Here is a 212,102-nt window from a genome sequence, read left to right on the forward strand (position 1 = left end):
GTTGTTGGGTTGTTGCATTGCTGTGGCCACAGGAAAGATGAATACCATGCTCTTTTAACCACCTCATTGCATTGAGTGTGTTTTTCTCGGGAGCCAGTGTGACTAAGGTGGTGCCATTTTTTAACCACGGCATGGCTTCAAGTTGCTCAACATTAGGGGCGTAGAAACGTGTTTCGTCATGGGCCCCTTTTTTGTCAGGGTTGAGCCAAGGTCCTTCTAAATGAACACCGAGTACGCCGGGAATACCGAGTTCGATTGCTCTCTCGGTATTGTTTAACGCGTGGTTAAGTTGAGTTGGTGTTTCACTGATCAAAGTGGGTAGTAGATAGGCGGTGCCGTGGCGGCGGTGTGCTTTACAGATCGCATCGATCGCTTCAACGCTGGTGTCGCTATTAAACATCACGCCACCACCGCCATTAACTTGAAGATCAATGAAACCCGGAGCGATCAGCGCATCGTCAAAGTGTTGGTGTTCGGCATGAGGCGGAACGTCTAAAATGGGGACGATAGCTTCGATCTGACCTTTGCTCCAAAGTAGAGCAGAGTCGGTATAGTAGTGCTCTCCGTCAAAAATCCTAGGGGCAGAGATTGCTTTCAACATCTTAGTTACTCCTGAAACTGCTGCGCGGCACCATATAAGCAGGCATCATAATCACCTTTAGCTCTGATGATGGGCACCTGAAATACGGCGGGCTTTTGTGAGATATGGTGTTCGACACGTTGTAAGTAGCGTTTAGCAAGCCCGATCCCTCCGCCTAATACCACTACGTCCAGATCCAGCGACGCTTTGAGGTTACAACATAAGGTGGCAATTGCGGCGGCGCTTTGACAAATTAAGTGATCGGCAGCGAGATCTTTTTCTGCCAATTCGAACAGCTCAATATTGGAGATTGTTTCATCGAACACTTCGAGAGCGGCTTTGTGAATAGCCGTGCCCGAAGCCATCGCCTCAACACAGCCACGTTGGCCGCAGCCACATTCAGGACCAGAAAGGCTAAGCACCGTATGGCCAACATGTCCCGCTAAATTACTTGCGCCTTTCAGCAGTTTTCCATCAAGGACAATGCCGCCGCCGACACCAGTTGAGACAGTAATGTAAGCAATATTTTGATAGCGACTCTGTAGCTGGCGATATTCAAACCATGCAGCGGCTTGTGCGTCGTTGAGCATTTCAACCGGCTTTTGGGTAATGGCGTTTAATGCGGTATGCAGAGGGAAGGGAGTAGGAAAGTCTAGTGTATCAGGGTTGATCGCACTGATGCCCTCTGGCGTGACTAATCCAGTGGTCGAGATGCCAATATTGTCGACCACTTCGAGCCAGTCTTGGCAGTGCTCGAGAATTTCTTCTGCAAATATGATGGTGTTGGTTGCAATTGGTGTCGCGAGTTGGCGACGGCTTCTCATTTTTCCGTCTTCAAATAATCCGAGTGCGATCTTGGTGCCGCCGATATCAATAGCGAGAGTATGCATTAGTGAGCTCCTGCGGCTTGAGTGGCTGAGTTAAACCATTGAGTGACGACTTCTAGTCGAGTAAGAGCAGAGCCGACGGTGACGGCAACGGCACCATGTCGAATTGCTTCAGCAGCCAATTCGGGGGTGTTGTAACGGCCTTCCGCCATGGTAAAGAAACCTGCATCAGCAAATTGCTTGACGAGCTGAAGATCTGGCTCCGTTGGCTCTGGGCCACCTACATAGCCAGAAAGGGTTGAGCCAATAATGTCGACGCCACTTAAGTTCGCCCACGCACCATCTTCAAAGCAGCTGCAGTCAGCCATCGCAAAACAGCCTGATTGTTGGATTGCAGTAACAATCACGTCTCTCGGCTCCGGGCGAGGTCGATTGGTTGCGTCAAAAGCAATAATGGTTGCTCCTGCGTTAGCGAGCGCCTGAACATCGGTAATGAAAGGGGAGATCCGTACATCACTGTCTTCCAAATCGTGTTTTACAATACCAATTACCGGAATAGTGACCGCTTGCGTAACCGCGCGAACGTTTAACACTCCTTCGATTCTAAGAGCTTTTGCACCGGCTTGCTGCGCGGCAAGGGCCATGGCCACGATAAACTCCGTTTTCTCCAAAGGACTCCCAGTAACAGGTTGAATAGATACGACGGTTTGACCTGCAAGCGACTTTCTTAAGTCATTAATATTTAAATAATTATTCTTCACATTGAGCCTCTTTTAAATGGGCCTTCCAGTCGGGTAAGGCTTAAAGCTGGCCTAACGTTATAGCAAGCTATTTACTGCTTTTAACGATAAAGGCTGGCGAATATTTGTACGTGATCACATTTCATTACCACATGGTTTGAAAATAATCTTCATGGGCATAATAATCCAAAACGAAGATTTTTTTCAAATTAAATAAAAAATTTTTCGTATAACGTGAAATACAGATAAATAAAGGGAACATTATGAAAGCCATAAACAAAATTACGCTTGCATTGCTGACTGTTGGATTTGCTGTTTCAGCTCAAGCTGCAACCACTTTAAAAATGGGGATGCAGGCATCAGTAGGCTCGGTTGAATATACCTCTGCAAAGATGATGGCAGACACCGTTGAGCAGATGAGTAATGGTGAACTGAAAATTGCAATTTACCCAAGTGCACAATTGGGTGATGACCGCGCCATGCTGCAACAATTGAGCTTAGGTGATCTGGATATTACGTATGCGGAGTTTGGTCGTATGGGGCTTTGGATTCCGCGAGCAGAAGCGGTGACCTTACCTTATGTTGCCCGCGATTTTGACCATTTACGTCGTATGTTCGATTCTGACTTTGGGCAGGGCGTTCGCGATGAAATGCTGAAGAAGTTTAACTGGCGCGCGTTGGACACTTGGTACAATGGTACGCGTGAAACCACGTCGAACCGTCCGTTAAACAGCATCAAAGATTTCAAAGGTTTGAAACTGCGTGTACCAAATGCCAAACCAAACCTAAATTACGCCAAACTTTCAGGGGCATCACCAACACCAATGGCATTCTCTGAAGTTTACCTAGCACTGCAAACCAATGCGGTTGATGGTCAGGAAAACCCATTGCCAACAATTAAGACCATGAAGTTTTACGAAGTTCAGAGCAACCTTGCTATGACGAATCACATCGTGAACGACCAAATGGTGATCATTTCAGAAACGACATGGCAGAAATTGTCTGACAAAGAACGCGATGTCATCAACAAAGCCGTTCATAAAGCCGGTGAGGCACATACTGCTTCAGTGAAAAAACAAGAGCAAGAGTTGGTGTCGTTCTTTAAAGAGCAAGGGGTGAACGTTACTTATCCTGATTTAGCACCGTTCCGCGATGCCATGGCGCCGCTGTATAAAGAATTTGAAGACAAAATTGGTGAGCCAATCGTGAAGAAATTGGCTGCAATGTAATTCAATTCCATTCTCTCGGCTAGCCAATATTGGCCAGCCTTGGAGCTTAAGATGTTACGTAAGATTTATGATAATTTTGAAGAGATCCTAACGGTGCCATTAATGGCGGCTTTGCTGGTTGTCCTTACTTGGCAAATTGGAACCCGTTGGTTATTAAATGATCCTTCCCTCTGGAGCGAAGAGCTTGCTCGCGTTCTATTCATGTATATGTCGTTAATTGGATGTGCGATTGCGGTGAAACGCAGTACGCACGTCAACATCACTTTCTTTTCTGACAAATTGCCAGAAAAACTTCGCCTTGCATTGGTGCTTTCATTGGAAGCGGCGGTACTCGTTTCTATTGTTGCGATTATCTATCTCGGATATCAGCACGTACAGAGAACCGCATTTTTTGAGCTGATCACCTTAGGGATCTCAAGCCAATGGATGAACTACAGCCTGCCGCTGGGTGGGGTATTTATGTTGCTCCGTCAGGCTGAAAAAATGTGGGGTATTGCCAAGCAGTGGCATCACTGCGGTAAAACATCGGATTCATCATCACAGGTTGCCCAGCGCTAAGGAGTTGTCATGGCAGGTTCAATATTTGGCTGGCTAGCGCTGCTATTTGCAGGGATGCCAGTGGGTTTCTCACTCATTTTTGTTGCTCTGGTCTTTTTGTTACTCACGCAAAGTACAGGCATTAACTTTGCCGCTCAGCAAATGCTGGGAGGTATTAATAACTTTACGCTACTAGCGGTCCCATTTTTCGTACTAACTGGGCACTTAATGAACAGTGCCGGTATTACTGAGCGTATTTTCAATTTTGCTAAATCTATGGTCGGTCATATCACAGGCAGCTTAGGTCATGTAAACATCATGGCAAGTCTTCTGTTCTCTGGTATGTCAGGTTCTGCACTGGCAGATGCAGGTGGCTTAGGCCAGTTGGAAATTAAATCAATGCGCGATGCCAAATACCATGATGACTTTGCTGGTGGTTTAACCGCGGCGTCTTGCATCATTGGCCCGTTGGTTCCACCTTCAGTTCCATTGGTTATTTATGGTGTGGTGTCTAATACATCCATCGGGGCGTTGTTCCTTGCTGGCGCGATTCCAGGGCTGCTTTGCTGTGTTGCATTGATGGTAATGAGCTACTTCATTTGTAAAAAACGTGGTTACATGACGCTGCCTAAAGCGACGCGCGGTGAGCAGTTCAAATCGTTTAAAGAAGCGTTTCTTTCATTGCTCACACCTGTGATCATCATTGGTGGTATTTTTTCAGGCAAGTTCACCCCAACAGAAGCGGCGGTCGTCTCTTCACTCTATGCACTGTTTTTAGGTACGGTCGTGTACAAGCAACTGACTTTTTCAGGCTTTGTCGACATCCTAAAAGAAACAGTCAACACCACCGCAGTTGTTGCTTTGATGGTGATGGGTGTAACCGTATTTGGTTGGATTGTCGCACGTGAACAGCTACCGCAAATGCTGGCTGATTACTTCCTCACAATCAGTGAAAACCCATTGGTATTGCTGCTACTCATCAACCTATTGTTGCTTTTCCTTGGAACTTTCATTGAGTCGCTCGCCTTACTACTACTGTTAGTGCCATTTTTAGTCCCGGTTGCGGGTGCGGTTGGCATTGACCCGGTTCACTTCGGTGTGATGGCTATTTTGAACCTGATGATTGGCATTCTTACACCACCAATGGGTATGGCGCTTTATGTGGTTTCTCGTGTTGGAGATATTCCATTCCACACATTGACCCGCGGTGTTATCCCGCTGCTGGTTCCATTATTCATCGTACTCATTTTAGTTGCTGTTTTCCCTCAATTTACGCTACTGCTTCCTGAGCTAATGCTGGGTTACGGACAATAATTTACAGGTGGCCGACAACGTTGGTCACCCCTTATCGCAGGACAAAAAAATGCAAAAACTAACAGGCTTGATCGCTGCACCTCACACGCCTTTTGATCGCAATAATAACGTCAACCTTGCCGTGATTGATCAGATTGCACAATTGCTGATCGAGCAAGGTGTGAAAGGAGCTTATATTTGTGGCACAACCGGTGAAGGGATCCACTGTAGCGTTGAAGAACGCAAAGCAATCGCAGAACGCTGGGTAAAAGCCAGTAACGGTAAATTGGATCTAATTGTACATACCGGAGCGTTGAGCATTGTCGATACGTTAGAACTCACGCGTCATGCTGAAACGCTCGATGTTCTTGCTACATCGGCCATTGGTCCATGTTTCTTTAAACCCGGCAGTGTGGATGATTTGGTTGAGTATTGCGCTCAGATCGCAGCAGCAGCGCCTTCCAAAGGCTTTTATTACTATCACTCAGGAATGTCGGGAGTAAATCTCGATTTGGAGCAGTTTCTGATCAAAGGTGAACAACGTATCCCGAATTTATTGGGTGCCAAATTCAACAACATGGATCTGTATGAATATCAGCGTTGTGTGCGGGTTGCCAATGGTAAGTTTGATGTTCCGTTTGGTGTGGATGAATTTCTACCTGCAGGTTTAGCCGTCGGAGCCGTTGGGGCTGTCGGCAGTACATACAATTATGCCGCTCCTCTGTATTTGAAGGTCATTGATGCTTTCCATGCTGGCGACCACGCATTAGTCGCCTCTTTGATGGATAAAGTTATCGCCATTATTCGTGTGCTTGTAGCGTACGGCGGTGTCGCTGCGGGTAAAGCGGCGATGCAACTGCATGGGATTGATGTTGGTGACCCGAGAACTCCAATTCGTGCATTAACCGCAGAACAAAAAGAAGATGTACTCACCAAATTACGTGACGCAGATTTTCTGTAATCAGGAGGCAAGATGAAAGGGATATATTTACCTTTAATGACACCGTTTGACCACCAAGGGAATATCGAATTTGGTAAGTTAGCTGCGATGTTTGAACACCACCTGAACCAAGGTGTGCATGGCTTTTATATCGGTGGTAGCTCATCAGAATGCTTTATGATGAGCTTGGTTGAGCGTAAAGATGTGCTCAAAGCGATTGCAGAGATTAATGGTGGACGAGTGCCACTTATTGCTCATGTTGGTGCTATTTCGCTATTTGAAACCAAACAACTGGCAGACGTTGCAAGTGATTGGGGCTATCAGGCAATTTCAGCGACGCCGCCTTTTTACTACGGTTTTTCTAAATCAGAAGTCGAGCATTATTATCGTGAACTCAGTGCATACTCCGCACTGCCGTTGTTGCTCTATAACATTCCGGGCACGACAGGGGTGAATTTTTCGCACAGTGAATTACTTGAGCTGTCATCAATGCCTAATGTGATTGGGATTAAACATACCACGACTGATATGTTCTTTATCGAGCGTTTACGCAATGCCGATGCAAACCAAGTCATTTTTCACGGTGAAGACACCATGTTGGTCAATGGGCTACAAATGGGAGCAAGTGGTGGTATCGGTAGCACGTATAACCTGATGTCTGGCCAGTATGTCGCTATATATAATGCGATGGAACAGGGCCGACTTGAAGAAGCTATGCGTCTTCAACATCTGGTGAATCGAGTCACGGAGCAACTACTGGATTGTGGGTTATATCAAAGCATCAAATTTGCCATGACAGAACTGGGTGTTGATTACGGGGTGTGCCGAGAGCCGTTTTTACCGCTGAGCCAAACCCATAAGCAAAAGTTTGAAAAAATATTGGAAAATATTCACTTTTGCTAATGATAAAAGCCGTCTTACCAGTATCAAAGTGTCAATGAGTTTGATACTTTTAGCACACATTCGAGAGTCATAAGGGGCCAGAGTGAGCTCGCGTAAAAATTTATTGGTTCGATTAAGGTCGAACATTGAACCTCTCAGTAAAAAATTGCGTATTGTCGCAGACTATATTCTGGAAAATGCCAATGACGTGCAGTTCCAGACCATCACCGACTTAGCACGCAATACGGAAACCAGTGAGGCAACCGTTGTACGCCTATGTCGTGATTTAGGGTACAAAGGCTATTCCGATTTTCGTATGGCGCTGGCAGTAGACTTAAGCCAAAACGCGGGTCAACAAGCACAAAATATCGAAGGTGATATTTGCGAAGTGTCTGCTCAAAGTGCGGTAGCCAGTTTGCAAGATACGGCTAAATTGATTGATCGTAAGTCGCTGCAACGCATTTGTGAGTTGGTCCATAACGCGAGTTACATCAGTTGTTTGGGGATCGGTGCTTCCAGTATTGTCGGTCGCTACCTAGCGTATCGTCTGCTGCGCATTGGTAAGAAAGTGACCATGTTTGAAGATACCCACATGGCAGCCATGAATGCAGTAAAAAGCAGCGAAGGCGACCTATGGTTTGTGGTTTCCAGCTCTGGTTCGACGAAGGAAGTGCTCCACGCAGCGACACAAGCTTCAAAGCGCAGTACCCCTGTTGTGGCTTTAACTAATATCAGTCATAGCCCACTAACGTCAGTCTCTACAGAGCTTTTAGTGGCTGCTAGGCCAGAAGGCCCACTGACTGGTGGGGCGTTTGCCTCAAAGGTAGGTGCGTTGCTTTTGGTGGATGTCTTAGTCAATAACTTGCTAGAACAATACCCGCAATATTCTGAAGCGGTGGTAGAGACTGCGGAAGTGGTGATGCCACTCATGGGCTAAGTTACTGGTGGAAATTAAAAAGCCTGTCTTTCGACAGGCTTTTTTGTGCGCTAAAACGTATTGAGTACTACCTGATTGCGGCCCAACCCTTTTGCTTGAAAGAGCGCCTTATCTGCCCGGCCGATAGTGGCATGCTGACTCTCTTCAGCTGATGTAATCCCGATGCTGATGGTGAATTTTACTTCTTCATTCTCGTGTTCAATGATCGCTTTCTCTGCCAAGTGGCGCAGCATCTCACACTGTTCATAGGCATCGTTTTCATCATTTGCATGAAATAACACACAGAACTCCTCGCCGCCGTAGCGAGCCAAACTCAGTGCGCCTGGTTTGGTGAAACATTTCTGCATCAGATCAGCAGTATGTAGGATCACGTGATCACCGCACTGATGACCATGGTTGTCATTAATGCGTTTAAAGTGGTCAATATCAATCAGAGCAAAATAGACTTGCTCAGTATGCAAATGTTGTTCAAGCACATCACGTATTGTTAGCTTATTATCGAGATGAGTCATGACGTCTTTGGATCGAAGCTGCTTATGAAGCAAAAGGTTCGATAAGGCCACTTCGGAATAGTTACGAACCATAGTTAAAATGCTTCGGTAGGTCGGGAATATCGCCTTCATGTAGAGCACGGCGATCAATCGGTCATTATCGAATAATGGGATAGAGTAGTGGCGTCCCTTTACTTTTAATGTTTTGGCCAGTGGGTCTGCATCCTGTTTGCCAAGGTAGTTAAAGCTGTGTGGTGTGAAGCGTTTGGCTAAGTCTGGGTTAGTTAGCACAACCTTGGTATTACCGTGGTAGTCAACCGTGCTGAAGTGGCCATAATCGGCATCATAAAGACAAAACTGAATGCCATCATGATGGCAAAAACGGTCAAGAATTGTTTTTAAATGAAGTTTAAAATCCGCAACGTTCTCTTTTTGGTTCAACATAACTAAGGACAAGTTGAGTTGATAAGTAAGGTAGTTAAACACCACCGCAAGGAACAATAGAGACGCAATCACAATGGCAGTCAATGAAAACTGATAAGACGTTGCGAGAATATCAGAGCGATCCGTGCCAGAAATAAATACCCAGTTAAGCTGATTGTCTGCATCAAAAGCTGAAATCTTGAACTGATCTTTGTAATAGTACTCTTGGGTACCAAACTTACGACCTGAATCAACCAGTTCGCTGATCCCACCATGGTAACTGATGGAAGGTGTCCCGATTCGTTCAGGATTTGGGTGGAATACCAAACGTCCCGTGGTTTTATCGACCACAAATACATATCCGTGATTGAGTGTTTTTAACCCTCGCATATTTTGTGTTGCGTGGAATAAGTCAAACTCAATCCATATTTGGTACATGGAATCTGGTGTATAACGAACTGCAACCGCCCAATCTCCAGGTTGCTTTTCGTAAATAGAAGAGAGCTCTAATTTTGGAGAAAGCTTTGACAGAGAATTCCAGACTACAGAATTTAATGTATCGGAATTTAAGGGTTGATTGGCCATCGACTGTATTTTTTGTTTTGTTTTGTCGAAATAGTAAATATCCGAATAAACCGAAGTGTGCTTGAGAAAGCGTTGTGCCGTCGTAACAAAATCGGAATAATTTTCACTTTCATCCAGTAAATAAAGCTTGCTGGCGGCAGCTTCAATTTGGGCAGAAATTAACTGTGAAGATGTTTTTAAGTTGGCGAAAGATTGCTGATACGCATTTTGTTCTGAAGACTTAAATTGTTGGTAAGCGAGATATACCATTCCGACAACAAGCAATATCAAATATGGCTTAAGAATGCGGAGTAGTATTTTAGGTAATGCCATGATTGGAGCCAACTGTATGATTTATAGTAGTTGGTCGCGTATCTTAAACTTGTTCGTCATGCACATCAAATTATATTAGTCCAGAGTTAATAGTACATAAAATTAACAAATTGGACTCTACGTCTATATTGGGGCGGGAAAAAACAAACTATTACCACTATTATTGCGATGAACTACAAATTTATATTCTATGTTTATGTCGTATGGGTTATAAATCAGTCTTTTGTATAGAGAATATTAATTGATATTATTGATAAATGAGCTTAATTGACTATTAAATCGCCATTTTTCGTCTCAATAGTGACAATTTACAGTTCAGCCAGATGTTTAATTTGAGGTTTGTGTCGAATTAACAAAATTAGTGGATGCACACAAGCAGAAGTATTCTATAACTAACATATTGTCTTTCATAAAATTTATAGAATGCCTTATGCAATTTTGTATATTAAATACCCACTGTGATTGTTGTGAAAAGAAACATAAAGTCTACATGGACGGACATTGTTTCATCGTTGATAAGCGTTATCAGTTCTTATGTCACTATACTGGCAAGATAACAACATTTCGTTGTGGAGAAACGGAAGATAGGATGAAAGGAATCATCACTATTACTGAGCCCCGAGAGTGGTGGCCTGTTGGCGTTCCTACGTCAAAAGCGATTTTGTACAAGGATGATAAAGAGGTTCAGTATACTGTCTGAGCATCATTAATTGGAGAGCCAGTATCGTTTGATACTGGCGAAATCCTACGCGTTCCCATTTCCAAAATTAGCCTCCGTAGAATCTTTTAAACCCACCTAAAACTGTAAATTCATTACAGTCTATCCTTTTTGTAAATAATGTTTTTTCGATGAAATTATAGTGACTTGATTATATTTTTTATCAAGCTGATATGTTGATGGAATTAATTAGTTTAGAGCAATTAGTCTGCAAGTTAATTAACTATTATTAATTTGAATTACAGTCACAAAACACAATCGATATATAGTAATTAATAATTAAAAAATAAAAACAATCATTATTTCTAAAATTTCACAAGTCATTGATTTTTATGTAATTTTACTTATCTATCTCTAGTTTGGTATTTTTCTGGGTTATTATTTGCCTCTGTATTATTTTTGTCGTGGATTTTTTTTAATATTTTCGACATGTTAGTTTTTTGTCGGCTAAATGGGAAACAAATAACAGATGAGATAAAAATGAAAAAAATACCTATTTCAGTATCCATGATGGTACTTGCAGCTGGTAGTTCTTTTAGCGCGTCGGCTGAAGTTATGATTGTTTCAGGAGTTAAGGGGGATTTAATTCCACCCAACCTCCTTTCTAGACACTGGAACAATTATAAAATCGTATTAACAAACACTTCTGACACTCCTTTAGAACTTCATGATCAAACTTTTAGTTTCACAACTCCTATCGCTCTGACGGCGGCACCATGGGGTTTAGGAATTGGCTCACTACAGCTTGAACCGACTACGTCAGAAGGTGAAGGTTATCGAAATAATTTTCTGTTTAAAGCGTTTGATGGCGTATCAATGGTGTTGCAGCCGGGCGCTGCTATCACAATGGAGTTTGGTTACGGTCAATCGCTGGATGAGCAGCTTGTTGAATCTTCATTCCGCCTATTTGGTGAAGGAGGAGGTAACATAAGTAACGCTCCTTCAGTGACATTGCTCAAGCCCGAAACGGATCTGACGATTGTTTCTGGTGAGCCATTATTATTACAAGCCAATGCTGATGATGTTGACGGCGATCTCCAAGGTGTGAAGTTTTTTGCCAATGATCACTTGCTTGCGGATGACCAAAATGAACCCTACGAGCTGTCTGTTTCCTCACTAGAAGTCGGTACTCATTCTGTTTATGTCAAAGCCTATGACGCTGATGGCAACACGACTCAAAGTGCGGTGAGAAAAATTACGGTGGAAGCTGGCAAAGGTAGTGCGCCAGAAGTTGCGCTAACAGCTCCGACCGGAAATGTTGAGATTGAGCTGGGCGATTCAGTTCTGATTGCCGCAAGCGCTACCGATGTTGATGGTGATTTAAAAGCTGTCGAGCTTTATGTTGATGGCTATAAAATGCAGACTGTCAACCAAGCACCTTACCAATTTCAATTTACACCAATTAATGAGGGCGTTTTTGCCATTCACGTGGTAGCGGTTGATGCTGCTGGAAACCAAGCGTCTTCAACTTCGTATTCTATCAAGGTGGCTAAACCTAGTGTGGAAACAATCCCACCAGTTGTATCACTACAATCTCCTGCTGGAAACATCGTCACGTTAGTTAATGAGCAAATCCCACTTATCGCTCAGGCTTCAGATGCCGACGGTGATTTAAAATCAGTCCGATTTTTTGCTAATGGAGCGCTAATTGCTGAAATGACTCAGTCGCCTTATGCGACCTCCATGACGGCTAAGGAAGGAGAAACCGCTGTTTATGTTGAAGCGGAAGATAATGCGGGTAACGTGACACGTTCAGGGAGCATTTCTGTCGTGGCCAACACCTTGTCCGAAGGAACCGGTAGCGGTGAAGGTGGAGCATGTGATGTGCCTCAGTATGTTAATGGAACCGCATATGTAGTGGGTGACAAAGTACAAAATAACAGTTCGATTTACGTATGTAAGCAATTTGGTTGGTGTGGCCAAGCACCGTATGAACCGGGTGTTAATTGGCAAGGTGCCGAATTTTGGAAAGATGCATGGACGCTTGAAGGCGCTTGTGACGCAAAAGCGAATAACGCGCCTACTATTGCGCTAACGGCTCCAGAAGTCACAGACAGTGCCCCTTTCCATATTACAGCTGCAACCAATGATGATGATGGCAGTGTTGTTGGCGTAGACTATTACATTTCTGGTGCGCTTTACCGATCAGTGACAACATCGCCTTTTACGCTTGAGCATGAAGGGTTAGTCCAAGGTGAATATGCCATTTTTGCCGTTGCGACCGATGATCTAGGTGCTCAAACACGCTCAGAAACGCTGACTTTGAATGTCGCAGCCGGCTTTGAAGGCAATCGCCTGACACTGACCTTCCCAGCATTTGATCATAAAGATCTATTAGACCCACCAGCAGAGCTGCAAAATCAGATCTTGACGGGTTCGTTATATTGTCCGGAGGACGGCAGTCGAACGCCAGTTCAGGGCTCTTGGGGAGAAACGGTTCACCTTGATGGATTGAGTGAGTGCCAATATCAATTGAACTTGGATGGTTTCAGTGGTTATGTTGCTCGCTTTTCACCGTGGGTGATCGATTTTAGTAAGACAGAAGAACGTCAAATTGAAATTGATGCTTTGTATCGTGCTCCTATTGACACTGACGCCCTGTTTCCGCTTGGAGGAGTTCAGGTTGAAACTTACCTAGAAGGTATTTATCAACCGCGCTCAATGGCAATGGGCGACAACATGCTGTTTGTTGGGTCCTCTTCAATCATGCTTGATAATGAGCCTTTGAGTGGCACGGTTTACGCTGTTGAGTTGGATCCTCAAACCAAGAAACCAGTGGGCACTTATATTGTTGCCGAAGGCGAAGAGCCTCATGGCGTTGCCTATAGGGATGGAACACTTTATTACAGTACGGTTGGCGCTTTATATAAAATTGAAAATATAAAAGAGAGCTTTAAGAATCGTCCTAAGGCTGAAAAGATCTTCACCTATCCTGCTGATGGTGAAAAAACGCCAATTCCTAACGAGCAATGGTGGACGCGGATGCAACACCAGAAGCATCCACTGAAATTTAACACGGCTGATCCAACCGATAAGAAGCTTTATACCGCGGCAGGCCTTCCTTGTAATATTTGTACTACGCCGGAAGAGGAGCTCTACGGAACAATTTTCTCGATTGACCTAGAGACGGGCCAATATGACATCTTGGCCAATGGTATTCGAAATGCCGTTGGTTTTGATTGGCACCCTAAAACGGGTGAAATCTGGTTTAGTGATAACAACCGTCAGCAGTTTGATAACCCAGATGAAATTAACCACATTTCTAATCCGGGTAACCAGAACTTTGGTGCGCCAATTTTCTTTGGTAAAGACACGCGAGGACTCACCGATGAAGAAATGGCGAATTGGGAAGACTTATTGCTCGGTGGTGAAGGCAGTGTGGGTTATCCAATTATCCCGCCAAAAGCCATTTTGCCGCAAATTGATTATGACGTTGTAAAACCGACAGATTTTGCCGGTGCTGCTTTTGATATCTTCACGAACAGTGCACCGCTAGGGGTTAAGTTCTGGAATGCTTTTTCAAAATCTGACAACGTGCAGCATCTGGTGTATGCCACGCATGGTAACAGCAAGCCGGAGCATCCGGGTTTAGAGCTTCGCATGGTGACCATTGAAAATGGCAACAAGATCATTCACGAGCGTCCATTGGTTACAGGCTGGATGCGTGATCGCAATGCAGTGGAATCTTACGCATGTTTGACGGATGCTTGTATTGGCCGCCCCGTTGAATTCTTAGAAATGCCAGACGGTTCAATGTTGGTTTCAGATGATAAAGCCAGCGTGATTTACCGTGTTGCCTATGACGCAACACTAGCCAATATCAAGCAAGTTACATTTACGACGACAGAAGCGCCAGATGTGTCGGTTCAAGATGAAATGGTATCCGGTGCGTTGATCCATCCTAATGGCCATGAAAGCAAGTTCCATGTTGCATGGGGCGCGTCCGACATGATCATTGATGGGCTGAAGAACGGCACTTACAAAGTTCGCCTGAATGATATTGGGGACTATATCCCAGAGCAGCGTAACTTGGATATTGTCATTTCAGATGCCGCGCCTAAGGCGACGGTTGCGCTGAAATACATTGATAAACCCGTTGATCTTCAAGGCACAGTGTCATTTACAGCACCAAGTAAACCAACGGGTGCAACGGAGTCGGGACTGTTGTTGACGATTGTTAATCAGGCTGATCACACATCCATTGAACGTCAAGTAGCATGGGGTGAGACGTTAGAAGCGCAGCTAGGCTATGGTTCTTACGAAATTCTATACCCATACCTTAAAGGCTTTTATCCAAGCCCACTGAAAGAAAACATCAATATTAACGAGTCCAGTTTAGAGCATAACTTGAACGTTTCTTATGTTGGGTATAGCTCTGGTGCCGATTTGATGAAGCAAAACTGTACCGCTTGTCACTCAACCGATTTCTTTGATAACGCCAATAAAGCCAACACTTGGCAAAACGCTGGTTATGAGGCTCTGATCAACAAGATTATGTCGATGCCAGTTGCCGGTCACTGCGATCGTCAATGTGCAGAGGAAATCGCAGATTACCTGTTTGATGAAGTGTGGGATGAGTATTTGAACGTCGGTGATTCATTTGGTTCACGTCAAGTACGACTCCTGAGCTCTTTGGAGTACGCCAACAGTATCGAAGACCTATTTGGCCTTGATATCGACAAGAATAAGCTCCCTAAAGACAAATACAGCCGTGAATTCAAGTTTGCAGGGCAATCAAGCCAAGGGGTCGTTCTCACGGAAGATATGAAGAAATACCACGCAATGGCCGTAGATATTTCCCAGCGTATTGATGAAGACAAACTGGGTTATAGCAATGGCATTAATAAGGCGCAGTACATTAATGAGATGGGGCTTAAGGTCTACCGTCGTCCACTGACGGCCGATGAAGTCACTCGCTTTACTGGCTTTATTGAACAATATGGCGCTCGCGATATGTTGGCGGCGATGTTGTTATCACCTAACTTCCTGTATCGCTCTGAACTTGGTGAGCAAACCGCTGAAGCGAATGTGTATGAGCTGACACCGTATGAATTAGCAACGGCGCTGTCTTATAGCTTCTTAGGCACAACGCCTAGCTCATCTCTATTGGCAAAAGCAGAACGTGGCGAGTTAGCAACCAACGAACAAGTCGCTGCTGAAGTCGCTGCAATGATCCAGAGCCCACGGGGTATTCAGCGATTTACTGACTTTGTTGGTTACTACGTTCACACGCAAGTTCAAGAGTTGCCAGTGAAGCCGGGGCTAAGTAACGAATTGGTGAACGCTATGGCTCAGGAGCAGGCGGAGTTTATTCGTTACTTCTTAACGGAAGGAAAGGGCACAGTTCAAGAGCTGTTCAATGCAAACTTCACCTTTGTGAATGGTGTACTGGCTAACCACTACGGCATTGGCGGAGTCAGTGGCGATGAGTTCCAAAAGGTTACCGTCACAAATGGCCAACGAGGTGGTTTGTTGCACCAAGGCCTGACACAGGTAGTGAACTCAGATTACGCTGCGACGTCACTCGTTAAACGAGGTTTGATGATCAGACAAAACCTGTTATGTCGCACCATTGGTGTGCCAGTTGATGTGGATCCTGATTCAATTGAATTGCCACATACTCCAATTACAACCCGGGAGCGCTGGGACACCATTAACGGTGAGTTTGCGTCAGCAGGTCAATGTTGGGAGTGTCACCAGTTCATGAATGACACGGGTGCTTCACTTGAGAACTACGACCAAACAGGTAAATGGAGAACAGAAGAACCTGCGTTTAATGAGCCTTCAGTCATGCTGCCGATTGATGCCTCCGGTCCTTTAACAGATAACACTGGAATGCATACCATGCTGGAGTTCAATAATGCGCGTGATATCTCTGCTAACTTCCCAACCAATGTAACGGTTCTACAGTGTTTAGCCGATAGCTACTTCCGTTATGCCATGGGATATGAAGTGGACAGTTCAGCCATATCGAGTGTTCAAAACATGACCAAGGAGCTTGAAAACAGTGGCTCTATTAAGGAGATGTTAGAGAAGCTTGCCACATCTCATATGTTCAAGTTTAAAAAGGAGAGTAACTGATGCCTTTTCTAAAAAGTCGTAGACGATTTCTTCAAGCTGCTGCTGGGGCGAGTGTGCTTGCTCCGCTTTCTTTACCTGGGTTGACGAGAGTTGCGCAAGCCGCCACTACCGGACATGCGAAAACTAAAGTGGTGTTTTTTGTGGTACCGGATGGATTTGCGACTGATAGCTTCCATTCTGGCTTTAACCAAGGTCTCTGGTTTCCAAAAATGGAAACGCCGAATGAGGTAGATACGGGGGCATTTACACTTAATGAAGTCAGTCAGGAGCTTGCAGCCTATAAAAACCAGTCATTGTATCTTCAGGGTATGATTTTGGGGGAAGGTAATGCGGGTCACGGTGGTTGGGCAGAAGTACTGCGCGATCGCGCTAAATCTCAAACCTCCATCGATGTTTTACTTGGTCAGGTGATGCCGGGAACAGACCCGTCTCAACGAGCTATTTTTGTAGGGCCACATGCTACAGACAGTGTTAACTGGTACGTTTCTTGGAACGGTACCAATAAACGTGTCCCACAGGGCAATCCGAAATTGCTATTTGAGAATATTTTCGGCACGGCGTATAGCAGGACGCAAACTAGAACCACAGCAAACAATGGCGGAACACACTTGTTTGATCCGATTAATCAGGACATTCAGACCTTACGTTCCAAACTTTCAGGGCGAGAGCGACAGAAACTTGATACTCACCTCGACTCGATGGAACAAGTGATTTCAGACATGGAAAATACTATTCCAGTTACCGCAGAATGTCGTCCTGTGATGCCTGAGAACAATCCAATTATGTCTCCGGATTTTCGTAATCAAGTTCAGGCAAGTCATCACCAAGTAGTAGCGACAGCATTAAGTTGTGGTATCTCGCGAGTGGCGACAGTGCAAGTCGGACGTTCAGCAGACCAAGTGGTGATCAAAGAAGCCAGTACCAATGCAAATCCCCATGACCTTGCTCACCGTTATAAGAGTGAAGCGGAATGGAAAGCCAGTCGTAAATGGTATGCACGCCAAGCTAAGTTATTTCTGGATGAATTGTCCCGACACGCCGACCCAGATGTGCCGTCTGACTCATTGTTGGATCATACATTAGTGGTGATCACCTCTGAAATGTCAGATGGAGCGCCGGAGCATCAATACAACATGCCTATGTTGATGGTCGGTGGGGCATCAGGTTTGCTCAATAATGGTAGTGGTCAGGGCCGGTACTACAACATTGCCCAACATGGTGACAGAAACCACTGGGCAGCAGGAAAACAAGTCGATATGCAGCGGATCTGGGCTACGGTGGCTCAAGCTGTGGGTGGTACGACTGTTCCATATGGAGGAAATATCAGTACAGTTCCTGGAATATTTAATAATATTACATAGTCATTTAACTTTTATAAGTAATAAGGGGGAAGGTTGCTTCCCCCTATATCAGGAATAACAGTGTGAAAATTAACGTATCTGGAATTTTATTATCAGTATTGGCGCTTTTAGGTTTATTTGGTTGCGAGCAACAAAATAATAAACCACAAGTAACAAAAGACCCTATGGTTAAAACAGAGAACAAAGATGTCGTGATCACAGGCTTTATTAAGCCAAAAAATAGAAATATTCCATTTGTTGAAGTGCCGGCAAAGGTCACGCTAGAAGAGATGAATCGTGGCGGCGATCATAAAGTACTGGCATCTACGATAGTGAAAGCCAGTTATGATACTGGTTTTCTAGCACAGTATACGCTGGATTATAATCAAGCTCAGCTAAACAAGAAGTCAAAGTACTTTGTTCGTGTTGAAGCAAAAGAAGGCAGCACATTGCTATGGCACAATAATATATTAGCCTCTGGTGTAAAAAATCCGTTTGAAGATAGTCAGATTAATATAACGATTCAATAAATTGATTTACTCTCTTTTTATATATAAAAGAGAGTAGTCATGAATATATGATTAATTCTATTTTGGGAGGTTTGTAAATACTTAAGATAGATATGTAAAGCAGTGCATCAAAATCTTGATTGATTCAGGAAGAATAAAAATATTTTTAATCAATATCAGTGTCTAGGTTTATTCAAACTTCTGGACTAACTCTGTACGTATAATAAAAGGGAAAGTAATGAAAGTTAACTTTATATCTCAGTCTCTATTATTCGCTCTATCTACAACGTCTTCTTTTATTTCAGTAGCGGCTGAACCAAGTCGGGAAGTGACGGTTGAACAACGTTGGAACTCGGAACGCTATTACCAAGAACAAAGACGTTTAATGAAGACGCATCCTATTCAATCTTCAGGTTTTTGGGCGGATGCCAACGATGAGTTGGTGATTAGCTACGAGTATCAAGGGATAGATATCAAAGATAAGCCTCAGGTTTGGATTGTGCCAATTCAGTACCGAGATCAAATCAAGTCATCACCACAGAAAGTGACATTGAAGCCGGGACAAAACATCATTAAGGTTCGAGAGAAAGGTGTCATTTATTATGCACCGATGAGTCCGCCTTCTGATCGTTCACTGACGTTAAAGATGGAAAATGGTGGTCGAGAAATGCCACGTTTTATTTTGAACAAAGATACGGATGCCGAGTGGCAAAACATGCTGTCTCGTTATAACAGTTCCCCATATGGTGAGCTTGTTGGTGAGCGAATGATATTGACGCTTCCAATGTCTCACATGAACAAAATCTCAAACCCGACAGAGATCATGGCAACGTGGGACCGTATTGTATCTTTGGCTGAAGAACAATATGGCTTAGATGAACAAAACAACCCACCTAACTCAGGCACCAAGCTGCAGTATATGTTTCAGTCGAAACCGGATGATACTCCGGGGTACATGTCGGCCTCGCATTTCTGGTTGGGCACCAATGAGCGTGGTTTCTATGATGTGACGACTGAGCTCTCTAATTCATGGGGACCATGGCATGAACTCGGACATCACTATCAAATGCCATTTATGACTTGGAATGGCTTAACTGAAGTAACGGTGAACCTGACGTCATTGTATGTGCAGCGTGAGTTGCAAGGTGTATCGCGGCTCAACGATGTTTGGCCGCGCGCTCAGACCTTTTTCAATACGACTGAAAAGTATAATGATTCCAATGACCTGTTCATGAAAGTAGGGATGTTTTGGCAGTTAGATCTTGCGTTTGGTAAAGATTTCTATGCACGTTTAGGTCGACATATTCGCTCGCTTGAAAATGCGACGTTCCCATATGCCCATGACCAGCGTCAGCAAGCTTTCATTTTAGAGAGTAGCCGAGTCTCTGGTTTCGACCTCACTCCCTTCTTTGAAAAGTGGAAACTGGAAGTTACGCCCGAAACGAAGCAGCAGATCTTAGCTCTGAATCTCGCCAAGCTCGATAAACCAATTTGGAACAATACGGACGAAAATAAAGCGTACGTTTATCCATTGTCTCAACAAAATATCAACGCAGAAATCGTATTACCCAAATCAGTCAGTGTTGGTGAAACCTTCACGGTCACGGCTAACGTCACTAACCGTACCCAAGCGGATGAGCTTGACTACCAGTTTGAGGTACCGACTGGCTTTGAGTTACTGTCTCAGCAAGGTAACAGTGTGATATTAAAAGCACCAGAAAGTGGGTTGGTACACAATGCCATTTCTATGGTTAGGGTGAATGTGAGTGATGGAGTTCGAACGTTTCCTGCCGCCAACGGAACCCGGGTGTTCTTGCCAAATCGCCATCAATCAAACGACAGCTATCTGATTGATTTAATGAAAAGCAAATATGAGGTTAGTGATATCAAAGAGTGGGATCACGCCGACTCTATTTGGGGCGACAGACAAACAGCCAAAGTTGGTGAAATCTACAAATACGCTCGAGGAAGTGGGTTGTATTTCTATCAGTTGGTGAAGTCCCCTTATTATTACTTCCCATTTGAAGCATCGTCGGATCCGAACAATAGCTGGTGGAAAGAAGTTGGTCGATTTGACCTTCGTACCCATTATGACAAGAGTGAGATATCGGTTAATAACAAGCCTGTAGCCATGGCTGGTGATGATATGACGGTAATAGCCCCAGCGGAAGTCGTGTTATCAGGAGAGAAGTCATATGATCCGGATGGTGACTCATTGACCTTTTTATGGCAACAGGTTTCTGGTGAGAAAATAACGCTATCTAATCCAACTGCACCAAGGATGACCGTGCAGCTACCGGAACTGTCGAGTGGCCAACAATATGTCTTTTCGCTAGCAGTCTCTGATGGCTCCGCAACGAGCCGTGATGAGGTTGTGATTACAGCGAAAAGCGCTGCAGAGGTTAACCAACCTCCGCAAGTTTCACTGAATCCGCTACCGGATGTCAAAGCTGGCGAATCTGTAGAGATTATGGCCACTGCGAGCGATGCAGATGGTGATCAACTTGAGTATCAGTGGCAAACGTCTGGCTTGGCATATACATCATTGGCGAAAGATAAAATCCGTATCATGGCACCAACAGTGGAGGTCGACACGGGTTACACCATTTCAGTAACTGTGACCGATGGGAAGGGGGGGGCGGATTCATCTTCAACCCGCCTAAATGTTTTAACCAGCAATGACAGTTGTAGCGTGAGTGACCCTGCGGCCGGTTCCTATGAGAGCTGGAGTGTAAGTAAAACGTACAACACTGGGGATACAGTGAGTTACAATCAGTTAGTCTGGCAAGCACAATACTGGACCAAAGGCAATCAACCAGACACAAGTGATGCATGGGCATTACTAAGTGATGTTGCACTGCCTTGGGATGTATCGACTGCATATTCTGGAGGTGATGAAGTGACTTATGAGGGCCATCAATATCAAGCGCAATGGTGGACCCGAGGTGAGGTTCCGGGAAGTGCCCCAGTGTGGACCAAAACGGGCAACGCCTGCCAATAAAAGTGCAAAACGGCCACGTTATCGTGGCCGTTCTTCAATGTATGTTACAGCTCAGTGGGTTGGTAATACAAAATGCTCATCGACATCGGAAGCTGAAGCACTTGTTTATGTGCTTGTCCGGTTAACACACTGGTTTGATTGGTGTCGCAGATCACTAGCCAGTCCTGTTCCCTATCGCTCGGAAGGGTAAATCGTGCGGGGGCATTGGTTTGATTGATCAGATAAAGCAGCTCTTGCCCCTTTTCGTTAATGCCTAGATGTAATGACACCGCACTAAGTTGATTCCAGTCGTCATGCTCCATCACTGTGCCATCAATTCTGCGCCAAACAATACGATTAAAATTACGCTGTTTACCACTAAACGCCTTGATAAAAGGCACCATAAATTCCTGCCTAGCAGCGACCATATCAGAAAGCCAAGTGCGGAATGTGTGTTTTAATGGTGCTTCTTGCCAATTGAGCCAACTGATGGCGTTGTCTTGGCAATAGGCGTTGTTATTACCTTTTTGACTGTGAGAGAGCACGTCAGCCATTAAAATATGAGGAATACCAAAGGCAAACAGTAAGCTGGCCATGAAGTTGCGTTTCTGTCGCTCGCGTTTACTTTGAATGGTGATACTGGTCGTGAGGCCTTCGTGGCCATAGTTATCGGAGCGGTTATCTCCATGACCATCACGATTTTGTTCGCCGTTAGCCTCGTTATGTTTGTGCTTATAAGACACCAGATCTTGCAAAGAGAAGCCATCATGGTAGGTGATATAATTCACCGTCATCCGATAGGGCCAATTGGCGGCGCTGTATAGATCGCGAGAGCCCATTAATCGGGTCGCAAACTCTTTTAAATAGCCTTTATCACCACGCCAGAAACTTCGTGTGATATCACGAAGGCGATCATTACACTCGTTCCAACCAAACGGGAAATGGCCGACCTGATAACCATTGGGGCCAATATCCCAAGGCTCTGCAATCAGCTTTACCTCTCGTAAGATAGGATCTTGAGCAACGGCTTTAAAAAAAGCGCTGCCAGAATTGAAATTATCTCCCTCTCGCCCCAGTGTGGCCGCTAAGTCAAAACGAAAGCCATCAATATGGAACTCTTTCACCCAGTAGCGCAGTGTGTCCATAACCAAATTGAGAGAGGCTTGATGCGATAAGTCGACGGTATTGCCACACCCCGTGTAGTTGGCGTAATGGTGTCCGTGTTTGAGGTAATACTTATGATCCAATGCTTTTAAGTTGAAAGTAGGACCACCTTCTCCCCCTTCAGCCGTATGGTTGTAGACAACATCCATGATCACTTCAATGCCATGTCGATGCAGTTCACGAATTGTGGTTTTCAATTCAGTCACCGCATCGTGCTCTGCATAGCGAGGGTCGGGCACCATGAACAAATACGGGTTGTATCCCCAATAGTTGGTTTTGTGCATTTCCAGAAGGTGTGGTTCATGCATACAAGCGGTAATTGGCAGTAGCTGTAAGGTATTGATATTTTGCTGACGATAGAAGCTGAGCATGCTTTCGCTGATTAAGCCAAGGTACTTACCTCGGCAGGCTTCTTCCACCTGTGGATTGAGCATAGTGACGCCTTTCACATGCGTTTCAAAAAGGATCATTTCATTTCTGCAACGCTTAGGAGCCACAACGTTTTGCCAGTCGAAATCGTCTTTGATCACCACGCATTTGGCTAAGGTAAAACTGGTGTCAGCGGTAAAAGGCAGCTTATACGTCAGTGGTTTGTCGAGCGATTTGGCATAGGGGTCGGAAATATAATGGGTTAGGTCTGCAACAGAGCAGAGATAGCCATAACGTTGCCCGGCTTGAATACCCTCGATATGAGTATAACGGACTCCAGCTTGTTCATTGCCCAGCGGGTGGGTTGTGTAACCACCTTGATCGTCAAAGAGCGCCAATTGGAGGTCTTGGCTGTCTGGGGCATAAATCGAAAAGTTGCACCCCGTTTCATCGAGTGTGGCTCCAAGTGGATACGGGCGAGAATTCGTCACTGTCATTGTTCAATATTATTTTTGTATTTCTGAATCTTAAGTAAATGTCTTTGTCTTTCTTTGGTCAAGCACCCTAGGGCAATTAATTTAAGTGTAATTTATTTTCATTTTGATGACGCTCAAAGGTAAAAAAGTGAGCGGCTTGGCGTTTTGTTCTGATTATTTTGATCGGTCAGCAAATATCTCCACCCAAATATTGTGACACGCGGCAATAAAATCGTGTTCTGTAAATTTTCTCCTCCTTACTCATCCCCCTGAAATAAACAAGAGGTGGAGGAAGTGCACTTTCTCCTCCTTAGGTAACCTTTCTCACAGTTGAAACGAATGGGGGCTTGCCCCGTCTTACCTCTCTTCTCGATGTCACCTATTTCTGCCTTTATGGGTTCTGTCGGGAAGAGACTAAAAAAACAAAACCCTAAATGGAGTTAATAATGAAAAAAGTAAGTGTAATTGCTGCTGCAGTGGCTGCGACTCTCGCTGCAAGTTCGGCGTTTGCAGTCGACTTTAACGGCTATTTCCGCGCTGGAACAGGAATCAGTGGTCAGGGCAATGGTGATATCTCTGTAGACAAAAATGGTGTGGGTCGTTTGGGTAACGAAAACGACAACTACTATGAGTTTGGTTTTGCTGAAGAGCTAAAAACAGGTGAGCAAACTTGGCGTTTAGAGTCGATGATCGCTTCAGGTACGCAAGGTGCAAACGGCTGGGAAGACAGTGACTTCAACGTTGCTCAGTTTGCGGTGAAAGCGAAAGGTTTGATTGCCGGTGACGACAGCGCTGAAATCTGGGCAGGTAAGACATACTACCAACGTAAAGACATTCACATCACAGACTTTTACTTTTTGAACACATCAGGTACCGGTGGTGGTATCCAAAACCTTTCTGTTGGTGATCAGAAACTATCTGTTGCGTTGATCCAAGATGGTAGCCACGATGATTCAACGGGTTATATCTTTGACGCACGTTTGGCAAACATTGGTTTGTGGCAAGATGCGAGCCTTGAACTAGCACTGGCTTACAACTTTGCGACTGATAAAGGTGATGCAACAGAAGCAGCAAAAGATGGCGTTTTAGGTTCTGCAATTGTTCACCAAAATATGTCAATGGGCTTTAACCAAACTGTACTGCAATACGGTACGAATGGTTATGGTGTTCAAGCGGCTAACCTATGGGGCGCTGGCTCTTACTACAACCGTGGTAACGCAGATCAAAACGACGCAACAGGTTACCGTTTAATTAACTGGGGTGTGGTTAACCTTGGTGAATCATGGGAAATGGGCCACCAGCTTGCTTACTTAGCTGGTTCTGACATCGGTGCGAGCAAGTTAGATATTGACCAATACTCGATTGTGGCGCGTCCAATGTACAAGTGGAACGACACTATGCGCACAGTATTTGAAGCAGGTTACAACGCAGGTGAGCGTGTGGATGGCACGGGTGCTGCAACAGAAGATTTCGGTCTAAGTAAGTTCACGGTAGCTCAGTCTTGGGCGATGGGTAACGGCTTCTGGGCTCGTCCAGAACTACGTGTCTACGGTTCATACTTGCTTGATACTGAAAACGACAACGCGTTCGGTACTAACGAAGATACCGAGTACGTGGTTGGTATCCAAGTAGAAGCTTGGTGGTAAACCCAGCTTTGTCCTAACTGTCTTAAGTCATTACTAGCCGGCGTTTTCCGTCGGCTATTTTTTTAAGCCCTCTCCCCCGAGGATTTAAAAAAATAACCAGAAGGATGAATCGCTTATGTATTTCCGTGCTTTGATTTTAAGTGGTTGTGTTGCCCTGACCGGCTGTCAAACAACGCAAGTTGTTGAACAAGTGCCCGCTGCAAATGCTCAAATGGTCAGCTCGATTGAAGGCTTAAGTAAGTTGCCTTTGACGCTACCAAGTTCCGTGGTGGTCGACATCACCCAAGGCAGCCAGATCCTAACCATGAATGGTATTGAGAGCCCGGTCGCGGCGTTTGAGATCCCTGCAAATCGTGGTGAGTTAGACATTACCATTACATCTTTGATTGAAGATTCGGTGTTTTATCCATCGGCAGTAATCATGAGCAAAAGCGGCAAAATTCTAGAGTCTTACCAAGGTGCGGATTTTGAATACCGAAAGCCACGTTTGAATCTGGGTGATCGCATTGAAGCTGAAAAGCGTTTTTTTCCTCCTTATGGTGAAGAGAGTGTGTACTTAATCGTCTACACCACAAAGGAAGCATTGAAAGGAACGACAGGGGTGATCCACCCCGCTCGTTTGGATGCGGAGGCTCGTGGTAACTATCTACCAGAGATCAAGGACATCCCTAAACCCCATGCTAACACAGGTCGAATTGAAGTTGCCGTAAAAGGGGCTGGCTTTATTCGGATTGGTACTGAGGCGGAAAAAACTGATACACCACCTGCTAAACGTATCGCTGCACCACAACCAGAGACACAAACGTTTTACCACAATGCCATTCGAGCGGCTGTTGAAGCCAATGACCTCAATAAAGCCCTCAGCTTACTTGAAGAAGCCAAAGCCCTGAATATCGAAGGTGCACAGCAGATCTTTGTTCAGGCCGTGAATAAGAAATAGAGACTTTTAGCAAGAATTAAAACGCTATCGCATGACTGCGATAGCGTTTTTTTAATTGGATAATTCAAGAAAGCGTGCTGACAAAGGAGGCAAATCAAGCTGCATAGTAGCTGATGATGGAGTGACGATCAGCTCAAAGCATTGCTGTGAAAGTTTGTCGAGTACCGCATATGCGCCGGGCTTTAACTGCCAGTGGTGGATGAGCGCCTGAGGCAAAGTGAGAGCGATGGTTTGACCCTCTTGTTTGCTGAAATTAGTGGCTAAGATGAGCTTCTGGCGCTTACAGCTTCTGGCAAAAGCATAGAGTTGGTGTTGCATTGGAGCAAAGTTCTTATGGTTTTCTGCGTAAAGATCATGATATTCCCCAAGCAATGCAGGGCTGTTTAAGCAGAGATTCAATAATTGTTGGTAGAACTGTCGCAGCGCCTTTTCGTGCGGGTTAAGCTGACCGCCATCAAATCTGCCATGATTCATCCAGCGTTGGTGATGGGGAACGCCAATGTAGTCAAAAATCGATGTTCTTGATGGTTGGCCAAATCCTGCGATTTCGTTGGCAGGTTCACCAACTTCTTGGCCAAAGTAGAGCAGTGTCGGCGCTGAGGATAAGCAAGCTGATACCAACATGGCAGGTTTAGCCGCTTCAGCTAAGCCAGCAAACTCGGGAGAAGCAATGCGTTGCTCATCATGGTTTTCGAGAAAATGCAGCATATGCTGCTCAATATCGCGCATTTCCCATTCGATACGGCCAATATCGCTGGTGGAGCCGTCTCCTTGCATGATGGCTTTGAGTTGATCATAGAGATCCACTTTGTCATACAGGTAATCCATTTTCCCAAGCTGGATATAATCTCGATATAACGAAGGTTGATAGACTTCAGCCATCAAGAATGCATCTGGGTAGTGATGTTTGATGGTGGCATTGAGAAAGCTCCAGAATTCAACAGGCACCATTTCGGCCATGTCATAACGAAACCCATCAACCCCTTTACTTAGCCAAAATAAAGCAATATCACGGAACTTATACCAAGAGTCAGGTAGGTCGTGTGCTTGCCAATACTGATAGTGCTGTGCATGATTCTTGTCTCGGAACCCTTGCGGAAGTGTCGGGAAGTCCTTGCTACCATCAGGTTTGATACCGTAATTAATTTTAACGGTTTCGTACCAATCATCGGCTTGTGGTTTGGCAAGCCGTGAGCCATTACCCGTCCATTTTGCTGGATATTCTGCATACGGATTTTCTTGTATTGAGGGCTGTTTGCCTCCTAATGGCTGCATATGAGGGGGAAGATCTGGTGTTTTAAATGCGTGATCAGGGATGTAATAAAAGTTGTTGTCTCGAGCGTAAGCCACTTTGTTATTGTCGTTTTCACCGAAATCTTGAACATCTTTGGGATTATTCAGCCCTTGGTAATGGCGAGCAACATGGTTAGGAACAATATCAATGATCACTTTCATTCCGGCCTCATGGGTCCGTTTGATTAACGCCTCGAACTCTTGGTTTCGTTGTGCTGGGTCATCAGCCAAGTCTGGGTTGACGGAGTAATAATCTTTGACGGCGTAAGGAGAGCCTGCGCGACCTTTGACGATATCTGGGTGATCTACCGCGATCCCAAATTCGGAATAATCGGTGAGAAGCGCATGATGCGGCACGCCGGTATACCAGATGTGTGTGATACCGAGCTGGCGAATGGCGCTTAACGCTTCGGGTGTGAAATCAGAAAACTTACCCACGCCATTTTGCTGCATGGTGCCCCACGCTTGATTGGTGGTATTGGTATTGCCAAAGAGGCGGGTAAAAACCTGATAAATATTGAATTTGCTCATGACTAACGCTGTGAAAGTGATTTCATTCTAGCGTAGAAGAGCACGGAGGATTTTCCCTCATCCTCTGCTTACGTTAAGGGGGCGTAGATAACTTTTTTGTGAGTGTGATAGAAAAAACGCCGCATCGAAATGCGGCGTTGGTATAGTAGGAAATGGTTCTGTTCAACAAGATTACTTACGATCTTGGTCGAAGTCGCCATGGAAGTGGTCGTGATCTGACACACTGTCTGCGGCTTTCAGCTTCTCACCGATACGCAGTTTTTCTGCCGGCGCTTCGTAGCTCAATGAACGAGCCATACGTGGTGCTGCTTCTTCCGCTGGGAACAGCTCTTTGCTAAACGCGTAGTAAGTGGTGACATAAGCAAGAGCTTGAGTGTTGACGTACAGCGCTTGCTGGCTCACGTTTGTGAGATCATCACACGCTTGGTGGTAACACTTGTCGTAAGCGACATCGATTTCACCGCCAAACTGAGCCACTTCTTCCGCTGATTTCACTTTCTCTGCACCGGTAAACAGGCCACCAAATGCCACGCCCCAATCCGCAAAGCCTGCGTAGTCAGAACGCTTAGATAGTGCTTGAGGTACGGTCGCTTCAGATTTCGAAGTAAAGAACTCATTGAAAATGGATTCGATATCTGATGTACCGTGTGGTGGCTCAAAATCACCTGTGTAGGCGTTGTCTGGGCTGTCTTTGGTATCAGACAAGTCACCATCCATTACACCGTAGATGTAGTTTGGAGAGCCAATCATATCGAAGTTTAGGTACAACTTAACTTTGTTTAGCTTGTTGTAACGTGCTTCAACCATATCCACTTGCTCTGGTGTCAATGCATTTGGATCGGTAATTTCTAGCTCCGCCATGATCTCAGTTTGTGCTTGATCGTACAACGGACCAAACAATTCATTGGTGTAGTACTCAGAGCCAACAAGACCTGCTTCTTCTGCTGCCCACCAAGCGAAACGGACTTTGTTTTTCACTGGTGCTTTTGTTTCTGCCAGTGCAACTGCGTATTCAAGTAGACCAGCAGTACCGGTACCGTTATCGTTGATACCCGGGCCTTCCGGTACCGAATCTAGGTGCGCACCTAACATCACAACCTGATTCGGGTTACCGCGTTTGGTTTCTGCAAGAATGTTTTGTGTTACGACCATTTCATCCTGAACGTTCGCAGTAAGCTTCACAGGAACGCTTTGCCCTTGTTCCACCAGAGTTCGCCATTCGGCACCCAGATCGAAACGTGCGCCCATGGCAGGAATGGTCACTTTGGTATCACTGCCTAAGGTACCGTTAACCACAGATTTGCGGCCTTCGTTATTACCTTGGTTAAAGACGATAACCGCTTTCGCGCCTGCGTTTTGAGCGTTCATCACTTTCGCATCAAAAGTACAGCCACCACGCTGGATAGCCGCGATCTTACCTGCGACATCTTTGCCTTCAAAGTCTGATGCCTCACAGCCATCCGTACTGTCGTAATCTGCTGCGTCAAAACGAAAATCTGGTGTCACAAATGCTACTTCACCAGTAATTTCGCCATTTGAACTACCTGAGTAGGACATGACTGCGTAGTCAGGATCCACGCCTTCACCTGCTTCTCGCACACCGACTAAATCGGCGTTATTAACATTCAGCGCACTGCCTGCTAACTCTTCCCATGCGCGGAAGTCAAATTCTTGAGTGGTGACCTCATAGCCATGCTCTTCCATGACGTCAATGATGTATTCCAATGACTCTTGGTAGCCCACTGTACCTGCTGCACGGGTAATAGAGTTCCCGTCGCTGGTTTTTGAAGCGCGTGCTTCGAGCTCTGCTAAGTGCTCGACGACGTCTTCACGATCGATTTTGCCACTGACGTGTTCCGCCGCTGTTCTGGGATCGTTCCAGAAACACCCTGTTAACATGGTTGAGCTAATCAGAGTTGCGAGGATTGTTTTCGTTGTTGTTATGCTTACTTGCATTTGTGACTCCTTGTGTTTATGAATCCCAACCATTCTTACCTTGAATAAGGTTGATTAATACGTAACTAAGTTATTAATTTGTTAAATAATGAATTGACATCAAACAATTGGCATCTTTGCAATGCAACGTGATTAGAGTTGATACACCAATGTCGCATAATCAACAACTTCTGTATTCAATAATACTGTTGTAATTTATAGGCTTAGCGTTTGATATAGGCATGAGAAATTGTGAGGGAGATTGAACGGTTTTCATGCTTTGGTACTGAAGCTTTATACTGGGTTAGTACTAGTTTTATAAAATATTACGCTGTTGGCTCGCAAAATATATATTTACAATATCAATGTATGAGTGGTGTTTTATATTATACCTTGACCATTATTTGGTTAAGGATACTAGTGCAATGCATAAACGGTTTTTTAACGCTTTGATATATGGTTCTGGAGCTGCTCTAGGTGCTGTTTTGTTAATGGGATGTAGCGAGCAACCTGTAACCTCTGAATCACATTTAGGCGTCTATTCTTCAACTTATCCCGGTTTGCCTCATGTGAAATTCTATCGTTCAGAAGGAAAAAATTATCTGATCACGCCTTGGGGGCACCAGCAAATTCAAATTAAACCAAACGGTACCTTTGACGCGATTGAAGGTAGTGAGGATGCTACCGGCACGTTATCTTTGTTGGAAGATGGGATGTACCAAAAGGTGGTGATCAATTATTGGGGTGAGAGCCATCAGTTAACGCGCGTTGAAGATGCTGAAGGGGAGGCGTTAATCGAGCTGCTGTATGGTTCCAACTGGTTTACCCGAATTTCGCCATTTGATGATTGCGATGATGATTGGTTGGTCAAAAAAGAAGAGGTGACCTTTGATCATACCAAGTTGGATGCACTGTTGGAGAAGCTCAACGGCGAACAAGACCCTTATCAAAAAACCAGTAGTTTGCTTGTGATGAAACAGGGCCAATTGATTGTAGAAGAATACATGAATGGTTGGCAGGCTGAGTATCCTCATAGTATTCAATCGATATCAAAAAGTTTGACCTCGTTAATGGTTGGTGTAGCCATTGAAGAGGGGCTTATCGAAGATGAAGAATCGCCGCTATCGACCTATTTGCCGCATTACACGGGATTTTTGCAAGGAGATAAGAGCCAACTGACGTTAAAGCATTTTCTAACGATGAGTTCTGGATTGGATTGGGATGAGTGGAGCTTACCTTATTCGGATCCAAATAACGTCCGCTATCAAGAAATGTTCAACTCAGAGCCCGTGAAGTTTGTCCTCGATAGAGAACTCGTTCAATCTCCAGGGGCTCACTTTACTTATAACGGTGGCTTGGTGACTGTAGTAGGGGAAATTCTGGCAGATAGGGACCGTAAAGCGAACTTAGCTGGTTATATTCCGCAAAGCAAAATGGCAGAGCTTTGTTTTAAAAATGCTTATATGTCAGGCCAAATGGGGAATGTGAGTAACGCTGCAGGAGGTGGCTTTTTACGCGCAAGAGATATGTTGAAACTTGGGATGCTGGTGCTAAATGATGGTCAATGGCAAGGAAAGCAGATCGTCAGTAAAGATTGGATTGAACGCTCAACCCAGTCCTATGTCGCCACCAATTGGGACGGTAGTGGTTATGGCTATTACTGGTGGATAAATGACCATTTTGTTGATGGTAAAACGTATCGTGTTGTATATGGCCTTGGATATGGCGGCCAGGTTATTGCTGTGGTGAAAGAGCTGGATCTTATCGTAGTGAAAACAGCCACCAATTATGCAGGGCAGACGAATGATTTCAGCATCATGAAACACGACATCCTTCCTATCTTTATTGAACATGAGGATTAACAGCCAAACCCAAACAAAAATGATGTGCTTGCAAAGAGCACGTCATTCTTGTTTACCAAGCCATGGATACATGCAAACCGACTGATTCATCATCCACCCATGGAACAAGCTGGACGTTATTATCGAATGCGTCGGTAAATATCCATGCGGAAACAGAGCCAAGCACTGCTCCTGCCAAAACATCTCGCCAGTAGTGTCGATTGGCCTCGACGCGGCCAACTCCCACGAGAGAGGCAACGCCATAAGCGGGCAAGCCAACTTCCCAACCATAGCGAAGGTGTAGAGTCGTGGCAGAAGAAAAAGCCATGGCGGTATGGTTGGAAGGAAAGCTGTCATCGCTGCTGCCATCAGGCCTTTCTTCTTCAATCAAAGCTTTGCCTAGCAACCCAGTTCCGCCTGCTACTGCCATACTAAGACCAGCTTGCTGAAAGCCTTGCCAATCCTTTTTGTAGGCAGGCAAAGCCAGCGCCGCACCAACCAAACTATATGCGCCAATATCACTAAATGTGTCCCAGTGATCCGAGCTTGAGGCTTGGACAGGTAAAGACAGCGTGGCAGTAAGGAGTAGAGGAGCAAGTCGGGTTACAGCTTTCATAATCTCGATGTTTGATGGCGTTCATTTGAGACAAATTGTAATTCTGAACAGGGGGAATGTGACAGAGAGTTGTAAAATCCACGAGACGTTTTTTTCATTTGTCGCAACTCTGGATAGGTGTTCACAAAATATCAAAAAAGCAGAACAGCAAGAAAGTGTTGGATTGTTAGCTTTATTCTTATTAAACAAATTGTTATGTGCAATTTTAATGATAGTGATGTGTATTTTTTTGTTTTGACAGTGGTGAGTTATTTCCTACTCTTAATGTCATGCGCTTAAATCCGAAACGAGATGTATTGAGGACAGCAACCAGCAGCAAGAGTATTACGACAACGTCAGAAAAAGGAGAATCCGATGGCGACATTCAAACAGGACATTCCGAATCGAGTAACGGTTTATCATGATGATCTTGATCAGGAAAACGCATTGAAAAACGCGATGCTTCCAGAAAAGCCGCGCTACTTTAATGGGTCACCAACCTATCAAGCGAATAGCGTCGATGAGTTTAAATCGAAGCTTAATCAAATAGGGATGTCGCTTGACGTATAACTCCTAGCCATTTCCTCCAAATGTTGAGGATAGCCACAACAGGGTAAAGCCGTTGCTTTACCCTGTTTTTTTCATCACTAGCCCTAACCTTCCTTTATCTTTCTTTCCGTCTGGCTGGTTGACCATTTTTTTATCGATCACAGTAAAGCCAATGCTTTCACATAGGGTAATGAGCTCTGCGACAGGGTAAGCATCATAAAAAAACTCGACATCAAACATAACGCCAGTAAAAGGCGCGATGTTGGTGTCGCTACCGCCACTGGATAAGATAAGTAACCCTTCCGGAGGGAGGGCTTGATAAGCCTTGATCAATAAGGGGAGGTGTTGTTCGCGAGGTAGATGAAACAGGCTATCCCAGATCACCACACCATTGTATGTATGATTGGTATTGAATGATTCCAGATCCTGCAAGTGCCATTGATGGAGTGGGAAGCGTTCTTGGGCGACTGCCAGCAATTTCTTTGAGCGATCAATCCCTGTGATCCGGTGGCCGTTTTCAATCAGCAACTGAGCGACGGGAGTACCGGTACCGCAGCCAAGGTCTAAGATAGCGCTCTTTTGAGGTAGCTGGTTCAAAAAACAACGGAATAGGGCTTGGTCAGGTTTGGGCAGCGTAGTGCGCATTGCTTGCCATTGGCTGGCAATTAAGTCGTATTCGGCCTTCATTCGCTTCCTTGTGATGTTAAATGGGGCAGGATCCTATTCTGCCCCGATTTGCCTATTTATCCCAGTTCAGAGCATACTTTTTTTTGTATTCCTGGAGGGGCAGGTTCGTAATGACTTAATGTCATATTGAATATGCCTTGTCCGCCGGTGAGTGAACGAAGGCGTCGTGCATAATCTTGCAGTTCATTGATAGGCGATTTGGCCTGCATTAAGGTAAAGTTATTTGCTTGTGGTTCGGTGCTCTCGATTAAACCTCGGTTGGCAGAGAGATCGCCAGAAACATCACCAACACTGTTGGTCGGAATTGTCAGTTCCATTTGAACAATGGGCTCTAAAACAATAGGGGCGGCTTGTTCAACGGCTTCCAAAAATGCTTTTTTCCCAGCAATAACGAATGCGATCTCTTTCGAATCAACGGAATGGTATTTGCCGTCAAACACCGTGACTTCAACATCTTTGATTGGGTTGCCGGATATCGCGCCTTCTTCAACTGCTTGCAGGATGCCTTTTTCGACCGCAGGAATTAAAGAAGTTGGGATGGCACCACCCACAACCTTATTAATGAACTTGAAGCCGCTGCCTCTTTCCAGTGGTCGTACACTCAGTTTCACTTCGCCAAATTGGCCGGCACCACCACTTTGCTTTTTATGGCGGTAATGGCCTTCGGCTGGCTTGGTGATGGTTTCAAAGTATTCCACGCTTGGCTGGCTGGTTTCTAGCTGGAGCTTGTAGACATCAGCCATTTTTTCCAAGGCTACCTTGAGATGAAATTCGCCTTGTCCACTGAGGACGGTTTCGTTGGTTCGTTTACGATGCTCGACTTTCAGTGAAGGGTCTTCACTGGCAATACGGTTTAGTACTTCTCCTAATTTTTGTTCGTCGCCACGTTTGACGGGTTTAATGCTCAAACTGTACATGGATTCAGGGAAGTTGAGTGTTTTTAAGCTGACATCATCTTCCTCATGGGAGTCGTGCACAATTGCATCAAACTCAAGGTCATCGACCTTAGCTAATACGCAAAAATCTCCCGCCAATGCACGTGAAATTTCACTTCGTTGCTTGCCTTGCAGTTGATATAGATGACCGACTTTGAAGGCTTTATTGCTGTCGCCTATGAATAGTTGGCTACCGGTATTAATCTCACCTTGATAGACACGTAAATAGGCCAGTTTCCCCATGTAAGGATCGACGCTGACTTTGTATACGTGAGCAACGCTGTGCTCCAAGGTTTCACAATTGACTTTGATTTTTTGCCCATTTTTCTCCAGCAGTGGCGGATTGCCCTCGTTTGGCATTGGCATAATTTCAGAAAGTACATCAAGTAGCAGCTCAACCCCAGCGCCTGTTTGTGCTGAAACAAAACAGATAGGGATCACGTGCCCAGTACGCAGGGCTTCCTCAAATGGGTCGTGTAACTGCTCTGGGGTGAGAGCAGAACCTTGCTCAAGGTAAAGTGCCATTAAGTCTTCATCTAACTCTACGACTTGGTCAATGAGGCGTTCATGCGTTGAAGTGACGTCGGAAATACAGGTTGAAGCTTGCTCGTTTGGTTCAAAGTAACAATCCACCACTTCGGTGCAATCAGCAGAGGGTAGGTTGATGGGGAGGCAACTGTCGCCAAAGTGGTGCTCAATGTGCTGTAAAATTTCTTCAAGTTTATTGGCGTGGCTGTCGAGCTTATTGATGATGATCATCTGGCATTTTTGTTGCTCTTTAGCGAAGGCATATAACCGATCGGATACTTGATTGATTGGCATTTGAGGATCGATAACCAAAGCCGATGTTTCAACCGCAGGGTAAATACTGAGTGTTCGACCAAGCAACTCGGCTTGTCCGGGGGTATCGATAATATTGAGGCGATGTTTTTTCCAGCTCAGGGCGACTGGAGTCGCTTCAATACTGTGTTGGTAATGAATAGATTGGTTATCAAAGTCGGTGACGGTATCTCCTTTGTCGACACTGCCAAGGTGCGTGGTGGTATGAGTGGTGTACAAGAGCTTTTCGATGAGGGTTGTCTTGCCACTACCAGATTGACCAACAAAGGCGATATTACGGATCTTGTTGATGGGCATAGTGAGTTCCTTACAAAATGAAAGACGAAAGACCTTGGAGTAGGCGGGATTACCGCCTGCCCGTCTTCCATGTCATTTTGCGGATGACTCGGTACATACACTCCCCAAACAAGGATGAGAGTTTTCAGTATGCAGTAATATCCTTATTGTTTATGTGACTTATTTCACTGGTGATGATTTAAGCAAGTAAAATGTTGGTGAGTTCTTATAAGCCAGAATCCGATGGCAGATTCTGGCTTTAGAGTGGGATTAGTTGGATTATTCGCAGGCGATCACGAGGTTACGTCCACGATTTTTAGCTTTGTAGAGGCAACGATCAGCAGCTGAAAGTGCTTTTGAAACATCAGTACTCTGCCATTCAGTGATGCCGATGCTTACGGTGACGGGCTCGGCATGCTCTAGCCCAAGAGAATAGAGCAATTGGCTTTCGACACGATGACGGATTCGCTCGGCGATGATAACGCCATACTCAAGGCTTGTTTCTGGCAAAATTAGTGCAAACTCTTCACCGCCCATCCGGCCAAATACATCATTGCCCCGGATTTCACTTGATACTAACGTACAAAATGTTTTAAGAACCGCATCGCCAGCAGGATGCCCATAGGTATCATTGATGGTTTTGAAGTGATCGAGGTCGAGCATACACACACAGGCGGGAATATTCATTCGCCTGATATCATCTGCCATGGACAATAAGGCTCGTCGGTTTAATACGCCCGTTAATGGGTCTTGTCTAACGAGTTCTACGAGCTGTGACTCTTTGTGTTTAATGGTTGAGGCCATGCTTGAAAATGCATTGAACAGGTCACCAATTTCATCGTCTCGTAGCATGTACTCGGTTTTCACTTTTCGCCCCATGGAAAGATCGCCCACACGGCGGCGCAATATGGCAATTGGGGCGGCAATATAGCGTGATAGCGACAAGGTAAGAATGATAAACAGGATCAGTGTGATCATTAGGTACAACAGCACTTCTCGTAGTAGTTCATCACACTGTTTTTCCAATTCCTGCATGGGAACAAACACCAACATGCTGACGCCGTATTTGTGTGCGTCAGGAGCGTTCGGTGCGTATCTAAAGTGGACTAAGTGCCGTTTTAAGGAGACAGGAATATTAATGTTGACCAGTACACCACCTAAATCATTGCGTATTTGCGGCTGGCTTGTTTGGTTGATCTTATGACGAGCAAGTTGCTCCTCTTTTAAGTAGCTGGTGGCGGATAGGAGCTGCATGTTTTCATTCAGTACCAGCGCCACATCAACCTCTTTGAAGTCGTTCGCCAATAGGTTTTTCTTGATCTCAAAGAGTTGGTCTTCAACTTGAGTTTTATCCAGCACCACGGTGTAAAAGCCAATCAACTCTTTTTTACAATTGAGCATTGGGCGCGAGTAAAAGTAGGTTTCTGTTTCGAAAATAAGTCCGAGGTCGGCGACTTTGTCACTACTTGCAAGTTCAACGATTGTTTTTGGTAACTGCTTTCGTTCCCGCAGTACCAGTAAGCGGCTGTTTAACTCACGATTGGCGGCCGAGTTTTCTTCGCCCCGGTTCTTTAGCGCATAAATGGCATTTTCCACTTCACGCTCTTGGCGCACGGCTTCAGGGTATTGCTTGGACCACTGCTCATAAGAATCATAAAGTCGATCGACAGTTAAGTCGGATAATACTCGCGTGTTAAGAATGTTCTGCCGCAGCACGTAACGGTTACTGCTATTTGGTGAGAGTGTCGAAAAACTGACTATCCCGTTTAGATCAGACACGATAAGCGCGGAAAAACCATTGCCATAACTCAATGCACTGGAAGCCATTTCCGCGATTGGGCGTTGCCCTTCAAAACAACGGTTAAGCTCCAGACTCAGGCGATCAAACTCGTCAAAACGCCCCTCTATCGAGTGACCAAGCTCGTGTGCTCCCAATGTGGCCGCAAGTTGGCTACTTTGAAACACATGATCAATGATGATTTTTTCTCGTGCTTGATAATAAGCATAACTAAACAAAACTATGGATATTGCCAAAGGCAACAATATCAAAAACACTTTAACACTGAGTTTATTCATCCACTATATTTCTTTGATCTTGTGGGGTAATGATGCCGAGATTCTTAATAACAGTGAGGTCGCCGTTATTAAACTGCCCTAGATACATCGGCAAATTAAAGTGATGATCGACCCGTAGGCTGACTTTAGCATCACCGTCATAGAGCGTTATATTTTGCAACTGATTAACGGTTGTCTCTTTATTGAATTCTCCTGAAGCTTCAATGGCTTTTTTAAGAATGAACATCAAATCATAATGCGATTTACTTGAGTAAGTGACGACACTTTCGTAACCATGGAACTTGCGATAATCCTCGACAAACTTTTGCGCCGTAGAGGTGTCGAGTTCATTAAAGAAATGGAGCGCAGTCAGTACCCCATTTAATGCCGCACTGTCGACATTACTTAAGTAGGTTTCATCGGCTGCAAATGCGACCACTTGGATGTTGCGACCAAAATCAAAATTGGCCATTTGAGAGAGGAACTGGAAGCCGTCTGCGCCAGGCAAAATTAGCATCAGCGTTTGGGCGCCCGAGTCTTTGATGCGTTGGAAGACGGGCTGGTAGTTTTCTACACCAAATGCAGTGAACTCGACGTTGGTTACCTGACCATGATTTCGGTCAACCTCTTCAACAATGTGCTCCGACATTTTATGTGGCCAAATATAGTCGTAACCAAAGATATAAAATTTATCACCGACATTTTCGGTTAGATAAGGAACGACAGGAGTAATGTAATGTTCAGGGATGGTGCTGTAGCAGATCAAGTAGCGACTAAAATGTCGTCCTTCATAGTCGATGCCGTAAAGCATTGGTGTTTTAAACTCATCGGCGATCTCTGACATTGCATAGCGTGATGAACTGCTCACTGGCCCAAGCAATGCGAACACATTCTCAACCTGAACGAGCTCACGGCTAAAGGCGACGGTTTTGGCTGGATCTGTTTGATTATCTTTTACGATGAGGCTTAACGGTCGACCAAGCACACCACCTTGAGCGTTAATTTGATCCACCGCTAACTGAGCGCCTTTTAATGCTTGTTGTCCATATACCGCGAATGTTCCGGTTAACGGCAACACCACTCCGACCTTTATCGGCTCTTTCGCTGGCGAGCAGCTAAATAAAAACACGCAAATAAAGGCCACAAATAATGGCCTATTTGGTACCCACTTTTTCATCACCACACGCTACCTGAATAATGTTATCAACTTATTTATTAATAAAAGTCCACAAACTTGGGTTAGTAAAGATGTTACATTTTCAAGTCTATAGTTTAATTATTATTAATTTTATCAGGCGTTTTTATAAAAACCATAGTGCCGACATATGGTTTGGCGTCAAAAATACGTCAATATTTAGCTTTTTATGATATTAAAAGCATATATTTTATGTGGTTAATTTTACATAGTGTGAATTTACATTGTAAATTCACACTATGTTGCATATAAGGTTCACTTCTTTTGAGCTCTCAATATAAACATTTGGTCTAATTACTTTCGGCAATACCAATAATACGTTTAATCATGTCATCGGCAGTAACACTTTTGTCTCGATAAAAGCGGAAGATTGCGGAGTTCATGGCTTGTTGAGCGACGGGATTAAGCGCCATCGAGTCAGTCATACTAGGGGCCGCACGCCCTTGTTGAACTGCGCGTTTGAAGTCTTGATAGGATTGTTGCTGACAGTCATTGAAATGGCGCATATCAATATCAAGCCGAGGTGGAATGGAACCCTTAAGCTTATTGAAGCGGATCTGAAAATCACGATTCGCCATAATAGTCGCCAGCTTATTCGCTTGTTGATGGGAGGTCATGTTGCCAGACATGAAGATAAAGCTGTCCATATTGTAGAGGAAAATGTCATGGGATTGTGGTGCTGGATAACAAGCGATCTGCTGGGGGACTGACTTACCGCGGGCAAGTAAGTCTCCGAGAATCCAATCTCCTCCCAATTGAAACAGCGCACGGTCTTCTGCAAGTGCTTGGGTGGCGGTATCCCACTTTTGATTAGGTTCGAGCTTTTCAAGTAATAAACTGAGTCGGCGAAACTTCTTAAGCGCACGGCGCATTTGAGGGGAATCAATCTGTTCCGGTTTTAACTGCACCAATGCTGTTTTGTAAAACTCAACACCACCATAGGCAATGATCAAGCTTTCAAAAAGCTGGGCGATTTGCCACGGTTGTTCGCCAATTGCCAGCGGGATAATTCCTTGAGCTTTAGCGGCTTCCATAGCGGACAACATCTCTTCCCACGTTTGTGGCGGAGTGAGCTGAAGTTTGCTGAGCAAGGTGTTGTTAACCCACAACCAGTTTAAGCGATGCAATGTCATGGGGAGCGCAACATAACCATTGATGGTCTTATTGATATCAATGGCAAGTGGGTACAAGGTTTGTTCCCAACGCTGAGCGTTTGCGGTTGGGTTTAAGTTGTAGAGAATGCCAATGGCATCCCACGCTTTAATACTGGGTCCCTCGATTTGTGCAAAGGTGGGAGTATTCCCTGCCAATGCGCGTGCTTGAAGCACAGTAAGTGCGCTGTCCCCTCCGCCTCCGGTTACTGGCGACATCGAAATGGGCATATTGTGTTTTTCTAACTCTTGTTTTAGTTCATTGAGAGCTCGCTGTTCACCTTGTGATGTCCACCAATGGAGGAATTCTACTTGGGCCATTGTTGTGTGGCTAAATAGCAAAGAAGTCATCAGTGCCATTGTTTTTGTCATATTAGCCTCTTGGAAATATCAAACTTGCGTTAAGCCCACCGTTTGAAGTGAGGCTGAGTTGTAAATGCCCACCGTGCGCTTTAGCAATGCTTTGAGAGATGGTTAAGCCAAGTCCATTGCCTTCTTGTGTTGAATCCGCCCGAAAGTACGGAGCGCACAGCTTTTCTAGTACGTCGGCTGTTAAGCCATTCCCTTCATCGGTGATGGTAAGGATTAACGCTTTCTCACCGTCTTCAATGTTGATTTTGGCGCAAGTGCCATATTTGACGGCATTATCGATAAGGTTTTGTAGGCAACGCTTCATGGCAAGAGGTTTACCAATAAAAGGCTGTACTGCTTGGCCGTAGATAACAACTTGTTCTTGTTTATAGGGCAAGTTCTCAGTGATGTGGTGTAGCATTTGGTTAATGTCAATCGGTTCGACATCTTCATGAATGTCCGTTTCCCGTATACACTGCAACGCCCCTTTGACCATGAGATCCAAGTCATTCGCGAGTCGTGAAAATCGTTCTCTGTCACGATCGTCATCCAGCATTTCTGCTCGTAGCTTAAGGCAGGCAATAGGGGTTTTTAAGTCATGAGAGATCGAGCCAAATAACATATCTCTATCTTGAATGTAGCTGTCGATACGACGATTCATCTTGTTGAAAGCTCGAACGGCGGCACGCAGCTCGTTACTGCCTTCCTCTTTTACTTCAGGCACGTTTAAGCGACTCGACATCAAGGTTGCCGCCTTAGCGAGACGGCGCATCGGGCGAATCTCTTTGCGTACAACAAACCACGTACAAATTAAGAGCAATAGTGCAGACAAAGCTAAGGTCAGCCACTCTCGAACATCAAAATAACGGGTATGAAGCTGGATATAAGGAGCTGGAAGTACGGCTGCGAGATAAAACCATTCATTCGGTGCGACTTCGACTTGGATGACAAGAATGGGAGGATTGAGTGCACCATACGAGAGCGAATAATGAGCCCACAACATAGGAAGCTCATCGATAGGTAATTCATTATTGAAGACTCTGAGCTTATCCCGACGGGTAAACTCAACATGGATATTGCCAATTTCAGACAATTCATTTGCAAGGACGTCATGAACCTCGTTTATTACAAGGGACTTACGTTCGCTCTCGGGGAGTGGAGCCATATCGATTTGGTGATTGTTTAGGGAGACAAAGAAGCGGGTGCCTCCCATGTTCCTCAATTGGTTGAGTACTAAATGGCGATACTCCACAGGCAACGTCTGGAAGAAAGAGACGGTAGAGGATGCGCTCATCGCAAGGCTTCGCACTGTTGTCACTAGCCCTTGCTTGTCGCGATTACTGGTGTGTTGATACCAAATTGCCCCGGCAAGCAACTGCGCAAGAATGATCACGGTAAGAAGAAACAAGCTGGTACGGGTGGCAAGGGAGTTGGACCAGAATCTAACGTTCATAATGGACGTCCGTGGTCAGCATGTACCCTTTGTTACGTACTGTGAGGATTAAGGAGCGATCTTTGTCTTCCAAGTGATGACGCAAACGGCTGATTTGGACATCGATTCCACGCTCAAATGGATCCGCATCTCGACCCCATATTTCACGAGCAATATCATCTCTGGATAAAATGGATTCGGCATGTGTGACAAAGAGGCTCAGCAAAGAGATATCTGCCCCACTAAGTTGTTTGATGTGATTGGTGGGCAAATGAATGAGTTGGCGTGTGACGGTATTCAATTGCCAGTCAGCAAAACTGACTTTCTTTGCTAACGTTGAGCTGCTAGTCAGCTGGCTACGACGTAAGATGGTTTTGATGCGCGCAAGTAGCTCTCGGGGGCTGAAAGATTTGGTGATGTAGTCATCGGCTCCCATTTCTAATCCTGCGACACGGTCTGCTTCTTCAGCAACGGCGGTGAGCATAATAATAGGGACGTCTGAGGTACGTCGCAGCTTCTGACACAATGTAAATCCATCGTCGCCGGGCATCATAATATCTAAAATAATCAGATCAGGCTTGTGTTGGCCAAGCAATGCCCACATAGCCTCACCATTCTCAGCCCCTAAAACGAGAAAACCGGCCTTACCTAAATAGTCGGAAAGTGCTTCGCGAAGCTCAGCGTTGTCGTCCACGACTAAAATCAACTTATCGTCCATGTATTACCTCCCAGTCATACCGCCGCTAATGATGCGACAAGTTCGATCTGGTCTCAATTGATGGAAATATAAATTGCTGTATGAGTGGTGCCTTTTTTGTAAGGGTTTACTTACAAACGCATGACTGTGAAGAGACTTGCAATGTTTCATTTAACTTGTTGAATCCCTCGCAAACCACTGACCAAAAAGAGCCCCGCATGGATACGGGGCAATACACCAAAGTAAGGGGGTAGGTGCAGTTATTCGGCAGTGCAGCCAACTTGGATACTTCAGATTTGCTAACAATACTGGTTTTTGGCCTCAGCTGCTGATGAGTTTTGTAACGTCTTTGTAAGTGAACACTTACATCCAAGAATATCCTTTAACTAACATGATTTTCTCATATAGACAATCACTAAAAGTAAACTTAAGTACTAGTTTTTGGCTGATTTCCCCATTCATTTTGTTGATTAGTTTTCTTTAATTGATATTATTTATCAATAATTAATATATTTATAAATAAAGATTAATACTTTTTGCTTGCTGGCGATCGGGATGAGGTTTTGACCAACCTAATGTGACCAACATAGGCGATACATAATGAAATATCTTGGATTTAAGCAGTACGTTTTGATTGCAGTAACCGTGTTAGTGACACTTTCGGTGTCTCTTACCAGTTACTATTTCTATCTTCAACGCAAGGATGCACTCATTGAAGCCATCAATAACTCAGGATCAGAGTATGTATTTAAGCAGGCCAGTGTTATCCAGACACGGTTACTTGAAAAAACAGAGGGATTAACAAAGCTAGGCCAACTTTTTCAGAAAAATGAAATTATAGGTAGCGCTGAAGATCATATCAATTTGACTCACACAATTGCTGCGGCCATGAATCTCAATAGTTCGGTAGTCGGGTTTGATAATGGTGATGCGTATTGGAACCAAACATCCGCTAACTGGCCGAATCACAAGCTTAATCGCGATGTAAGAACTCGTTCGTGGTATCAACAAGGGCAAAATAGCCATACCGCGACGATGACCGACCCTTACTTAGGAACAGACTCAGATATCTATTGGATCAGCCTAGTTCAGAAAACGGCCAATGGGATGATCTCTGTCGACATGCAATTGTCGTTTTTAAATGAACTTGCTAAAGCAGTGAAAGAGCGAGAAGGCGCCTTAGGTGTGATTCTGACTGATGATGCAACAATTTTAGCTTCGTCAGAAACCAATCTAAAAGCGGGCAACAATGCAACTCAATATGAATGGCTAAAGAATATTGCGAATCAATCAATTGGAAAACAAGAGTTTGTGACTCAGGCCGTTGTGGATGAGCGCGAAAAAATGTTTTTCAGCTATCGCATCGATATCGAGAACAAAAGCTGGTACTTCTTAATCGGTTTAGACAAAGAGCTAGAATTTGCCGTTTTGAAAGGAGCTCGAAACAGCGCCATTATGGGTACACTCATTGCGACGATCATTAGTGCTTTGATTGTTTTTGTCGTGATCCAACTGCTTTATCGCCCAGTCGTTGCATTAAAACAGACGGTGCAGAGCTTATCGCAAGGTGAAGGGGATCTAACGCAGCGGTTAGAAGTGCGTAGTCACGACGATCTAGGACAAATCTCTCATGGTTTTAACCTGTTTATTGAACAGATCCAAGGCATCATCACTGAGGTGCAAACGGTAAGTATCCAGTTATCGGAGAAAGTGGAGCAGCTGCATCAACAGAGTAATCATAATGCCGACATTCTAGCCCAGCACGCGACTGAAACAGAGCAGGTGGTAACAGCCGTTGAAGAGATGAGTGCAACAGCCGATTCCGTTGCGAAAGATGCTGTTGCGACCGCTAATCATACAGCTGAAGCGAATATCGCTGGGGCCACCTCCAAAGAAATAGTCATGACAGCGAAAGGCAACATATCAGCGCTTGTTAATGATATGGAAGAAGCCACTGAACATGTGACTAACATGAGCAATGAAACCCAGAATATCAATCAGATTTTAACGGTGATTAGTGACATTGCTGAGCAAACCAATTTGTTAGCGCTCAATGCAGCGATTGAAGCTGCTCGTGCGGGTGAGCAAGGACGCGGATTTGCCGTCGTTGCGGATGAAGTACGTAGCCTTGCCAGTCGTACCAAAAATAGCACTGAAGAAATTGAAGCGGCGCTCAAAGAGCTACTGTCAGGTAATCAATCCGTAGTGAATTCAATCAAAGCGACCAAAACACGTTGTCTAGAAACCTCTACTGATATTGGCAATGTTGAAGCAAGCCTTGAGAAAATTACTGATCGTGTGGTTGAAATTGATGATCTTAGCTCTCAAGTGGCGACTGCATCTGAAGAGCAAAGCAGTGTCACTCAAGAAATTAGCCGCAATCTGACCGCGATTAATACCATCGTGGGAGAAATGAACGACAGTGCATCATCAGTTAAGGATGAAGCTTCGAACATTGCGATGATTAACCGTAACCTTGAACAAATTGTCTCTCGTTTCAAACTGTAAGCCTTTCTTAGCAGGCTCTTTCCCGAGCCTGCTTTCTCTACCTTTTCTTTTTCCTTAATACTTTTGGGTGTTTCTCGATTTGTCTTTCGATTGGGTCTATACCTAAGTAGATAACATGTGATTTCTTGCACAAATACGTTGTTTACAGAAAGGATTTTGTTGGCACCTCTTTCTGGAGTTGCCCGCTATAAGAATAAGTCGAGGAACAACTTCATGATTTTTAAGAACCTACCTTTACGATTTAAAATTGCGTTAGGAACAGGCATTCCATTGGTCTTATTGTCTTTTTTATCGTTTGTGGCGATAACAAGCTCAAGCTCGCAAGTGGAATCCAGTGGAATGGTGGACCATACCCACAAAGTGATTCAACAAGCGATGAAAATTGAAGCCGCTGCGGTAGATATGGAAACGGGGATGCGCGGCTATCTATTAGCTGGGAAAGAAGATTTTCTGACTCCTTATAAAAATGGTCAACAAGAGTTCCAAATTCTGGTGAGCGCACTAAAACAAACGGTGAGTGATAACCCGACACAGGTCAATCGATTAGGGGACATTGAATCAACCATTAGCGCTTGGCTAAGTAATGTAACGGAACCCACCATTCAGCTTCGAAGAGTCATTGGTGATGCGAAAACCATGGATGATGTCTCTGATTTGGTTGCACAAGCTCGGGGTAAAGTGTACTTCGATAAGTTCAGAGAGCAGGTTAGCTTATTCATTGAACGCGAAACCAAGCTATTAAAAGAGCGTCAACAGCAAAATGAAGACAACTTCAAAAGAAGTGTTCAACTGCTTAAGAGAATTGATGATGCAAGCTTTATGTCTGCCCAAGATTACAACGCACTGTCCTCTACACTAAGCCAATTAAAGGATGCAACCGGCTGGGTGAATCACACCCATAAAGTCATTGAAGCGGCGCAGAGTGTATTGGCAGCGGCGGCAGATATGGAAACGGGTATGCGTGGCTACCTATTAGCAGGTCGCGAGGAGTTTCTGGAACCTTACAATCAGGGCAGTATTACGTTTGAATCAAGTATTACGGCATTGAAAAAAACCGTGAGTGATAATCCAGCTCAGGTACAGCTCTTAGGTGAGATGAAAAGAACCATCAATGAGTGGCAAGTGAATATTGTGGAGCCCATGATCGCACTGCGCACCCAGATAGGCGACGCCAAAACCATGAACGATATGGCGGATCTTGTCGGTGAGGCGCGAGGTAAAGTGTACTTTGACAAATTCCGAGCACAAATTGCCGATTTCATTGAAATGGAAGATGCCTTGATGGTTAAGCGTCAAGCCGCAGCGAAAGATGCAGCCAGTACCACAACAAGCACCATTGTTGTCGGTACACTCATTGCAATTGCATTGGGCGTGGTAATTTCTTGGGTGGTGTTAAAAGCGATCACTGAGCCTGTTGCTGAAGTAGCTAAAGGCCTTGAGGAATTAGCGAATGGCAACCTGACTGCAACGATTAAAGTGGAGTCCAAAGATGAATTAGGTGTGATGGCGGATAGTTATAATCAGGCGGTCAGCAAAACCAATCAAGCGATGAAAGAAGTACTCACGACCACAGATGAGGTGGTTGAAGGTTCAGTTGCCATTACCGAAGCTAATAGCTTAATGGCAAAAGATCTTGAGGAGCAGTCTGATAAAGTCGCACAAATATCAGCGTCCATTGAACAGATGGCAGTCAGTATTCAAGAAGTGGCTTCGAAATCTGCGGATGCGACGTCGAATGCGCAAAGTGCAGGGGTGACGGCAAATTCTGGTGGCCAGATAGTACAGAATACCATTCAGGGAATGAATTCGATTAATGAGGCGGTGTCAGCATCATCGAGTAGCGTAACTGAACTGGGTAAACGCGGTGCTGAAATTGGCGAAATCATCAATGTGATCAACGACATTGCAGAGCAAACAAACTTACTCGCGCTTAACGCTGCGATTGAGGCGGCTCGGGCAGGGGAAGCGGGACGAGGTTTTGCGGTTGTTGCGGATGAAGTTCGTGCTCTAGCAGACAGAACAACGACAGCGACTCAAGAAATTGGGCAATCGATTGAAGCCATTCAAAGTGAAACTCAGCTTGCGGTTGAACGAATGGAAAGTGGTACCAACCACGTCCATGAAGGGCTCGACTTAGCGCAGCAAGCGGGCAGCAGTTTGGATGAAATTGTCGGCGGAGCGCAGCAAGTCGCCAGTATGATCGACAGTATTGCCGCCGCTGCGGAAGAGCAATCGCTGGCCAGTAGCGAAGTGGCCAAAAATGTTGAAGTGATCTCCGAAGTATCGCGCAATGCCAATGAGCAGGCGAATATGGCGGCATCGTCAGCCAAGATGCTAGCGTCGAAAGCTGAGGCGCTGAAGTCGATGGTGAATCAGTTCCGAGTTTAATACATTTCAATCACCGCCACAGTTGTGGCGGTTTTTTCTTGCACATTGCTGGCGAATTCTTCTACAATTCGCCACAACCTTTCATTCGGAGTTTACGCCAATATGAATCACTAAATCCTGTTATCCAAATATTACATTTTCTTTCGGATTTACAGGGTTAGTAGGCGTAGCTCGTCATTAATCTCATTACTCATCACTGAATCGATTTACTCAGGTTAGCTGCGTCTAATGCCCCTGTTACACAGGAGGCACTATGCCATTATTACATGCATCAAATATGACTTTTCGTTTTGCAAATGGAGAGGTTTTGTTTGAAAGCCTTTCATTTCGTCTTCAGCATCGCCGTGTTGGTATTGTTGGACGCAACGGTAGCGGAAAATCAGTGTTGTTATCCTTAATAACCGGCGAACGCTCGCCCTTTGCTGGACATCTCTTACGTGAAGGAAGCGTGGCTCAATATCGTCAACTTCCTTCTGATCTTTTAACCAATGACCAAACCATTGCGCAGTTTCTAAAACTCGATGTGGTGATTGATGCTTTGAACCGCGTTGAAAATGGTTGTTGCGATCCAGCGGACTTTGAAGCCATTGGTGATCAATGGCTGATACGTGAAGAACTGGCGCAACAACTGGCACAACTCAAGCTGCCAAATAACCCGGACCATTTATGCAAATATTTGTCAGGTGGGCAACTAGCACGGCTACAGCTTTGGCGACTGTTTCAGCACCCTAAGGACTTGTTGTTACTGGATGAGCCCAGTAATCATCTCGATAGTGCCGGAAAAGCGTGGTTGTTAGCAGAGATGGCGCGTTATTCAGGTGTGATTATTTTGGTCAGTCATGATCGTGCGTTGCTCAAAAACGTCGACCAAATATGGGAGCTCTCTCGTCTTGGGCTGCAACAATATGGCGGTAACTATGATGTTTATCGGCAACAAAAAGCACATGAGACAGCAGCGGTAGAGCGACAGTTATTGTCGATAAAGAACCAACAAAAACAACTTGAACGCCAAGCGCAGCGAGACCATGAAAAGGCTCAACGCAGAGCGGCTCAAGGTGTAAAACTCCGGCGAGAGGGAAGCCAAGCCAAACTGCTACTCAATGGTATGCGCAATTCAGCAGAACGCTCGGTTGGAGCGAGAAGAACCAATGAGCAAGTGCGACGAACCATGTTGGCACAGCAAGCCAATCAGGTTGCAAAACAAGTTGAACAACTAAAGCCGCAGAGTATGTCATTGGGACAGGGTGTGGCGAGCCGCAATACAGCGGTCTCTCTGATTAATGCTCAATTGCCTCATGGGTCAGCTGAACCCGTTCATATCACGTGTTCGATGCGTAAAAAACTGCACCTAAGTGGCGGTAATGGTTGTGGTAAGTCAACGCTGTTGAAGGTGTTGTTGGGTGATGTAGAACTGCTCTCTGGAGAAAAGCGGGTCAATGTTCCGTTGTTCTATCTCGATCAGCATTTTGACCGGTTATTACCAGAGCAGACATTGTTGGATAACTTAAGCCATTACTGTCCTCATCTTTGTGAGAGTGAAGTGAGAACACAACTCGCTGGTATCGGCTTTCGTCGTGATGCGGTCTGGCGTTTAGTCAAAGACGTTAGTGGGGGTGAAAAAATGAAACTAGCGATGTTGATCGTCACTCATCAAGCGACGCATCCATTTCTACTGTTGGATGAGCCGGACAATCATCTCGACCTTGACTCAAAGTTAATGTTAGCCAGTGCGTTAAATCGTTATCAAGGTGGCTTTATCCTTGTCAGCCATGATGAGGCGTTTGTGAAAGAGTGCGGAGTGGATGAGCAGTATTTACTGTAGCGACGGAAGTTAAATCGACAGAAACCTACCATTGAGTAAAGCTAATGCTAAAGTTTATGTAATAAGCGTCGGCAAATGATCGAGCAAGATACAACGAAAGCGTTATTGGCTACTGTCTTCATTGGAGGTGAAGCCGTGCGCGCTGGGTGTGTATGTGTATTGGCAATGTTGTTAACCGCTTGCCACTTTTACTTACATGATAGGGACTCAATTGAACCTACATATAATGGTGAGCAGCCTGTCTTGTCAGATAGTGCACCAACTTCAACAGCGCGTGTAACCAATATTTCGTTCACGGGTGATATGGTTGCGGGGACGATGCTCACCGCAACCATTTCTTGTCAGAATTGCCCTGGTGATATCTTCTATCGTTGGTATTTGGATGATGAGCTACGCAGCACAAGCGATCAGTATCTCTTTCTCTCTGCCGATAGCGACAAAACACTACGCTTAGAAGTCACTGTGACAGACCCAAATGGTGTTGTTTCCACACCCCAGTATGCGTTATTTCGACGTCAACAAACACAAACCATAGTAACCAACCCTTATGCTTTTGCAGCAATCTTAACCGATGGCAGCGTGGTAACGTGGGGTATTGCCTCAAATGGTGGGGACTCTAGCGCAGTGAGTTCAGACTTGGTTAATGTTCTCAGTATTACGCCCGGAGAAGGCGTATTTGCAGCGCTGAAAAGTGATGGCAGTGTCGTGACGTGGGGAGAAACATCGCGCGGAGGAGATTCGTCAGCCGTTGCTGATGAACTTGAAAATATCACCACCATTACTGCAAACGATTTTGCTTTTGCGGCTTTGAAAAACGACGGCACTGTGGTGACTTGGGGAGATGCAACTCGCGGTGGAGACAGCAGTGCTGTGCAAGCGCAGCTCACTAATATCGTTGAGATTACTAGCACCAATTTTGCGTTTGCAGCAAGAAAGGCAGATGGCACAGTGGTGGTTTGGGGAGACAGTTTACGTGGTGGAGACTTGGAGGGGCAAACACCTACGAATACCACACTGATATCTGGTAACGTCGGTGCATTTGTCGCCGTGGACCAATCGGGTTCGACGACATTTTGGGGCTTAGATGCTGCAGGAGGCAGTCCGGTTGGGGTTGTACCGAATTATGCCGCGGCAGACGTAACAAGTGTGACCGTAAATGATTATGCGTTCGCTATGACAAAAGCGAATGGTGATGTCACCGCCTACGGAAATGCAAGCTACGGTGGAGACATGGCAACGTTAGCTGCTCGTATTTCCAATGTTGCGTCTATTGTGGCCTCTGAATTTGGTTTTTCGGCATTGTTGAATGATGGCTCTGTCACCAGTTGGGGAAGTGTTGATGGGGTTGCTTATGGTGTGTCTGGTAACAGCAGTTTCTTAACACCTACGGTAGTGGATATTCAGTCCATCGTGGCGACGCGAGATGCCTTTGCTGCAATAGAGAGCGATCAAACGGTTGTTACTTGGGGCGATGCTGCGGAGGGTGGAGATAGCAGCGCAGTGAGTGCGTCTTTGACTGGTGTGCAGAGTATTACCGCTGCGCGAAGTGCCTTTGCGGCGATAAAAAATGACGGCTCAGTTGTGGCGTGGGGAGACGCGACACGTGGAGGGGATGCGTCACTGAATCTCACTGGAACGCTTGCTGACATAGATCAGCTATACAGTTCACTCTATGCCTTTGCAGCGATTAATGAAAATGGTGAGGTGGTGACATGGGGGCTGCTTTCTCACGCAGATAATAGTGCGGTAGCAGCGCAATTGGTGCCAGAAGTGGAAATGATAGAGGCCTCTTATTAGTGCAATGTTGCAGTGTACCACTCACAGAAAAATAAGAGCGCCACGAAATAACCATGTGACGCTCAAACCATTTAAAGTCTAAAGAAGGAGAGTTGTTTCTTTTGTTCTTCAGCAAGAACAGATAACTCTTGGCTGGCTTGTGTGCTCTGGTTGATACCGAGTACGTTTTGATTGACCAGATCGAGCATGATATTCACGTTTTTGCTAATGTCCTGTGTGACGCAAGATTGCTGTTCAGCGGCTGTCGCCACTTGTGCATTCATGTTGTTTAGCGTTGAAACCAAGCTTGTAATTCCTGTGACGGCTTCATTCGCTTGCTGGTTAAGGTTCAGGTTGCTCTCAAGCGAGGTGAGGCAACTTTCCATATTCTCGTTTGCAAGAGTCGATTGCTGCTGCAACTTTTCAATAATGGTTTGGATCTGCAATGTTGATTCATGAGTTCTACCAGCAAGCATTCGTACTTCGTCGGCAACGACGGCGAAACCACGACCATGTTCTCCGGCTCGAGCTGCTTCAATGGCAGCATTCAATGCCAGCAAATTGGTTTGCTCGGAAATTGCCGTGATGACATCCACGATGTTGTTTATGTGCTCAGACTGCTCTTTCAACTCAAGAACCACATTGGCCGCTTGATTGAGGCTCTCACCCATCTCTTTATTTGCATCTTGGCTTTGCGAAAATATGTTCAAACTGTCTTGAGCCAATGTACCTGTTTGCTCTGCGGTGTCATCTGCGGACGTTGCGTTTTGGCTGACGTTATCTGCAGTGCTAGCCAACTCGGTGATTGCTGCTGCAATTTGTTCGATTTCATGGAGCTCTTGTGTTGCGTTGCCTTCCGATTGATCCATAACGCTAACAAGTTCGGTAGATGCTGCCGCAACGTCTTCGCTTATTCTCACAAGCGAGGTAATGGTCGAACTTAATTGATGAAGCGTGCGATTCAAATCTTTACCAAGTAGGCCAATTTCATTGTTACCATCTTGGTCGAATCGGATACTCAAATCGCCATCTGCCACATTTTTAACAACGTGCTGGAGGTGAAGTATCGGTTTTACTATCACTGTCGATAACCATATCGCGATAGTGATGGAGACAATGAAGATCAGCATGACACCGATAATGGCATCAGACTCAATCTCATCCATCTGTGCTGCGTTGTTTCTTTCCTGTTGTTGGATATAGGCTTGGACCGCCTGACTCAGGTCGTCGACGCGATCGATAATGTTACTGCCATGGCCACTTATTTGGTCGATTTGAGATTCAGAGATAGAAGATGAATGATTGGCAATGGTGATTGCGATTGAATAGTATTTTTCAAACTCTTTATTGACGCTCTCTATTTCTGATTCAAATTGATTTACTGAGCTCAGCTCTGCCATCAATACGGGTAAATCTATCTTTGCTTGCTCAATTTGTTCCAGATATTCATTCCGCTTATCCACATTATAAATTGCGTAGATGGTTTGGATGCGTAATGGAAATATCAGTTCATCGATGGAGTCTAAAGCTTCGTTATAGTCAATCATCTGGCTTGTTTGAGCTGCCACATCTTCTTGTTCACCATCTAACTTACTTTTTGTTATCCATAGCGTGATGAACAATACGATTGCGAATAAAATGACCGGCAGCAAGATCTGCAATCGAATAGAAATGTTATTTAACTTGATCTTCATGGTTTCGTCCTTTTCTTAGAACTTCTTTGGTTTAAACCTTTATCGCCTAAGATGGAATGAACATGAGTTAAGTTTTATTAAAGTTCATTAAATGACGTTATTTATTATGGTATGGCATCTGAAAAAATATTTTGTTCTACATTAACCAATTGAAAATAAAGTACAAGATATATATTTATTATTATGCTTCCATATTTTTTGTCTATAGGTTCTCAAAATATTCTAGAATTTATAGACAAGGTGGGGGAATTGCTTAAACTTACTTGTGCGGGATTGATAATATTTCAGTTTCAAATAGGTGAAAACATGGAAAATCACAACAATTCAAGTATTTGGTTTACTCTCGATTATAAAATTTCATTCTTCTTCCCAGTTAAGTAATCTTTTCTGCACGTCCTGTGCATATAACTTATTGATTTTAATTTGTTGATTTTAAATATCTCTTCATATTAAAGAAAGTTCTATCAATGAGTTTCTATCAATTTGTTTCATATTGATTCTCAATAGTTATCTTTGAAATATATTTCAAAGATTATCTTGTTGATCAAAATTAATTATTTCCTTGGTTTTTAAATTAAATAACCGAGGTGGAAAAGTATTGCTTAAATATTAGGAAATGAATAATGGAAAACTTTAAACACCTGCCTGAACCTTTTCGTATTCGCGTTGTTGAACCAGTAAAACGTACAACGCGCGAATATCGTGAACAAGCGATCTTAAAAGCGGGGATGAACCCGTTTCTACTCGACAGCGAAGATGTGTTTATTGATTTGCTTACCGACAGTGGTACCGGTGCTATCACTCAAGAGATGCAGGCAGCAATGCTCAGAGGTGATGAGGCATACAGTGGTAGCCGCAGTTACTACGCATTGGCAGATGCTGTTAAAGATATTTTTGGTTATCAACATACCATCCCAACGCACCAGGGCCGTGGCGCAGAGCAGATTTACATTCCTGTACTGATCAAAAAACGTGAAAAAGAAAAAGGCCTTGATCGCACTAAGATGGTGGCGCTATCAAATTACTTCTTTGATACCACACAAGGGCATACTCAAATCAACTGCTGCGTTGCCAAAAACGTTTATACCGAAGACGCGTTTGATACCGGCGTCAGCGCAGACTTTAAAGGTAACTTTGACTTAGAGAAGCTAGAACATGCGATCTTAGAAACGGGCGCAGAAAACGTGCCGTATATTGTGAGCACCATCACCTGTAACTCGTCGGGTGGTCAACCGGTTTCTATTGCAAACTTGAAAGCGGTGTACGAAATTGCCCAGCGTTACGATATTCCAGTGATCATGGACTCTGCCCGTTTTGCTGAAAATGCCTACTTTATTCAGCAGCGTGAGCCGGGTTATCAGAATTGGAGTATTGAGCAGATCACGCGTGAAAGCTACAAGTACGCAGATGCGCTTGCCATGTCAGCGAAAAAAGATGCCATGGTGCAAATGGGCGGCCTGCTTTGCTTTAAAGATGACAGCATGCTTGATGTGTATAACGAGTGTCGCACGTTGTGTGTGGTTCAAGAAGGCTTCCCAACTTATGGTGGTTTAGAAGGCGGCGCAATGGAGCGTTTAGCGGTTGGTTTATACGATGGTATGCGCCAAGAGTGGTTGGCTTATCGTATTAGTCAGGTGCAATATCTGGTAGATGGCTTAGAAGCCATTGGTGTGGTTTGCCAGCAAGCGGGTGGACACGCAGCGTTTGTTGATGCGGGTAAACTACTACCACATATCCCAGCTGAACAGTTCCCAGCACATGCACTGGCGTGTGAGTTGTATAAGGTTGCGGGTATTCGCGCAGTTGAAATTGGCTCACTGCTACTTGGGCGTGATCCCGCTACGGGCAAACAGATGCCTTGTCCGGCAGAATTAATGCGTTTAACCATTCCACGTGCGACCTACACGCAAACCCACATGGATTTCATCATTGAAGCTTTCGGGCACGTTAAAGCCAATGCAGAAAATGTGAAAGGGTTGGACTTCACCTACGAACCAGAAGTGCTTCGCCACTTTACCGCGCGTCTAAAAGAAGTCGACAGCGAATAAACCTTTATTGAACGCAGCTCTATTTGAGCTGCGTTTTTTTGGCCTGTTCCAAACTATCGATAAAAAAGCTAATAACGTGAACTTAATTTAGAGATTATAACTATGACAACCAAACCTTCCTTACTCGGGGGGGCCTGTATCATTGCTAGTGTCTGTGTTGGCGCTGGTATGTTGGGCCTACCAAGTGCGGGGGCTGGTGCGTGGACAATGTGGTCCATGTTTGCCATTACCCTGACGATGATAATAATGACCATTTCTGGTTGGATGTTACTTGAAGCTTTTAAACACTACGATCTTCGAGTCTCATTCAATACCGTAACCAAAGATATGTTGGGCGATAAGGTCAACATGTTTAACAACCTGACAGTCTACTTTGTTGGCGGCATCCTGCTGTACGCATACATCACTTCTTCTGGCCTTATTTTGCAAGATCTGCTGGATATCGATAGCAAAGTTGCGTCTGTTCTTTTTGTGGCGGTGTTTTCCATATTCGTTTGGCATTCAACTCATGCTGTGGATCGTATCTCAGTGGTATTAATTGCCTTTATGGTGCTGAGTTTTATTTTTGGTGTTTCCGGGCTTGCCATTAACGTCAATACCTCGGTGCTGTTGGATACCATTAACCCCAATGGCGAATACGCCCCTTATGCGATGGCGATGCTTCCCGTTGCTTTAACGTCTTTTGGCTATCACCATTCGGTGTCTTCAATGCGTGCTTATTATGGTGAAGAGCGTCGCGCCAAGAAGGCGATTCTAGGTGGAACCATCATTGCTCTAGGACTCTATTTCCTATGGATGGTGAGTATTTTTGGCAATTTGCCTCGTGAAAGCTTTGGTCCTGTGATTGAGCAAGGCGGTAATGTAGACGCGTTACTTATGGCGTTGGATTCAGTGATTGAGTCAGAGACGGTTGAGCGTGCGATTAATGCCTTTTCAATGGCAGCGATTCTCTCATCCTTCATTGGTGTGGGCCTTGGGGTGTTTGATTTCTTAGCCGATCTGTTCAAATTTGAAAACTGCAAAAAAGGGCGTTCTAAAACGTGGTTGGTGACGTTTATTCCACCACTGGTGCTTTCAATTTTGTTCCCATTTGGTTTTGTGATTGCCATCGGTTACGCCGGCGCAGCTGCCACTGTTTGGGCATGCATCATTCCTGCGCTATTAGTGCTGAAGTCTCGCTCAAAAGAAAACGGGAGTGAAGGGTTTGTTGTACCCGGCGGCCAATTGATGGTCGGCGTGGTGATTTTATTTGGTGTGCTTACCGCCGCCTTCCATTTCATGGCAATGGTCAACCTATTGCCAGCGTTTACCGGTTAACTTTTAAGGAACTAAGATGACAACGATCAACACAGAAAATGCACCCGCCGCAATTGGACCGTACATACAAGGTGTGAGCCTCGCCAATATGGTGATCACATCAGGTCAGTTGCCGCTTGACCCAGAAACAAAACAGATGCCCGAAGAGGTGGCTGAACAAACAACTCGTTCATTACTTAATGCCTTGGCGATTGTCGAAGAAGCGGGTCTTAGCATTCATCACTTTGCGAAAACCACGGTGTTTGTGAAAGATCTCAATGAGTTTACGGTGATCAACCAAGCTTATCAGGCGTTCTTTGAACAGCGCGGCGCCAAATTCCCTGCACGTTCATGTGTGGAAGTAGCGCGCTTACCGATGGATGCGAGAGTAGAAATTGAAGTGATTGCGTTTAAATAACGTAAGTTTAAGCCGGGTTTTGCCCGGCTTTCCACTTTTAATGAAGACATACCCACAACGCCGCCAGAGCAACCACGCTGGCCACCCATAAGTTTCTCACCATCATTTTGCGATGAAATACTTGTCCTTGAGTCGCAATCTCCGTTTTTCTTTTGACGATCTGATTGAGGAAAAACCACAACGCAATCAGCAATAACCCAAATTGCAGCATTGAGAGCGTACCGACTTTGATCAGCAGCATGGTGCCAGTGGTCATCACAAGGGCGCTACGCGTCCAGGCAAGCTGGGTGCGTTCTCGTTGAAGACCGGGATCGCGCTCCACGCTGTGTGCTTTCATAAGGCTAAATACCCGATGAGAATCGCAAAGCTGATGACTACAAGAGTCATTGCCAGTAGGCTTTTACTGTATTTAAACGGTGCTTCAAGTCGCATCGCTTTTTCATTCTGATACCAACGTAGAAATGCCCAAGTGGCTGTTGCTAAGGCTATACCTGCTAGCCCGGGTGTTAACCATTCTGCGTGGCGTAATATCGGAGAGTCATGAGTGGCACTTAGTAAATCAATACCGATGGATGTGGCGAGAAAAGCAAGCGCAGTGCGTATCCACGCGAGAAACGTACGCTCATTCGCAAGAGAGAATCGGTAGTCTGGGTCTTTACCCATTTTCATGGTTCTAAATTCCTTATTGCTGAATTTTACGGATGGAATCCAGTGCTTTATGCATGCTAGTACAACCAGTCATGGTGTTGAGTTTAAAGAACAGAATGTCAAAGGCGATCATCTGCAATAACTGAGGTGTGACCATGCCAAGTTGAGTGTGGTTTTCTGTGTAGCTGTAGGGAATGACAAAATCAGACACTTGAGCGACCTTGCCTTTGCCATAACGCGTCAGTGAAATCACTTTTGCACCATTTTCACGTGCTTTTTCAATCGCGGTCAGCACTTCTTGGGTATTACCACGTGCAGAAACGACCAATAATACATCATTGGCTTTCAGTAATGAGGCTTGGACGATCTGAGTATGGTAATCCTGATTAAACTGAACATTGAAGCCTGAGCGGATCAGCTTGTGGTTAATATCAGCAGCGACAAGAGCTGATGAACCGATACCTGCAAGTAGAATCTTATTTGCACTCAACATGATATCGGCGCACTGTTCGATGGTCTCAGCATCGATAAGGCTGAGAGACTGATCGATCGTATTGGTAAACAGATGCTTGGATTTCTCGATGATTTGCTTCGCAGAATCATCAGCACCAATTTCCGCATAAATGGTTGATTTGGTGCCGGAATTCATGTGTGGTGACAGCGCAGCAAGCTTGAGTTTGAGATCTGGAAACCCGCTACAACCAAGACTCTTAGCATACCGAATAACGGAAGAATCACTGATCCCAAGCGCGGCCCCGACTTTGGTCGCGCTTTGCGTTGAGAGGTCGAAATCATGCTCAATAATAAACTGGGAAATTTTTTGCTCATTACTGTTCGCTGAGTGAGCAAGTGTCTTAACTTTATTGATGATGCTATTCATTGACGCCTCAGTAAGTGAAAAATCCGTCGTATCTTGATGATACGACGGATGATATTAACGACTTTGCGCAGGCTTTTCGACTGGATCTGTAAATCCTAATAGCATGGAGGCAATAAAACCCACCACCCATGCACAGACGACTGCGAGTAAGAAGGATGGAATTTGGCCTTCTCCGACGAGTGGGATCAAGGACAATCCTGCTGTACCAAATGGAATGATAATGCCGATTTTAAATGCCGCCATCATCGCGCCGCCAGCAAAGCCGCCAATACAGCCTGCAATGAATGTTTTACCCAGTGGTAATGAAACCCCAAACAGCAGCGGTTCACCGACACCAAGGATCCCGACAGGCAAAGCACCCGCAATAGTTTTTTTCAAACGTTCGTTCTTAGATTTAAGGTACACATAAGCCGCTGCGCCAACTTGTCCCATGCCACCCATTGCCAAAATTGGGAATAAGTAGTTCAGGCCAAATGTGTCCAAAATCTGTGCATGGATAGGAATGAGGCCTTGGTGAAGACCGGTGAGCAACAAAAATAGGAAGCCGCCACCCAACACACCTCCAACAGCCACTGAGCCAGCAGACTCATTGAGCAAGGCAACAGAAACCAGATTACCTAACCAAACATTCACCGCATGAGCGATAGGTTGCAAGATAAATAGGGCAACGGCTGAGGATACAAGAATAGTAACAGTTGGAGTAAAGATAAGATCAAGGCTCTCTTTACAATGGCTGCGGAACCAGAGTTCAAACTTTGATGAGAAGACGCACACAAGCAACACGGCAAACATACCGCCACCGCCAGGAACTAATGCGTTACCAAAGAGCTCGATATTAGCCAGTCCGGGTGCGGCCAAGACTGCAGCCATCACGGCGCCAATTGCTGGAGAAGCTTGCAGTTCTTTCGCCGTGTTCATGCCGATCATCACGGATAATACCGCAAATACCGCTTTTCCGACGACGGTAAACAAGGCAAAAATATCAGGATGAGTCGCGACAAGTTCAGGTGCCAATAGTTTGAAAATATTGACCATACCGAGCACCAAACCACAGCCGATGAGTGCCGGGATCGTCGGGACGAAAATCGCTGCTAAGGTGTTGAGTGCACGGCGGATTGAAAATGGTTGCGCTTGGGGTGTCGCCTGTGGTTCTGGTTCGACACCACTGCCTTTCATTCGTTTATTCAGAACGCCAGTGACTTTCGCCGCGGTCCCCATGCCGACAATGATCTGGTACTGCTCGCCGGCATCAACCACGCCCTTGATTCCATCAAGACTGCGCAGCGCTTCCATATCAAACAAGCTGCGATCTTTAAGTACGAGGCGTACTCGGGTCATGCAGTTTGTCAGAGTCGCTACGTTATCAAAACCGCCGATGTGTTTTTCAATGTGATCGGCAATAACTTCGAGATGTTCTATCTTATTTGCCATGTTATTTTCCTTGCAGTAACTGCTGTTTCAGGGGTTGGAAAGGTTGCGCAGCAAGCGCGAGTGCAGCGGAAGGCGACATATCCAATGTGTGCAGCAACACAGCAGCACGAACATTGTAATTGACGGCTTCCAATAGGGCTTCAGCCGTTGCCTCTTCAACTTCACAAATTTGACAAACCATGTGTTGGGCGCGAATGCGTAATTTTTCGTTTGACGCTTTCACATCTACCATCAGATTGCCGTGTATCTTACCGAGCTGGTGCATGACGGCTGTGCTGATCATGCCGAGCAGCATTTTCTGGGCGGAACCACTCTTCATTCGTGTTGAACCTGCAAGCACCTCCGCGCCAACATCGGGGGCGATTGACACGTCTGCATTCTGCGAAATCAAACTCGGCCCGCGAGTGCTCAGTGCAATGGTTTTAGCACCAACTTGTTGCGCGTATTTGAGGGCTGAGAGGACAAACGGAGTTCGACCACTGGCTGCGATACCGACAACAATATCTTTGGAGTTGAGTTCGCGATTGGCAAGCTCAAGAGGGGCTGACTCAATGCAGTCTTCAATGTTTTCGACAGCAGACAACATTGCTTCTAAGCCGCCGGCAATGATGGCTTGAACTAAAGAAGGATCGGTTCCAAATGTAGGGGGACACTCGGCTGAGTCCAGTACACCTAGTCGGCCACTGGTTCCAGCGCCAACATAAAACAGACGGCCCCCGAGTTTGATCTGTTGAGCAATTAAGCTCACGGCATCTGCCACGTTTGGCAATACAGCTCGGATGGAATACGCCACCGAGGCATCGTGTTCATTGAGTAAACTCAGCACATCGTGCAAAGGCAATTCAGATAGATTGGTGGTTTCTGGGTTTTGCTCTTTGTTGATGGTGGAGGACAACTCACTCATAAAATCTCTCCGTTGATATTCGACATTATTAAAATATACAAATGTCGAATATCGACAATAATAATGTCATCAATTCGGGAAATTCGTCACATAAAATGCTGTTTCATTTTTCGGACTTAGCGGTCTGAATCGAATGTTGTGAAGTGCGTCTTAAATATGAAGCGTTTTACATTGTATTGATATTGATGAAACAACTTACTGATTATATGAGAGACACACGATCATATTAGCGAATTACACTAAGTTAGGTGTTTCATGCAGCAAATTAATCTCAATGGGGAGTGGGAGCTCAGTTCTCTCCAAAGTCCCCACATTCAGCATCCTATGATGATTCCTGGAGACCACTACTCGGCGCTGTTACAAGCAGGAGAGATTGTGCCACCATATTACGGATGTAATGAGGCGGATGTTCAATGGGTACGGGAGTGTGACTGGCGTATTTCGCGCAGCTTTACTGTGTCTCCCCAAACTTTACAGGCAAATGCTTGCTTGCTGACACTGTCGAGAGTCGACACCGTTGTTTCAGTATCGATCAATGGGCAGCCCGTTTTTGAGTGTTCAAATCAGTTTCGGCGCTATCAGAAAGACATTAAATCTTGGCTTTGCTTAGGGGAGAATGTCATTGAGATCACGTTTTACCGAGCGGATGAAGAAGCGCGAAAACGAGCGGAAAAGCTGCCGTTTCCGATTCCATCTGCCATGGGGAACAATCAGATCCCGCACATGAATACATTGCGCAAAACGCAGTGCCATTCTGGGTGGGATTGGGGTATTTGCCTGATGGTGTCTGGCATTTACGATCCCATTGCACTGGATTGTGTTGATAAGGTGCACATTGAACAAGTCAGTACAGAGCAACATTGGCATCTGGATGGTTCCGTTGAGGTGGTGGTCGATGTGGAATGTCGCTGTTGGCAAGCATCGGATTTGCGTGTGGAGTTTGCCGATCAAATACAAAGCGCGAGAGTGAGCCAAAGTGGCACGGAGCGTTTTCGTTTTACAGTGGCTGAGCCAAGACGCTGGTGGCCCGCAGGCTACGGTGAGCAGTATCTTTATCCTTTGGCGGTTGCGTGTGATGGTCAGGTGGTGGAAAAACAACTCGGTTTACGCCAACTGGTGCTCAATACTGCTGAAGATGACATTGGTTCGGCTATGGAGTTTGTGGTGAACGGTTTCCCTATTGTGGCCAAAGGTGCCAACTGGATTCCTCTCGATGCCATGCTGTCCCGAGAATCGCGCAAACGCTATCGAGAACTACTTGAAAGTGCTGTTGCTGCCAACATGAATATGATCCGAGTGTGGGGCGGCGGCCAATATGAAAGTGACGAGTTTTATCAATTATGTGATGAACTTGGGCTATTGGTATGGCAAGACATGATGTTCGCCTGCTCTCTTTATCCGTCAACAGACGACTTTGTGGCAGATGTTGAACTGGAGCTGCAAGATCAGCTAAAACGGTTAAAAGACCATGCCTGTATTGCACTTTGGTGTGGTGACAATGAAGTCATTGGTGCCATTGGTTGGTATGACGAATCCAAACACAACAAAGTGAAATATACCGTGAACTACGATCGGTTAAATCGCCGTATTGCGGATGTTGTGGCGCAAGAAGACAGCCGCCGTACTTTTTGGCCAAGTTCACCGTGCAATGGAGATTTGGATTTCGGTGATGCATGGCATGATGACAATCGAGGAGACATGCATTTCTGGGATGTGTGGCACTCTGGGAAGTCGTTTGATGCTTATCGTCAGGTTAACCCAAGATTCTGCTCTGAATTTGGTTATCAATCATGGCCGTCTCTGGCTGAAGTGAAACAGTTCGTCCCTGAACAAGATTGGAATGTCACTTCACCCACCTTCGAATACCACCAGAAAAATCCGCGTGGTAATAGCATCATCACGGAAATGTTTACGCGTTATTTCAAGTTCCCGGCGGGGTTCGAGCAGATGTTGTATCTGAGCCAAGTTCAACAAGCCATTGCGATTAAAACGGCGTGTGATCATTGGCGCGCGATTTCTCCGGTATGCCGTGGGATGTTATTTTGGCAGCTCAACGATAATTGGCCTGTGAGTTCGTGGTCGAGCATTGAATACAGTGGTCGTTGGAAGCAGCTTCACTACCATGCGAAACGCTTCTTCTCACCGGTTTATTTGCCCTTTGAACTGACGGAAACGCAGCTTCAATTGCGACTTGTGAATGATCTCAACCAAGAGCAATCAGTCACTGGCACTTTGGTATGGATGAGCTGGCAAGGGGAGACATTAGCGGCGTGGCCGATTGATTGTGTTGCAGAGCCCGACAGCAACATTATGGTGTGGCATATGGCGCGTGAAGAGGCGATGGCAACATCAGATAAAGGCTTCTTTTATCTGAAAACAGAGCATGGTTCGACTGTACTTGAAAATACCTGGATGGCGGCTTCAAACTGGAAGTCGGTCCCTATCGCCAAAGCGAAAATCAAGATGGAGATTGACGGAGATCGAATTCGACTTTCCACAGATAAACCTGCCTTCTTTGTCCATTTAGAGTGCGATGTGGATGGCCGCTTTAGTGATTCCAGCATGACTTTGTTGCCGGGTGAGCCCATTGATATCACCTTCCATGGTAATCCTCGATTTGCTGAGTCGCTACGACTGTATCAATTGGCCGATATCTGCTAACACGCGATGGTATAACTGTGCGTATTTGGCCTGTTTAGTGACAGGCCAATTTTATTTGGAATACCCTCTATTCCAAATTTACATTGAGCTTGGGTTACCTTAGCTAAGTTGTTCAAAACTTAGGTAAACCACTATGCCTGCAAAATCTTCTTCAGTGCAGCTTTCTGGACATCGGTTTACAGGGATGATGAAACGCATTGGCTCGTTTTCAATTAAATCAATTTGTCTCGTTGGCGTTTTATTTGTCGCGTCTTGGCTATTTTCTCGGCTTGGGAAAGTGCATGGCAAGTCATTGCCCGAAAGCTACTTTTCTGATGGTTATCCAACCATTTTGACCTTGCTGGACTCAGAATTTTTCATGGGCTTCATTGCTTGTGTCACTCTCGCGATTGTCGTGTATGTGTTGTATCTGCTGTGGCAATTGCATGAAGTGGCGGTGCATAAAGCGAAAGAGATGTCTTCTGCCCATACGCAAATTGTTTTTGCTCTATCACTTTGTGGTCTATTCATCGACAAAGCATGGTGGGTGCTTGCCATTATTATCGCTTTCACCCGTTGGGATGTGGTGGCAAATAGTTTGTCGAGCATCATTCGTAATGGTCTGAATAAAATCAACAAGGCGCAGGAGTAAATCACGATGAAAGAGATCATGCTACCGTATATTTTGCTGTGTTGGGTTTTGGTGAAAACCGGTTTTGTTCAGTGGACGCTACGTAATGCGACAGTGATGATCGGGCTAGGCGGTTTTTTGGCTTTCATGCTGTTTACGGCGCATCGCTTTTGGTCTCCGGCTGACTTAACCGACAGTACAACTGTCAAAGCGCCACACGCGGTGCTAAGTCCATTAGTTGGTCAAGAAGTGGAACAAGTGCTTGTGACTCACAACCAACATGTGAAGCAAGGCGATCTGATTTACGTGCTCAAATCGGAGGATACCGATTCTCAAGTGCGTGGGTTACAAGCACAAAAATTAGCGGCTGAAGCTGAGATTGTCGCCCTAAAACATCAAATCGATAACGACAAGCGAACCTTAGCCCGCTTAGAAAAGTTGAATGACTTTGCTCAGGAGCAGCAACGTGATGACGCTCGCACGCGTATTGAGTCCAATAATGCCAAGGTGGCGGCTGTGTTTGCCCAGATCAAATCGATTGAAGCACAGATAGCGACAGCGGAATGGCAAAATGAACGACGTGAAATCCGCGCGCCATTTGATGGGCAGGTTTCCATTGCAAACATCGCGGAAGGAACGCGTGTGGGGAACATGCATCTGTACAACACATCGAAAAAGTTTGTTGAAATGCGCATTGCGGATCAAACCTATGCCAACATTCAGCCGGGACAATTTGCAGAGTTTTATGTGGATGCGTATCCGGGAGAGATCTTTCGTGGCCGGGTTCATAGCTTAACGGCTGGTACGGGGGAAGCACGTGTTTCCGTGGTCAATGGCAGCCAACATGTGCGTCAACATGTTGGGAATAATCAAGGGAGCCATGGGCGAACAGTGATCATCGAATTTGAAGAGCCTGAAGGGTACAACGTGCCGATAGGAGCCACAGGCTCTGGCTGGATTTCTGCCAGCAAACCACATGCAGCACTCGGCTTTATGGATATTATTGGCGCCGCGACGGTTCGATTGAAGGCCTATAAAGCGTATCTATCAGCACTGTAAGCATTGGGGTGGAAAGGCATTATTTAATAATATGCCTTTCCACCATTTCCTGTAGTAAAGCACTCAACCATAGGATCTTGCCGGACTGGCGGCGAGAGGCTTTGATGATAAGCGCGCTGTCCATATTCAGGGTTTGTTTAGCATCGTGGTTTAAATGCGGCTCATAACGCAAGGTAAAACAATCGTCCATCAACTGGTTCATGAGCTGATAGTTATCGACACAGATCGTCGCTTCAATGGAAGGATCGAGCTTTTTAAAGTGATCTTCGTGTTCGTTTAATCCCGCCACAATGTATTTAACGTATTCACCGCTTAAGTTGCCGTTAAAGTGACCGCTACCAGTGTGAAGCCGTTTTTGATAGAGCGTCTGTGGCTTATCACCCAAAATATGAACGCCCACATCCACTTCTTCATCAAGCAGCATCTGTTCACTACCGTGGTGCCATTGTCTGAGCTCAATGATGGCGTTGGACTGTTCTCGTATGGCGCGGATCAGCGGTTTACCCATTTCAATAAGGAAAGGTTCGACAATATGCAGCGTGATTTTTTCAACTTGCATCGGGTCAAACTTTTCTGGCTCAAGAGAAAGGGAGACCTGCTCTAGCGCACCGCGTAGCTTACTTTCAATGGCCATCGCATAGCTGGTGGGGACAAGCTGAGTTTGACTGCGAACAAACAGCGGATCGTTGAGATCATCACGCAGCTGTGCCAACGTTTTGGAAACGTACGACTGTGAACGTCCGAGTTTTTGCGCGGCCCGCTGAGTAGAACGGGTGTCCATCAAGCTAATAAAAACATGTAATGCGTTGAGATCTTTCATCTTATTCCTGAAGCATGATTGGGAAAGCTAAATTCCAAGGGTACGGAAAACTGGATACATACACGCCCCATAAGTATTAAGAGATACGCCGACACGCGTTGCTGAAATCTGAGCAACTGGATAGTCACGTTGGAAGAGCTTCCAACTGGCTTCTATGTTCATTTCCTTGATAATGGCATTGCTTAAATGGGGCGGACATTGGCCGCCGAAAATGACGCAGTCAGGATCCAACCAACCGATGGTCAGAACGATTAATGGTTTAAGATAATAGGCTGTCTCTTTTACCCAATCACTGACGATAGGATGTGAAGAATCTGGAATATCGGCCGGAGACTGGCAATCGATGCCTGATTGGTCAAGCGATTGCATCAGCTTTCTAACGGTTGGCCTCTTTTCATCGCCGATAATTGTGTAATAGGTGCCAATCTCACCGGCATTCAAGCGGCTGCCACGATAAAGCTGACCATTGACGATGGCACCTCCCCCAACCCCATGGCCGATTTCGATCAGTACCATATTTTTCACTTCTGGCCAGCAACCGGAGTAAAACTCACCCACAACGGCCGCATTACAGTCGTTGTCTATCCACACTGGCCAGTCGAAAAACTCACCAAACTTCTCTGTGAGAGGTTCGGCTCGCCAGTGTGCTAGTGGCTGGATGGTATGTATAGTTTTACCATCTCCATTGGCTGGACCGGGCATGGATACGCCAATCCCGAGAACCCGTGCTCGGTGCAGCTTGTGTTTATCAATCAAGCCTTGAATGAGTCCATGAATGCTCGTTAACACTTCCTCGATGGGGGAGGCTTCTTTGTAGGGGATGTTGACTTGCTCTAACACTTCACCACAAAAGTTAGACAACCCAATTTCAATGCGTTGGATTTGAAATGAAACGCCGAATGAGAATGCACCATAAGGGTTCAGCTCTAAAGGAATGATGGGTTGGCCTCGGCCAATCCGTTCTCTTTGTCCTTCCCGAATTAGGTTCATTGCCAATAGCTCTTTTGAAAGGCTGGTGACACTCCCACTTCTTAAACCTGTCAATTCAACTATTTTGGCTCTGGAGACAGAGCCATGCTGACGGCAGGTTGCCAAAAGCTTTTTTTGTCCGGGTGTAAGTTCTAGTTGAACGGGTTTGATTGGCTGTAACATGCACGTTTCCTTAGATGGGCTCCATTCCTGCCTTTTTGATCATGGCAACAAGCATATCAATATCATCATGGCTTAGCATGTCAATTAATCCTTTGCTGATCCAGTCAGTTATTTCACTTTCTACATCATAGCCATAATAGTCATTGAACCACTGCGCGGTATTAACGTCATCCCCCTTGTTAGGAAGAAACAAACGTGTTGTGAGTCCAGCTGATTTGTAACTTCTCAATACTTCCTCTGTTGTGAAGGGGTATTCCACGCAGACGCTGTCCGCATTGGACGTTTGCACAGCGCTCAACTGGTCAAGATAACGCGCTAAGGTCACGACTTGGATTGACTGCTCTGGCAGTAGCACTTTGACTTTATTGATCAGAGAGTGGTCAAACCCGAGCAAAATAGTGTGGTCTATCGCGCCCGGCTTACGCCTCATTATTTGGGTGTATGTCTCAGCAAATTCTTGGTGTCTACGTCGCTGTTTCGCTTCAACCACTAAACCAACACCATGTTGGATTGCCCAGTCGAGCACCTCTTCATAGGTCGGGATCTGAGTACCAGAAAATTCAGCAGAAAACCAACCGCCTAAATCAAGTTGTCGCAGCTGTTTTAGTGTCATTTGTTCAACATAACCTGTGCCGTTTGAAGTCCGGTCGACACTAGGATCATGTATCACCACGATGTGTTGATCGCTGGTCATTGCGATATCAATTTCGATACATCGCGCTCCCTTATTAAACGCGCCTTGAAAGGCAGGCATGGTATTTTCTGGATAAAACAGACAATCGCCTCGGTGAGGGTTGACGAGCACTTGCCCAGATTTTGCTACATTGAAATTAAAAGACATATCTTCTTAACCTACTTTATTTAAACTTTATAAAAAAGGATAACTTAGATTAGTCGTAATTGTGTTTTTGTGTCAACTGATAAAAGTTGAAATAAAAATAGATTTAAAAACAATTGGTTATATTTTCTCTGGTGATCAATGTATGATTTTTTAGTTTAAAATGTCATCAATTATTGATGTTGAAATAAACCGGAGGTATGTTTTTATAAAATAATGCTTTCAAGGAAAGGTTAATCAATGAATGTATTAGAGCTACGGTCAATCACAAAGAAATACGGTGACTTCTATGCATCAGAAGATGTCTCTTTTAGTGTGAAAAAAGGGGAGTTTGTCACCCTGCTTGGACCTAGTGGCTGTGGTAAAACCACACTACTCAAAATGATCGGGGGCTTTTATGAACCTAGTGAAGGTGACATTTTCATTAGTGGGAACAATGTGACTAAAGTCCCGCCAGAGCACAGAGAGACGGCGATGTGTTTTCAGTCTTACGCACTGTTTCCTCATTTGAGTGTGTCTCACAACATTTGCTTTGGCCTTGAGCAACAAAAGATGGATAAAAGAGAACAGCAGCAACGGCTGATAGAAATTCTCCATCAAGTGGGTTTGAAAGAACATAAAGATAAGCTGCCCGCTCAGCTGTCGGGTGGGCAGCAACAACGCGTTGCGTTAGCACGTGCCATGGTGACACGTCCTGAAATCATTCTTTTCGATGAGCCACTCTCTAACTTGGATGCAAAAATGCGTGAAGGCGTTCGCTTTGAAATAAAAGAACTACAGCGACGCCACAATTTGACCTCGATTTACGTAACCCACGATCAAGCAGAAGCATTGGCAATGAGTGACCGGATCATTGTGCTTAATCAGGGCAAAATTGAGCAAGTAGGTACACCTGAAGACATTTATTTTCGTCCAACGAGCCGCTTTGTTGCTGACTTTATTGGGGCGGCTAACCTGCATACCGCATTTGTCGAGCCCGCATCGGAAGCGGATTCTTATGTCGTGACCTGTGATATGGGAGAGTTTTCGATACGTTCGGATACCAAACCAAGAGGGAACAACATTCATATTTGCTGGCGTCCTGAGGATGTCACAGTCTGTGCTAAAGATGCGCCAAACAGTTTTGCGATGAAGGTGTGCTCGGTTGCGTTTCAAGGTGATTCTTTAAATGTCTTCGGCTGGGTAGGGGCGCTGAATGAGCACAAGATTAGAGTGCAATTAGCGGGCAGACTTTCAGTAAAAGAAGGGGACATACTGCATATTCAATTACCTGAATACGGTATTCGTTTCTTGGAAGAGGTCACCGTATGAATTTAAAACCGTACTTACTGATCATCCCCGGGGTGGGGACCATTGTTGTGTTGATGGGCAGTGCATTGTATGTCGTTGTAGCACAGAGTTTTGGCTTGTTTCAGATGTCGGGTGAATCAGAATTTACCCTGCGCCATTGGACGACGACATTGAGTGACCCCATTTTATGGCGCTCAGTCGGCTATTCCCTGCGCACTTCGATTCTTGGGACCTTAGGGGCGGTGACCTTTGCTTATCCCATTGCACTGTGGTTACAAAAAGATATCCCAGCAAAGCCTGCCGTGATCGGGATGTTGCGTGCGCCGATGTTTGTCCCGGGACTGGTTGCTGCGTTTTTGCTGATGAACGTGATTGCTTATCACGGCATTTTTAACGAGTTGCTCATCCTATTAGGCATTATCGACAAACCGATGCGTTTAACCAATGATGAATTTGGTTGGAGCATCATTGTTCTGCAAATATGGAAGAACTTACCTTTTGCTCTGATTCTGATCACAGGTTCCATTGCTAGTATTCGTACTGATCTCATGGATGCTGCGCTTGATTTGGGTGCGACGCGTTGGTCTCGCTTTCGTAGCGTAGTGTTCCCTTTGACGATTCCGGCATTACAAGCCACGTCTATTTTGGTGTTTATTGGAGCACTGGGAGATTTCTCATTCGCGGCCGTTGCCGGCTCTCGCAGCAGCTATTCCTTGTCTATGTTGATGAATATTACAGCCCTTCAGTATTACGAGTGGGAAAGCTCCGCGGTGATCGCTATGGTCATCATGCTGTTGGCTGCGTTTTCTGCGGTTGTGCTTACAGCAATCACCAAACCTTTTGCAACTCGCAAGAAGCCGATCGTTGAGTGGGAGAAAGAGTCATGAAGTATTTGATGTCAAAACCGCGCTCTAATGCCCGTTTGGTCATGATGATCTCCATTGCTTTTTTTGTCATCGTGAACGTTATTTGGCTAGGTATTCCTTTTGCAATGGCTATTCTGTGGTCAGTGGTGGACCCAGACCATCCTTGGAGCTATCCCGATATTTTCCCCCAAGTGCTCTCTCTTGGCCGCTGGGTGGAGGTATGGACAACTACATCATTGCCTGAGGCATTGAAAAATAGCTATACCCTAGCTCCTGCCGTGGCATTGCTGACGGTGACATTAGCACTACCAACCGCTTATGCGTTTGGCCGAATGGAATTTCGCGGCAAGAAGATTGCTGAAATGGTCTCCCTGTTACCTATGGTGATGCCATCCATGATTTTGGCGGTGTTCTTTAGTTCAATGTTACTTGAGCTAGGACTGACCAATCCATATTTCAATATCGTTATTGCTCATACCGTATTGGCACTGCCGTATGCGATTCGAATTTTATCCGCTGGTTTTAATGCAATTCCTCAAGATCTCATTGATGCCTGTGCTGATATGGGGGCTGGTAAATGGGGAACATTTAAGCACGCTTTTTTACCCATGCTTAAACCCAGCCTACTTGCTTCAACCATTTTCTGTCTGGTGATCAGTATTGAAGAGTTCAATATGGCTTTCGTACTGGGAGCACCTGACTTTATTACCGTTCCGACGATTTTGTATTCGTTTTTAGGCTATTCCTTTATTCGGCCAGACGCCGCTGTTGTGTCGCTGATCTTAGTGATTCCTAATGTGTTACTGATGCTGGTGATCGAACGGTTGCTGAAAGGAAACTATCTATCTCAATCAACTGGGAAGGCATAGTTAAAAGGAGATATACAATGAAGAAAGTCACCCTAATGTCGCTGCTTGCTGCATCGATATCGTTACCTGCAGTCGCCTATGATGTCACTCAAATGAGCTGGGAACAGATAGAAGCACAAGCAAAAAAAGAAGGGGCAATCACTTTTTCTGTGTGGTATTTACAGCCCGCTTGGCGCCAGTTTATTAAGGGGTTTGAACAAGATACAGGGATAAAAGTAAGAATCCCAGAAGGGACGCTAGATGCCAATCGAAATAAACTGGTTGCCGAATCACGTCGCGAGCAGGGTTCAATGGATGTCGTGGCTCTTGGCGCACCAACATTACGTACGTTCGATGCCAGCAAAATATTGATGAAACTGGACCCGTTACCAGAGTTTGGTCAGCTCACCATGAAATCAGAAGGTGTGAATAGCCAAGGGTATGGCGTTACATTTTGGGGTAATCAAACGGGGATTGCCTATGATTCTGCACGTATTACTTTTGCCGATTTACCTCAAACATTTGGGGACCTTGAGAACTATATTCGAACAAACCCGGGAAATTTTGGTGTGAATGATCCAAATGGCGGTGGTTCAGGAGGTCGATTTATCGAAGCCATGATTCGCCAAATTAACGGAGATGAAGATATTGGGGATCAGGCCGATCAAACTGTTGTTAAGTCGTGGTCTAAAACTTGGGCTTGGTTTCAAGCGAACAAAAAGAACGTGCTTATTACGGCTTCCAATGCAGATAGCCTAACTCGGATAAATGATGGTGAAATCATCTTAGCTCCAGCTTGGGAAGATCATTTGGCAGGTCTCCAAGAGCGAGGGGCAATCACCAAGCGAATTAAGTTCTACATACCCAAATTTGGTATGTCGGGCGGTGGGAACTTTGTTTCAATTGCAAACAACAGCAAAAACAAAGCGGCATCATTGGTCTTTGTTAACTGGCTAACATCGGCGAAAACTCAAGGAGAGTTAAACGCAACATTTGGTACGGCTCCTCAGCATCCTGACGCTGACGCGTCAAACTCTCTCGTGCCAAAGGAAATGCGTAACAATGCGACAGAACCATTCAGTGCGAGCTATTCCGCAGAGTTGAAGAAACAGTTCACCCGTAATGTGTTAATGCAGTAAGTCGAAGCACTCTCCTTATTCTTTGTGTTCTTACCAAAGGATAAGGAGAGCAAAAAGAAAGAGGCGAACCATGAAATTTCACCCGGCAGAGCACCCGCATCGCCGCTATAACCCGTTAACAGGGCAGTGGGTTTTGGTGTCACCGCATCGCGCTAAACGGCCGTGGAGTGGGGCGGATGAACAGCCAAGTATCAACTCATTGCCTGCTTATGATGAGTCATGTTTTCTCTGCCCAGGGAATACGCGCACTTCTGGTGATCTAAATCCCAGTTACCAAGGAAGCTTCGTTTTTGACAACGATTTTTCGGCATTAAAACAAGAAGCGCCAGAGGTCGTTAACTCGGTGAATCCGTTGTTTCAAACAGAGGTAGTTCGTGGTGTCAGTCGAGTCATCTGTTTCTCTCCCGATCACAGTAGAACTTTACCAGAGCTGCCCATAAAGAGCATTCGCAATGTTATTGATACGTGGGACGAGCAAATTGAATCACTCGGCAAGCAGTATGTTTGGGTTCAAGTGTTTGAGAACAAAGGGGAAGCCATGGGTTGTTCGCAGCCTCATCCTCATGGACAAATCTGGGCCAGCAGCTTTTTACCCAACGAGATTGAGCGGAAAGATCATCATTTAAAAGCGTATTACCACAAATATGGCCGCAACCTATTGCTGGAATATGTTGCAGCGGAACAAAAAGAAAGAGATCGCATTGTTGTCGAGACAGAACATTGGTTGGCTGTGGTTCCCTATTGGGCAGCATGGCCATTTGAAACCATGTTATTACCCAAAGCGCACATTCGCCGCATGAGTGAGTTAAACAATAGCCAGCGGGATGATTTAGCGCTGGCCATTAAACGGCTTACCACCCGCTACGATAATTTGTTTCAGTGTTCATTCCCGTACTCTATGGGCTGGCATTATGCGCCGTTCTTTAATCCAAAAACCGAGATCAACCATTGGCAACTGCATGCGCTGTTTTACCCACCACTATTACGTAGCGCCACGGTGCGTAAGTTTATGGTGGGATATGAGTTGCTGGCAGAAAGCCAGCGAGATTTAACGGCGGAGCAAGCAGCTCAGCGCCTGAGTCGCATGAGTGACGTTCACTACCGCGACTGTTAACAGTCATATATTGAAAGAGAAATAAGGTAATTTTTATGTCTAAAGCCATCACCCTCTCAGCAATCACGCTGGGGCTCACTGCTGCATTTTCTTCATTTGCGAACGAACCGCTTATCGACAAAGCAGTCTCTACCGAGAACATTCGCGTGAGTTCGTACAACATTATGGCATCTAGAATGGGGGACACCGATGTGATTGCTGAAGCGGTTAAGTCACTTAACGCCGACATCATTGGCTTGCAAGAAGTCGACAACAAAACGGGCCGTTCGGGTAAGAATTTTAGTGCAGCAGGTCATTCCCCAATCAACCAAGCTGAGTATATTGCTAAGCAGCTTGGAATGAATTACTACTTCTGTAAGGCGATTGATCATGATGGTGGTGAGTACGGGACTGCCGTTCTATCTAAGCACCCTATAAAGTTCGTTAAGCGAATGGAGTTGCCTAATATCGAAGGCGCTGAGCAGCGCTCTGCGTGTGCGGTAGAAGTTGATGTGCCTAATTATCCAGCGCCAGTGATGGCAGTCACTACGCATCTAGATCATACGACGCAGCCATTACGTGAAGAGCAGGTACGCACCCTGCAAGCTAAGTTCTCTTCTTGGAATTTTAAGCATGCGCTCCCTATTATCATCGGTGATTTAAATCTTCCGCCACAATCAACAGAGTACAAGGAACTTACCGCGTGGTTTAATGAAACGGATAAAGCACTCACGTTGACGGCTCCTGCTTGGAATCCTGACAGAAAGATTGATTACATTTTGACATCAAATGCACAAGAGTGGGATATCAAAAAAGTGGAAATTCCTAAGCCGATGGATAAAGTAGCGTCCGTTCCTTTTGCTGAACTTACCGATCACCTTCCACTAACCGTTGAAATGCAACTTGTGCGTCAATAGGGTTTTAGAACAATAAAAGTCAAAGGGAGATAGGGCCTCTTGCGATGCGAGTTTGCTCCTTCTCCCTTATGCTTATGATTCAACGTTTAACGTGCATGTGTAAAAAATGTTAAACACCATGCTACGTGTCAATAAGTCCCCCTTTCTCGACAATTTTCTCAATAATCGCCATCTTAAGACCGCTTTTTCTGACGGAGAAAGTGAGTTGGAACGATAAAAGGATGAATGAGAAATGGATAACGAACATAGCTTGCGAGAAAACCTGTTGGCGCTGACACTTGGCAGTGCGTTGGTATCACTCGGAGTCATCTTCTTCAATCAAATTGGCTTGCTCACTGGCGGTACTGCTGGGCTGGCAATTTTTCTAACCAAGGTAAGTGATTTCAGCTTCGGTCAGATCTTCTTTTTACTTAATTTGCCTTTTTACTGGCTTTCATTCACTCGTATGGGCTGGCGTTTTACAGTGAATACCTTTATCGCTGTGAGTTTAGTGTCGTTTGCGGTGGACTACCTCCATCATGTTATTCAAATTGCCAGCATTGCTCCGTTATATGCAGCCATTGTGGGTGGTGGCTTGATTGGCATTGGTATGTTGGTTATTTTTAGGCACAAGATGAGTCTTGGCGGCTTTAATATTTTAGCTTTATACCTCCAAGAGCGTTTTGGTATCCGAGCGGGTAAAGCACAAATGGCGTTAGACTGTACTATTGTTGTATTGTCGCTGTTCATTGTTGATATTTCGATCATTTTACTTTCAGTACTCGGTGCTGTAGCGACAAATCTAATTTTAGCGATGAACCATAAGCCGGGTCGTTATCAGCCGAAAGGACAAATTAAAGCGGCTTAAGTGATAGACAAAAGGAGTGTCTAATGAAAACCTTTATTACCAGTTTATGTTTAATGGGGCTGGTATTTACCTCAGCAGTGAAGGCGGAAAAGTTTGTTGCGCCAAGTCAGTTTTATACCGCTTTTGAGGCTGCATATAGCAATAACTATCAAGATACGGCGCATGCCCTTATTCAACAATACCCTTCTATGGCGCAATTCTTTGTCGATAACCAACAAAAGCTCAACCTTGATGACAAGAAAATTGGTTATCTGAAAGCTGCTTTGAAGCAAGACTATCGCCGTCAATCCGATAAGTTGATCGCTCAGCGTTTGGTTGGGCACTGGCAAAGTGCGGATAAAAACATTTTAGTGCGTTATAAAAGCGACCAAACAGGGTTTGTTTTGTACCGAGCTCAAGAGATGCGAATCGAGTTTCAATGGGACGTTTCTGATGGTGTGATTGAATTCAGTTTTGGCTCAGACATCAGCCTCGACAGAGTGATTCATATTGATGAGAACCACTACCTCTATCTTGGTGGAGAGTCAGGAAAAATGAATTACTTGTATCGGATGTAACCTTGCTTCCACAACGACTGCTTTAACAAAAAGGCTCTGTTCAACAGGGCCTTTTTTTATCCGTGAATCTTTCTTTATTCATAGCATCGCTACTCGGTGGGTGAAAGTGCAGCCAGTAACATCATTAGGTATTGATCACTGTAATATGTTGGTTGAGACATGTCATAAATACCTACTTTTGGTTTATTTAACCAGATTGATTCTATAAAACCTATAGGATTCATCTTATCTTATTGATTTTAAATAAAAATTATTTTGGCATTGAGATTGCTTTGCTAATGTGAACGAGATGTGTTCCTATTTAGACATAGATCGTCACAAAAATGATGCGAAGAACAGTGGCAATATCAGCTTGTTTAATCGTGATTTATCAGGTTTTCTGATGAATCAGATTCGCTTGTGGAAATTCAAATCATAGGAAGGAAAATCGTGTATTTCTGGAAAATCAAAGAACTTAAAAGCGATTTAGTGAAAGGCCCGCTCTCTGAGCGTGAAAATATGAAGTATTTGATCGCAACCAGTTTGGTATGGACGCTGGCCGTGACGATTTCTTACGAGTCGAACCATTATGACCTGATCTATGGAGCATGCAGCGCAGCGATGGCAGTGATTGCGATTGTATGTGCGTTTAAAGTGAGTAAAGGACATAACTTTCTTAGCTCATTTCTTGCCGTGAGCTGGGTGATGTCTGTTCGATTCTTTGTTGTGCTCATGTCGTTGATGATCGTACTGGTTTTTGCATTACCTGAGTGGGGAGATGAATCTGAATTATGGGATACCTTGCTATTTCTAGCGTTTGATGCGGTGTTCTTCTGGCGGATTGTTCACCATATAAAAGCGGTCTCCGACCAAACGCTCCAGTCATCAGGTTCTGTTTTAGATAATTAATTTTTCACTTTTTGTGGAGCGACTGCCTGCTCCACTTTTTTTACTTATAAGGACATTCCATGTTCAGAAAATCGTTACGTTGGCTACTTCCTATTGGTATTTTAGCAGCGGGTTATGCAGGTTATGCTGTGATTGCCTCAACAGCTCCAGATGATGACTTACAACCCACTCAAGAAGAGCTGCTTACTGTTTCCGTTTCCCCTGCATTGTCTCAAGATCACCATGTGGTGATCACCAGTCATGGCGAACTTGCTCCATTAGAAGTGACGCAACTGTCGGCACAGGTTTCTGGTGAAGTTGTCAGCTGGCACCCCAATTTTGTTGCTGGTGGCATTGTAAAGCGAGGGGAAGTGCTCTTTACCATTGAAGATGATAACTATCAGGCCGCTGTGTTACAGGCAGAAGCGGGCTTGGCGGCAGCAAAAGCGGCGTTAATTGAAGAACAAGCCAAAGCCGAAGTGGCTAAGCGTCAAGCGAAAAAGCTACCGGCAAAGCAGGTGACGGATCTGTATTTGCGCAAACCTCAGTTGTTAAGTGCGCAGGCGCAGCTTAAATCAGCACAAGCGGAGCTAAAACGCGCAAGTCGGGATCTTGAAAACTGTAAAGTGATTGCGCCCTATGATGCTCTTGTTGTCGAACGTGGGATCGGCGTGGGGCAATATGTCTCAGCAGGTGCGAATGTAGCCACCTTGAATAATGTGGAAGCGGGTGAAATTCATATTCCTATTGCAGGTTTTGATCGCCGTTTTCTACCCAAAGACTACGTGGGTACCTCGGCTGAGGTGCTGCAACACGGTATTGAAAATGTCCAGCTCAATGGTGTGATTGTTCGTGATGCTGGTGTTATTGATAGCGCTACCCGCATGATCAATATGGTGGTGCGGGTTGAAGACCCTTATGCCATCGACAGCGATAAACCGCAGATGAAGTTTGGTGCTTATGTTCAAGTTAAGTTCATCGGCAAGGAGCTAAAGCATGTCTTTCGCTTGCCTCAGGAGTTGGTGAACAATCAACAAGTATGGGTGGTAGACGAACAAGATAATTTGCAACCACGAGCGGTGAATGTGTTGCGTGCTGAAAAAGAATTCATGTTGATCAATCAAGGTTTAAAAGACAGTGATCGTATCGTGACGACGGTACCGGAATTTCCACAAAAAGGAATGGCCGTCAAAGTGGCGAATGCGGGCGATAGTAACGACGTAGCAATGCAATAAGGGCTTATCATGGAAAATAAACCTAATGGCATAATTGCGTATTTTGCCAACAATTCGGTGGCGGCAAACTTGATGATGGCATTTATCCTCATCATGGGAGCGGTGAGCTTTTTCCTGATCCAGCGCCAAATGTTCCCTAACTTAGAAGTGAATTACGTCAACATCAGTGCGGAGTATCCGGGTGCCTCTCCTCAAGAAGTTGAGGAAAGCATTTTGATTCGATTAGAAGAGTCGTTAAAAGACGTTACTGGGATCAAAAAATCCGTATCCACAGCATCTCGTGGCTCTGCTCATATTGAGTTGGAAATTGATGTGGACGCTGACATTAATGATGTCTTGGATAAGGTAAAGCAGAAAGTGGATAGCACTTCTGGCTTTCCTGCTTCAATGGAGCCGATTCAGGTCTATCAGTATGAATACCGTCAGGATGTGATTGAAATGGCGTTGGTTGGCGACCGTTCTTTGTATGAGCTCAAACCCATCGCCAAACAGATAGAAGATGAGCTGTTGCAATTACAACATGTTGCGCTGGTGGATTCCGGTTCTCCTGAGTACGAAATTGCCATCGAAGTCGAGCCACAGATACTGCAAAAATACGACTTAACGCTTTCTGATATCTCCCGTGCCATCCAGCGTTATTCTGCCAATTATTCCGCAGGGGAAGTGCGGACTAGTGCGGGCATGATCTCGGTTAGGATTGAAAATCAGTACTACAGCGGTGAAGAGTTTCGTTCGATTCCTGTCAAGATCGGGCGTAATGGAGGCAAGGTCCTTCTGCAAGATATTGCGACGATAAAAGATGGCTTTACGGAAGATGATCGTTATTTCAAATATAACGGTCAAAACGCCATTTATCTTTCCGTGAAAGCTACTAAAGATCAAAACATGGTGACGGTCGCGGAATCCGTTAAAGCTTATATCGAGCATAAGAACCAAACATTGCCCGCAGATCTCAAGTTGAATACCTTGGTAGACATGACCTATTACCTCAACGCTCGTTTGGACATGATGTTGAAAAATCTGCTCCAAGGTGCGGTGTTGGTCGCCATTATGCTCAGCATCTTCTTGCGCTTTAAACTCGCAATGTGGGTCATGATTGGTTTACCAGTGTGTTTCCTTGGTGCTGTGATGCTGATGCCTGTGATTGGTGTGAGTATTAATATCGTCTCCCTGTTTGCCTTTATTATGGTGCTGGGGATCGTGGTGGATGACGCCATTGTGATTGGCGAAAGTGCTTACTCTGAAATCGAGAAAAATGGTGGCGGAGTAGATAATGTGGTGCGTGGGGTACAAAGGGTTGCAACACCTGCTACATTTGGTGTGTTGACCACCATCGCGGTATTTGCACCGTTTCTGATGTCGAAGGGGATCGAACGAGCGTTTTTCTTTGGTATTGCGTCTATCGTGATCCTCTGTTTGGTGTTCAGCTTGATTGAATCCAAACTCATATTGCCGTCACACTTGGCGCACAGTAAATTCAAACCAATCAAAAAAGGCAGTTGGCGAGACCGATTTAACCAACGATTTTTTGCTATGGTGAATGGGCCATACAAGCGCTTTGTGACTCTGTGTACGCATTGGCGCTGGAGCGTTTTTGCCAGCTTTGTGGCTTTATTTGCCATCAGTATTGCACTCGTGATGGCGAACCATGTTCGTATTGTGCCATCACCTAAAGTGCCGCACGACTTCCCGAGTATCGACATTGAAATGAACAACAATGTCTCCAGTGAACAGACAATTGCGGCCTTAAAAGCGATTGAAGCGGTGATTAAACAAGTTGAGCAAGAAACAGTTGAACACTACGGTACGGGGATGGTGAAAGACACCTTAGCCTTTAACAAAGGTCGTTCTTCTGCCACTTTGCTTGTTCCTTTGGTGGATGAAGAGCTACGACCATTTAACACCTTTGAACTGGCTCGGCGCTGGCGTGAGCACTTGCCTGTGATTGCTGGTGTGAAAACCATGACCATTCAGGATGATGTGAATGGTGGCGGAGGCGGAGATGAATTTGGTTTCCTTCTCTTTGGTTCGGATATCGATACCCTCAATGCCGCTGGAAGAGACTTGATTGACAAGCTTCAGCAAACCGAAGGATTGTTTGATATCTCCTCATCTATTGATTCAGGGAGTCAGGAAGTTCTGCTGTCACTTGCTCCTGTTGCCTATGATCTCGGGCTCGATCTGCAAGACATTGCGTTGCAGGTCGGCGGCAGTTTCTATGGTGGGGAAGCGCAGCGTCTTCTTCGTGATGGTGAAGAAGTTAAAGTAATGGTGCGCTATCCCAAGTTAACGCGTGAAGCCTTTGCTTCTTTGCGTTATGCCATAATTACCACACCAACTGGTGAGAAAGTGATGCTGGGTGATGTAGTCGAGATAGAGCAAAAGCCGGGTGTGAGTAATATACGCCGCGAAGGGGGCTATCAGTCTGTTTATGTTTATGGCTCGATTGATGAGGAGCGTGTTGAACCAAACGCAATCGTTGAGCAAGTTCATGAGACTATTATGCCAGAGGTACTGCAGCAATATCCTGATGTGCGTTCAGAGCTGGGCGGCAGCATTGAAGAGCAGCAAGCACAACAAAATGAGCAAAAAGTCTTCTTTATTGCTGGCATGATCATCGTCTACATGTTGCTGGCTGTGCCGCTTAAAAGTTACACCCAACCGTTGATCATTATGTCGGTCATCCCATTTAGCTTAACTGGGGCAATTTGGGGCCATTATTGGTTTGGATTGGATCTCAGCATGATGTCGACCTTTGGTTTGATTGCAGCGGCTGGGGTGGTGGTCAATGACTCATTAGTCATGACTGACTACGTTAACAAAGTCAGAGCGCAGGGTGTAGACATTAAGCAAGCTGTGATTGAAGCGGGATGCGCGCGCTTTCGGGCCATCACACTGACATCCATCACCACCTTTGTCGGGGTGTTGCCAATTATGTTTGAAACCAGCTTACAGGCAAGTTTTGTGATCCCGATGGCAGTCGCACTTGGGTTTGCGGTGTTGTTTGCCACGTTACTGACGCTGATCCTTGTTCCATGTCTTTATTTGATGCTTCAAGACATTCGTAATGGAGTTTCCAAAGTAAAAGGGTTGTTTAAAAGGCGTAAGCTCCAAACCAACTAACTGAACGTATTGATACTAAAGCGCGGCATAATGCCGCGTTTTTTATTACTTATCGAAAAAACAGATAGAAAAAACCCGAGCATGGGGAGCTCGGGCAAAAAAGGGCAACAATTTGAAATTATTTTTTGGAGAGTGCCAGTTAAATTTCCTTATCCAAACTGTTGTAAAGCATTCGCGGTCTTATGAAGAACTTTACAATAGTGTAACTGACGAGTTTCAAAGTAACACGTTTGTTGCGTGTCGGTAATTTCAAATATGGAAAACATAGATTTCAAAAATGATATCCATAAAGGAAACGTTGTGATTTAAGTCGACGGCTCAATCATGGCTGTTTATAGAACGTGACTTCGCCTTTTCCCTCGTATTTTATTTTCTCTCGCCGCTAAGCATTGAATATTGAACCATACTTAAGTTTATATTTAATGCCGAGAGGGACAGGAATTGCGCTGGTTACTATGGACAATGATTGGCTTACCCATGATTGCATGGGGGACTTTCCATCTTTATCACGAGATTTGGTGGGTAGAGAATATTGTCTCAGCACCTAGCCTCTTTTTGGTTTACTACACCGTAATTGCTTTGATCTGTTTGATGGTGCGGTTTTGGGTGCATTTGATTGTATGTGTCGTGGTGGTGTTGGTCTATCTGGCGATGACGCCAAAGTCGGAGCAGTCAATTTGGGTAAACTGCAATACGCCCATGACGGTGGTGCAATACAACCTTTACTACGGCAATCAAGATGTAAATGCCTTTATTAATTACTTGATCCAAAACCAGATTGATTTAGTGGTGCTGCAAGAAGTTGCGCCGGAAGAAGGGGTTAAGTTCTTCACTTTGGATGATTTGTACCCTTATCGTTATGGTGGTCAAGAAGGTGTGGGATACCCGTCTAGCCAGATGATCTTAAGCCGCAAACCATTGACTCAAATGTCGGTGTTTTACACGCCTGATGGACACAACATCATTAGTGGCGTTTGGCATCCAACTCCGCAAAAACAATTACCTTTTATGACAGCCCACCCACCGTCACCAAGGACGGAGGAGCTTTGGCATCGGCGAAACGCGGTGATTCGAACCATTCAAACCATGGTGGAGTTTAACCCGTCAGATGAAATGCTGATTGTTGGTGATTTTAACCTTTCCGCGACCAGCTTACGGTTTGCGACACTATTTCCAGAATTTGAAACCGCCCCTGTCGCGAGTTGGCCAAACTGGAGTCACCTATTCGACACCCCCGCATTTACCATGCTCAGTATTGATCATTTGTGGTTGAAATCATTGGAGTCGAGTCGACGGATCTGCAACCGAACCTCGAAAACGAGCATGCGGGGTTCCGACCATAAAATGGTCGTCACTCAAATTGGATACTGAAATAAAGAAAAAAGCCGAAGGTAGCATTCCTTCGGCTCTAAATTTGCTACTTCGCTAACCCACCTTGGGTCAACTGCGCTGGATCAAGCAGGCGCTCTAACGTGGCTCGGTCGAGATCCGTTTCTTTTTCCGCCACATCAATGATAGCGCGACCTTCTTTGTATGCTTTTTTGGCAATAGATGCGGCTTTCAGGTAGCCAATCACTGGGTTGAGGGCAGTAACCAAGATAGGGTTGCGAGCAAGTGCTTGCTGCAAGTTATCTTCACGTACCGTGAAAGTAGCTAGCGCTTTATCAGCAAGAGCCAGAGCGCTATTGGTCAATAGCTCGATGCTTTCCAAAATGTTGTGTGCAATCACGGGCAACATGACGTTGAGTTGGAAGTTACCAGACTGACCTGCAATTGTAATGGTGGTGTCGTTGCCAATAACTTGAGCAGAGGCCATGGCCGCCGCTTCAGGGATCACTGGGTTAACCTTACCCGGCATGATCGATGATCCAGGTTGTAAACCTTGCAGCTCGATTTCGCCCAATCCCGCTAGAGGGCCTGAGTTCATCCAGCGCAAATCATTGGCAATTTTCATGATAGCAACGGCGGCCGTTTTCAATTGTCCTGATAAAGATACAATTGCGTCTTGGCTGCTGAGATTAAAGAAGAAATTGTCACTGGCCGTAAAGGTGACTTTGGTTTCTTGGCTCAGGTTGTGAGCAAATGCTTCTGCAAAACGAGGATCTGCATTAATGCCAGTTCCCACCGCTGTGCCACCTTGAGCTAAGGCTTTTACTGATTTCAAACTCTGATCAATGCCTAGGAGTGCATGTTCAACTTGGTGTTTCCAACCGCCTAGCTCTTGTGCAAAGGTCACTGGCATGGCATCCATTAAATGAGTTCGGCCAGTTTTTACCACATTTGACAGCTCTGCTTGCTTGTGTTCAAGGGCGGTAATTAAGTGATGCAGTGCTGGAAGTAAGCGTTTTTCGATGCTGATTGCCGAAGCAACTTGGATGGCTGTTGGTACCACGTCATTGCTGCTTTGGCCCATATTAACGTGATCATTTGGGTTGACGTCACCGCCTAATTTTTCAGATGCCAACGTTGCAATCACTTCATTGGCATTCATATTAGAACTGGTACCAGATCCAGTTTGAAAAACGTCAATTGGGAAGTGAGATAAATACTCTCCCTCGATAATGTGCTGCGCGGCATCCGCGATAGCACTCGCAATGTCACCTTCAAGCAATCCAAGTTGTGCATTCGTAAGAGCTGCTGTTTGTTTAATGTAAGCCAAAGCCTGGATAAAGGGGACTGGCATAACATGTTGGCTGAACTGAAAATTGTCGACTGCACGTTGAGTTTGAGCTTGATACAGGGCATCTGATGGGACTTTTACATCCCCCATGCTGTCGGTTTCAATTCGAAATGTTTGAGTCATGAGGTTTCCTTTTGTTAGTCATGGGGCGCTTGGATACGCTGTAATTGTTGTTGTAATGATAGGTAGTGAATATCGCTATCCTCTAAATGATAGTAATGACGCTTTAAGCCGAGTAGGGGTATATGAATCGAATCTAAGCAGACACGTCGAAACGTCCGGCTTCGTTGGGAATCTTGAATCGCATCTAAAAGGTGGAAGTAAACTTGGCGCAGGTGCAATTCAAACAGCAATGGATTCTCCCCTTCACTGCCGTGTTCATAATACGAAGTGAGCACACAACCCCAATGGATATAGTCATAGATGATATCTGGCTCAAACCCTTCCCCAGAATTCACCTTCAGAAAGCGATCTTGAGCCTTAAAGAATGTGCAGTAGATGGTTTCTTGATTGTACATGCTGACTTATTCTTGCTTGTAATGATAATTATTATCAATTAACTGCAAGTAGAATTCAACAGGTATGAAGATCTATTATATCAAGTATTCATTTGCCACTATACGCAGTTTCTGATGACTAGAGATCCACGAGTAACCGCTTTTTTAATAACTCAATGAATGAACGAACCTTAAGCGGAATGTAGCGGTTTTGTGGGTACACCACGCTAAAAGGGATGTTGTCGGCCTGATACTCGCTTAGTACTTGGATTAAGGTTCCTTGTTTTAAATGCTCTTTGACCATCCATATGGGGAGTGGCGTGATGCCTACTCCCTCCAATGCGGATTGCATATTACATAATCCACTATTACTGCTGACTGAACCTGAGACAGAAACGGTTTGAACCTCTCCATCCTTTTGAAAGCTCCAGACATTATGCTTTTTAAACAGAGAGTATACGATGCAGTTATGGTGAGTAAGTTGCTTTGGCGTCTTCGGTATGCCTTGTCTTTCTAGGTATTGTGGGGAAGCCACCATGAGCATCGGATTATCGAACAGCTTCTGGGCGATAAGTGAAGAATCTTCTAATCGGCTTGCTCGAATGGCAAGATCGATCCCCTCGCTAACCAAATCGATATGCTTATCAACGTAATTCACCTCGACTTTAATGTCTGGGTACTGCTCGGTAAATTCTTTTATTATGGGTGTTAATAAGAAGTAACCTAAGGGGACAGGTGCTGTGATGCGCAGTATGCCTTTCGGAGTAGAAAGCTCCATTCGTGCATTTGCTTCAGCTTCATCGAGTTCAGATAGAATAAACAGGCATTTTTCATAATAACTCTCTCCAATTTGAGTTAATGAACTTTCTCTACTGCTTCGGGTTAAGAGTTTTACCCCCAGTTTGTCTTCAAGTGCTGCTACTTTTTTACTGATGGTTGCTTGGGTCGTTTGTTGCTCTCGTGCCACAGCAGAAAAGCTTTTGGTTTGTACGACTCTAACAAATGCGCGCATTGCTGCTATTTGATCCATTGCCTCTCCTGTAAATACTAAGTGAACTTATCGTTCTATTTCTAATGCCTCGACTTAGCATTTAATGAAAATTCATTATTTATGGGTAATATTTAAGTTTAGGTTTGTCGGTGTTATTATTTTAATTAATGATGAAATAAGAGAACGTTATTTTGTTATTTATAATATTGATTTTATTGCCGATATAATCAAATAGCAATAAAAGGTGCTCGTAATGTAATTTAATGAATTCTAATTTTATTAAATTGAATATTTATTTGGTAATATTCAATGGATTGTGTTGCATATATTCTAATCTGGAATAGTAACTATGCAAAATGATCGTCTTATCATCACTATTATTTATATATAAGGTGTTCAAGCAAATTTTGTTTAAAAATAACGTATTAAACATAGTTGATGATGAACTCTATATGAATTGTTATCGATTGTTTTATAAGGTTTTCTTGAATGAAATTTATTGTGATAACAATAAATATAAGGAGTGGTTTAAGTATGAAAGTAAACAAGTTTATATCAACGAGTGTAATTTCAATTGTGAGCATTATCACTGTTGGTGCATCTTTCGCTCAAGAACCGGTATGGGATGGTAATAAAGTGGTTCTTCAATCAGAGAAATTAGCGGATGGTGTATTCGCTTATTACCCTGAAAATGCGAAAGAGTTTGAAAAGGAAGGTAAAGCTGTTGCGACAAGTGGTGGTTTTATTATCGGTGATAAAGGCGTATTAATGATCGACACCATGTTAAATAAGCGTCTTTATCAACAAGCAGAATCACTCATTAAAAAACAAACCACATTACCCATTTCGTTTGCGGTAAATACCAGTTTCCATGGTGACCATTCATATGGAAATATGTACTTGCCTAGCCAAACTCAAATTATTCAACATATTAATACCAAAAACTATATCGATGAACATTTTGAAAAAGATGCTCAATTTATGATTGCTAACTTCGGTAAAGGCCGCGGCATTGAGGAGGTAAAACCTGTTTCTGCCAATATTTTGCTGCCGGAAGAGGGGAGACTGACCTTAGATCTCGGCAATAAATATGTGGAGATCATCGATTTCGGTTTTGCACAAACGGGCGGTGACTTGTTTGTTTGGGAACCAGAATCAAAAACGATGTGGACGGGAAATCCTATCATCACCATGGCTCCTTCTCTGCCTTGGTTGCTAGACGGACACTTACTTGAAACGCTAGAAACCCTCAAAGAGGTTTATCACTTCTTACCTGAAGATGCGAAAGTCGTTCCGGGGCATGGCTCAGTGATCAAGCGTTCAGATATCAAGTGGCATATTGATTACTTGGAAGCGGTTAAGAGTGAAGTACAAAAAGCATTGAATGCTGGGTTAACGCTAGAGGAAACGGTGCAGCAAGTGAAGCTTCCTGAATTCTCAGGTTATGCGCTGTTTAACTGGGTGCATCCAGACTTGAATGTTCCCGCAGCTTATAAAGACCTAAAACAATAAATCATAAGGCTCGTTGTATGGCTGTAGCGCAGCGAGCCTTTATTTCATGGTATATGAGGTAAGTATGAAAACTGGACTTCCCGGCTTAAAAGGCGGCGACCATATTGGTTTTACGGTGCCTAATCTAGAAGAAGCGACTCGGTTTTTTGTTGAAGTGATTGGATGTGAGGTGTTGTACGAACTAGGGCCGTTTCAAGCGGATGATGGCTGGATGTCTGAAAACCTGAATGTCCATCCAAGAGCCGTTATTCATAAATATCGGATGTTGAAGTGTCACACTGGCCCTTCGTTTGAGATCTTCGAATACAGTTCACCGGATCAGAACCAAGCTCAACCAAAAAACAGTGACTATGCGGGTCATCATTTGGCCTTTTATGTTGAGAATATTGATGTTGCTCGCCAGTATTTAGCGTCTAAAGGTGTTGAGATTCTAGGGGATGTAAAAACGGTAGATAGCGGCCCAACTCAGGGGCTAAGTTGGTTGTATTTTCTTTCTCCGTGGGGGATGCAACTTGAATTGGTGAGTTACAACCAAGGCTTAGGTTTTGAGCAGGGTGGGTTACGGCAATGGTCCCCAAGAGAGCGTAATGCTAACAAAGGGTAAGAAGGTAAAGCTGCAAAAATGCAGCTTTACCTTTTGTTTTATTCTGCAGGCTCCCCGCCTAACAAGATGAGAGATTCAGCTGCGATAGCACCCGTGGAGAAGGTAATACCCGCTAGCAGTAATATCGAAGTGTATTTGGCGGTTAAAATAGCCAGCCCAATCGTATTAATGATCTTTTCCATAATATTTTCCTGATTAATTAAAACTAAGTTTATTGTAGGCCTTCAATCAGAATGGTTTGGGATCAATAACTAGAAAAAATCTACGATTTATAGGTAATTTGCTGAAAAAGTCCTAAATAGACATATTTACAACTGATAACAATTTATTTTTCGATATATATCAAACTATCATGAAACCCGAGCGTAATGGTGTCCGGTTTTGGTACCTAAGAATGCTTGATACAATGAAAATCGGTAAATGCCTCATTAGTCACTTTCCTCGCAGCGCCGCAAAAACATTTTATCGTCTGAACAAAATCCCTAGTTTGATGTTCACTCTTTAGCTCACTACTATTTCCACAACACCAAGGGCCGTTCCATCTTCCACACATTTTATACCTGTATGACCTTTTGGAGAAGAAACTTGGAACGAATAAAGGCTATCAACTCAGTAAAAATGAACAAAGCGCGTGATCATCGTGAACGTGATTTGCGTGTTTTAAACTGCGTCAGTGATAGTGAATATGAATCTCGTATGGCAGTTTGGCATAACCTAATTTCGCCCAAAGCGCCTATCGAAGAAGCAAAGAAGTTTGTTGATTCAGCGTTTAACCGTTTAGAGGCCGATCTTAAAGCATCGGGTCGTGAAGTCGCAATTAGCTACTCTGATTTTGTCACCATGGCGAATGAAGAGCTCCAATACATTCGAGTTTACGTCGCCGACACCAAATCTCAATATTTCTGGTATGGCACCATCGCAATCACAGTGTGTTTGTTATTGTCGCTATATTTATAGCCATGCCCTGATGAATTAACGGCCTAGCAAACATGCTAGGCCGTTGACGTTTGTAAGGCACTTTAAAACAGTTAAGACAAATTTCATAATTAGGTAAGTAAGGTTGCCTCTGTTGGTGCTTAAGGAATATACTTGGCGGGTAACTGAATAACGAATACTGATTGGAGGATAAAAGATGATTGTAATGACTTTAAAAAACGGGCTTAGAAACAGTTAACTTAGAGATACTCACCGATATTTCATTTCTCTAGATTTCTTCTTGCCCGGAATTAACCGGGATCTCACTCGATTCGAATTTGATCCTACAGAACTCATTCTATTGAGCGATCGCTGCTATATGGCCGCTTCGCTTGGGATAATTCGACAATGTCGCAAATAAATTCATTGAATTCATCTGAAACAATCTATTCTAACCATGAACTTGGTTGGAAAGGCTTTTTTCAACAACAACTAACGCTAGACGACTACGACAACACGGTTTTTGCGCGCATCATTGCCCATCACCGAAACGGGTATGTATTATGGAGCGAACAAGGACAAATCAACCTTGATGTTCACTCATCATTGCCCGCGATGACAGTAGGTGACTGGGTGGTGCTTAACGCACAACATCAGTTTGTTCGACTGTTTGAAAGGTTAAGTGTTTTTAGCCGAAAAGCGGCTGGAACCAAAGTTTCACGGCAGTACATCGCAGCTAATATCGACACTCTTTTCATCGTTGTGTCACTGAACGACGACTTTAACCTCAGCCGAATTGAGCGCTATCTTGCACTTGCTCATGAAGCTGACGTTGAGCCTGTAATTGTTTTGACTAAGTTGGATCTTTGCTCTGATTCAGAAGAGAAGAAGCAACAAATCATGGCGTTAAGTCCGCTATTAATGGTGGAAGCTGTCAACGGGCTCGACCCTAATAGCGTCGAGAAGTTAACTTCATGGTGTAAAACTGGTCAAACGGTAGCCTTCATGGGCTCTTCAGGTGTCGGTAAATCAACCTTGGTAAATACTCTGATGGGGGAGCAGGCCCAGCTTACGGCAGGGATACGTGAAGATGACAGCAAGGGACGTCATACCACGACATCTCGCTCAATCCACGTGATGCCATCAGGCGGGATCTTAATTGATACCCCGGGAATGCGAGAGCTTCAACTGACCGATTGTGAGCAAGGAGTCAGTGAAACCTTCGCAGATATTGATTCACTTGCGAAACAGTGTCGATTTTCTGATTGTCAGCACTCGACAGAACCTGGATGCGCGGTGCAGCAGGCTCTAGAGTCTGGTCAACTGGATACGCGCCGCTTGAATAACTACCAGAAACTGCTGCGTGAGCAACGACGTAACAGCGCAACACTGGCTGAGCAGCGTGCAATTGACAAAGAGTTTGGCAAGTTATGTCGCACCACGATGAATGACAAACATAGCCGAAAAAATCGGTATTAACTAAAGCGTAGATCAATGGCTCCTGTGCTTAATAAATAATTAGATTAAGCGCCGGAGCCATTAATTACGAACATCACTGGATCGAGCGCATTTGCTATGATTCAACATAAGCTATTTTGCAACAGTGTTTACTGGCATTGAGTAGGGTACATGGAATGACAGCTCCCGTTTCACATCACGAATTGGTTCGACATGCGATAGAGGTATTGAGTGATATTGAAGTTGCGGTTCGTTTTCATCGACCAGACTTGCAAGATTGCGAAGTGATCCGAGAGCTCGTGTTATGGATGAAAACGGGGTTACCTGCATATCAGTTTGCACCAACGCAAGACGGTAGAAGTGTCTATGAAGTAGCTGAATACGTGCTACAAATGTCGAATTTGGATACCCCAACTTTAGTGGACTATGCGATTGAGCGTATGGGTTTCAGCGAGGAGGGTACGGGCGTCAGCTATTACGACCAAAATGACGACGTGCTGGAAAATAACCTTGTTGTGTTGAGCTATTGGGTTGGCGGCTTTTCACAAGTCCTGATGCCTGAAAGTGTTTACCTTGAGGCACTGAAGGCCTTTCTTTATGACAATGAGAAATTTGAACTCATTGCCCATCTACTCAAACAGCACCCTTTTGATGTGAAGTTAGATTCTCAAGATCAGCAGATTGCGGCGTTAGGCGAATACCTACCTCAACTCAGAACAAGTTTACATTTGCTAGAAGATACGGATATCACTTCCCTTTTAAAGCAGTTAGATAGCTTAGAAGAGAGTTTAAATCAGCTTCAAACGCCTCCAGTTATACCAACACAGTTTGGTCATATAGGCTCATTTGAGCTTTGGTAAAGCCGAATAAAAAGAAAGGTAATCCCCCTCTTTACCTGTTCATACTCAAAACGATAGAATGCCTGTAATTGGAAGAGTTGGACTGAACATGGCAAAACTAACATTACAAGAGCAGATGCTTAAAGCAGGCTTAGTAAACGAAAAGAAGCTGAAAAAGGCAAAAAAAGGCTCTAAAAAGTCTCGCGTGCAGGCTCGCGAAGCGAAAGCGGCGGCAGAAGCGAACAAACAGGCTCAGCAAGAGCGCGACAAAGCATTGAACCAGCAGTTGAAAGAACAACTGCTCAGCAAAGAAATTCGTGCGCAGGTTAAACAGCTGATTGAAATGAACAAGCTTGAGCTGAAAGATGGCGACATCAAATACAATTTTACCGACGGTAAGTTTGTGAAATCCCTGTATGTGGAGTCATTGGTTCGTGATCAGTTAGCCAAAGGTATTCTTGCGATTGCGCGCTACGAAGAAGGTTACGCTGTGATCCCGGGTGTGGTTGCGAAGAAGATCGCCATGCGTGATGCGGAAACCATCATCGAAACGAAAACGACAGAAGAAGAAGTTCCGGTAGAAGATGATCCGTATGCAGATTATGTCGTGCCTGATGATCTAATGTGGTAACGAAATTTCTGATTGAAATGGCCTGAATATTTTCAGGCCATTTTTGTATCAGGTATGTGAGAGATTTAGAAACAATCTTGAATTTCGAGGTAGCTTGCTCGGATATGTTCAATCAACGCTTGAATCCGTTTAGCGGGTTTGCGCGTATAAGGGTAAACCGCGTAAATACCCACCACTTTGCTGGTATGTTCAGCCAGTACTTCAACTAACTTCCCTTGTTTTAAATCATCACAGATCAAGCAAGTGGGTAAGTAAGCCAACCCATTACCGGCAAGCACGCTTTTACGTAAGGCGGCAGCATTATCAGACGAGAAATTCCCCGACACTTTCAGAACATAGTTATCGCTATTGCGCTTAAACTGCCAATCAAAGGTGCCCCCTGATTCGTGGGTGTAACCAAGGCAATTGTGACGCAGTAAAGTATTCGGCGTCTCTGGCTCCCCATATTGCGCGATGTATTCAGGGGATGCGCATATCATCCAGCGAGAATTAAAAATAAATCGCGCAATCAGGCTGGAATCTTCAAGGTAACCAGTGCGTATAACCAAATCATAATTATCTGCAATCAAGTCGACGAAGTGATTATCCATCGACATATCAACGCTTAGCCCTGGATTATTATTGCAAAACTCAGAGATAGACTCCGCCAATAGCAATTCACCTGAGATGGTTGGCACTGACATGCGAATGTGCCCGGCGAGCGACTCGTTATACCCAGTAATCGATTCAAACGCAGCTTTTGCCGTGGTGTGAATGTCTTTGGAGCGATGATAAAGCACTTCACCTGCTTCAGTGAGGGTCAGTTTTCGAGTGGTACGATAGAGCAGTTGCGTACCGAGATCGGCCTCAAGCTTGCTAACCCGTTTGCTGATCATCGATTTGGTGATGTGGTTGTGCTCAGCCGCTTTGCTGAAAGAACCACACTCGACCACTTGGGTAAATAAAATAAGATCATCCACTTGCGGCATAACGGTACTCAGAATCGTGAAGATTGGTGGGTATTATAACGGTTCACTCGTTTGCAAACGAGCTTAATGAATTGCAGGAGAGAAGAAAGGCGCACCCATAACAGATGCGCCTTGATGCTCTGTTCCCAAAGAGCAAAATGAATGCGTTGTTACATGTCGTCGACAATCACGTAAGTGGCGGAAACGGGGCCATGAACACCAACCACTTTGATTAGCTCGATATCCGCAGTAGAACTTGGTCCCGAGATAAAGTTAACGCAGGAAGGAATCCGCTCGCCGCGTTTGGCCTTTTGATGTAATGCGTGGGTAGCCTGCGTTAGTCGTGGAAGCAAGGTACTTTTGCCAACAACAAAGATGGACGTTTCAGGTAGCAGGCTGATCGCTCGTCCTTGCTTTGGGTCGCTGTAAAGCACAACCGTGCCAGATTCTGCTAATGCTTGCTCAGCCATGACAATGCCAATTTGAGCTCGTTCAGCGATGGTGATGTTGGTTTGGTAGCCAGCTTGATGATCCCAAACATGCACAGTGTGATGCGCATTAGACAGAGCTTGAGGGTCAACCAAATTCAACAACGTTTCTGAGGCTGAGATGATGGTTTCCCCTTGCTTTGCTGCACCGTGTTCATCTTGGCAATACTGGTGGCAAACCTCGCGCAATGTCATTTTGAGTTCTGATTTGGTAGTTTCTACCACACTGACGCCCAATGACGTCTGTGCGTATTGCTTTAGTGTGTCAGCCAACTGATCTTGAGTAAAATCCTTCATTACTGCCTGATGGCAATGGTGCTTAAAAGCAGGGCGCTCTACAGCGTCTAAAGGTTGGCTGCGTCCAAGTTTATTCGCGATGTTAAGCAGAAACTCATCCCGGTTATAGATACTGGTTGTGTTATTTGATGCAAAAGTTGACATGTTTTGCTTCCTTATTTCTGTTTTCTGCTAGCGAACCAACGGCGGAAAGATTGGCCGTCTGGTGTTGGTAAATCTCGGGCTTCATTCCAATGGCTGACTGCGCCAAGGCTCAGAGGCATTTTGCCGTCGCGAATGATGCCACTCGCCACGGTTGCACCAACTTTTACCCCCATATCCCAAAGTAAAGGTCGGGCATTAACGAAGTTAAATGCGCCGACAGTTGCACGTTCTGTCAAAGGCGTGATCTTTTCGCTGGCCATTTTTTCGCGATGTTTCATCAGCAAGTCAGACAGTGGAATTTTTACCGGGCAAACGTCGTGACAAGCCTTACACAAGCTACAAGCGTATGGCAGATCTTTAAAATCATCATATCCGCCCAATAAAGGTGACAGTACCGCACCAATCGGGCCAGAATAGATAGAGCCATAAGACTGCCCTCCAATATGGCGATAAGCCGGACAAGTGTTCACACAGGCAGCACAACGAACACAGCGTAAGATAGCGCTAAACTCTGAGCCAAGTATGTCTGAGCGTCCATTGTCCACAATGACCAAGTGAAACTCTTGTGGGCCATCACAATGCTCGGCTTCTCGCGGGCCTGTCAGTGCAGTGACATAGCCAGTTAGAGGGAGCCCAACAGCGCTGCGGCATAATAGGCTGATGACAATGTCCAACTCTTCAAATGTCGGCACAATTCGCTCCATCCCCATTACGGCGATGTGCGTTTTAGGCAAACTGGTAGCCAGTCGCGCATTGCCTTCGTTTGTCACCAGTGTCACGGTTCCCGATTCTGCTACAGCGAAGTTACACCCGGTGATCCCGATATCTGCTTCAAGGAAGTCGTGACGAATGTACTGACGCACAAAACGCGTCATTTCTTCAGGATCTTCTGAGCCCTGATAGTTCAGTTTGTCTTTAAAGATCGCTTTAATTTGTGTGCGATTTTTATGCAGTGCCGGAACGACGATGTGTGACGGTGGATCGCAGTCATCCACTTGCAAAATGTATTCGCCCAGATCGGTTTCAACCACTTCACAGCCATTGCGCTCAATGATCTTATTGAGACCGATTTCTTCGGTGACCATGGACTTGGATTTAACGACTTTCTTAGCGTTTTTTTGTTGGATGATGTTTTCAATGTAAGCCGTTGCTTGCTCGGCGGTTGAGGCAAAGAAAACACTTCCGCCATTTTTTGCAACGCTCTCGCTGAGCTGGTGGAGGTAATAATCTAAATTCTCAAGCACATGGTTACGAATACCCATACCCATTTCTCGCCACTCTTCCCAATGTCCAAGTTTGTCGGCGGCGATTTGGCGGTTATTAAACATGCGCTCTTGGGCGTTCGCTACAGAATGGCGCATGAATTCATCTTGCATTTTGACTTTGATGCGTTGTTTGAAGTTCACATCGCTGGTTTTCATCGACATAATTTTCTCCTCAGCGACTTAGCAGCACATCGACGATATGCATGACTTGAACAGGTTTGCCTTCACGGCTGATTCGGCCACCAATGTTAATTAGGCAACTGATATCCGCACCGATCAAATAGTCGGGATTTGCGTCGCTGATATGGCGAACTTTCTCTTTAACCATCTCTCCGGAGATCTCAGACATCTTGACTGAAAATGTCCCCCCAAAGCCGCAGCAGGTTTGTTGGTTTTTGATTGGCAACATCTCGAGCCCTTCGACATTTGCCAGCAATTTTAGTGGCTCTTCTTTTACACCAAGCTTGCGGATCAAACTGCATGATGGATGGTAGACCGCACGGCCCGGAAGGCGAGCACCTAGGTTTTCTTTGCCCAGTTTATTGATGATAAATTGGGTCAGTTCAAATAAACGGTCTGCGACTTTTTGTGCGCGCTGTGCCCATTCCGGCTCACCGGCTAGATACTCAGGGTATTTCTTGATTGAAGCGGCGCAAGAACCTGCCGGTGTTACGATAGGAAAATCGTTACACTCAAAGGTTTCTATGAGCTTTTTCATTGCTGGCTTACTTTGTTCAATGTAGCCACTGTTCAAAGAAGGCTGGCCGCAGCAACCTTGTTGTTTGGGAAATAGAACGTCACATCCAAGTTGCTCAAGCAACAGGACAGTTTTCTTGGCAACTTCTGATTTCACAGAGTCACACAAACAAGTGACAAAAAAGTTAACCTTCATTTTATGCTCCAGTGAGAGTCAAGGCCGTCAGGCGAAGCATGCTTGCGGCTCATTATATTTTTATAAAAATAAGCCTATTCAAATGACTCTGTTGCCAAAGCCCTTACTACAGTTCGAATAGGCTAAAAGTGTTTACATAACTAAACTGACACCTGCGATGATCACGCCATACAACATCATCGGAATGACGGTTCGTTTGATGATGTAACCTTCTTTGTTCGCAATACCTAGGATGGTTGAAACCGCAATGATGTTGTTAATACAAACCATGTTCCCCATCGAGCCACCAACCGATTGCAGCGCAAGGATGAGGTGCTGAGGTAACCCCACAGTCTGGGCAATGGTTTGTTGAATGCCGCCAAAGGTTAAGTTCGCCACTGTCGCGGAGCCGGAGAAAAATGCCCCAAGTGCGCCAAGGTAAGCGGCGAAGAACTGCCAATTGGTGCCTAATAGATCAGATAGGGCGCGGCCCGTGGTCATGATGGGAGAGTTTGTTCCGCCCATCATCATAAACTTCACCATGATCAACGCGCCGACCAGTGCAATAAATGGGATTTTGATTCGCTGAGCGGTTTCTGTGAACACTTGCGCTATTTGTTGCCGGCTCATCTTGAAGATAAATGCACTAATCAATACCACAAGGAAAAATGGGATCAACGCCGGCACATACAAGGTTTTATAAGCCCAAGACGTGTCCGTGCTTAGAATGTTGCTTAACTTGATGATCAGCGCATGCGATAGACTAAGCTCAGCAAATCCACCGAGTTGGATGGAAAGCAGCGGTGTGGCATCAGTCAGTAGCGGTTTGATCCCCAGTTGCTGGATACGAGTGATGATCAGAATAGCGATAAGTAACAGTGTTGGGCTCATCGCTTTGATGATTTCTGCAGCCGGAAGGGATGTTTGGGCATGGCCTGTTTCAGGTTTGCGTGGCTCCATTCCGATGTTAAAACGGGCTAGAAAAATAGAAATGGTGAGGCCAATTGCCCCGCCAATCAATGCTGGGAACTCATAATTCCATTGTGCAAAAGCGAGGTAGGGCAGCGTGCAAGACATGATACTGAGCTGAATAAAGATAAAGTTGCGCGTAATGGCTTTCCAATTGACCACAAAGCTTAGTGCAATAACAGGTATCACCGTTGCTGCGACCGTATGTAGTAATGCCGAATTTCGGCCAATCGCTAATAAATCGGCTTCGCTTAGCCCTAAACCACTAAAACCAAACCAAGTTGGGGTACCAACCGCACCAAAAGAGACAGGAACCGAGTTCATGACCAATGCCAGCATTGCAACGCGTAGTGCTGGAAACCCAAGCCCCACTAAAATAGGTGCAGCAATGGCGGCTGGTGTACCAAAGCCAGATGCGCCTTCAATCATAAATGCGAAGGCCCAGCCAATGATCATCAGCTGAGCAACTTGGTTTCGGCTAACGCCTTCGAGCCAACGTTTGATCACTGCTTCTGCGCCAGAGAGAGAAATTGTGCGGTTTAAAAGGATGGCTCCGGCGATGATTGAAATGGGAGTGATAGCTGACAGACTGCCTGCGATTATGTTGGCGATTAACGGGGTGACATCAGCATTAAAGTAAAAAAGTTGGATTAAACCGACTAAAGCGGCAGTGGCAGGTAAAGCTATCTGTGAGGGGATTGCATTTTTTTTCGTCATCATCCAAATAAGCAGAATGATGGGAATAATCGAAATGAATAAATTCGTCATTGGGCTTCCGTTATTCGTTATTGGTTGTAGGTGTTTTGTTTTTATTATTTGACTTTGATGTAAAGCCTATCGTTATTGTGGGTATTTTATGGAGTGAATTGGATTTAGCTATTGATATTTAAAATACCAAAATGACGGCGACAAATGATTCTGTGACTTAAACCTTAATGGCACTACCAGGTTTTTAATATTTTATTTAAACTAAACAATGAGTTAACGAGTTTTTGTGATGGCTGTGACGCGATGATTGGTTTGATTTTGGAAACAATAATATTCTTATTCGAACTTAATATGAGTGAATTGATTGATTTTAATAATAACTATTCTCAATTTATTGTTAATAAATGTGTGGCGGGAATGTAAAAATACGAATTATTAAGAGTAAGGGTGACAAAAATAATAACAAATGAGAAAAAATGTGAATCAAATAAATATAGAGACAGAAATCTTGGTGTTTATCTACTTAGAATGAAGTCAGGAAAAAGTCGTTTCTCGTTTTATTTTTGCGATAACTTTTAAAATATGTGCGTTGGGTTGGGCGTCTAGCTTGATGCAAATCAATCAACGATTTGTATACCTCTTTATTGGTATGTGATTGCACTTTTCGCTTGGTTAGATTGGGTTTTTATCCTTATAGACTCTATGGTTAATAGAGGCATCAACGAGGGGCATGGGATGAAAACACCAAGACCAAAAACCTCCGAAAGTCGCCGTCGCTTTCTTCGTGATACGGCCAGAACGGCTGCTGGCGTCGGTGTTGCAGCAACGGTTCTTGGATTACAGAGCCAACAAAGTAGCGCGAGAGAGCGAAATGGCGTGCCAGTGCGACCACCCGGAGCACTTCCTGAAGGTGAATTTGAAGCAGCATGCGTACGTTGCGGTTTATGCGTACAAGCATGCCCTTACGATACCTTAAAGCTGGCGACGCTATTGTCACCGCTCGCATCGGGGACCCCCTATTTTGATGCGCGCAGTATTCCATGTGAGATGTGTGAAGACATCCCCTGTGTGGTGGCTTGCCCAACAGGGGCGCTTGATCCGAATTTAAAAGATATTGATGACGCCCGAATGGGAACGGCGGTGTTGATTGACCATGAGACATGTCTCAACTGGCAAGGACTACGCTGCGATGTATGCTACCGAGTGTGCCCGCTTATCGATAAAGCGATTACCTTAGAGCATGTACGCAATGAGCGAACGGGGTACCACGCGAAGTTGATCCCAACCGTGCATTCCGATGTATGTACGGGCTGCGGCAAGTGTGAACAGGCCTGTGTGTTGGATGTGTCGGCGATTAAGATTGTGCCCACAGATTTGGCGAAAGGGAAACTTGGCTCGCATTATCAATTAGGATGGGAAGAGATTGATAGGCCGTTGGAAAATACCTTTACTGACGATGATCTTGTGCCAACGGACGCGCTTGAATCATTGAATCGGGGGCAATGATGGCAAAGAATCTTGCAAAAAATGCCGGCAAAGAAGCAATTGAAAAATTAGGCTGGTGGCACGCTCATCGATTTTTGATCCTGAGAAGATTCTGCCAGTTCTCCATTATTGCGCTGTTTATGGCAGGGCCAACGCTTGGTGTGCTAAAAGGCAACCTCTCATCAAGCTTACTGTTTGATGTCATTCCTTTCACTGATCCTCTGATCATGCTGCAAACGCTAACCGCAGGTCATCTTCCGGAGCTGACAGCGATGGTTGGGGCGCTCATCGTTGTTGGCTTATATGCGTTATTGGCGCCGCGTGCGTTTTGTGCATGGGTTTGCCCACTAAATGTAGTGACGGACTTTGCGGCTTGGTTAAGAAGAAAGCTGAACTTGAAGGCGAGCTATCGCTGGTCTCCTCAGCTTCGTTATTGGCTCATTCCAGTGTTGCTGCTGGGAAGTGCAATCTCAGGTTCTGTGTTATGGGCATGGATTGATCCGGTTGCGGCACTGCATCGAGGCTTAGTGTTTGGCTTTGGTGCAAGCTGGGTACTTGTTGTACTGGTGTTTGTGCTGGACTTGTTATTGGTTGAGCATGGTTGGTGTGGACACCTGTGCCCACTTGGTGCGACTTATGGTGTGATTGGCAGTAAAAGTATTATCCGTGTCAGTGCTGAGCGACGAGAAGATTGCACTAAATGCATGGACTGTTTTTATGTTTGTCCTGAGCCTGATGTATTGCGTCAGCCATTAAAAGAAGGCGAGCGGAAAGTGATGGATAAGAATTGCATTAGCTGTGGTCGATGCATCGATGTCTGTCCGGAAAAGGTGCTGGAATTTCAATCCCGCATTTCGACATCAAACGTAACAGAGAAATGAGGTGCTAACTCTTGCTAGCAAGAAGGGAAATGAATTCGAGCGCATAGAATGTAGTGTTATATTTGTATTGTGATGACAAATGTAATGGAAAGCACTGATTTAATCATAGCGAATTAGTTATTTAAATAGTCCGGTTTTATATCGGGCTATTTTGTTTTAATTAAATATAAAGAGATAATTAATATCTGCTTAATATGTTAAATATAGAGCGATAACTTTATTCTTTATTTTATTAATAACGAGGTTAAATCGTGTATACCATCAGTGGATAATGAATAAAATGTCACGTCTAAATCTTTGTCTTGAGTTAAATGTCACAAAATGTAAATTAAATCTATATATTTTATAAATTATTATTATGCCGTAACTATAATCGGTATGAATTTTTATAAAATCATAATTAAATAGGTAGATTTCATTATGTTGCAGAAACTATCACTAAAGAACAAATTGGCGTTTTCGGCTAGTGTTGCAATCATCATCGGCGGGTTAATGGTAGAAGCATTGTCATTCAATGGTGCTCTAAAAAGGCTGGATATTGAATTGTTAGAACGCTTGGAAAGTACAACTGCTTCTTACAATCAAAATGTGCAAGACTGGCTTGTTTCAAAAGAGCGTATTTTGACGGCATTCCCCTCGAATGCTGATTCATTATCAGTGCTCAATCACCTGAAACAAGTACGCGATTCTGCGGGCTTTGATAATGTTTTTTTGGCTTATCCCGATGGTTCCCAGAACAATGCCAACGGTGTGGTGTTGCCTCAAGGGAATGATGACCCTCGTGAATGGGGCTGGTACCAAAATGCCATGGCAGTGCCAGACAAAGTGTTTATGGATAACCCAACCATTGCTGCTGCCACAGGTGCGAATGTAGTTTCTCTTGGCAAAACCCTAGATTTTAATAATGAAAAGGTTGTCCTTGGTGCTGATATTGAAATAAAAGACCTAGTAAACAGTATGAATGATGCTATTTTGCCGGGAGATGGCTATTTATTTATTGTCAATAAAGAAGGGAATATATTTATTCATCAAAATTTGACGCTATTGAATAAACCAGTAGCGCAAATAGGCTTGAATTTTTCAGATATTAAAGAAGCAAGTGTCACTGGAAAAGATTTATACGTTGATGTTAATGGCGAGAAGAGTGTTATTCATGCACACAAAATTGATGGTACTACATTATCCACGGTTACCGTCATTAATTATGCATCACTTGTCGAGCCATTGAATGATGCAATGTTAGGCCAAATATTAGCCACAGCTATTGTCGTTATTATTTGTACTTTATTATTTTACCTATTGTGCAAAGTTTTCTTCCGCCCTTTAAATAATGTTTCTGAAGCATTGGAGCAAATTGCAAACGGTAGTGGCGATCTCACTCAGCGAATCACCGTCGAAAGCCAAGATGAAGTGGGTAAATTAGCACAAAACTTCAATACGTTTGTGGCGAGTTTGCAGCAACTGATTGGTCATGTTCGTGATCAGTCCTCTCTACTCACAGAACGCTCAGAACAGAGTGCCCAACGTGCCCAGCGAACAGAAAGTGAAGTGCATCATCAACAACAAGATATCACCATGCTTGCTACTGCCGTCACTGAACTTTCATCAGCAACACAAGAGATTGCATTGCATGCTGATAACACCGCTGATGCCGCGCAAAAATCCGCTCAGAATACCAATCACGGCCACACGCTTGTTGGAAATACGAAACAGTCGATCAGTTATTTGGCGAATGAGTTAGTACAAGCGAATGGTGTGATTGGTGAGTTAAATCGACACGCTCTAGATATTTCAACCGTGCTTTCAACCATTCGCGATATTGCAGAGCAAACCAACCTGTTGGCTCTGAATGCAGCAATTGAGGCAGCGCGAGCGGGAGAGCAAGGTCGAGGTTTTGCTGTGGTTGCTGATGAAGTGCGCGTTTTATCTCAGCGTACCCGCTCATCAACCGAAGAGATCAAATCGACCATTGATACCTTGCAAGGAACCACAGAGCGTGCCGTTTCGTTGATGGAAAACAGTTCACGTCTCGCTAATAACTCAGTAACTGATGCTGACAATGCAGCGCAGGCGTTGGAAGAGATCCGAGAGGCAGTTACGTTAATCAGTGATATGGCTACCCACATTGCCACTGCGGCAGAAGAGCAAACACATGTGACCGGAGAAATTACTCAAAACATTACCTCGATAAAAGATGTAGCAGAACAACTGGTACTCAGTTCCAAAGACAGCACTGAAGAGTCCGGGGCTTTGAAACTGCAGGCTGAAAACCTGAGTGCGAAAGTCGCGACGTTCAAATTGTCATAAGTCGAAGGGCCATTTTTGGACAAGTAATAGTGGCCCCTTCATCTGCTATCTTTTAAACAACGGTGCTATTGCGTGTTAGCTTGACGTAAGCCAACCGCCTTAACACAAGGTGAACCCATGAAAGCTCTTTGTTTCTTGTTGCTGATCTCTACTCAAGCCTTGGCGGTGGTACTGCCAGTTGTGATAGAAAAAAAAGTTCATGAAGACTATGTCGAGTTTGTTGGAGACAGAGATCCACTGACCATCAATCAGTTTGGTGGTATCAAAGCTCGTCGGAGTACCGTCGAAATCGTATTACTTCAACAAGCATTCGCGTTGGGTGGGGTGCCAGTTGAGCTGCAATTCCACATTGCACCTGGTGCCGAGCGAATGCGGCGCATGGTGATGCTGCATGGCTATGCCATGGCGGCAAATACGGTTTGGGATTCTGTGGCGAATGACACCAAAGATTTGTTGTGGGTGAGTGCGCCAGTGATTCGTCATGGTGAATTTGAAGCGGGTCTATATACGGTGGGCACGCGTTACGATCTTTTGGATGAAAAATATCGCATTGATATAGAAAAGCTGGCAGCCGTGAGCAGTTCGCAATGGGTCAGTGATTGGAACACCCTCTCTGAATTGCCCTTAACAAACTTAATCAATGTGACAGATTGGCGCAGTATGGTTGAAATGGTGGTACATAACCGGGTAGATTTTTTATTGGCACCGTTTCAAGGCAGTAAAGATTTATCTTTTGAGGCGCGGGGTTACCGGTTCCTTCCAATTGAGGGCGTAAAGCTTGGACTCAGTGGATCGCGTCATTTTATTCTGTCGCGCAGTTTTCCAAACAGTGAGCGCCTTGCTGAAGTACTGGATCGTGGAATTAACATTCTGCGCCAGAAAGGGACCATCGTCAGGGCACTACAAGAGTGTGGTTTTTTCAATGCTCAGGTCACGGGGTGGCGAAAGCTAAATTGAGCATTGGTTTTATAAGTTAGATTGGATATATGGACAGAATTAGCGCGTTAAAAGTGTTTGTAGCGATTGTTGAACAAGGTAGTTTATCTGGAGCAGCAAATCATTTGGATATGGAGCGCACCAAAGTGTCTCGTTATCTGGCGGTATTGGAAGAGTGGGTCGGTACTCGCTTATTGCATCGCACTACCAGAAAACAGAGCCTGACAGAAGCTGGGGAGCAGACACTAGAGCGCGCTTATCAGATCTTAAATTTAACCGATGACATTCATTCTATTGTCGATAAGGAGCACAATACGCTCTCTGGCAGGCTGCGTATTACCAGCAGTTATTCGATGATTGATGCTTTTCTTCTCAGTGCGATTAATGATTTTTGCTGCTTATGGCCGAAGGTTGCTATTGATTTGGTGGTTGCTGATCGCAGTGTGCATTTGGTCGAAGAAGGTATCGATCTTGCCGTGCGGATCAGCAATGATCTCGACCCTAATATTGTGGCTCGGCAGGTAGGGGTGTGCCGTTCTGTTGTCGTTGCCACGCCGAAATACCTCGAAGAAAATGGCTGGCCTGAAACGTTACAGTCACTGCGCCAGCATCAGTGCTTGAGCTTTAGTTATTTTGGTAAAGGAGAATGGCTGTTTGAAAAAGCAGGTATTCCAGAATCAGTTGAAGTGATGGGTCACCTTACGGCAAACATCTCTAACATCTTATTGCGAGCCACATTAGAGCACCATGGCATCAGCATGCAACCCGTCGCGGCGGCGCAGCCATACATTGAATCCGGTCACTTGCAGCCACTATTGACTGATTGGGAGCCAAAGCAACTTGGTGTGCATCTTGTCTATTCCAACCGCAAGCAAGTGACGCCATTGCTGCGTCAGTTTATCGATTTTGTTGTGGAGCGGATGGAAGGTGATCCGCTGTGGAACTGACTCGTAAAATTGTCATTAGATGTGTGAAATATGAAATAGTTCCCTGATTTACCTAGCTATATTGTTGCAATATCTGCACAAGTTATGCGTGAGACTTTACCTATTTTCCTGCGCTGAAATCACTAGAGTAAGCCTTGTCCCAGTTAACGAGGTAAACAAGATGAAAGCGACAATAGCAATGACACTATCAAGTCTGATGGTTTCCACTTTGGCGATGGCAGAGATTCGCCTGACCACTTACAACCCACAAGGCAGCGCGATATTTCCAGTCACTTCGACTGTGCTTGAAGGCAAAGACGATGTCATTCTGTTTGATGCTCAGTTTGGTATTAAAGAAGGGCAGGCACTGGTCGAGTTGATCCAACAGTCGAACAAGCCACTTAAAGCGATTTATATTACTGGTGGTGATCCTGATTTTTATTTTGGATTAGAGCCGATAGTCAAAGCCTATCCACAAGCAGAAATCTATGCGACACAAAGTGTGGTTGACCACATTAACAAAACCAAGCAGAAGAAAATTGAATACTGGGGGCCAATTTTAGCGGATAACGCGCCAAGCCAGATATATGTCCCCAAAATATTTGCAGGTGATATCCAATTTGATGGTGAAACCATTGAACTGAAAGAAGCAGGGACCCATCAGGCGTACTATTGGCTTGCATCGCAAAAAACTATCCTTGGTGGTGTTGCGGTGTCAGCAGGTAGCCATATCTGGATGGCTGATTCTCCGACGGAAAATGATCGAAAAGCATGGATCCAAACCATGGAAGCGATGATTGACTTGAATCCTAAACGTGTGATCCCGGGTCACTACGTGGGTGAGGAACCAAAAGGTATTGCGGCTTTAACATTCGGACGTGACTATCTCAGAGCGTATGATGGGTTTGTCGCTCAGTCGAAAAACTCGAAAGAGCTGGTAGAGAAAATCACCAAAACCTACCCACAATTCGAAGCCGACGATGGCCTATTCATCGGTGCTAAAGTGAGCATGGGTGAAATGAAGTGGTAACGCTAAAGCAATAAAAAAACAGCCCTGTCAAAGAACAGGGCTGTTTAGGCTTAAGTTATGCTGCTCGCGACTAAGTTTTCTTATAGCTAGAGGAAAGTCGCGCTTTAATTGCAGATTGAAAGAGGGGTGAGACGGCACCAAAAATCTCATCTGCTTTCGCCCGTTGTCCAACTTGTAATGAGACGTGCTCACGGGCGAATTCAGGCAGTTGCTCAACAAAGGTTTGTTTTAGTTGTTCAAAAATAGCTGAGCTTTGAGCCAGTGGTCCTGTGATGATGATCTTTTGTGGAAACAGGGTAAGAAAAGCATTTCTTAGCGTTGTGCTCATGACCTGAATGGCCTGAATAATATTCGGTACCTCAAGTGTGTTATGGCTTTGGAAGAAATCAACAAAGTCTGCCTCATTATTCGGTACATTTTGATAGCGTTGGCGCAGCGCCGCTTCCATCGCTCTTAATGACGCTACCGACTCTATTGAAGGTGTCTCTTCGCCTACCGTCAATGTAGTCTGCCCCAACTCCCCAAATCCACCTGTTGGTGTGTGGAGTACTTCGCCTCGCAAGGCATAGGAGGTGCCAATTCCGTAACCCCAATGTATGTTGAGTACTGATTCTTGCGCATGTTCTGGGTGGCGCAGCAATCGAGCGCGCAGTTCGTTATTTAGGTTTTTCGCAACGCGAACCGGTAGGCGAGTTTGTTGTGCCAAGGCATCAAATGATAGGTGGCTGATTTGAGGCCATCGATTTGAGAATACCCAACACACATTATGCTCATCGACTAACCCAGGAACGGAACAGGCAATGCCGACCACGTTTTCTTCGGAGGCTTTGTTAAGCAGTGTTGTTGCCAGTACTTCAAATTGCTCCAACATATCCTGATTCGACAATCTATGGTCACTTAATGTCTTACTGGCATGGCAAACGATTTGACCTTTGAGGTTGATCAAATGTGCATTGATGGTGAGAGAGTCAATGGTGATAACAATCGCAGATGCGGCCCGTTCATTAAGATGAAGGTAGACTTCTGGCCGGCCCGGCTTTGATGGGTTGATGGTCTTATCTTCGCGCACCAAGTTCAGTTCAATCAGTTCTCCCACCAGTTCAGTAACCGTTGCAGGACGAAGTTTAAACTCGCTACTTAAGCTTTTTCGAGTGGGTGAGGTTTGGCAAGAAATTGCACGTAATAACAGGCTCTTACGCTTTTCCGACAGCGGGGTAATGTTTTCTTCTTGTCGCTGGAGTAATGAAGCTAATCTCTGATTAAACGTTAAATCAAATGCCGTTTCGTTATTCATCCTGCGCTACCTACGTTGTGATTCCCTTCAAAAAATAGATGTTTTTTTGAGCATGGTTAATATCGGTTACCGTGAGCTGTTTGATAACTAAATTATCAATAATGTTATGAGGTTAGCTAACGTCATCGAGATAGGCCTAAAACAGTACACCATTTTTCGAATGATTTATTTACGGATTGTGTAAAAAATAGTTATTTACAGCAAGTGTAATTAATGAGAGGGTGGCGATTAATTAATCACTTTTAGGCGATGAATGTAGGGAGAGATTGAAGTATGAACATATCAACATGGTTGGATGAAGCTTCAATGGGGAATGCAGCAGCGCAAGCTGGTGCGGATATGATTTGCCAAACTCTTGAGAGAAAAGGCTTTGCAAACATCATCTTAGCAACGGGTACGAGCCAGTTTTCTATGCTGTCTAAGTTGATTACCGATCCACGAATTGATTGGTCAAAAGTCTCTATTTTCCATTTAGATGAATATGTAGGGCTGTCATCTCAGCACCCCGCCAGTTTTAGACGCTATCTGAAAGAGCGTGTTGCCGATAAGCTCCCAAATTTAAAAACATTTACCTACGTCAATGCGGATGCTGTGCCATTGGAGCCGGAGTTAGAAAGGTTGAACAGTCTCATTGAAAATGTTGTTATCGATGTTGCATTTGTCGGCATTGGCGAAAATGGGCATTTGGCGTTTAACGATCCACCGGCAGATTTTGATGTGACGGAGCCCTACATTGTGGTTGAGTTGGATGAAGCATGCCGTCGCCAGCAGTTAGGAGAAGGGTGGTTCAGCTCTATTGATAAGGTACCAAGTTTCGCTATCTCGATGTCGATTCAGCAAATCCTAAAAAGCCGCACGATTGTCTGTACTGTGCCATCAAAACGCAAAGCGCTGGCCGTGCAACAGTGCTTTGAAGGTGCAGTGTCGCCCGAGCATCCGGCCTCAGTCTTACAACAGCACCCGTCTGTGCATGTTTTTCTCGATCAAGACGCGGCGAGCGCACTAACAAAATAGGCCAATGATGAAGATTGAGAGTAAAGAAGCACTGAAACCGCTGAATCAAGAGCAAGAGCTGGTTGTCTTTAGTGGTCATGCTGTTCCCAAGATGCGTTATCGCTTTGGCGCAGATGGAAAGGTACAACAAGTTTCTGTTGAGCACCCTTGGAGCCAAGCAGATCACGCTCACCAAACGGTTGTGACTCCGGGTTTGGTGGACATTCAAGTGAATGGCTTTAACGGGGTCGATTTTAATTCCCCTGGCTTAACGGCAGAGAAGCTGGATAGTGCCCTTATGGCAATGCTGGAAACGGGGGTTACTCGATGTTTGCCAACCCTAATTTCGGCTGAAGAAGGGAAATTGTGTCAGCTGCTTTCTGCATTGGACCATGCCGTTCAGCAAAGCCAACTCGCACCATATATGGTGATGGGCTATCACATTGAAGGGCCTTTCTTATCACCTCAGGAAGGCTTTGTTGGTGCGCACCCGAAACAGGCGATGATTGCAGGTTCAAAGCGTTTGGTTGATAAGCTGCAATCGCTCATTACTAAACCTATTTTGTTGATGACAGTAGCCCCAGAAATAGAGGGTGTACTCGAGCTCATCCCTTATTTGAAGGCACAAGGGATTACAGTGGCTCTGGGTCACACCGCTGCCGAACGTCAAACAATACAGCAAGCCGTAAATGCGGGGGCACTACTGTCTACCCATTTGGGCAATGGGTTAGCTCATCAGCTGCATAAAGTGGACAACCCACTGATGACGCAGCTGGCGGAAGAACGACTGTTCGCAAGCTTTATTGCTGATGGTCATCACGTAAAGCCCGAACTATTGAAGCTGTGGCTAAGTGCCAAAACACCAGAGCATTCCATTTTGACAACGGATGCAACAGCTGCTGCTGGTTCATCACAAGTTCCGGGTATTTTCCACTTGGGAGACTGTGAAATTGAGCTGTGTGCCGATGGTGTCGTCCGTGAACCCGGATCGCCGTATTTTGCAGGCTCTTCTGCACGTATGGATCGCATGGTAAACGACATCATGCGCTGGTGCGGATACGACTTGAGCACCATTTTGCAAATGACTCGATATAACCCACTTTACCTTCTTTCTCAAACGAAGACTTTACCAGTTCAAGGAGACGATGCGGAGTTTCTTCACTGGGTGATCACACCAGATGGCCCAAGATTAACTACCGTTTATATAGGTGGTTGGACAATCCACTTGTAGTTTCTTTTTTGCTGGTATGAAACCGACATAACGACACCTTACATGGAGCAAAGGATATGAAATTGAGAAACGTACTGGTGCAGACAACAGCAGTGTTCACGCTGCTGTCTGCACACCATGCTGCTGCTGTGACGCTAAAACTGGCAGAGAATCAACCAGAGTCCAACCCTGTTACGATTGCGATGCATAAGTTCTCTGAGCTAACGGAAAAGTATTCTGACGGTGAAGTCAAAGTTAAGGTTTTCTCCGGGGCTCAATTAGGGCAAGAAAGCGAAACCATTGAGCAAACTCAAGCTGGGATCATTGATTTAACTCGAGTAAACAGTGTGACATTGGCGAACGTTACCCCAAGCGTTGGCGTATTCACGCTGCCATATATCTTTAAAAATACGGAGCACAAATACAAAGTATTGGATGGCGAAGTGGGTCTAAAAGTACGTGAAGATATGGCTGCATATGGACTGGTGGCGTTTGACTACATGGAAGCAGGCACGCGAAGTTTTTATACGCGTGAAAGCAAACCAGTGAAGTCGATTGAAGACATGAAAGGGCTGAAAATCCGTGTCCAGAAATCGCCTATATCGATTCGCATGGTGGATCTTGTCGGCGGTGTAGCAACGCCGATGAACTATGGTGAAGTCTTTTCAAGCTTGCAAACGGGTGTGATTGATGGAGCAGAAAACGACTATGTAAGCTACCTGACATCAGGCCACTATGAAGTCGCGCCAAACTATGTGGAAGATGGCCATTTAAGTCCTCCTGCAATTCTTATCATGAACAAGAAGAAGTTTGATGCTTTGCCAAAGAATCAACGAGATGCCATCCGCCGAGCAGCGAAAGAGGCGGCGTTGTTTGAGCGAGAACTGATGTTTAAAGCCAACATCGAGGCGAAAGAAAAAGTCATTGCCGCAGGCGTGAAAGTAACGGTGATTGATAACACACCATTCCAACAAGCAGTTCAACCCGTTTATGAACAGTTTCCGAAATTGCTGCCGCTGGTGGAACAGATCCAAGCGGTAAAATAATCGCCATCAGAGTGCTTCAGCGCTTAGGCTAGAAGCACTCTCTCAATGCATCGCCTCATGGGATATGTAGGGAACAATATGACGCAATGGATAGACAAACTCAACGCCATCATTGGCTGGATTGCTCACCGGTTATTGGAGTTAATTGTGGTGATCACGGTAGGGCAAGTGATCCTACGTTACGTGTTTAATCAGCCCACCAGTTGGTCAGAAGAAGTAACGCTCTTATTTCTGGTGTGGTATGGCATGTTGTCAATAGCCATTGGCGTTCGAACTCACTCTCATGTGGCGATTGTCTATTTAAGAGACCGAGTCCCAGCAATGATAGGTCGAGGATTGGATTATTTTGCCTACTGCTGCGTTTGTGGTTTTGCACTGGTACTGCTGCTTAATGCACAAACCTTGGTGGATATTGCGGGGGCGCAAATCCTGCCCGCGTCGGGGTTACCAAAAAAATTACTCTATTACTCAGCAGTTGCAGGGGCTTTGTTAATGGTCATGAATGCGCTGACGAATTTGCTGACCGGAGATGTCACAGAACATGAGGTAAAAAGTAATGACTGTTGAACAAGCTGGAATTTTGCTGTTGCTTGGTAGTTTCTTGGGGCTGATGTTACTTCGTGTGCCGATTGCATTTGCGCTTGGTGTTTCCTCCGTGTTGACTGCATGGTACATCGATTTACCATTAATGCTGATTGCCCAGCGAATGGTCAATGGCATGTACAGCTTTACTTTTTTAGCCGTGCCCTTTTTTATTTTGGTCGGTAGTGTGATGACCGAAGGGGGCATTTCTGATCGCTTGGTGCGTTTTTCTGAGGTGTTGGTGGGCCGCTTCCGTGGTGGAATGGCTCAGGGCAATGTGGTTGCCAGTACTTTTTTCGGTGGCATTTCCGGCTCCTCGGTGGCGGATGTGGCATCAATCGGCTCGTTTCTTATCCCTGCAATGAAGCGCAGTGGTTATCCCGGAGAATACTCTGTTGCAGTGACGGTGACGTCTTCAGTCCAAGGGGTATTGATCCCGCCGAGCCAAAATATGATCTACTACGCGTTGGCCGCTGGTGGCCTGCCGATCAGCCAGTTATTTGTTGCGGGTTATGTACCCGGTCTATTGCTTAGCATGTCTTTGATGGCCTTATGCGCTTATCTTGCTGTGCGTCATAGCCACCCCAAAGGCAATAAATACACGTTAAAGGAAGGTGTCGCTATTGCGGGTGAAGCATCAATTGGCTTGTTTACCATAGCCATTATTATTGGCGGTATTGTGCTTGGGATATTTACCGCGACAGAGTCGGCGGCCGTGGCTGTGGCTTACGCCTTGTTAGTGACGTTCTTTGTGTATAAGAGCGTGAATCGCATCAAAATGAAGCGCATCATGAGTGACACCATGAAAACGCTTTCCATGGTGATAGCGATCATCATGACCTCTTCAGCGTTCGGTTATCTACTTTCGTTTCTCAGCGTGCCTTCTTTGCTGGCTGATTGGATTCTTAGCTTGTCCGATAACCGTAACATGATCCTTTTAGCGATCAATATTCTGTTACTTGTATTGGGTATGCTGATGGACATGGGTGTGCTTATTCTGATCCTCACTCCCATCTTATTGCCGATTGCACAGAGTATCGGAGTTGATCCGATCCACTTTGGCATCATTATGCTGCTTAACTTGGGGATTGGTGTGTGTACGCCCCCGGTCGGAACCTCACTCATGGTCGGCTGTGGCATAGGAAAAGTGAAAATAGAGACGACTGCCAAGCAAATGTTGCCTTTCTATTCAGCCATGGTGATTGTGCTGATGCTCGTGACTTACCTTCCGTCTATCGTGCTTTGGTTGCCATCCCTTTTGAGAGGGTAACGGTAGTGAGCTAGTCGCCGAGAGGTTGCCTGTCACCACCACCACGATGGGAGTCAAGTGCCACTTTCAGTCGGCGTAGCTTATCGCGTGAACGTCGCTTGTGATTCACAGCCAGTGCCATGGAAATCACGTCCACGAGTGCGAGCATGGCGTAACGAGAGGCGGATGGTTTATAGATAAAGTCGGTTTCTTGGTGGACGATCGGCAACACAAGATCGGCTTGTTCTGCTAATGGCGTATGGTTTGGGGTAATGGCGATCACTTTGATGCCATATTCTTTGGCTAATTGCGCAGCGTCTTGGATTGCTGGGGTGTAGCCGCTGGCAGAAATCACTACGAGCACATCTTTACTGTCGGCGGTTGCTGCCACCATGCGAGCTAACAACCCATCATTGTATGATACGACTGGATAGCCTAATCGGAACATTCGGTGCTGCATTTCTTGAGAAGCGATGGTCGAGCCACCACCCATGCCAATACAGATGGTTTGTCTCGCATTGTGTAGCCATTCGACTGCAGTGTTAATGCTGTTTTCGTTGATCAAGTTGCGGTTGAGATCGAGCGTTTGTTTTATCGATTCATAAATTCCTTGATATCCGCCTTGATCGGGTGGCTCAAGAATAAAGCGTTGCCCAATAGTGAGTGACTGTGCCAGCTTGATTTTCATGTCCCGGACGTTTTTGCAGCCGATCGCTTTGGCAAAGCGAGTGATGGTCGCTTCACTGACCTTTGCACGTTCAGCCAGTTGAGTAATACTGGCGTTTGCCGCTTGTTGAATATCATCCATGACCAGCTTGGCTACTTTCTTTTCCGCCTCACGCAGCGTGCTATATCGCTCGGTGATTTGGGAAATAATGTCGACTTCTAAACTCACTATGGAACCTATGTTATCTATGGTGGGTAGGCAATATGCGTATCTTCTCGTTTAACCTGAGATTATACGCAATTGCATATGAATACTCACCGTTTGCGTCACTAAAATCGGGTCTCGACCCAGTGAGTCACCTGATAATCGTCATCGCAGATAGCAATGGAGCGCCATTTGTCAAACGTTAAACAGGGGTGTGATGTTGAGAAGGCGACAATATCCCCCACATCGAGTTCGCATTCTGCACTGGTTTCAATAAATGTGTGCTGATCCATGACCGCAATTGAGGTCATGCCTTTTACACTGATAGGTTGTCCGTTACGGTAAGCGCGCTGAGCGATAGGCAATCCCGCATCAAAGGCGACATCCCGTTTACCAAGGCCTGCCACCATTTTGCCTTGTTCAGGTTTAGATAAGATGTGTGCCCACACTTCCAAGGCCGATTCTAAATCCCCACCTATTTCACATGCAGTACCTTGGTTTTGTTGAGCTCGCTGCATCACTTGATTTTGGGCATCCATATATATGCCGGTGTCATGTGCGATGTAACATCCTGGACGAATTACCGAATCGAAATCGACTAGGTGAGCAAAGCATTCCGCAACCACGTCATACCAAGCTGAACCAGCGCCAGTCACCATTGGCTTTCCTGCTATACGACCATCACTGACCAGTTTTTTCGTGACGTTAAGCGTAGCGTTTACGAACTCTCGCACGCGCGTTTCTGCATTATCACCATGAATGACTCCTTCATAGACTTCAACACCTGCGAGCTTGATATTGGTTTGAGTGGCAATGTGTTTTGCCAATGTCACCACGTCTTCTTCACTTCGACAGCCGCAACGTCCACCGGGTACGCCAAACTCAATCAATACGGTCAGAGTTTGATTGTGCTGTGCAAAGAAGGCATTGAGCGCATCGACATTGCGCGCCGAATCAACGCAGCAATAAAAATGAATGTCTTGATTACTCAGTAAGCCAGAGATAATGGCCATATTGGCGGCACCAACCAACTGGTTAGCCATAATGATATTTTTCGCCCCCGCTTGTGCCGCGATTTGAGCCTGTGCAGCCGTCGCAATCGTAATGCCCCACGCACCATGTTCAAGCTGTTGACGGAAGAAGTTTGGTGTCATGGTCGTTTTACCATGTGGACAGAGTTTCACTTGATGTTTATTGGCAAAGCGCTGCATCCATTGGAGATTGTTCTCCAGAGCCGATTGCTTGATCACCGCAGCTGGCAATGAAATCTCATCATGAGTTAAACGGAAATCATTGTGGCTTTGCTCGGAATATGCCTGACCTTTTTCACCGCAGCAAGGAGAGGTAAGGTGGTCGGCATGATAGTTTTTATCATGCATTGTGTCGTTTCCTGTTCTAGATATTAGTATCTAACATTATGTAACTTATTGTTTTTATTATCCTGTTGAGATGAATGATACTTTTGATGTTAGAAAGTATCAAATAATTGATTTTATTTTGTGTGTGTTATCACTGAATCAGATAAAGGATTTCTTATGATAAAAGCCATCTGAATAATAAACGGTATAAGGCATGGTGTTCGATACAATTATTAAAAACGTTGAAGTCTTTGATGGCACTGGCGCAGACTCGTTTATCGCGGATGTCGCTATTCATCATGGCCGTATCGAACAGCTGGGGCTTCTTTATGATGGGCAAGCAAAAAATACCCTTGATGGCACAGGGCTCGCGCTCGCTCCGGGGTTTATTGATGTTCATACTCACGATGATACCAATGTGATTCGTTTTCCCGAATGTATCGCTAAGATCAGCCAAGGTGTCACTACGGTGATTGTAGGAAATTGTGGTATCAGTGCGAGTCCAACGGTATTGACGGCAGAGCCGCCCGATCCAATGAACTTGCTCGGAAGCCAACACGATTTTCAGTACCCAACGTTTGCAAGTTACGCAGAAGCAGTTGAGAAAGCTCAGCCCGCGGTGAACGTTGCGGCCTTGGTTGGGCACACCACGCTACGTAATAGCGTGATGGACAGGCTCGATCGTACGGCGAGTGATGACGAAATTTCTGCCATGCGTGCGGCGTTAAATCAAGCGATGGCGGAAGGGGCGCTTGGGTTAAGTTCAGGGCTTGCTTACGCAAGTGCCAAGCAAGCCACGACGCATGAGGTGATGCGGCTAGCAGAAGTGTTGGCAGGGCATCGTGGCATTTATACCACCCACATGCGCACAGAGTTCGATGCGATTATGGAAGCGATGCAGGAAGCGTTTGAAACTGGCCGTCATGCTCGTGTGCCTGTGGTGATTTCTCATCTCAAATGTGCAGGGGCTGGGAACTGGGGAAGAACGGTAGAGATCCTTGATTTGATGGATACCGTTGCTCAGCATCAAGACGTCTGCTGTGATTGCTACCCTTATTCAGCCAGCTCTTCCACTTTGGACTTAAAGCAAGTCACTGAGGATTTCGATATCTTTATTACTTGGTCTGAGCCGATGCCTAATATGGCGGGTAAAACGCTTAAAGCCGTTGCGAAAGCGTTAGATCTTTCGCTGATGGAGGCAGCAAAAGCACTGCAACCTGCGGGTGCGGTGTATCACTGCATGGATGAAGAAGACGTTAAGCGGGTATTGAAGTATCGCCTCACTATGGTGGGCTCAGATGGCTTGCCGAACGACCCTCATCCTCATCCCCGTTTGTGGGGTACCTTCCCCAAAGTACTTGGGCATTATTGTCGAGAAGAAAAGCTGTTCTCGTTAAGTGAAGCTATCCACAAAATGACCGGAATGTCGGCTAAGCGATACAACTTAAAAGGGCGGGGTGCGATCCACATCGGGGCACACGCCGATTTAGTGTTATTTAATCCAAAGACAATCAAAGACACAGCGACATTTGAGAATCCGATCTCAATGGCGCAAGGCATTGAATCTGTCTTTGTAAACGGTGAATTATCTTATGCAAAAGGTGAGGTCACCGATAACAGACATGGTGTATTTATTTATCGCAGCTAAATTGGCGCGTTTTGAAACACAGTGAATGACTAGAGAGAAAATCTGGAGAAAGAAAATGGCAATTAAACGTTATGGTGTTGAAGGTGGTGTTGGTACGGGTGGGCAGCATCTTCCTTTTGCTCGAGCAACTGAGGCTGGTGGCTTTTTATATGTATCAGGACAAACACCGATGACGGATGGAGAAGTGGTTGAGGGTGGTATTGTTGACCAATCTCGCTTAGCCATCCAAAACTGTGTCGATATCATGCAGGAAGCAGGTTACGGCTTAGAGGATGTGGTGCACGTGAAAGTGGTATTGACAGATGCACGCTATTTCCAGTCGTTTAACAAAGTCTTCAAAGAGTTTTTTGGTGCGCATCCGCCGGCTCGGATTTGTATGGTGTGTGACTTAGTGGTGGATGTGAAAGTGGAAGTGGATGTCACTTGTTACCGCGACGATCGCCGTTAGTTTTCTCCCCCTCTTAATGATAATAATCACGAGCGCTGGGTTATATTTAGTCCCTGTTAATATTTCTCGGCGCTCTTTTCTTCCTCTTCGTTATCTAAAAAGGGTTCCCGATAAACATGGATAGTTCACAATGTCCCCATATTGCGTTTTTTGGTGAGTGCATGGTGGAACTGAGCGGCACGCCGCTCAAAAAAGGCTTTGGTGGCGACACGTTAAATACTGCCTTGTATCTTGCTCGTTTAACGCAGAAATGTGGAGTTAAAGTGTCTTATGCCACAGCACTGGGTGAGGATGAGCTTTCACAAGAGTTGTTGGATGCTTGGCAGCAAGAAGGGATTAACACGACTTTGGTTGCCCGAATTGCAGGTAAGTTGCCCGGTTTGTACATGGTACAGACAGATGAACAAGGCGAACGTCACTTCCATTACTGGCGTGATAGTGCCGCGGTGAAGTATTACTTTGGTGGCAATGAATTAAACCAACTGGAGCAAGCCATTGCAGAGCATGACATCCAATGGCTATATATCAGTGGCATCAGCCTTGCGATTTTAAATGACGCTTCACGAGCACGTTTACTCAGAGCAATGAGTCAGTTTGTTGCAAACGGTGGTAAAGTCATTTTTGACAATAATTTTCGCCCACAATTGTGGTCTTCAGAGCAAGCAAGGGAGTGGTATGGCAAGGTGTTACCACTGGTCGACATAGCCTTGGTCACCGAAGAAGATGACTGGAAAGTCTGGGGTGAACAAGAGCGTGTCGAAACACGTTGCTTACGTTTTGGTTGCCAAGAAGTCGTGATCAAACGTGGCGATAAGCCTTGTGAAGTGATAGAAGCCGGAAACGAAGGGGTTAAACGAGCTCAGGTGCCTTCGGTTTTGGTCGAGCATGTTGTTGATACTTGCGCGGCTGGTGACTCATTTGCTGCTGGCTATTTAGCCGGTAGGCTGGCTGGGTATGATGGTGAAGAGGCGGCGAAGCTAGGGCATCAGCTTGCATCTATTGTGATTCAATACGCTGGTGCCATTATTCCCAATTCAGTGATGGCGCATATCAGGCCACAAACCGACCGATGATTGGAAAATCGAAATGACTCAAGAAATACTCAATAAACTTAAACAATTCAAAGTGATCCCTGTAATCCAAATTAATTCGGTTAAACATGCGATCCCACTGGCGAAGGTGTTAGTAGAAAATGGTCTGCCCGTTGCTGAAGTGACGTTCCGTACTGAAGCGGCGGCAGAAGCCATTCATGCTATGCGTAGCGCTTTCCCAGAGATGTGTGTGGGTGCTGGCACAGTATTAACTCCCCAGCAGATAGAACAAGCCCAGCAAGCGGGGGCTGAATTTGTTGTGGCTCCGGGACTGAACCCCAACACGGTGAAACGTTGCCAAGCGATCGGCATGCCGATTGTTCCTGGTGTTAACAACCCAAGTCAGGTAGAACAAGCCTTAGAATTAGGGCTGAGCTTTTTAAAATTTTTCCCGGCGGAAGCTTCGGGTGGTGTAGCTATGGTGAAATCGTTACTTGCACCTTATGTTGACGTTAGCTTTATGCCTACGGGTGGTATTGGCAAAAATAACGTCAATGATTATCTTAGCATTGACCGTGTGGTTTGCTGTGGTGGTACATGGATGGTGTCCCCCGCACTGATTGAAAATGAGCAGTGGGATGAGATAGGCCGACTGGTGCGTGAAGCGGTTGAACTGGTCAACTAAACCAGATAGCAAAGCCCCCTATAAATGTATCGGGGGCTTTTTTGTAGAAGCGCAAACCGCGTTAATCGAAATTGATCTAATCAGTGAGTAACTGCTTTAAATAGTGCAATCTAGCCATACTTTGTTGGCATCCACCAAGACGGAATTTTTGCTGCCATAACGTGGTGTATTGCGCTTCGATCTCGTTCAACAATGGTAGTAATTGATGTTTCATTGCCACAGGAAAGGCTTCGACTTCTCGGCATTGATGTATGGCGTAACCGATGGCTATGTTGGTGGCCAGTTTCATGACCTTGAGTGTCCACAATAGCTCTTGTTTCAACACACTGTCAGGGTGCTGATGGATTCGGTTCTCTATCTCATTCAGTTGCTCGATGCTACGCTGCATCACTTGGGGTGATTCAATTTGAGCGCGACGAATATGACGACGGGATTTTTGGTCAAACACAAATGGGCCATAAAAGGCGCAGTTTGGTGTAATAACACCAGAGCTGAGATAAGCGTCTTGCATCTCCAGAATAATGTCGGTGAGCTCGTGATAAGCGTTGCCCCAAAAGTCAGCTAATACTTGGGACACGTCAACATCTTGGTGCTGAGCCTCTCCCCATGCCATCGCAGCACCAAATACATAGGCAGGTAGCGCGGTAGAAAATTGCTGCGCGTGCCCCATGTCGCCCCACTCTGAGATCTGATAACCCTGTCCACCGTACTTCAACGCAGAGTGTGCCGCACGGCGCATATGAACCTTGGCGGCCTGCCAACGACCAGCGACTGAGGCAAATGTATTGGTTGAAACAACCACCTGAAACGGGTAGCCAAACTGGGCCAGTTTTTCATGCTCTTCATCATAGGGATGATCTTCTTCGTAACCCCAGTTAAGCAGCTCCAGCTCTTTTGGTAGGTGAGGAAGAATTTCGGGATAACGAAACAGCATATCGCTGAAAATTTGGCAATACATGCCACGATCATGGGCAATGTTGAGTAACTCTATCAGGTAGTTCAAATAGACCTGACCTTGACCAAGGGACTCACACGCGGCTTTGCTACCATCGACACCTAAATCCATGGTTTCATCAAAGTTAATATTGAGTGTTTTGCTGGTGAAGTTAGGCAGCAGTTCGTCCAATAATTCGGCAATAAAATGGGGTACCTCAGGCGAGACAGGGTTTAACCCAAAAGATTCTGGGCGATAGTCTCCCCTTTGATCGTAAAAGCCGGATGTTTGCTCTGCCAAATGATGATAGTCAGAATGACAAAGCCACTTCTCCATATGGCCAAATGTGGCTTGGTTAGGGATTAGCTCAATGCCTCGCTCCTTGCAGTACTCATCCAATGCCTGAATTTGTTCTGGTGTCAGGGGATCGTATCCTTGCCAAACCGTGCGATGATCTTGATAGGCGAAGGTATGTTCAGTGTAAAACTGAAGTTGATTAATCCGTAACTTTGCCCAGAAGTCGATCAATGAAAACAAGGTCTCCATGGTCGGGATCTTATCGCGGCTAACATCAAGGATAATGCCACGCTGCGGAAAATCGGGTTGGTCAACCAAGTCCAGACAGGGTAACCGAGTGCCACATTGAGCAAACAATTGACTCAGTATTTGATGGGCGTAGAAAATACCTTCTTCATCGATATATTGGATAAGGATCAGATCCGAAGATATACGAAGACCAAATGCTTGGTCGTCTAGATCAAGACGCAGTTGATACTCAACCATGGGCGAAGAGATGCGCGACCCAAATTGATTCGGGATGGCACTTTCAGAGAAATCAGTACAACATTTTCCTGCTAGGTAAGTGATAGATTTTGGTGCTGGAAACAGAGAAGGGGAGACGTCTGCCATGTTGACCTCGATTAAGTACAGCTGGAAGAGGGCAGTACGCTAAACAGCGCAATGTCTTCAGTAATAAGTTTTTGCCATGCCATAGCTGCCGCACCAGCGGAAACCGCTTGGGTGCCCAATGTTGAAAAACTGACATGAGGCTCCCATGTTGCTGGGCCTTGTACTGCTGACAGTTTGTTATCGATGTAAGAGACTAAGCTGGCACCATAATGTTGTGCTTCACCACCAATGATCACTTGATGAATGTTCATCAGGCGTCCAAGTAACACCAGTGACGAAGCAAATTCTTGTAAAACAAGCGAGAGGTCGGCAGTGCCTTGTTCAAATTTCAACTCACTTTTGTACTGACCTGCAGAGAAATCGTCGCCATAAAACAGATTATTGTTTAGCACAAAACCAAGGCCGATCCCCAAATGCTCAGACTCTGTATTGCGATGGTGCGACGTAAATAGCACATAGAGAAAATTATTGGTTGGTTCACGCCGTGTCTGCATCATTTCGCCCCATGCTGCGCAGTTGGCGTCGTTGTCGATAAAAACAGGACAATTAAAATGCTGCTTAAGCTCTGCCACTAAATTAAGAGGCTCTTCAATCTCCAGTGCGTTGGAAAGAGAGATATGACCCGTTTCTGGATTCACTAGTCCGGGAAGGCCGATCCCCATCGCTAAAATATGGTCAAACTTGGCGTCGATCTGCTGCATCACAGGGGTCAGTGCTTCGATGATGGCTTGGTCAACCTTATCTGTTGGCTGGAAAGTGATGATGGTGCGATACACAATCTGACATTCCACATTCACCACAGACACATTTATCGCACTGTCGGTCAACTCCACGCCAACCAATACCCCGATATCATTGTTGAGTGACAATGAGACTTTTGGTCGCCCACCTTTACTATGAGCAGGCTTCGTAGTGACCTCTGAAATCAGGTCCTTTTCTGTCAGTTGCCCAACAATTTTAGTAATGGTGGATTTATCCAAACCGAGCTGCTCCGCCACTTCGACACGCGAAATGCGGTTATAACGCCAGATGCAATCTAACACTCTGGATAAGTTGACGATCTTACTATTTTGGCTTGGTTTCATTATTAAGTTGATTGTGGAAACTAAATGATTATTTCATTTATAACGACTTCACTATGAGTTCGCAACAACAATGTATAGCTCAGATTGCCTACAATTTATAAAACATGACCGAGTTAACTTTTCTCATTTCTACCTGATAATTTTGTTAACTAATTGTGAGCAAGATCGTTGTGATGAACAAAAAATAGCCTAAATTATATAGTTAGTTTCCAGTGTAAACTAACTAGAGGATAGAACGATGAAGTTTAAACATGGAGTAAAAGCGCTGGTAGCACTTACCGCCTTTACTGTTGCTTTACCTATCTCTGCGATTGCAGAAGAAACCCTAACCATATGGACATGGCGCAAACAAGAGCGTCCTCTATGGGAAGCTGTTTCAAAGAACATGAAAGACGTTGATATCAAAGTCGAGGTTTTTAAAGGGGTGGATTACAACTCTCGTTTACGTCTGGGTTTACAGAGTGACGGTGGTCCTGATCTGTTTCAGGGGCGTCCGGGTGCTTCATTTATCGATCAATATGCGAAAGCTGGGGTGATCCAACCTGTAGGTGACGCCGTGGATCTTTCAGGCATTTCACCTGCAACACTCGGCGCGGCAACGGGATCGGATGGTAAGGTTTATGGTGTACCTTTTGCGGTTCAAACCGTGCAAATTATCTACAACAAGGATATTTTTGATAAGCACAACCTCAAAGAGCCGACCTCTTTGGAAGAGTTTGAGCAGGTTATGAAAACGCTAAAAGCAGCGGGCGTTACGCCATTAGAAGTACCGGGACGCGCGGGCTGGGCATTAGCAATGATGAGCGCTGGTTTAGAAGCGGGTCTATCTGGTGATGGCATGGCAAAAGTGGCCACGCGCGATGAGCCATTTACCGCGGAAGGATACCAGAAAGTAGTGGACACGTTTGCCACGTGGAAGCCTTACATTAACCCATCAGCAGCTGCGCAAGATTACAACGGCATGCGTGCGAATGTAGCCTTGGGTGACTCGGCAATGATCATCGATGGTTTATGGTCGACCTCTCCTTTATCTACTATTGCTCAGACCAATCCAGATGCCAAGTTAGGACTTATGCCAGTACCGGGTGCCGGTGGTAAGGTCTATGCGTTTGCCGATGGCGCTTATTTGGTCAATGCCAATAGTGCTAAAAAGTCAGCAGCCGATAAGCTGTTAGCTTATACCGCAACCAAAGAGTTTGCGCAGTTGTTTGCTGATCATGTTGGTGAGCTATCGACGTACGCCGACGGCATTACTTATCAAGGTGCGCATCAGGCAGAAGCTGCCACCTTTGTTTCCAATCAGGCACAGCCGCATCTGACGTGGAAAGGGCCGTTCAATGTTCAATATGAAGAAGTCGTTGGTCCGGCTTTCCAGAAATTCCTAGCAGGGAAAGTGGATAGCAAAGGCCTATCGAGTGAGATTGAAAAAGGCTTTAAAGCTAAAAATCTGTAAATAAGGACAGCGGCCTGATACTCAGGCCGCTTATTTCAGCGTCGGAGTCTGTATGACCGAGTTTTCTCGCCCCCGAGGATTGAGCTTCAAGCAAAAAGAGAAGATCCAGTACATGTTGCTGTTGATCCCCGGTTGTTTGTTGTACGGGGTATTTAACCTTTTGCCCTTATTCGGCACATTAGTGCTGTCATTTTTTGACTGGCCGGGCATTGGCCCTGCCACATTTATCGGCTTTGATAACTTCACGAAGCTGCTCACTGATGACTATATGAGCACACAGTTGTGGAATGCGTTTTATCAAACCGTGCTGTTTTTTGGTATTTGTATTTCGATCTTCCTGCTTCTTGGTACCACATTCGCTTTGCTGCTGAGTTGGAATACCGCAGGTAAATCGGGCTACAAGCTGCTCTTTTTTATGCCTTACCCACTTGCTGCTGTCGCTGTTGCTTTCTTAGGTCAGCTTATTGTGGATGTGCGTGGACCATTGAACGAGTTGTTGATGAACTGGGAAGTGATCTCTGCACCGCTGATGTTTTTAGGTGATGAAAGTTCGGCATTGCCGACCATTGCACTGTTTCAGTCTTGGCAAAAACTGGGCTTCTCCATCATGTTGATCTTATCTGCGATTCTCGGTGTACGTTCTGACTTGCTGGAAGCGGCAGTTCTGGATGGTGCCAGTCGCTGGCAGTGTATTCGCCATGTAGTTTTCCCAGTATTGACCCCAGCGTTTGTGCTGATAACCATCCTGACCATGGTGGATGTGTTTAATAATGCGGAATATGTCTTGATCTTGATGGGGCCTGATGCTGGTCCATATTACTCCACCGATATTATGGGCACCTTCCAGTATCGTACGGCATTTGGTACCAGTGGTGGTTCGGGTACGGCTGACCTTGGTATGGCCGCTGCTATTGGAATGGTGATTTCTGTGCTGATTTTGCCTGCGTCGATTTATCTGGCACTGCGCAATATGCGAAATCGATAGGGGAAGTCATGGAACGTATATTTAAACTCAAACCGTTAGAGCAAGTTGTCGTGCAGTTCTTGCTGCTCACTTGGGCTGTGATTGTGGCGCTCCCTTTTGGCTTAGCATTCATTAACTCCGTTAAAGGCAATTTAGGGCAGGTGATACGCTCACCTTTTGGCATGCCGCAAGAGTGGCATTTTGAAAACTACCTAAGTGCGTGGGAGCAGGCCAATTTCAGCAGTTATTTCCTTAACTCGCTCATCATTAGCTTAGGCACAGTCGTACTTGCCGTGGCGTTCAGTACCATGGTGGCGTTCGTGCTTGCTCGAGTGCAGTTTCGAGGCAATAAGCTGATTTTCATCTTATTTATGCTGGGAGTAATTGTTCCACTTCGTTTGGCCATGGCGCCACTGTTTGTGGTGGTACAGAGCCTTGATTTACTCAATTCACTGTTGGGTATTATTTTGGTTCAGGCCGCCAGCATGATGCCGGTTGCCGTGTTTATTCTCAGTACATTTTTCAAAAACTTGTCACCAGAGATAGAACAAGCCGCTCGGGTGGATGGCGCACTGCCATTCCAGATCTACTGGCGTATTGTATTGCCACTGGTCAAGCCGGCAATTGCAACCGTCGCTTTGTTGTCGTTTGTCAGCGCTTGGAATGAATACATCTTCCCGCTACTTTTCTTGCAAGATCGAGACTTATACCCGCTCACTCTAGGGCTACAAGAGTTTCAAAACGAATTTGCGATTCAATGGCACATGATGTTTGCAGGACTCATCATCATGATGGCCCCGACTCTTATCGCGTTTTTATTAGCATCAAAAGCCTTTATCCAAGGTTTGACTCAAGGTGGAATTAAGGAATAACCATGGCTCAGGTAATACTTAAAAATATTAAGAAATCGTACGGCAAAGTGGATGTTCTCAAAGGCATCGACCTTGAAATCAATGATAAAGAGTTTGTCACTTTTGTCGGGCCGTCAGGCTGTGGTAAATCGACCTTGCTTAGAATGATCTCTGGGCTTGAGGAGCCAACATCAGGGGAGATTTACATTGATGGCCGAGAGGTAACGGACGAAGCGCCTGCGGATAGAGAGATTGCGATGGTATTTCAATCTTATGCTTTGTATCCGCAAATGACGGTGCGAGAGAATATGTCGTTTGCACTCTCCATTGATAAGCAGCCGAAAGAAGAAATCAAGCAGAAGGTTGACCATGCTGGGAAGCTGCTTAAACTTGACCAGTTGTTTGACCGCTTACCGAAAGAACTTTCGGGTGGACAGCGCCAACGGGTAGCCATAGGTCGAGCGATTGTGCGTAACCCTAAGTTGTTCCTCTTCGATGAGCCACTTTCTAACCTTGATGCTGAACTTCGTGTTGACATGCGCATTCAAATCGCAGAATTGCACCGTACATTGGCGACCAGCATGGTTTACGTGACTCATGATCAGGTTGAAGCTATGACATTGGCCGATAAAATTGTGGTTCTGCGCGATGGTTGTGTTGAGCAAGTAGGGCCGCCACTGGAACTGTATTATCACCCACAAAACCAGTTTGTTGCGGGGTTCATTGGCTCTCCTAAGATGAACTTCATCCCAGTGACGGTGCTTGACGCCAGTGCGACACAAACAACAGTTACGATTGCCGATCGTTACACCTTAACTTTGCCAAGGAATGGGGCTCATTTGTCATCAGGTGACGTCATTACACTTGGCATCCGTCCTGAGCATTTGCTTGTGCAGGAAACATGGCAAGAGGAAAGTTGTGTGGTACCGATGACCATTAATGTCGCGGAGTATTTAGGCGCGGTGTCATACGTTCATTGTTACTCTAACCATCTTGAGAAACTTAGCTTAATGCTTGACGGTGAAGATGCGGTGAACCTAAAGCTTGATAACGGACAAGTGCTGAATGTGGAGTTGCGAGCGCAATATTGTCATCTGTTCGATGCAAATCAACAAGCATTGCCATTAGTGAAATAACTTTTCCTTGATTGGGATGCTAGGTCACACTTTCACCTTATTGTGGGGAAAACCATTTGCCGTCTGTAAATGCAGGCGGCATTTTAATTTCCTTCGCATCAGACTTCAGGGACGTTTCATTGTCAGATCACATTCATTTTTTAGTGGGTACTTATACCGATGGTGCCAGTCAAGGCATTGAGCGCATTGCTCTTGATGTTTCCACCGGTGAGTTGGCTCATATTAGGACGCAGTTACGAGCCACAAATCCATCTTTCTTGTGTAAACATCCGTGCAGTGAAGAGCAAACTCTATACACGGCTAGCGAGTTATCTCAGCAAGAAGGCGCCCAGCTTTACAGTGTAAACAGTAAGGGGGAGCATCGGATTGCAGTACAAGGGGACTACCCTTGTCATTTAAGTTGTGATCCACAAGGCCAGTATCTTGCTTTAGCCAATTATGGTTCTGGGAATGCGAATGTCTATTTATTAAATAATGAAGGGATAGCTCAGCAATGTGTAGCGGACTTGTTTGTTGCAGGCTGCGGGGCAAACGCCGAACGGCAAGAAAGGCCACACGCCCATCAGGTGACGTTTCTAACGCAAAGTGACCACTTAGCTGTGGTTGATTTAGGCAGTGATCGGATTTACTTCTATCAATTTGACCGCAAATCTCACAGTTTTACGTTACTACAAAGTATTGTGATGCCAGCGGGTTCAGGGCCGCGCCATTTAGTCTTCAATTCCACTGAAACCCACGCATATGTAGTGTGTGAGCTATCAGAAATGTTAGTGACACTGCAGTGCCAAGAGCAGAAGTGGGTGATCGCTCATGAGGTGCCGCTGTTACCGAACACCGAAAATGGTGAAGCGGCTTCTGCAATAAAAATGTCACGTGATGAGCGTTTTATCTATGTGTCTTGTCGCGCGCAAAACAAAGTCGTTTGTTTTGAATTACAGCAACACCTACCAGTTCTGATTGATGATGTGGATTGTGGCGGTCAATTTCCGCGGGATTTTGCGTTGTCTGATGATGAACAATGGCTGGTGGTGGCTAATCAACACAGCAATAATCTCACTAGTTATCACAGGAATAGTAGTACTGGCCAACTCGAAGCCACAGGATATCACTGTGAGGTAGGGTCGCCAGTGTGTGTTGTACCGAGTTAGTTTAGGTCATTGTGGTTAACTAAGAGTATTTAGGGTGCCGTTGTGCACCCTAAGCTCTTCTTAGGCTTTGAGCGTAGTGAGGACGTCTTTCATTGACGGTAAAATGCGGTGGCCGAGTGCTCTAACTTCTTTACATGGCTCGACTAAATCAGGGATTTGGAAGGTGATCATGTTTGCAGCGACAGCAGCACGTACCCCATTGTTTGAGTCTTCAAACGCAAGGCTTTGATGGGCTGGAATACCCAAACGGCTAGCGGCAAGTAAGTAGATTTCAGGATCTGGCTTGCCATGTTCAACTTCGCATCCAGTGGTAATGGAATCAAAGTACTTATCCAGCCCAGCTAGTTTGAGCTTCACTAACGCGATATCTTGTTGTGTCGATGTTGCCACCGCCATAGGGATCTTTTGGGCTTTTAGCCATTCGAGCAACTCAACCACGCCTTCTTTGACTGGAATGGCTTCGTGCAGTACAACACTGTTGTAACGCTGTTTCCATTCATCGTGAAGACGGTCAAGATCATCACCATAAGCATTGCGGAGTATGACATCAATCCCGGCAGAATTACGTCCAATAATAGATAAGTAGGTGTCTTCGTAGAAAGGCAGGTTTTGGACTTCACAGGACTTTTTAAAAATACGCATGCATACCCGCTCGGTATCTAGCAACAGCCCATCCATGTCGAAAATAGCAGCTTTAAATTTCATGAGTACAGCTTAATCAGCATCAAATAGTTATTGTCATTCTGACACAGATTGTGAGCTGGGGAAAAGTTTTCCAGAGTTCTGCGTTGGGTGTGTGAACCGTTATTCTCTTCTTTGTAATGTCAAAGCATACGTAAACGGATGTGTTACATGTGGTAGAAAAGAGCATGGGGCAAAACAAATGTTTTCCGTTATAGATGGATTTAATCCTACCTAAACGCCCGAATGAAGCTGTATAGATTTTCTCCACATTTTAATCAAAAAATAAGAGTTATTATGCATAATGTTTGGCATGGATCTTAATATTAATAATAACGAGTATCATTTTTATTTAAATTAAATTAGCTTAATTCCATAAATTGGTATGAGAGCTATACGATGTTTAAAACAGAAATTTCGCCAGAAACTCTTACAATACTGGTTACATACCGATGTACAGCTACATGTAAGGATTGCTGTTTTGAATGCACACCTCAAATTACGACTACATTAAGTGAAGGACAAATTAGAGAGGCAATACTACAAGCAAAAGAAACCTTTCCAGCTCTAAGGCAAGTGGTTTTTTCAGGGGGTGAGTGCTTCCTATTGAAAGATATCTTGTTCCGCTCTATTTCTTTAGCCACGTCTCTTGGTTTAGTAACAAGGTGCGTTACTAATGCGTATTGGGCTAAGAATACTTTAAAAGCTGATGAGATTGCTAAGAAACTTCTAAGTTCAGGGCTTACAGAAGTAAACATAAGCACAGGTTTAGATCATCAACAATGGGTCTCGAAAACAACCGTAATTAATGCAGTAGAAGCTCTTACTACTAATTGTATCCCTACATTGATTACAGTTGAGTCTGATACAGAAAGTTCAACTTGCTTAAATGACATAGCTCGAAGTGAACGCATCTTAGCAATTAAACGAGAGTTTCCAGAGAGGCTATCACTACAAACAAATGCATGGATGCCTTTTCATAAAGATTCTATAACTCGGAAAATTATTGAGATTGAGGATATCGAGGGCGGATGTGACCAGTTGTTTAATAATTGCGTTGTTACTGCTAATGGGGAAGTTGCAGCATGCTGTGGTCTTACTTTGGAGCATATCAATGAAATTAAAGTTGGTAACCTCAACAACCTTTCAGACTTTATTTCGAACCAAGAAGATGATTTTTTAAAGCTTTGGATATATACCGATGGTCCTATAAGGATCATCAAAAAATTAATGGGGTCTGATTATTTCACCAAACGAAATGTTCATCATCAATGTCAAGCTTGTGTGGTTTTACATAACGATATGGCCGTTAGAAATAAGCTATATCGTGACTGGAAGAAGCACCTTCTCCCAACATTACAGAAGTTTAATTTGAAGCAAAACGGTGTCAGCGTCTAAAGGAATCAGTAGTTATGAATAAAAAATATATTACCTACGGTTTAATAGGAACATTTAGTACCACTGGTGCATCTGTAAATGCGTTATCAGATGAAGATTCAAATCGACTGTATGGTAAACCCAAAAGTGTAGAATCCACTTCTACGCAAGAGGTTACACCGCTTCGTCTGTCTATGTCTAAAGCTGGCTTACCATCTCATGTTTGGGCTGATATTGAGGAGTTAGGCGAGATTTGGTCAAAAATGAGAAGAGATAAGATACCTATTGTTAACTATGTGGAACTGCTTAGCGATTCCCAGTTAGATGCCAATACCAAGAGTGATCTAACAAAAGATAATGCTTATAAGGTGTTGGCATTGATGTCGTCTAACTTAGTCACGAACATGATCAATCAGGGAGATTATGAAGGCCTTTTAACTGAGTTAGACAAACTAGGGCTATGGAATTATGACGATGAAATTAGCTTACAAAATAAGTTCCAAGAGATTTTTTCCAATAATGGCCAAATTAGTTATCAAGTCCAGCAAAGCCTATCAAGAATTGGAAATATGCCGGTTGAAAGTGATATTCAGTTTTTGCAACGTAATATTCAACCTAATATGCAAGAGAGTGTTGTAGCTGCTGCTGCGGTGGTGGTGGTGGTGGCTGTTGCAGCTGCGACATATGTAGCAGCTGCAGTAAATGTAGCGGCTGCAGGTAATGTTATTGCGTATCTTTCGGTTGCTGTAAACGCTGCTGTTACTGTGCAAGGTAATGTTGGGGTAGCTGGAGGGACTGGCGTTCATGGGGGACCAAATTGTGGTGGCTGTCATCGAAGTTCATTTTCGACCATGACGGCTCAATCTAGTCGCAACTTTGACACAATGGTTTATCTTTCCACCATAAATCGTAATCATGAAATTATGTCTTTAGCTTATAAGGACTTTCAAAAGAAAGAAGTTCGAGCAATCATCAATGCGGCTCTAAACACAGGGTTAATTTATATTGATGATGACAAGAAGGAACAAGTATTTTTAGTTTTAGATAAAGTTGTTGACTCAAGTTTTACACATTAGGGGCTAAGTTATGAGTGAAGGTCTAAAAATTGATTCTAGTATCTATATTTGGTTAGTTATCATTGTTTTTATAATACCTGTTGCCATCACATTAATTTCAGAATTTGTTTTTACTAAACGAATCACATTAAAAGTTGGTGGATTGTCAGTTTTAATAATGACTATAACTACAGCCATATTGGCTTACCAGCTGCATGGAACAAAAGTGACCGTTGCGGATAATAAATTAGTATTGAGTAGTTTATTTTATTCGTCTGAAGTACTTTTGAAGGATATAGACACTGTCGAAATATTCAAACATGAATTACCACCGCGGTATTATTTGATACAAAGAGTGAACGGCATACATCTTCCCAACTACTTTGCAGGGAAGTTCAAAACTCATGAAAAATTGGATTCGTTTGTACTGGCTACATATCCCCCTTATTTAGTGATTACATCAAATAGTAAAGAACTCTATATTCTGTCCAGTTCAAATCAATTGGAAGAAGCCCTCTTAAAGTTCGATAAGTCACAATAACGGCCAGTAGAGTGAAGTTCTGTTTTTTTAGTTGTCTATGCCCAAATTGAAGGTTAATAGCTTGGCAAGGCCGTTGGCTCTTAACGTTTCGATAAGTTGTTGGGCGGGCAACTTTGCCGCTCTCTTCTCTTATAGGTGGTTGATGTCATGATCATGTAAATCTGCGATGGTGATTCGCTAAGGGCTTTGACCTAATAGATATTCCTGCAAGATCGACTGCTTCATATACTTGCTGGTTGATAATAAAAAACCTGTGCCCTAATACTAAGCGTGAGTAATGTTGGCTCACGCTTAAGTGTTATTTGTTTGCATCAAATGTATGTTGGGTAGTCAGTGTATCCATGTTCATTACCACCAAAGAGAGTTGAACTATCCAGCTCTGCTAAAGGGTGTTGATGCTTCAAGCGCTCCACCAAATCTGGGTTAGATACAAATGGTCGCCCAAACGCGACCAAATCAGCATAACCTTTCTCTAGTACCTCATTGGCGCGAGCTTGGGTGTAGCTGCCCGCAACGATAATTGTGTTTGTGAAGTATTTACGTAGTTCAATTCGGAAGTTCTCTGGGATCACTGGTGCATCATCCCAATCTGCTTCGGACAAATGTAGGTACGCAATATCACGTGCTTGAAGTTGTTTAGATGCTTCGAGGATCGTTGGAACAATATCTGGGCAGTTCATGTCCTTAAAAGTGATGAAAGGCGCGAGTCGAACGCCAACTTTGTTAGCACCAATGGCATCGCTCACTGCATCAACCACTTCCAATAAAAAGCGAATACGGTTTTCACGTGTACCGCCGTAGTGATCGGTTCTGTGGTTTGAGTTGGTACGTAGGAACTGGTCAATCAAATAGCCGTTACCACCGTGAATTTCAACGCCGTCAAAGCCTGCTTCAATCGTACGTTTAGCGGCATTGGCAAAGTCACTTACAACGCGGTTAATATCGCTTTGCATCATGGCTCTAGGCTCTACGCAATCAACCATGTTGCCATTACCTTGTTCATCCGCAATCCACACTTGAGTTTCTACTGGTTTTAGTGCTGATGGAGCAATCGGTTGTTCGCCTTTTTGGAATGTCGGGTGCGATACGCGACCGACATGCCACAACTGACAAAACATGATGGAGCCTTGTTCTTTTACTGCTTGAGTAACGTTTTTCCAACCTTTCACTTGTTCATCTGTGTATACGCCTGGCGTGAAAGAGTAACCTTGTGAATCATCAGAAATTTGGGTTGCTTCAGAGATGATTAAGCCCGCAGTCGCGCGTTGCTTGTAATAAGTTGCCATCATTTGGTTTGGAATATTACCCGGTTGACTGGTGCGTGCTCGGGTCATTGGTGCCATCACCACACGGTTTTGCAGGTCGAGTTGTTTTAGCTGTGTAGGTTCAAACAGTTTTCTCATGATCTTTTATCCAATCGTATTCGATGAGCTTAGTATATTAAGTAGAAGAAACTTGATAATTGGGTAATATTTGAATTGATTATTCATCTCAGTCGAATAATGAGATTTGAGGAGGGAGTGTGGACAAGTTTTCGGATATGACGCTGTTTGTCAGCATTGTGAAGAACCAAGGGTTAGCAGCCGCAGGTAGAGAACTAGGCTTATCGCCAGCAACGGTGACAGCAAGATTGCAGTCGCTGGAAGAACGCTATGGGGTGAAGCTACTCAATCGCAGTACAAGGCATATTTCGCTTACAGATTCTGGAGCTATGTACCATCGAGCGTGTCTTGAAATCATCGACAGTGTCAGAGATGCAGAAAACTTACTTCAAACAGGAGCCAAGGAAGTACGTGGAACACTCAAAATTTCCGCTCCTCGCGACATCGGCAAGCAATATATTTCTCCGATATTGTCAGAGTTTAGTGAGCTCTATCCTGAAGTTGTCCCTTATTTATACCTGAATGACAACCTGTCCAACTTGGCGGAGTCAGGGTTGGATATTGTTATCCGATATGGGGAGTTGGCAGACAGCAACCTTATCTCTCGTAAACTGGCTTCCAGTCGTAGAGTGCTTTGCGCTTCTCCTCAATATTTGGCAAAGAAAGGCATGCCTATCACACCGCAAGACTTGGCACAGCACGATTGTCTAGCCATGGTTCGAAGTAATGAAGAACTCAAAACATGGCATTTCCAAGACGAGGAGCAACATAATGTTATAACTGTGCTGCCAAAGCGTTTCTCCGATGATGGGGAAGTGATTCGTCAATGGGCATTAGATGGAGCAGGCATCGCACTGAAATCGATTTTGGATGTGCAACAAGATATCAAACAAAAACGCTTAGTGACGGTCCTCGATGGCTATATGAAAAACTTTAACGCATCGACATCCACTGCAGGAGCTGATCTGAATGTGATTTATCTTAGCCGTCAATATCAACCTAAAAGGCTGCGTGTGTTTCTTGATCTTTTGATTGAACGTTTTGCGGAAAGCTTTGGGTAATTCGACTAGTTACTGTAGTTCAATTAGTCCGATAAACAGTTAATGTTAGTTATTGAACGTATTTCTTTTCATCATGTCACCATGCAATTTATTTATTATTCAAATTATTGATGGTGGTTTATTGTGGTTTTCTATCACAATAAAACGGTGTGCAATATGAAAAGAATGTTATGTGTAGTGGCGCTTTTAGTTGCAATGATAGGCTGTAAAGATTCTTCATCTGATGAGGCTGCCACCGTTCCCATTCCTATAGAGGGCATAGAAAAAACACCGGAGCTGGTTGAAAAGCTGCGTGCCCAACCGACGATAGATGATCAATTTGGTGTTCTATACGACCAGTTTGAGCACATGCTTGATAGAAGTGACTCCTTGACTGGACCCGACACCAATAACGATGGGATCCGTGATGATATTGAATTTTTTATCAATGCATTGGAAGTGACTGAGCCAGTGCGAAATGCATTGAAGCAAAATGCACGGCAAGCACAAGAAAATCTATATTACGATTTCAGTGAAAAAACACCGGAAAATAGAAAAAAAGCGCAGCGTATTGGTGATAAATACCTAAAAGTAGTCGCTTGTAAAACGTTTGTGGGCATGTCTATTAATGATCGAGTTCGTACAGGCGAAATACTTCGAACACTGACTTACAATACTAAAGTCCGTACTCTCGCTTTTATTGCATACAACCATCTGCAAGATGGAAGTGTGAGTACCTTATTGGAAGCAGAGCAACAGCACTGTGAAGAGTGAAATACACATTCATTTCTGTAATGTCACCATGCAATATATTTATTATTCAAATTGTTGATGATGGTTTATTGTGGTTTTCTATCACAATAAAACGGTGTGCAATATGAAAAGAATGTTATGTGTAGTGGCGCTTTTGGTTGCAATGATAGGCTGTAAAGATTCTTCATCTGATGAGACTGCCGCCGTTCTCATTCCTATAGAAGGCATAGAAAAAACACCGGAGCTGGTTGAAAAGCTGCGTGCCCAACCGACGATAGATGATCAATTTGGTGTGCTGTACGACCAGTTTGAGCACATGCTTGATAGAAGTGATTCCTTAACTGGACCCGACACCAATAACGATGGGATCCGTGATGATATTGAATTTTTTATCAATGCATTGGAAGTGACTGAACCTGTGCGTAATGCATTGAAGCAAGACGCGCGACAAACTCAAGAAAACCTTTATTACGACTTTACTGAGAAAACACCAGAAAATAGAAGAAAAGCACAAAGCATTGGTGACAAATATTTAAAGGTAATCGCATGTATGGAATTTGTGGGCGTGCCAGTTGACGACATTATAAACATAGGTCAAACGCTTACAGCTCTGACCTACAATACCAAAGCTCGAACTTTAGCCTACATTGCCTATAACCACCTGCAAGATGGGAGTGTAAGTACCTTGTTAAAGGCGGAGGCTCAACATTGTGAATAAATCATTGATAATAATAAACTTAGTTCTGATGGTGCTTTCTTCTAATGCGACTGCTAATTCATGCAAAGTAGAAGGATATACAGTTGGTTTTTTTAATGGTGTTGCAACTACTCGTAAACAAGGTATTGCTGGATTAAAAAATATTGAGTCAATGCTAGATACTTCAAAATACAATGACGAGCCAGTCGAATACCAACTGTTTTATAACGACTCTTATATCGAAGGTAGTGCCTTTAATGTGTTGGCTGATTATGCTGAAACCTTTGATCAAAGAACAGAGGAGCTCGAACAGAAACAATTTAAAAGTTGGGAAGCCTTCTGGGAGTTGGTTAATGGCAGAGGTGACAGTTCAATCATTCAAAAAGTCGATTCACTGTTTATTGATTTTTCTGCGGTTGTTTTGGATTTTGGTAGCAAAATAATGAACAAAATTGTGGCGAAATTTCTAAATCAGCTCGCACAGTACGTCGACTCACCAGACAGTGTGTTAACGGAGATGCAACAGTACTTAATTAGTGACTCCCTGACGTGGAAGGGCAAGAAACTGATTTATATTGCGCATTCTCAAGGGAACTTATGGGCAAATAAAGCATATCGACAAGCAGTATCTCAGCCTGGATATAGTGAAGATAATGTTCATGTGGTCCATATTGCGCCTGCTTCAGCGACCTTAAGCCCAAATAGTGACTACGTATTATCAAGCTCAGATCTAGTTATTCTATTAGTGCGCCAATTAACGGGTCCATTCTCAGTGCCTACTCCGAATGTGCTTTTGGTACCAGGAACAGGTGAACTTTTGGGGCATAGTTTAAGTGAAGTTTACCTTAGCCATGACTCGACAGTTGATCTTATCAAAAAAGCAGTCAAGCGAGGCTTTTCACGAGTTGCAAAGCCAGAGATGGAAGATTTCTTGTTCAAAGTTGAGTTCGATTATAGCTCAAGCTATGACCAGATTCATGAAGAGCCTGCTTATGATGTTATTGATGCTGGAAACGGTGTTTTTGGTTGGATTTCTGAATACTTAGATGACACGGATACGTGGCCCAAGATGACTCTTACCCCCCTTGTGTCTACAGAAAAGAAACTGCCATTTAACGTTAAAGTGCCTGATCTCGTTGAAGAGCCGGACTCCAAGTTGTTTAAAAAAACAATTGTTTTTGACGCTTGTGCAAGCCCAGTTGAGTTGAAAAAGGTTGAACAAACTATTCCACCTTATGAGTTTTTCCTGTTTGCACAATGGTTCAACCTTAAAGATTTTAAAGAGGGTACATTTTTAAATACTTGGAGGTCGAGCATAGTGACGGATCGATATGGAAGAGTTGAGAGAAACAGAGAGAGATATGAGGACACGAATGATTGGTACTTTGAGTGCGCTGGCGATGGTGAGTCAATGGAATTTGAGGTGTCTCAACGCCATTATGATGAGCTGCAGCTTACGTATCTAACTGAGCAGCAACTATCGGGACGCTATGAAATTGCGGCAAGTGACTTTGAGAGCCTTTGTCATCCACATTAAATCAATGCAATAGAACAGCTGACCGAATACTCTCTACCATGTCTTTTAGCTACGTCGTGGGGCTTAGATGAGGGTGGTGGCTGTTCTACTGTACATGGCGATCACTGCTTGGAAAGTTGTTTATAAACTTTCGCCCAGTTCGATACGGTAACCCAAATCGATAGAAGGCTGCCAGTTCTCATTCCCTTTTAATCTGTCAATGAGTTGCTGGGCGGCAACTTTGCCAATTTCTTCTCTTGGAGTGATCACCGTGGCTAACTTAGGGATCATCACTTGACTGATATCATGACCATGAAAACCCGCGATAGCGATTTGTTCCGGAACCCGAATACCACGGCGTTGACATTCATAGAGGGCACCAATGGCCAAGTCATCGTTAGTACAGAAAATCCCATTAACATCAGGATGGGATTCTATCAGCTGAGTTAATAACTTTGCCCCTAACGTGAATGACGATGCTTCTTCTGTTTGCAATGATATCGGAGTAATGTCGCGAGCTTTGAGTGCATCACGATAGCCTGCCATTTTTAAACGGGTACGCTCATCCATACGGGCAGCAAAATAGGCCACGCTGCTGCACCCTTTTTTTAGCATGGTTTCCGTCATTGCTTGGGCCGCCTTATAATTATCGAACCCTACAGCTTGCTCGATTCTTGGCGAATAAGCATCCATGATTTCGACAATCGGAATACCAGCGGTTTGCAACATTTTATGTGATTTATCGGTGTGCACGTTTTCAGAAAGAATAATGGCATCAACGTTATAAGAAAGCAGCGAGGCGATGCTTTGTTCTTCTAACGCAGTACTGTATCCATAGTGAGCTATCATCGTCTGGTAACCAGCAGGCGCAGTCGCTGATTCGATGCCGCGGATCACTTCGGCAAACACTTGGTTGGTTAAAGAAGGGACTAACACACCGATGGCATGACTCTTAGCATTTGAAAGAATATCTGGCGCACGGTTGGGAATGTAGCCTAGCTCGTCAACGGCTTGTTGGATCTTATCTTTCAAAGCTTCCGAGACCAAAGCAGGGTCACGTAGGCAACGGCTAACCGTCATTTTGGTGACCCCAACGCGGTCGGCTATATCTTGTAATGTCGGTCTTTTCTTCTTTAAAGCCATAAGTGTAAGTATCGATGAGTGACATTAAGTGTTACTGGTAACATGTTACCTCTAATTCCATGAATGCTCATTCTTTTTATGTTTATGGTTTGTTTAGCTTGGTATGGCTTGTTGGTGCCGTGGTTGTTCGCTCCAAGTTAGGTGATATTTTTTCTGCTCCGGCTGGTCTATTCGAGAGTATGTGTGAGAGCCAAAATAATCGCGCTGAGCCTGTAATAAGCTAGCAGGGAGCACGTCACAACGCAGCGTATCAAAGTACTGTAGAGCAGTACTGATTCCCGGCATTGGTAAGCCAGAGAGAGCACTATCTGCGACAATTTGACGCCAGTTCATAAGGTGGTGTTGTAATTGCTTTTGAAAATAGTCAGCAAAGAGCAGGTTATCTAATTGAGGCGTTTGCTGGTAGGCGAGGGCAATATGATGCAGAAAGCCTGCGCGGATGATACAGCCGGAACGCCATATTTTAGCGATTTGGCTAAAATCGAGCTGCCAGTCTTCTTGAACGGATTTGGTCCGCATAAGATCAAACCCTTGAGCGTAAGCAACGAGTTTGGCGCAATAGAGCGAAGATTCGAGCTGTGTAATTTTGAGTGCTCTGTCGGATGATTCAATGTGACTAATGCTGCTTCCATAGCGTTGGCTAGCGGCTTCGCGCATCAATTTTTGTCCACTTTGGGCGCGGCTAAATACGGCTTGTGCGATGCAGGTGGCAGGGTTGCCTTGTTCAAGAGCGTTAATTGCCGTCCACAAGCCAGTCCCTTTTTGCTGCGCTTTATCCAGAATAACTTCGACCAAAGGGGTGCCAGTTTCTGGGTCCTTGGTTGCGAGAATATCGGCGCTTATCTCCAACAAGTAGCTGTTTAGCATACCCTGATTCCAGCGAGTAAAAACCGCACTGATCTCTGTTGCCGACATCATCAGTACTTGCGATAAGTAATGGTACGCTTCGCAAATGAGCTGCATATCAGCATATTCGATGCCGTTATGTACCATTTTTACATAATGACCGCTTCCTGCAGGACCAAGGTAGGCTGCACATGGCTCACCTGAAGAAAACGCTGAAATGGGTTGCCCACAGTCATCGACTTTTGCGGCAATGGCTTCCCACATGGGTTTGATGTGCACCCATGCCGATTGGTTGCCACTGGCCATCATGGATGGGCCGTGTCGGGCGCCTTGTTCTCCGCCTGAAACCGCAGTGCTGAAGAATTGAAGTTTGTTGTGATAATGACGTTCGCGGCGCTCTGTATCTTGCCAATGGCTGTTGCCCGTGTCGATGACGATATCTTCTGACGTTAAGCCATGTTCGATGAGCTCGTTGATGACTTGGTCGACAATTGTTCCAGCCGGGACAGAAAGTGCAATGATCCGTGGAGAGTTAAGCGATCTTAAGACCGCTGTTAGGTCATCAGCGGAGAAATATTTCCCTCTGTTGAGCTGGTTTGCCTCATGTAATGCCTGCTCCCGATGAGAAGCTGAAATATCATATCCGACAACGTTAAATTGATGGTCAAGCAAATTGAGTGCGAGGCTTCTACCCATCACACCAAGTCCAATCATGGCGATATCATAGTGACTCATACGGAATGTCCTTTTAGTGCCAAAAGGGTCTGAGTGAGAACTTGCTCGGCGTCGCCCGAAATATCGATATGTAGCGCTTCAGACTCATCTGGCTCAACGAGGGTCGCAAACTGGCTTTTGAGCATCTCTTCACCTTTAAAGTAGTGATTGGCTCTTTTTTGGTGGCGTTGCCAAATGGTGTGATAACTCCCTTTGAGATAAACAATCACAAGTTCTGGGTTTCCTTCTCGCAAGGTGGCGCGATACTCGGGTTTGAGGGCAGAGCACGCGATCACTGCTGTCGGATTATTTTTAAGCAGCTGGTTGAGTGTCTTTAACCATCCTTGACGATCTACATCATTAAGTGGAATACCCTGACGCATTTTTTCAACGTTAGCGGGTGGATGAAAATCATCGCCATCAAAAAATGGCATGTCGAGAGCATGGGCAATTTGGCTACCAATCAAGCTTTTGCCGCAGCCTGAAACACCCATCACTAGTATCTTTTTTAGTTTCATTGGACAAAACTTTCCTTAGCCTTTCACGCAAGAAAGGCTGAATAAATCATCATGTTACTCATCGTGACTATTGCCACCACATGGCAAGGTTCGGGAACAAGATGACAAGGCTTAAAACGAAAATCTGCATTGCAATAAATGGCAGTAATGAACTGAAGATCTCACCAAGACTAATATCTTTAGGCGCCACTGACTTGAGATAGAAAGCGGCAGGGCCAAATGGTGGTGACAGAAAAGACACCTGCATGTTGAGGCAGAACACCACACCAAACCAAATAGGGTCATAGCCAAGGCTGATAATAATAGGAACGAAGATCGGCATGGTTAATAGCGCCACACCAACCCAGTCGAGGAACATGCCCAGTACCAATAAAATGGCCATCATGATGAGGAGGGTGATGATTGGGCTTCCCCCACTTAGAGCCAGAATGATCTCTTTGACAAAATCTATACCGCCCATCAAGTTATAAATACCAACCAGTGCACTTGCACCAATACCAATCCACATGATCATGCCGCAGGTACGCATGGTGGCAATGGCGCTTTCCTTGAGCATAGAAAGGTTCATTTCTCCACGGATCACGGCACTGAGCATAATGCCTACAACACCTAATGCCGAAGCTTCAGTGACGGATGCTACTCCGGTATAGATACTGCCTAATACCACAGCAACTGAAAGCAGCGGGAAGAACAGCGCTTTAAAATAGCTAGGCTGAGCTTGCGTTGCTTCTTCTTCATTGTCGGAAGGGATGGGGGCTAGTGAAGGATCGAGCTTACAACGAATCAGCACATAAGCGATATAACAAGCCGCGAGGATAAAGGCAGGAACGAAAGATGCCTTAAACAGGTCACCAATTGAGACACTGGCCGTCATACCATAGATGATCAGAACGATGCTTGGTGGCAGCATGGTGCCTAATGCGCCACCAGCACAGGTGGTGCCGATTGCGAGCTTTCGGTTGTAACCAAGACGTAGCATTTGCGGCAAAGCAAGAATACCAAGCAACACGGTTTCACCACCGATCACGCCGCTCATCGAGGCCAACAATACCGCCACTAATAAGGTTTGAACGGCGACGCCGCCACGGACTTTACGTCCAACTGATTTCATGGCATCGAACAGGTCTTTGGCAATGCCTGAGCGGTCTAATAATGCGGCCATCAGCACAAACATGGGTACAGCAAGAAATACGTAACCAGAGGCAAAACTATACGTACGGCTCGCGATAAGAGGGAGGGCATCTGGCCCAAACCAAAATAGAGTAAAGAAAATGGCGACGAAGCCTGTTACAAAAGCTAACTGCATGCCCGTTAGTAGCAACGCAATCATCATCACCAGCATGAGTAGGCTGCCCCATGCTATGCCAATAGAAGATAAATCAAACATCGTTATTCTTCCTTAGCCCTGCGAGTTCTTGAACGAGGTGTAAAACATACTGAGCGACTAAGATGCACAGTGCGACAAAAATCAGCCCTTTGAGTAGTGCTGGATAGGGTGCATTGAGGACAGAGCCCGATGTTTCAAGGCGCAGTTCTCCCCACGGGGCAAACCATGCTTCATTCGCCATGGTGTATGAGGCATAAGCCAGCATCAAAGCAAAGGCGAGCCCAACAATATGGTGGACGAGATTGAGGTATTTCCGCGCTTGAGCGGAAACGGAATCGTAGATCAACACAACTCGAACGTGTTTGTCTGCAGCGAACGCGTAAATCCCGCCAATGATGAATAATGAGCCACCAAGGAAAGACGCGGTTTCATGTACCCAAGTAGTAGGGGCATCGAACACATAACGCATCACAACTTCATAAAAAGAGATAAGAACAATCAGAATAAACAGCCAACTTAAAAGCTTACTGATGCGAATGATCAGTCTATCCAGCCCGTTTTTGGGTTTTTCATCAGGTTCTGCTGGAGAATGCGGTTTGGACATAGTTGTGGTTTCCATACATCAGGAGGGCAAATGCCCTCCTATTGAGCTTGGTTTATAACAGGCCGTTTTTCTCTAAGAAGGTCGTCACGGAATCGTAAACTTTTTGCGCGTTTGGTGAACGCTCAGCAAACACTTTCCATTGAGATTTTGCGATTTCACGGAACTTCTTACGTTCTTCATCAGACCAGTTATGAATGGTGATGTCTGGGTTTGCCATGGCTTCTTTAACCGCTGCTTGGTCAGCGATCTTAAGCTGAGTGGTCATGTCGTAGGAGAAGTCACGCACTGACGTTTGCAAGATCAACTGGAGATCTTCCGGCATTTTGTCCCATTTCTTTTGCGAGATAGAAATGTCGATCAGTGGCAGAGAGTGGAAGCCCGGCTGAACTGGATGCGGGGCGATATCGTTCATACCAGCTTTTTGGTTGGTTGAGAACACCGTGTAATCCGCTGCATCAATTACGCCTTTGCTCAAACCAGTAAATACTTCTGAGCCCGGTAGGTTAACTGGTGTTGCGCCTGCTGCCGCAAAGACTTGCTGTACCAAGCCTTCAGGTGCGCGCAGTTTTAACCCTTTAAGGTCGTCAACACCGTTAAGTGGTTTTTTCGAAATGAAGGATTCAACACCCGTGGTAGAAGCGCCAATGAATTTCACACCATACGGCTTGTAAAGCTCGGTCATGAGTTCATTACCACCACCGTAGTTCATGTACTGTAGCAATTGAGTGGTGTCAGACCATGCGCCAACCATGTTACCAATAAGGCCAAACGCGGGATCCTTACCTGAGAAGTAACCCGTTGCAGTGACTTGACCATCGAGCACACCAAGTTTGATCGCACCGAGTGTCTCTGTGTGTTTAACGACAGCACCGACAGGCAGTAAATCGATATCAATTCGACCGTTAGACATTTTTTCTACCCGTTCAACCCAGTTTTGCTGAACCTTAAAGTTCAGATCACCTGATGGATCTGATGATTGGATTTTAAGCTTAAAGTCTGCTGCAAAAGCTGAGGTTGATAATAGCCCAGCAATGGTGGCTGCAAGCAAAGGTTTCGTCATCGCGTTCATGATGGGGGTCCTTTTTAACGGGTCATTTGACCCTAGTTTCACGTATCCAAATCGCAGCGACCTGCTCCTTGGTGAGGCCGGCTTATTATTTTATGTTACCGGTAACTTTGGTTGATGTTACCGGTAACACGGTGTATTTATCTACGATCATGATCACAAGATTGTATAAATGTTATTAATTTGTAGATTAGTAACAATCAGGCGCGCAAGTCACTCATTGCCGAAAAATAGATTTTAAGTGACGTGCAGAATAAAAAGATGACATTAAGACTTGGCAGTCGCTATAGTATAAAAAGTCAGCAAATTTAATAAGATAATAAAGAGGGAGAGCAACAATGACGGAGAAAAAAGTCGCTTTTATTGGGCTTGGCGTCATGGGGTATCCGATGGCTGGATTTCTGCAAAAAGCAGGTTACACGACCAAGGTATACAACCGTACTCAAGCTAAAGCAAAACAATGGGCTGAGCAATATGGTGGTCAGGCTGCTGATACGCCTCGTGAAGCCGCTTTGGATTGTGATGTTGTTTTTGTTTGTGTGGGTAATGATAACGACGTGCGAAGTGTGGTTTATGGCGAAGAGGGAATATTGGCTGGTTTGAAACCCGGAGCCGTCTTGGTCGATCATACGACAACTTCCGCAGAACTGGCTGAGGAGCTGGGGGATGCATGCCGTCAAGTGCGAAATGAATTTATTGATGCGCCTGTATCGGGTGGCCAGGCTGGGGCAGAAAATGGTGTATTGACCATCATGTGTGGTGGTGAGTCTGAAGTGTTTGCTGCTGTAGAACCGGTGATGAGTGTTTATGCGAAACAAAGCACTTTGCTTGGTAAAAATGGTCAAGGCCAGCGCTGTAAAATGGTTAATCAGATTTGCATTGGTGGCATCTTACAAGGTTTGAGCGAAGCGCTTATCTTAGCGCAGCAATCAGGCTTAGATATTCCCACCGTAGTTGAGACGCTCAAACACGGAGCGGCGGGTTCATGGCAGATGGAGAATCGCGCGGTGACTATGTCACAAGACAAATTTGATTTTGGTTTTGCTATTGATTGGATGCGTAAAGACTTAGGCTTTTGCCTACAAGAAGCCGAAAAAGCGGGCATTGCACTACCATTAACCAAACAAGTTGATGAACAATATGCTCAGTTGCAAAAAGAAGGGCTTGGCAGAATGGATACGTCTGTTTTGATCAAATCATTAAAGCAAGATTGATGAGTTAAAGGTACTTGTTTGGTTTAGAACCATTGAATCAAAAGAGGGTTTAGCGACATGCTAAACCCTCAGTTCGTTTTACAGTTTCAACCAGCTTGCTGGTTGGGCCTCTCCATCAACCACTTGCAGTTGATCATCCTTACGGAGCTCCCCAGTTTCTACATCAAGTGTTTTGATGCTTTTCGGATCGCTTGCTAACTGATTGACTTCCGTGCCGTCGTCGACGCCATCGAAGTCACTATCGCGTGAGAATGGTGACGTACCCAACTGACGTTCTTTGTCAGACATCAATCCATCACTATCTTTATCATGCGTTTGTGGGTAGCGAACGCCATTGGTGTTTGGCCCAAGCTCGCGCGCTGCAAATAATGAGTTGTGGTTGTCGTTGTTGTTGCCCCAAGTTGTAACTGAACCGTCTGCATTCAGAGTTGAAAAACCACCTTCGGCTTTGTAAATCGCTACCGCCTTCTTACTTTCTAACGTACCGTTAAACCAGTTTTCAGGCAGTTGAATGTCTGGTGTTGGTTTGCCAGTAATGTCGTAGCTTGAGATGATATCAAGTCCACGGACACCCCACTGTACAACTGAACCGTTGTTTAGTAATGCAGCAATGGTACTGGATTCAATTTTGACGTCTTTAACCTTGATATCGCCATTGAGCTTTGCGGTAGGTATTGATGTTCCGTATGGGTTGCCATAGTAATCAAGCTGGCCAAACTCACGACCCCATTGAACTAATGAGCCGTCTTTCATTTCAGCGACAAAAATATGTTCATCGGCAAATATGCGTTTGATTGGCTGCGCGGCTAGTTCGGTTTGAATCGCAGTTGGGAAATACGTATCTTGGCCCCAAGCTTGATGTTTACCGTTTGACTTAATCGCGGTAAAGCTACCTTGGTTAGCGTGAATGCTGACCACACCAGATTCCAGCTCCGATGGATCTTCTGGCATCGCTGCACCAACATAAACTAACTGTGTGTAAACCTCGTCCCAGTTAATGCCGTCTGGTGCATTTGGATCGCCATAAGGTGCTTCGAGCAACCATGATGCGTAAACATTGTTTGCACGATCTTCAAACAAGAAGTCAGGAAGATCTTTTTTGTTATAAGCTGCTGCACCACCATTGGTGACATCTCCCCACGCCAGTACTTTTCCGTCTGAACGCAGAGCAGCGAATGCAGATTCAGTACGTGCAATGGAAACGACTGCGACGCTGCCATCCAGTTGCAATGCATGATCAGAACTATCGGCACCAAAAGCAACATCACCCCATGTTATAACGGAATCGTTGCCTTTAATGGCAGCAAAAGCGCCTGCATTGGCATAGATGGCTTTCACTTTTAAGTGTTGGCTGCCAGATGGGTTAAACGGGTCTTCGCCGGGAACTTGAACTTCCAATTTGTCTTGATCTGCCGGCGACACGTTACCCCATGTCACGACTTTACCGTTATCCAGTAGTGCAGCAAATGCTTTTTCGGTGGCATGAAGTGACACGACTTTGTGTTTAGAGCCGTCAAGCTCAGCTTGGTATTTCGAAATATCGAGTTCTTCGGAATCAGGATCGCCAAACGTCACCACCGAACCGTCAGAGCGGATAGCGGCAAATACTTTTTGGCTAGCGACAATATGAACAGCAGGGTTCTTACCGTCTAAGCCTTGTGGGACAGTCACATCCTGATCGAAGTTTCGGTTATGCCAGAAAATAACCGAGCCGTCTTCACGAATTGCCGCACCGTACCATTGATTTGAGAACATCTGCACCGCAGGAGATTGACCTTGATTGATTATCTTGATTTCTGGGCGTGTATCTTCCCAGTTGTTGTCAAACCATTTCGCTCCCCAAAGGGCGATAGAGCCATCGTTGCGAAGTGCGTAGTGGCGGAACTTGTTTTCGATGATTGGGTTGTAGTTCACTTTCAGTGACGCTACACCCGGCGCTTTGATTGCATTCAAGCTGCGCTGAGTATTGGCAAAATCCAGAGTATTATTGAGATTGCGCAGTATCAGATCAGGCTTGTGATCGACCACTTGACCATTGATATGAGTCATTGGGATGCTGAAACCAGCGGCTAGTATCAGCGCTTGTAATTCCTCACTGGTGTGGTTGTTGACACTGGTGATTGGTGAATCAAATCGGCCTTGATCCGGCCATAAAACATAACCGCGCGCATAGGCTGCCAGTTCGTTGATGCCATCTATCATGGCTTGAAGTTCATCAAATACGAACTCGCCGTCATGAATAAACTGGCGGAAAGGGTATTCTTGCTGAGTATCTAGATTTTGGAATCCGGCTTGTTGCAATCCGTAGGCTACAGCACGAGGGTTATCGAGTCGGTCTAACGCCATGCTAATAAAACGGTTTGCGTTGTTCACCGCTGAGATAGTTGCGTCGACATCTAACTTGTTGTCAGTGAAGGTGACTTTGGAAGCATAGTTTGCATCAAAGGGTAGCGAAATTGTCGGAATGATCAGGCTCAGTGCTTCATTGACAGTTTCACGATCCGCTTGGGTTGCATCAGCGGCAAGTGATTGCAAGGTGGCATAAGCTTGAATCTTTTCCAGCGTTAAAGGGATGTTTAGATATTGGCCCTTGGTGACAAACAGTGGCGTTACGTCTTCTGGCGTAAGGTGAGTAAAATCAAGCGGGTTAGTATTTAACGTGGTTAATAAGGCATTAAATTCAGTTTGTTTTTCTGCATTATTCAATAACTGTGGGAAGGCGTTAAAGTAATATAACTCATTGAATTGTAGAATTTTATTCTTGGTGTCAGTGAGAGAGAATGCATCATTGCTGATGACCAATGCGTGCGTATAGTCGACATCGCGTTTCAATAGGCCTTCAAATTCACCCGATGTGTTAAGCAGGCGGAATACTTCTTTGGCGGAAAGCGCATCTTCTTGCCAATCCTCTAAGCGGTCAAAAGCTTTACCCGATAAACCGCCAGCACTGACAATAAACTCATTCTGTTCAAGGTGAGTTTTTACATCAGCCATCTCGACAAACTTAATCGTGCCTTTTTTCTGTTCTTCCGGCATTTCAGTTTCTGCGGTCGTGATGATGTCTTTGAGCGCGGTTTCGAACGCTAGATCGTCACTATCCCAGTTAACTTCAATCGCTGGGGGCGTACCGTCACTGCTTGTTTCCAGAACTTGGTGAAAATACTCTGGGATTTCAATGCCATTGGTTGAAGGGTCACCATCGCTATCAAATGACTGCAGTAGCTGGCTAATTTTTAATGGGGCTGGTAATTCGATAGGGGTTACAACAGCAACGGCCTCAGTGCGTCCAAGAGACAAATCACCAATAAAGAACTCTACGGTTTCGCCGGGTAAATATTGGAACTCGCCGTTCTGGTTGGTGAAGCCTTCCGTTGATGCGGTTTTGTACGCCAGATTCGCGACAGCGGAATCGGTGAAAATACCTATCTGTTTTTGTGCAGTAGGTGCTGTTGGTGGGGTTGAACCACTGTCAGTACCAGTGCCTGTACCGGAAGAAGTGGGCTCATCACCGCCACCTCCACCACATCCCATCAGAGTGGCGACGATAGCTACAGAAACGAGCGAACGCTTAAAAATCATTTTATTTTCCTTGAGAAATAAGTCCTGAGAACTGTTGATGTTGATGATTAAAGTTAAGTAATCCGAACGATTGCCTGTATAGATTAAATGCCTGCATTTTGATCTATGTGTGGCTGTTTGTGCTGGATTATTTATATAAATTAATATTATGATCTGATAAATAATTGTTGTGAATACTATTGATAATTACTATCATTATCAATAGCGGTTTTGTGAAATCGTAATATTTAGTGGTAAATAAGTATTTCGGACTAATTAATATGTTTAAAAAAATAACTTTGTTTTTATCGAATAAGCGTGGTGTAACTTCAATTGAGTACGGGATTTTGGCTGCGGGTCTCGCTGTCGTAATCGGTGCTGTATTGGGAGAAGATGGTGTGTTTACACAGGTGCTGGCGGATGCATTTAGCAACGTTGCTGAAGTGATTGAGGCCAATACCAGTGGTGGTTCTGAAGGGAATTAATGGCTGAAGTTACCGTCAGGTGATCGATTTGATGAGCAATCAAACCGTCACGTAGTAACTAAGCGCAAAACAAAGTAAACCTGAGCAGTTAGGCATCGGAATGTATGGGGTGTTTTCTCATGCTTTTGATGGCTTAGGTTTACGTTATAGTAAGAATTTGTAATGAAAAGTAGAGCATTAATCTATAGTTTACTTGCTGGCCTTGGTGTTGTTGGCTGGTGGTTCTATTCTCAATCACAAGCACAAGGGGTACCCTCCAGTGCTAACTCTCCGGTGGTGAACATTAAATCGGAACCTGTCGAACATCGCACGGGTACGGCTTATCTTTTGGTAACAAAACGTAAGCTTAAGCGAGGTACGATCGTCTCTTCGTCTGATCTTGAATGGCAGCCAAGCGATAACCTTTCCGGTGATCTCAACCAGTTTTTCCTTAAAGGATTGGTGGAAAATGATGAGCTGGACGGCTTTGTAGCAAGGCATGATATTGAAACGGGGAAGGTGCTGAAGAAGGCCGACTTTATCAAACCCGGTGAACACAATTATCTCTCCGCTGTTTTACGACCTGGGATGCGCGCGGTTAGTATTCCCATTGATGTTATTTCCGGGAGTTCAGGTTTGATCACTCCGGGAAACAGTGTTGATGTCATTCTTAGTACCAATCTTGAAGGTGATGGCATGTCGGGGCGTGAACTGTCTGGTTTGATCGCCAAAACCGTGCTCAAAAATGTCCGTGTTCTCGCAATCAACCAAAGTGTCGACAACCTCTCCAATATGGAAGCCTTTGATATTAAAAAACACGGCACCGCTACGCTAGAAACCAGCGCGGAACAAGCAGAGTTATTAATAGTAGCAAGAAAAATGGGTGAGCTGTCTTTGAGTTTGCGTAGCGAGTTTTCTGACTATGACGATGAAAACCAACAAACGGCGACATTAGCCAACCAGGTATTGGAACAGTTTAAAGCACCCATTGATAGCCCAAATATGGTGCTGATGCATGGGGTGAAACGTCGCAACCTGAGTATTTCAGGCAGCGGTGTTGAGGTCATAGCAGAGTAATCTAACAAGGAATTCAAATATGTTGAGTTTTAGAGTCGGCAAAGCAATGCGCTTTACGCTGACGGGACTTTTATTATCGTTGATCACGCTCATCGTGCCTTTGCAGGCAAATGCAGCAGAAGTGTCAACGACTCGCAATGCGTTGACTCTGGTTATCGGCAAGGCGAAAAAAATCACGATTGATCGCCGTGTTCATACCGTGTTTATTTCCGATCCAGATATCGCAAGCTTTCAGGCACCAACATCCAACACATTGCTGATATTTGGACGTGAAGTGGGTATGACCAGCTTATTTGTCTTAGACAAAGACGGCAATGATATTTACTCCGCTTCGATCACGGTAGCTTATGATCTTTCACATCTCACACCTATGTTGAAGCGAGAGTTTCCAACATCAAACATTCGCGTACGGGCACATGGGCAAGGAGTGATGTTAACAGGAACGGTTCCTGATGCTGTGACGGCAGCACAAGCCGTGCAGTTAACTAATGAACACCTTAAACGTGTGCTGGGGGATAAAGCGAAAAAAGAAGCTTCGGATTCAAGCAGCGAGGAAAAAAATGGCATAGGTGCGGGTGAAGGAAGTGGTGGTTTTAAGTTAGAACTGGTTACTAACCGCCTCTCCATCTCGACACCAACCCAAGTCAATATTCGTGTGCGTATTGCTGAAGTAAGCAAACAGGTGAAAGAGAACTTTGGTTTTCAGTGGAACTACGCGGCCGACACCGTGAAATCGGCTTTGGACAACCTGACTTTTGGCCTAAGCCGAGACGTGATTTGGAAGCCAGGCAACCCGATTGTAGGGGATATTGGTGATGCTGTCGGCATGGTCGATATTTTGGCTGAAGAGAACATGGTGACAGTTTTAGCTGAGCCCAACTTAACTGCAACCAGTGGCGAAACGGCATCATTTCTTGCCGGGGGAGAAGTGCCTCAGGTCATCGGTGGTGGTGAGAATGAAGCGCCAACCATAGAGTACCGTCAGTTTGGTGTCTTGCTCGCCGTGACGCCGACTATTCTGTCTGGGAACCGCATTGCACTGAAAGTAAAAACAGAAATCAGTGATTTATCGGCTGCCAACAGCGTATATACCGCTGGAGTTGTTCAATCCGGATTTGATATCCGACGCGCTGAAACCAGTGTCGAGCTGGGATCAGGACAAAGTTTTGCGTTGGCTGGGCTTGTAAAGCGCAATGTGTCTGACGAGCTACAACACCTGCCATGGATAAATCAAATTCCTGTGTTGGGTCGATTATTTGAGTCCTCAAAGTTCAAAAACAACGAAACGGAACTGGTGATCATTGCCAGTGCTTACTTGGTTGAACCCGCAGCAACGCCACTTGCTTTGCCAACGGATGAAGTACATCTCGCGAGTCCATTTGAGCGCTTGATTTTTGGGCGCACGCTCAAACCGATCGAGAACTATCAACGACCGCCAGCTGCGATTGCCAGTGAAGTATTTCAAGGCTTTGAATTTTAAGGAACCAACATGTTATTTCGTCAAACATTTTTGATTACTACATTATTTAGCGTGTTGACAGGGTGTGCGGCTCTGGAGCGCAAAGCGATGAATGGTCTTGAAGATACACTATCTGCCCCTTATCAATCGCCTCAAATCGTGGTGGATGTGGCCACAGAATTTCATGCCATGAACTCGTTCACACACACGCAGTTGCGTTCGATGTTAACCAAGACGATGGATACGTCAGTGATGGCCGCCACGCTCAATTTACATCAAAAATCGCACAATGATCTGGCTAGTCGGATCAAGCGTATGGTGCCGGCTTCCGTGCCGGTGACCATTCAATATGATGTGACATCTCCTCAAGGTGTTACCTTGCATCGTGCAGTGGCAATGGTTTTAGGGTGTCGCAATAACGGCCAAAAACCGGAGTTGCGTGACAGTAAAACGCGTTACAGCGCACAGATGGAATGTGCAACGATGGAGAATTTAGTCGCCACCATCGCAGATCCTCGGGATCTATTAAAAGGCCAGAGCTTGAGACAAACCGATAGCGTAAGCGCGACCAGTGCAGTTCAGGCGTATTTGAGCGGCAATGTGATGGGGCTGAATGAATCCCCGATTTCAGTAGGAGGGAATTAATCATGGCTTTGTCTACTCAATCCCATGCATTGACGGTCGCTGCGTTCGTATTGAATCAAGAAGACGGCGAGAAACTTCAAAAGCATTGTACTGACCTGCCAATTTCAGCGACTGTGACGGTGAGTAAAGCGTGTCCTGATATGACAACGTTGGTTTCCGGTGGAGAAAGCATCTTAATCGTTGAAATGGATCCGCAGGTTGATGTTGAAGACTTTGCAAGGCAGTTGCTGCAAAGCGTAAAACCAACGACGGCAGTGGTGCTGTTAGGTGAGTCGATTGAGACGGAAAGTTATCGTCGATTGCTGCATCTTGGCATTAAAGATTATCTTGCGACGCCGATTGATCATGACGCATTAAAGCTCACGATTGAGCGCATTGGTCAGCTGAATAAAGCGATGGTGACTGAGGCTAGAGGTATTGTGATCTGGGGCATGAAAGGAGGCGTCGGCACGACAACGATTGCTGCCAATTTGGCGTTTGATATTGCAACCAGCCATGCGCGTGAAACACTCATCGTCGATAGCGATCCTCTTCATGGTGCCGTCGGTCTTGCGCTGAATCAGGAAAATTATGGTCAGTTGTCTTCGGTACTTACCTATGCTGAAGAACTGGATGACTTACTGTTTAAACGCAGTCTAGTCGATGCAGGTCATAAATTATCGCTGCTTAATGATACGTTAGAACTTGGTCAGATGATCGACATTCATCCTTATCAGATGAAGAACCTTGCTGAATACGCTAATCGAAATTACACGCAGCACATTTGGGATAGCGGCAACCTATCCGTGACATGTCTCGATGAGGTTATTCGATTGTGTAAGGTATGCGTGTTAGTGACGGATCTCAGTTTGAATGCCACCCGTTCACTTGCGAAGGCACTTAAGCACCTTGAGGCTTTTCCTCATGTTCGCCCGATTATTGTTGTGAGTTCAGTACGTAAGGATGATCACCATTGGTTTACTCAAGAAGAGCTAGAGAAGTCACTTAATGTGTCGGTGGATTATCAATTGCCACACGCCGCTAAGTTGATGACCAAGGCCCACGAGCTGGGCGATGTGGTTGCTCAGGGGGATTCACCATGGGCAAAATCACTGAAAAGCTTGAGTCGTGATTGTTTAGGCTTAGCTAAGGGGCGCAAAGCGAATCGCTGGATGCAGCTGTTCGGAGGTGGTCGCTGATGGTTACCGCTGAAAAGCAAAAACACGATGAGGTGCGTGTTCGCCAAATCAACCGAACCAGACAGGAGTTGCTGGAGTCGTTAGATCCATCCGAAGCGTTGAAAATGACTTCGCATGAGCTGGAATATACGATCTTTGAAAGCCTAAACCAGATTGCTCTTGATAATAAAGTGACAATGAACCTGCGTGAGCAGCAGCAACTCACTCGAGAATTGGTGGACGATATCCGTGGGTTAGGGCCATTGGAGCCCTTACTTCATGATGACTCCGTTGCCGATATTATGGTGAACGGTCCTAGCCAGGTTTATGTTGAGCGCTATGGACAAGTGGAGTTAACAGAGATTACTTTCCGCGATCAAGAACATGTCCACAATATTGCCCAGCGGGTAGCAAGTCGTGTTGGACGCCGCATTGATGAGTCTTCCCCCATGGTGGATGCCAGATTAGATGATGGCAGTCGAGTCAACGTGATTGCGCCGCCTCTTTCTCTCATCGGCACAGTGATCTCCATTCGTAAATTCTCTAAGCACAAACTGTCACTGCTGGATATGGCACGTCAAGAAAACTTGTCGGAGCCGATGGCAGCCTTGTTGGGGCTGAGTGTACAAGCGAAAATGAACATTCTGGTATCGGGAGGAACCGGTGCCGGAAAAACCACCTTGTTGAACGCGCTATCTGAGTTTATTGGTGCAAATGAACGGGTCATCACCATTGAAGATGCCGCCGAGATTCAACTTAAACAGCCTCATGTGATCAGCTTAGAAACACGGGCCGCGAGTGTGGAAGGCTCGGGGGAAGTGACGCAAACGGATTTGGTCAAAAACGCCCTTCGGATGCGGCCCGATCGCATTTTGCTTGGGGAAGTTCGTGGTGAAGAAGTATTCGACATGCTGCAAGCCATGAATACCGGGCACGATGGTTCCCTATCAACGGTCCACGCGAATACACCGAATGATGCTTTGATCCGTTTGGAGAATATGTTGAGCCTGAGTCAGGCGAAACTCAGCTCTGATCTGGTTCGAAAGCAAATCGCAGCATCCATTGATGTGATTGTGCAAATCGAACGTGGCAGAGATGGCAAGCGCCGTATCACGCAGATTAGCGAGACCAATGGCTGTGTTGATGGTCAGATTAAGCTCAACACTCTGTTCGAATTTGTCCACGATCATGACGAAGAAAGCGAAGTAATCAGCGGTTACTACGCACAGCCAAAAACACAAAGCTGTAAGGTGCTTAAGTTAAAGGCAGCAGGTCTATTTAAGACGGTTGAACAACTTCTAAAAGGAGTCGAGTCATGATGTTGGCAGCGATTGTGTTGGCAACCATCTTACTCATTTTGTTTTTGGAGCAAAGGCAGAATCGACAAAAGCAAGGGTTAGTAAAGCGCCGAGCAGAACGCCATTTAGGAGTTTACAGTCATGTTAGCGTTCACTCCTCGTCGTCGAAGGTGGCTCGTCATCTCAGTCAATGGGTAGCTAAGCATGTTCAACTCATTCCGGCCATATCCAGCATTGGCATGAGCTATTTGTGTTGGAATGGGTTTCATCTTTGGTGGGTGTCGGTATTGGTTGTTCCAGTTGTTTATCGTGGGGTTGCGCTGATCCAGTCACATAAACTGAAACAGCTAAAGATAGAAGCGATAGAAGCCCACTTACCAGAAGCGGTGGATGTGTTTGCCAGAGCGATAGCCGCTGGTGTTCCGATGGAGCGTTCTATTCGTAGTGTTGCGAATGCATTTGATGGTCATCTGGGAGATGAGTTTAACAAGTTGCATGATGCCATTGTGCTTGGCGTGCCTTTCCAGCAAGCACTAAGCGATTCATCCGCGCGTGTTGATAGCGAAAGTTATCGCTATTTTACGGCGATTTTGAGCCTAAATGCGGAAACGGGTGGGCCTTTGGTTGAAGTACTGACGAACCTTTCCCACAGCCTACGTGAAAAGCACAAGCTGAATAAAAAAGTACTGGCACTCACAGCAGAGCCGAGAACCGCAGCGCGAGTTGTCACTGGCATTCCCATTGTTTTGCTGACCATGCAGTTTTTTAAACAACCAGAACAGCTTGAATTTTTGCTGCAAAACGAAGCGGGTCAGCAGATCTTGTTGTATGCCGTGGTCAGTATCATTTCAGGTTTACTGATCATTAAACGCCTCACTAAGGTTGGTTAACGTGAACGTATTTCTTTTCGTTGGGTTGGTGGCAGTGCTCCTCTTATTGTTTGCTGAGCAGCAATGGGCAGCCCGACGCTTTCAAACGCGAAAGCAGTTGGTTTTGTCAACGTCTACGCCTCGTCGTATTGGACGTGTAAAGCTGCAACAAGCCGCAAAGCGAGTTGGTCATTGGTTGGAACAATACCTTGTTTCAGAGAAAGACAGAGCGCAACTTAAACTGCTGCTACTTAGGGCTGGTTACTTTAAACCGGAAGCGTTGCCGTTGTTTTTGGTTGCAAAATTCGGTGCCGTTGTCATTGGGCTGGCTGTTAGTGCGATGGTGTTTGCCGTCAGACCTGAGCTGATGGGTGGTAAAAATACGTTAATTGCCGTGATGATTGTGTTTGGTTTAGGTGTGCTGGTTGAAAAAGCAATAGCGGTTTGCGGTGAAACCCGCCAAAGCCGACTTAGCCAGTATTGTCCAGATATGATGGATATGTTGGTCATTTGCGCCGAATCTGGTGCGGGCTTGGATGACGCGTTGGATAAAGTGGCAAAGAAAATGCGGACCATTTGCCCAGAATTGAGTGACGAAGTCGCATTGGTGGTTGATGAGCTGAAACTTTTGCCTGATAGAAGCATGGCATTGAATAACCTTGCCAACCGAACTCAGGTTGAAGAGCTTAAAATTCTAGCCACCACCTTACATCAGGCACTGAACTACGGTTCTTCGATTGCGAAAACCTTGCGTGTTGTTGCCTCAGACACTCGGCAAACTCGATTGCTCAGCATGGAAGAGCAGGCGGCGAAAGTTCCGGCCAAGATGGGACTGCCGCTAATCCTATTGGTGTTATTTCCCACGCTGTTTCTCATTGCGGCCCCAGCCATGATTGGTTTGATGGAAGCCCTTTCTTAAGAGACTAAAAATGAACAAATTAATACTGCTTATGGCTATGATCTTATGTACTGCATGTACACAACAACCGCAGCAAACTGACATCGCTGAAGATGTAGAAGCGCAGCTCAATATTGCTCAGCTATCTGAAGAAAACGGTCAGCTAAGTGCTGCTTTGACTATTTATCAGCGCGTATACAACAAGTGGCCCGGTGACGAGGTTAACTTGGCATTGGGGCGTTTGTATTATCAACAAAAAGAGTGGTTAAAAGCTCAGCTTCACTTGAACCAAATCCCTGAGCAGTCAGAGCTTCGAGAGCAAGGTAACTTGTGGCAGGCTAAAACGCAGCTACGTCTGATGAAGCCAGAGCAAGCACTCGCTTTTATGCCTGAGACGCCAAACACCAGTGAATGGCTCAATTTGAAAGGCGTTGCACTGGATTATCAGCAGCGACATATCGAAGCGCAAGCTCTGTATCAACAAGGGCTTCAGCACAAACCAATGAGTGTTCGTCTTAGGAAAAATCTGGTTTATTCGTACTTGCTTGCAGGAAAGTATCAGCAAGCTGAGTCGGAGCTGAATACGTTGTTTGAGCTTGGTTATCGTAACAAAAATTACGATGCCCTCAATGCCATGGTGATCCTGTTACAAGGGGATGATGAAGAGGCTAAACGTACTTTAGAACGTTATTCGACGCCTTTAGAAATCGATCAATTTGCCGCGCAGTTAGAGCAATTGAGGAAGCCGTAATGCAACGTCAACAAGGCAGTTATTCGGTCGAGTTTGTATTGACGTTTCTGATCCTGTTTTCAACCATCTTCTTAGCCATTGAAGTAGGGCGGTTTACGCTGACCAGCAGTATTGTGGACCTCCGCTTTCGAGAATTGGTGTATGAGAGCCGAACCTTACATAGCCCCCCTTTATCCAAGCTTAAAGAGAAGTACTTTTCGCAGCAGCAGTTTATAGACGGTGAAGATGTTTCCTTAACCAGTAAAGCATGTGAAACCATGGTGCACTATCTGGCGAATATGTGCTCGTTTGGTAAGGGGGTTCCTCAACACATAGTGGAGTACAGTTTGGTTTACGAATATCAACCTATCATTCCTTTATTACAAGGTTCGGGAAAAGGACTTTGGCAACATGAAAGTGTAATGGTTGTACGAAACGAACCTGATTTTGAGGTGAGCAAATGGTAACTCGCTCACGACAAAGCGGTGCAGCGGTCGAAACCTTGGTGTTTGTACTGCTGATTTTGATGATTGTGTGGGCGGCAGTCGATGTGACTCGGCTGTTTAAGATACAAGATCGGCTGCATCTTGCGGTGACGACCGTTGGCGCATTGGCGGCAGATATTCCCCCGGAAAACGAAAGCAATACGCGATTTGAGCAATTGCTTTGTGGTACGACAAAGGCGGATCTGCGATTTGATGCTTGTCCGCAATCTTCTACCAGTGATTTCTTGATGGCCGTTGCGGAAAAAACCTTAGGGCTTGATGATGCTAACCAGTTTGCGATGCGATTTGAGTTTATTAGTGATCCGGGAATTCCAAATAGTCAGGAGTACGCAAAGTCTGAAGTTTTGGGCAGTGGTAACTGTGACTTATCTCCGGTTGTCGTTCCCGGTGGTGTGCGGATCGCGAGCTATCTGACGAATCCACTTACGACCAGTGAAGTAACATTGAAAAATCGAGCGCATCATCAGTTTGTCTATGTGGCGATGTGTATCGAGAGCAGTGCGTTGGCTGGCTCGCTATCGGCATGGTTGATGAAAGACAAATTAAATAAAGAACTGTTCGCTGACTCGATGAATTTGAGGCGCTATTGGTATAACGGTGATTACATTGAAGACTAAAGCAGGTTTTAAGAGCAAGTCGCAGCAAGGTAGTGCATCATTGTTAATGTTGGCGAGCCTGATCATCATTATGGTGTTGTTCTTCTTAAGTGTGAGTACAACAAGGTATGCGACTCTTTATACACGGCTCAGTCATGCTGCTGATGGCGCATTGGCTTTGGTTGCGCGGGAAGGACTGGCAGTTGATGAGCAAGAAGGGCAATATCTGAGCAAAACATTTGCTATCTACAATATGCCGATAGGTATACGTAGTGAAGAATTGCGCAGAACCAGTCAAGTTAACTTAGCCTTAAGCCCACTAGGCTATGCGCAGGAGCTGAGTTTAACCTTAGAGGATTCCATCGCACCAGTGCTGAGTTTCGTGCCGCAATTGAATGTCGCTGTTGAGCGGCGTCTTGTTCGGGAGTACCCCGTGACCGAGACCGTGCTTGCCCTCGATGCTTCGCGCTCGATGTCCGATAAAATTGGTGGGGGTCAAAAGCCTTCACAGCTGATGCCCGGCATATTGACGGATTTTATTGATTCACTGACGGGCGAACAGGAGTTGGCAAAAGATCACCATATTGGTCTCGTGCCTTACTCGGCGAATGTCAATGTTGGTCAGCGCTATCAAGATCGTCTGATTACGCCTGAATCGAGGCGTATACCTGCTTCTTTATCACCAGTTGCACGCAAATATGGTTATGAGCAAGACTTTCTCCATTTTAGTGGTGTGGAAGGTCGACGAAATGGTGCGTGTGTCAAAAGAAAACCAGTCAATTTGAATCGCGTAAGTACGGTATTGAATTTACCCAGAAATGCTCGCGAAGGATTTGATTTGATGGTTTATCATCCCGACGAGCATGACTCTGAGCCGGGATTGAGTGACGAGATCAAGCGAGCGAATGGCACTATCCCGCGACACTTACTGCCGGTGACGCAGGCGATGTCGTTTCCACTGAATCCTGCACTGCCATACATCGAAACGCCGGGTGGATGTCCTGCAATGACCTTGCATGAGATCAGCGGTAAAACGGCATCTCTCAAAAATGTAGCAGAGCGATATTACGCGACACACACCACAGGCGGAGATGAAGGCATTATATGGGGATGGCGTTTGTTTGATGAACGCTGGCGAGCATCTGTATGGGAAGAGCCCGGTTTTGAACTTGAAGAGCCAAGCAAACGCCTTATCTTGTTTACCGACGGAGCAAACAATAAAGGGTTAACTGATAACGACTTTGAGCGTTTTATGAATGGCACATGCCGTGCATTGGCAGATAACGGTATTCGATTTGATATGGTTTTGTTTGACCAAGGTATTTCGATGAAAGAGCGCCAAATATATCGTTGGTGTACTGATGTGACGGGTGGCAGTTATTTCTATGTCAAAGGGGATGATTTGGCGGCTCTTAAGCTCTTTTTTGCCCGGCTAGGAATACGGCAATATAAGACTCGGTACTTATAACAAACCTATTCAACGGGGTTTGTGTTAGTAAAAAATGAACCATTCGCGTGTATCAAACAGTTTGAAGAAAGATTCTGGTTGCATGGTATTTCCCTCGATTGGTCGTTGTTGACTTACATTATTATTCAATAAAGGGCGTGGCATCTGTCACGCCCTTTTCTTTGCGTTTGTTTATTGCAAAGGGCTATCAGCGATGGGTATTACTTGCGACCCAACGCTTTTTCAAGTCCCTTACCGTAGTTCTCATCTGCTTGGTAAGCATGGTCGATATGACGCTGTTGAATAAACTCTGGAACACCATCTAACGAACGAGCGGTATTTTCGAGCAAGCGTTTTTGCTCTTGCTTGTCCATTAAGCGGAATAGGTCACCCGCTTGGCTGAAGTAGTCTTCATCAACACGATGATCATAATGATCCGCTGCGCCGGAGATTTTTAATGGTGGCTCTGAATAATCAGGTTGCTCTGCCCACTCTTGTTTGAAGTTTGGCTCATAACCGATGGTTGAACCAAAGTTGCCATCGACACGCATTGCGCCGTCACGGTGATAGCTATGAACAGGGCAGCGCGGAGCATTGACTGGGATCTGGTGATGGTTAACACCCAAGCGGTAACGCTGTGCGTCTCCGTAAGCAAATAGGCGACCTTGTAACATTTTATCTGGCGAGAAACTGATACCAGGAACGACAGCGGCAGGGTTAAATGCCGATTGTTCAACTTCTGCGTGGAAGTTTTCTGGGTTACGGTTTAGCTCGAATTCACCGACTTCAATCAATGGATAGTCTTTTTGAGACCAGACTTTGGTCAAGTCGAATGGATTGAAGTTCACCTCATCCGCTTCTAGCTCTGGCATGATTTGAACGTACATTTTCCATTTAGGGAAGTCATTTTTTTCGATCGCTTCATATAAGTCACGCTGGTGGCTTTCGCGATCTTTACCGATCAGTGCTTCCGCTTCTTCGTCTGTCAGGTTTTTAATGCCTTGTTGAGTTTTGAAGTGGAACTTCACCCAGTAACGTTCGTTATCTGCATTGATAAAGCTGAATGTGTGGCTACCAAATCCGTGCATATGACGGTAAGACGCAGGAATGCCGCGGTCACTCATGACAATAGTTACTTGGTGGAATGCTTCTGGCAGTGAGGTCCAAAAATCCCAGTTATTGACACCACTACGCATGTTTGTGCGTGGGTCACGTTTAACCGCATGGTTAAGATCAGGGAATTTTAGCGGATCGCGTAAAAAGAATACTGGCGTGTTGTTACCCACTAAATCCCAGTTACCCTCTTCGGTATAAAACTTAAGGGCAAAACCACGAATATCACGCTCTGCATCAGCGGCGCCACGCTCACCGGCAACAGTGGTAAAGCGAGCAAACATCTCGGTTTTTTTACCAATTTCCGAGAAGATTTTCGCACGCGTATATTTGGTAATATCTTGAGTCACGGTGAACGTACCGTAGGCACCCGATCCTTTGGCGTGCATGCGGCGCTCTGGGATCACTTCACGATCAAAGTGGGCCAGTTTTTCGAGGAACCAAACATCTTGCAGTAGTTGTGGTCCTCGTGGACCAGCCGTCATGACGTTTTGGTTATGGGCGACAGGGCAGCCAGCAGCAGTAGTAAGTTTTTTGCTCATGATAATTTCCTTTCCAGGTTTTTAATTGTTTATCAAAAGAAGCTCATTAAAAAAATACGGATTGAGCGGTAATTTCCTCTTCTGAATGTGATAAATCATAGAGCGAGATTAACCCTATTGATAATGGGTCTTTCTTATCAATTTGATAGGTTTGAGCTATGAGTGGAAACTAAGATGGATACGATGTGCTGTTGTTTAAGGAATGAGACGTCTCATTTCTGTTTGGAAAGGAGTGATCATCTGCGAGAAGCCACGGCAGATGATCTTCATCAATCAAGATTTATTGAATTGCTGTTTGCGATTCGGATAAAAGGCGATAAGTAATCACATATAACGTATCTGTATTTGGATAGATATCACGGATGATTTGCTTCAATTTAGGCAACTCGATGAACTCTTGTTCTGCATGGTACTGACCAATCTCATCAAATTGAATTGGTTCGATGGATTCGATGTGGATATCACACACCTTTCTGTCAGTTTCTAGTGTATATACTTCTACGTCTGTCCCCGGTACATAGTGGCTTTCTGACTCATCTCTAATGGTAATGGTTTTTTGCCCTGAGAGAATGAGAGGGGTAAGAAATTCGAAGAAAGTTATTTTTCTAGGGGCATCGCCTTTGCTATTCATCGTATTTGAGTTTGTTTGGTCAAAAAAGCATTGTAGAACATGTTGTATATCAACTAAATGTATATCTAATCACTTGATTTATAAAAAGAGAGAGAGGTCTCACTATCTATTAATATGATTTAAAGATTCGTGAGTTTACACGTCAACGTAACGTTTCTTATATCGGTTGGTACTTTGTTGTGTTTTGTTGGTACTTAGCTGTGTAGTTTACAGCAGAGAGCGCGGAGCTTAACCATACTTAGTGACATTAAGCAGTAGTATGTAGGTATGCGGTTATGCGTAGTGATGTCTTGAGTCTTGTGGCAGCAATGGTTGCAATCATATTTCTGAGTGCGTGTGGCGGTGGTGATGGAGGTAGTGGAACAATAGGTAGCACTTCCCGAGTTTCATTCTCTGTGTCTGATGCCCCTGTTGATTCAGCGGATGAAGTTGTTATTGCATTCGAACAAATTGAATTGGTTGTCGATGAGGAAACCTCGGTGTTGATTGACGTCGATGATGGGGTAAATGATTACGTTCAAGTCAACCTGCTCGATTTTCAGGGAACGGATGCCAAGTTATTGGTAACAGAAGAGAGTATTCCCGCTGGTACTTACGAAAATCTCATTTTGCATATCAGTGATGAATCGGGTGCCAATTACGTGATTGACAACACAGGGCAAGTTGCTCTTAAACAGCCAAGCAACAAGTTAAGGCTGGGTGGCTTTGAAGTTACGCAAGATGCGGTGCAGAGCTTTACCATAGAATTTGATTTGCGTATGTCTTTAGTGATGAGAGGTAATTTGGGAAATAATAATGGTTACATTCTCAAGCCTCATGGGGTGACTATCGTCAATAATGACTCTGCTGTCTCGCTCTCTGGTACCGTAGATCCGAATCTATTTGATGAGGGTGACTGTGCAACTCAAGATGGCAACATGGTTTATCTTTATTCCGGAAATGGGTTAGATGCCGATTTACTGATTGATCTCGTTGACCCTGAAGATGAAACCTTTACTGGGGAACCTGTTATTCCAGAAAATAGCATTGTTCCTGTTACCAGTGTTGAAGTTGCAGAAAATGGCAGTTATGAATTTGGCTTTTTATCGGCTGGTGCTTATACCGCAGCGTATGTGTGTGATGGTGAATCAGACGACTCAATTGAATACAACCCTGAGGTGGTTATTCCAGCGGCACCAACGTTTGCTTCCCCAGGAGTTAAGCTGGTTGAGGTAACACTGGAGAATGGCATTGCAGCGGTTGCTGACTTCAATTTTTGATTTTGATCTCCCCTAAGCAAAGAGCCACAGAGAGTGCAGTTTCTGTGGCTCTTTTTTGTGTGCTAGAAATCAGAGTCAGCCTGAAAGGTCATTCTTTGTTTCGTGTATGGATGATCAAACTGCAGTAATTCGGCATGAAGATGTAATCGGTTTGCTTTTTCTCCATACAAGCCGTCGCCAACCATCGGTTTACTTAAACCAAGATGATGGGCGCAGTGGACTCTGAGTTGGTGTGTTCGGCCAGTTTTCGGGTGAAGATAAAGCTTAGTTCGTCCATCTTTTACTTCAATCACTTGCCATGTGGTCAGGGCGGGTTTGCCGTGTTCGAAACAAACTAGTTGGCGTGGCCTGTCGTCAGGGTCTCCTCGTAACGGAAGTGATATCTCGCCTTGTTCAGGTTGCAATTCTCCTTCGATGAGTGCGACATAACGTTTTTCGACACCACGAGTGATGAACTGCTTTTGCAAACTTTTGTTAGCTCGTTTTGTTAGTGCAAATACTAAAATGCCAGATGTCGCCATATCTAATCGATGGATGACGTAAGGTCCTTCAACATCAGGAAATTGGGTTTGTAGGCGGGTATAGGCCGAGTCTTTAATAGTTTTCCCCGGCACAGAAAGTAGCCCAGAAGGTTTATTGACGACAACGATGGCGTCATCTTGGTAGAGAATTTCTAACTCTTTATCTTCTGCCCAGTTTTCCTCTAAAGGATTTGGATCAACAAGAAGGCCTTTTAACATATGACCCAGTATCGGCTGACACTTGCTGTGGCAAGATGGGTAAAACTTTTTGTGCTGGCGTACTTCTGATTTCGGTGAGGTTCCCCACCAAAACTCAGCCATAGCGATAGGTTGCATTTGATGCATGTAGGCATAATGCAGCAATTTTGGTGCAGCGCACTCTCCTGCGCCTGCTGGTGGAATAGGGTTACTAGTCGCAGCAAAAATTTGATTGAGATCTTGATACTCACCATCAGCGTTTAAAAAGCGATACTGCGTAAATAGCTTGTGTTGCAAAGCGTTAGAGAGGTTTTTTCGTTGCTCTTTTAAATCATCAATTTGATGATTTAAATGATCGACCTCATTTTGGACAACACCGATGCGCTCTTCCCACTCTTGCTTTAAGTATTTCAGTACATTTTTCTCAGCAACACTTTCTTTAGCGAGTCCATCTAGTACAAGGCTAAATTGCTCCTCGTTTAAATCTCGTGAAGCTTCATGCCTCTTTTGTTTACGAGCAGCGCGAGCCTGAATCATGTTTGCTCGCTGTTGTTGCTCTGCTTCTTGGTACTGCTTATTTAATCTCTCTAGTGTCGATTGAAGTTCTGCTAGATTTGATTTCGTAGTGAGCTGAGTGACTTTTTCGTTAATGGTCGTGATAGCGGCTAAGTCATTTTTAAAGAACCCATCGTTTGTCAGCATGTCAAAAACTGGTGGGACAAAGCCGGGCAACAGGTTCTGGTCGGCTATCTTCCCTGAAAAAGCACTTAGAAAGCCAATCTCTCCCTGTTGGTTTTTAACGATCAGTACACCAAACATTTTGCCAACTGCTTTGGTAGAAGTGGGTTCTTGAGTTTCGACCCCAAAGTTATGCTGCCATTCCCTCTGTTCTAATAAGTGCTGTTGTAATTGATGTGCGGCAAGCTCACATAAAGGATGTGGCTGATAGTAAAAAGGGAAAGTAAATCGCTCAGGCAGTGCATATCCACTGATGGAAGTTGTAAAACGGGTAAACAGTTGCTCAGGTTGATGCATGGGGCGATTCACTTATTCAAACGACAGAATTGAGCGCGATTTTACTCGTTTAAGAAATCAATACCACTATTAACAGGGAAGAAGATTGTTTGTCAGGTAAGTCGCTTATGTGTCTGTCATCCTATAGGTAAAGATATAAGAGGACTATTCCTACATAATGCATTGATTATACATATATGAAACTTGTTTCTATTTGGTTTTAGGTGTGATGCCTGATTTATTGTTATATTAAATCATAATGTTCAATGAATTTAATTAATTATCCAAATGATATTTGGCTGCTATTTTTGTCTTAAGAGATCTTAAGTTTGCTCCGCTATTAAACTAAAGTTTTTATCATGAAAATTTGACTAGAGTTTAAGTTTAGGTTTCTTGTGTGAATATGTGATTTTTACCGTTGTAAGTATTGTCTGATGGGTGATGTGAATATGTTTCCTTGTCTGGTATTTTTCTATTTGTTTATATTGACATGGTGAATTTAGCGAAAGAATTAATAATTTAATCAGTACCAAAAAATACTTATTTGAATGTCGTATGGTCGACGAGAAATATAATCACTAGCTAAGATGATTAGCACTTGGGGTCAAGACTCCAATAAGTAATTTACTAAAGTCATCGTGAAATTATTCACTACTTCAGAATAGGAATACAAAATGAGCATTATTTTTGGTACAACAAACACTGATGGTACTGGTTCTTCTTCTAACCTAAATACAGATAATGGTTTTGTTGTAGATGGCAACATTTACGATGAAAATGGTGTACAAGTTGGTCACATGGAAATTGGTGATAACTTCGAAAACATCGTGATCAACGCTAACGAATGGAATGGCTCTACATCTAAAGAAGTTAAACTGGATACAACAGCAACTAATATCACCATTAATGGCTTCGTAGATGCTGACATTACAAATACAAGTGATTTAGATACTCAGATCTCTCTAATGAACGCTAAGCGTGGTCAAATTGATACAACTGGTGGTTCTTCTTCCGATTCAATCCAAATCGGTGTAAAAGCAAACAACGACCACTGGTCAAACATGTTTGAAATTAACACAGGTGAAGGTAACGACACTGTTACAATGGCTAACGTAGAAAACTCTCAATGGGCTGAGTTCAACATCAATACTGGTGAAGGTAATGATGAAATTGACGTATCTCTACTTAACCTTTCAGATAAAGAGAGTCAAACTCGCCACGTAGATGGTGGTGAAGGTCTAGATACACTAGTAACTAATGGTGATTCAAATCTTACTTTTGAAGGTATTGAAATTGTTGTTGGTGAAGGTAATGGTGCAGGTTCTGCTCTAGAAGTAGATACTGAACTACTAGCTAACAACGATGATATGGGATTAGGTCTAATCATCTCTAACATCGATGTAGAAATGAGTTCAGACATTGTTGCTTACCAAGCACACGAATTGTCTGCAGAACAAGCATCTTACCTAGATCAGGAAGGTTTTGATTCTTCTGACTTTGTAGAAGTAAGCATTTTCGGTGCAGATGGCGAAGAATACACAATCCTAACTGACGATGCTGATTTCGTAGCTTAATTCGTTAGGTCTTACCCGCTATTATCGAAGTGTCGATAATGCAGGTGAGATTAATAGACTCGTGTAAGTAAAAAGCGCAGTTGCTTAGCAATTGCGCTTTTTTGTTTCTTACAGCACTCATCTCTTTATATATACCTCGTAGTATAGTTTTAGTTCTTTGTGTGGTGGCTTTAAACGATATGTTATTAAAGTAACCATTAACGGAAGTGAGAATTATTATCGTTTATATCTTTGATTTATAACTATATATTACTTAAGGTTAATTATTAATGTAGGTTACTTCTTACAATTAAAAATCGATCAGCATAAAATATTATTGAATAATTTTTGTATTTTTTTGACTATATAGTCAAGTGGATAATTATTTCAGTTGACTAAGTTGTCTAATATTTTTTTCTATCTTGATTGTTGAATTCTCATCATTATGTATTACGAATGATAATTATCATTTCTACATTGTGAGTTTAAAAAATAACTTATATGTATGGCTTGTGTAAATTTGTATCAAATTTAAAAAAAATCATATTTGAAATATTACCCTAATGCCTTATAAATTAATGAGTACCAAAAAAGAATTAATTGATTTCTTCTAGCTCGACGAGAGAAATATTTATTCCTAATATGCACCTGTTTTCTGAGCTCGCTGGAAAAGAGCTGAATATATAAAACTGGTCACTTTAAATACGGATGTAAGTAAGTGTCTAGTCTTCAATAGGAATATACTATAATGAACGGCAACATCATCTTTGGTACTACAAACACTGACGGTACAGGATCTTCTGCAAACCTAAACGAAGGTAACGGTTACGTAGTTGACGGTAACCTATACAATGACCACGGTGTTGTAGTGGGTACTTGGGAGACTGGTGAGAACTTTGAAACCATCATTATTGGCTCTGAAGAGTGGAACGGTGCTGACTCAAAAGAAGTAAGTCTAATCGACACTACAGCTACTGACATCACAATCACTAACTTTGTTGATGCAAACATCATCAACAACAGCGACGTTGATACTCAAATCTCTCTAATGCAAGCAAAACGTGGTCAAATTGACACTACTGGTGGTTCTTCTTCAGACTCTATCCAGATCGGCGTTAAAGCGAACAACGATCACTGGGAAAATATGTTTGATATCAAAACTGGTGAAGGTAACGACACTGTAATGATGGCAGACGTGGAAAACTCAAAATGGACTGAATTCAACGTTGACCTAGGTGAAGGTAACGATGAGTTCGATATTTCTGAGTTAGACGTTGCTCAACGTGGCAACCAAACTCGCTTCGTTGACGGTGGCGAAGGTCTAGATACACTAGTAACAAATGGCGATTCTACGCTTGAGTTCACTGGTATGGAAGTGATTGTAGGCGCAGGTGATGGTGCAGGTTCAACTCTAGAAGTAGACACTGACCTACTATCAAACAACGATGACATGGGTCTAGGCCTAATCATTTCAAACATCGATGTTGAAATGGATTCAAAACTTATTTACCAAGCGCATGAGTTGTCAGCAGAGCAAGCGGCTTTCCTAGATCAAGAAGGTTTTGATGCTGCAGACTTCGTAGAAGTAAGCGTTTTTGGTGCTGACGGTAACGAATACACAATTCTTACTGACGATGCAGATTTCGTAGCTTAATTCGCTGAAATCTTACTTGAGCCACCGCCATTGCGGTGGCTTTTTTATTGTTTTTTTTAAAGCAAGGCATGGCTTCATTCCATCGTTTTAATGATAGTTTTTATTTTCTATCAGGTTATATATTTACATCACGTCATTACAATTACTAGATACATTTCTTGACGCGCAATGCACAAAAGACCGACCTCTATTTAATGTTGGACTGAGAATCAATTTTTCAGCCTTATTTATTGATATAAGAATTTTTATTATCTCTTTATGTTGTGAATGAATGAGCTGCCTATAATAAGCAAAAGTTTTAGTTTTCATTGTGGTACCAAAAAAGAATTAATCTGCCTTGTGAATGTCGAGTTTTAACCTATTTCTTCCTATTATCTTTTTGATTTCAAAGCTCTATATGGAAATAAGAGACTAGTTAAAAGGTGAACGATAATAAGGATGTTAATGGTCGCCTGTACTTTCATAAGGAACACGACGATATGGGTAGTATTATTTTTGGTACATCAAATACTGATGGCTCAGGATCTTCAGCAAACCTGAATGAAGACAACGGATTTGTAGTTAATGAAAGTGGTTATTTCGAAGAGCAAGGTGTGCTTGGGATCATTAGTAATGATGGCTCTTATCTTCAAAATATATTTATTGCCGCTGAAGAGTGGAATGGAAAGGATGTAAAAGAAGTCAGCTTGGTAGACACAAGTGCTTCAAATATCACAATTGAAAATTTTGTCGACGCTAACATTGTTAATAGTACCGATGTTGATACACATATTGAGCTGTTGCAAGCAAAACGTGGGCAAATTGATACTACAGGCGGCGCTTCTTCTGATGCCATTACGGTTGGCGTTAAAGTAAATAACAATCATTGGAAAAACCTGTTTGACATTGAAACCGGCGAAGGTAACGACACTGTGAGTTTTGTTGATGTAGAAAATTCACATTGGACTAATTTCCAAGTTCAATTAGGTGAAGGAAACGATGAACTTGATGTTTCCTTATTAGAACTGGCGACAGATGCGGGGCAAAGCCGTGTGGTTGACGGTGGCCAAGGCCTTGATACTTTAGTGACGAATGGTGACTCGATTCTTCAATTTACAGGGATGGAAGTGATCGTGGGCGCTGGTTTAGGTGAAGGCTCGGTATTGAATGTGGACAACTCCGTACTAGCTAATAACAATGATGTGGCACTAGGATTAATAATCTCTAACGTTGATGTTGAATTTGGTGCTGATATTGATGCCTACCAATCACATGCGTTAACGGATGAACAGGCTGCTTATCTTGATCAAGAAGGTTTTGATTCAAGTGGCTTTAGCTCTGTGAGTATTTTCGCAGCGGATGGTCAAGAATATATAGTCTTGACTGATGATGCTGAATTTAATGTATAAGATTATTTAATAAAAACCACTGCATAAGCGGTGGTTTTTTATCTCTAAGGTAGGGCTAATTATTTATATCAGGAGATCTAGATTATTTCTTAAAACATATTAAAGCAAAAGAGTGAGTCTCTATATTAGTACCAGATTCAGTACCAAGTTATTTTTACATATGGATTTGGTTGAATATAAGTATGAAAATTATTATCGCAGAATAAACGAAGGAGTTTTCTATGAGTAGCATCATATTTGGTACAACTAATACAAGTGGTCATGGTTCATCAGCTAATTTGAATGAAGACAATGGTTTTGTTGTCAATAGCGATGATTATTATCATCCAGTTGGTGTTTCAGCACATCAATGGACCTCTGAGGATGGCCGTGAGCATATCGAGATTAGTGCTGATATTTGGAACAATTGGCATACTAAAGAAGTGAAAATTGAAAGCTCAGTAACTGATATAACGGTAAGTAATTTTGTCGATTTTGATATTACCAACACCACAGATGAAGATACCTATATTACAGTCACTGATGCCAAACGTGGCAGTATTGATACCTCAGGTGGCAGCTCGAATGATGTCATTACAATAGGTGTAAATCCACACTTGAATCAATATGACAACATTTGGCCAAGTAATCAGCATGGTTTTAATATAAAGACTGGTGATGGAAACGATATTGTTACACTTAATGATACATCACCGGAAGGTAGTCTTTATGGTACAGAAAGAACAATATTCAATATCGATCTCGGTGCCGGCAACGATATTTTTATTAATGAGATGGATGCAAGTGGTGGTGGACCACAAGAAGTTCACCCTGAAGAATATCGACATGCTGATGGTGGAGAGGGGCTTGATGTCTATGTCCCACCGACAGGTGGTAACTTCTGGACTGATGGTGGTATTTCTGGGTTTGAAGTGATCACTGATTTTGACGAGTCACAGGACTCGGTGTTTATGCTAAAAGATCTGTCTGATTGGGGGGAATTCGAGTCGGAGTATGGATTAGTTTGTACAGGCGTCACCGTTGTTGAGTTGAATATGGACGTTCCTTATGCACAGGAGATAAATGATGGGCAAGCAGCGTACTTGGAAAGCCTAGGGTTAGACTCTAGTCAGTTTGATGCTTATTGGTTTGGTGACAGCTGTATTTTGTCTGATACAGAAGTGCTGGATCACTTGCCAAACTAAGTTCAAGAATCGAAAGCCACCGCATACGGTGGCTTTCCTTTATCGACATACAACTAACTCTCCAAATACTGTCCATGAAAGCGCAGGTGGTCTTCAATAAAGCTAGAGATAAAATAATAGCTGTGATCATACCCGGGTTGCATTCGTAGTTGGATGTTCGAATCATGAACTTCAGCCGCTGCCAGTAGTGCTTCAGGTTTCAATTGCTCGACCAAGAAATCATCCGCATCACCTTGATCAACTAAAATCGGTAAGTCAGCTTTCGCTCGTTTAAGCAGTTCACTGGTATCGTATTGTTTCCAGCTTTCAAAATCATTTCCAAGGTAAGCATTAAAAGCTTTTTGTCCCCAAGGACATTGCATTGGGTTGCTGATTGGGCTGAATGCAGAAATTGAGCGATATTGATCCGGGTGCTTTAAACCGATGGTCAGTGCACCGTGTCCACCCATACTATGGCCAGAAATCGACTTAATCGAAGACACAGGGAAATTTGCTTCAATTAACTTTGGTAACTCCACAGCTATGTAATTATACATATGGTAGTGCTGTGACCATGGTTCTTGCGTTGCATTTAGGTAAAAACCAGCGCCTTGGCCTAAATCATAGCCTTCATCATTCGCAACGTCTTCGCCTCGTGGGCTTGTGTCTGGTGCGACGATCGCGATACCAAGCTCAGCTGCAGCGCGAAAAGCGCCTGCTTTCTGCATAAAGTTCTCATCGGTACAGGTTAACCCTGAAAGCCAGTATAAGACTGGAACTGGATTAGTTTTACTTGCACTTGGTGGAAGGTAAATAGCAAAACGCATTGTACAATTTGTCGTACGTGATTGGTGCGTGTATTGCTTATGCCAACCGCCATAGACTTTGTTTTTACTGATATTTTCGAGAGTCATTATCAAGCCTCTGATTGATTCTGCCCCGCTGAATGGCAGGGCAGATGTCATATAGGTGAGATTATTTATCCATGTGAAGTACAGTACGGATAGATTCACCTTTGTGCATCAATTCGAACGCTTCGTTAACGTCTTGTAGACCCATGGTGTGAGTGATGAATTCTTGAAGACCGAATTCACCCGCCATGTAACGGTTTACGATTTCTGGAAGCTCAGAGCGGCCTTTAACACCACCGAAAGCACTGCCACGCCATACGCGACCAGTGACTAGTTGGAATGGACGTGTTGAGATCTCTTGACCTGCACCCGCAACACCGATGATGACAGACTCACCCCAACCTTTGTGACAGCATTCAAGTGCTTGACGCATTACGTTTACGTTACCGATACATTCGAATGAGTAGTCAACACCACCGTCGGTCATCTCAACAATAACGTCTTGGATTGGCTTATCGAATTTCTGTGGGTTGATGCAATCAGTCGCGCCAAGTTGTTTTGCTAGCTCGAACTTGCTCTCGTTGATGTCTACACCGATGATACGGCTTGCACCAGCCATACGAGCACCGATGATTGCAGAAAGACCGATACCACCTAGACCGAATACCGCAACCGTGTCGCCTTTTTCAACTTTCGCTGTGTTAAGTACTGCGCCCATACCCGTGGTTACGCCGCAGCCAAGAAGACAAACTTCTTCAAGTGGTGCTTCTTTGTTTACTTTCGCTAGTGAGATTTCTGGAAGTACTGTGTACTCAGAGAAAGTAGAACAACCCATGTAGTGGAAGATTGTCTCACCGTTTACAGAGAAGCGGCTTGTGCCATCTGGCATTAGGCCTTTACCTTGAGTTTCACGAACTGCCTGACATAGGTTTGTTTTGCCAGATTTACAGAACTTACATTCGCCACATTCTGCAGTGTAAAGTGGAATGACGTGGTCACCGACTTCAACGCTTGTTACGCCTTCACCAACCATTTCAACGATACCGCCGCCTTCGTGGCCAAGGATTGAAGGGAAGATACCTTCTGGATCGTCGCCTGATAACGTGAATGCATCAGTATGGCAAACGCCAGTTGCCACGATGCGAACAAGGACTTCACCAGCTTTTGGAAGTTGTACATCAACTTCTTCCATTTTTAGTGGTTCGCCTGCAGCCCATGCAACCATTGCTTTTGATTTAATGTGAGTTTGACCTGGTTTGATTTCAAGCGCCATTGGAGTTTCCTTTTAGTGTTTTACTTGCGATTAACAAAGAGCAAAGTCGGCTCGTTGTTAACGTCTTTTTTGTCTGTGCTAAGCGTAGTTGAACATGGTTCAACTTCGCCTCATCAATTCGATGGAATCTATTCTATGTATTTCTTTATGAATGATAATCCGTACATTTTGAAAATCATTATTACGTATGTGTAATAATAGATGGTATGCTGGATGCATATTAACAATGATCGGGTGCAGAAGATGGCTAATTGGGAAGGGGTGAGTGAGTTTGTTGCTGTAGCGGAAACGAACAGTTTTACCTCCGCAGCAAAAAAAATGAATACGTCGGTAGCGCAAGTGAGTCGGCGTGTTTCCTCTTTGGAAGAACGGCTCGCAGTTAAGTTACTCCACCGAACGACTAGAAGGGTGTCATTAACAGAAGCAGGGCAGCTTTATTATCAACAGTGTAAACAGTTGGTAGAAGGGTTGGAGTTAGCTGAGCTGGCTGTGACTCAAATGCAGTCGGTTCCTAAGGGATTGGTGAAAGTCACGGCACCAGTAACCTATGGGGAAACTCATTTAGCCCCATTACTGCACCAGTTCTTAGAGATGCATCCCCAAGTTGATCTAGAGTTGAATCTTACGAACCAAAAATTAGACCTGATTGAATCTGGGATTGATGTGGCAATCCGCTTAGGTCGGCTACAGGATTCAAGTATGATCGCGAGGCGTCTGGCTTCACGTCAGCTATATGTATGCGCTAGCCCTCAATATTTAGAACATCACGGTGAACCGCACACCTTATCTGAACTCGCGCATCATCAATGTTTGGTTGGGTCGGTTGAATATTGGCACTTCAAAGAATTTAGCCAAGAGAAATCATTGCGTGTATCAGGACGAATCAAATGCAATTCAGGTTTTGCATTGCTTGATGCTGCCAAACGAGGACTAGGCCTAGTGCAGCTGCCGGACTACTACGTTCAAAAAGCATTGAAGTCTGGAGAGCTACTTGAGGTATTGAGTGATTACCGCGATGAACGAGAAGGTATTTGGGCACTCTATCCTCAAAACCGTAATTTGTCTCCGAAAGTACGACTGCTCATCGACTTCTTAGCAAAGCATTTAGGCGGAGCAACTTAAGCTGCTCGCCCAGTCACTACATGCTTTTTAAGCGCCCCTTGAAGTGGGCATAGACATCGTCGTTATTAAAGCCGTCCACATTTTGACTAGAGAACACCAATGGTTCAACCCCTTGTACAAGTGCTAATTTTTGAGCCTCGGTACAGATGGTGTTGATCAATGCCATGCCAGAGATACTTGAAAAAGCACCAGTTACTCGGTCATTTATTGTGCACAGACCATCCCCATTTGGTACGCGGTTATCCAAAACAATATCGGCAATATCCATGAGCTTTAAGCCTGAGGAATGACGGCTGGGGTGCTGTGAAGATTGAGTCACTGAGGTGATAGCGACAACGGTGTGGCCTTTTTCTTTCGCCAATTGGGCAAATTCAATCGGTAGGGTATTCCGACCAGAGTTGGAGATCACGACGATGAGATCGTTAGGTGAAATATTTTGATCGTGCCAAAGAACTTCTGCGAGTCCCTCTAACTTTTCCATCGCAGAACCGCGTAATGCGCCGTCGCTAGTCAGCACGGTTGAGTCAAGAATTGCGTTGATATTGCCCAATCCACCAGCACGAATGAACCCTTCTAGCCCAATCATATGTGAATGGCCTGTACCGAGTATTTGGATCATGGCATCTGAGGTAATGGCGTTAGCAAAAAGCTGGCTGGTTTCATTAATCGCGGTTTGATTATGCTCAAATAGATCGGTTAACGCATCGATGAGCTTGGTGCTGTATTCATACATTGGGTGTCTCTCTGGATATCAACTCTTAACCATAATAATTAATCTGCTATTTGATATCAGAGAGCAGGCTCAATAATTTGCTAGAGCCTGCACAAGTCTTCAGTTATCGAGTGAGTCGCTCTTGTTCTTCAGCATCTTGATGTTTAATCACCTTATGCCCATCTTCAGAAACACCTTTTTTCCAGTAACTACTGATGTAAATCATGTCTCGCTCCACCGCTTTCTCATTGCGGAAATACTGTCGCAACGCACGCATGCTATCAAATTCACACGCACACCAGACAGCGGCTTGTCCCGCTTTCCATTCAAGGCTCTGTACTCTATCGACAAGGTCAGAAGTAACCCAATAAATGGTCATGCCTTCGGGAGCCTGAAGTAGCTGTTTGTCTTCTGCACTTTCAATTTGAATGACAGCGTAACCTTGCGCATTTTTTGGCAATCGCGCAATTTTGGCTGAAAGAGCAGGCAGTGCGGTCATGTCTGCTACCATGAAGTACCAATCTGCACTGTCGTTCATCTCCTGAATGGAACCCGGACCTCGAATCGTGATGGTATCACCCTCTTGCGCTTGCATTGCCCAGCGTGAAGCGAAACCACATTGTTGGTCTTGAGTAATATGGCGAACAAAATCAACTTCAATTTGTTGTTTGCTTTGATCAAAGTGACGGATGGTATAAGTACGTAAAACAGGACGTTCACCTTCAGCCAGACACGATATATCCGTTCCGCCTAGTTGGTTGAACTGAAGCTTGATATAGCCTCCGGAGCAATGCTCCGGAAACGTTGCGAGTATTTCACCTTGAAGTGTCATGCGTTGCATGTTTGGTGTGACAGTGTGATTGGCCAAAACCGTTAACTGGTTGTGTGTCGTCATGAATACTTACCTGATAATTATTCTCTTTCGCATTAAATTAGCAGGATAACCCTTATGTAGGTAGCAAATTTTACTTTCTTTACGTTTTTATACACATAGCGGGTTAAAGCATCGGCATAGTTGAAACAAGTAATGCTGCTGCCATTAGATAGTTAAAGCTACGCACGCGTTTTGGTGTGGTCAACCAGCGCTGTAATTGCATACCCGCGATCGTCCAAAAACTCGCAGAAGGTAAGTTGACGATGCAGAATATCGCAGCGATAAGCAGCAGCTCTTGCCATGAGTGGCTGATGCTATACACGGTTATTGCCATCATAGCCATAGACCAACCTTTCGGGTTGACCCATTGAAAGCTTGCTGCTCCGAAGAAGCTGAGTGGTTGGTAATCATGCTTTGTTTTGCTTTGGCCACTCATCGCAATACGAAAAGCCAAATAGCACAGATAAGCCAAACTTAGATACTTCAAGACGACGTGTGTTATTGGGTATTGATGAAATACGCTGTTCAAACCCAGCCCGACGACGAGTAACATAAAAGAAAAACCCAGTGAGATCCCCATAATATGAGGGATAGTGCGCCTGAATCCTGCATTTGCGCCTGAGGCCATGAGCATTAAATTATTGGGACCTGGCGTAAAGGTCGAAACAAACGCGAATACGACAACTGCACTCAATTGCTGCCATTCCATAACATCTCTCCGTAGTGTGTTGAATGATTTGTTTGACCGGTCAGGAATAGATTACTTTGATAGCAGATAAATTATGTGTTTATATTTGCTGTATTAACGTCTTATTGAACAATGAATTTAACTTATGGATAAGTTTGACGAAAGAATATTGCGTGAACTAAAAATGGACGGCAGGATCTCCAATGTCGATCTGTCTAACCGAGTTGGTCTGTCACCCTCTGCAACTTTGCGCCGGGTTCAGGAACTTGAGAAGCAAGGTGTTATTAGTGGCTACCGAGCGGTATTAGACAACAGCAAATTAGGTATCGGTTTTGCCGCTTATGTGTTGGTTGGGTTGAGTGATCATCGACGGGCAGCACAGATGGCGTTTGAAGAGTATGTGTGTGATATCGATGAAGTGGTTGAATGTCACAACGTCACCGGCACAAGTGAGTATTTACTTCGCGTCGAGTCTAAAGATCTTGTGGCTTATAAAGCATTCCATACGGACGTGTTGGGAGAATGCCCTCAAGTGAACTCCATTGTGACGACGGTAGTTATGGCGAGTCCTAAAGACACGCGCCGTTAATAAAAAACGCCAACCCAAAGTGGGATGGCGTTAACACAAGTCAGTGTTGAGGCAGTAGGTTAGCTATTTTTATAGGAAGTAGCGCACACCGAATGTCCAGTAATCTTCTTCTGCGACATTCACATCGTTACCAAGATCAAATTGGTAGGCGGCAAAGCCAGTTAAGTTTGGTGTGAAATTGTATTCCGCTTGAAGAGCACTTTGGCTATAAAGCGTTTGGTTTGCCTTATCATCTTCAACGGCTTCATAATTGACGCTTAGATTTACCCCATTCATGGCGTAAGCCAGCAACGCTTCATACTGCAACGTTTCTTCTAAGCCAGTATAAAAGTATTCATTGCTACCAATTACACCAGCGACATAAAGACCATTACCGTATGAGCCGTAATACAGGGAGAAAACATGTGATTCAGCATCGACGACCCCGACGTCACCACCGCTGTATGCGTACCCAAGGCCAACGCCCATAAAGTTTGCATGAATTGCTGCTTGGCCGCGAGTGTCGTAGGTTGCGGTATTCTCTCCTTGCCAACCGAGACCGAAACCAATTGAAGCATTTTCGCCTACTTCAAAGCTATTTCTGTAACTGACCATTCGCTCTGCACGAGCAGAGCCAAGTTCGTAATACCCCGTGCCATATAGGAAGTCGTTGGCAAATGCGATTGGCATATCAGCAACGCCACCCACATCATAATAAGGTGACCATTGCGTACCAATGACGAGTCGGCCAGCTGATTCATGAGTAGCGCCAATATACCCTAGACGGGTTGCGAAAGAGGTGTCTCCCCCTTCAAGGTAGTTGAGTGACCATTCCCCTTTGGCATCGACTGTCACGCCGTTACCTACATCTTGAGTTCCGGAAATATTCACTCGGGGTGATACTTGGTGAACTTTGGTTTCTGTTTCAAAGTATTCACCGATACCGACATCGACATAACCGCCGATTGCCAATGTTGAGCCATCACTGTTATAGATTTCAGCAGCGATGCTGCTCGTTCCACATGCTGTTGCCGCCACTGCTGCGGCTAATAGTTTTAGTTTCATGGTTGTATTTCCATATAATTAGTTTTAATTACGTTCGTTATCATTAAAAAGTGCGATGAGCGTCACGAACAATTAAAACGTAGTACGGAAAAGTGAATATGCAAACGCAATAGTATTGATTGTGTGAATGGAATAAAAAAAACGCCTACATGATCACATATAGGCGCTATCACATTGATAGACTGATATGAGAAATCTAAGGCCACAAAAGGCCCGGCGGGCAGTTTCTGTTTTATCGGGCGATGATCATTAAACAGGACTTTCCGCATTCCCTATCAGGAAGAAGGGACGGTAAAAAGAAATAGGTTGTTCACTAAAAGTAATAGCGTGCACCGATGGTCCATCTGTCATCAGTGTCTCGGTTATTGCTGCTATTCAAATCAAACTGATAACCGGTATAACCAACAAATTTAGGTGTGAAGTTGTATTCAGCTTGTAAGGCGAGTTCTTCGCGTTCCGTGGATTTTTCTTTGGAAATCTTGTCTTTTTCTTCGACCGTTTCGTAGTTAATGCTTAAGTTTAAGCTGTTAGCGAAGCCAAATGCCGCTAACAGTTCGTATGAATCACTTTCGAGGGCATCATATTTGTTATCAGCCATCTGGTAGACACCAGCCACATATAATCCATTACCGTATGAACCATATTTTGCACTAAATACATGGAAATCAAGCGAGCGAGTGTTGGCGTTGAGTCCAACTTTACCTGAGTTGTAACCATAACCAAACATAGCACCTGCCACTGAATAGCTGGCTGAAGCTTGGGTTCGGTCTCTATACCTTAGAGTTGTTGAACCTAAAATATTTGTTTCTTGGTTTTCCCCTTGCCATGCTAGGCCGAAGTTAAGGGCACCTGCTTCACCAAAACTAAAGTCATTCCGGTAACTCACCATCTTATCCGCACGGGATAAGCCAACTTTGGCGAAATTATCTGGGTATAGAAAATCGTTCGCATAGGCAATCGGCAAATCGGTAACACCTGCAACATCGTAGTATGGTGCCCACTGTGTTCCAACCACTGTGCGGCCAAGATCTTCATGAGTTAACCCGATATAACCAAGACGTGTTGTGAAAGCATTTTCGCTATTATTGAGGTAATTAATCGCCCATTCACCCTTCGCGTCAACGGTAAAGCCGTTACCAAGATCTTGAGTCCCTTCGATATTAATGCGCGGAGAGTTTGAACCTACATCAGTACTCCCTGCTTCAGAACCATTCAAATTCACAGAAACATGGCCACCAACTGCGAAGGTGGTGCCGTCGTTGTTATATAGCTCTACTGCTACTGCGTGTGTTCCAAAAGTTGCTACTGAGACTGCAACTGCGAGTCGTTTTTTGTCCATTTTCTTGTCCATAAAATTTGCCAAATGCATGCCGAAACAAAGAGTTACCCTTGTGGCTTCTCTTGCTGCTTAACAGAGGCTCAGACTGTAAATGGTGAATCGAAAAAATGGGGCACAAAAAGATATAAAACAACGAAAATTGAAGGTAAATTCTTTAAAAACAAATGGTTAAATGTTGTCTAAAATTAGAAGTTTCGAGAGTTATTTATGTTACAAATGGAAATGTATAGTGAGTGATAATTTCTGGGAATAATTTAATGCTTTAAATATTTATTTTCCTTCTATGGTTATTTAATAACCATTTTTGTGATCAATGCATTGGTTTGATTTACTTTATTGATGAAGAGGTATTACTTGACCATAAAATACAGCCTTTAAACTTATAGATAGTATATTTATTAACCAAAATCATTTTGTGTTCATCAATGAATTTTAATATATGCACTTCTAATTTATAAATGAAAATAATACTTAATTTGTCATTTATAAGCATTGATTATTTTGTCATTATGTTGGCGTGCGCCATTTTAATGACAGTGTCATTTTTTGTAACACTATGATAAATATAGAAACATTCAGGAAGAATACTTGGATTTAATATTAGGGTCCTTGAAATTAAAGATGGGAATCATCCCACATATGGAAGTGGTTACAAAATAGTAAAGGCTTAAAATTTATGCAGCTATCATTAAGAAACTTGTCTATTCGTACCCAAATATTATTGCCAGTTGTGTTTATCACTCTGGCCTTATTTTTGTCTTTGTGGGTTACCAAGAATAATCTTCAGGAAGAGCAAGACGATATCTTTAAAACAACCGATGATTTGGTTTTTTATAAAGATACGTTAGCGGACATTGACGATCAGGTATATCCGCTACGAATTAGTGCGGTTTATGCAATCTACGACTCAACACGTCGAGACACATTTCTACAAGAACTTAAATCTGGTATGGCTGAGATCGAGGTAAAACTTGATCTTATGCGTCAAGGTAAAATCTTTGTAGATGACGTAGAGGAAGTTCGTACAGAAATCGAGGATTACATTAACTACTCAACGCGTGCTGTGGATTTTTTTGAGCGTCATGATTCCGGTTTAATGTCGGACGAAGAGTACAATCAATTCATTTCTGGCTACCGTGAATCTGGCAACCATATGGTTGAAGCAATTAACCAGCTATCACTAAAAGTGAATACCTTTGCTACAGACGCGATGGCAGAAAGCGCGAGTGATAATGATAAAGTGCAAAACTCTGCGATGATCACGATACTTTCTGTATTGGCTGTTTCACTGATTGTTGCTTGGTTCCTATCTGGCATGATTGTGACGCCAATTCAAACGTTGCAAGGTGTAATGCGCAAAATTGCGCTCGGAGATTTGTCTGCACGTGCTGATGTGAGTGGCGAAAATGAAGTGGCTCAACTGGGCAAAGACATCAACCAAACCACCAGTCAGTTGCATGACACCGTTGAAGAGCTTATTCGCATCAGTGAAGAAGTAGCCTCCGCGTCTACAGAATTAGCTGCGGTGATGACTCAAACGGAAAATAATGCTCAACAAGAGCTAGCAGAAATTGAACAAGTTGCTTCTGCTGTCAACGAACTGTCTAGCACAGCTGACAACGTGAGTGACAACGCATCCATGGCTGATTCCACTGCGCGTGAAGCAGATCAGTTAGCGAAATCTGGCCTCAATGTTTTCCAAGAAAGTGCGAAAGCCAGTGAGCAAATGAATGTAGCGTTAAATGATGCGGCTCAGGTTGTGCAACGCCTGCAAGAGCAATCAGAGCAGATCAATGACGTGATTGAAGTGATTCGTAGTGTGTCAGAGCAAACTAACTTGCTTGCACTGAATGCGGCGATTGAAGCGGCACGTGCTGGTGAATCTGGTCGTGGTTTCGCTGTGGTTGCGGATGAAGTGAGAATGCTAGCGGCTCGCACGCAAGAGTCGACCGGTGAGATTCAAACCATTATCGAAGAGCTACAGAAGCAATCTGGCTTAGCTAACGACAGCATGCAGACCAGCTTAGAAATTCTGGCGAAGAACAATGATTTGGCACAACAGGCGAATGATGCCCTTGTCGGTATCACAGAATCTGTTACCAACATCAATGACACCAATGCACAAGTTGCAACAGCTGCTGAGCAACAATCTCAAGTGACCCAAGACATTAATCGCAATGTAGTGAATATGTCAGAACTGGTGAACCAGAACGTTGTAGGGATTAGCCAGTGTGCAAGTGCGAGTACCGAGTTATCTAAGCTTGCAGAAAAACAGAAAGCGCAGCTCTCTTTCTTCACACTTTAAGCGTTTGTCCTAAAGCAAAAATTTACTGCCGCACATTTATGTGCGGCTTTTTTATGCTATTAATGTTGTCACTAGTTCGGTATACCGCCATAAAACAAAAAGGCAGCATAGGCTGCCCTTCTTTTAATCATTCGATTGATTACGCTTGTGCTTCGGCACGTAGTTCAAGATTGAAATCGGAACTTCTTTACGTGGTTTGAACCCTTCAATTTCACGACGCTCAATTAAATGGCCTAAACGGCTTTCGATCATGCATAGGTTTTTAAAGTTGTCTTTTGAAACCAATGAAATGGCTTCACCTTGTGCATCGGCACGTCCAGTTCGGCCAATACGATGAACATACTCATCTGCTGGGTAAGGCAAGTCGTAATTCACAACACGTGATAGGTCAGCGATATCGATACCACGAGCGGCCACACCCGTTGAGACTAAATATTGAATTTTGCCATGACGGAAGTCTTCTAATATTTGTTCTCTGATTTTTTGGCTTCGGCCACTATGGAAAGCTTCGGCTTGAATACCACGTTTTTCCAGTTGTGATACCAGCTTTGCAGCGCCGTGTTTCGTTTCAATGAAGATCAACGCCTGATCCCACTGAAACTCTTTGATCATATGGCTTAACACAGAGGACTTCATGTCTTTGTCGACTGTCACTAGCCATTGTTCAATATTAGACTTAGAAGCACTGTGTTTCGTGATAGAAATTTCTTCCGCTTCATCAATGGCCGATTTTGCCAGCTCGCGAACTGGGTTGGATAAGGTTGCTGAGAACAAAAGGTTTTGCACATCGACAGGGAGGCGCGCAATGATCTTATTAATGTCCTCGATAAAGCCCATGTCGAGCATGCGATCGGCTTCATCCAAAACCAGTGTTTCCACTTCCTCAAAATAGACAGCGCGCTGACCGTACATATCAATTAATCTGCCGGGTGTTGACACCAGAATATCGACACCTTCGATTAAGCGTGCTTTTTGAGGCTTGTCATCAACGCCACCGTACATCGCCATAGATGTCAGGTTGAGGTTTTTAGCATAGCGCTGGATGTTTTCATCAACTTGGATGGCCAGCTCTCGCGTTGGCGTCACGATGACCGCGCGAACACGTTTTTTGCGCTTGGTTTCACTGTGTTGCAGTTTTTCCAAAATAGGCAGAACAAAACTGGCGGTTTTACCTGTGCCTGTTTGTGCCGCCGCAATAAGGTTTCTGCCGGATAGCACAATTGGGATCGCTTTTTGCTGAATGCTGGTTGGCTTTTGATAACCGAGCTCAGTAATCGCGTCGACCAGTGGGGCACTGAGTCCTAATTTGGAAAATGGCATAGGCGTTCTCTACATAGTAAAACAAGCTGACGACAAACCTGTCAGCGAAAGGCGCGTATTCTATCACGCTGGTTTGGAAAGCCAATTGAAACTAAGACGTAAGGCGGATTACCCGGCGGTTTGCTTACGGAAAAGCGACTTGCCGAAAGCGTTCACTAGCGCACCGGTAACAATTAAACTGCCGCCGATGTATGTCCAAACCGAAGGGATCTCATTGAAGGCCCATGCACCAATCAAGGTAGAAAAAACAATCTGGACATAGGAGTATGCAGACGCTTGTGCCGCCGCTTGAGTTTGCATTGCTTTCGTCAAACCATATTGGCCAATTTGAGTGAATACCCCAACGAGAACCAACATGAATGTCATCCACAAGCTTGGTAAAACAAAGTCATTCCACATGAGAAGAATAGACGTCGGTAGAGCGATCATTGGAAAATAGAGAATAATTACGGAGCTGTCTTCTGTCTGGCTGAGCCTTCTCACAATGATATAAGCGATAGCACTACCAAAAGCCCCGAGTAATGCCATCATCACACTAAAAGTGGGTAAATCTGTTGTTGTGCCGGGCTGTACCATAATCGCCAAACCTGCCATAGAGAGCAAAATACACATGATGGTGGCGCCTTGGACGCGTTCTTTTAAGAACAATACCCCAAGCAGGGCTGTAAACACGGGATGTACATACTGTAAAATGGTGGCTTCTGCTAAAGGTAATGTAGTGACCGAGTAATAAACACACATCAAAGCGACAGTACCAACAGCCCCTCGAAGTAACAGTAAAAACTTATTGTTACCCCACATGGAAATGCGTTTTCTTTTGACGTCTAAATAGCTGATGATCAGTGAGACTAAGGCTCGAGCCGCGACAATTTCAAACAATGGGATGCCATAAACACTCACGTACTTCACGCAGGCAGACATGAGAGCAAATCCCAATGCGGAAAGTAACATAAATCGAATCCCGACCGGGATGAAAGTGTGTTGTTGGGTCATATTCGCCATAAATTGTCGCTGCTTGAGGGTGACATTTATGATACGTCAATAGGCCCACTTGTGACATAAACTTATCGAAGTGTTTTTGGTAATATGGTTATTGATTAATATGAAAAATTATTTTTATATTTTAGTTCGAGTGATTATATTTAAATTAATAATAACGGCTTAAATATCATTTTATATGTATACTATTTGCCTAATTATGATCATTGAAGTTATATTCTATTTGATACAATTGTTTGAGGAATATTTAAGCGTCAATGCTTAGTAAGCATATTAACTATTGGTGACTTTAATTGCATTATCTCTGTGTTCATTTTTTATCTGTTTGATATATTTGGTAAATTTAGCTTTTTGATAGCATTGGAATTAATGTCGTGTAAGTTTTGAATCAAGATCTTATATTTCGTAATTTAAAATCAAAACAGTTTTAAATGTTTAATTGATGGTTTTATTTATACTTGAAATTGTCAATAGAATATCAATCAAATAATTTTAATAAATATTATTAATAAATGAGATATTGATATCATTTATTAATATTTGTCCATGATTCGGTTTGTGATGCCTTTTATCTTAATTCGGCTTTTAAAGCAGAAAAAATAGGATGCAAACATGAAAAATGGATATAAATTGTCAGTTGTTGCTGCAGCTATCATGGCTACAGCTTCAGTTTCTGCAAACGTCAGTGTAAACCCGGCCCCTAAAAACTCACCTTTTATCGAGGATGTGAAAGGGACCATCATTGAAGATCACTCCCCGAAGCCGATGCCCCGTTTTCGTGCTTTGGACTTAATGCGCAGTGCTCCAAGCGTTCGTGGTGATTGGTTTAACTTATCGCCGTTAACAACCGACATCCAAGGTGTTGGTGCAAGTGCAGTCTACGACTTTTTACTGCCTCCTTTGATGCCTCAACCAATTATTGTTGCGGTGATGGACTCAGGGGTAGACGTCGAGCATGAGGATCTTAAAGACAACTTGTGGGTCAATACAGGAGAGATCCCAGATAACGGCATTGATGATGACCGCAATGGCTATATCGATGATGTTCACGGCTGGAACTTCCTTGGTAACTCAATGGGTATTGATGTAGACCACGATACGCTTGAAGTAACGCGCGAATACAAAAAGTATCTGGCGCTGAAAGAGAGAAATCGTTGGATCCCACCGAAAAAGCTTAAATACTACCAAGCGGTTGAAGCGGATTACTTGGAATCAGTAACCTCAAATCAAACCCAGCTAAAAGCCGTTTTGGCAGCACAAACCGAAGCGAATGGTTACAAAAGCATTATCGAAGAGAAAACAGACCATACCGATTTCACTGCAGATGGCGTTCAAATTCTACTGACGCATTCTGACCCAGAGGTGGTGGCAGCAGCAGAAGGGTTGCTTGATGTGTTCAAGCTTTGGTATTCCTTCGCTTATATGGACTCACGTAAAGAACGCTATGAAGAAGCCCTCAACTACTATTACAACCTAGAGCTCGACACGCGCCGAGATATTGTAATGGATAACCCATACATTAATTGGGAAAAGGGCTATGGCAACAATAATGTTAAAGGCCCTGTTGGCCGTCATGGTACGCACGTTGCGGGCATTATCGCCGCCAAACGAGGTAATGGTATCGGCATTGATGGCGTTGCGGATCACGCGAAAATCATGTCTGTACGTGTCGTGCCAAATGGTGATGAGCGAGACAAAGACATTGCCAACGGGGTTCGTTATGCCGTTGATAATGGTGCGAAGATCATCAACATGAGCTTTGGTAAGAGTTACTCTCCATCGAAGTGGGTAGTTGACCATGCGTTCCGTTATGCACAGCGCAAAGGTGTGTTGATTGTGCATTCTGCGGGTAACAGCAGTAATGACAACGACATCAAACCAAGCTTCCCGAACCGTTACTCAATTTTTGGCGCTCTAAAACCTATCTCGACATGGATGGATGTTGGTGCTTCATCAAAATACGCAGATGCTGATCTCGTGACCTACTTTAGTAATTTTGGTCAGGAGTCTGTCGACATCTTCGCGCCGGGTCACCGAATTCTATCAACGACGCCAGACAACACATACAAAGCCTTCAGCGGAACCAGTATGGCGGCGCCTGTCGTATCGGGTGTTGCAGCGTTAGTGTGGTCGTACAATCCGGATCTCACGGCGGTTGAGGTGAAAAAGCTCTTGATGGATACATCGCGCACTTATCCGGGTTTGATGATAAACAAACCATCAGATCCTAAGCAGCAAGTACCATTTGAAACCCTATCTATTTCAGGGGGCATTGTAGATGCAGAAACCTTGTTTACTGACTTAGGGAATCGATACTAATTAGTTAACACTAGAGAAAAGGCGAACCATTTGGTTCGCCTTTTTGTATTTGGTCAGGTCGTTTTAAACACGACTTTTAGCAAGTAGTAGGTCCACTTTTCCTTTTGCGGTTTTACTCACGGTTTGCATAAACTGGAAGCTTGGCTTGTTGATTCCCGACTGCTCTAAGCCTTCTATCATCTGAAGCCAAAGTTTTGCTGTCATTTGTGCATCGGCTAATGCTCGGTGGAAAACACCATCGTTGTCGATATTTTTATAACGAACAAGCTCACCCAATTTATGCGATGGTGCGTCTTGAATCAGTCGTCTTGCCACTAGTAAGGAGCAAGCAAACTCACCACTGTAACCTTTGTTGATTCGTTCTAGTTCAGCATCAAGAAATCGTTTATCAAACGAAGCGTTGTGGGCGATAAGGTTTTCACCAGAAATAAATTCATTAAACGATGCCATCACCTCATCGCAACTTGGTGCGGTACGCAACATGTTATTGGTGATACCAGTGTAACTTTCTATGAAAGAGCTCACTCTGAAGCCGGGATTCATCAACTGTTGGAAACTATCAACAACCTCTCCATCGACTAATTTCACTGCACCGATTTCAATGGCGCGATCCCCCATATTCGGAGAGAGACCAGTGGTTTCAAAGTCGAGTACAACGACGGAGTTTGCTTGAGGCATGAGGTTTTCCAACTAAACGATAAGGTGCAAGAGTATCATCGAAAGCGATAAAAAAAGAAAGGCATTGATGCTCTGCTAGCATGCTGCTAAACCGTTAGCTGGCTTTGTTTTGATAACCTGCGATTGGTGGCCATACAAATAGAAGTCAACCACCTTCATCGAAGGTGGTTGAGGCGGAGAAACTATATGCACTGATTGCTATGGTTTATAAACGGTCACAGTGACGCCTTTATCACTCGTAAAATCGACACTTGATTGGCGTTTTGCAATCCCATTTTGTGTACAGGTATTGCTAGTACAAGTTCCTGCCCCTGAAGACCAAGAACCCATAAGAATATCATTACCTGAATAGTAAACCGTTGCTGTCCATGTTGAACCGTTATTCGTACTGCTAGTGAGTAGTGTAGGGGAGTCATCACTATCACTTACCGTCACTTCATCTTGGGTATCGCCAGTGGCAGCATCATCATCGGTAACGGTTAGAGTTACAGTATAAGTACCTTGGCTCGCATAGGTGTGACTGGTTGTTTTACCGTTGCCTGTATTAGTGTCTCCGAAGTCCCACGCATAAGAATTAATTGAACCATCACTATCGAAGGATGTTGATGCATCAAAGTCGCATACTAATTGTGTGCACGAGAATGTAAATTGGGCTGTGGGAGAGGAATTGCTAACGTGCCCTGTGACAATGAGTTTTGGAGAAAAGACGGATGAGTCAATGTCCAGTAGCGGTTCTTGGATGTTATCCCCTGAATCATCCGTCCAGTTAAAGTTACCATTATCAACCAAGGTCTCCCATATCGTTTGGGGATCGTCGCTTTTGCTTGCAAGTAATGCGGCAGCGCCAGCGACATGAGGTGATGCCATGGATGTGCCACTAATGGTGCCATATTCCCCTTTTTCTAGCGGATAAGTAGAAAGAATGCATATGCCAGGGGCGGCAATGTCGACGGTTGCTCCCCAGTTGCTAAAGTCTGCTAAGGTGTCATCTTGATCCGTTCGGCAGGTAGGAGTACCTTGGCCACCAGCTAACCCATTAAAGTCGGCTAGGGCAGATACGGTAATAGCATAAGGAGAATTGGCTGGCGTATAGTTGGCACTGTCAGCATTACTGTTGCCCGCGGCAACCACAACCGTCACGCCATTGTTAAACGCAGCTTCTATGGCGTCATCCATGGCACTACTTGAACCAGAACCACCTAAGCTCATATTGATGACTTCAATATTGCCTTGAGCGGCCACCCAATCGATGCCAGCAATAATACCTGATAGTGAGCCTGAACCCTGTGAGTCTAATACTTTTAGTGCCCAGAGGCGTGCGCCAGGTGCAACACCGACCACTCCTAGATTGTTATCAAGGGCAGCAATGGTCCCAGCCACGTGTGTACCGTGATAATGGTCGTCATCTCCACTCAATGTGTCATCACAGTAATAGGAGCGTCTATGTGGTGGCCCTCCAGAATGGTTAAGACAATTGGCTCCACCAACAACATATAGGTCAGGATGTTCGACATCAATACCCGTGTCGAGCACCGCAACATCGACATCCACTCGATAATCGTCAATGCCATCGATATCGAGAGAAGTCTCGTCGGCAAAAATTCGTTCAACACCAGTTGGGATCTGCTGAGCGAAAGCGGTGATCGGAATGTCTTCTTCAACATAAGATACTTTCGGATTATTTAATATGCCATTTATAGCCGCCGCAGGCACGACAATGGAGAAACCGTTAATGACATGTTCAAAGACATACCCAACTTTCCCATTCGCTTTGAGGGCGATTTCTTCGGCCACATCTTCAGGAACAGCATTGTCGTTAAGTACAACAATATAACTTTGTCGATCAGGGGGTGATTGGGAATATGCAGCTGCTGGCAGGAAGATAGCGAGTATTAGTGCAATTATCATGATTTTGGCTGTTGTTTGCATTGGGTGTTCCTTAATCAACGCTCAGAAACATGTCTATTAACTATAGGTCAATACAGCACAACCCCCCTTATATCATTTGGAAATTATAGGTTCAGTTTGTCTTAGAGTTCTTGTCTTCGTGTTATATCTAAAGGCTTTCATTGAGTTCACGAGAGTAAGGATACGGTTATTCCATCACGAAGTTCGTGTTCTGAATTACAACCTTAGCCATCTAGGTCTGAGTTACGTTCCTATCGGGTGAGCCGTAGCACACTCTTTGCAACAAATTACCTCTTATATCAAGTCAGTTAAACGGTATAATCGAAAGCTGACGCACGCCGCTCAGCGCCATGTTAAGTGGCTAAAATAATGGACTATTGATGAAACTAAAAAAAATCGACAAACAACTATACCGCTCACGTTTAAACATGGTCATTGTCTTGTGCATTGGTATCTTAGCCGCTTCTAGCCTTGCAATCTCTCAAACACTCATTGCCCTCTTTCCATCAGAGTCTGGTTCCCATTTCCATTGGAATTTGCTTGGTGTCATTGTCAGTGCAATCGGGCTGGTGGTGGCATTAATCAAAGTAAAGTCGCATCCTAAAATGTATGAAGTCGCCTACGTGTGGGACCTAAAACAAGCACTCAACCAAATCTACCGTAAAAAGAGAGCACTTGATGCCGCCGCTGCTGAAGGTAACGCAGATGCGATGTTAGCCCTTCAATTTAGCTACGAAGGCTCTCGCCAACTCTGGCAACTCGACGACAATACCCTTACGATGGAAAGCTTAGCCGCCGCCCAAAACAAGCTTGATGAGCTGGCTGAAAAGCACAGTATTAAGCTGGATATTGCGAACTACCACGCTGGAATTCTAAAAGCGTTTTAGTCGGTTTATTTGGGTTGCTACAAATAAGAAGGATAGACAAAGGCAAGGTTTAACCCTTAAATTCTTTACAAGTGATTAAGCTGATGATTTAGCTTAGTATACTCACAAAGAGAATCGACAAGAGAGTGTGATGATATGTCAAAAACAGCGAAGCTCCATAACGAAGATAAGTTAGTTAAAAAGGCGTTAGAGATCGGTGGCAAGATGGCTAAAATGCAAGGATTTGATTTGCCAGAATCTCCGCAGCCAGTCAGAGTCAAAGCCATCTATCTCTTTTTAGTCGATGCCAAGCAAATTGCGCCACTTCCAGAAAGTAAACTCGATGGTGCCAACATCAAACACAGGCTAGCGCTGTGGATTCATAACGCGTTGCCAGACAACGACCCTCTAAAATAAAAATCTCTATCATCCTATTAAGCGCTGAAACAGGCGCTTTTTAGGAGCGAACCTCACAACCAACAAGTAGAGTGCGTGGCGCTAACTCGCCTCCGTCCATCTTCTGTATACCAACAAATCTTATCGAGTTATTAATGTATATCGCACCTCAAGGCGAGTTGGGATGTTCGGTAGTATTGGTTTACAAAACAGAATCAAAATTGCTAAAGATAAGCTCCGAGAAGCGCTACAATGCTCGCGTTGCAAGAGCGCAACATGGAATACTCATTCACAGAAACCCTAAAGTAACCATACATGTCTAAAGATTTCGAATTCACCACAGAATATACGCTCGACAAACCCTTCTTCGCCGAGTGTTATGACCAAACTAGCCAGCCTGTTAAGTTCCCACAAGCGTATTTGAAAGGGATGCTCTTTCTTATTTTTGGTGTGGTTTTACTGGAGTTTGAACTGCTACCTAACGGTTATGTTGGTTGGTTCTTTATTGTATTGAGTGTGATTGAAGCGTGCAGTGTTTACTTCAAAAGAACGTGGTGGTTGTGGCGACAAACCATCAGCTCTAGCCGTGGCAATAAAGTGGTGTTTCAAGTTAACGCGGATGGAGTGCGCTACAAAAGCGGAAAAATCGACCGAAGCATTACTTGGAGTGAAATTGATCAACTCGAACAAACCGATTTGGGCTTTATTCTTCATCTGGGTAAACAACGTCAGTACATCAGCAAATCTTGCTTAAATAAAGATGTGATCGCGTTTATGGTTAAGCAGCACGAAGCAGCGAAAACGAATTGATGTTGTTGAGCGTAACTAGGTTTTGCCTCAAAAAGAGCTATGGCACAAATTGTTGTTCTCGATGATTTACTAGTTTCGAGATATAAAAAGTAATGGATAGCAAGAGGCAAGACCTGACCCCATCTCATGCACACCTATAGCACTGTTGCTTAAGAAGAAATTTGTTTTTGTAGTAGCTCTAATTTGTGAAGGAACTCTGGAGCTTTAGCCATACCTCCATCTCTCCAATAACGTTTAGATTCAGTCATAGCTTCGTGAGCTCTATCCATCAATTTTTCATAATCTGAATAAACTATTTGGCTGCCTATAGGTACACCATGATCCAAGCCTTTAAGTGCGATAAAGCTTTCTAAGTGTTGTCTCATTTCAAATTTGGCTGTAGCTGCCGTTTTGTTTTGTTTTGTTTTGTTGGGTACAATACTCTAAGAAGTTTGGAATAGAAGTTGATGCTTCTACACAAATAGCGATCATTCCTTCAAGTTCCGCAATAGAACAGAAGTGGATATTTTCTATTGGAATCTTGTTTTCTACGACTTTGTGAATCTTGTCTTCGCTGAATTCTCCCAAATATTCAGCCAGTTGTGCTCCACCGCCAAAGTAAAATTCTTTGTGGCTGACCACTAGAGCATATCTATCACTATAATCGGCAAAGTCTGGGTATTGCGTTTTGCTCAATAATTGAGAGCATTCTGCCGCTTGTTCAACCCCTTTTAGGAGGGTATCTCGGAGTTTTTCTTTAACGGTTTTTGAACTATCTGTTGTTAGAAGTACATCTTTAGGTTCAACGCCTTTTGCATCAAAAAGAACACTTTTACCATCAACGTTCAACAAGAAATCGACTACTTTTCCATCTATATTGTGTTTTTTATAGTGCTGCTCAATAGAACTTTCAGGTACTACAGGGATGCTGAAGTCGTTGAACGTATTAGCCATGTAGCTTTCAAAAGCCCGTGAGAACCTATTCCTAAATGTTGAGGGATTGTCCTCTTTGAGAATGCGAAGCACAAATTCACTTATTCCAATACTTGCTACATATGTGTGTAGTGGTGCAAGAAGAAGGCGTAAGCAGGAGAGGAAACTTAGTTAGTTGAGTTTCAGCACAATATTCGCTCTTTTTTAGTGGTCCTAATCGTTCACGTCGATCTTTGAAGTATGTGCGTAGCTCCTCCCAATTGGCTCCTAAGGATTTAAGAACCAAAGTGATCTCATCTATGCTGTAAGAAGGGTGGAAATTTGTTAGTAAATCTTTATACGGTAAGTATACAGACTTAACATTGGCAAATAGTTGGAGCATTAGTAAAGACAAACTATAGAATCGTTCAAGCTCAATGCCAGTTAGTTTTTTAAATGACTGTTCAAACTGTGGGCTATTATTTACCGAAACCATAATGCTATACAGACGAACAAGGAAGTAGGCGTGAAGAATTTGAGGTTGCTGGAAGCGTAATTGTGTTAGTAGAAATGGGCGCAATGCTAACATTAGCGACTCACTACTTGTAGACAAGATAGTTGCTTCTCCTTGTAGTGCCCATATTTTGTTAAGTAGCTCATGCACGTCTTTCGGTTCTGCACTTTTAGCATTGGTGTGTGGGTTAACTTCTAATATCCATTCAAGCAATAGGCAGCTAACCCAAGCGCGCTCCATAGCTACAGGGCCTTCATGGTTAGCATGCAATCGTTGGAGTGTAATCTCTATCAGAGATTCAGTAGTGAAGGTTTTAAGTTTGTTTCTGATATTTTTGACTTGCTCATCATACGACATGGAAAATGGCCTATCTCATTTGGGCTATAGAAGTTATGCCTAGAACATCGATGTTATTCATCGGGCATGCATACTGTAAAGGTAACAATTTTCTAGGGCTTACGTAAAAAGGAACGTCACCATTTTGTGGTTCAGTTATCCATTGATCTGCACCTGCGAAACTGGACACTTTACTAAGCGACTTTCCCATACCCGAAGTTATCCGTATTTTTCTAATTTAAGTATTTAGTCTAAGTAGCCTTTGTCCAAAAGTGAGTTATAAAATCTTTCCCAAAAACAAAAAAGGCGAACCAAACGGTTCGCCTTTGTCTATTTAGATTCTACAAAAATTAATCTTCGTAGTTATCGATGCTTGGGCACGAGCAGATTAGGTTACGGTCGCCGTATACGTTATCTACGCGGTTTACTGTTGGCCAGTACTTCCAAGATTTGGTTGCTTTAGAAGGGAAGCAGCCAAGCTCGCGAGAGTATGGGCGATCCCATTCATCTTTCGCTAGGTCAACTTGAGTGTGTGGCGCGTTAACAAGCGGGTTGTTATCTAGCGGCCATTCACCGTTCTTAACCTTTGTCATCTCTTCACGGATTGCGATCATCGCATCACAGAAGCGGTCTAGCTCTTCTAAGTCTTCCGATTCTGTTGGCTCAACCATTAGCGTGCCTGCTACAGGGAACGACATGGTAGGTGCGTGGAAACCGTAGTCCATTAGACGCTTCGCGATGTCTTCTTCGCTTATGCCTGTTTCTTCTTTTAGTGGACGAATGTCGATAATACATTCGTGCGCTACACGGCCGTTTGAGCCACGGTAAAGAACAGGGTAGTGAGGGCGCAATTGCTCCATCACGTAGTTCGCGTTCAGAATCGCTACTTTTGTTGCGTCTGTTAGGCCAGCTTCGCCCATCATTGCGATGTAAGCCCAAGAGATAGGCAGGATAGACGCGCTACCCATGTCCGCTGCGGATACTGCGAAGTTTTCGCCGTCTGCACCGTTTTCAATGTGACCCGGTAGGAAAGGTGCTAGGTGCGATTTCACACCGATAGGACCCATGCCCGGACCGCCACCACCGTGTGGGATACAGAAGGTTTTATGTAGGTTTAGGTGAGAAACGTCTGAGCCAATAAAGCCCGGCGTTGTTAGACCAACCTGTGCGTTCATGTTTGCGCCGTCTAGGTAAACCTGACCGCCCGCAGCATGAACCATTTCACACACTTCTTTCACTTGTTCTTCGTATACGCCGTGCGTAGAAGGGTAAGTGATCATGATGCTTGATAGGTTGTCTTTGTGCTTCTCGATTTTCGCTGCTAGGTCGTCGATGTCGATGTTACCTTCTTCATCACACTTAACCACAACCACTTTCATTGACACCATAGATGCTGTCGCAGGGTTAGTACCGTGCGCAGAGCTTGGGATCAAACATACGTTACGGTGACCTTCGCCACGGCTTTCGTGGTAGCGTTGAATCGCGATAAGACCGGCGTACTCACCAGATGCACCAGAGTTTGGTTGTAGTGAGAATGCGTCGTAGCCTGTGATTTCACATAGCTTCTCTTTAAGATCTTTGGCTAGTGCTGCGTAACCGGCTGCTTGTTCTGCTGGTGCGAACGGGTGGATCGAACCAAACTCAGGCCAAGTTACTGGGATCATCTCTGCCGCTGCGTTCAGCTTCATCGTACAGCTGCCCAGTGGGATCATGCCGTGCGTAAGCGAGAAGTCTTTGTTCTCTAGCTGTTTTAGGTAACGCATCATCTGTGTTTCGCTGTGGTGCGTGTTAAACACAGGGTGCGTTAGGTATTCTGTTGTGCGGCGCAGTGCTTCTGGAATCGCTGCAAACTCGTTACCCGCAATTTCAGTTGATAGTGCTGCCACTTCTTCTTTCACACCGAATACTGCGAATAGGGCTTCTACGTCTGCCACGGTTGTGGTTTCGTCGAAGCTTACACCTAGCTGAGTACCCAAGTTACGTAGGTTGATGTCTGCGGCTAGTGCTTTCGCGTATAGGTCTTCAGTTTGTGCATCAGTGTTGATGGTGATGGTGTCGAAGAAGCTGTTGTGAGCAAGCTCGAAGCCGCCTTTTGTTAGGCCAGCAGCTAGGATAGCGGTCATGTGGTGCGTACGACGAGCAATCGTACGTAGACCTTCCGCGCCGTGGTAAACCGCGTAGAAAGATGCCATGTTGGCGAGCAGTGCTTGCGCGGTACAGATGTTTGATGTCGCTTTTTCGCGGCGGATGTGCTGCTCACGCGTTTGCATTGCCATACGCAGAGCTTGGTTACCGTTGGTATCGATAGATACACCGATAACACGACCCGGCATCGTACGCTTGTGCTTGTCACGCGTTGCCATAAATGCAGCGTGTGGACCGCCGTAACCCATAGGTACGCCGAAACGTTGTGCAGAACCAATAGCGACGTCTGCGCCCATTTCACCTGCAGGTTTTAGTAGGGCAGAAGCCAATAGATCCGTTGCTACGGTAACCAGTGTTTTGTTTGCTTGCGCTTTTGCGATGATGTCCGTTAGGTCACGAACCTCACCCGTAGTGCCGGGGTATTGGACCAGTGCGCCAAACACATCTTGTTCTGGTAGTGATTCTAGTGAACCGACAAGAACATCAAAGCCGATGTATTTTGCACGTGTCTTAACGACTTCAAGCGTTTGTGGGTGAACATCGTCAGCAACAAAAAAGACGTTACTCTTGCTCTTACCCGCACGCTTACACAGTGTCATCGCTTCTGCTGCTGCCGTTGCCTCATCAAGCAATGACGCGTTCGCGATTTCCATACCAGTTAGATCCATCACCATTTGCTGGTAGTTTAGCAGTGCTTCTAAACGACCTTGTGAGATCTCTGGTTGGTAAGGGGTGTATGCGGTATACCAGCCCGGGTTTTCCATCACATTACGTAGAATCACGTTTGGGGTGAAGGTGTTGTAGTAACCCTGACCGATGAATGTACGTTTAACTTGGTTTTGGTCAGCGAATTTGCGCATTGCAGCCAGCATATCGGCTTCGCTCTTCGCTTCTGCCAAGTTCAATGGTTGTTCTAGGCGAATTTGCGCTGGTACGGTTTCATTGATAAGCGCATCGAGGCTAATTGCGTTGATCGCTTCCAACATTTTTTGTTGGTCTGATTTGTTTGGTCCGTTGTGGCGAGCAACAAACTCGTTTTGTGTGCTGAGGCTTTGAAGTAATTCAGTCATGGTCCTTTACCTACTCCGTGGTTCGGGTAACTGATAAATTTAATTATACATCCGAACCTTAGAAAAAAGCTGCCCGAGATAGGTTCATCAAGGGCAGCTTTTGGGTTTCTGGTTTACTCGTCTTCGATCGAGTTTAGGTATTCTTCGGCGTCTTTTAGGTTGCCAAGCTCAGATGGGTCAGACATCTTCACTTTTACAATCCAGCCGCCTTCATACGGTTCTTCGTTGATTAGCTCTGGGCTATCTTCCAACTCTTCGTTGATTTCTACCACTTCACCTGTGATTGGTGCGTAGATATCGGAAGCTGCTTTCACAGACTCAACAAGTGAGAAACTGTCGCCTGCTTCGATTTCGTCTTCCACGTCTGGTAGGTCAACGAAAACCACATCGCCAAGCATTTCCTGAGCGTGTTCAGAAATACCAATCGTTACGGTGCCGTCACCATTGTCACGTACCCATTCGTGGCTATCTGCAAACTTCAGTGTGTTGTCCATTGCTTAATCTCCAAAATGTTTGTAAAGATTTAAAATTATTTATTGGTAAAGTGGGAAACGATGACACAGCGCTTTTACTTCTTTGCGAACGCGTTGTTCGACGGCTGCGTTTCCTTCAGGATTTTCAACTAATCCGTCCAGTACATCGCCAATCCAGTTACCGATGAGTCTAAATTCTTCAGCGCCAAAGCCGCGGCTTGTACCCGCAGGCGTCCCTAAACGGATGCCCGATGTAATCATAGGCTTCTCTGTATCAAATGGGATGCCATTTTTGTTACATGTGATCCCAGCACGCTCAAGCGCTTCTTCTGCTTTATTGCCTTTGAGCCCTTTTGGCCTTAGGTCAACCAGCATTAAATGCGTATCGGTTCCGCCAGTCACAATGTCACAACCGCGAGTTTGCAATACTTGAGCAAGAACTTTTGCGTTGTCGATCACTGAATCGATATAACTGCTGAACTCTGGTCCCAAAGCTTCACCAAAAGCGACAGCTTTTGCTGCGATGACGTGCATCAGTGGGCCACCTTGCAAGCCGGGGAATACGGCTGAGTTGATTTTTTTGATGATGTCTTCGTGGTTGGTCAGGATCATACCGCCACGAGGGCCGCGCAATGTTTTGTGTGTTGTGGTTGTCACAACATGTGCGTGAGGAAGCGGGCTAGGGTGCGCACCTGTTGCGATAAGGCCGGCGATGTGCGCCATGTCGACCATAAGAATCGCGTTGACTTCATCTGCGATTTCTCGGAATTTTGCAAAGTCGATAGTTCGTGGAATAGCACTACCACCTGCGATGATCATTTTAGGTTGGTGCTCAAGTGCTAGCTGGCGAACGTCTTCGTAGTTGATTTCTAGCGTTTCACGGTCGACGCCATATTGAACGGCGTTAAACCATTTACCAGAAAGAGCAGGGCGCGCGCCGTGCGTTAGGTGACCACCTGCGTCTAGAGACATACCAAGGATGGTGTCGTCCGGTTGAAGCAGTGCCAGTTTCACGGCACCGTTTGCTTGCGCGCCGGAGTGTGGTTGAACGTTTGCGTATTCACAATTGAAAAGTTTCTTAGCACGCTCGATAGCAATGGCTTCCACTGTATCAACGTGCTCACAACCACCATAGTAACGGCGACCTGGGTAACCTTCAGCGTATTTGTTGGTCAGGCATGTGCCTTGCGCTTGCATTACCGCTTTAGAAACAATGTTTTCTGAAGCGATAAGCTCAATTTGTTCATTTTGACGTGTGTTTTCTGCTTGAATACCGGCAAAAACGGCATCATCCATGGCAGACAAATTGGTTGAAAAAAAGTTTTCAAGGCTGTGGTTTTGGTACGTTTTGTTCATGGTAGATGACCTTCCATTTAGCCGCCGAGTAAATGTGGTTTATTTCAACTTGTCGTCTTTACTCGTCAGTTTTTTATTCTGCTAATCCGTACAAGCAGATCAGCGTGAAATCCATTCCCAACAATCGGGACAAAACCCGGCGAAGTGTTGTGAGTTCCAACCCACGTTCGCACGGTAACAGCATCTCTCAATCTAACAAGTCGGTAACATAACGGTTGATTGTGTATTAATCAATAAAAAATTTCCTATAGGAAACATGTTTTCTTTTTTTGTTATCGAGAGCACGCTTTATTTCGTCGTCTAACCTTTTTTCTACTGTGGGCTTCATGCACAATGAAACCAGACAGGAAGTAAGCAAAAAAAATGAGGGATCTATGCCGGAAGATATCTACGATGAATATCCGTCCCTGCAATTAGCAAAAGAATCACAAGAGCAAACCATTGAGCCTTTAAAGTTAGGTCAGCGGATAAAGGACATCCGTGGCAAGTTAGGTATTACGCTTGAAGAGGCGAGCCAAAGAACAGGGCTGGCACGTTCCACCTTAAGTAAAATTGAGAATGAACAAATATCACCTACTTTTCAGGCAATGCAGAAACTGGCGCTTGGTTTGCAAATTGATATGCCACAACTCTTTGAGCCGCCAAGGAAAAAGGTTGCCACTGGGCGCAGAGATATCACTCGTTCCGGGCTTGGAAAACCGCACCCAACTCAGACTTATGAGCATGAACTGCTCGCTACAGAACTTTCCAACAAGAAGATGATGCCGTTTAAAAGCCGAGTGCGCTCGCGTAGCTTTGATGAATACAAAGACTGGGTAAGACACGATGGCGAAGAATTTTTGTTGATCATTTCTGGGGAAGTTATGTTCTATTCCGAGTTTTATGAACCTGTTCGTATGAGTGAAGGCGACAGCGTCTACTATGACGCAAATATGGGGCATATGTTGGTCTCGGTCAGTGAAGAGGACGCCCATATTTTGTGGGTAACGGCTAAATAAAGAACATTTTTATTAAATTTCCGATAATGAAAGCAAACGTTTGCTTTTGGCGGTTAGATAAGTAAAATGGCGTCGATCTAACAACTGGAGTTGTTAATCGGCGCTTCTTTTTGTCTCTTTGAATGTGATCAAAACGTTAATCATCACATTTTCTCTTGTTCTAAACTTGTAAATGGTGCAAATTTTCTCCACTCTTGTTTATTATTGGAAACAAGGTTTCCTGATAAGGAAAACGGACCTGAACAAATGGAGACAACAATGACTCAAGAATTACTGAAAACACCACTGCATACGCTGCATGTTGAAGCGGGTGCAAAGATGGTTCCGTTTGCTGGTTATGACATGCCAGTTCAATACAAACTTGGTGTAAAGAAAGAGCACTTACATACTCGTGATTCTGCGGGGCTATTTGATGTTTCTCATATGGGGCAATTGCGATTGCATGGTGAGGGTGCGGCGGCATTTCTTGAGTCATTAGTGCCAGTCGATATTATCGATCTACCACAAGGCAACCAACGTTACGCATTTTTCACTAATGATGAAGGTGGCATCATGGATGATCTCATGGTGGCAAACCTTGGTGATCATTTGTTTGTTGTGGTTAATGCGGCGTGCAAAGAACAAGATATTAGCCATTTGAAAGCGCATTTGCCGTCAGATGTGACATTAGAAGTAATTGAAGACCGTGCATTACTCGCACTGCAAGGACCAAAAGCCGTTGATGTGCTAAAACGCTTCGCTCCCGAAGTGGCTGATATGCTGTTTATGGATGTGAAGAAGCTGACTATCCTCGGTGTGGAATGCATTGTCAGCCGCAGTGGCTATACCGGTGAAGATGGATACGAGATTTCTGTACCAAGTACTCATGCTGCTGAACTCGCGAACCAGCTTACATCAGAAGATGAAGTCGAGTGGATTGGTTTGGGGGCGCGTGACTCTCTTCGTTTAGAATGCGGTTTGTGTTTGTATGGGCACGATCTGGATACAACAACAACACCGGTTGAGGCGAGTTTACTATGGGGTATTCAGAAGGTTCGTCGTGCTGGTGGCGAGCGTGAAGGAGGCTTCCCTGGCGCAGACATTATTCTCAAGCAAATCGAGACTAAAGATGTCGCGCGTAAGCGTGTTGGTTTAGTCGGCCAAACCAAAGCGCCGGTTCGTGAAGGTACGGAGTTATTTGATGCAGAGAACAACAAAATTGGTGTGGTAACCAGCGGTACGGCCGGACCAAATGCAGGAAAACCAGTTTCAATGGCGTATGTGAATGCGAACCTTGCGGTTATCGGTACCGAGCTTTTTGCAGAAGTTCGCGGAAAATTACTCCCGATGATTGTTGAAAAAATGCCTTTTGTTCCACAGCGTTACTACCGTGGCTAGCACTAGATTTAAAGAATCTTAATGTGGAAACCTCCTTCGGGAGGTTTTCTTTTTTTCATTTTTCGATAAAGTTATAAGATATCGAAAATAAGAAGGATAGTGGTATGTATAAGCTTACCGCATTGATAGGGATAGCTTGTTCTGTTTCTTCATTAGCTTCGGCTACGAATGTTGAGCCTTATATTGTTAATGGCTCGCAAGTCGATGTTTCAAATTTTCCCGCAACAGCTTCACTGTTTTTTGATTCTGCAGAATTTGATAATAAGTTCTATCCAGACAGTTATTGCGGTGGAACGATATTGGATGATAACCATATTCTAACGGCTGCTCACTGTGTATATGACGATGAAGCTGCCAGATTGTTTACGGTGGTTGTTCCTCAGTTGCAAAATGAATCCGATTTCCCATCCGCGGGTTACATACAAAGACATCGTGTCAGTCAGATTTTCTACCCATCCAACTACATTGATTCAAGTGTCGAGCTTTATCCGAATGATATTGCAATTCTCAAGCTGGAAACGAGTTTGAACCTTGGCATTTCGGTGAATCGTGCGAGTAATGAAGATTATCGTCATCTAAGGGGAACGTTTACCACGGTAGGGCACGGTAATACAGTCACTGGACATGATCTTGATGACAGGTTGTTGCAGACAAACTTAGATGCTGTTGATAATTCAACTTGCCAATCTGCTTTTGTTAACGGTGATACGAAGATAACCGATAAGCAGATCTGTTTCTCTGGCGCTTTTGACAACGATACCAATCTCAGTAACTCAACGTGTAACGGGGATTCGGGAGGGCCAGTGTATTGGAGTGATGGTGGTATCCTTTATCAAGTTGGCATTACCAGTTTTGGTCCAAAAAATTGCGGGACGGGTTCAGTTACCTCCGTGTTTACAGAAATAACTGACTATGCAAGCTGGATCAATCGAGTGCTCAATGGTTCTGAATCACCATCCATGACAGCGACGGATGCTGAGCGGCAAGCTCACATCGATCAATATGGAAAAATCACATTCATCTCCGCATCAGAAGCTAATACAACGGTATCCTCACAGGAATCAGGTGGCGGTACATTAGGTTGGTTATCACTGTTAGCACTTTTAGGTCTTGTGACACGAAAAGGTCGTTATTCAAGCTGACTTAGCTCTCACATTTGACCCCTTTCCAGCCTGCTTGAGCAGATTAAACTAAACTTAAGTTTAACAACAAGCGTCAGGGAGAAGGGGTCATGAAACGGTGTTTATCTCTAATTTCGCTTCTACTTTTATCTAATTCTGTCAATGCGTTAGAAGTGGAACCTTATATTGTAAATGGCAATACGGCGAATATTGTTAACTATCCTTCTTTTGCTAGCCTCTTCTATCGCAATAACTCGGTTTACAGTTCATCCAGCTATTGTGGAGCCACAATGATCAATGCGAATTACGCATTAACAGCGGCACACTGTATTTATGGTGATAGCAACTTAATGCTTTATACCGTTGTAACCCCGCAACTTGAAGATGAAGAAAACTTCCTTTCTAATCAACAAGCTCGCGCATCTGAATTTTATTACCCAGACACTTATGTCGACTCGAGTACAGCGCTTTGGCCAGATGATATCGCTATTATTAAAGTAGAAACCCCACTCAGCGTTTCAGATTATTCCTCGCTATTAAACACCACTACCAATGATGTCTATCCCAGTGGTGGAGACTATAAAGCCATTGGTCATGGACTGGAGAACGGTAACACAGCCGGAGGGACGCAACTTCTTGAAACGACGCTGACTTTTGTCAGCAACAGTGCATGTGCTAGTTATTATGGCGCGAACCTTACGAGTTCACAGGTTTGTTTCTCAGGAGCCGTCTCAAATGGGTATCAGAACTCTACCTGTTCCGGTGATTCTGGCGGCCCAGTGTACTGGTACAACGGTAGTCAATACATACAAATAGGGATCACTAGCTTTGGGCCGACCTTGTGTGGTGACACCAGTGAACCCATCTCATCCGTTTTTACTGAAATCTATGATTATCAAAACTGGATTAATCGCGTTATTACAGGATTGGAATCACCCAAATACTATGTGCAGACCGTAAATGGCCGCCGAACTTTGATAGAAAATTCAAGTGGTAACGCGGTTGAATCCGAAACGGTAACAGAACAAAGTGGCGGTGGTGGGGGATCTGTAAATTTGTGGTGGTTGTTTGGGCTATTTTTCTGCTTTTTATGGCGAACAAACGAGCAAACTAAGATTTATATAAGAGGATAAATGCTATAAAATTCGCCAGCTTTGGACAATTGAGTAAAATCTCAAAATTAAGATACAAACTCTAAATAATTGATATAAAATGTATTTCACATTTTTATTTTGCGTAGCAATTCGCGGGCTATGTTGACTAATCGTATCTAAACGATAGTTTTATGTTACGCATAAAGTTGAGCTGGAGAGTTTTATCATGACAATTAACGCGACTCATCATTTAACCCTGTTGTCCGATGTCAGCATGCAGTCAAAGCTGTTTAAAGACTCCTTAGAGAAGGGGATTCAGCTCAGTGTAAATATCGTATCGGTCACTGAGCTTGCTCAGGCTGAAGATCCAAATTCGATGCTGGCTGATTACATTCTAATTGATTACTACTACCTCGATGATTCTAACTTCGATGTGTACAATCAAGCTAAAGTGGCAGGTGGTAATACTGCTAAAGAGATTGTAATCAACTGCCCGAAAGACGTGCCTTCTACCAACCTGTTTAAATGGCGTAACCTGGTTGGTGTTTTCTACGTGGATGACGATATTTCTCTGCTTCTGAAAGGCATGGAAAAGATCATGCAGGATGAAATGTGGCTATCACGTAAGGTAGCACAGGACTATATTGAACATTTCCGTTGTGCAAATACAGTAACGACATCACAGGTTTACGCAAACTTGACTAAGCGAGAGAAAGAAATCATTCGCTTGCTTGGTCACGGTGCATCAAACCTTCAGATTGCCGATGAACTGTTTGTGAGCGAAAACACAGTGAAAACGCACCTTCACAATATCTTCAAGAAGATTAATGCGAAGAACCGTTTACAAGCACTGTTGTGGGCGAACAATAACATTGCACTGGAAGAACGTGTTTAAATGAAAAGGGAGCGCAAGCTCCCTTTTTTGCGACTAACGGGTTAGCTCTCTAGTCGTAAATCGTTGGAATGGGTTGACGCTTATGTTGTGTTGCTTTGTAAATTGCAACCAATCGTTGAGTGACGTCTTCTGAAACAGGTTTACCTTCTAAGAAGTCATCGATCTGTTCGTAGGTAAGGTTTAGTGCATCTTCGTCTGCTTTTTGCGGATCAAGCTCTTCTAAATCAGCCGTAGGAACTTTTTTAACGAGTTGCTCGGGAGCACCTAGTGTTGCAGCTACTTCGCGGACTTGACGTTTATTTAAACCAAACAGAGGGGCAAGATCGCATGCGCCGTCACCAAACTTGGTATAAAAACCCGTGATGTTTTCCGCTGAATGATCAGTGCCTAATACAAGGCCGCCTGCATATCCTGCAATTTCATATTGTGCGATCATACGTGCGCGAGCTTTCACATTCCCTTTCACAAAGTCGATCTTACTTTGGTCTTGCGGTAGAAGGGGAGTATCTGCGAGTGCGACATGAGATGCGGCATGCAAACCGTCTACACCTGCCTTGATATTCACAGAGACGGAATGTGTTGGTTGAATGAAACTGAGCGCAAGCTGAGCTTCATCTTCGTCTTTTTGTTCACCATAGGGTAGGCGAACCGCAATAAACTGATAGCCACCGCCATTGTCTTCATTTAATTGGTTGATTGCTAACTGAGCTAGGCGACCGCAGGTGGTAGAGTCGACACCCCCACTGATACCAAGTACTAATGATTTGCAGCCTGCTTGCGTGAGCTTTTGTTTAATAAAGTCAACACGACGAGAAATTTCGAAGTGTGGATCAATTGAAGGTAATACGCGCATTTCATCGCGGATCTGCTGTTCCATGAGATTTCCTTCCTGCAGCATTGTTATTTCAAGATTTGATGGTGGTATCATACCGTAATGAGCAGATTAGAAAACTGTGAAGCGGTAAATCAATAATGAAAGGAAATAAAATGCTCAAAATAGCGGTTTTTGGTAGTGCATTTAACCCGCCAAGCTTAGGACATAAAAGCGTGATCGAATCGCTAAGTCACTTTGATCAAATACAACTTATCCCAAGTATCTCACATGCATGGGGTAAAGAAATGTTGGATTATGACAGGCGCTGTGAACTGGTTGATGCATTCATTGCTGATCTTTCTATGCCACAGGTTGTACGTTCAACGGTTGAAGAAGAGTTGTTTATACCCGGACAGAGCGTGACCACCTACGCAGTTTTAGAACGACTACAAAAGAATTTTCCGGATGCTGACATTACTTTTGTCCTTGGGCCAGACAATTTTTTCAGCTTCAGTAAGTTTTACAAAGCTGAGGAAATCACCAAGCGTTGGAATGTGTTAGCTTGTCCAGAGAGAGTAGCGATACGTAGTACTGATATTCGCCTTGCTTTACACAATGGGGAAGATATTTCTCACCTCACTACATTAAATGTTCAACGTATATTGGTCGATTCAAAATATTATTGATAGATGTGCCTGAAGGGGTATCAATGAATCGGTTTTATATCGGCTTAAGTCTTTGTTTTGTTTCACTTCCCTCCTTTAGCTGTGAGTTGTATCAAGTGAATGGTGAACGTGAGTCTGTCATGTTTCATTCCTCAAATGGTGTGTGTTTTTCGTTACTTGAGGGTGTTGAATACACAGTAGATAAAATCGATTCAATTACTGAAATTGCTAACGAACAACCTAAACCTGAGACAAGTTATTGGTCTGATTGGGTACTGAAGACCGAAACAGATCCGCTGATCACCCAAAGTCTTGCTCATAGCTATTTTGGTATTGGGGTTTGGATGCCATCTCAGTTGGAAGAGCGTTTTAGCTCAATGACCACTCAAGAGTGGATTATGAATCATGGGCTGCAGTTTAGTCTAGGATTTGGTGAACGGCGCATTGGAGAACCACGACTCAGATTAGACTATCGGTGGCATGATAAGCTTGATGGCGACATGATGATGCAGGTGGAATTACCATTTTAAGTCTTTGTGAGCAATATATTGCCAGCGAGGCAATATATTGCTTAGCTCAATGCAGAGCATTGCCTGCCTCGCTGTGAGTCTCTCGATTTCTAACAGAAATTTATGGCGTGAAAATTGAATCATTGCAACGAATCATTTCGATAGCAGATAGGGACGAACAATGGGTAAAGGTGTTAAGGTTGGTGATATAGGCACAGATCATGATGGCTTTCCGCCAACACCCGTGACGGCGGGTTCTCCAGACGTAAAGTTCGACTCTGTACCAGCAGCTCGGGTTGGTGATCCTCTTGCACCACATGATAAACCCAAACATCCACCTCATGGCAGAAGTATCGCATCAGGCTCTGGTACTGTGAAAATCAACGGGAAGGCGGCGGCAATTACAGGTGGAAGTGTCGATTGTGGCGGAGTTACGATTGGTAGCGCCACAGTTAATGTCGGCTCATAATACTTCAATAAAGTACAACCAATGTGGGAGGTATCACCTCCCATTTTTTGTTTTTGAATATCAAAATCCTGACATTAATCTAAAGAGAAACAAGTTGTCATTTGGGCCGATTTGTTTAGAATGCTCGGATGTTTTCTGGAAGGTACATCCGTATTTGTGCTGAACAGTAACCGAATTCGTTTTAAATTTTTACCTTTTAACCTCGTAATTGGTTGAAAAACAAAGATTTACTTTCAATGCATGTGTTGCTTGGTGTGCAACACCACTGTAAAGGAAATATAATGCCTATTATTACTCTTCCTGACGGCAGTCAGCGTCAATTTGACAACCCAGTTTCTACTCTTGAAGTCGCTCAATCTATCGGTCCGGGTCTTGCAAAAGCAACCATTGCTGGTCGTGTAAATGGCGATCGTGTTGATGCGTGTGATCTGATTGAACACGATGCAAGCCTTGAAATCATCACAGTGAAAGATGAAGTTGACGGCCTTGAAATCGTACGCCACTCATGTGCTCACCTTCTTGGTCATGCGATCAAGCAGCTTTTCCCTGAAGCGAAAATGGCGATTGGTCCTACGATCGACAACGGTTTCTACTACGATATCGACTTAGAGCACTCTCTAACGCAAGAAGATCTTGAGAAGATTGAAAAGCGTATGAAAGAGCTTGCGAAGACTAAGTACCAAGTTATCAAGAAAAAGGTTAGCTGGCAGGAAGCACGCGACGCATTTGAAGCGCGCGGTGAAACATACAAGATGGAAATCCTAGACGAGAACGTCGCTCGCGACGATCGCCCGGGTCTTTACCATCATGAAGAATACATCGATATGTGTCGTGGTCCACACGTACCACATATGGGTTTCTGTCAGCACTTCACGCTACTTAACGTAGCGGGTGCTTACTGGCGTGGTAACAGTGACAACAAGATGCTTCAACGTATCTACGGCACAGCATTCCACGACAAGAAAGCGCTGAAAGCGCATTTAACTCGCCTTGAAGAAGCAGCGAAGCGTGATCACCGTAAAATTGGTAAGCAGCTAGACCTATTCCACATGCAACAAGAAGCACCAGGAATGGTGTTCTGGCACCATAATGGCTGGTCTATCTTCCGTGACTTAGAAGTATTCGTACGTCAAAAACTGACAGAATACGATTATCAAGAAGTGAAAGGTCCATTAATGATGGACCGTGTTCTTTGGGAACGTTCGGGTCACTGGGACAAATACGCAGATGCGATGTTCACAACGTCTTCTGAGAACCGTGAATACGCAATCAAGCCTATGAACTGTCCGGGTCACGTACAGATCTTCAACCAAGGTCTAAAATCGTACCGTGACCTACCGCTACGTATGGCTGAATTCGGTTCATGTCACCGTAACGAGCCATCAGGTGCACTACACGGCATTATGCGTGTACGTGGCTTTACACAGGATGATGCACACATCTTCTGTACTGAGAGCCAAATCCAAGATGAAGTCACTGGTTGTATCAAGATGGTTTACGATACATACCAAACTTTTGGCTTCTCTAACATCGTAGTGAAACTGTCTACGCGTCCTGAAAAGCGTGTAGGTTCCGACGAAATCTGGGATCAATCTGAAGAAGCATTAAAGCTGTCTTTGGAATCGATGGATATTCCATACGAGATCCAAGAGGGCGAAGGTGCGTTTTACGGTCCTAAGATTGAATTCACGCTATACGACTGTTTAGACCGTGCATGGCAATGTGGTACTGTTCAGCTAGACTTTAACCTTCCGGGGCGTCTAGGTGCTACTTACGTAGATGAGAATAACGAACGCCAAGTGCCAGTGATGATTCACCGTGCAATCTTAGGTTCACTAGAGCGTTTCATCGGAATTCTGATCGAAGAATACTACGGCTTCTTCCCAACTTGGTTGTCGCCAGAGCAGGCGGTAATCATGAATATTACTGACAAGCAATCAGATTATGTTCAGGAAGTGGCACAAAAACTACAAAAATGTGGAATTAGAGCTAAAGCGGACTTGAGAAATGAGAAGATTGGCTTTAAAATCCGCGAACATACTTTGAAGCGTGTACCGTATATGCTTGTTTGTGGCGACCAAGAGATGGAAGCAGGCGAAATTGCAGTACGTACTCGTAAAGGCAAAGATCTCGGCAAGTTTAAAGTGGATGACTTTATTTCATACATCCAAGACGAGATCGCTAGCCGTAAGCTCAATCTGGAGGAATAAGCTATTAAAGGCGGAAGACGCGGCCAACAACCGGCCAAGCAAAATGCTCATCGTTTAAACGGTGAAATTCGTGGCGTTCGTGAAGTTCGTTTAACAGGCGCAGACGGTGAATCAGTTGGTGTTGTATCAATCCAAGAAGCAGTAGCAGCAGCTGAAGAAGCGGGTATGGATCTGGTAGAAATCAGTCCAAACGCTGAGCCACCAGTATGCCGTGTGATGGACTACGGTAAATTCCTCTTTGAGAAGAGCAAAGCTGCTAAAGAGCAGAAGAAGAAGCAAAAGCAGATCCAGATTAAGGAAGTAAAATTCCGTCCTGGAACTGATATTGGAGACTATCAGGTAAAACTACGCAACCTGACGCGTTTCCTTGAAGAAGGCAACAAAGTGAAGGTAACAATTCGCTTCCGTGGCCGAGAAATGGCACACCAAGACATCGGTGTTGACGTTCTAAATCGTCTTAAGGAAGACACTGTTGATTTAGCAGTAGTGGAATCTTTCCCTAAGAAGATCGAAGGTCGTCAGATGATCATGGTTCTTGCCCCTAAAAAGAAGTAATTAACGGCTTTGCAAGTAATGAAACTCAGCTGCCGTAAGGTGGCTGGGTTTGTTCGCCCTAATTACTATTGTTAATACAACTCAACAATGCGGAGTTATTCATCATGCCTAAGATGAAAACCAACAAAGGTGCTGCTAAGCGTTTTAAGAAAACTGCTGGTGGTATTAAGTTTAAGCACGCTACTAAACGTCACATCCTGACTAAGCGTACTACTAAGAACAAGCGTCAGCTACGTCCAAATGCAATCCTTCCTAAGTGTGAAGTGGCTGCAGTTGCTCGTATGCTACCATACGCATAATTCTTTTTAGTTTATTAATCGTTTAGTTTAGGAGAAGCATAATGCCTCGCGTAAAACGTGGTGTACAAGCTCGTGCACGTCATAAGAAAGTTCTAAAACAAGCTAAAGGTTACTACGGAGCACGTTCACGTGTTTACCGCGTAGCTTTCCAAGCAGTTACTAAAGCTGGTCAATACGCTTACCGTGACCGTCGCAACAAGAAACGTCAATTCCGTCAACTATGGATTGCACGTATCAATGCGGCATCTCGTCAAAATGGTCTATCTTACAGCCGTTTCATCAACGGTCTTAAGAAAGCATCTATCGAGATCGACCGTAAGATCCTTGCTGACATCGCGGTATTCGACAAAGCTGCATTCGCAGTGCTAGTTGAAAAAGCGAAAGCTGCTCTTTAATTAGAGTTAGTTATTAGGATTAAGGAAAGGAGAGCTTCGGCTCTCCTTTTTTGTCTTTATAAATTAGAAAGAGGACTAGTTACCCCACTCGCACCACGTTCTAAGACATGAGTGTAAATTTGGGTGGTTTTTACATCACTATGGCCTAACTGCTCTTGGACAGTCCTAATATCAGCGCCTGACTCTAGAAGATGAGTAGCAAAGCTATGGCGTAATGTATGGCACGACACATTTTTTTCTATCTCAGCGTTACGAGCTGCCGCTTTGACAGAACGCTGTAGCACTGCTTCATTAATATGCTGTCTGCGTTCAAGATTTGATTCAGGATCAATGCTCGTTCTAGACGACGGGAAAATATAGTGCCAACCAAACTCAAATTCGCATCCTGGATATTTTCTTCGAAGTGATTCTTTTACCCAGGTTCCACCATAACCTTTTGAGTTCATATCTTTATCGTAGTATCTTCTCGCAAGTGCTTCATGTTCTTTTAGCATAGGATGAAGTTCTTTCGCTAGCGTGACCGTTCTGTTCTTACCGCCTTTACCCTGCCATATTCGTATTGCACCATAGTGATAATCTATATCATGTACCCGTAGCCTTACACATTCCATTAAACGTAGGCCCGAGCCATATAACAACATTATTTGTAGTTTGTATTTCGGATTAATATGTAGAACAAAACGCCGCATTTCTTCTTTAGTAAGAACTACTGGTAATTTTCGGTCTACTAATGATTTTTGGAATTTTAGCTCTGTATTTAAAGGTGTTCTAAAGTATTCGCGATATAAAAAATGAATTGCATTTAGCGCTAAAGATTGCGTTTTGGCTGCAACTTTACCATTCATTGCAAGGTGAGATAGAAATTTCTCAACGTCTTTATCTCCAAGCTTCGAAGGATGAGTCATATGATGAAATACGATATACTTCTGTATCCATATAAGATATGCATCAATAGTGCGTGGAGAGTAATGGCGTGTATGCATGTATTCTTTCACATTCAATAAGAACTGACTTTTCATATAAATACCTGTTTATTTATCCAGTTATTTAACTTTAAGCTATTTGAAATAACTAAGAGACTTTTAGTCGTATAAGTTGAAGTGAAAATAAGCTTTCTAATACATATAAATCACAACTTTTCATTCGGTTATGTGAAATTAGTCATATGTACCCTTGCAGGAAAAGCTACATGATAGTCAGAGTGAAAAGAGACTTTTTGTAGTATAGAAAGCGTTATATTTTTCGAGGGATATGAGTAGAATCAAAGCAACTTTAGTAGCTACTATGTTGATGCATGTAATGCTGTTTGTAGCCGTGGAACATGCGTTTTCTAGAGGAAGTGATTTTCAAATCATAGCGCTAATCATATTGTGGTGTATTGGCTCGTTGACCTCTGCTTATCAGTTTCGAAAATCCTCTCGTTATCAAAGTGAAAAGACGTTTCTGGTTAAATTGAGTGGCTTCGTATTGTGGCTTATTGCACTTTTGCCAATTAGTTTAGGGGCTTTTCTGCTGTTTCTCGCAGTGGCACTTAATGGTGTGGATTTTAGATAGGGCGCAACTGAAAAGTACAAATCTAACAATAAATTTAAGAGTGATTCACAACGCTTGGCGCCTTCACTTCAAGCAAGCTTAGTGTTTATGGCACAATGCTTTAGGTAAGGTGTCAGCGTTGTTCACACCTTAATTTGGCGTTAGGTCACAAATGGAGAGTTCATGAGTGAATCAGTAGAGAAAGTATTATTAGCACCGGTTCAGATCGAATTTACAGAAAACGTGAAGAAGATACGTCAGAACTTAATGGTTGCAAGTTTCATTGCTTTGTTTATGACTTTGGGTGGAGTCAGTATTGACCCTAACTCAACGTTCTTTGGTTTAAAGTTTAACGGACTCAACGATGCATTGTTATATAAAGGGCTGTTAATCCTCATCTTATACTTTCTTATTCATTTTGTTTGGTGCGCATATGAATCGCTTCAAGAGTGGGAAGTGAGAGTTACTGGAACTAAAGAGGCATTTTTACGCGCTGATGAAATGGACCTTGATGAAGCGGTAAAACCGCCTTTCCCATCAGATCCAAGAAACTCTACATTTTATTTCTGGTGGTCAACACAAGCAGAAAGAATTGGAAGCCTCAAAGAACCCCTAACAGCTATAAATCAACGGGTTGAAAGTATGGAGGCTGCTATCCATGAAATGCGCGAGAACGGTGCGAGTTTAAACCGAACCGATGCCAATATCAGCTCTCAAGTACAACCTTTGAAGATAGATATTGAGAGTGCTGTAAATTCAATTCATCGAATGGAAAAGGTTTTAGTTGGTAATCAGCTAATAGTGTCAATGAAAACGTTTGATCGCCGTTATAAATACTTTCTGATAAGCCAAAATATTCGATGGTTTGTCATCGATTTTCTTGGTCCAATAATATTGTCCTCAGTATCACTGTTGTGCCTCCTAAATGGCGGAATAATTGTGCCCTAACAAGCAATTCAAGCAGATTCGCAACGCTTGGCACTTTGGGTTTAAATCGGCTTTAGTGTTTACGGCACAATGGTTGAGGTAGGTGGTAGCGTTGCTCACTACTTAATTGGGCGTTAGGGCACAGGGCGAAAATGGATAGAATCGTAGAATTAATCAAGCAAGATCCAGTTAGAGTTAAAGCCTTAGAGTGCGTCTCTAAATTGGGCTTGCCTCAGTGTTACATTGCAGCTGGTTTCGTTCGTAATCTTGTTTGGGATGCACTGCATGGGTTTGATGTAGCAACACCATTGAACGATGCGGATGTTATTTACTTTGCTCCAGACGAGAGCGACCCTAATGCATACTTACACCATGAATCTCAGCTCAAGCAGCTAATGCCAGAAGTTAACTGGCAAGTTCGTAACCAAGCACTAATGCATACTCGGAATGGCGATTTACCCTACACAAGCTCCCTTGATGCTATGAGCTATTGGCCAGAACAAGAGACAGCTGTTGCCATTCGACAAGTCGCACCTGATAGCTATGAATGTATTGCAGCTTTTGGGTACGAATCCTTATTTGGTTACTGTGTCACACATAACCCTAAAAGGTCACGAGAAACGTTTGAAAATCGTGTAAATTCAAAGGGCTGGCTAGTAAGGTGGTCATCTTTGAGAACAGTGCCCTAACAAGCAATTCAAGCTGATTCGCAACGCTCGGCGCTTTCGGTTTCATTAGGTTTGGTGGTTACGGTGCGGTGTTTTAGTTGGGTGGCAGCGTTGCTCACAACTTAATTGGGCGTTATGCCTATACCGGAAATTTGGGATTAGTGATGAAATTCAGAAAAAGTGACCATATTGAAACTCCACATGGTAACTCGACAGTTTGGCGCTATATGAACACATGGAAGTTTGAACAGCTACTTAGTAGCGGCTCAATATTTTTCCCTAATGCCGTTAAGCTTTCGGATCAGTACGAAGTAACTGTGCCTAATTCAGTCGTTGAGCAAAAAAGGAAAGAGCTAGTAGCCAAGGGGTTATCAGGAAAAGATTTAGAAGAAGAGGTTGGGATATTTGCATGGAATGCAAATCCCATGAAAGAACTCGTCTTAATAAACTGTTGGTCGATAAACCCTCATGAGAATTATGCTCTTTGGAAAATATACCTAGGCGGTGAGAAAAATGGCGTTGCCATTAAATCTACGGTTAGCAAACTCCGTAAATCAGTAGTTTCTGGTAAGGATAGTTATCCTGAAGAGTTCTTCATGGGGAAGGTTAAATATAGAAAGCACATGTCATCTGACGAGCTATCACGACTATCAGTAATTACGACTAAAAAACCGTTCTACGAGTTTGAAAAAGAACTACGTCTTTTCATCCTTAACTACCCATTATCTGAGGGTGGCTCCGTTACTCCATATGACTTCTCTATAGGAAGGGAGGTTCGGGTGGACGTGAATGAACTTGTGCATGAAATTTATATTTCACCTTTTGCTGATGAAACCTACCGTCAAAAGATCGAAATGTTACTCAACAAGAATAAGTTAAGTACGGATTTACTCAAGCAATCAGAAATCCTTGACCAATAGGCATAACAAACAATTTAAGAGGGATTCCCAACGCTTGGCATTTTTGCTTCTACTTCAATTTTAGTGGTTACGGTACAATGCTTTAGGTCGGGTGGTAGCGTTGCTCACCCCTTAATTGGGCGTTATGCGACAGGGCAAAGTTTTTAGGTTTCTTTAATTTCGTTCTCTTTGGTCATTCGTTTTTCGGTGTCGGCAAATCAGCATTGTCGACTCAAATTCTTGAATCAATCAAACCGTAAAGCATGCCAAAGTTCGGGAAGTTGCCTCATTAAAAATCGCATTTGGTTGCGGAAAATTTTTCGGGCGTAAAGTGTGGAAAGGGCAAATTCATGGAAAGTCGGTATTTGCTGAAATTTCGGCTCGTTAAGTTTCTTGCAAGCAAAAGCCAAGTCTTCGCTTTAAGGCTGCGTTCAGTGCTTGTGGCAGCTTTTTTCGTGAAATGTTGAGTCCGCTGGTTCTTGAATCACAAAAAGTCATCTGCGCGTTTGTAGTTTTTCGTGTTTAAGGTAATGTTTTCGTTAGTCAATTTGGCGTTATCGAAAATTCGCATAACAAACAATTCAAGCAGATTCGCAACGCGTGGCAGTTTTGGTTTGCAGTGAGTTTTGTGTTTACGGCGCAATGCAGAAACTTTTGTATTGCGTTGCTCACTACTTAATTGGGCGTTAGATTTACTAAAGCACAACAGAGTGATACTGTGATGATGTGATATCTAGGAGTGTTTATGTCAATTATATCTATTGGTTACAGCCGCAGAAGCATCCAAGAGTTTACTGACGCATTAGTCAACAATGGCGTTAGGTATTTGATAGATGTTAGAACTAAGCCGTTTTCTAAATACCACCCTGATTTTAACAGAGAATCACTACAGGCAATATTGAGAGATGCTGGTATCAAGTACGTTTTTATGGGGGACACTGTTGGTGGTCTCCCAAGCGATCCTCAATGCTATACCGACGGTAAAGTCGATTATCGCAAAACAGCAAATAGCGATGCTTTTATAAACGGTTTGGAAAGGCTGATCAAAGCAAACAGTTTAGACGTTAATGTTTCGATTATGTGTGCAGAAATGAAGCCTGAACAGTGCCATCGCTCAAAGCTGATTGGAGAGGAGCTCTTTAAGAAAGGTATAATAATCAGCCATTTAGATGAAAGTAACGTTATTAGGACTCAAAAAGAGATAATAGATAGAATTACAAAAGGTCAATACTCAATGTTTGACGATGAGTTCACGTCAGTTAAAAAATATAGGTGATCAATGAAAGTATTTACTATCGGTGCTTATGGGAAAAGTGAGAGTGAGTTTTTTAACTTGATAACACAAAATGGTATCACTTGCTTTTTTGATGTAAGGCAACGTCGAGGCGTTAGAGGTTCAAAATATAAATTTGTTAATAGTAAATACTTGCAAAGCAAGTTGACCGAACTTGACGTAAAGTACTGTCATATAAAAGAATTAGCACCAACTACCGAAATAAGACAGATTCAAAAAGAGCAAGATTACTTTTCTAATACTACGAAGCGCGAGCGGCAGTTATTAAGTGATGCATTCTGCTGTTTGTATGATCAAGAAATATTGGAAAACCACCAGTTCGAAATGGAAATTTCTGCGATTAATAATGGAGAGTCAATTGTGTTTTTCTGTGTTGAAGAAGAACATTTGGCGTGTCATCGGAGCTTGGTAACAGAAAAACTAAAAACAATAAACTCTTCACTGGAGATCGTCCATTTATGAACAAGGTTGTAATCACATCAAAAACTCGAATGTCGCAAGGTTATTGTGTCGGTGGGTATGATGTATCAGATGGTAAGTATATTCGTTTATTAACGAGCACAGGCAGTAATCAAGGATATGATACTGATTTTGAAGTTGGAGAACTTTGGAGGCTCAGTTATACACCAAGTCAAAACTTAACCCCTCCACACGTTGAAGATGTCTTAGTAACCAAGCAGCAATATATCAGACCAATAACGGATCTATCGGATTATATTCAGCGTCGTGTAACTCCATACAGCGGATGCATTACTGGGCTGTTCAACAATACGGTAGCTTTCACTAACAACGGTGGACCTTATATCAATGGTGGCAAAGGGCTGCCAACGAATAGTGTTGGTTTCTGGTTAGTCCCAAAAGAACTCGAAATGGTTGAAACACCTAAGGGAAGCATTCGTTATAAAGTTAAAAACGAATGCTATGAGATGCCATTTGTAGGGTTGCAAACGCCAGTTGCATCAATCCCAGCAGGAACTTTAGTCCGTGTGTCCCTTGCTCGATGGTGGGCACCTGAGCCTGGTGATTTTGAAAAAAGGTGTTATGTTCAATTGTCCGGTTGGTACTAAAATCTAACAATCTGTTTAAGAGTGATTCGCAACGCTTGGCACTTTTGCCGTGCGTTGCGTTTTGTGTTTAAGGTGGTATGCGGCGGCTTTTGGTATTGCGTTGCTCACACCTTAACAGGGCGTTAGCCCACAGGCGTCAGAACTAGCGAAGGATTATTATGAAAGGTCAAATAGTAGAATGGAATGATGCTAAAGGCTATGGGTTTATTTCGTCTGTTGATGGGAAGCTGAAGGTATTTGTTCATATTTCATCTATAACAAATCGAGGCTATCGCCCTAAAGTAAAAGATAGCGTTACTTTTGATGTCGCAGAAGATAAAAAGGGACGCTTCAATGCAGAAAATGTAGTAGTGCAAGGTGTCAACGGGTTCCCTTATACAGTGCTATTTGGTTTTAGCTTCTTGGTTGCGGCGACAGCATCGATAACAGCTTTTAACGGTGAAATACTCCTAATTCCTTTGTATTTGTTTTTGAGCATATTTACATACTTTATGTTTGCTTGGGATAAGCAAGCGGCACAGAATGGTAGTTGGAGAACGTCAGAAAGTACATTGCATATGCTGTCTTTGGTCGGTGGTTGGCCGGGAGCATTATTAGCTCAGTTTCAATTACGACACAAATCAAGGAAGCAACCTTTTAAGTTCATCCTTTGGGTTACAATTTTTATCAACATTGGTGGTTTTGTCTGGTTGTTGAGTGAATCAGGGCGACGTTTAATCCAGAGTGTTTTAGGGGCGTTTTAGTCAATAAATCCTCGTGAATTAATGTGGGCTAACAAGGCGTTTAAGGCGGATTCACAACGCTTGGCGATTTCAGTTCAAGTTGAATTTAGTGTTTAAGGTACAATG

General features: G+C 44.4%; 184 protein-coding genes (1 of these 184 only partly in view). 115 read left to right on the forward strand and 69 right to left on the reverse strand.

Annotated features, from left to right (window positions below; translation table 11 throughout):
• The 3 genes in view from nagA to ACQEXS_RS08540 are tightly spaced (at most 5 nt apart) and all read right to left on the reverse strand, a layout consistent with a single transcriptional unit that may run on beyond the window.
• Window positions 1-601, reverse strand: the 5' portion of a protein-coding gene (gene nagA, locus ACQEXS_RS08530) for an N-acetylglucosamine-6-phosphate deacetylase (RefSeq protein ID WP_427013512.1). It extends 536 nt beyond the left edge of the window; 601 of the gene's 1,137 nt are visible here — the first part of the coding sequence; its start codon is at window positions 599-601; the stop codon falls past the left edge of the window.
• A 5-nt stretch (window positions 602-606) separates the two neighbouring features.
• A complete protein-coding gene (locus ACQEXS_RS08535; RefSeq protein ID WP_427013513.1) occupies window positions 607-1,470 on the reverse strand; it encodes an N-acetylmannosamine kinase in 864 nt (287 codons plus the stop codon).
• Window positions 1,470-2,168, reverse strand: coding sequence for a putative N-acetylmannosamine-6-phosphate 2-epimerase (locus ACQEXS_RS08540; protein WP_367989281.1), 699 nt, complete (start codon window positions 2,166-2,168; stop codon window positions 1,470-1,472). The genes ACQEXS_RS08535 and ACQEXS_RS08540 overlap by 1 nt, the downstream gene beginning before the upstream one ends.
• 242 nt (window positions 2,169-2,410) lie before the next feature.
• On the opposite strand from ACQEXS_RS08540, the gene ACQEXS_RS08545 reads away from it, so the two are divergent.
• The 6 genes from ACQEXS_RS08545 (at window position 2,411) to ACQEXS_RS08570 (ending at window position 7,965) form a co-directional block, all read left to right on the forward strand.
• Window positions 2,411-3,376 (forward strand): sialic acid TRAP transporter substrate-binding protein SiaP, encoded by a 966-nt coding sequence (locus ACQEXS_RS08545; RefSeq protein ID WP_367989282.1) that lies wholly within the window; start codon window positions 2,411-2,413, stop codon window positions 3,374-3,376.
• Window positions 3,377-3,415: 39 nt separating this feature from the next.
• Entirely contained in the window at window positions 3,416-3,934 is a 519-nt protein-coding gene (locus tag ACQEXS_RS08550) for a TRAP transporter small permease (protein ID WP_427010481.1), read from the forward strand.
• 9 nt (window positions 3,935-3,943) lie between these two features.
• Window positions 3,944-5,227: a sialic acid TRAP transporter large permease SiaM gene (siaM, locus tag ACQEXS_RS08555; protein ID WP_367989284.1), complete on the forward strand. Its 1,284-nt coding sequence runs from the start codon at window positions 3,944-3,946 to the stop codon at window positions 5,225-5,227.
• A gap of 49 nt (window positions 5,228-5,276) precedes the next feature.
• Window positions 5,277-6,167, forward strand: a complete 891-nt coding sequence (locus tag ACQEXS_RS08560) for a dihydrodipicolinate synthase family protein (RefSeq protein WP_427013514.1) — start codon at window positions 5,277-5,279, stop codon at window positions 6,165-6,167.
• Between the two features lie 12 nt (window positions 6,168-6,179).
• Entirely contained in the window at window positions 6,180-7,049 is an 870-nt protein-coding gene (locus ACQEXS_RS08565; RefSeq protein WP_427013515.1) for an N-acetylneuraminate lyase, read from the forward strand.
• A gap of 82 nt (window positions 7,050-7,131) precedes the next feature.
• Window positions 7,132-7,965 carry a MurR/RpiR family transcriptional regulator gene (locus ACQEXS_RS08570; RefSeq protein ID WP_427010478.1) on the forward strand — a complete coding sequence of 278 codons (834 nt, stop codon included), beginning with the start codon at window positions 7,132-7,134 and terminating at the stop codon, window positions 7,963-7,965.
• Window positions 7,966-8,015: 50 nt separating this feature from the next.
• On the opposite strand, the gene ACQEXS_RS08575 is transcribed toward ACQEXS_RS08570, so the two are convergent.
• The gene (locus ACQEXS_RS08575; protein ID WP_427013516.1) at window positions 8,016-9,776 is read right to left on the reverse strand and encodes a sensor domain-containing diguanylate cyclase; all 1,761 of its coding nucleotides are present in this window, start codon (window positions 9,774-9,776) and stop codon (window positions 8,016-8,018) included.
• Between the two features lie 1,198 nt (window positions 9,777-10,974).
• Here ACQEXS_RS08575 and ACQEXS_RS08580 point away from each other — a divergent pair.
• The 4 genes from ACQEXS_RS08580 (at window position 10,975) to ACQEXS_RS08595 (ending at window position 21,425) form a co-directional block, all read left to right on the forward strand.
• Window positions 10,975-16,575: an Ig-like domain-containing protein gene (locus ACQEXS_RS08580; protein ID WP_427013517.1), complete on the forward strand. Its 5,601-nt coding sequence runs from the start codon at window positions 10,975-10,977 to the stop codon at window positions 16,573-16,575.
• Window positions 16,575-17,936, forward strand: coding sequence for a DUF1552 domain-containing protein (locus ACQEXS_RS08585; protein WP_427013518.1), 1,362 nt, complete (start codon window positions 16,575-16,577; stop codon window positions 17,934-17,936). The genes ACQEXS_RS08580 and ACQEXS_RS08585 overlap by 1 nt, the downstream gene beginning before the upstream one ends.
• Window positions 17,937-17,998: 62 nt before the next feature.
• Window positions 17,999-18,445 carry a hypothetical protein gene (locus tag ACQEXS_RS08590; RefSeq protein WP_367989292.1) on the forward strand — a complete coding sequence of 149 codons (447 nt, stop codon included), beginning with the start codon at window positions 17,999-18,001 and terminating at the stop codon, window positions 18,443-18,445.
• Window positions 18,446-18,662: 217 nt separating this feature from the next.
• A complete protein-coding gene (locus tag ACQEXS_RS08595) occupies window positions 18,663-21,425 on the forward strand; it encodes a M60 family metallopeptidase (RefSeq protein WP_427013519.1) in 2,763 nt (920 codons plus the stop codon).
• A gap of 44 nt (window positions 21,426-21,469) precedes the next feature.
• Here the strand turns inward: ACQEXS_RS08595 and glgX are convergent, their stop codons facing one another.
• Complete coding sequence (gene glgX / locus ACQEXS_RS08600; protein WP_427013520.1) at window positions 21,470-23,434, reverse strand: glycogen debranching protein GlgX; 1,965 nt, start codon at window positions 23,432-23,434, stop codon at window positions 21,470-21,472.
• 425 nt (window positions 23,435-23,859) lie between these two features.
• On the opposite strand from glgX, the gene lamB reads away from it, so the two are divergent.
• A complete protein-coding gene (gene lamB, locus ACQEXS_RS08605; RefSeq protein ID WP_367989295.1) occupies window positions 23,860-25,059 on the forward strand; it encodes a maltoporin LamB in 1,200 nt (399 codons plus the stop codon).
• Between the two features lie 115 nt (window positions 25,060-25,174).
• Window positions 25,175-25,999: a MalM family protein gene (locus ACQEXS_RS08610; RefSeq protein WP_427013521.1), complete on the forward strand. Its 825-nt coding sequence runs from the start codon at window positions 25,175-25,177 to the stop codon at window positions 25,997-25,999.
• A 51-nt stretch (window positions 26,000-26,050) separates the two neighbouring features.
• Here the strand turns inward: ACQEXS_RS08610 and ACQEXS_RS08615 are convergent, their stop codons facing one another.
• On the reverse strand, window positions 26,051-27,823 hold the full coding sequence (locus tag ACQEXS_RS08615; RefSeq protein ID WP_427013522.1) for an alpha-amylase family glycosyl hydrolase: 1,773 nt from the start codon (window positions 27,821-27,823) through the stop codon (window positions 26,051-26,053).
• A 171-nt stretch (window positions 27,824-27,994) separates the two neighbouring features.
• Window positions 27,995-29,779: a M20/M25/M40 family metallo-hydrolase gene (locus tag ACQEXS_RS08620; RefSeq protein WP_427013523.1), complete on the reverse strand. Its 1,785-nt coding sequence runs from the start codon at window positions 29,777-29,779 to the stop codon at window positions 27,995-27,997.
• Window positions 29,780-30,183: 404 nt separating this feature from the next.
• Here ACQEXS_RS08620 and ACQEXS_RS08625 point away from each other — a divergent pair, with 404 nt between their 5' ends.
• The gene (locus ACQEXS_RS08625) at window positions 30,184-31,620 is read left to right on the forward strand and encodes a serine hydrolase domain-containing protein (protein WP_427013524.1); all 1,437 of its coding nucleotides are present in this window, start codon (window positions 30,184-30,186) and stop codon (window positions 31,618-31,620) included.
• Between the two features lie 52 nt (window positions 31,621-31,672).
• Here ACQEXS_RS08625 and ACQEXS_RS08630 read toward each other — a convergent pair whose 3' ends face one another.
• Window positions 31,673-32,215 carry a phosphatase PAP2 family protein gene (locus ACQEXS_RS08630; RefSeq protein ID WP_427013525.1) on the reverse strand — a complete coding sequence of 181 codons (543 nt, stop codon included), beginning with the start codon at window positions 32,213-32,215 and terminating at the stop codon, window positions 31,673-31,675.
• A 354-nt stretch (window positions 32,216-32,569) separates the two neighbouring features.
• Between ACQEXS_RS08630 and ACQEXS_RS08635 the strand changes: the two genes are divergently transcribed.
• Window positions 32,570-32,764 carry a hypothetical protein gene (locus ACQEXS_RS08635; protein WP_367989301.1) on the forward strand — a complete coding sequence of 65 codons (195 nt, stop codon included), beginning with the start codon at window positions 32,570-32,572 and terminating at the stop codon, window positions 32,762-32,764.
• A 57-nt stretch (window positions 32,765-32,821) separates the two neighbouring features.
• On the opposite strand, the gene ACQEXS_RS08640 is transcribed toward ACQEXS_RS08635, so the two are convergent.
• The 7 genes from ACQEXS_RS08640 to ACQEXS_RS08670 all read right to left on the reverse strand — a co-directional run bounded on the left by ACQEXS_RS08640 (window position 32,822) and on the right by ACQEXS_RS08670 (window position 42,383).
• Entirely contained in the window at window positions 32,822-33,430 is a 609-nt protein-coding gene (locus tag ACQEXS_RS08640; RefSeq protein WP_427013526.1) for a class I SAM-dependent DNA methyltransferase, read from the reverse strand.
• 56 nt (window positions 33,431-33,486) lie between these two features.
• Complete coding sequence (fusA, locus tag ACQEXS_RS08645) at window positions 33,487-35,502, reverse strand: elongation factor G (RefSeq protein ID WP_427013527.1); 2,016 nt, start codon at window positions 35,500-35,502, stop codon at window positions 33,487-33,489.
• Window positions 35,503-35,760: 258 nt separating this feature from the next.
• Window positions 35,761-37,557: a diguanylate cyclase gene (locus ACQEXS_RS08650; protein WP_427013528.1), complete on the reverse strand. Its 1,797-nt coding sequence runs from the start codon at window positions 37,555-37,557 to the stop codon at window positions 35,761-35,763.
• On the reverse strand, window positions 37,550-38,713 hold the full coding sequence (locus ACQEXS_RS08655) for a substrate-binding protein (protein WP_427013529.1): 1,164 nt from the start codon (window positions 38,711-38,713) through the stop codon (window positions 37,550-37,552). Before ACQEXS_RS08655 ends, ACQEXS_RS08650 begins: the two co-directional genes overlap by 8 nt.
• Window positions 38,714-39,021: 308 nt before the next feature.
• On the reverse strand, window positions 39,022-40,254 hold the full coding sequence (locus tag ACQEXS_RS08660) for an ABC transporter substrate-binding protein (RefSeq protein WP_427013530.1): 1,233 nt from the start codon (window positions 40,252-40,254) through the stop codon (window positions 39,022-39,024).
• Between the two features lies 1 nt (window position 40,255).
• Entirely contained in the window at window positions 40,256-41,686 is a 1,431-nt protein-coding gene (locus tag ACQEXS_RS08665; RefSeq protein WP_427013531.1) for an ATP-binding protein, read from the reverse strand.
• A complete protein-coding gene (locus ACQEXS_RS08670; RefSeq protein WP_427013532.1) occupies window positions 41,676-42,383 on the reverse strand; it encodes a response regulator in 708 nt (235 codons plus the stop codon). Before ACQEXS_RS08670 ends, ACQEXS_RS08665 begins: the two co-directional genes overlap by 11 nt.
• Before the next feature lie 579 nt (window positions 42,384-42,962).
• Between ACQEXS_RS08670 and ACQEXS_RS08675 the strand changes: the two genes are divergently transcribed.
• The 4 genes from ACQEXS_RS08675 (at window position 42,963) to ACQEXS_RS08690 (ending at window position 50,877) form a co-directional block, all read left to right on the forward strand.
• Window positions 42,963-44,870: a methyl-accepting chemotaxis protein gene (locus ACQEXS_RS08675; protein ID WP_427013533.1), complete on the forward strand. Its 1,908-nt coding sequence runs from the start codon at window positions 42,963-42,965 to the stop codon at window positions 44,868-44,870.
• A gap of 213 nt (window positions 44,871-45,083) precedes the next feature.
• Complete coding sequence (locus ACQEXS_RS08680; protein WP_427013534.1) at window positions 45,084-47,258, forward strand: CHASE3 domain-containing protein; 2,175 nt, start codon at window positions 45,084-45,086, stop codon at window positions 47,256-47,258.
• A 253-nt stretch (window positions 47,259-47,511) separates the two neighbouring features.
• Complete coding sequence (locus ACQEXS_RS08685) at window positions 47,512-49,080, forward strand: ABC-F family ATP-binding cassette domain-containing protein (protein ID WP_427013535.1); 1,569 nt, start codon at window positions 47,512-47,514, stop codon at window positions 49,078-49,080.
• A 75-nt stretch (window positions 49,081-49,155) separates the two neighbouring features.
• On the forward strand, window positions 49,156-50,877 hold the full coding sequence (locus ACQEXS_RS08690; RefSeq protein ID WP_427013536.1) for an RCC1 domain-containing protein: 1,722 nt from the start codon (window positions 49,156-49,158) through the stop codon (window positions 50,875-50,877).
• A gap of 71 nt (window positions 50,878-50,948) precedes the next feature.
• Here ACQEXS_RS08690 and ACQEXS_RS08695 read toward each other — a convergent pair whose 3' ends face one another.
• Window positions 50,949-52,550, reverse strand: a complete 1,602-nt coding sequence (locus tag ACQEXS_RS08695; RefSeq protein ID WP_427013537.1) for a methyl-accepting chemotaxis protein — start codon at window positions 52,548-52,550, stop codon at window positions 50,949-50,951.
• A gap of 306 nt (window positions 52,551-52,856) precedes the next feature.
• On the opposite strand from ACQEXS_RS08695, the gene tnaC reads away from it, so the two are divergent.
• The 4 genes from tnaC to ACQEXS_RS08715 all read left to right on the forward strand — a co-directional run bounded on the left by tnaC (window position 52,857) and on the right by ACQEXS_RS08715 (window position 56,312).
• On the forward strand, window positions 52,857-52,931 hold the full coding sequence (gene tnaC, locus ACQEXS_RS08700; protein WP_367990682.1) for a tryptophanase leader peptide: 75 nt from the start codon (window positions 52,857-52,859) through the stop codon (window positions 52,929-52,931).
• A 242-nt stretch (window positions 52,932-53,173) separates the two neighbouring features.
• On the forward strand, window positions 53,174-54,598 hold the full coding sequence (gene tnaA / locus ACQEXS_RS08705; RefSeq protein WP_427013538.1) for a tryptophanase: 1,425 nt from the start codon (window positions 53,174-53,176) through the stop codon (window positions 54,596-54,598).
• A gap of 102 nt (window positions 54,599-54,700) precedes the next feature.
• The gene (locus tag ACQEXS_RS08710) at window positions 54,701-55,915 is read left to right on the forward strand and encodes an aromatic amino acid transporter (protein WP_367989315.1); all 1,215 of its coding nucleotides are present in this window, start codon (window positions 54,701-54,703) and stop codon (window positions 55,913-55,915) included.
• A gap of 16 nt (window positions 55,916-55,931) precedes the next feature.
• Window positions 55,932-56,312 carry a Rid family detoxifying hydrolase gene (locus tag ACQEXS_RS08715; RefSeq protein WP_427010455.1) on the forward strand — a complete coding sequence of 127 codons (381 nt, stop codon included), beginning with the start codon at window positions 55,932-55,934 and terminating at the stop codon, window positions 56,310-56,312.
• Between the two features lie 37 nt (window positions 56,313-56,349).
• Here ACQEXS_RS08715 and ACQEXS_RS08720 read toward each other — a convergent pair whose 3' ends face one another.
• Genes ACQEXS_RS08720 through murQ form a run of 5 tightly spaced genes read right to left on the reverse strand, consistent with a single transcriptional unit; the run spans window position 56,350 to window position 60,175 of the window.
• Entirely contained in the window at window positions 56,350-56,649 is a 300-nt protein-coding gene (locus tag ACQEXS_RS08720) for a DUF202 domain-containing protein (RefSeq protein WP_367989317.1), read from the reverse strand.
• Window positions 56,646-56,981 (reverse strand): YidH family protein, encoded by a 336-nt coding sequence (locus ACQEXS_RS08725; protein WP_367989318.1) that lies wholly within the window; start codon window positions 56,979-56,981, stop codon window positions 56,646-56,648. Before ACQEXS_RS08725 ends, ACQEXS_RS08720 begins: the two co-directional genes overlap by 4 nt.
• A gap of 13 nt (window positions 56,982-56,994) precedes the next feature.
• Window positions 56,995-57,840 (reverse strand): MurR/RpiR family transcriptional regulator, encoded by an 846-nt coding sequence (locus ACQEXS_RS08730; protein ID WP_427010453.1) that lies wholly within the window; start codon window positions 57,838-57,840, stop codon window positions 56,995-56,997.
• A gap of 54 nt (window positions 57,841-57,894) precedes the next feature.
• Window positions 57,895-59,271 carry a PTS transporter subunit EIIC gene (locus ACQEXS_RS08735; protein WP_427013539.1) on the reverse strand — a complete coding sequence of 459 codons (1,377 nt, stop codon included), beginning with the start codon at window positions 59,269-59,271 and terminating at the stop codon, window positions 57,895-57,897.
• A 1-nt stretch (window position 59,272) separates the two neighbouring features.
• Window positions 59,273-60,175 carry an N-acetylmuramic acid 6-phosphate etherase gene (gene murQ / locus ACQEXS_RS08740; RefSeq protein ID WP_427013540.1) on the reverse strand — a complete coding sequence of 301 codons (903 nt, stop codon included), beginning with the start codon at window positions 60,173-60,175 and terminating at the stop codon, window positions 59,273-59,275.
• Window positions 60,176-60,430: 255 nt separating this feature from the next.
• Between murQ and ACQEXS_RS08745 the strand changes: the two genes are divergently transcribed.
• The 3 genes from ACQEXS_RS08745 (at window position 60,431) to ACQEXS_RS08755 (ending at window position 64,505) form a co-directional block, all read left to right on the forward strand.
• Window positions 60,431-62,836 carry a beta-mannosidase gene (locus ACQEXS_RS08745; protein WP_427013541.1) on the forward strand — a complete coding sequence of 802 codons (2,406 nt, stop codon included), beginning with the start codon at window positions 60,431-60,433 and terminating at the stop codon, window positions 62,834-62,836.
• A gap of 187 nt (window positions 62,837-63,023) precedes the next feature.
• A complete protein-coding gene (locus ACQEXS_RS08750) occupies window positions 63,024-63,467 on the forward strand; it encodes a magnesium transporter (protein WP_427013644.1) in 444 nt (147 codons plus the stop codon).
• Between the two features lie 6 nt (window positions 63,468-63,473).
• Complete coding sequence (locus ACQEXS_RS08755; protein WP_427013542.1) at window positions 63,474-64,505, forward strand: HlyD family secretion protein; 1,032 nt, start codon at window positions 63,474-63,476, stop codon at window positions 64,503-64,505.
• A gap of 19 nt (window positions 64,506-64,524) precedes the next feature.
• Here the strand turns inward: ACQEXS_RS08755 and ACQEXS_RS08760 are convergent, their stop codons facing one another.
• The 3 genes from ACQEXS_RS08760 to ACQEXS_RS08770 are packed head-to-tail and all read right to left on the reverse strand — an operon-like array spanning window position 64,525 to window position 67,318.
• Window positions 64,525-65,325: a LysR family transcriptional regulator gene (locus ACQEXS_RS08760; RefSeq protein WP_427013543.1), complete on the reverse strand. Its 801-nt coding sequence runs from the start codon at window positions 65,323-65,325 to the stop codon at window positions 64,525-64,527.
• Window positions 65,326-65,352: 27 nt separating this feature from the next.
• Entirely contained in the window at window positions 65,353-66,477 is a 1,125-nt protein-coding gene (locus tag ACQEXS_RS08765) for an ROK family transcriptional regulator (protein ID WP_427013544.1), read from the reverse strand.
• A gap of 10 nt (window positions 66,478-66,487) precedes the next feature.
• Entirely contained in the window at window positions 66,488-67,318 is an 831-nt protein-coding gene (locus ACQEXS_RS08770) for a glycerophosphodiester phosphodiesterase (RefSeq protein ID WP_367989326.1), read from the reverse strand.
• Window positions 67,319-67,555: 237 nt separating this feature from the next.
• On the opposite strand from ACQEXS_RS08770, the gene ACQEXS_RS08775 reads away from it, so the two are divergent.
• The 12 genes from ACQEXS_RS08775 (at window position 67,556) to ACQEXS_RS08830 (ending at window position 81,468) form a co-directional block, all read left to right on the forward strand.
• Entirely contained in the window at window positions 67,556-68,626 is a 1,071-nt protein-coding gene (locus ACQEXS_RS08775; protein WP_427010445.1) for an ABC transporter ATP-binding protein, read from the forward strand.
• A complete protein-coding gene (locus tag ACQEXS_RS08780) occupies window positions 68,623-69,492 on the forward strand; it encodes an ABC transporter permease (protein ID WP_367989328.1) in 870 nt (289 codons plus the stop codon). The genes ACQEXS_RS08775 and ACQEXS_RS08780 overlap by 4 nt, the downstream gene beginning before the upstream one ends.
• An 8-nt stretch (window positions 69,493-69,500) precedes the next feature.
• Window positions 69,501-70,340 (forward strand): ABC transporter permease, encoded by an 840-nt coding sequence (locus ACQEXS_RS08785; protein WP_367990687.1) that lies wholly within the window; start codon window positions 69,501-69,503, stop codon window positions 70,338-70,340.
• A gap of 17 nt (window positions 70,341-70,357) precedes the next feature.
• The gene (locus tag ACQEXS_RS08790; RefSeq protein WP_427013545.1) at window positions 70,358-71,458 is read left to right on the forward strand and encodes an ABC transporter substrate-binding protein; all 1,101 of its coding nucleotides are present in this window, start codon (window positions 70,358-70,360) and stop codon (window positions 71,456-71,458) included.
• A 70-nt stretch (window positions 71,459-71,528) separates the two neighbouring features.
• The gene (locus tag ACQEXS_RS08795; protein WP_427013546.1) at window positions 71,529-72,572 is read left to right on the forward strand and encodes a UDP-glucose--hexose-1-phosphate uridylyltransferase; all 1,044 of its coding nucleotides are present in this window, start codon (window positions 71,529-71,531) and stop codon (window positions 72,570-72,572) included.
• 35 nt (window positions 72,573-72,607) lie between these two features.
• On the forward strand, window positions 72,608-73,468 hold the full coding sequence (locus tag ACQEXS_RS08800; RefSeq protein WP_427013547.1) for an endonuclease/exonuclease/phosphatase family protein: 861 nt from the start codon (window positions 72,608-72,610) through the stop codon (window positions 73,466-73,468).
• A gap of 232 nt (window positions 73,469-73,700) precedes the next feature.
• Window positions 73,701-74,315: a YitT family protein gene (locus ACQEXS_RS08805; RefSeq protein ID WP_427013548.1), complete on the forward strand. Its 615-nt coding sequence runs from the start codon at window positions 73,701-73,703 to the stop codon at window positions 74,313-74,315.
• Between the two features lie 23 nt (window positions 74,316-74,338).
• Entirely contained in the window at window positions 74,339-74,872 is a 534-nt protein-coding gene (locus tag ACQEXS_RS08810; RefSeq protein WP_427010439.1) for a hypothetical protein, read from the forward strand.
• A gap of 429 nt (window positions 74,873-75,301) precedes the next feature.
• Window positions 75,302-75,760 (forward strand): hypothetical protein, encoded by a 459-nt coding sequence (locus ACQEXS_RS08815; RefSeq protein WP_427013549.1) that lies wholly within the window; start codon window positions 75,302-75,304, stop codon window positions 75,758-75,760.
• A 59-nt stretch (window positions 75,761-75,819) separates the two neighbouring features.
• Window positions 75,820-76,974, forward strand: coding sequence for an efflux RND transporter periplasmic adaptor subunit (locus ACQEXS_RS08820; RefSeq protein WP_427013550.1), 1,155 nt, complete (start codon window positions 75,820-75,822; stop codon window positions 76,972-76,974).
• A 9-nt stretch (window positions 76,975-76,983) separates the two neighbouring features.
• On the forward strand, window positions 76,984-80,097 hold the full coding sequence (locus ACQEXS_RS08825) for an efflux RND transporter permease subunit (RefSeq protein WP_427013551.1): 3,114 nt from the start codon (window positions 76,984-76,986) through the stop codon (window positions 80,095-80,097).
• 441 nt (window positions 80,098-80,538) lie between these two features.
• Window positions 80,539-81,468 (forward strand): endonuclease/exonuclease/phosphatase family protein, encoded by a 930-nt coding sequence (locus ACQEXS_RS08830; RefSeq protein WP_427010435.1) that lies wholly within the window; start codon window positions 80,539-80,541, stop codon window positions 81,466-81,468.
• Between the two features lie 46 nt (window positions 81,469-81,514).
• Here the strand turns inward: ACQEXS_RS08830 and ACQEXS_RS08835 are convergent, their stop codons facing one another.
• The 3 genes from ACQEXS_RS08835 to ACQEXS_RS08845 form a co-directional block, all read right to left on the reverse strand.
• Window positions 81,515-82,900 carry a class II fumarate hydratase gene (locus ACQEXS_RS08835; protein ID WP_427013552.1) on the reverse strand — a complete coding sequence of 462 codons (1,386 nt, stop codon included), beginning with the start codon at window positions 82,898-82,900 and terminating at the stop codon, window positions 81,515-81,517.
• A gap of 14 nt (window positions 82,901-82,914) precedes the next feature.
• Entirely contained in the window at window positions 82,915-83,295 is a 381-nt protein-coding gene (locus ACQEXS_RS08840; RefSeq protein ID WP_427013553.1) for a hypothetical protein, read from the reverse strand.
• 118 nt (window positions 83,296-83,413) lie between these two features.
• Complete coding sequence (locus ACQEXS_RS08845) at window positions 83,414-84,304, reverse strand: LysR family transcriptional regulator (RefSeq protein WP_427013554.1); 891 nt, start codon at window positions 84,302-84,304, stop codon at window positions 83,414-83,416.
• A gap of 495 nt (window positions 84,305-84,799) precedes the next feature.
• Between ACQEXS_RS08845 and ACQEXS_RS08850 the strand changes: the two genes are divergently transcribed.
• Both ACQEXS_RS08850 and ACQEXS_RS08855 read left to right on the forward strand, forming a co-directional pair.
• Window positions 84,800-85,777: an MBL fold metallo-hydrolase gene (locus tag ACQEXS_RS08850; protein ID WP_427013555.1), complete on the forward strand. Its 978-nt coding sequence runs from the start codon at window positions 84,800-84,802 to the stop codon at window positions 85,775-85,777.
• A 64-nt stretch (window positions 85,778-85,841) separates the two neighbouring features.
• On the forward strand, window positions 85,842-86,381 hold the full coding sequence (locus ACQEXS_RS08855; protein ID WP_427013556.1) for a VOC family protein: 540 nt from the start codon (window positions 85,842-85,844) through the stop codon (window positions 86,379-86,381).
• Window positions 86,382-86,419: 38 nt separating this feature from the next.
• On the opposite strand, the gene ACQEXS_RS08860 is transcribed toward ACQEXS_RS08855, so the two are convergent.
• Window positions 86,420-86,563 (reverse strand): hypothetical protein, encoded by a 144-nt coding sequence (locus ACQEXS_RS08860; protein ID WP_367989345.1) that lies wholly within the window; start codon window positions 86,561-86,563, stop codon window positions 86,420-86,422.
• Window positions 86,564-86,999: 436 nt separating this feature from the next.
• Between ACQEXS_RS08860 and ACQEXS_RS08865 the strand changes: the two genes are divergently transcribed.
• The 4 genes from ACQEXS_RS08865 to ACQEXS_RS08880 all read left to right on the forward strand — a co-directional run bounded on the left by ACQEXS_RS08865 (window position 87,000) and on the right by ACQEXS_RS08880 (window position 90,224).
• A complete protein-coding gene (locus ACQEXS_RS08865) occupies window positions 87,000-87,338 on the forward strand; it encodes a thiamine-phosphate diphosphorylase (protein ID WP_367990691.1) in 339 nt (112 codons plus the stop codon).
• A 366-nt stretch (window positions 87,339-87,704) separates the two neighbouring features.
• Window positions 87,705-88,775, forward strand: coding sequence for a ribosome small subunit-dependent GTPase A (rsgA, locus tag ACQEXS_RS08870; RefSeq protein WP_427013557.1), 1,071 nt, complete (start codon window positions 87,705-87,707; stop codon window positions 88,773-88,775).
• Between the two features lie 155 nt (window positions 88,776-88,930).
• Window positions 88,931-89,614: a hypothetical protein gene (locus tag ACQEXS_RS08875; RefSeq protein ID WP_427013558.1), complete on the forward strand. Its 684-nt coding sequence runs from the start codon at window positions 88,931-88,933 to the stop codon at window positions 89,612-89,614.
• Between the two features lie 88 nt (window positions 89,615-89,702).
• On the forward strand, window positions 89,703-90,224 hold the full coding sequence (locus tag ACQEXS_RS08880) for a DUF2058 domain-containing protein (RefSeq protein ID WP_427013559.1): 522 nt from the start codon (window positions 89,703-89,705) through the stop codon (window positions 90,222-90,224).
• A 65-nt stretch (window positions 90,225-90,289) separates the two neighbouring features.
• On the opposite strand, the gene ACQEXS_RS08885 is transcribed toward ACQEXS_RS08880, so the two are convergent.
• The 5 genes from ACQEXS_RS08885 to ACQEXS_RS08905 all read right to left on the reverse strand — a co-directional run bounded on the left by ACQEXS_RS08885 (window position 90,290) and on the right by ACQEXS_RS08905 (window position 95,973).
• Window positions 90,290-91,192 carry a LysR substrate-binding domain-containing protein gene (locus tag ACQEXS_RS08885; protein ID WP_427013560.1) on the reverse strand — a complete coding sequence of 301 codons (903 nt, stop codon included), beginning with the start codon at window positions 91,190-91,192 and terminating at the stop codon, window positions 90,290-90,292.
• Between the two features lie 149 nt (window positions 91,193-91,341).
• Entirely contained in the window at window positions 91,342-92,100 is a 759-nt protein-coding gene (locus tag ACQEXS_RS08890; RefSeq protein WP_427013561.1) for a LutC/YkgG family protein, read from the reverse strand.
• 11 nt (window positions 92,101-92,111) lie between these two features.
• Window positions 92,112-93,527, reverse strand: a complete 1,416-nt coding sequence (locus ACQEXS_RS08895; RefSeq protein WP_427013562.1) for a LutB/LldF family L-lactate oxidation iron-sulfur protein — start codon at window positions 93,525-93,527, stop codon at window positions 92,112-92,114.
• A 10-nt stretch (window positions 93,528-93,537) separates the two neighbouring features.
• Window positions 93,538-94,257 carry a (Fe-S)-binding protein gene (locus ACQEXS_RS08900; RefSeq protein WP_427013563.1) on the reverse strand — a complete coding sequence of 240 codons (720 nt, stop codon included), beginning with the start codon at window positions 94,255-94,257 and terminating at the stop codon, window positions 93,538-93,540.
• A 132-nt stretch (window positions 94,258-94,389) separates the two neighbouring features.
• Window positions 94,390-95,973, reverse strand: a complete 1,584-nt coding sequence (locus ACQEXS_RS08905; RefSeq protein WP_427013564.1) for an L-lactate permease — start codon at window positions 95,971-95,973, stop codon at window positions 94,390-94,392.
• 675 nt (window positions 95,974-96,648) lie between these two features.
• Here ACQEXS_RS08905 and napG point away from each other — a divergent pair.
• From napG to ACQEXS_RS08935, 6 genes are all read left to right on the forward strand, one after another.
• Complete coding sequence (napG, locus tag ACQEXS_RS08910; RefSeq protein WP_427013565.1) at window positions 96,649-97,419, forward strand: ferredoxin-type protein NapG; 771 nt, start codon at window positions 96,649-96,651, stop codon at window positions 97,417-97,419.
• Window positions 97,419-98,279, forward strand: a complete 861-nt coding sequence (napH, locus tag ACQEXS_RS08915; RefSeq protein WP_427010420.1) for a quinol dehydrogenase ferredoxin subunit NapH — start codon at window positions 97,419-97,421, stop codon at window positions 98,277-98,279. The genes napG and napH overlap by 1 nt, the downstream gene beginning before the upstream one ends.
• Window positions 98,280-98,699: 420 nt before the next feature.
• Complete coding sequence (locus ACQEXS_RS08920; protein WP_427013566.1) at window positions 98,700-100,586, forward strand: methyl-accepting chemotaxis protein; 1,887 nt, start codon at window positions 98,700-98,702, stop codon at window positions 100,584-100,586.
• Window positions 100,587-100,703: 117 nt separating this feature from the next.
• On the forward strand, window positions 100,704-101,543 hold the full coding sequence (locus ACQEXS_RS08925) for a hypothetical protein (RefSeq protein ID WP_427013567.1): 840 nt from the start codon (window positions 100,704-100,706) through the stop codon (window positions 101,541-101,543).
• Between the two features lie 29 nt (window positions 101,544-101,572).
• Window positions 101,573-102,469, forward strand: a complete 897-nt coding sequence (locus ACQEXS_RS08930; RefSeq protein WP_427010417.1) for a LysR family transcriptional regulator — start codon at window positions 101,573-101,575, stop codon at window positions 102,467-102,469.
• Between the two features lie 160 nt (window positions 102,470-102,629).
• A complete protein-coding gene (locus tag ACQEXS_RS08935) occupies window positions 102,630-103,478 on the forward strand; it encodes an MBL fold metallo-hydrolase (protein WP_427013568.1) in 849 nt (282 codons plus the stop codon).
• 70 nt (window positions 103,479-103,548) lie between these two features.
• Here the strand turns inward: ACQEXS_RS08935 and ACQEXS_RS08940 are convergent, their stop codons facing one another.
• Entirely contained in the window at window positions 103,549-104,772 is a 1,224-nt protein-coding gene (locus tag ACQEXS_RS08940) for an ROK family protein (RefSeq protein ID WP_427013569.1), read from the reverse strand.
• Between the two features lie 273 nt (window positions 104,773-105,045).
• On the opposite strand from ACQEXS_RS08940, the gene ACQEXS_RS08945 reads away from it, so the two are divergent.
• The 5 genes from ACQEXS_RS08945 to ACQEXS_RS08965 all read left to right on the forward strand — a co-directional run bounded on the left by ACQEXS_RS08945 (window position 105,046) and on the right by ACQEXS_RS08965 (window position 109,873).
• Window positions 105,046-105,786: a glucosamine-6-phosphate deaminase gene (locus ACQEXS_RS08945; protein WP_427013570.1), complete on the forward strand. Its 741-nt coding sequence runs from the start codon at window positions 105,046-105,048 to the stop codon at window positions 105,784-105,786.
• Window positions 105,787-105,790: 4 nt separating this feature from the next.
• Window positions 105,791-106,996 carry an N-acetylglucosamine-6-phosphate deacetylase gene (locus ACQEXS_RS08950; RefSeq protein WP_427013571.1) on the forward strand — a complete coding sequence of 402 codons (1,206 nt, stop codon included), beginning with the start codon at window positions 105,791-105,793 and terminating at the stop codon, window positions 106,994-106,996.
• Window positions 106,997-107,052: 56 nt separating this feature from the next.
• Window positions 107,053-108,021 (forward strand): TRAP transporter substrate-binding protein, encoded by a 969-nt coding sequence (locus ACQEXS_RS08955; protein ID WP_427013572.1) that lies wholly within the window; start codon window positions 107,053-107,055, stop codon window positions 108,019-108,021.
• A 78-nt stretch (window positions 108,022-108,099) separates the two neighbouring features.
• The gene (locus ACQEXS_RS08960) at window positions 108,100-108,588 is read left to right on the forward strand and encodes a TRAP transporter small permease (protein WP_427013573.1); all 489 of its coding nucleotides are present in this window, start codon (window positions 108,100-108,102) and stop codon (window positions 108,586-108,588) included.
• A complete protein-coding gene (locus ACQEXS_RS08965; protein WP_427010410.1) occupies window positions 108,578-109,873 on the forward strand; it encodes a TRAP transporter large permease in 1,296 nt (431 codons plus the stop codon). Before ACQEXS_RS08960 ends, ACQEXS_RS08965 begins: the two co-directional genes overlap by 11 nt.
• Window positions 109,874-109,883: 10 nt before the next feature.
• Here ACQEXS_RS08965 and ACQEXS_RS08970 read toward each other — a convergent pair whose 3' ends face one another.
• Entirely contained in the window at window positions 109,884-110,747 is an 864-nt protein-coding gene (locus tag ACQEXS_RS08970; protein ID WP_427013574.1) for a MurR/RpiR family transcriptional regulator, read from the reverse strand.
• A gap of 101 nt (window positions 110,748-110,848) precedes the next feature.
• Window positions 110,849-112,102, reverse strand: coding sequence for an amino acid deaminase (locus ACQEXS_RS08975; protein WP_427013575.1), 1,254 nt, complete (start codon window positions 112,100-112,102; stop codon window positions 110,849-110,851).
• 193 nt (window positions 112,103-112,295) lie between these two features.
• On the opposite strand from ACQEXS_RS08975, the gene ACQEXS_RS08980 reads away from it, so the two are divergent.
• The 4 genes from ACQEXS_RS08980 to ACQEXS_RS08995 all read left to right on the forward strand — a co-directional run bounded on the left by ACQEXS_RS08980 (window position 112,296) and on the right by ACQEXS_RS08995 (window position 115,893).
• Window positions 112,296-113,729 (forward strand): N-acyl-D-amino-acid deacylase family protein, encoded by a 1,434-nt coding sequence (locus ACQEXS_RS08980; RefSeq protein WP_427013576.1) that lies wholly within the window; start codon window positions 112,296-112,298, stop codon window positions 113,727-113,729.
• A gap of 55 nt (window positions 113,730-113,784) precedes the next feature.
• Window positions 113,785-114,177, forward strand: a complete 393-nt coding sequence (locus ACQEXS_RS08985; RefSeq protein WP_427010406.1) for a RidA family protein — start codon at window positions 113,785-113,787, stop codon at window positions 114,175-114,177.
• A 116-nt stretch (window positions 114,178-114,293) separates the two neighbouring features.
• The gene (locus tag ACQEXS_RS08990; protein ID WP_427013577.1) at window positions 114,294-115,250 is read left to right on the forward strand and encodes a sugar kinase; all 957 of its coding nucleotides are present in this window, start codon (window positions 114,294-114,296) and stop codon (window positions 115,248-115,250) included.
• A gap of 13 nt (window positions 115,251-115,263) precedes the next feature.
• Window positions 115,264-115,893: a bifunctional 4-hydroxy-2-oxoglutarate aldolase/2-dehydro-3-deoxy-phosphogluconate aldolase gene (locus ACQEXS_RS08995; protein WP_427013578.1), complete on the forward strand. Its 630-nt coding sequence runs from the start codon at window positions 115,264-115,266 to the stop codon at window positions 115,891-115,893.
• 76 nt (window positions 115,894-115,969) lie between these two features.
• Here the strand turns inward: ACQEXS_RS08995 and ACQEXS_RS09000 are convergent, their stop codons facing one another.
• A complete protein-coding gene (locus ACQEXS_RS09000) occupies window positions 115,970-117,736 on the reverse strand; it encodes a family 20 glycosylhydrolase (protein WP_427013579.1) in 1,767 nt (588 codons plus the stop codon).
• A gap of 11 nt (window positions 117,737-117,747) precedes the next feature.
• Entirely contained in the window at window positions 117,748-118,821 is a 1,074-nt protein-coding gene (locus ACQEXS_RS09005; RefSeq protein WP_427013580.1) for an ROK family transcriptional regulator, read from the reverse strand.
• Window positions 118,822-119,059: 238 nt separating this feature from the next.
• Here ACQEXS_RS09005 and ACQEXS_RS09010 point away from each other — a divergent pair, with 238 nt between their 5' ends.
• The 5 genes from ACQEXS_RS09010 to ACQEXS_RS09030 all read left to right on the forward strand — a co-directional run bounded on the left by ACQEXS_RS09010 (window position 119,060) and on the right by ACQEXS_RS09030 (window position 124,373).
• The gene (locus ACQEXS_RS09010; RefSeq protein ID WP_367989374.1) at window positions 119,060-120,274 is read left to right on the forward strand and encodes an ABC transporter substrate-binding protein; all 1,215 of its coding nucleotides are present in this window, start codon (window positions 119,060-119,062) and stop codon (window positions 120,272-120,274) included.
• Window positions 120,275-120,326: 52 nt separating this feature from the next.
• Window positions 120,327-121,259 carry a carbohydrate ABC transporter permease gene (locus ACQEXS_RS09015; protein WP_427013581.1) on the forward strand — a complete coding sequence of 311 codons (933 nt, stop codon included), beginning with the start codon at window positions 120,327-120,329 and terminating at the stop codon, window positions 121,257-121,259.
• Between the two features lie 8 nt (window positions 121,260-121,267).
• On the forward strand, window positions 121,268-122,110 hold the full coding sequence (locus ACQEXS_RS09020) for a carbohydrate ABC transporter permease (protein WP_367989376.1): 843 nt from the start codon (window positions 121,268-121,270) through the stop codon (window positions 122,108-122,110).
• 2 nt (window positions 122,111-122,112) lie between these two features.
• Window positions 122,113-123,225: an ABC transporter ATP-binding protein gene (locus tag ACQEXS_RS09025; protein WP_427013582.1), complete on the forward strand. Its 1,113-nt coding sequence runs from the start codon at window positions 122,113-122,115 to the stop codon at window positions 123,223-123,225.
• A 119-nt stretch (window positions 123,226-123,344) separates the two neighbouring features.
• On the forward strand, window positions 123,345-124,373 hold the full coding sequence (locus tag ACQEXS_RS09030) for a lactonase family protein (RefSeq protein ID WP_427013583.1): 1,029 nt from the start codon (window positions 123,345-123,347) through the stop codon (window positions 124,371-124,373).
• A 60-nt stretch (window positions 124,374-124,433) separates the two neighbouring features.
• Here ACQEXS_RS09030 and ACQEXS_RS09035 read toward each other — a convergent pair whose 3' ends face one another.
• On the reverse strand, window positions 124,434-125,078 hold the full coding sequence (locus ACQEXS_RS09035; protein WP_427013584.1) for an HAD family hydrolase: 645 nt from the start codon (window positions 125,076-125,078) through the stop codon (window positions 124,434-124,436).
• Between the two features lie 375 nt (window positions 125,079-125,453).
• On the opposite strand from ACQEXS_RS09035, the gene ACQEXS_RS09040 reads away from it, so the two are divergent.
• Genes ACQEXS_RS09040 through ACQEXS_RS09050 form a run of 3 tightly spaced genes read left to right on the forward strand, consistent with a single transcriptional unit; the run spans window position 125,454 to window position 128,027 of the window.
• Complete coding sequence (locus ACQEXS_RS09040; protein WP_427013585.1) at window positions 125,454-126,452, forward strand: radical SAM/SPASM domain-containing protein; 999 nt, start codon at window positions 125,454-125,456, stop codon at window positions 126,450-126,452.
• 14 nt (window positions 126,453-126,466) lie between these two features.
• The gene (locus tag ACQEXS_RS09045) at window positions 126,467-127,507 is read left to right on the forward strand and encodes a hypothetical protein (RefSeq protein WP_427013586.1); all 1,041 of its coding nucleotides are present in this window, start codon (window positions 126,467-126,469) and stop codon (window positions 127,505-127,507) included.
• Window positions 127,508-127,517: 10 nt separating this feature from the next.
• Window positions 127,518-128,027 carry a hypothetical protein gene (locus ACQEXS_RS09050; protein ID WP_427013587.1) on the forward strand — a complete coding sequence of 170 codons (510 nt, stop codon included), beginning with the start codon at window positions 127,518-127,520 and terminating at the stop codon, window positions 128,025-128,027.
• A gap of 311 nt (window positions 128,028-128,338) precedes the next feature.
• On the opposite strand, the gene ACQEXS_RS09055 is transcribed toward ACQEXS_RS09050, so the two are convergent.
• Window positions 128,339-129,430: an alkene reductase gene (locus tag ACQEXS_RS09055; RefSeq protein ID WP_427013588.1), complete on the reverse strand. Its 1,092-nt coding sequence runs from the start codon at window positions 129,428-129,430 to the stop codon at window positions 128,339-128,341.
• A 119-nt stretch (window positions 129,431-129,549) separates the two neighbouring features.
• Between ACQEXS_RS09055 and ACQEXS_RS09060 the strand changes: the two genes are divergently transcribed.
• The 4 genes from ACQEXS_RS09060 to ACQEXS_RS09075 all read left to right on the forward strand — a co-directional run bounded on the left by ACQEXS_RS09060 (window position 129,550) and on the right by ACQEXS_RS09075 (window position 133,436).
• On the forward strand, window positions 129,550-130,470 hold the full coding sequence (locus ACQEXS_RS09060) for a LysR family transcriptional regulator (protein WP_427013589.1): 921 nt from the start codon (window positions 129,550-129,552) through the stop codon (window positions 130,468-130,470).
• A 156-nt stretch (window positions 130,471-130,626) separates the two neighbouring features.
• Complete coding sequence (locus ACQEXS_RS09065; protein WP_427013590.1) at window positions 130,627-131,223, forward strand: chromosome partitioning protein ParA; 597 nt, start codon at window positions 130,627-130,629, stop codon at window positions 131,221-131,223.
• Between the two features lie 103 nt (window positions 131,224-131,326).
• Entirely contained in the window at window positions 131,327-131,920 is a 594-nt protein-coding gene (locus ACQEXS_RS09070; protein WP_427013591.1) for a chromosome partitioning protein ParA, read from the forward strand.
• On the forward strand, window positions 131,913-133,436 hold the full coding sequence (locus ACQEXS_RS09075) for a hypothetical protein (RefSeq protein WP_427013592.1): 1,524 nt from the start codon (window positions 131,913-131,915) through the stop codon (window positions 133,434-133,436). Before ACQEXS_RS09070 ends, ACQEXS_RS09075 begins: the two co-directional genes overlap by 8 nt.
• 120 nt (window positions 133,437-133,556) lie before the next feature.
• Here ACQEXS_RS09075 and gntR read toward each other — a convergent pair whose 3' ends face one another.
• The 6 genes from gntR to ACQEXS_RS09105 all read right to left on the reverse strand — a co-directional run bounded on the left by gntR (window position 133,557) and on the right by ACQEXS_RS09105 (window position 139,636).
• Complete coding sequence (gntR, locus tag ACQEXS_RS09080; protein WP_427013593.1) at window positions 133,557-134,558, reverse strand: gluconate operon transcriptional repressor GntR; 1,002 nt, start codon at window positions 134,556-134,558, stop codon at window positions 133,557-133,559.
• A gap of 93 nt (window positions 134,559-134,651) precedes the next feature.
• A complete protein-coding gene (gene gndA / locus ACQEXS_RS09085) occupies window positions 134,652-136,139 on the reverse strand; it encodes an NADP-dependent phosphogluconate dehydrogenase (RefSeq protein ID WP_427013594.1) in 1,488 nt (495 codons plus the stop codon).
• Entirely contained in the window at window positions 136,136-136,636 is a 501-nt protein-coding gene (locus ACQEXS_RS09090) for a gluconokinase (RefSeq protein WP_427013595.1), read from the reverse strand. The genes gndA and ACQEXS_RS09090 overlap by 4 nt, the downstream gene beginning before the upstream one ends.
• A 67-nt stretch (window positions 136,637-136,703) precedes the next feature.
• On the reverse strand, window positions 136,704-138,023 hold the full coding sequence (locus tag ACQEXS_RS09095) for a TRAP transporter large permease (protein ID WP_427013596.1): 1,320 nt from the start codon (window positions 138,021-138,023) through the stop codon (window positions 136,704-136,706).
• Complete coding sequence (locus ACQEXS_RS09100; protein ID WP_427010390.1) at window positions 138,016-138,567, reverse strand: TRAP transporter small permease subunit; 552 nt, start codon at window positions 138,565-138,567, stop codon at window positions 138,016-138,018. The genes ACQEXS_RS09095 and ACQEXS_RS09100 overlap by 8 nt, the downstream gene beginning before the upstream one ends.
• Window positions 138,568-138,619: 52 nt before the next feature.
• Complete coding sequence (locus ACQEXS_RS09105; protein WP_427013597.1) at window positions 138,620-139,636, reverse strand: TRAP transporter substrate-binding protein; 1,017 nt, start codon at window positions 139,634-139,636, stop codon at window positions 138,620-138,622.
• 335 nt (window positions 139,637-139,971) lie between these two features.
• Between ACQEXS_RS09105 and ACQEXS_RS09110 the strand changes: the two genes are divergently transcribed.
• Window positions 139,972-140,847: an NAD(P)-dependent oxidoreductase gene (locus ACQEXS_RS09110; RefSeq protein WP_427013598.1), complete on the forward strand. Its 876-nt coding sequence runs from the start codon at window positions 139,972-139,974 to the stop codon at window positions 140,845-140,847.
• A gap of 78 nt (window positions 140,848-140,925) precedes the next feature.
• Here the strand turns inward: ACQEXS_RS09110 and ACQEXS_RS09115 are convergent, their stop codons facing one another.
• Window positions 140,926-144,426, reverse strand: coding sequence for a hypothetical protein (locus ACQEXS_RS09115; RefSeq protein WP_427013599.1), 3,501 nt, complete (start codon window positions 144,424-144,426; stop codon window positions 140,926-140,928).
• A 260-nt stretch (window positions 144,427-144,686) separates the two neighbouring features.
• Here ACQEXS_RS09115 and ACQEXS_RS09120 point away from each other — a divergent pair, with 260 nt between their 5' ends.
• The 12 genes from ACQEXS_RS09120 to ACQEXS_RS09175 all read left to right on the forward strand — a co-directional run bounded on the left by ACQEXS_RS09120 (window position 144,687) and on the right by ACQEXS_RS09175 (window position 155,572).
• A complete protein-coding gene (locus ACQEXS_RS09120) occupies window positions 144,687-144,890 on the forward strand; it encodes a Flp family type IVb pilin (protein WP_367989396.1) in 204 nt (67 codons plus the stop codon).
• A gap of 162 nt (window positions 144,891-145,052) precedes the next feature.
• The gene (cpaB, locus tag ACQEXS_RS09125) at window positions 145,053-145,946 is read left to right on the forward strand and encodes a Flp pilus assembly protein CpaB (RefSeq protein ID WP_427010386.1); all 894 of its coding nucleotides are present in this window, start codon (window positions 145,053-145,055) and stop codon (window positions 145,944-145,946) included.
• A 19-nt stretch (window positions 145,947-145,965) separates the two neighbouring features.
• Entirely contained in the window at window positions 145,966-147,426 is a 1,461-nt protein-coding gene (locus tag ACQEXS_RS09130) for a type II and III secretion system protein family protein (RefSeq protein WP_427013600.1), read from the forward strand.
• A gap of 51 nt (window positions 147,427-147,477) precedes the next feature.
• Window positions 147,478-148,050 carry a CpaD family pilus assembly lipoprotein gene (locus ACQEXS_RS09135; protein WP_427013601.1) on the forward strand — a complete coding sequence of 191 codons (573 nt, stop codon included), beginning with the start codon at window positions 147,478-147,480 and terminating at the stop codon, window positions 148,048-148,050.
• Between the two features lie 2 nt (window positions 148,051-148,052).
• Window positions 148,053-149,228 carry an AAA family ATPase gene (locus tag ACQEXS_RS09140; RefSeq protein ID WP_427013602.1) on the forward strand — a complete coding sequence of 392 codons (1,176 nt, stop codon included), beginning with the start codon at window positions 148,053-148,055 and terminating at the stop codon, window positions 149,226-149,228.
• Complete coding sequence (locus tag ACQEXS_RS09145; RefSeq protein ID WP_427013603.1) at window positions 149,228-150,526, forward strand: CpaF family protein; 1,299 nt, start codon at window positions 149,228-149,230, stop codon at window positions 150,524-150,526. Before ACQEXS_RS09140 ends, ACQEXS_RS09145 begins: the two co-directional genes overlap by 1 nt.
• On the forward strand, window positions 150,523-151,395 hold the full coding sequence (locus tag ACQEXS_RS09150) for a type II secretion system F family protein (protein WP_427013604.1): 873 nt from the start codon (window positions 150,523-150,525) through the stop codon (window positions 151,393-151,395). Before ACQEXS_RS09145 ends, ACQEXS_RS09150 begins: the two co-directional genes overlap by 4 nt.
• Window position 151,396: 1 nt before the next feature.
• On the forward strand, window positions 151,397-152,293 hold the full coding sequence (locus ACQEXS_RS09155; RefSeq protein WP_427013605.1) for a type II secretion system F family protein: 897 nt from the start codon (window positions 151,397-151,399) through the stop codon (window positions 152,291-152,293).
• 10 nt (window positions 152,294-152,303) lie between these two features.
• Window positions 152,304-153,023 (forward strand): tetratricopeptide repeat protein, encoded by a 720-nt coding sequence (locus ACQEXS_RS09160; RefSeq protein WP_427013606.1) that lies wholly within the window; start codon window positions 152,304-152,306, stop codon window positions 153,021-153,023.
• Complete coding sequence (locus tag ACQEXS_RS09165; protein WP_427013607.1) at window positions 153,023-153,469, forward strand: TadE/TadG family type IV pilus assembly protein; 447 nt, start codon at window positions 153,023-153,025, stop codon at window positions 153,467-153,469. The genes ACQEXS_RS09160 and ACQEXS_RS09165 overlap by 1 nt, the downstream gene beginning before the upstream one ends.
• On the forward strand, window positions 153,463-154,125 hold the full coding sequence (locus tag ACQEXS_RS09170) for a hypothetical protein (protein WP_427010379.1): 663 nt from the start codon (window positions 153,463-153,465) through the stop codon (window positions 154,123-154,125). The genes ACQEXS_RS09165 and ACQEXS_RS09170 overlap by 7 nt, the downstream gene beginning before the upstream one ends.
• Window positions 154,115-155,572 carry a hypothetical protein gene (locus ACQEXS_RS09175; protein WP_427013608.1) on the forward strand — a complete coding sequence of 486 codons (1,458 nt, stop codon included), beginning with the start codon at window positions 154,115-154,117 and terminating at the stop codon, window positions 155,570-155,572. The genes ACQEXS_RS09170 and ACQEXS_RS09175 overlap by 11 nt, the downstream gene beginning before the upstream one ends.
• A 200-nt stretch (window positions 155,573-155,772) precedes the next feature.
• On the opposite strand, the gene ACQEXS_RS09180 is transcribed toward ACQEXS_RS09175, so the two are convergent.
• Complete coding sequence (locus tag ACQEXS_RS09180; RefSeq protein ID WP_427010377.1) at window positions 155,773-157,206, reverse strand: catalase; 1,434 nt, start codon at window positions 157,204-157,206, stop codon at window positions 155,773-155,775.
• Window positions 157,207-157,486: 280 nt separating this feature from the next.
• Window positions 157,487-157,837 (reverse strand): N(4)-acetylcytidine aminohydrolase, encoded by a 351-nt coding sequence (gene yqfB / locus ACQEXS_RS09185; RefSeq protein WP_427010376.1) that lies wholly within the window; start codon window positions 157,835-157,837, stop codon window positions 157,487-157,489.
• A gap of 275 nt (window positions 157,838-158,112) precedes the next feature.
• On the opposite strand from yqfB, the gene ACQEXS_RS09190 reads away from it, so the two are divergent.
• Window positions 158,113-159,096 (forward strand): DUF4382 domain-containing protein, encoded by a 984-nt coding sequence (locus ACQEXS_RS09190; protein WP_427013609.1) that lies wholly within the window; start codon window positions 158,113-158,115, stop codon window positions 159,094-159,096.
• A 62-nt stretch (window positions 159,097-159,158) separates the two neighbouring features.
• Here the strand turns inward: ACQEXS_RS09190 and ACQEXS_RS09195 are convergent, their stop codons facing one another.
• Window positions 159,159-160,850 (reverse strand): pseudouridine synthase, encoded by a 1,692-nt coding sequence (locus tag ACQEXS_RS09195; protein WP_427013610.1) that lies wholly within the window; start codon window positions 160,848-160,850, stop codon window positions 159,159-159,161.
• Between the two features lie 653 nt (window positions 160,851-161,503).
• Here ACQEXS_RS09195 and ACQEXS_RS09200 point away from each other — a divergent pair.
• The 4 genes from ACQEXS_RS09200 (at window position 161,504) to ACQEXS_RS09215 (ending at window position 166,608) form a co-directional block, all read left to right on the forward strand.
• Window positions 161,504-162,403, forward strand: coding sequence for a hypothetical protein (locus ACQEXS_RS09200; protein ID WP_427013611.1), 900 nt, complete (start codon window positions 161,504-161,506; stop codon window positions 162,401-162,403).
• 727 nt (window positions 162,404-163,130) lie between these two features.
• Window positions 163,131-164,036, forward strand: coding sequence for a hypothetical protein (locus tag ACQEXS_RS09205; protein ID WP_427013612.1), 906 nt, complete (start codon window positions 163,131-163,133; stop codon window positions 164,034-164,036).
• 422 nt (window positions 164,037-164,458) lie between these two features.
• Window positions 164,459-165,424, forward strand: a complete 966-nt coding sequence (locus ACQEXS_RS09210; protein ID WP_427013613.1) for a hypothetical protein — start codon at window positions 164,459-164,461, stop codon at window positions 165,422-165,424.
• Between the two features lie 221 nt (window positions 165,425-165,645).
• The gene (locus ACQEXS_RS09215; RefSeq protein WP_427013614.1) at window positions 165,646-166,608 is read left to right on the forward strand and encodes a hypothetical protein; all 963 of its coding nucleotides are present in this window, start codon (window positions 165,646-165,648) and stop codon (window positions 166,606-166,608) included.
• A gap of 53 nt (window positions 166,609-166,661) precedes the next feature.
• On the opposite strand, the gene fghA is transcribed toward ACQEXS_RS09215, so the two are convergent.
• Both fghA and ACQEXS_RS09225 read right to left on the reverse strand, forming a co-directional pair.
• A complete protein-coding gene (fghA, locus tag ACQEXS_RS09220; protein ID WP_427013615.1) occupies window positions 166,662-167,501 on the reverse strand; it encodes an S-formylglutathione hydrolase in 840 nt (279 codons plus the stop codon).
• A 61-nt stretch (window positions 167,502-167,562) separates the two neighbouring features.
• A complete protein-coding gene (locus ACQEXS_RS09225) occupies window positions 167,563-168,711 on the reverse strand; it encodes an S-(hydroxymethyl)glutathione dehydrogenase/class III alcohol dehydrogenase (protein WP_367989419.1) in 1,149 nt (382 codons plus the stop codon).
• 243 nt (window positions 168,712-168,954) lie between these two features.
• Between ACQEXS_RS09225 and ACQEXS_RS09230 the strand changes: the two genes are divergently transcribed.
• Entirely contained in the window at window positions 168,955-169,833 is an 879-nt protein-coding gene (locus ACQEXS_RS09230; RefSeq protein ID WP_427013645.1) for a LysR family transcriptional regulator, read from the forward strand.
• A 16-nt stretch (window positions 169,834-169,849) separates the two neighbouring features.
• On the opposite strand, the gene ACQEXS_RS09235 is transcribed toward ACQEXS_RS09230, so the two are convergent.
• From ACQEXS_RS09235 to ACQEXS_RS09245, 3 genes are all read right to left on the reverse strand, one after another.
• Window positions 169,850-170,566 (reverse strand): sugar isomerase domain-containing protein, encoded by a 717-nt coding sequence (locus tag ACQEXS_RS09235; RefSeq protein WP_427013616.1) that lies wholly within the window; start codon window positions 170,564-170,566, stop codon window positions 169,850-169,852.
• Between the two features lie 103 nt (window positions 170,567-170,669).
• Entirely contained in the window at window positions 170,670-171,440 is a 771-nt protein-coding gene (locus ACQEXS_RS09240) for a siderophore-interacting protein (protein ID WP_427013617.1), read from the reverse strand.
• A gap of 103 nt (window positions 171,441-171,543) precedes the next feature.
• Entirely contained in the window at window positions 171,544-172,128 is a 585-nt protein-coding gene (locus ACQEXS_RS09245) for a LysE family translocator (protein WP_427013618.1), read from the reverse strand.
• Window positions 172,129-172,252: 124 nt separating this feature from the next.
• Between ACQEXS_RS09245 and ACQEXS_RS09250 the strand changes: the two genes are divergently transcribed.
• Window positions 172,253-172,696: an Lrp/AsnC family transcriptional regulator gene (locus ACQEXS_RS09250; RefSeq protein ID WP_367989423.1), complete on the forward strand. Its 444-nt coding sequence runs from the start codon at window positions 172,253-172,255 to the stop codon at window positions 172,694-172,696.
• A 69-nt stretch (window positions 172,697-172,765) separates the two neighbouring features.
• Here ACQEXS_RS09250 and ACQEXS_RS09255 read toward each other — a convergent pair whose 3' ends face one another.
• Window positions 172,766-173,740: a porin gene (locus ACQEXS_RS09255; protein ID WP_427013619.1), complete on the reverse strand. Its 975-nt coding sequence runs from the start codon at window positions 173,738-173,740 to the stop codon at window positions 172,766-172,768.
• 313 nt (window positions 173,741-174,053) lie between these two features.
• The gene (locus ACQEXS_RS09260) at window positions 174,054-175,079 is read right to left on the reverse strand and encodes a porin (protein WP_427013646.1); all 1,026 of its coding nucleotides are present in this window, start codon (window positions 175,077-175,079) and stop codon (window positions 174,054-174,056) included.
• A gap of 676 nt (window positions 175,080-175,755) precedes the next feature.
• On the opposite strand from ACQEXS_RS09260, the gene ACQEXS_RS09265 reads away from it, so the two are divergent.
• Window positions 175,756-177,384: a methyl-accepting chemotaxis protein gene (locus ACQEXS_RS09265; RefSeq protein WP_427013620.1), complete on the forward strand. Its 1,629-nt coding sequence runs from the start codon at window positions 175,756-175,758 to the stop codon at window positions 177,382-177,384.
• 123 nt (window positions 177,385-177,507) lie between these two features.
• Here the strand turns inward: ACQEXS_RS09265 and ACQEXS_RS09270 are convergent, their stop codons facing one another.
• Together ACQEXS_RS09270 and ACQEXS_RS09275 are read right to left on the reverse strand one after the other, a co-directional pair.
• The gene (locus ACQEXS_RS09270; RefSeq protein ID WP_427013621.1) at window positions 177,508-178,704 is read right to left on the reverse strand and encodes a DEAD/DEAH box helicase; all 1,197 of its coding nucleotides are present in this window, start codon (window positions 178,702-178,704) and stop codon (window positions 177,508-177,510) included.
• Window positions 178,705-178,812: 108 nt separating this feature from the next.
• Complete coding sequence (locus ACQEXS_RS09275) at window positions 178,813-179,697, reverse strand: DMT family transporter (protein WP_427013647.1); 885 nt, start codon at window positions 179,695-179,697, stop codon at window positions 178,813-178,815.
• Window positions 179,698-180,315: 618 nt separating this feature from the next.
• Here ACQEXS_RS09275 and ACQEXS_RS09280 point away from each other — a divergent pair.
• Window positions 180,316-182,022, forward strand: a complete 1,707-nt coding sequence (locus ACQEXS_RS09280) for a S8 family peptidase (RefSeq protein WP_427013622.1) — start codon at window positions 180,316-180,318, stop codon at window positions 182,020-182,022.
• Window positions 182,023-182,085: 63 nt separating this feature from the next.
• Here ACQEXS_RS09280 and ACQEXS_RS09285 read toward each other — a convergent pair whose 3' ends face one another.
• Both ACQEXS_RS09285 and ACQEXS_RS09290 read right to left on the reverse strand, forming a co-directional pair.
• On the reverse strand, window positions 182,086-182,700 hold the full coding sequence (locus tag ACQEXS_RS09285; protein WP_367989430.1) for a 3'-5' exonuclease: 615 nt from the start codon (window positions 182,698-182,700) through the stop codon (window positions 182,086-182,088).
• Between the two features lie 198 nt (window positions 182,701-182,898).
• Entirely contained in the window at window positions 182,899-184,629 is a 1,731-nt protein-coding gene (locus ACQEXS_RS09290) for a S8 family serine peptidase (RefSeq protein WP_427013623.1), read from the reverse strand.
• A 359-nt stretch (window positions 184,630-184,988) separates the two neighbouring features.
• Between ACQEXS_RS09290 and ACQEXS_RS09295 the strand changes: the two genes are divergently transcribed.
• From ACQEXS_RS09295 to ACQEXS_RS09305, 3 genes are all read left to right on the forward strand, one after another.
• A complete protein-coding gene (locus ACQEXS_RS09295; protein ID WP_427013624.1) occupies window positions 184,989-185,495 on the forward strand; it encodes a DUF3087 domain-containing protein in 507 nt (168 codons plus the stop codon).
• A 135-nt stretch (window positions 185,496-185,630) separates the two neighbouring features.
• Window positions 185,631-185,891 carry a DUF5062 family protein gene (locus ACQEXS_RS09300; RefSeq protein WP_367989436.1) on the forward strand — a complete coding sequence of 87 codons (261 nt, stop codon included), beginning with the start codon at window positions 185,631-185,633 and terminating at the stop codon, window positions 185,889-185,891.
• Between the two features lie 294 nt (window positions 185,892-186,185).
• Window positions 186,186-186,680 (forward strand): YcxB family protein, encoded by a 495-nt coding sequence (locus ACQEXS_RS09305; protein ID WP_427013625.1) that lies wholly within the window; start codon window positions 186,186-186,188, stop codon window positions 186,678-186,680.
• Window positions 186,681-186,829: 149 nt separating this feature from the next.
• Here ACQEXS_RS09305 and ACQEXS_RS09310 read toward each other — a convergent pair whose 3' ends face one another.
• From ACQEXS_RS09310 to ACQEXS_RS09335, 6 genes are all read right to left on the reverse strand, one after another.
• Window positions 186,830-187,045 carry a hypothetical protein gene (locus ACQEXS_RS09310; protein ID WP_427013626.1) on the reverse strand — a complete coding sequence of 72 codons (216 nt, stop codon included), beginning with the start codon at window positions 187,043-187,045 and terminating at the stop codon, window positions 186,830-186,832.
• A gap of 1 nt (window position 187,046) precedes the next feature.
• Complete coding sequence (locus ACQEXS_RS09315; RefSeq protein WP_427013627.1) at window positions 187,047-187,685, reverse strand: hypothetical protein; 639 nt, start codon at window positions 187,683-187,685, stop codon at window positions 187,047-187,049.
• A gap of 4 nt (window positions 187,686-187,689) precedes the next feature.
• Window positions 187,690-188,442: a hypothetical protein gene (locus ACQEXS_RS09320; protein ID WP_427013628.1), complete on the reverse strand. Its 753-nt coding sequence runs from the start codon at window positions 188,440-188,442 to the stop codon at window positions 187,690-187,692.
• 329 nt (window positions 188,443-188,771) lie between these two features.
• Window positions 188,772-191,636, reverse strand: coding sequence for an aminomethyl-transferring glycine dehydrogenase (gene gcvP, locus ACQEXS_RS09325; RefSeq protein WP_427013629.1), 2,865 nt, complete (start codon window positions 191,634-191,636; stop codon window positions 188,772-188,774).
• Window positions 191,637-191,749: 113 nt separating this feature from the next.
• Window positions 191,750-192,130: a glycine cleavage system protein GcvH gene (gene gcvH, locus ACQEXS_RS09330; protein WP_367989439.1), complete on the reverse strand. Its 381-nt coding sequence runs from the start codon at window positions 192,128-192,130 to the stop codon at window positions 191,750-191,752.
• Between the two features lie 39 nt (window positions 192,131-192,169).
• Complete coding sequence (locus ACQEXS_RS09335; RefSeq protein WP_427013630.1) at window positions 192,170-193,465, reverse strand: serine hydroxymethyltransferase; 1,296 nt, start codon at window positions 193,463-193,465, stop codon at window positions 192,170-192,172.
• 374 nt (window positions 193,466-193,839) lie between these two features.
• Here ACQEXS_RS09335 and ACQEXS_RS09340 point away from each other — a divergent pair, with 374 nt between their 5' ends.
• The 5 genes from ACQEXS_RS09340 to ACQEXS_RS09360 all read left to right on the forward strand — a co-directional run bounded on the left by ACQEXS_RS09340 (window position 193,840) and on the right by ACQEXS_RS09360 (window position 198,950).
• Window positions 193,840-194,463 carry a helix-turn-helix domain-containing protein gene (locus ACQEXS_RS09340; protein ID WP_367989441.1) on the forward strand — a complete coding sequence of 208 codons (624 nt, stop codon included), beginning with the start codon at window positions 193,840-193,842 and terminating at the stop codon, window positions 194,461-194,463.
• Between the two features lie 258 nt (window positions 194,464-194,721).
• A complete protein-coding gene (gene gcvT / locus ACQEXS_RS09345; RefSeq protein ID WP_427013631.1) occupies window positions 194,722-195,840 on the forward strand; it encodes a glycine cleavage system aminomethyltransferase GcvT in 1,119 nt (372 codons plus the stop codon).
• A 104-nt stretch (window positions 195,841-195,944) separates the two neighbouring features.
• The gene (locus tag ACQEXS_RS09350; protein WP_427013632.1) at window positions 195,945-196,982 is read left to right on the forward strand and encodes a S1 family peptidase; all 1,038 of its coding nucleotides are present in this window, start codon (window positions 195,945-195,947) and stop codon (window positions 196,980-196,982) included.
• An 89-nt stretch (window positions 196,983-197,071) separates the two neighbouring features.
• On the forward strand, window positions 197,072-198,094 hold the full coding sequence (locus ACQEXS_RS09355) for a trypsin-like serine protease (RefSeq protein WP_427013633.1): 1,023 nt from the start codon (window positions 197,072-197,074) through the stop codon (window positions 198,092-198,094).
• 187 nt (window positions 198,095-198,281) lie between these two features.
• Complete coding sequence (locus ACQEXS_RS09360) at window positions 198,282-198,950, forward strand: LuxR C-terminal-related transcriptional regulator (RefSeq protein ID WP_367989445.1); 669 nt, start codon at window positions 198,282-198,284, stop codon at window positions 198,948-198,950.
• 49 nt (window positions 198,951-198,999) lie between these two features.
• Here ACQEXS_RS09360 and nadE read toward each other — a convergent pair whose 3' ends face one another.
• Window positions 199,000-199,827 (reverse strand): ammonia-dependent NAD(+) synthetase, encoded by an 828-nt coding sequence (nadE, locus tag ACQEXS_RS09365; RefSeq protein ID WP_427013634.1) that lies wholly within the window; start codon window positions 199,825-199,827, stop codon window positions 199,000-199,002.
• 110 nt (window positions 199,828-199,937) lie between these two features.
• Between nadE and ACQEXS_RS09370 the strand changes: the two genes are divergently transcribed.
• The 7 genes from ACQEXS_RS09370 to rplT all read left to right on the forward strand — a co-directional run bounded on the left by ACQEXS_RS09370 (window position 199,938) and on the right by rplT (window position 204,866).
• Window positions 199,938-200,450, forward strand: a complete 513-nt coding sequence (locus ACQEXS_RS09370; protein ID WP_427013635.1) for a nicotinate-nicotinamide nucleotide adenylyltransferase — start codon at window positions 199,938-199,940, stop codon at window positions 200,448-200,450.
• 23 nt (window positions 200,451-200,473) lie between these two features.
• Entirely contained in the window at window positions 200,474-200,959 is a 486-nt protein-coding gene (locus tag ACQEXS_RS09375) for a hypothetical protein (protein ID WP_427013636.1), read from the forward strand.
• A gap of 160 nt (window positions 200,960-201,119) precedes the next feature.
• Entirely contained in the window at window positions 201,120-201,407 is a 288-nt protein-coding gene (locus ACQEXS_RS09380; RefSeq protein WP_367989449.1) for a type VI secretion system PAAR protein, read from the forward strand.
• Window positions 201,408-201,688: 281 nt separating this feature from the next.
• Window positions 201,689-203,617 carry a threonine--tRNA ligase gene (gene thrS / locus ACQEXS_RS09385; protein ID WP_367989450.1) on the forward strand — a complete coding sequence of 643 codons (1,929 nt, stop codon included), beginning with the start codon at window positions 201,689-201,691 and terminating at the stop codon, window positions 203,615-203,617.
• Between the two features lie 3 nt (window positions 203,618-203,620).
• Complete coding sequence (gene infC / locus ACQEXS_RS09390) at window positions 203,621-204,172, forward strand: translation initiation factor IF-3 (RefSeq protein ID WP_374144851.1); 552 nt, start codon at window positions 203,621-203,623, stop codon at window positions 204,170-204,172.
• A 104-nt stretch (window positions 204,173-204,276) separates the two neighbouring features.
• Window positions 204,277-204,471 (forward strand): 50S ribosomal protein L35, encoded by a 195-nt coding sequence (rpmI, locus tag ACQEXS_RS09395; protein ID WP_004411425.1) that lies wholly within the window; start codon window positions 204,277-204,279, stop codon window positions 204,469-204,471.
• Window positions 204,472-204,512: 41 nt separating this feature from the next.
• On the forward strand, window positions 204,513-204,866 hold the full coding sequence (gene rplT / locus ACQEXS_RS09400; RefSeq protein ID WP_004401084.1) for a 50S ribosomal protein L20: 354 nt from the start codon (window positions 204,513-204,515) through the stop codon (window positions 204,864-204,866).
• Window positions 204,867-204,922: 56 nt separating this feature from the next.
• Here rplT and ACQEXS_RS09405 read toward each other — a convergent pair whose 3' ends face one another.
• Window positions 204,923-205,885 carry an integron integrase gene (locus ACQEXS_RS09405; protein ID WP_427013637.1) on the reverse strand — a complete coding sequence of 321 codons (963 nt, stop codon included), beginning with the start codon at window positions 205,883-205,885 and terminating at the stop codon, window positions 204,923-204,925.
• A gap of 232 nt (window positions 205,886-206,117) precedes the next feature.
• On the opposite strand from ACQEXS_RS09405, the gene ACQEXS_RS09410 reads away from it, so the two are divergent.
• The 8 genes from ACQEXS_RS09410 to ACQEXS_RS09445 all read left to right on the forward strand — a co-directional run bounded on the left by ACQEXS_RS09410 (window position 206,118) and on the right by ACQEXS_RS09445 (window position 211,997).
• Window positions 206,118-206,420: a hypothetical protein gene (locus tag ACQEXS_RS09410; RefSeq protein ID WP_077261265.1), complete on the forward strand. Its 303-nt coding sequence runs from the start codon at window positions 206,118-206,120 to the stop codon at window positions 206,418-206,420.
• A 162-nt stretch (window positions 206,421-206,582) separates the two neighbouring features.
• Complete coding sequence (locus ACQEXS_RS09415; RefSeq protein ID WP_276443818.1) at window positions 206,583-207,347, forward strand: hypothetical protein; 765 nt, start codon at window positions 206,583-206,585, stop codon at window positions 207,345-207,347.
• Window positions 207,348-207,478: 131 nt separating this feature from the next.
• The gene (locus ACQEXS_RS09420; protein WP_427013638.1) at window positions 207,479-208,015 is read left to right on the forward strand and encodes a nucleotidyltransferase family protein; all 537 of its coding nucleotides are present in this window, start codon (window positions 207,479-207,481) and stop codon (window positions 208,013-208,015) included.
• Between the two features lie 77 nt (window positions 208,016-208,092).
• Entirely contained in the window at window positions 208,093-208,914 is an 822-nt protein-coding gene (locus ACQEXS_RS09425) for a hypothetical protein (RefSeq protein WP_427013639.1), read from the forward strand.
• Window positions 208,915-209,638: 724 nt separating this feature from the next.
• Complete coding sequence (locus tag ACQEXS_RS09430; RefSeq protein ID WP_427013640.1) at window positions 209,639-210,169, forward strand: DUF488 family protein; 531 nt, start codon at window positions 209,639-209,641, stop codon at window positions 210,167-210,169.
• 3 nt (window positions 210,170-210,172) lie between these two features.
• Complete coding sequence (locus ACQEXS_RS09435; RefSeq protein ID WP_182039464.1) at window positions 210,173-210,649, forward strand: DUF488 domain-containing protein; 477 nt, start codon at window positions 210,173-210,175, stop codon at window positions 210,647-210,649.
• Window positions 210,646-211,254, forward strand: coding sequence for a dual OB domain-containing protein (locus tag ACQEXS_RS09440; RefSeq protein WP_182039463.1), 609 nt, complete (start codon window positions 210,646-210,648; stop codon window positions 211,252-211,254). The genes ACQEXS_RS09435 and ACQEXS_RS09440 overlap by 4 nt, the downstream gene beginning before the upstream one ends.
• A gap of 158 nt (window positions 211,255-211,412) precedes the next feature.
• Complete coding sequence (locus tag ACQEXS_RS09445; RefSeq protein WP_207308104.1) at window positions 211,413-211,997, forward strand: DUF1294 domain-containing protein; 585 nt, start codon at window positions 211,413-211,415, stop codon at window positions 211,995-211,997.
• Window positions 211,998-212,102: the final 105 nt, after the last annotated feature.

Source organism: Vibrio sp. TRT 17S01 (assembly GCF_050113695.1).
Taxonomy (GTDB): domain Bacteria; phylum Pseudomonadota; class Gammaproteobacteria; order Enterobacterales; family Vibrionaceae; genus Vibrio.

What these genes read in the sequence shown, in the direction of transcription:
- ACQEXS_RS09280 (WP_427013622.1), top strand. Translation starts at nt 180,316, where the DNA reads ATGAAAAATGGATATAAATTGTCAGTTGTTGCTGCAGCTATCATGGCT.
- ACQEXS_RS08725 (WP_367989318.1), bottom strand. Translation starts at nt 56,981, where the DNA reads ATGAAAATGGGTAAAGACCCAGACTACCGATTCTCTCTTGCGAATGAG.
- ACQEXS_RS08735 (WP_427013539.1), bottom strand. Translation starts at nt 59,271, where the DNA reads ATGGCAAATAAGATAGAACATCTCGAAGTTATTGCCGATCACATTGAA.
- ACQEXS_RS08810 (WP_427010439.1), top strand. Translation starts at nt 74,339, where the DNA reads ATGAAAACCTTTATTACCAGTTTATGTTTAATGGGGCTGGTATTTACC.
- ACQEXS_RS08545 (WP_367989282.1), top strand. Translation starts at nt 2,411, where the DNA reads ATGAAAGCCATAAACAAAATTACGCTTGCATTGCTGACTGTTGGATTT.
- napH (WP_427010420.1), top strand. Translation starts at nt 97,419, where the DNA reads ATGGCAAAGAATCTTGCAAAAAATGCCGGCAAAGAAGCAATTGAAAAA.
- ACQEXS_RS09160 (WP_427013606.1), top strand. Translation starts at nt 152,304, where the DNA reads ATGAACAAATTAATACTGCTTATGGCTATGATCTTATGTACTGCATGT.
- lamB (WP_367989295.1), top strand. Translation starts at nt 23,860, where the DNA reads ATGAAAAAAGTAAGTGTAATTGCTGCTGCAGTGGCTGCGACTCTCGCT.
- ACQEXS_RS08660 (WP_427013530.1), bottom strand. Translation starts at nt 40,254, where the DNA reads ATGACAAAAACAATGGCACTGATGACTTCTTTGCTATTTAGCCACACA.
- ACQEXS_RS08860 (WP_367989345.1), bottom strand. Translation starts at nt 86,563, where the DNA reads ATGGAAAAGATCATTAATACGATTGGGCTGGCTATTTTAACCGCCAAA.
- ACQEXS_RS08620 (WP_427013523.1), bottom strand. Translation starts at nt 29,779, where the DNA reads ATGCAAGTAAGCATAACAACAACGAAAACAATCCTCGCAACTCTGATT.
- ACQEXS_RS09355 (WP_427013633.1), top strand. Translation starts at nt 197,072, where the DNA reads ATGAAACGGTGTTTATCTCTAATTTCGCTTCTACTTTTATCTAATTCT.
- gndA (WP_427013594.1), bottom strand. Translation starts at nt 136,139, where the DNA reads ATGAGTCACTATGATATCGCCATGATTGGACTTGGTGTGATGGGTAGA.
- ACQEXS_RS09445 (WP_207308104.1), top strand. Translation starts at nt 211,413, where the DNA reads ATGAAAGGTCAAATAGTAGAATGGAATGATGCTAAAGGCTATGGGTTT.
- ACQEXS_RS08890 (WP_427013561.1), bottom strand. Translation starts at nt 92,100, where the DNA reads ATGTCAACTTTTGCATCAAATAACACAACCAGTATCTATAACCGGGAT.
- ACQEXS_RS08960 (WP_427013573.1), top strand. Translation starts at nt 108,100, where the DNA reads ATGACGCAATGGATAGACAAACTCAACGCCATCATTGGCTGGATTGCT.
- ACQEXS_RS08880 (WP_427013559.1), top strand. Translation starts at nt 89,703, where the DNA reads ATGGCAAAACTAACATTACAAGAGCAGATGCTTAAAGCAGGCTTAGTA.
- fghA (WP_427013615.1), bottom strand. Translation starts at nt 167,501, where the DNA reads ATGACTCTCGAAAATATCAGTAAAAACAAAGTCTATGGCGGTTGGCAT.
- ACQEXS_RS08895 (WP_427013562.1), bottom strand. Translation starts at nt 93,527, where the DNA reads ATGTCGATGAAAACCAGCGATGTGAACTTCAAACAACGCATCAAAGTC.
- ACQEXS_RS08900 (WP_427013563.1), bottom strand. Translation starts at nt 94,257, where the DNA reads ATGAAGGTTAACTTTTTTGTCACTTGTTTGTGTGACTCTGTGAAATCA.
- ACQEXS_RS08835 (WP_427013552.1), bottom strand. Translation starts at nt 82,900, where the DNA reads ATGACTCAAACATTTCGAATTGAAACCGACAGCATGGGGGATGTAAAA.
- ACQEXS_RS09300 (WP_367989436.1), top strand. Translation starts at nt 185,631, where the DNA reads ATGTCAAAAACAGCGAAGCTCCATAACGAAGATAAGTTAGTTAAAAAG.
- ACQEXS_RS08695 (WP_427013537.1), bottom strand. Translation starts at nt 52,550, where the DNA reads ATGAAGATCAAGTTAAATAACATTTCTATTCGATTGCAGATCTTGCTG.
- ACQEXS_RS08885 (WP_427013560.1), bottom strand. Translation starts at nt 91,192, where the DNA reads ATGCCGCAAGTGGATGATCTTATTTTATTTACCCAAGTGGTCGAGTGT.
- ACQEXS_RS08640 (WP_427013526.1), bottom strand. Translation starts at nt 33,430, where the DNA reads ATGAAGGCCGAATACGACTTAATTGCCAGCCAATGGCAAGCAATGCGC.
- ACQEXS_RS08580 (WP_427013517.1), top strand. Translation starts at nt 10,975, where the DNA reads ATGAAAAAAATACCTATTTCAGTATCCATGATGGTACTTGCAGCTGGT.
- ACQEXS_RS08630 (WP_427013525.1), bottom strand. Translation starts at nt 32,215, where the DNA reads ATGAAAGCTGTAACCCGACTTGCTCCTCTACTCCTTACTGCCACGCTG.
- ACQEXS_RS09310 (WP_427013626.1), bottom strand. Translation starts at nt 187,045, where the DNA reads ATGAGACAACACTTAGAAAGCTTTATCGCACTTAAAGGCTTGGATCAT.
- ACQEXS_RS08765 (WP_427013544.1), bottom strand. Translation starts at nt 66,477, where the DNA reads ATGTTACAGCCAATCAAACCCGTTCAACTAGAACTTACACCCGGACAA.
- ACQEXS_RS08935 (WP_427013568.1), top strand. Translation starts at nt 102,630, where the DNA reads ATGAAAGCGACAATAGCAATGACACTATCAAGTCTGATGGTTTCCACT.
- ACQEXS_RS09245 (WP_427013618.1), bottom strand. Translation starts at nt 172,128, where the DNA reads ATGGAATGGCAGCAATTGAGTGCAGTTGTCGTATTCGCGTTTGTTTCG.
- gcvT (WP_427013631.1), top strand. Translation starts at nt 194,722, where the DNA reads ATGACTCAAGAATTACTGAAAACACCACTGCATACGCTGCATGTTGAA.
- ACQEXS_RS09090 (WP_427013595.1), bottom strand. Translation starts at nt 136,636, where the DNA reads ATGAAACTAAAAAAGATACTAGTGATGGGTGTTTCAGGCTGCGGCAAA.
- ACQEXS_RS09000 (WP_427013579.1), bottom strand. Translation starts at nt 117,736, where the DNA reads ATGGCAGACGTCTCCCCTTCTCTGTTTCCAGCACCAAAATCTATCACT.
- ACQEXS_RS09270 (WP_427013621.1), bottom strand. Translation starts at nt 178,704, where the DNA reads ATGCCATTTTCCAAATTAGGACTCAGTGCCCCACTGGTCGACGCGATT.
- ACQEXS_RS08675 (WP_427013533.1), top strand. Translation starts at nt 42,963, where the DNA reads ATGAAATATCTTGGATTTAAGCAGTACGTTTTGATTGCAGTAACCGTG.
- ACQEXS_RS08575 (WP_427013516.1), bottom strand. Translation starts at nt 9,776, where the DNA reads ATGGCATTACCTAAAATACTACTCCGCATTCTTAAGCCATATTTGATA.
- siaM (WP_367989284.1), top strand. Translation starts at nt 3,944, where the DNA reads ATGGCAGGTTCAATATTTGGCTGGCTAGCGCTGCTATTTGCAGGGATG.
- ACQEXS_RS09265 (WP_427013620.1), top strand. Translation starts at nt 175,756, where the DNA reads ATGCAGCTATCATTAAGAAACTTGTCTATTCGTACCCAAATATTATTG.
- ACQEXS_RS08795 (WP_427013546.1), top strand. Translation starts at nt 71,529, where the DNA reads ATGAAATTTCACCCGGCAGAGCACCCGCATCGCCGCTATAACCCGTTA.
- ACQEXS_RS09140 (WP_427013602.1), top strand. Translation starts at nt 148,053, where the DNA reads ATGGCTTTGTCTACTCAATCCCATGCATTGACGGTCGCTGCGTTCGTA.
- ACQEXS_RS09165 (WP_427013607.1), top strand. Translation starts at nt 153,023, where the DNA reads ATGCAACGTCAACAAGGCAGTTATTCGGTCGAGTTTGTATTGACGTTT.
- ACQEXS_RS09375 (WP_427013636.1), top strand. Translation starts at nt 200,474, where the DNA reads ATGAATCGGTTTTATATCGGCTTAAGTCTTTGTTTTGTTTCACTTCCC.
- ACQEXS_RS09295 (WP_427013624.1), top strand. Translation starts at nt 184,989, where the DNA reads ATGAAACTAAAAAAAATCGACAAACAACTATACCGCTCACGTTTAAAC.
- tnaA (WP_427013538.1), top strand. Translation starts at nt 53,174, where the DNA reads ATGGAAAACTTTAAACACCTGCCTGAACCTTTTCGTATTCGCGTTGTT.
- ACQEXS_RS09440 (WP_182039463.1), top strand. Translation starts at nt 210,646, where the DNA reads ATGAACAAGGTTGTAATCACATCAAAAACTCGAATGTCGCAAGGTTAT.
- ACQEXS_RS08685 (WP_427013535.1), top strand. Translation starts at nt 47,512, where the DNA reads ATGCCATTATTACATGCATCAAATATGACTTTTCGTTTTGCAAATGGA.
- ACQEXS_RS08755 (WP_427013542.1), top strand. Translation starts at nt 63,474, where the DNA reads ATGAAAGAGATCATGCTACCGTATATTTTGCTGTGTTGGGTTTTGGTG.
- ACQEXS_RS09285 (WP_367989430.1), bottom strand. Translation starts at nt 182,700, where the DNA reads ATGCCTCAAGCAAACTCCGTCGTTGTACTCGACTTTGAAACCACTGGT.
- glgX (WP_427013520.1), bottom strand. Translation starts at nt 23,434, where the DNA reads ATGACAGTGACGAATTCTCGCCCGTATCCACTTGGAGCCACACTCGAT.
- ACQEXS_RS08925 (WP_427013567.1), top strand. Translation starts at nt 100,704, where the DNA reads ATGAAAGCTCTTTGTTTCTTGTTGCTGATCTCTACTCAAGCCTTGGCG.
- ACQEXS_RS08950 (WP_427013571.1), top strand. Translation starts at nt 105,791, where the DNA reads ATGATGAAGATTGAGAGTAAAGAAGCACTGAAACCGCTGAATCAAGAG.
- ACQEXS_RS08625 (WP_427013524.1), top strand. Translation starts at nt 30,184, where the DNA reads ATGCATAAACGGTTTTTTAACGCTTTGATATATGGTTCTGGAGCTGCT.
- ACQEXS_RS08775 (WP_427010445.1), top strand. Translation starts at nt 67,556, where the DNA reads ATGAATGTATTAGAGCTACGGTCAATCACAAAGAAATACGGTGACTTC.
- ACQEXS_RS09370 (WP_427013635.1), top strand. Translation starts at nt 199,938, where the DNA reads ATGCTCAAAATAGCGGTTTTTGGTAGTGCATTTAACCCGCCAAGCTTA.
- ACQEXS_RS09195 (WP_427013610.1), bottom strand. Translation starts at nt 160,850, where the DNA reads ATGCATCAACCTGAGCAACTGTTTACCCGTTTTACAACTTCCATCAGT.
- ACQEXS_RS08825 (WP_427013551.1), top strand. Translation starts at nt 76,984, where the DNA reads ATGGAAAATAAACCTAATGGCATAATTGCGTATTTTGCCAACAATTCG.
- ACQEXS_RS09235 (WP_427013616.1), bottom strand. Translation starts at nt 170,566, where the DNA reads ATGTATGAATACAGCACCAAGCTCATCGATGCGTTAACCGATCTATTT.
- ACQEXS_RS09225 (WP_367989419.1), bottom strand. Translation starts at nt 168,711, where the DNA reads ATGGCGCTTGAAATCAAACCAGGTCAAACTCACATTAAATCAAAAGCA.
- ACQEXS_RS08655 (WP_427013529.1), bottom strand. Translation starts at nt 38,713, where the DNA reads ATGAAAAAGTGGGTACCAAATAGGCCATTATTTGTGGCCTTTATTTGC.
- ACQEXS_RS08820 (WP_427013550.1), top strand. Translation starts at nt 75,820, where the DNA reads ATGTTCAGAAAATCGTTACGTTGGCTACTTCCTATTGGTATTTTAGCA.
- ACQEXS_RS08560 (WP_427013514.1), top strand. Translation starts at nt 5,277, where the DNA reads ATGCAAAAACTAACAGGCTTGATCGCTGCACCTCACACGCCTTTTGAT.
- ACQEXS_RS09095 (WP_427013596.1), bottom strand. Translation starts at nt 138,023, where the DNA reads ATGTTTGATTTATCTTCTATTGGCATAGCATGGGGCAGCCTACTCATG.
- ACQEXS_RS08845 (WP_427013554.1), bottom strand. Translation starts at nt 84,304, where the DNA reads ATGGATCAAATAGCAGCAATGCGCGCATTTGTTAGAGTCGTACAAACC.
- ACQEXS_RS08585 (WP_427013518.1), top strand. Translation starts at nt 16,575, where the DNA reads ATGCCTTTTCTAAAAAGTCGTAGACGATTTCTTCAAGCTGCTGCTGGG.
- ACQEXS_RS08995 (WP_427013578.1), top strand. Translation starts at nt 115,264, where the DNA reads ATGACTCAAGAAATACTCAATAAACTTAAACAATTCAAAGTGATCCCT.
- ACQEXS_RS09215 (WP_427013614.1), top strand. Translation starts at nt 165,646, where the DNA reads ATGAGTAGCATCATATTTGGTACAACTAATACAAGTGGTCATGGTTCA.
- ACQEXS_RS09410 (WP_077261265.1), top strand. Translation starts at nt 206,118, where the DNA reads ATGAGTAGAATCAAAGCAACTTTAGTAGCTACTATGTTGATGCATGTA.
- ACQEXS_RS08710 (WP_367989315.1), top strand. Translation starts at nt 54,701, where the DNA reads ATGACAACCAAACCTTCCTTACTCGGGGGGGCCTGTATCATTGCTAGT.
- ACQEXS_RS08790 (WP_427013545.1), top strand. Translation starts at nt 70,358, where the DNA reads ATGAAGAAAGTCACCCTAATGTCGCTGCTTGCTGCATCGATATCGTTA.
- ACQEXS_RS08715 (WP_427010455.1), top strand. Translation starts at nt 55,932, where the DNA reads ATGACAACGATCAACACAGAAAATGCACCCGCCGCAATTGGACCGTAC.
- ACQEXS_RS09275 (WP_427013647.1), bottom strand. Translation starts at nt 179,697, where the DNA reads ATGACCCAACAACACACTTTCATCCCGGTCGGGATTCGATTTATGTTA.
- ACQEXS_RS09305 (WP_427013625.1), top strand. Translation starts at nt 186,186, where the DNA reads ATGTCTAAAGATTTCGAATTCACCACAGAATATACGCTCGACAAACCC.
- rplT (WP_004401084.1), top strand. Translation starts at nt 204,513, where the DNA reads ATGCCTCGCGTAAAACGTGGTGTACAAGCTCGTGCACGTCATAAGAAA.
- ACQEXS_RS09320 (WP_427013628.1), bottom strand. Translation starts at nt 188,442, where the DNA reads ATGTCGTATGATGAGCAAGTCAAAAATATCAGAAACAAACTTAAAACC.
- ACQEXS_RS09360 (WP_367989445.1), top strand. Translation starts at nt 198,282, where the DNA reads ATGACAATTAACGCGACTCATCATTTAACCCTGTTGTCCGATGTCAGC.
- ACQEXS_RS09205 (WP_427013612.1), top strand. Translation starts at nt 163,131, where the DNA reads ATGAACGGCAACATCATCTTTGGTACTACAAACACTGACGGTACAGGA.
- ACQEXS_RS08800 (WP_427013547.1), top strand. Translation starts at nt 72,608, where the DNA reads ATGTCTAAAGCCATCACCCTCTCAGCAATCACGCTGGGGCTCACTGCT.
- ACQEXS_RS09380 (WP_367989449.1), top strand. Translation starts at nt 201,120, where the DNA reads ATGGGTAAAGGTGTTAAGGTTGGTGATATAGGCACAGATCATGATGGC.
- ACQEXS_RS08990 (WP_427013577.1), top strand. Translation starts at nt 114,294, where the DNA reads ATGGATAGTTCACAATGTCCCCATATTGCGTTTTTTGGTGAGTGCATG.
- ACQEXS_RS09150 (WP_427013604.1), top strand. Translation starts at nt 150,523, where the DNA reads ATGATGTTGGCAGCGATTGTGTTGGCAACCATCTTACTCATTTTGTTT.
- ACQEXS_RS09110 (WP_427013598.1), top strand. Translation starts at nt 139,972, where the DNA reads ATGACGGAGAAAAAAGTCGCTTTTATTGGGCTTGGCGTCATGGGGTAT.
- thrS (WP_367989450.1), top strand. Translation starts at nt 201,689, where the DNA reads ATGCCTATTATTACTCTTCCTGACGGCAGTCAGCGTCAATTTGACAAC.
- ACQEXS_RS09070 (WP_427013591.1), top strand. Translation starts at nt 131,327, where the DNA reads ATGAAAAGAATGTTATGTGTAGTGGCGCTTTTGGTTGCAATGATAGGC.
- gcvP (WP_427013629.1), bottom strand. Translation starts at nt 191,636, where the DNA reads ATGACTGAATTACTTCAAAGCCTCAGCACACAAAACGAGTTTGTTGCT.
- ACQEXS_RS09405 (WP_427013637.1), bottom strand. Translation starts at nt 205,885, where the DNA reads ATGAAAAGTCAGTTCTTATTGAATGTGAAAGAATACATGCATACACGC.
- ACQEXS_RS08965 (WP_427010410.1), top strand. Translation starts at nt 108,578, where the DNA reads ATGACTGTTGAACAAGCTGGAATTTTGCTGTTGCTTGGTAGTTTCTTG.
- ACQEXS_RS08770 (WP_367989326.1), bottom strand. Translation starts at nt 67,318, where the DNA reads ATGTCTTTTAATTTCAATGTAGCAAAATCTGGGCAAGTGCTCGTCAAC.
- ACQEXS_RS09190 (WP_427013609.1), top strand. Translation starts at nt 158,113, where the DNA reads ATGCGTAGTGATGTCTTGAGTCTTGTGGCAGCAATGGTTGCAATCATA.
- rsgA (WP_427013557.1), top strand. Translation starts at nt 87,705, where the DNA reads ATGTCGCAAATAAATTCATTGAATTCATCTGAAACAATCTATTCTAAC.
- ACQEXS_RS08565 (WP_427013515.1), top strand. Translation starts at nt 6,180, where the DNA reads ATGAAAGGGATATATTTACCTTTAATGACACCGTTTGACCACCAAGGG.
- ACQEXS_RS09240 (WP_427013617.1), bottom strand. Translation starts at nt 171,440, where the DNA reads ATGACGACACACAACCAGTTAACGGTTTTGGCCAATCACACTGTCACA.
- ACQEXS_RS08955 (WP_427013572.1), top strand. Translation starts at nt 107,053, where the DNA reads ATGAAATTGAGAAACGTACTGGTGCAGACAACAGCAGTGTTCACGCTG.
- ACQEXS_RS09045 (WP_427013586.1), top strand. Translation starts at nt 126,467, where the DNA reads ATGAATAAAAAATATATTACCTACGGTTTAATAGGAACATTTAGTACC.
- ACQEXS_RS09180 (WP_427010377.1), bottom strand. Translation starts at nt 157,206, where the DNA reads ATGAGCAAAAAACTTACTACTGCTGCTGGCTGCCCTGTCGCCCATAAC.
- ACQEXS_RS09010 (WP_367989374.1), top strand. Translation starts at nt 119,060, where the DNA reads ATGAAGTTTAAACATGGAGTAAAAGCGCTGGTAGCACTTACCGCCTTT.
- ACQEXS_RS09020 (WP_367989376.1), top strand. Translation starts at nt 121,268, where the DNA reads ATGGAACGTATATTTAAACTCAAACCGTTAGAGCAAGTTGTCGTGCAG.
- ACQEXS_RS09015 (WP_427013581.1), top strand. Translation starts at nt 120,327, where the DNA reads ATGACCGAGTTTTCTCGCCCCCGAGGATTGAGCTTCAAGCAAAAAGAG.
- ACQEXS_RS08535 (WP_427013513.1), bottom strand. Translation starts at nt 1,470, where the DNA reads ATGCATACTCTCGCTATTGATATCGGCGGCACCAAGATCGCACTCGGA.
- murQ (WP_427013540.1), bottom strand. Translation starts at nt 60,175, where the DNA reads ATGAGTGAGTTGTCCTCCACCATCAACAAAGAGCAAAACCCAGAAACC.
- ACQEXS_RS08680 (WP_427013534.1), top strand. Translation starts at nt 45,084, where the DNA reads ATGATTTTTAAGAACCTACCTTTACGATTTAAAATTGCGTTAGGAACA.
- ACQEXS_RS08670 (WP_427013532.1), bottom strand. Translation starts at nt 42,383, where the DNA reads ATGGACGATAAGTTGATTTTAGTCGTGGACGACAACGCTGAGCTTCGC.
- ACQEXS_RS08720 (WP_367989317.1), bottom strand. Translation starts at nt 56,649, where the DNA reads ATGAAAGCACACAGCGTGGAGCGCGATCCCGGTCTTCAACGAGAACGC.
- ACQEXS_RS08690 (WP_427013536.1), top strand. Translation starts at nt 49,156, where the DNA reads ATGATCGAGCAAGATACAACGAAAGCGTTATTGGCTACTGTCTTCATT.
- ACQEXS_RS08750 (WP_427013644.1), top strand. Translation starts at nt 63,024, where the DNA reads ATGAAACGCATTGGCTCGTTTTCAATTAAATCAATTTGTCTCGTTGGC.
- ACQEXS_RS09100 (WP_427010390.1), bottom strand. Translation starts at nt 138,567, where the DNA reads ATGTCCAAACCGCATTCTCCAGCAGAACCTGATGAAAAACCCAAAAAC.
- cpaB (WP_427010386.1), top strand. Translation starts at nt 145,053, where the DNA reads ATGAAAAGTAGAGCATTAATCTATAGTTTACTTGCTGGCCTTGGTGTT.
- rpmI (WP_004411425.1), top strand. Translation starts at nt 204,277, where the DNA reads ATGCCTAAGATGAAAACCAACAAAGGTGCTGCTAAGCGTTTTAAGAAA.
- ACQEXS_RS09065 (WP_427013590.1), top strand. Translation starts at nt 130,627, where the DNA reads ATGAAAAGAATGTTATGTGTAGTGGCGCTTTTAGTTGCAATGATAGGC.
- ACQEXS_RS09025 (WP_427013582.1), top strand. Translation starts at nt 122,113, where the DNA reads ATGGCTCAGGTAATACTTAAAAATATTAAGAAATCGTACGGCAAAGTG.
- ACQEXS_RS09040 (WP_427013585.1), top strand. Translation starts at nt 125,454, where the DNA reads ATGTTTAAAACAGAAATTTCGCCAGAAACTCTTACAATACTGGTTACA.
- nadE (WP_427013634.1), bottom strand. Translation starts at nt 199,827, where the DNA reads ATGGAACAGCAGATCCGCGATGAAATGCGCGTATTACCTTCAATTGAT.
- ACQEXS_RS09340 (WP_367989441.1), top strand. Translation starts at nt 193,840, where the DNA reads ATGCCGGAAGATATCTACGATGAATATCCGTCCCTGCAATTAGCAAAA.
- ACQEXS_RS08760 (WP_427013543.1), bottom strand. Translation starts at nt 65,325, where the DNA reads ATGAAAGATCTCAACGCATTACATGTTTTTATTAGCTTGATGGACACC.
- ACQEXS_RS08975 (WP_427013575.1), bottom strand. Translation starts at nt 112,102, where the DNA reads ATGCATGATAAAAACTATCATGCCGACCACCTTACCTCTCCTTGCTGC.
- ACQEXS_RS09350 (WP_427013632.1), top strand. Translation starts at nt 195,945, where the DNA reads ATGTATAAGCTTACCGCATTGATAGGGATAGCTTGTTCTGTTTCTTCA.
- ACQEXS_RS09250 (WP_367989423.1), top strand. Translation starts at nt 172,253, where the DNA reads ATGGATAAGTTTGACGAAAGAATATTGCGTGAACTAAAAATGGACGGC.
- napG (WP_427013565.1), top strand. Translation starts at nt 96,649, where the DNA reads ATGAAAACACCAAGACCAAAAACCTCCGAAAGTCGCCGTCGCTTTCTT.
- ACQEXS_RS08780 (WP_367989328.1), top strand. Translation starts at nt 68,623, where the DNA reads ATGAATTTAAAACCGTACTTACTGATCATCCCCGGGGTGGGGACCATT.
- ACQEXS_RS08945 (WP_427013570.1), top strand. Translation starts at nt 105,046, where the DNA reads ATGAACATATCAACATGGTTGGATGAAGCTTCAATGGGGAATGCAGCA.
- ACQEXS_RS08840 (WP_427013553.1), bottom strand. Translation starts at nt 83,295, where the DNA reads ATGTACAATCAAGAAACCATCTACTGCACATTCTTTAAGGCTCAAGAT.
- fusA (WP_427013527.1), bottom strand. Translation starts at nt 35,502, where the DNA reads ATGCCCATCAACAAGATCCGTAATATCGCCTTTGTTGGTCAATCTGGT.
- ACQEXS_RS08745 (WP_427013541.1), top strand. Translation starts at nt 60,431, where the DNA reads ATGCAGCAAATTAATCTCAATGGGGAGTGGGAGCTCAGTTCTCTCCAA.
- ACQEXS_RS08920 (WP_427013566.1), top strand. Translation starts at nt 98,700, where the DNA reads ATGTTGCAGAAACTATCACTAAAGAACAAATTGGCGTTTTCGGCTAGT.
- ACQEXS_RS09055 (WP_427013588.1), bottom strand. Translation starts at nt 129,430, where the DNA reads ATGAGAAAACTGTTTGAACCTACACAGCTAAAACAACTCGACCTGCAA.
- ACQEXS_RS08930 (WP_427010417.1), top strand. Translation starts at nt 101,573, where the DNA reads ATGGACAGAATTAGCGCGTTAAAAGTGTTTGTAGCGATTGTTGAACAA.
- gntR (WP_427013593.1), bottom strand. Translation starts at nt 134,558, where the DNA reads ATGGCTTTAAAGAAGAAAAGACCGACATTACAAGATATAGCCGACCGC.
- ACQEXS_RS09260 (WP_427013646.1), bottom strand. Translation starts at nt 175,079, where the DNA reads ATGGACAAAAAACGACTCGCAGTTGCAGTCTCAGTAGCAACTTTTGGA.
- ACQEXS_RS08855 (WP_427013556.1), top strand. Translation starts at nt 85,842, where the DNA reads ATGAAAACTGGACTTCCCGGCTTAAAAGGCGGCGACCATATTGGTTTT.
- ACQEXS_RS09255 (WP_427013619.1), bottom strand. Translation starts at nt 173,740, where the DNA reads ATGAAACTAAAACTATTAGCCGCAGCAGTGGCGGCAACAGCATGTGGA.
- ACQEXS_RS09130 (WP_427013600.1), top strand. Translation starts at nt 145,966, where the DNA reads ATGTTGAGTTTTAGAGTCGGCAAAGCAATGCGCTTTACGCTGACGGGA.
- ACQEXS_RS09120 (WP_367989396.1), top strand. Translation starts at nt 144,687, where the DNA reads ATGTTTAAAAAAATAACTTTGTTTTTATCGAATAAGCGTGGTGTAACT.
- ACQEXS_RS08595 (WP_427013519.1), top strand. Translation starts at nt 18,663, where the DNA reads ATGAAAGTTAACTTTATATCTCAGTCTCTATTATTCGCTCTATCTACA.
- ACQEXS_RS09145 (WP_427013603.1), top strand. Translation starts at nt 149,228, where the DNA reads ATGGTTACCGCTGAAAAGCAAAAACACGATGAGGTGCGTGTTCGCCAA.
- gcvH (WP_367989439.1), bottom strand. Translation starts at nt 192,130, where the DNA reads ATGGACAACACACTGAAGTTTGCAGATAGCCACGAATGGGTACGTGAC.
- ACQEXS_RS08980 (WP_427013576.1), top strand. Translation starts at nt 112,296, where the DNA reads ATGGTGTTCGATACAATTATTAAAAACGTTGAAGTCTTTGATGGCACT.
- ACQEXS_RS08615 (WP_427013522.1), bottom strand. Translation starts at nt 27,823, where the DNA reads ATGAGCAAATTCAATATTTATCAGGTTTTTACCCGCCTCTTTGGCAAT.
- ACQEXS_RS09230 (WP_427013645.1), top strand. Translation starts at nt 168,955, where the DNA reads ATGGCTAATTGGGAAGGGGTGAGTGAGTTTGTTGCTGTAGCGGAAACG.
- ACQEXS_RS08730 (WP_427010453.1), bottom strand. Translation starts at nt 57,840, where the DNA reads ATGAATAGCATCATCAATAAAGTTAAGACACTTGCTCACTCAGCGAAC.
- ACQEXS_RS08635 (WP_367989301.1), top strand. Translation starts at nt 32,570, where the DNA reads ATGGCGACATTCAAACAGGACATTCCGAATCGAGTAACGGTTTATCAT.
- ACQEXS_RS09105 (WP_427013597.1), bottom strand. Translation starts at nt 139,636, where the DNA reads ATGAACGCGATGACGAAACCTTTGCTTGCAGCCACCATTGCTGGGCTA.
- ACQEXS_RS09430 (WP_427013640.1), top strand. Translation starts at nt 209,639, where the DNA reads ATGTCAATTATATCTATTGGTTACAGCCGCAGAAGCATCCAAGAGTTT.
- ACQEXS_RS08665 (WP_427013531.1), bottom strand. Translation starts at nt 41,686, where the DNA reads ATGAACGTTAGATTCTGGTCCAACTCCCTTGCCACCCGTACCAGCTTG.
- ACQEXS_RS08785 (WP_367990687.1), top strand. Translation starts at nt 69,501, where the DNA reads ATGTCAAAACCGCGCTCTAATGCCCGTTTGGTCATGATGATCTCCATT.
- ACQEXS_RS09200 (WP_427013611.1), top strand. Translation starts at nt 161,504, where the DNA reads ATGAGCATTATTTTTGGTACAACAAACACTGATGGTACTGGTTCTTCT.
- ACQEXS_RS08850 (WP_427013555.1), top strand. Translation starts at nt 84,800, where the DNA reads ATGAAAGTAAACAAGTTTATATCAACGAGTGTAATTTCAATTGTGAGC.
- yqfB (WP_427010376.1), bottom strand. Translation starts at nt 157,837, where the DNA reads ATGAATAGCAAAGGCGATGCCCCTAGAAAAATAACTTTCTTCGAATTT.
- ACQEXS_RS09035 (WP_427013584.1), bottom strand. Translation starts at nt 125,078, where the DNA reads ATGAAATTTAAAGCTGCTATTTTCGACATGGATGGGCTGTTGCTAGAT.
- ACQEXS_RS08650 (WP_427013528.1), bottom strand. Translation starts at nt 37,557, where the DNA reads ATGAATAAACTCAGTGTTAAAGTGTTTTTGATATTGTTGCCTTTGGCA.
- ACQEXS_RS09420 (WP_427013638.1), top strand. Translation starts at nt 207,479, where the DNA reads ATGGATAGAATCGTAGAATTAATCAAGCAAGATCCAGTTAGAGTTAAA.
- ACQEXS_RS09415 (WP_276443818.1), top strand. Translation starts at nt 206,583, where the DNA reads ATGAGTGAATCAGTAGAGAAAGTATTATTAGCACCGGTTCAGATCGAA.
- ACQEXS_RS09335 (WP_427013630.1), bottom strand. Translation starts at nt 193,465, where the DNA reads ATGAACAAAACGTACCAAAACCACAGCCTTGAAAACTTTTTTTCAACC.
- ACQEXS_RS08985 (WP_427010406.1), top strand. Translation starts at nt 113,785, where the DNA reads ATGGCAATTAAACGTTATGGTGTTGAAGGTGGTGTTGGTACGGGTGGG.
- ACQEXS_RS08610 (WP_427013521.1), top strand. Translation starts at nt 25,175, where the DNA reads ATGTATTTCCGTGCTTTGATTTTAAGTGGTTGTGTTGCCCTGACCGGC.
- ACQEXS_RS08940 (WP_427013569.1), bottom strand. Translation starts at nt 104,772, where the DNA reads ATGAATAACGAAACGGCATTTGATTTAACGTTTAATCAGAGATTAGCT.
- ACQEXS_RS09170 (WP_427010379.1), top strand. Translation starts at nt 153,463, where the DNA reads ATGGTAACTCGCTCACGACAAAGCGGTGCAGCGGTCGAAACCTTGGTG.
- ACQEXS_RS08905 (WP_427013564.1), bottom strand. Translation starts at nt 95,973, where the DNA reads ATGACGAATTTATTCATTTCGATTATTCCCATCATTCTGCTTATTTGG.
- ACQEXS_RS08865 (WP_367990691.1), top strand. Translation starts at nt 87,000, where the DNA reads ATGAACAAAGCGCGTGATCATCGTGAACGTGATTTGCGTGTTTTAAAC.
- ACQEXS_RS09115 (WP_427013599.1), bottom strand. Translation starts at nt 144,426, where the DNA reads ATGATTTTTAAGCGTTCGCTCGTTTCTGTAGCTATCGTCGCCACTCTG.
- ACQEXS_RS09435 (WP_182039464.1), top strand. Translation starts at nt 210,173, where the DNA reads ATGAAAGTATTTACTATCGGTGCTTATGGGAAAAGTGAGAGTGAGTTT.
- ACQEXS_RS09050 (WP_427013587.1), top strand. Translation starts at nt 127,518, where the DNA reads ATGAGTGAAGGTCTAAAAATTGATTCTAGTATCTATATTTGGTTAGTT.
- ACQEXS_RS09005 (WP_427013580.1), bottom strand. Translation starts at nt 118,821, where the DNA reads ATGAAACCAAGCCAAAATAGTAAGATCGTCAACTTATCCAGAGTGTTA.
- ACQEXS_RS08805 (WP_427013548.1), top strand. Translation starts at nt 73,701, where the DNA reads ATGGATAACGAACATAGCTTGCGAGAAAACCTGTTGGCGCTGACACTT.
- ACQEXS_RS08875 (WP_427013558.1), top strand. Translation starts at nt 88,931, where the DNA reads ATGACAGCTCCCGTTTCACATCACGAATTGGTTCGACATGCGATAGAG.
- ACQEXS_RS09290 (WP_427013623.1), bottom strand. Translation starts at nt 184,629, where the DNA reads ATGCAAACAACAGCCAAAATCATGATAATTGCACTAATACTCGCTATC.